This window comes from Roseococcus sp. GW821-FHT12F05 (assembly GCF_058806835.1).
Map to the genome: position 1 here is coordinate 57,672 of NZ_JBXAQB010000003.1, position 225,215 is coordinate 282,886.

Sequence of the window (225,215 nt, forward strand, 5' to 3'; positions counted from 1 at the left end):
GCCAGGCGCCGCGCGAAGGGCGCCTCGGGCATGGCCAGGAGGGGCGCCACGCGCGAGAGGCGCGCCGCCTCCTCGCCCCACCAGGGCGCTTCATAGTCCCACCAGGGCAGCGAGGAGGCGGCGAGGTCGAAGCCGCAGCCCTCGAGACCCGACACCTCGTTGGGGCTGCGGCCCTGGGTCCAGGCAATGAAGACGGCGTCGGGGCAAGACCGGCGCAAGCCACGGATCAGCTCGCCCCAGAAGGCGCCGCCGGCCGAAGCATCGAGGCAGCGGAAACCGCCGACGCCGGCCTGCATCCACTCGGTCAGCCGTTCCAGCCACCAGAGCCGCAGCTCGTCGGGGGCAGGGGCCGGCAACAGGGCCCCTTGCGCCACCGCGCGGCGGGGATCGGGCGGCAGATCGGCGCGAGGGTCATTGAGCCGCCATGCGGGATGGTCACGCAGGATGACGGCGCCCGTGTCGACACGATCGGTGGTGAGGTCCAGCAGAAGCGAGAGGCCGGCCGCGCGGGCTTCCTTGGCGATGCGGCGAAGGGCCGTCAGCGCGTCTCCGCCCCCCAGGGCGCTGTGGAGATGCCGATGGTCCGCGACCAGGAAGACCGAGTTGTCCCGGCCCGAAGCGAAGATCGGCGCCAGGACCACGCCGTCGAAGCCGAGCGATGATATCCGCGCGAACTCCTCCGGCCAGCGATCGACCGGGCCGGCTAGAAGATGATGAAAATAATAGAGGGATTGCGGTGGGACGGCGCCAGCCAATCGTCGTTCATCCTTCCGTCAGGACCGATCATCGGTCCGTGTGGAGGGCTAACCGCCGCAAGGCGTCATGGTTGCCGGCCCCCGGAGCCGCGCCCTGGCCTCATCGGATCCGGCGACAGGTCGAGGTCGGTCTTTGACGGCGGCTACAACTCGTACCGACTGACGCCGACATCTGTCCGATGCCAATGCCGGCACGTGACGAGGCAGAGCATGGGCCCTCTGATCTCAGTGCATCGGCAATCATTATCCGATGATGATGAGGATTCGAAGGTTATTGGACAGTATTTATCGATACGGAGGTGAATGCAGAAGCCGTTACAGGGCACCAATTGATCGATTTCTGCTTGGCATGATTCCGAAAAATATTCAGAGAAAGTCGTGAGGATCGGCTCCAAGCTCGATGTCTTCGAGTGCCACCGCCGAGCTGTCCATCAGTCGCGCAGGCAAGGCTCAATGTGCGATTGCATTCAAACGTTCTTTCCATGGCTTCCGGAGAGGTTGGCTGGTTTGAGGATTCCTTGGGCGACCGACAGAAGGAGCTGGCAACGGGCTGCAGGGTCCTCAACTGACCTCGGTGAACGGTGGTCAGGCCGCTTCCCCTATGAGGTGCTGAGATGGATATGAGATCTCACGACCATCTCAAATTGAGAGACTGTGCCTCGAAAGTTCGGCTATCCTTGCTGATCCGCCCTGCATCCAATCTTCCAAAAATATCTCAATGAGATAACCGCCTCTGGCGGGCTTTTTCATTTTCCTCCGGAAATTCCCCAACGTGTCACGCAAGGCGCGATAGGCAATCCATCAGCAGGCTGTCCTTGTCCGCATACTGGTCGATGATGTCGAAGTGGTGGAAGCCCGGCGCCACCAGCAGCCCGGAATCGATCCCGTGCCGGCGCAGGTGCTGCGCGTAGCGCAGCGACTGCTCGACCCAGAGCCACGGCTCCAGCCCCCCGGCCATGACCCAGACCGGGCAGCGGACACGCGGCGGAATGCGCTCATAGTCGTGCCGCCGGGCCAGTTCCGGGGTCAGGCGGAGGTCGACGTTCACGCTGGTCAGCATGGCGGGCGCGGGATCGTAGATGCCGCTGGTCATGAGCGCGCCCGTGATGGTCCCAGGCTGCCCCTCCCAATCCGCGGCCAGGATGGCGGCGACGAGATGCGCGCCCGCGGAGTGGCCGGACAGGCTGATCCGCCGCGGGTCGCCGCCATGCTCCGCCGCGTGGCGCATCACCCAGCCGACGCAGGCGTGGGCGGAGGCGACGACCTCGTCCAGCGTCGCGCGCGGGCAGAGCGGGTAGTTCGCGATCACCGCCGTCACGCCGCGCCGGACCAGCGCCTGCGCGATGAAGGCGAAGTTCGCCTTGTCCTGCGCGCGCCAGTAGCCGCCGTGGAAGAACACATGCACGGGCGAGCCCGGACCCGCGGGATAGAGGTCGAGCGTGTCGAGCGGATCGGGGCCGTAGGCGATGTCGCGCACCACGCGGAGCGAGGCCGCCGCCGCGTTGAGCGGATCGCGGCGGAGCTGGCTCGCCCGAAACTCCGGCACAGCGTGCTGCGGGTTGTAGTGCCATTCGTGCTCTTCCGGGGTCAGCCCGTCCCAGGGATTGTTCATGCGGTCACCTTCGGCAGCGTCACGATCTCGTCGAAGAACAGGCGCGGCGCCACGCCGCGCGGCCTGGCGGCCTCCACCTCGTCCCAGGCGCGGTAGGTGGGCTGGCCGTGCAGCGCCACGTCCAGCGCCATGCCGCGCACGAAACCGCTGGACGGTGCGAGGTTGCGGCCCACCACCGGGTCGGGGCCCGCCTCGAACCAGGCGCGGCCGGGATCGACCCGAAAAACCTGGTCGCCGATCTCGGCCGAGAGGCGGCCGTGCAGCAGCCGCCGGATGCCCGGTCCGGCATGGCCGTGCTTCGGCGTCACCCCGCCCGCCGGGAAATCCACCCGGTCGGCCCGCAGCACCAGCGGTGCCTCGGGATCGCGCGGCAGCAGGGCGGCCAGCACGATCCGGTCGCGGTCGGCCTCGTCCCAGGTGACGGCCGCCTCGAAGCACCAGACCTCGCCTTCGCCGCGCAAGGTCGCCGTGCCCACCACCAGCCGGCAGTCGTCCTCGCCGATTGTGCCGAGGCCCTCGACCTCGACCACGCCGCGCCGCACATAGATCGCGCGCGCGGCCGGCATCAGGTGCAGCACCCGGCCTGGCTCCAGCACATCCTCGGTTGCCGCCAGCCGGATCGTCATCAGGATTCGTCTCCGAATCGTGCCCGCAGCGCCCGGCCCAGCAGCGTGACGGCGACGGCCGAGAGCAGCAGGAAAAGACCGGGCCACAGCGACAGCCACCACGCCACGAGAATGAAATTCTTCCCTTGCTCCAGGATCGCGCCCCAGTCCGGCGTGGGCGGGGCGACGCCCAGGCCCAGGAAGCCCAGCGCCGCCTGGATCTGCAGCGCGAGCGGGAAGAGGATCACGTATTGCAGCACCACCAGCGGCAGCACGTTGGGCAGGATGTGCCGGCGCAGGATGGCGAATTCGGACGATCCCGCCGCGCGCCCCGCCTCGACATAGGGCCGCGCCGCCTCCGCCACCGCGCCCGAGCGCGCGATGCGGAAGAAGGTGGGCAGGTAGACCACGGCCAGCGCCAGCACGAGGTTTCCCGCGCCCGGGCCAAGAATGCCGGTGATGACCACGCCGGCGATGATCGGCGGGAAGGTCTGCACCATGTCGATGAGCCGCCCGCCCACCAGGTCCACCGCCCCGCCCGCATAGCCGGCGACGAGGCCGAGCGCCCCGCCCAGCAGGGCCGCGGCCAGCAGCGATCCCGCCACCAGCCCGAGCGTGACGCGCGCCCCATGGACGACGCGCGCGAAGACGTCGCGGCCGACATCGTCCGTGCCGAACCAGTGCTCGGCCGAGGGCGGCTGCAGCGACAGCGCCGGATCGATCGCGACCGGCGAGAGCGGCGCGACCCAGCCCGGCACGGCGATCATCACCGCGAGCAGGCCGAGCACGGCGAGCCCGAGCGCGAGCCCCGGCGTGAGGCGCCCCAGTCCCGGCACGATCATGTGCGCAGCCGCGGGTCGAAGAGGCCGTAGAGCAGGTCGACGACGAGGTTCACCGCGATCGCGATCAGCACGACGAAGAGCAGCGCGCCCTGCACCACCGGATAGTCGCGCCCCTGAATGGCGGAAAGAATCAACCGGCCGAGCCCGGGCAGCGAGAAGAGCGATTCGATCACCACCACCCCGCCCAGGATCTGCACCAGGATCAGGCCGATGAAGGTGGAGAGCGGGATCAGCACGTTGCGCAGCGCATGCACGAAATACACCGTGCCCGGCCGCAGCCCCTTGGAGCGGGCGGTGCGGATGTGGTCGCGCCGGAGCTCGGTGATCATCAACCCCCGCACGAACTGCGCATAGGCCGCCGCCTGCAGGAAGCCGAGGCTCAGCACCGGCAGGATCATGATGGAGATGTTTTCCGCCATATCCTCGGTCGGGCCCGAATAGGCGAAGGGCGGCGACCAGTCGAGCAGCGTGGAGCCGCCCACCAGCAGCATCAGCCCGACCCAGAAGACCGGCGCGGAAAGGCCGAGCATGGCGAAGCTCTGCACGGCAGCGTCGATCCTCCCGCCCGCTTGGATGCCCGCCCACATGCCCAGCGGCACGCCGACCAGGGTCGAGACCAGCAGGGTCAGGGTGGCCAGCTCCAGCGTCACGCTGAAGGCCTCGCCGATCATCGCCGTCACAGGCCGGCCCTGGTACCAGGAGGTGCCGAGATCGCCCGTCAGCGTGCGGCCGAGCCAGGCGAGGAACTGCCGCCAGACCGGCTGGTCCAGGCCGAAGAAGGTCCGCAGCGCCTCTTCGGCCGTGCGGTCGTTGCCCGACTGCCCCAGCATCTGGCCCACGATGTCGCCGGGCACCGCGCGCACCAGCAGGAAGACAGCCAGCGCCGAGAGCAGCGCGGCCACGGCCGAGGCCGCGAGACGTCGTCCGAGCAGCCTCAGCACAGGTGCATCAGGCCGCGATCCAGGCCTTGGCCAGGCCGAAATACCAGCCCGTGCCGTGCTGCGCGTAGTTGCGCAGCCGCGTGCTGTTCACCGTGAGGATGTCGGAGGAGAACATCATGATGGTCGGCGCCTCCTCCGCCAGGAGCTTCTGGAACTCGGCGTAGACGGCCTTGCGCTGGGCGGGGTCGCTGAGCTCCTGCCCGCGGTCGAGCAGCTCGGACGCGCGGGCGTTGTTCCAGCGGCGGAAATCCGCTCCTTCGGGCAGCGCGCGGAAGTGGCGGTAGAAGAGCAGGCTCGGGTCCGGCGTGGTGCCCCAGTCGTTGAAGGTGAAGCCCATCTCGCGCGAGCGGAAATTGCGGATCCACAGGCCGAGCTCGATGCGCTTGATGCTCACGCGGATGCCGACGCGCCGGAGCTGCTCGGCGATCGTCAGGGCCGCCGGATCCATCCAGTCGTAGCCGATGATGGTGGTCAGATCGATGTCGACGCCATTCGCATGCCCCGCCGCGGCCAGCAGCGCCTTCGCGCGATCGAGGTCGACGGCCTGGTTGGGCAGCTCGGCGATGGGCACGCCCCAAGCCTCCTGCATGCCCGCGACCATCGTGCCGATGACCGTGCCGTAGCCGGCGATGGAGGCGTCCATCACCGCCTTCTTGTCGAGGGCGAGGGCGATCGCCTGCCGCACCCGCACATCCTTCAGCGGGCCGTATTCGCAGTCGAGATCGACGGTCTTCTGGTTCAACGAGGGCCAGCGCTTCACCTCGACTCCGGGCAGGCGGGACAGCACCTGCGTGTCCTGCGGGCGGGAGAACATGGCGAGGTCGGCGCGCCGGCTCTGCAGCGCCACCGCCATGGCCGCGCTGTTCGGCATGACAGCGAAGGTCACCTCGTCCAGATAGGGCAGGCCGGCCTGCCAGTAGTCGGCGAAGCGCTCCATCACCAGCACGGAGTTGGGGCGGAACTGCTTCAGCTTGAACGGCCCCGTGCCGACGGAGATCTCGTTCATGCGCGTGCCCGAATTGGCATCCGCGAAGAAATCCTTCGGCACCACGGCGCCGTACTTGTTGGTCAGCGTCATCGGCAGCGCCGCGTTGGGCCTGACGAGGCGGAAGATCACGACATCCTCCGCCGGCGCCTCGATGGCCTCCACCGAGGAGAGGTCGCCCGCGCCGGGCGAGCCGTTCCGGGAGTCGCGCATGAAGTCATAGCTGTACTTCACGTCGGCCGAGCTCATGGCCTGGCCCGTGTGGAACTTCACCCCGCGGCGCAGCCGGAAGGTCCAGCTCCTGCCGTCGGGCGAGACCTCGGTGGAGGTCGCGAGCAGCGGGCGGGCGGTGCCGGATTCGTCCTCGTAGAACAGCCCCTGATACATCAGCACCGAGACGCGGATGCGGGCATCCGCCGCCTGGCGGAAGGGATCCAGCGCCGGCGGCTCCACCAGCGAGCCCACCGTCACGCGCCCGCCGCGCCGCGCCTGCGGGTCGGTCGGGCCGTAGATCAGGCTGTCATCGGCCTGCGCGACGAGCGGGATCGACAGGGTGGCCAGCCCCGCCAGCAGGGCCTCGCGCCGTCCGGGTACCCAGTGGTTCATGTCCTCGTCCCCCCGCTGCGTCAGGCGGCGCTGATCGCCGCCACGAATTCGATCTCCACCGGCACGTCGCGCGGCAGCTCCGCCACGCCCACTGCCGAGCGTGCATGCCGTCCGGCCTCGCCGAAGATATCCGCGAAGAGCGTGGAGGCCGCGTCCAGCACCTTGGGCTGGTCGTTGAAGCCGGGTGCCGAGGCGACGAAGCCCGTCACCTTCACGATGCGGCCGACACGATCGAGGTCGCCCAGCGACTCCGCCAGCACCGCGAGCCCGGACAGCACGCAGGCCCGCGCGCAGTCCTGGCCCGTGGCGAGGTCGATCCCCGCGCCGAGCTTCCCCGTCGCGCGCAAGGCTTCGCCCGCCCAGGGCAACTGGCCGGAGACCCAGGCGAGCCCGCCCTCGACCACCACGGCCTGATAGGCATAGGCCGGCGCGCGCGGCGGCGGCAGCGTGAGCCCCAGCGATTGCAGCCGCGCCTCGATCCTCATGCCGCCTTGCTCCTGTTCCGGTTCGCCAGCATGTCGCGCAGCACCCCCTCGGCATCATGGCGGATCGCGAAGCCGGTGTCGCGCGCCAGCCGCGCCTCGTCGACCAGGGGGAAGACCACGGGCGGCGCCTCGATCCGGAGCCGCGGCGCGTAGCCGGGGACGATCCGGGCCATGTCGCGCACGAGGGACGCCGCATCCGTGGTGAAGCCCGCGACGTGATAGACCGGCTCGCGCGGCGCCGGGCCCGCAAGGAGTTGCGCCACCAGCCGCCCGAGATCGGCGGCATGCATCGCGTCGAAGGGAATCCCGGGTGCCGTGACCTCCGGCGCCTGGTCCACCAGGCGCTTCACCCAGCTTGCCGCGCCGTCGTACCAGAGACCCGGACCGAGCATCAGCGGAATGCGCAGCCCGGTGATCTCCAGCCCGTGCACGCGGCGCATGAAGCCGGCGATGTCCTCGGCGAGCACCTTGGTCAGCGCGTAGGTGCCGAGCGGCAGGCGCGGCGCATCCTCATCCACGCGATCCTCCGACGCGGCGGCGCCGAGCACGACCGTGGAGCTGGTCCAGACCACGCGCCTGATCCCCGCCGCCGCGACCTCCGCGAGCAGGCGGCGGAAGCCCAGCACGTTCACGGCGAAGGCGCGGTCGGCCTCCGCCTCGGCCGCGCGCGACAGGCCGCCGCCGCTGCCGCCATAGGCCGCGAAGCAGGCGACCGCGTCGGGCCTCGCGGCTTCGAGCGCGGCGCGGATCGCAGCCGTATCCTCGATGGAGCCGGCGAGCGCCTCGGCGCCCTCGGGCACCGCACGCGGGGCAGGGTCCATCACCGCCACGCGCCATCCTGCGGCCAGCAACTCCCGCACGGCGGCGGCGCCGACGAAGCCGGCGCCGCCCACGACCAGCACGCGGCGCCCGACCTGCGTCATGCCGGGGTGAAGCGGCGGAGCGCGTCGCGATCGAGCGTGATGCCGAGGCCGGGGCCGGTGGGCACGTCGAGGAAACCGTCGGCGAAGCGGATCGGCGTCTCGAACAGCCCGTTCTGCAGGGGATTGCGGCCGACGTCGTATTCGATGAGCGCCGGATACGGCACGTTCTCCGCATGCGGATAGGAGGGCAGCGCGGCGACCCAGTGCACGGCCGCCGCCAGCCCGATCCCCGTGCCCCAGACATGCGGCGAGACGCGCAGATGCTCGGCGCCGCAGAGCGCGCCGATGGTGCGCGCCGTGTCGAGCCCGCCGCACAGCGTGAGATCCGGCTGCAGGATGGCGGCGAGCCTTCCGTCGATCACCCGCCGGAAGTCGAACAGCGTGTAAAGCGCCTCGCCCGTCGCGACGGGGATCGTCGTGCGCGCGGCAAGCTCGCGGTAGCCGGCCCAGTCCTGCGGCGCGAGCGGCTCCTCCACCCAATGAATGTCGGACTCCGCCATGCGCCGCATGGATTCCAGCACGATGTCGAGCGTGTAGTTGCCGTTGACGTCCACGGTGAGCAGCGGCGCGTCGCCGATGATGCGGCGCGCCAGCGCGGCGCGCTTGGCATCCTCGCGCGGGTGGCGGCCGATCTTGATCTTGTAGGCGCCGAAGCCGCGCCCGGCGAGCGGCTCCAGCTGCGCGGCGAGCGCGGCCAGATGGTCCTCGGCGCGCGTGAGGTAGCCGCCCGAGGCATAGACCGGCACGCGGTCGCGCTGCCGCCCGCCGATCAGGTCGCAGACCGGCAGGTTCAGCAGCTTGCCCATCGCATCATGCGCGGCGATGTCGATGCCGGAGAGCATCGCCACCAGCCCGTTCTGCGTGCCGAGATGATAGTGCTTGGCGAGGATCGTCTGCGCGATGCCGCGCTGGGCGAAGACGGAGCGGCCGAGGAAGTACGGCTTCACGATCTCCAGATAGGCGGCGTTGACCGAGGCCGGCCCCCAGGCCTCGCCGATGCCCTCGACGCCGTCCTCGGTGTCCAGCAGCACGAGGCCGGCGCCGCGCATGTGGGTCAGCCCGCGCGCCATGCCGTAGGCCTCCTCCGGCGGCATCGCGTACTGCAAGGGGAGGATGCGGATATCGCGGATGCGGCTCATGCGCCGGGGCTCGTTCGGTCCATTGAAGGGAGCATGGAACCGGCCTTTCGGTGCGGCAAGCCTGCGCGGGGGTGCCCCGGCGCGAAGCCTGTCTCGAAGCTCTGCGGAAGTTGCCGATTAATGGGGGGCGAGCCGCTGCCTTCAGGGGCCGGATGCGCGGTGCTGCCGGCGCCCGGCCCCGCGAAGGACAGCCCGCCGGGATCACGGCGCGCGGTCGCGACGAGGGCACGGGTTGGGGCGAAGCGACGCTGCGGTGACCGAGACAGAATCTCGGATTGCCGAGCCGGCCCCATGCCTTCGCCAAGCTTCAGAAGATCCAGAGCGGTTCCGGTCCAGGCGGCATCAGGCAGGGGTGCAGGAGAGCGCGGCGCTGCCCTGAAAACCCGTGATGCGGACCGGCGCGGACGAAAGGCCCGCCTGCAGCTCCGCCAGGCCGAGATCCCTGGCGATCACCACCAGGCCCTCCACGGCATCCCGGGCGGCGGGGATCGGCGCCGGCGGGGCGAACAGCGTCCCGACCGCCTGCACGAGCAGCGGCACCTCGCTCCCGGGCCGCCGGAGGAAGCCTTTCACGCGCAGGAGGCGTTCTCCGCAGAAGGCCGCCAGGTCCTCCATCGCATCCAGGCGGTCGTCCCAGCACGCCTCATCCGTGAAGGTGAGCCGCAGGACGGAGATGCGGGGATGCGGCGCTCCCATCGCGGCGGCGTCCTGCGGAATGTCCGCAACCTGCGGCGGCGGCGCGAAGGCCGCCCGCGCCCGCGCCAGGCGATCCGGCTCGACCACGTGACGGGCGAGCGGGTTCATCGAACGGGCCAGGTCGAGGGCCTCCGCGGGATCGCCCAGGTCGGTCTTCGTGACCACGATGGTGCCGGCGGCCGCGAGCTGGGCGGCCACCTCGTCGAACTCCGTGGCCTGCTGGACCGCGCGCGTCGCGTCGCAGGTCGAGACGACCTGCACCGCCAGACCGAGCGGCGCCAGCGGCGCGAGGGAGCGCAGGATGGGCCCCGGCCGCGACAGGCCGGAGCCCTCCAGCACGATCCGCCGGAAAGGCGGCAGGCCGGATTTTTCCCGCGCGTCGAACAGCGCCCGGATCGTGACGACGAGGTCGCTGGTCAGCGAGCAGCACACGCAGCCATTCGCCAGCATGGTCATCGGCACCGTGCCGCCCTCGGCCAGGATCGCGCCGTCCACGCCGATCTCACCGGCCTCGTTGACGATGACAGCGGTATCCGCCGCCTCGGGCAGGCTCAGCCAGTCCACCAGCAGGGATGTCTTGCCGCTCCCGAGGAACCCCGCCAGCAGGACGAACGCGGTCATGTCGCGGCGGCTTCGATGGCCTTCTGCTCCGCCACCATGGCGCGGACATCCGCCAGCAGCTCCGCGGCATCGAAGACCAGGCCGGCGCGGATGGTGTGCCGCAGCGCGCGACGCCACTCGCCCTTGTTGGTCTCCTCGTTCAGGCGCAGCGCGCCCGTGCCGTAGAGCAACTTGAAGTCGGCCAGCGGATTCTCGTCCAGCACCAGCAGGTCGGCGAGCTTGCCGACCTCGATGCTGCCGGTCTCGCCGTCGATGCCCAGCAGCTCCGCGCCCTGGATGGTGGCGGAGCGCAGCACCTCCAGCGGGTTGAAGCCGGCCTCCTGCAGCAGCTCCAGCTCGCGGATGTAGCCGAAGCCGAAGATCTGGAAGATGAAGCCGGAATCGCTGCCCGTGCAGACCCGCCCGCCGCGGTTCTTGTAGGCGTTCAGGAACTGCATCCAGAGGCGGTAATGCGCCTTCCACTCCACCTCGTTGCCGATGGACCAGCGGTACCAATAGGCGCCGTGACCGCCGCGCGAGGGCTGGAAGTAGCGCCACATGCTGGGCCAGGTGTGCTCGTCATGCCAGTCGGCGCGGCGGAAGCGCATGAGGTCGCGGTTGGCGTCGTAGATCGTGAAGGTGGGGACGAAGGTGAAGTCGAGCTCGAGGAAGTGCTCCAGGACCTCGTTCCACTTCGCGCTGCCGGGTTCCGCGGCCTGCAGGAAGGTCTGTCCCGCGGCGGAGAACCGGAAGTACTCGTCGCTGTAGCTGTAGTCCGGCGGATAGTCCTGCACGACGCGGTCGGCATAGAGCGCTTCCGGCAGGCCGTAATAGTGCTCGGCGCTGGTCAGGCCCCAGCGCGCGGTGGTGAGCGCGTTCATGCGCGTCACCGCCTGCTGCGCGTGGTGGCAGCCGCTGCGCAGGCCGAGCTTGCCGCACTCCTCCAGCGCCGCACGCATGATGGCCGGCGGCGCGCCGAAGAACTTCACCCCGTCCGCGCCTTTCTCCTTGACCTTGCGCAGCCACTGCCGGGCCTCGTCCGGCGTGTGGATGGTCTTCAGCATGTCGTTCACGGCGGGGAAGTAGGGGTGCGCGACGATGCGCGGCGCCGCGATGCGGTTGGCCGCGGAGGCCTCGCGCTGCTCGGCCACCCAGTCGAGGCCGTTGAAGCAGCCCATCTCGCGCACCGTCGTCACGCCATGGGCGAGCCACAGCTTGTAGACATAGTCCGCAGGCGCGACCGCGCCGTGCAGCGCGTGATAGGCCACGCCGATATGGGTGTGGCAGTCGATCAGCCCGGGCGTCACGAACTTGCCGTGGCAGTCGATCTCGTGGTCGCCGGCGGGCGGGCGGCGGGACGGGTTGATCGGCCGGTGCGGCGTGCCGACCGGCGTGATGGAAGCGATCCGGTCGCCCTCGATCACGATGTCGGCCGGCCCCCAGGGCGGCGCGCCGGTCCCGTCGATGACCTGGGCGCCGCGCAGCACGAGGCGGCGATAGGGGCCGGTGCCCCGATCCCGCCCGGTGGCGGGCGGGACGGGGGGCATGCCGAGCTTCGTGTTCTTCGCCGTGATCTCCTGGCCGATCCCGGGCGCGCTCGCGATGTCGTCGGACGTCATGACAGTTCCTCCTTCGGCCGGCGGTAGCGCCGGCCGAGAGCGGCGCTGCCGAGCACGGTCAGCACCAGGGTGATGGTCAGCAGGATGAAGGCCAGCGCCGCGCCGAAGGGCCAGTTGCTGCCGCGCACGAACTGGTCGTAGACGGCCGGCGCCATCATTTTGAAGCGCGGCCCGCCGAGCAGCACGGCGGACGCATAGGTGTTCATGCAGAGCACGAAGACCAGCACCGACCCAGCCGCCACGCCCGGCAGCGCAAGCGGCAGCACGACGCGGCGAAACACCGTCCAGGAGGGCGCGCCCAGGTTGGAGGCGGCCTCCTCGACGTTGCGCGGGATGCTCTCGATGACCGCCGAAAGCGTGAGGACCATGTAGGGCAGCACGACAGCCACGATGCCCACGACGACGGCGCCGGGATTGTAGATGAGCGGCAGCGGCGCCGAGATCAGCCCCAGTCCGAGAAGGCTGGCGTTGATCGCGCCGCCATTGCCCAGCAGCGCCAGCCAGCCGGCCGCCCGAACCACATTGCCGACGAGCAGCGGGAACATCACCACGATGGTGGCGAAGCTCTTCCACCGGCTCTCCATGCGCGCGAGCCAGTAGGCGGTGGGGAAGCCGAGCCCCAGCGTCAGCAGCGTGCTGCCCAGCGCGACGGTCAGCGTGGTGAGCAGCACCGAGCGGTAGTAGGGATCGCCCACCGCGCGCAGGTAGTTCGCCGCGGTCAGCGCCTCCCGCATCATCTCGGTCGGGCTGTACTCGTTCAGCGAGATGCGGAACAGCAGCACCATCGGCGCGACGAGCAGCAGCGCGACCAGCAGCCCCGCAGGAAGGACGAGCGCGGCCAAGGCCTCAGCCCTTGAACTGCCTGTTCCAGAAGTCGAGGATCTCGGCATGGCTGCGGATGAGGTAGTCGTAGTCCGGCGAGCGCAGCCGCGCCTGGTCTGCCTCGCTCAGGCTGATCGCCGCGGCGACCGGGGGCGGCAGGTGCGCATCCGTCACCGTCGGCAGGTAGCCCATGCGATCGGCGAAGGCGACCTGCGCCTCGGCCCGCAGCATCGCGTCGAGATAGGCGTAGGCATTGTCCTTGTTGCGGCTGTTGCGCGTCATCGCCGCCTCGAAGAGGATGGCATAGGCGGCCTCGCGCGGGACGACGTGGCGCAGCGGGATGCCGGCCTTCTGCCACATGTAGCCGCGTGCCAGCCACATCGGCGTCAGCCAGACCTCCTCCTCCTTGAGCGCCGTCGCCAGCGCCTCGTTGGAGGGGTAGATCTTGGCGTCGAGCGACCGCAGCTCCATCAGCTTGGCCCGGGACGGGGCGTAGTCGCTGAAGGAGCCGCCGCCCGCCATCGCCGCGGCGAAGGTGTTGGTGGAGTAGAGGATGTCCGAGAAGCCGACGCGGCCGCGGTACTTCGGGTCCCACATGTCGGAAAAGCCGGTGGGCGGCGTCGTCACCTTGTTCGGATTGTACAGCAGCACCAGCGCGGAATAGATGTGCGGGACCGCATAGGGCTTGCGCAGCGCCGGCACGACGGCGCCCCAGCGCGAGAGCTTGCCCGTGTCCAGCGTCTCCAGCGCGTTCTGCTGCGACATCATCTGCATGTCAGTGTCGGAGAGGCAGGACACGTCCATCGTGCCGCGGCGTGCCGTGCGCTCCGCCAGCATCTTGGTCTTGCGGGGATCGGCGTTCGCGATGTCCTGCAGGACCTCGATGCCCTGCGGTGCCAGGAGCGGCACGTCGATGTTCTGCCGCAGCAGCTCGCCGTAGTCGCCGCCCCAGGTGCCGACCACCACCTGACGGGCCTGGGCGAGGCCGGGATTCGGAAGGCCCGCGGAGGCGGCGGCGATGGCGGCGCCGGCCAGGGCGGCGCGTCGGGTCATGCTCATGGTTGAGGCTCCTTGCTATTCGGGTTGTGCGGACAGCAGCCGGGCATCGGAAGCGTCCCATGATAGCGCCACGGCGTCACCCGCGTTAAGGCGACGCAGCGGCTCGCCGGCCGCCGGCGTCGGGCGGATGGCCAGCAGCGGCGTGCCGTCGAGGTCGAGGTGGTACTCGGTCAGCGGGCCGAGATAGGTCGCCGCGCGCAGCCGGGCGGGACCGTCCATCGCGGGCGCGACCTGGATGCGCTCGGGCCGCAGCGCCAGCACGTGCCGCCCCGGCGGCGCCGTGCCGGCACAAGGCAGCAAGGCGCCAGTGGACGCGCGGAACATTCCCGCCCCCTCCAGCGCGCCCTCGACCAGGTTGCACTGCCCCACGAACCCCGCGACGAAGGGATCGGCCGGGCGCTCGTAAAGCTCCTCCGCGGTGCCGACCTGCCGGACCCGCCCCTTCTCCATCACCACGAGGCGGTCGGCCATGGTCAGGGCCTCCTCCTGGTCGTGCGTCACGATCAGCGTGGTCAGGCCGAGCCGCTGCTGCAGGGCGCGGATCTCCATGCGCACCTCGCCGCGCAGCTTGGCGTCGAGGTTGCTCAGCGGCTCGTCCAGCAGGAACACGGCGGGGTTGACGACGAGGGCGCGCGCCAGCGCCACGCGCTGCTGCTGGCCGCCCGAGAGCTGACGGGGCAGCCGGTCCTCCAGCCCGTCCAGCCGGACCAGGCGCAGGGCCTCGCGCACGCGCGCCTCGCGCTCGGCCCGGCCGATGCGCCGCATCTCCAGCCCGAAGGCCACGTTGGCCGCGACCGTCATGTGCGGGAACAGCGCGTAGGACTGGAAGACCATGCCGGTGTCGCGCGCATGCGGCGGCGCCTGGGTCACGTCGGTCCCGCCGATCAGCACGCGGCCGGCGCTGGGTGCCACGAAGCCCGCCACCATGCGCAGGGTCGTGGTCTTGCCGCAGCCGGAGGGGCCGAGCAGCGCGACCATCTCGCCCTGCTTCACGTCGAGGTCCACCCGCTCCACCGCGACGGAGCTGGCGTAGCGCTTGGCCAGCGCCTCGAGGACCAGGCTCCCCATCACACGGTCCTCGCGATGGAGACGAAGCGGTCCGTGACCAGCATGAGCACGGCGACACCAAGGATCTGAACCGTCGCCACCGCGGCCAGCGTCGGGTCCACGCGGAACTCCAGGTAGTTCAGCATCGCGACGGGCAGGGTGGTCCGCCCCGGCCCCACCAGCAGCAGGCTCAGCTCCAGGTTCTCGAAGCTCTGGATGAAGGAGAAGAGGCAGGCCGCGATGATGCCGGAGCGCATGGCCGGCAGCGTCACGCGGCGGAACACCGTGAAGGGCCGGGCGCCGAGATTGGCGGCCGCCTCCTCGGCGGCGCGGTCCAGCCCCTGCAGGCTGGCCGTCACCAGCCGCACGGTCCAGGGGATGGTCAGCAGGACATGCGCGGCCACCAGGCTCTCCAGCGTCGCGGCGATGTCCCGGTCCAGCCAGAACTCGGCGCGAAGGTAGAACATGTAAAGCGCCGTGCCCGCGACCACCGCCGGCACCGCCAGCGGCGCCAGCAGCAGCGTGCTCATCGCGGAGGCGCCGGGCAGCCTCCCCCGCACGATGGCATAGGCCGCCGCCGTGCCCAGCGGCACGCCGATGCAGGTCGCCAGCGCCGCGACCTGCAGGCTGGTGACGAAGCCGCGGGCGAATTCCCGGCGCTGCCAGGCGTTGACGTACCAGTCCAGGGTCAGGCCCGAGGGCGGGAAGGACACGATCTCGTCGCGGAAGACGCTGATGGTCATGACAGTGGCGACGGGCGCCAGCATGACGGCGAAGGCGGCCAGGACGAGCAGCCGGAAGGGCAGCCGGCGCAGGAAGGAGGGCAGCGCCACGGCACGGCTCCGAGGTGCCGCCGTCCGTCCGTCCTGCAGTTCTGCACGCATGCCAGGCTCCTCGACGCAAGGACGGTCAGGACCGCCGCCAGCGGGATCCGGCGCGCGGAGCTTGGCGGCGCGAACAGTGGAGTGATCCGGCGAGGGCTGTCCAGAGGACGCCGGATGGCGTCGCCAACCGATCCTCCCGCGGTGTTTGCCCGTAGAGGAGGCCTCCGATGCCGAATCGTCCGCCGGCAATCCCCGATATCGCAGGTGGGGGGCAATGGCCAGAAGCCACGAGCCCCCGGCCTCAGCGCAAGGTCATCCCCCGGCCGCCAGGGAGGCCATCGCGTCCGGTCCCAGCATCCAGCGGTCCCAGTCGGGATCGGGCGTGGCGCCGATCCCGCGATAGAAGGCCTGGGCCCGCGCGTTGTCCTTCAGCACGAACCAGCAGAACTTCCCGTGCCCCGTCTCCACGGCGTGGCGCGCCATGCGCTGCACCAGCCGGCGCCCGACCCGGCCGCCGCGATGCTCCGGATCCACGTAGAGCCACTTCATCATGAGCAGCGGCTCCAGCGTGTGCATGAAGGCGATCTCGTAATGCACGGCCATGCCCGCCAGCCGGCCGTCGCCGCGGTCCGCCACGAAGGCGCCGAATTCCGGGCGCTCGCCGAAGCCGCGGCGCAGCAGCTCCGCCTCGGTGAGCCGGAAGCCGCTGCCGCGCTCATAGGTGACGATGCCCTCCATGAGCCGCAGCAGCTCGGGCACGTCCTCGCGGACCATGGACCTGATCTCGATCATTCCCGTCCTCACGATCCCGCCGTCACGGCCGATAGATCTGCAGCTCGTCCCGGCAGGCCTGGCTGAAGGCGCAGAGCGGATCGAGCTCGCCGGCATGGGTGATGTCGGCGAAGAGCCGCAGCTCCTTGTTCGGCTCGAAATAGGCCGCCCCGATCCGGTTCATGACCTGCTCCGCCTCGTGCAGCGTCCGCGGCTGGCCGAAGAGCCGGAGCATGCTCACGATGGCGTAAAGGTGCACGAGCTTCGCGGGATCGTCGAGCTGATGCTCGAAGGCGTCGCCGAAGAGCCGCGACGCCTCCCGGATGAAGTCGCCGTAGAGGGCCTCGCGGCGCGCCCGGTCCTGCGCGCGCTGGGTGGCCCGCGCCTGCGACGCCTGGGTGAGCCAGCTCGTCGCGAGCGAGGCCAGCGCGCCGATCGCGGAGCCGGCCAGGGCGGCGAAAGCGGAAATGTAGCCTGCTTCCATCACGAAGCTCCCATCCACTCGGAGGCAGGGAAGCCCGGTCTGCGACGTGTCCGCGCCCGGGCCTATGGCATGAACCGGCCATGGTGAACCCGCCTTCGGCGGTCTCCTTCAGCGCGACGTTCCGGGCCCCGACGCGGCGCGATGGGGAGAGGCCGGATCATTCGGCCAGGCCCCCACCCGGCGCAGCATGCGGGCGAGCCACTCCGCGAAAGGCGCCGGTCCGGTCCGGGAGGATTGCTCGACCTCCCATCCCGGCCGCGCTGGGCGCGACCTCGGGCCGCTCCTGCTCCGCCGGAGATATGGGCTGCGGGCTCATGCGAGGACGAAGCCCCCGTCGACGCCCAGCACCTGGCCCGTCACCCAGGCGGCCTGGTCGCTGGCCAGCGCGAGAATCCAGGCTGCGACATCGTCGGCCTCGCCGCGGCGGCCCAGCGGGATGAGGGCCCGCTCGCGCTCCCGGATCGCGTCGGCCTCCTCCTGGGCGAAGCCCATGCGCTCCTGCAGGAACCCCGTCTCGACCGGCCCCGCGGCGATGGCGTTGACCCGCACGCCGGACGCCGCCAGCTCGAGGGCCCAGCAGCGCGTCATCTGCTCCAGCGCCGCCTTGCTGGCGGCGTAGTCCGCAAAGCCGGCGAGCGGCTTCCGCGCGAGCGTGCTCGAGACGTTGACGATGCAGCCCCTGCTCCTCTCCAGATGGGGAAGGGCCGCCGCGGCCAGCAGGGCGGGCCCGAACACGTTCGCGGCGTAGATCTTCTGCAGATGCGCCGGCGACGTCTCGGCCAGGCCCCGCGGGCTGCCCGCGCCGGCGTTGTTGACGAGGACGTCGAGGCGTCCCCACCGGGCCAGCGCTGCCTCGACCGTGCGGGGCGCGTCGTCGGGAAGGCTCGCATCCGCCACCAGGGTCGCGATGTTCGCCTCGCCGGCCGCCGCAGCCTCCAGCGCCGCCGCGCGGCGGCCGGTGATGAGGACCCTGGCTCCCGCCCTGGCGAAGATCCGCGCGGCGGCCAGGCCGATGCCCGCGCCTCCGCCGGTGACGATGGCCACCTTGTCTTGCATGTCCATGACTCTCTTTTTTTCGGGGAACGGCGCGCTTCCGGTGCGGAAGCCATGCCGGAAGCGCGCCGGAACGGATTCAGCTCCGGAGGAAGGCCAGCAGGTCGGCGTTGAAGCGGTCGGCATGCGTCGCCGTCAGGCCGTGCGGCGCGCCGGGGTAGTAGATCTCCGTGGCGCCGCGGATGAGGCGCGCCGACTTCCGCGCCGAATCCCGGACGGGCACGATCTGATCGTCCTCGCCGTGCAGGACGAGCGTGGGCACGTCGAACTTCCGCAGATCTTCGGAAAAATCCGTCTCGGAGAAGGCCTTCACGCAGTCGTAGGCGTTCAGCGCGCCCGCCTGCATGCTCCAGAGCCAGAACTGGTCGAGCGTGCCCTGCGGGACCTCGGCGCCCGGCCGGTTCGCGCCGTAGAAGGCGACCGCCAGCTCCCGGTAGAATTGCGAGCGGTTGCCCGCGACGCCGGCGCGGATCCGGTCGAAGACCTCCATCGGCAGGCCTTCCGGATTGGCCGGGGTCTGCAGCATGAGCGGCGGCACGGCGGCGACCAGCACGGCCTTCTTCACGCGCCGCGTGCCGTGACGCCCGATATAGCGCGCGACCTCGCCGCCGCCGGTGGAATGGCCGACCAGCACCGCGTCCCGGAGGTCGAGCGCCTCGATCACGGCGGCGAGGTCGTCCGCATAGCCGTCCATGTCGTTGCGCGTGGACACCTGGCTGGAGCGGCCGTGGCCGCGCCGGTCGACGGCGACGCAGCGATAGCCGTTCTTCATGAGGAAGAGCATCTGCCCGTCCCAGGCGTCGGAGTTCAGCGGCCAGCCATGGGAGAAGGTGACGACCGGGCCGGTGCCCCAGTCCTTGTAGAAGATCTCGGCGCCGTCGCGGATGGTGACGGTGCCCGTCCGCCGGGGCGCGTGGGCCGCCGCGGAAGCCGGCCGTCCCGCCGGCTGGGCTGCGGCGGGCGCCGGCGCGGCCATGGCGGCGCCGGCGCCGATGCCGGTGAACAGGAGGGCCCGGCGCACGGTCTCGGCGGAAGGAATCGGGGTGTCGGTCATCGTCGTATCCTGCTGGGTGCTTGAGGGGCTTAGAGGTCGGTGACGCGCGCGGGCTCCGCGGAGGCCAGCGCCGCGGCGCGCTCGGCGCGCGGCGGGTAGATCCACACCGTGTTGATCTCGTGCTTCAGCTTCTTCGCCTCGGCGCCGGCGAGCTCGACCTTGCGGTCCCAGCCGCGGGTGAAGACGGCACCCGCCGCTCCGAGGTCGAGGCAGGTGACGTAGGCCTTCTGGTGATAGGCCGTCGTCGGCACGCCCAGCAGCTCGGCCGCCGCGTTGTTGCCGGCGAAGGCGCCCATCCGCGTGGCGTGCTGGCACGACATCAGCGCGAAGTTGCCGAGGTCGTCGCAGGCGGCCTTCGCCGCGTCGCCCGTCGCGAGCACGCCCGCCACGCCGGGAACGCGCAGGTCCCGGTCGACGAGCAGGCGGCCGAAATTGTCGCGCTCGGCCGGGATCTGTGCGGTCAGCGGCGCGGCGCGCATGCCGGCCGCCCAGATCACGGTCCCGCTCTCGATGCGCAACCCGTTGCCGAGCGTGACGCCGCCCTTGTCCACCGACGCCACGCCGGTGCCGAGCTGCGTCTCGATCCCGAGCTCCTTCAGCGCGCCCTCGATGATGGGGCGCGGGCCGGCGCCCATGTCGGGCGCGACCGCGCCGTTGCGCTCGACGATCACGACGCGCGGCCGGGCGTCCTGGCCGAGGACGGCGCGGAGCCGCGCGGGCATCTCGGTCGCGACCTCGATGCCCGTGAAGCCGCCGCCGGCCACGACGACGGTGTTCCGCGCATCGGAGTCCGGCCGGTCGGCCAGGCCCTGCAGGTGGCGGTCGAGCGCGATGGCGTCCTCCAGCCTGTCGACGCTGAAGGCGTGTTCCGCGAGGCCCGGGATGCTCGGGCGGAACAGCTCGCTGCCCGTCGCCAGCACCAGCCGGTCATAGGCCATCGCGTGCGGACGGCCTTCGGCGGGGATGACCTCGACCGAGCGGGCCTGCGTGTCGATCTTCTCGACGCGGCCCTGCACGTAGAGGACGTCGATGGCCTTCAGGACCTCGCCGAGCGGCGCGGTGAGCGTCTCGGGATTCGGCTCGTAGAGGCGCGGCCGGATCACGAGCGTCGGCGACGGCGCCACCAGCGCGATCTGCAGCTCTGCGGGCGGGACGCCCTGCGCGCCGCGCAGGCGCGCGGCGGACAGCGCCGCGTACATTCCCGCGAAGCCGGCGCCGATGATGATGATTCGCTGTTGCATGACTGAGCCTTCCGTCCGTTGCGGTGGCACCCGCTTCCGGTTCCCGCTCGGGCGCCCGGGGGCGTGTCGCCTGGGCGGAGAATGGCCGGCTTCGGCAGGCGGCCGATATTGTCCGGCCGGGTAGGTTGGCCTCGCCAATGGCTCGATGAGCCTGGCTCCCGGGCGATGGGGACATCGATGCGGTGCGGCGCGGAGGCTCGGCCCGGCGGGATTCGCGACGGGCCGCTCCCGAAAGCGGAGGTGTGCCTGCGCATTCGCTCGAAGGGGCTGGCCGGACGCACCGGCCTGGACGCTGCGGCATGCGGTCATGCCCGCGCATGCCGATCGCCGGGCGTGGATTGTCGTGGGGAAGACCGGAAGCCGTCCTGCCGCCGGGCGGCAGGACGAGCCTGAACGCCTCAGCCCGCGGCGCGCCGGCGCGAAGGCGCGGCGGGCAGCGAGATCCGGAAGCAGGCGCCGCCCTCGGGATGGTTCGAGGCTTCGATGCTGCCGCCATGGGCGCCGATGATGGAGTGGCAGACGGCGAGGCCGATCCCCATGCCTTCGGGCTTCGTCGTGAAGAAGCTCTCGAAGACGCGGTCCAGATCGGGGGCGGGAATGCCCGGCCCGTTGTCGCGGATGGAGAGGCTCAGCGCGCCCCCGGCACCGGTCCCGATGCAGATCCGGATGCGGCGCTCGGGAGGATCCGCCTGGCAGATGGCCTGGATGCCGTTGACGATCAGGTTGACGACGACCTGCTGCAGCTGGATCCGGTCCCCGAGGACCATCGGGCGCGCGGGATCGGCCGCGATGGTCAGCTCGATGTGCTTCGACTCGATGTCGTGATGCACGAAGAGCAGCGCTTCCTCGACGACATCCCTGGCGTCGAGCGGAATCCGTTCCCGTTCCCCGCTCTGCGCCATCGAGCGGACGTGCTGGATGATGTCGCTCGCGCGCCGCGCGCTCGAGATGATCCGGCCCGTCAGCTGCTGGATCTTCTCGGTGTTGACGGGCTCGCGGGAGAGCCATCGCAGGCTGGTCTCCGCATTCGTCACGATGGCCGCGAGCGGCTGCTTCACCTCGTGCGCGATGGAGGTGGCCAGCTCCCCGAGCGTCGAGAGCCGGGCCGCATGGGCATGGTCGGCCTGGTGCTGCCGGAGCTGGGCCTCGGTGCGCAGCCGCTCGGTGATGTCCTCGATGGTGATGAAGGTGGTGTCCTGCTGCTCGGGCGGCATCGGATAGGTGGCGCAGATCAGGACGTCGCGGAGCTGGCCGTCGAAGGTGAGGATCCTGGCCTGCTCGGTGTGGTTCCGCTTGCCCTGGAAATGCGCGACCATCACCCGCTTGGCGGCCTCGGGCGTGGCGGCGAAGAGGTAGCGGACCGGCCCGATGAGCTCGGCCGCCTGGCGGGTGCGGAACAGGCCGACCGCCTCGCGGTTCACCTCCGTGACGCGCACGATGTCCTTTCCGAGCTCGACCAGCTCCGGATGCTGATCGAGGAAAGCCACGATATCCGTCACTCCGTCGCTCTTGAGGCGGTCGAAGATCTCCCCCGCCGCGCGGGCGTCGACCTGCAGCAGGGCCGTCGGCATGTAGTGGATGAGCTTGCGGTAGCGCTCCTCGCTGGCCTGCAGCTCCCAGGCCGTCCGGTCGTCCACGGCGGTGCCGCGGACCATGAGGAACACGGTGTCCTTGCGGCCGCGGGCGAAGGAGCGCCATGCCGTCAGCGAGGCCTCCCGCAGGGGACAGGAACTGCCCGTCACGCGCCTCTGGATGATCTCCGAAGGCTTCCGGGCCGCGACGTCGAGGAGAAGCCCGGCGAGGTCGCCCTGGCTCTCCCCCGGCCAGAACTTCGCCACCGGTTGGCCGGCCATGTCCTCGCGGCCGACATTGCCGCCGAACAGGCGGGCCGCCCTTTCGTTCACGTCGACGATGCGCGTCGCCGCCAGCAGCTCCTCGAAGGCGGCCTGCCGGTGCTCGGGGCCGGGATCGGCCGTCAGGCGCGCGCCGGAGGTGTCGAGCTCCCAGCAGGCCGCCCCGCTGCTGTGCGGCTCGGCGAGCGTGCGCGCATCGGCTTCCGCGACGCCGATGGCGCCGCTCCGCCCGTACTCGACGATATCGACCGGCAGCGCGGCATGGTCGTGGCGGACCACCCGCCGGACGGAGGCCGTGACCTGCGTTCCCATCGACGTGCAGCGGCGGACCGGCCCGTGCCAGTGGCCTTCGCGCAGCAGCTGGCGCCGGTGCTCCGCCTCCAGCGAGGCGCTCGGCGAGAACTCGTCGATCCCCCGGCCCAGCGTCGCCATGGCGGGCCAGCCGTAGAGGGACTCGGAGGCGGGATTCCAGTAGCGGATGACGCCGTCCAGGTCGCAGACGATCACGCTGTCGGAGACGAGATCCGCCAGCTCCCCGCCGGCGGCCGGAAGGATGCTGCGATCGACCGCCGTAAGACGCTTCTCCACCATGCTGCGGCACCCTCCTGATGCGCATCGCCTCGACCATCTCCGAGGCGAGCGACCTGTTTCCGAGTTGAGCTTCCGACCCGCGCTTCGCTGGCATGGCCGGCAGGGGCGACCCCTGCCGGGGATCAGGCTCCGCCGACCGTCCCCCCGCCGCAGTCGAAGCCGATCGCCTTCAGATGGCGGATCAGCTCGTCGCTCATGATCGGCTTCGTCAGGCAGGCCATCGCGCCGCCGTCGATGACGGCGCGATGGACGGCGGGCTCCGTGGAGGAGGTGATCACGATGACCGGCATCGACGGAGCGAGCGCCTTCATTCTCCGCAGAAGCTCCAGGCCGCCCATGCCCGGCATCCGGAGGTCGGTGACGAGGCAGTCGAACAGGTCGGGGAGATAGGCGGCCAGGAACGCTTCAGCCTGCGGGAACGGGCGACTCGCGAGACCGACCACCAGCAGGAGATCGGAGAGCGCCTCGCGGACAGCTGCGTCGTCGTCGACGACCGCGACAAGCGGGGAATGGCACAAGCAGAGGGTCCTCGTTGACGTCGCCCGATCGGATGGCGTGCCGCGGTTCCGGCCGGAACGGCGCTGCTGTCCGGCCATGCCATGGGTCAGGCGGCTTCGTCTGGGCGCACGGTCGCGGGAACGGCTTCCCAGGCGCGGATCAGGTCGCCGATCGAGTTGGCCTTCATCTTCCGCATCACGTTGCTGCGATGGAGCTTCACGGTGACGTCGCTGATGCCGAGGTCGAAGGCGATCTGCTTGTTGAGCTTGCCCAGCACCAGCTGGCGCAGCACCTGGTGCTCGCGCGAGGTGAGGGTCCTGAGGCGCTCGGCGTGCTGTTCGGAGATCCGCGCGGAGGCCCGCTGGGCGACATCCGTCTCGATTCCGAGGGTCACGGCATCGAGCAGGGCCTGGTCCCGGTGGGGCTTCGTCAGGAAGTCGATGGCCCCCGCCTTCATGGCTTGCACCGTCATCGGGATGTCGCCATGGGCGGTGAGGAAGACGATCGGCTTCATGCTGCCCGTCAGGGCGAGATGGCGCTGGAGATCGAGGCCGCTCAGCCCGGGCATGCGGACGTCCAGGATCAGGCAGCCCGGCCTGTCCGGCAGCTCGGCGGCCAGCAGGTCCCGGGTGGAGGAGAAGCAGATCGTGTCGAGGCCGACGGAGAACATCAGCTCCTCCAGGGCCAGCCGCATCTCCGGATCGTCATCCACGATGGTCACCAGCGGTTGCTCAGCGGCGAGCTCCGCCGCCTTCGCCCCGGATTGCGGCACGAGGCTGACGGGCGGGCGCGCTCCGGAGGCCCTGGCATGGGCCCTCCGCAGGTCGAGGGGCGACGGCGCCGCCTCGGCCGTCCGGCGCCAGGCCTGCCCGCCGCCTGCCGGCCCCGGGCGCGCGCCATGGGGCCGCCCGGGGCCGTGCGCCGGCGGGCTGGCGCCTGGCTCGACGGCACCTCCCGCGCGCGGGGTTGCACCTGTTGACGGGTTCGGGATCACGACAGGCCTCCTTGCTGGCCGTCCGACCCTATAGGGTGGACATTTGCCCAGGTCCTTCGTGATCTTCCTAATAGTTGCTAAGGGCATGGGAAGCTTGGCTTTCGGGCCGGCCTCCCTTGGCGGACGGAAGCGGCCGGCGGCTCAGCGCTCCGGAACCCCGATCAGGCGCAGGCCGCGGTAGAGGCGCTGATGCCCGGCCAGGTAGTCGGGATGGTCGGAGAAGACCTGCGCGCGCAGGTGCTCGATCGTGAGGCGGAAGCCCCCCATGGCCTCGCACCAGGAGTCGAGGGTGCTGCGCGCCTCCGGGATCCGGCCGGCATGGGCCTGCGCGCTGGCGAGGAAGCTCGAGGGATAGATCAGGCTGGGCGAGAGGTCCGTGGCCCGCATGAAATGCGGGATCGAGAGCTCGTCCCGCTCGTGCCAGAAATCATGCAGGCCCAGCCAGAGGTGCCAGAGCCCGGCGCCGCGGTTCCGCGGGCTGAGGGCGATCGCATGCCGGACCGGCCCCGGCATCGCGTCCACATCGCCGGCCAGGAAGGCGACATGGCCGGCATAGGCCTGCGCCTCGGGATCGCAGGGATCGAGCGACAGGGCGCGGTCGAGGGCGAGCAGCGACTCGCCGAACCGCCGCTGCCAGAGCCTCACATAGCCGCGGCAGAACCAGGCCTTCGGCCAGTCGGGAGCCCGTGCGACCGCCTGCGTCGCCATGTCGTCGGCCAGGCGGAGATCGGCGCGGCTCGAGTTGCTCCCCAGGGAGCGAAGCTGGGTGGTGACCCGGATGTTGTCCGCGACGATCGCATAGGCCGATCCCGCCAGGGCGGGCGCATGCGACGGATCGGCGAGGAGCGCGCGGTCGAACCACTGCCGGGCCTCGGCGAGGTCCTGGGGAAACACCAGCCCGCGGTTGAGCGCGCTCCAGCCGCGCAGGGCGCCGTAGCGGGCATCGGCGGTGGGCAGCGCCTCCCCGGGAGGGCCCTGCGCGGCCTCGCGATCGATCAGCTCCGTGACCACCGCGTGGATCAGGCGGCCCGCGATCTCGTTCTCCATCGAGCTCAGGCCGATGTGGCGGTGCTCGAGCCTGTCGGCCCAGACGATCGATCCGCTGGAGGCGTCGTCGACCATGGAAATGACCTCGACGGCATCGCCCTTCGGCCGGATCGAGGTCCGGAGGACGTAGCGCGCCCTGCGGTCCGGCGGGGAGGCCCGGCCTCGGGCGGAGGATACGTCCGCATCGAGGCCGCCGGCGGGCATGCCGACCACGAGCGCGTCATGCACCCGGGACAGCTGCACCATGAGGTGCCGCTCGACCTCCTGCGCCAGCGAGCGGGTGGTCTCGTCATTCGGCGGGCTCTGGACCGGCGAGACCAGGACGGAGATGCGCCGCATGTCCGGTCCGGCGCCGGGGCGGGCCGTCGATGCGCCGGGCAGGCTGTCCCGCTCGGTCTGCGCGATCTCGACGGGCGTGACGAAGCGGTAGCCCCGGCCATGCTCGGTCCGGATATGGCTGTCGGCCTCGCCGCCGTCGCGCAGCACGCGGCGAAGCGCGGCCATGTGCACGGTCAGGTTGTTCTCGGCCACGATCCGGTTGCCCCAGCCGGCGTGCAGCAGCTCGTCCTTGGTCACGAGCGCGCCCGCGCGCCTCAGCAGGAGCAGCAGGAGCTCCGTCGCGCGGGAGCTGAGCAGGACGAGCTCGCCGTGCTTCTCCAGGCGGCGGCTGAGGGAGTGGAACACGAAAGGTCCGAAGGCGTAGCTTTCTGCCTCCATGAAGAAGTTCCGTCCGTCGGGTCACATCGGGGCAATCCATAGCAGCGGCGGCTCGCTCCAGCCACAGCGCCGAATCTGTGCCTCAGCGCGTCGTCCGATCGGCGGAGAATGAATGCGCGGCCCTGCCGGGATGCAGGGCGTCGCCGCGCCCTATTCCACCGAGACCCCGTACTCCCGGATGATGCCGCCCAGCCGCGCGCGATCGCGGCGGACGATGGCGTCGAAGGCCTTGGGCGTGCTGGGCGCCAGCTCCGGCTCGGGGACTCTTTCCAGGGCGGCGAGCACGTTCGGCGCGGCCATCGACGCCACGAAGGCCGCATTGAGGCGATCCACGATGGGCCGGGGGACTTCGCTGCTCGCGAAGGTGCCGTTCCAGTACACCATTCCCATCTCGGGGAAGCCCGCCTCCGCGACGGTCGGCACGTCCGGCAGGATCCCGAGGCGTTGCGGCGCGGTGGTCGCGAGGATGCGCAGCTTGCCTTCCCGCGCGGAGCCGAGCACGGGGATCAGCGGCCCCATGAGCATGGGGACCCGCCTCGTGAACATGTCGACGGCGCCGAGCGTCTCCGAACGGTAGACGGCCGCGTCGTGGTGCAGGCGTCAGGCGGCGATAGGCGCAACACGACCATGCCGGCCGCTGCGGGCGGAGGGGGCCAATCGAGGAACCTGTCCTGTGGTCGTTTTGCCCATCCGCGGCGCCGCGGTCTGTCCGTAAGGCGCGCAGCGCCCCCCGGGATCTCCGGCGGGGCGCTTTGCATGGACGCGCGAAAGGTCGTGACGCGCGCACAGGAAGACCGGGGCAGGGGGCCAACGCCTCGCCGGGCAGAGGCCCTCGCTCAGCGCAGCACGGCGATCTCGTTGCGGCGGATCAGCTCGAAATCGATCGCCGCGCCGAGGCCGGGCCTGTCCGGCGCGCGCACCATGCCGTCGGCGCCGATCTCGATCTCCTCCAGCATCCCGTATTTCTGCGCGGCCTCCGGCAGCAGCACCTCGAAGAACTCGGTGTTCGGGATGCACATGGCGAGGTGCAGGTTGGCGAGGTTGTTCAGCGAATTCCCGCCATGGTGGATCTCGTAGTTCATGCGGAAGGCCTGGGCCAGATGCGCCGTCTTCAGGCAGGTGGTCAGCCCGCCCTTCACCGTCACATCGCCGCGCAGGTAGTCGGTCGCGTGGTTCATCAGCCACACCGGATAGCTCTCGAGCCCGGTCATCGGATACTCGGTCGCCATGATGGGGATGCGCAGCGTCTGGCGCAGCTTGACGTAGTTGTAGACGTCCTGGTCGTGCAGCGGGTCCTCGTACCAGTAGAAGCCCATCTCCTCGATCGCGCGGCCGACGCGCAGCGCGGTCGGGAAATCGTAGCCCCAGGTGGAATCGAGCATGACGCGGAACTCGTCGCCCACGGCTTGGCGCACCGCCGCGCAGGCCGCGATGTCGTCCTTCAGCCGCTGCGGCGGATGGATCTTGTAGGCGGCCCAGCCGGCCTCCTTGATGCGCACCGCTTCCTCGGCATAGGCGGAGGCCGAAGGCAGCACGGCGGAGCTCGCATAGGCCGGGATCGCGTCGCGCACCTTGCCGATCAGCTTCCACACCGGCACGCCGAGCGCCTTGCCGGCGATGTCCCACAGCGCGATGTCGATGGCGCCGACCGCCCGCGTCGTGGTCTGCCGGATGCGGCTCCAGAGCCTCAGATTCAGCTTTTCGCGCGCGAAGGGATCCTCGCCCAGCATCATCGGCTTCAGCGTGCGGATCAGGGAGGCCGCCTCGCTGTCCGCGCCATTCGTCGCGCTGCCGAGGAAGGCATGGCCGGTCACGCCCTCGTCGGTCTCGATGGCGAGCAGGCCCATCTTCGTCTCGCCGCCGCCTGCCGCATGCGCGCCATAGGAAATGACGGGCAGGTCCTTCCAGGCGAAGAGGGTGAGCGTGATGTCGGTGATCTTCATCGCGCTCAGCCCTGTGCCGTGCGGCGGGGCGCGCGGAGCGTGCGGGTGGTCATGGTCTCGTTTCCTCCTTCCGACGCGCGCTTCTGACGGGCGGCGTCGCCGGCCGACGATGCCCAGCCTCTTGAAGGGCTGTCAAATTGGCACTACCAATCTGGAGGGACCAATTTGGACGGCCAGCCAATGGCGCCAGGCGACACGGCACGCGCTGCGATCTCGGGAGGGTTCGGCCGCGAGGACGAGCGGTCCGATCTGGTCGCGCGCCTCCTGACCTTCGTGGCGGAGCGGCGCCTGACCTCGGGCGAGCGCCTGCCTTCGGAACGCGAGCTCGCCGAGCGCTTCGATGTCGGCCGCAACGCGGTGCGCGAGGCGATCGCGGTGCTCGAGACCGTCCGCATGGTCGAGCGCCGGCCGAATTCCGGCATCTACCTCCGCGCCATGGATCGCGACGGCAGCCTCGACGCGCTCGTGCTGCGCGCCGATCTCGGCGTCCCGCTGGATGAAAGCGAGGTTTCCGAGCTGATCGAGCTGCGCCGGATCCTCGAGGTGCAGGGCACCGAGCTCGCCGGGCTGCGCCGCCGGGAGGAGGACCTGGCGCGCATCGATGCCGCGCTGGATGCGGGGCGCCGCACGGTCGCGGCGGACGGGAACTTCGCGGCCTGCGACGCGGACTTCCACCTCGCCGTCGCCGCGGCCACGCGCAACAGCGTGCTGCGCCGCGTCGTCAATTCCTTCTACCTGCTCTCGCGGACGCGCCGCTGGCACTACTTCGCCGATGGCCGCCGCGCGCCGGAAGCCCAGCGCCAGCACGAGGCCATGGCGGCGGCGATCCGCGCCGGCGACGGCACCGCCGCCGCGGGGCTGATGCGAGCCCATCTGCAATCGGCCGAGGCCTATTGGCACGAGCTGCTGCAGCAACGAATGCCCGGAGGAAAAGCGGCTTCATGAAGGTCACGTCCATCACCTGCCACCTGCTGCAATCGAAGGTGGACAGGCCCTTCGTCTCGGCGCGCGGCTGGCGCTACGCCACCCGCTCCTCCTGCGTCGTCGAGATCGCGACCGATGAGGGCATCACCGGCTGGGGCGAATGCTACGGCCCCGCCGCGGTGAACAAGGCGCTGATCGAGACGCAATACGCCCCGCGCGTCGTGGGCCGCGACCCCTTCGACGTGGAGGTGGTCTGGGAGGATCTGTACAACCGCATCAAGGACTACGGCGCGCAGGGCTTCGCCATCACCGCGCTGTCGGGCATCGACATCGCGCTGTGGGACATCATGGGCCGGGCGGTCGGCAAGCCGATCCACAAGCTGATCGGCGGAGCGCATCGCACGGAGGTAATGGCCTATGCGACCGGCCTCTACTTCATCGACATGGACCGCCTGGTCGAGGAAGCGGTCGAGGAGGCGGTCGGCTACGCGGAACAGGGCTTCCGCGCCGTCAAGATGAAGATCGGCCTCGGCGATCCGGCCCTGGACTTCCGCCGCGTGAAGGCGGTGCGCGATGCGATCGGGCCCGAGGTGAAGCTCGCCGTGGATGCGAACCACTGCTTCACCGTGCCGCAGGCCATCCGGCTGGGGCGGATGATGGAGCCGCTGGACCTGATGTGGTTCGAGGAGCCGATCAGCCCCGAGGATCACGACGGCTATGTCGAGGTCACGCGCGCGCTCGACATGGCGGTGGCCGGCGGCGAGAACGACTTCACCCGCTGGGGCTTCCGCGACATCGTCGCGCGCAAGGCGATGGATATCGTGCAGCCCGATCTCTGCGCGGCGGGCGGCATCAGCGAATGCCGCAAGATCGCGACGCTCGCCTCGGCCCATGGCGTCGAATGCGTGCCGCATGCCTGGGGCAGCGCGATCGGGCTGGCGGCGACGGTGCAGTTCCTCGCCGCGCTGCCCGACATGCCGCCGGCCTTCCGGCCCATCCCGCCCATGCTGGAATTCGAGCAGACGCCGAACCCGCTGCGCGACGACCTGGCGCAGGACCCGATCCGGCAGGTGAAGGGCATCGTCCGCGTGCCGGACGGCCCTGGCCTCGGCATCGAGGTGGATCGCGACGTGCTCGCGCGCTGGAAGGTGGGCTGAACGATGCGCGTCGCCCTGACCGATCCCGTCGAGCCCATCGCCGAGCAGATCCTGCAGGAGGCCGGGCATGAGATCCTGCGCCTCGCCGGCAGCGGCCCCGATGCGCTGCGCGCGCTGTGCCGCGATGCGGATGCCGTGATCGTGCGGCAGAAGCTGCCCGACGACCTGCTGGACCACGCGCCGCGCCTGCTTGCCGCCGTGCGCCACGGCGTCGGCGTGGACCTGATCCCGGTCGAATCCTGCACCGCGCATGGCGTGCTGGTCGCCAACGTGCCCGGCGCCAATGCGGATGCGGTGGCGGAATTCCTCGTCGCGCAGATGCTGGCCGCGGCACGGCATGTCGAGGCGATGCACGCCGATCACCTCGCCAGGGGATGGGGCCCGGCGCGCGGCCGCTCCGCCACCGCGACCGAGTTGCGCGGCAAGACGCTCGGCATTCTCGGCGTGGGCGATATCGGCTCGCGGCTCGCACGCATCGCCGCGCTGGGCTTCGGCATGCGCGTGCTGGGGCATCGCCGCAATCCGGCCGGCCTGCCGGGACACATCGCCTACGCGCCGCTGCCGGAGCTGTTCGCCGGGAGCGACTACGTCGCCCTCGCCTGTCCCCTGACGCCCGAGACGCGCGGCATCGTGGACGCGGCGATGCTGGGCCGCATGAAGCCGACCGCCTGGCTGCTGAACGTCGCGCGCGGAGCCGTCGTGCAGGAGGCACCGCTGGTCGAGGCCTTGCGCGAAGGCCGCATCGGCGGCGCGGCGCTGGATGTCTATTGGGCACAGCCGCTGGCGACCGATCACCCTCTGCGCGGCCTGCCCAACGTCATCCTGACGCCCCACGCGGCCGGGCTGTCGACGGAAAGCGCCGCGGAGATCAGCCGCATCTCCGCCGGGGACACCGTCCGCATCCTGGCCGGCATGCACCCGGCGAACCTCTTCAACCCCGAGGCCTGGGAGGCGTCCCGCGCCCGTCGCCGCACCCTTGGCCACAACACGCCCGCGGAGAGCGCCGCCCCATGAAGATCACCCGCGTCCAGGGCACCTGGTGCCATGTGCCGATCCCGTATGAGCGGCAGCATGTCAGCGACTTCGGCCGCGTGACCTCCTTCGATTCCGTCATCGTGCGCATCGAGACGGACCAGGGCATCACCGGCTGGGGCGAGGCCAAGGCCGGCGTCGGCAGCGCGGCCGCCTGCGCGGGCCTCGCCGCCATCGTCAACCTGGACTACGCGCCGCTGCTGGTGGGGCAGGATCCGCGCGACATCTCGCGCCTGTGGGACGTGATGTACAACACGCCGCGCGAAGGATACGCGGTGGCCGAAGGCCATGTTCTGCCGCAGCTCGGCCGTCGGGGGCTGTCCATCTCCGCCATTGCCGGCGTGGACGTCGCGCTGTGGGACATCCTCGGCAAGTCGCTCGGCGTGCCGGTGTGGCGGCTGCTCGGCGGCAGGCGGGCGGAGCGGATGCCGGCCTATGCCTCCGGCGGCTGGGCCGACGAGGCGAATATCGGCGCGCAGCTCCAGGGCTATTGCGACAAGGCGGGCTTCCGCGCGGTGAAGATGCGCATCGGCATCATGGACGGATCGCCGGCGCGGTCCGCCGCGCGGGTGCGCGCGGCGCGGCGTGCGCTCGGCCCCGATGTGAAGCTGATGGCGGATGCGCACGGCACCTGGACGGTCGCCGAGGCCAAGGCCTTCTGCCGCATGGTCGAGGACCAGGACCTCTTCTGGTTCGAGGAGCCGGTGAGCGCCGACGACAAGCAGGGCCTGGCCGAGGTGCGCCGCAGCAGCGCCGTGCCGATCAGCACAGGGGAGAGCGAGTTCACGCGCCACGACTTCCGCGAGATCGCCGAGCTGCGGGGCGCCGACGTGCTGCAGCCCGACCTGGCCATCGCCGGCGGCCTCACCGAGGGCATGCGCATCGGCGCCATCGCCAGCGCCTTCAACCTGCGCCTCGCGCCGCATCTGTGGTCGGGCGCGCCGGCCTTCGCCGCGGGGCTGCACCTCGCCGCGACGCAGTCGGCGGGGTTCATCCTGGAATACTCGCTCGGCCACAACCCGATGCTGCACGATCTGATCGAGGAGGACTTCCCGGTCGAGGACGGCATGGTCGCGATCCCCGATCGCCCCGGCCTCGGCATCACGTTGCGGGAGGCGTTCCTCGAGCGCTATGGCCGAACGGCCTGACGACACCCGCCCAGGGAGGGCGGCAAGATAAGGGAGGACGACCATGACAAGAACAGCCATCCGCGCCCTGGGTGCCATCGCCGTTGCTGCGATGGGCCTGTCTGCCGGCATACCGGCCGCCACGGCCCAGGAGAGCTTCCTCCGCCGCGAAGTGCGCTTCCTGAACGCCTTCCCGCCCGGAGGCACGTCGGACCTGCTGGGCCGGATCCTGGCTGACCAGCTGTCGCAGCAGATCGGCCAGCGCGTGATCGTCGAGAACCGCACCGGCGCGGCCGGCGTGATCGCGACGCAGGAGACGGCGCGCTCGGCGCCCGACGGGTACACGATCCTGCTGGGCTCGATGGGCATCATGGCGATCACGCCGCAGCTGCAGCAGGTGCCCTACGACGTGGACAACGACCTGACGCCGATCGTCAACGTCGCATCGGTCTACAACATCCTGGTGGCCAATCCGAACGGCGAGATCCGCACCTGGCAGGACCTTGCGCGCATCGGACGGGAACGCCCGCGGAGCCTGCGCTGCGCGACGGTCGGGCCGGGCTCGAGCCAGCAGCTCTCCTGCGTGCTGTTCATGTCGCTGACCGGCGCGCAGTTCGAGCAGGTGCCCTATCGCGGCGGTGCGCCGGCCATCCTCGACATCGTCGCGGGGCGCGTCGACGTGATGTTCGGCAACATGCCGGAATACATGGGGCAGATCCGCGGCGGCGGGCTGCGCGCCATTGCCTACGGCGCCGCCGAGGCCTCGCCCCTGATGCCGGACCTGCCTGTCATTTCGCAGCAGGGCCTGCCGCAATTCGTCATCCACAACTGGTTCGGCGTCGTCGGACCGGGCCGCATGCCGGCCGAGCTGACGGCGCGCTGGAACGAGGAGATCAACAAGGCGATGCAGGCGCCCGACGTCCAGCGCCGCTTCGTCGAGAACGGCCTGCAGCGGCTGGGCGGCTCGCAACAGGATTTCCTGCGCCAGATCGCCGCCGACCGGGCGAAGTGGGGCGAGGTCGTCCGGGGACACAACATCCGCGCGGAGTAGCCGGCCGTGGCGGGGCTCGCCGGCACGGCGGAGATGGCTGACGGGCTCGCGGCGGTGCTATTCGCATCCTCTGCGGCAAGGAATCGACCGCCCTCCATGAAGCTGAACCAGCTGGAATACTTCGTCGTCCTGGCCGAGGAGCTGCACTTCGGGCGTGCGGCCGACCGGCTTCATCGCTCCCAGCCGCCGCTGAGCCGCCAGATCCGCATGCTGGAAGAGGAGCTCGGCGTCGCCCTCTTCACGCGCAACGCACAGCGCGTCTCGCTCACCGAGGCGGGCGAGACCTTCCTTCGCGAGGTCCGGCCGCTTCTCGTGCGGCTGCGCCAGGCGGCCGTCGCCGCGCAGCGCACGGCGCGAGGCGAGCTCGGCCACATGGCGGTCGGCGTCACCGGATCGGCCATGTTCGGCATCGTCCCGAACATCCTGCGGCTCTTCCGGCGCCGCTTCCCCGGCGTCTCGCTGGAGCTGCGGCAAAGCCCCAAGGGCGAGCAGATCCAGGCGCTGCGGGAGCGCCGCCTGAACATCGGCTTCGTCCGCTCGCTCACCCAGGACGAGGAGCTCGACCACGACCTCGTGCTCGAGGAGCCGCTGGTCGTGGCGCTGAGCCGGGAGAACCCGCTGGCGGCGCGGCCCGCCCTGCGGCTGCAGGATCTCTCGGAGCAGGGCTTCGTCCTCTACCGGGGCCAGTCCTCCCCCAGCATCGCCGACCAGATCATCCATTTCTGCCAGCAATGCGGCTTCAGCCCGCGCATCGTCCAGGAGGCCGAGGACATGCAGTCCGCCACGGCCCTCGCCGCGATCGACATGGGCGTGACGCTCGTGGCGGCCTCGCTCCAGCAGATGCAGCTGCGCGATCTGGTCTATCGCCCCCTTCGCGGCGAGGGCCCGCAGCCCACCACCCGCCTCTATGCGGCGTTCCGGCGGGACGACCCGTCGCCCGCCCTCGCGGCCTTCCGGCGGGTCTGCGCGGAGGAAGCCTCCCGGGACGCCCTGCCTACTGGGCCTGAAGCCCCAGCCGCTGCACCAGCGCCGTCCAGGTCACGCGGTCGCGCGCGATGATGGCGCCGAGTGCCGCGGCATCGCCCGGCATCGGCTCGCAGCGGATGGCGGCGAAGCGCTCGCGCAGCTCCGGCTGCTTCAGCGCCTCGCCCACGGCCGCGCCCACCTTGCGCATCCCCTCCTCGGGCATGCTGCGCGGGGCGAGCATCGCGTACCACCAGTCCACGGCGTAGTCGGGCACGGCCACCTCGGCGATCGTCGGCAGCTCCGGCTGCAGGCTGCTGCGCCGGGCCGTGGTGACGGCGAGTGCGCGCAGCGAGCCTGCCGCCAGGTGCGGCGAGACCGAGGTGGCGCTGTCGAACATCGCATCCAGCCGCCCCGCGATCAGGTCCGTCACGGAAGGCCCGCTGCCGCGATAGGGCACATGCGTCATGTCGATCCCCGCCTGCGCGCAGAACAGCGCGGCGCAGAGGTGCAGCGAGGTGCCCGAGCCGGCCGATCCATAGGTCAGGCTCCCCGGCCGCTGCCGCGCCGCGGCGATGAGCTCCGGCACGCTGCGGTAGGGCGAGGCGGCGGGCACCACGAGGATATTGGCCACCGTGCCCACCGGCGCGACCGGCGCGAAATCCGCGTAGGCGTCATAGGGCAGCCGCCGGTTCAGCGCCGGCAGCAGGACGTGGGTGAGCGCGGTCATCAGCAGCGTGTGCCCGTCGCGGGACTGCGCCGCCGCCTCCGTTCCCGGCACGCCGCCCGCGCCCGAACGGTTCTCCACGACCACGGGCTGGCCGATGGCCCGTTCGACCGCCGGCGCGACCAGCCGCGACATGGCGTCGATCGCGCCGCCGGGCGGGAAGGGGACGATGATCCGCACGCCCCGGTCCGGCCAGGACTGGGCCCGCGCGGGAAGGGGCGTGGCCGGCAGCGCCGCGCCGGCCGCCAGGAGCCCGCGCCGTGACCAGTGTGATCCGCTTGTTCTGTTCATTCTGTTTCCTCCTCCGCGGCGCTTCAGCCCGCGCGGACCACGAGCGCATCCACTGCCATGCCGCCGTCCGCGCCCAGGATCACCGGATTGACGTCGATCTCTGCGATGTCGGCCGCGAGGTCGGCGATCAGCTCCGACAGCCGCGCGACCAGGGCGCAGAAGCCGTCGACGTCGCAGGGCGGGTTGCCGCGCAGACCGTCGAGGACGCGCCGCATCCGTAGCCCATCCAGCGCGTGCCGGACCTCGGCCGGCGTCACCGGCGCGAGGCGCACGGCGACGTCGCCCATCACCTCCACCAGCGTCCCGCCGAAGCCGAAGACCACGAGCGGCCCGAATTGCGGATCCTGCCGCGCGCCCACGATCATCTCGACGCCCGGCGGCACCATCCGCTGCACGACGACGCCCGAGACGCCCGGCTGGCCGTCCACCGCGCGCCGGATGGCGTCATGGGCCTCGCCGACCGATTCCTCGTCGCGCAGGTTCAGCCGCACGCCGCCGATATCGGACTTGTGCCGGATCTCGGCCGCCTCGACCTTGGCGACGACGGGAAAGCCGATTTCCCGCGCCGCCGCCATCGCCTCCTCGCGCGTCGCGCAGAGGCGCTCGCCCACGACGGGGATGCCGTAGAGCGCGAGCAGCGCCTTCGACTCCCGCTCGGTCAGCGACGCCCTGGGAGGATGCGCCAGCAGCAGGTCGCGCGCGGGACCTGCCGCGGCATCGGGCCGCCGGTCCCGCGGGCGTGCCTCCAGGATCGGACGCATCCGCGCCTGCCCGAACCAGAGCGCATAGGCCTTCATGCAGCGGTCCAGCGAGCGGAAGACGGAGAGCGTCGTGCTGGCGTCGTAGACATGCGCGCCGGGGCCCTCATACCACTCGTTCATCCAGACGAGCGTCAGCGGCCGGTCCAGCTCGCCGGCCAGGGCGTTCATCCCGTGGGCGCGCGTCACGGCGGCCTGGCCATGGGCGGAGGGCATCAGCACCGCCACGCTGGCGAAGCCGGGATCGGCCGCGAAGCGCCGGACGCATTCGGCGTACATCGCCTCGTCGCGGATCGATTCCGCCGTGATGTCGGCGGGATTGGCGATGGTGGCGAAGTCCGGCAGCCGCTCGCGCAGCGCCGCGACGGTCGCCGCGGCCGGCTGCGGCATGGCGATGCCGTGCCGTTCCGCCTTGTCCGCGGCCATGACGACCGAGCCGCCGGAGCCGGACAGGATGCCGACCCCGCGGCCGGACGGCCGCCCGGCGCGCGAGAAGAAGACCGCCGTCTCCAGCAGCCCCTCGAACTCCTCCACCTGGATCACGCCGGTGCGCTCGAAGACCGCGCGATAGGTCGCGGCGTCCCCCGCCAGCATGCCCGAATGCGACATCGCGGCGCGGCTACCCGCCGCGGTCACGCCGACCTTGTAGGCGACGACCGGCTTGCCCGCGCGGAAGGCGCGGTCGAAGGCCTCGAGCAGGCGCGGCCCGTCGGGCACGCTCTCGAAGAGGCAGGCGATGGCCCTGGTGTCCGCGTCCTCGACCAGGAAGTTGACGAGGTCCGCCATGTCGACGTCGCTGGAATTGCCCGTCGAGATCAGGCGGCTGAAGCCCACGCCGCGGTGCATCGCCTGGAAGACGACATAGCCGAGCGCGCCGCTCTGCCCGACGAGGCCGATGCCGCCCGGGACCATCGGCAGGTCGCGCACGCTCGGCAGGATGTTGCAGGCGGCCCCGGAGCGGACCGTCACGATGCCCGTGCAGTTCGGGCCGAGGACGCGCAGCCCCGTCTCCGCGGCCACGCCGGCGATGCGCTGCTGCATCGCGATGCCCTCCGGCGTGCCGATCTCCGCGAAGCCCGAGGAGAAGACGATCGCGCTGGGAATGCCGAGAGCCGCCGCCTCGCGGAGCACGCCCTCGACCCGCGCGCCGGGCACGGCGATGCCCACGCAGTCGGGACGCTGCGGCAGCTCGCCGAGGCTGCGATGGCACGGCAGCTCGCCGATCGCGTCGTATTGCGGATTCACCGGGAGAATACGGCCGGAGTAGTGGCGAACGAGATTCGCCAGGACATTGCCGCCGAAGGAACCGGGTCGGGGCGAGGCACCGACGATGGCGATGCTGCGGGGGTCGAGCAGCGGGGCGAGCGATGACGCCTCGTAGAGGCCGCGGACGGGCAGGGGCTGCGGGATCGCGCTGTCCACGGCGTCAGATCCAGGCGCGCTTGAGCGCGCGGCCGCCGTCGACCGCGAGGTCGCAGCCGGTGATGAAGTCGCCCGCAGGGGAAGAGAGGAAGACGCAGCTCATGGCGATGTCGTCGGTCTCGCCGAAATGGCCCAGGGCCACGCGGCTGAGCTCCTTTTCGCCCTCGCCGCGCGCCTCGTAGAGGCGGCGCAGGCCCTCCGTGCCCTCGATGGGGCCGGGCAGCACGTTGTTCACGCGGATGCCGTAGGGACCCCACTCGATGGCGAGGCTGCGGGTGAGGGTGGTGACGCCCGCCTTGGCCGAGGCCGCATGGGCGGCGCCCGGCCAGCCGGATTCCACCTGCGCCAGCGAGATGTTGATGATGCGCCCGCCATGGGGCGACGCCTTCAGCGCCTGGAAGGCGGTGTGGCAGAAGTTGAAGGTGCCGTTGAGGTCGATGTCCACGACGGCGCGCCAGCCATTGGGCGTCATCTGCTCGAAGGGGCAGTTGAAGTTGCCCGCGGCGTTGTTGACGAGGATGTCGAGGCCGCCGAGCTCCGCGACCGTTCGTTCGATCACGTCCTGGGTCGCGGCATAGTCGCGCACGTCGGCCGCGATGGTCAGGACGCGCGCGCCGCTGGGGGCCAGTCTTTCGGCCGCCTCGGCCAGCTTCTCCGGACTGCGCCCCGTCAGCACGAGGCTGGCGCCGAGCTCGGCGAAGACCTCGGCGATGCCGAGGCCGATCCCGCTGCTGCCTCCCGTGACGAGCGCGACGCGCCCGGCCAGGACATCGCCGCGGAAGACGCGGCGCTTGGCCCGTGCATCGGCGGGCGGCGCTTGCGGGCCTGGAATCATCCTCGTTTCCTCTCCACGAGCCGTGACCCTCGAGACGAGGCATGGCTTCTTCCCTGTCCTAGCCAATGGCCGGGTGGGGAAGCCAATCCATATCGGGTATCGCTCGATACATGTTCGGTATCGGCGCGCGCCGGCTTCAGCCCGCCGGACGGCCGACGGCGCCAGGCCTGGGCAGGACGACCTCGTCGTCCGGCAGGCCCGCCCGCACCCGCGAGATGAAGCGGCGCCGGCTCGCCGGGTGGATGAAGCGCGTGAAGGTGGTGACCACGTCATCCACCCAGGTCGTGCGCGTCACGACGAGGCACGGCTCGTTCCGCGTCATGGCCAGGGTGTGCCGCGTCTGCGCATCCGGCAGCATCGCGCCGATCACGTGCTCGGCCTCCGTGGGCGGCGCGATCTTCCGGAGGTAGTCGGTCGTGCTCTGGTGCCCGAAGTCCTGCTTCAGGAAATCCGGCGCGAAGGCCGGCGCGACAAAGCGGTCCTCCAGCTGCACCGGGACGCCGTCCGCGAGGTAGACGATCGCGCTGCGGAAGACCTCGTCGCCGGCGCGCATCGCCATGGCGCCGGCCGTCGCGTCGTCCGCCGGCACCGCCTCCAGCACCAGGACCCGGCTTGCGAATTGCTGGCCGGCCGCACGGACCTCGTCGGCGATGTTGTGGACCCGGACCGTCGGCACGAGGGCCTGCGCCGGCGCGACGAAGGTGCCGAGACCGTGCCGCCGCTCCAGGACGCCTTCCTGGGTCAACTCCCGCAGGGCGCGATGCACCGTCAGCCGCGAGACATGAAGCTGGCCGGCCAGCTGATGCTCTCCCGGCAGCTGCGCGCCGACGCGCCATCCCCCCGCGGCGATCCGCTCCATCACATGCTGCTTCACCTGCTGATAGGGCGGCGGGACGGCGGACTTGCCGGATGCTCCGCGGGATGTCGGCGATGGCGTCTTCACGGGACTCTCTATCAGCGGGCAGAGTTGGAGATGCGAGCCCGCCTGTCCGCGTTGCCTCGGTTTGCCGCCGGTCAGTATACAACATGGTCCGCGATGAAGGAGACAAGATGCGCCTGGCGATGATCGGCACCGGCCTGATGGGCAGCCCCATGGCGATCCGGCTTCTGAAGGCCGGCCACACGGTGACCGTCTGGAACCGCAGCGCCGCCAAGACCGCCGACGCCGTCGCGGCCGGCGCCCGTGCCGCGGAGACGCCGGCCGCCGCCGTCGCCGATGCCGACCTGGTGCTGTGCATCCTCGAGAACGGGCCGGTCGTGGGCGAGGTCCTGTTCGGCGCCCATGGCCTCGCGTCGGCGCTGCCGCACGGCGTGGATTTCGTGGACCTCACCTCCATGGCGCCGGAGACCGCCCGCGAGCACGCGGGCGCGCTGGCCCGGCTGGGCGTGGCGCATCTCGATGCGCCCGTCTCCGGCGGCCCTGTCGGCGCGCTGGAGGGGAGCCTCGCCATCATGGTGGGCGGAGCGCCCGCGGCCTTCGAACGGATCCAGCCCGCGCTCGCCGCCTTCGGCCGGCCCGTGCATGTCGGCCCCTCCGGCGCCGGCCAGCTGGCCAAGCTGTGCAGCCAGATCATCACCGGCGCGGCCATGGGCGCCGTCGCCGAGGCGATGGCGCTGGCCCGCGCCGGCGGCGCCGATCCGGACAAGGTGCGCGAGGCCCTGCGCGGCGGCTTCGCCGACAGCCGGGTCCTGCAGCATCACGGCGCGCGCATGACGGCGGGCGACTTCGCGCCGGGCGGGCATGTCAGGACCTTCCTGAAGGATCTCGGCGCGGCCATGGCCGTCTCGCGGGAGCACGAGCTCGACCTGCCGGTGGCGTCCCTCGTGCACCAGCTCTTCGAGGCGCTGGAGCGGGACGGTGACGGGGAGCTCGACATCTCCGCGATGATGCGGCTCGTCGCGCGCCGCAATCCGCTACCCGCCTGAAGTCTGCGAGAGGGCTCCGCCCCCTCGTTGTCTCCGCTTCGCGGCCAACCCCCCGCCAGGGCTTTTGGCCCTGGACCCCAAAACGGATGGAAGGTGCAGGAAACTCAGTTTCCTGCCGGGGAGTTTGAGGGGCGGAGCCCCTCAACTCCAGCCGCCTCCAGCTCGGCCAGGATCGCCGAGCGGTCCCCATCCAGCGCCGGAGGCGGGGCCGCCCCGCCGCGCGACAGGCCGACGAATTGCGCGGGCTGCTGCGGCACGCGGATCCGGCCGAGCACGGGATGATCCACCTCCTGCAGCAGGCCGCGCTCCGCCACCTGCGGCGAGGCCGCGACCTGCGCGATGTCCTGCACCTCTGCCGCCGGAATCCCCGCGGCGACCAGGGAGGCGACGGCCTCCGCCGCGGTCATCCCGCGCGCCCAGCCCTCGATCGCCGCACGCAGCGCGGCCTCGTTGGCGAAGCGATCGGCGTCCTGCGCGAAGCGCGGGTCGGCGGCCAGCTCCGGCGCGCCGATATGCTCCGCCAGCCGCGCGAAGAGCCGGTTGTTCAGCACGGCCAGCATGAAGGGCCCGTCCGAGGCCTCGAAGGTTCCGAAGGGCGCGGAGAAGGCATGGCGATGCCCCATGCGGCGCGGCGCCTGGCCCGTCGCGAGATGGCGCGCGATCAGCATGGGCTGCAGCGCGACCATGGCGTCGAACATCGCCATGTCGATCCGCCGCCCTTGGCCTGTGCGCCCGCGCTCCACGAGCGCCGCCAGCACCGCCCAGGAGGCGAAGAGGCCGGTCGAGATGTCGGCGATCGCCTCGCCCACCAGCGCCGGCGGCCCGTCCGGCTCGCCGGTGACGGACATGATGCCGGTCATCGCCTGCAGGATGACGTCATAGGCGGGACGCGCGGCCAAGGGTCCTCTCTGCCCGAAGCCGGAGATCGAGGCATAGACCAGGCGCGGGTTGCGCGCCGACAGCGCCTCCCAGCCGATCCCGAGCCGGTCTGCGACGCCGGGCCGGAAGTTCTCGACGACGACGTCGGCGCGGTCCGCCAGGGCCAGGGCGATCGCGCGGTCCCCGGGCCGGCCGAGGTCGAGCGCGATGCTGCGCTTGCCCCGGTTGACCGCCAGGAAGGACGCGCTCTCGCCCTGCACGAAGGGGCCGATGTGGCGGTAGTCGTCACCGCCCGGCGGCTCGACCTTGGTGACCTCGGCGCCGAGGTCCCCGAGCAGCGCCGTGCAATAGGGGCCGGACAGGACGCGGCTGAAATCCAGCACCCGGACCCCGCTCAGGGGGCGAGTCATATCGGCCGCTGCCGCTCGAAGCCCAGCGCGGCGGAATCCAGCTTCGCATTGGCCTCGAGCAGGTAGGGCACGGCCGGCGCGGCGCGGCGGGCGAGCTCCGCCATGTCCGCGCGGAAGCGGGGCATCAGCCCGGCCAGCTCGGCACGCAGCGCCGCCTCGTCCAGGCGGGTGATCCGTCCGTCCTTCAGCACGGGCTCCCCGGCCACCAGCACGTGCCGGACGCCGCGCCCGGCCTCGCTGTACACCACCTGGCGCGCCGCGCTGTTCAGCGGCTGGTAGACGATGTCGTCGAGGTCGAGCAGCGTCAGGTCCGCCTGCATCCCCGGCCGCACGGCGCCGATCCGCCCTTCCAGCCCCACGGCCTTCGCCCCGCCCAAGGTCGCGGCCTTCAGCGCATGCACGGCGTGGACGCCCGTGGGGTTGGGATCGGTGATCCCGGCCAGCAGGCAGAGCATCTTCATCGACTGGAAGATGCTCTGGCAGTCGCCGCAGCTGCAGTCGTCGCAGCCCAGCGCGACGTTCACGCCGGCGTCGATGACGCGACGCATCGGCGCGATGCCGTTCTTCAGCTTGAGGTTGCTGATGGGGTTGTGCGCCAGCCCGGTGCCGGAGGCGGCGAGCATCCCCATCTCCTCGGGCGCCAGCCAGACGCCGTGCACGATGGTGGTGCGCGGCCCGAGCAGCCCGACCTCCTGGAGGTAGCGGATCATCGATCCGCCCTGCTCCGCGTAGATGTCGCGTGCCTTCAGCGCCTGCGCCTTGGTCTCGTAGACATGGGTGAAGAGCGGCAGGCCATGCTGCCGCGAGAGGTCGCCGAGACCCTCCAACAGCCCCCGCGTCGAGCGCTGCGGGCCCGAGGCGCTGAGCGCCCAGCTGATGCGCGGCGGCAGCCGCACGCGGGCGAGCTGGCGCGCCACGAAGTCCAGCTGCGCGCGTGCGTCGCCCGGTTCGTTGTGCACCATGCGGCGCACCTCCTCGGGCAGATCCGCGGGCAGGAAATGCGCGATGTCGACGGCTTGCGCATCGCGCAGGCTGGTCGAGAAGACGACCCGCAGGCCGATCTCGTCATAGGCGGCGAGGATGGTGTCGAGCGTCTCCTCGTCCATGGGCACGAGGTTCATCATGTCCTGCACGGTGGTGATGCCGTGGCGCAGGCAGTCGATCGCGCCGACGAGCGTGCGCATGCGCAGCTCCTCCCTGCTGCGCGGCCCGAGATAGGCCGGCAAGGAGTGCAGCGACCATACGTCGAAGGGCATGTCCTCGAGCATGCCTTTCACCAGCACGTCGAAGGAATGGTAGTGCGCGTTGACGAAGCCGGGCATGACCAGGAGCCCGGAGGCGTCCAGCACCTCCACCCCCGGGCCGCCCCGCAGGGACGGGTCGGGCGGGACGACGGCGGTGATGACGCCGTCCTCCACGAGGATGTCGCGCAGGGGCGGCTGATGGACGTCGCCTTCGAGATCGAAGACGCGCCCACCCGCGATCAGCAGGGACATTCGGTCAGACCTATCGATCAGACGGGGCGTTCGCCGGCCATGGTGGTCCGGTACATCTCGCGCCGGTGGCCGTCGTAGTCGTTCAGCGCGTAGTGCAGGGAGCAGCGGTTGTCCCAGATCGCCACGGAGCCGCGCGCCCAGCGGAAGCGGCAGGTGAATTCCGGGCGCGTCGCATGCGCGTAGAGGAAGTCGATGATCGGCTTGCTCTCCTCCTCCGTCATCTCTGCGAAGCGGGAGGTGTAGATCGGGTTGATGAAGAGCGCCTTGCGCCCCGTCACCGGATGGGTGCGCGCCACCGGATGGACGCGCTCGATGTCCGCCTCCGCGTTGCCGCGCGAGATCTTCATGGAGCGCGAGGTCGTGTCGGCCGCCTTGGGCACGTTGGTGCCGTAGGTGCGGCCCGCATGGATGGCGCCCAGCCCGTCCACGATCCGCTTCATGCCCGCCGACAGGGTCTCGTAGGCCAGGTAGCCGTTGGACCACAGCGTGTCGCCGCCATAGGGCGGCACGTCCTTCGCGTAGAGGACCGTGCCGAGGGGCGGGTGCTCGAGGAAGCTGAAGTCCGAGTGCCAGTTGCCGCCGAAGGTGATGATCTTCCGCTCGTCGGCTTCCTTGCGGATGGCGAGGATATCGGGATAGCCGGGCACGCCGCCCTCGATGAAGGGAACGCGGAAGACCGGGCCGAAGAGCTCGGTGATCTCCAGGTGCCGCTCAGGGGTGAGCTGCTGCCCGCGGAAGAAGAGCACGATGTAGTCCGCGAAGGCCTGCCGGATCTCCGCGAGGACCGGCTCGGCGATCGGCTGGGAGAGATCGACGCCGTCGACCTCGGCGCCGAGGGCGCCGGACACGCGCGTGAGCTGGAGGTGCCGGTACTCGCCGACGGTGGCGATCTCGCTGCTGTCGAACATTGTGTGCTCCCTTCTTTCGGAGGCCTTGAGGGGGCGTTGCCCCCTCAAACTCCCCCAGCAGGAAACTCAGTTTCCTGCACCTTCGATCAGTTAAAGGGTCCAGGGCCAAAAGCCCTGGCGGGGGAGCGCGAGGGGGCAGAGCCCCCTCGCACCCCTACTGCATCTCGATCCGCGTGAAGTCCTGGAACCAGCTCTGCGCCTGCGTGAAATTCCGCACGCGCGGCGACAGCACCCGCGGGTTCAGGTCGTGCACGACGAACAGGAAGGGCGCCCCTTCCACGATCCGTGCGTGGATCTCGCCCAGCAGCCGGTTCTGCTCCTGCGGGTCGAAGGTCGCGCGGGCGCGGTCGATCAGCGCGTCCAGCGCCGCGTCGCCGAAATTCGAGAAGTTGCCGCCCCGCGGCGGAACCAGCCGCGTGTCGGCGTAGCGGATGCCGGCGTTGAAGGGATCCTGCAGGATCAGGTTCATCTGGATGGCGTAGACGCCGCGCTGGGCCTCGGCCGTGGGGGCGCCGCGCCACCGCGTCAGCAGCGCGCCCCAGTCGACCGTCTCGAACTCCACCTCGATCCCGACGTCGCGCAGGTTCTGCTGGATGAACTCGTTCATCGGCACGGGCTGCATCTGGCCGGAGCCGTTGACCGCGAAGAGGACCTTGGCGCGGACAGGGCGCTGGCGGCTGTAGCCCGCCTCCGCCAGCAGCGCGCGCGCCGCCGCGGGATCGTAGGTCACGCGGAATTCGGGCCGGCCGAACCAGGGGCTGTTGGAGGGGACGAGCCCCGCGGCCGGCTGCGCCACGCCGCTCAGCATCTGCACGAGCTGCTCGCGGTCGATGGCGAGATTGGCCGCGCGCCGGACCCGCTGGTCGGCCCAGGGCGAGCCCTCGGCGACGTTCAGGTGATAGATCCAGACATGCGGGTAGAGGTTGGTCGACAGGCGGAACCCCGCCGCCCGGAGCGAGGGGATCGCGTCGGGCGCCGGCGCCTCGATCCAGTCCACCTGGTTCGACCGCAGCGCGGCCGTGCGCGTCGCCGCATCGGGCACGGGCAGCATCACCAGCCGGTCGATGCGCGGCACCCGGTCACGGTTCCAGTAGTCGGGATTGCGCACCATCTCGAGCCGCTCCCGCGGCGCGACGCGGGCCGCGCGCCAGGGCCCGGTGCCGGAGGGGCTCAGCGCCACCTTGTCCCAGTCGCGGCCCTGCGCCTCCCAGTTCGCGGGGGAGGAGAACAGGATCCAGGCGATCTGATAGGGCAGGAAGGCGTCGGGCTCGGCGGTCCTGACCTCGATCGTGTTCGCGTCGATCCTGGCGACGCTGGCGACGGACGGGATACGCACCCGCGCCTGGGCGGCCTGCTTCGGGTCGTACTGGGGCGCGCGCTCGTTGCGCAGCTTCTCGAAGTTCCAGATCACGGCATCCGCGTCGAAGCGGGAGCCGTCATGGAACCGGACGCCCTCGCGCAGGCGGAAGACCCAGCGCCGGCTGTCCTGGGGGTCGACGCTCCACTCGGTCGCGAGGCCCGGCGTGAGGGTTGCCGGCCGGTCCGACTGGCTGAGGTCCCAGTTGATCAGCGCGTCGTACAGATTGTAGCCGACCGCGAACATGCCCTCGGCGCCCTGGTCGGGATTGCCGGTGGTCAGCGGGATCTCGCGGAAGGTGCCGGCGACGCGCAGGACGCTCTCCGCCGCCGCGGACTGTGCGGCGGCGAAGGTGCCGAGCAGCAGGCCGAGGCCGAGGGTGAGACTGCGCCGAGAGGGAAATCCGAGCATCGTGCCTCCATGGGATGGCCTAGCAGGCGAGCTGGCGACCACATGTATATACAGCCGCCTTGACGCGCAGCCAGGGCATAATTCGTGCATCCGGGACGTGATTGATCGTGAATCGGGCAGCGCCTCAGATCGATGCGGGCATTTGAACAATTATTGGACTTTCGACGTCCTCGAACATCCGGGTGGGTGGGCGCGGCGCGAAATTCGTCCTGCGTTACGCTGATCGATCTTCGCCCCGAGAAGGCAGCTCCTTCGGGCTGTATCCTCGTGAATTGTCCTATATCGATTAGAGCTCTGCGTCACAGGCACCGGAGAGGTTTCGTCCAAGAGCGGCCTTGCGCCTGGGCCCTTCGTCACCTAAGCTCCCAATCAACCTAGAACACTTGAACGGGCCAGGGCCCGCGACGCCAGTTCCATGCGGTTCCGTCATGTCGGGAGTCCGCTGCTCTGCCAGATTCGCCCATCCGGTTCCGCGGCGTCAGCAAATGGTTCGGGACCTCGCAGGTCCTGAAGGGCATCGACCTGACCTTCGGCATGGGTCACGTCGTGGTGGTCTGCGGCCCGAGCGGATCGGGCAAGAGCACGCTGCTTCGCTGCATCAACGGGCTCGAGCGCGTGCAGGAAGGCCGCATCGAGGTCCTGGGCCAGGAGCTCAACGACCGCACGCTGCGCTCCTCCGGCTTCCGCGCGGAGATCGGCATGGTCTTCCAGCGCTTCAGCCTCTACCCGCACATGTCGGTGCTGCAGAACGTCACGCTGGCGCCGCGGCTGGTGCGCGGCACCACGACATCGGCGGCGAGGGAGCGCGCGATCCGGATGCTCACGCGCGTGGGCCTCGCGGACAAGGTGGACGCCTATCCCGCCGAGCTCTCCGGCGGCCAGCAGCAGCGCGTCGCCATCGCCCGCGCGCTGGTGATGGACCCGAAGATCATGCTCTTCGACGAGCCGACCTCCGCCCTCGACCCCGAGATGATCCACGAGGTGCTCGACGTCATGCGCGACCTGGCGGCGAGCGGCATGACCATGGTCATCGTCACCCACGAGATGGGCTTCGCCCGCGAGGTCGCGCAGCGGATCATCTTCATGGACCAGGGCGAGGTGGTGGAGGACAGCGCGACCGACGCCTTCTTCCAGTCGCCCGCGACCGACCGCGCACAGCGCTTCCTCGACAAGATCCTGCATCACTGAACCCAGAAGGAGACCGATCATGACCTCTTCGACGCGTCGTGGCCTGAGCCGGCTTTCCGCCATGCTCGCGACCCCTTTCGTGGCCGCCTCCGCCGCCCAGGCGCAGACCGCGCCACAGGGCACGATCGACCGGATCAAGGCGCGCGGCACGTTCCTCGCCGGCGTGCGCTACGACTTCCCGCCCGTGGGCTCGCTCGACACGGCCGGCCGCCCGACGGGCTTCGGGCCCGATCTCGCCAAGGCCTTCGCCGACAAGCTCGGGGTGCGCGTCGAATACGTGCAGGTCACGTCGCGCAACCGCTTCGCGCTGCTGCAGAACAACGGCATCGACGCCGATATCGGCCCCACCACGCCCACCGTGCAGCGCGAGGAGGTCGTCGACTTCAGCACCCCCTATGTCTGGGACAGCTGCGTGCTGATCGTGAAGAAGGGCACGAGCGGCAACGTGGCCGACTACGGGCCGCCGCGCCGCATCGCGACGACGCAGGGGAGCCTGCTCGTCGACTACGTGAAGTCGGCGGTGCCGACCGCGCAGTTCGTCTTCTTCCAGGAGTATCCGGACGCGATCACGGCGCTGCTGAGCGGCCGCGCCGATGCGGTGGCGACCAACACCTTCTCCGCGCAATCCTACGTCGCGCTGCGGCCGCAGCTGCTGGAGGTGGGCACGCCCTTCTACAACGACCCCTGGGCGATCGGCATCCGCGAGAACGATTCCAAGTGGCGCAACTTCCTCGACATCACGATGCAGGAGATGTGGCACCGCGGCGAGTACCAGGCGATGTTCGCGCGGCATTTCGGCGCGCCGCCCGTCTTCAAGATGTGGTCCGAATACCGCCTCCAGCCGGGCATCGGCGCCTGATGCTGCGCCATGGGCAGGGGGCAGCATGCACTGGGAGGTGATCTGGCGCTACCGCGAGGTCCTGTGGAACGGCCTCGTCTTCACGCTGGAGCTGTCGGTGCTGTCGATCATCGGCAGCCTCATCGTCGGCGTCGTGATGGGCTGCCTCGGCGCGCTACCGAGCTTTTTCCTCCGCAAGTTCGTCGCGACCTATGTCGAGGTGCTGCGCAACCTGCCGGTCGTGGTGAAGCTCTTCTTCCTCTACTTCGTCGTGGGGCTGGAGGCGATGCCGGCGGCCATCATCGGGCTCGTCACGCATCAGAGCGCCTATATCGCGGACCTCGTGGCGGCCGGGCTGCGCGCCGTGCCGCGCGAGCAGTCCGAGGCGGCCTATGCCTGCGGGCACGGTCCCTGGCAGATCTACCGCCATATCCTGCTGCCGCAGGCGCTGCGCATCGTGGCGCCGCCGATGACCTCGCAGTTCATCGAGGTGGTGAAGAACTCCTCCACCGCCATGCTGATCGGCGTGGAGGAGCTGACTTTCCAGACCCAGGCCATCGAGAGCGAGACCTTCCGGGGCTTCGAGGCCGCGACGACGGTGACGATGATGTATCTCGTGATGGCGCTCGCCATCGCCGGCGGCATGGCGCTGCTCGAGCGCCGGCTGAGGCTGCATTGAGATGAGCGAGGCCCGAAAACTCCTGGTCTGGCGCCTGTCGATGGTGGTGCTGGTCCTCGCCGGCATCTGGTGGGTGCGCGACGCGGGATGGGAGGTCGTCTGGCGCTCCGGGCCCTTCCTGCTGCGAGGCGTCGGCGCGACGCTTCTGCTCACCCTCATCTCGGTGTCGATCGGGCTCGCGGCGGGCGTGATGCTCGCGATCCTGCGGCTCTTCGCGCCGCCGGGGCTGCGGCACCTGGCCATCGGCTACATCGAGCTCCTGCGCGCCATCCCGCAGCTCATGGTGATCTTCTGGGTCTTCTACACCTGGCCCGCGATCACCGGAGCCTCCGTCCCGGGCTGGTCGGCCGCGGTGATCTCGCTGTCGATGATCGCCGCCGCCTATCTCGCGGAGGTCGTGCGCGCGGGCATCCTGTCCATCCCGCGCACCCAATGGGAGAGCGGCTACGCGACGGGGCTCACGCCCTGGCAGAACATGACGCGCATCGTCCTGCCCCAGGCCGGGCGCAACATGCTGCCCGCGCTGATCTCGCACTTCATCATGATGCTGAAGACGACCTCGCTGGTCTACGTCGTGGGGATCATCGACTTCTTCCGCGCCGTCATCATCGTGAACAACCGCGATTTCGCGCCGGGCGCGCTCTACATCACCCTGGCGGCCGGGTACTTCGTCGGCTGCTACGCCTTATCCTGGCTCGTCCGCCGGATCGAGCCGCGTTACGCGCTGACGAGCTGAGGAGGAAACGAAAGTGATTGGCGACTGGGTCTACATCAACGGCGAGTTCTGCCCGCAGAACGAGGCGAAGGTCTCGGTCTTCGACCGCAGCTTCGTCTATGGCGACGGCGTGTTCGAAGGGCTGCAGGCCGTGAACGGCGGCGTCTTCAAGCTGAAGGAGCATATCGACCGCCTCTACCGCTCCGCGCACTACCTCGGCTTCGAGATCCCCATCGGCAAGGCGGCGATGATCGATGCCGTGCTGGAGACCGGGCGCCGCAACGGGTTGCGGGACGGGTATCTGCGCCCCATCGTCTCGCGCGGCGTGGGCCCGATCGGCGTGCGGCACACCGAGAAGCTCGGGCCGGGCAACGTGGTCATCGTGGCGCAGCACGAGAAGGTCGAGGACCGCAATCACATCTTCGCCAAGGGCGAGCGCGCGCATGTCGCCTCGCAGCGGCGCATCCCGCCGGACTGCCTCGATTCCCGCGCGAAGACCTGCAACTACATCAACAACATCATGGCCTTCCTGGAGGCGCGCCGCGCCGGCGCCGACACGGCCATCATGCTCGACCTGCAGGGCTATGTGGCCGAGGGCTACGGCAGCAACGTCTTCGCCGTGCGGCAGGGCACGGTGGAGACGCCGCCCACCGGCAACATCCTCGAAGGCATCACGCGCGCCACGGTGATGGAGCTCTGCGGCGAGATGGGCATCCCCTCCCGCGAGCGGCCCATGACCGTCTACGACCTCGTCACCGCCGACGAGGTCTTCGAGAGCGCCTCGATGGCCGAGCTCGTGCCCATCGTGGATGTCGGCGGGCGCAGCGTCGGGGGAGGGGAGGTCGGGCCGATGGTCGGCCGCCTGCACGCCGCCTTGCGCGAGCGCATGTCCAGCCTGCGCGACAGCGCCCCGATCTTCAACAATTGATCTTCAACAACTGAACGGAGACGCTGAAATGAACGTGATGACGGCAAGCTCGGAAGAGCAGGCGATGGTCGAGACCGCGAAGCGGGTCATGCCCGCCGGCGGCTTCGGCAATATCGCGACGGAGACGGTGCTGCGCGAAGGCAAGGGCGGCCGCGTCTGGGACGTCAGCGGCAACGAGTATGTGGACTTCCTGCTGGGCTCCGGCCCGATGTTCATCGGCCACGCGCATCCCGAGGTGAACGCCGCCGTCGTCGAGCAGGTGGGCCGCGGCTCCACCTTCTTCGCGAACAACGAGCACGGCATCGCACTGGCGGCCGAGATCGTCGAGGCGATGCCCGCCGCCGAGCAGGTCCGCTTCGCCTGCACCGGCACCGAGGCCGACGCCTATGCGATGCGGCTCGCGCGCGCCTACCGCAAGCGCAGCAAGATCCTCAAGTTCGAGGGCGGCTACCACGGCATGAGCGATTACAGCCTGCTCAGCATGTGGGCGCCGCGGCCGGGCAACTCGCCCGACGCCGCCTTCGATTCCGCCGGCATCCCCGAGAGCGTGAAGGGCGAGATGCTGATCTCGACCTATAACGACCTCGCCGCCGCGCAGGAGCTGATCCACGCGCACAAGGACGAGCTGGCCGGGGTGATCGTGGAGCCGATGCAGCGCCTGATCCCGCCGGTGCCGGGCTTCCTGGAGGGGCTGCGCGCCATCACCGCCGAATACGGCATCCCCCTGATCTTCGACGAGGTCGTGACCGGCTTCCGCCTCGCCTATGGCGGCGGGCAGGAATATTTCGGCGTGACGCCGGACATCTGCACCATGGGCAAGATCGTCGGGGGCGGCTTTCCGCTCTCCGCGGTCGCGGGCAAGGCGGAGATCATGGCGCATTTCGATGCGGCCAAGGTCGGCGCCGAGGCGTTCACGCCGCAGATCGGCACGCTCTCGGGCAATCCCATCGCGGCCATCGCGGGGCTCGCGACGCTGAAGGTGCTGAAGCGCCCCGGCAGCTACGAGAAGGTCTTCGCCACCGGTCGCGCTCTCTGGGCCGGCATGGAGGCGGCACTGAAGGATGCCGGCCACCAGGTCCTCATGCTCGGCGTTCCCGTGATGTTCGACGCCTTCTTCACCACGCGCAGCTCCATCACCGAGCATCGCGGCACGCTGGACGTGGACAAGGCGAAGAGCCGCCGCTTCAACCAGCTCGTCCGCCAGCGCGGCGTCTTCAAGAGCGACAACAAGATGTACATTTCGCTCGCGCATGACGAGCGCGACGTGAAGGACACGATCGCGGCCTTCCAGGAGGCGGCGAAGCTCCTCTGAGCGCCATGGGGCCGGGGGCGGCGGGTGCCGCCCTTCCGGCCCTTCTTCATACGACGGCGCTGGGGGCCGGCGCCCGCTGCTCCAGCACTGCCGCGATGCGCTCCAGCGCGGTCACGAGCAGCGAGGTCGCCTCCCGGCCCAGGCTGAGCCGCACCGTCTCGGGGGGCTGCGTGTCGTCCTGCATGAACTCGTAGGCGGGCGCGACGAGCACCTGGCGCGTCAGCAGCTCGGCGGTGAACTCGCCGGCGCGGCGCCCGGGCGGCAGGGTCAGCCAGCCATGGTAGAGCGGCCGGCTGGGCGCGCCGCCCGATTGGCCGCCGGGTTGGCCGAGCGCCAGGGCCGGGCCCAGATAGGTCTGTGCGAGCCGCATGCGCTCCAGCGCCTCCGCCCGCTGCGCCATCACGCAGGCCTCGGCATCGCCGCTGGCGATCAGCCGCTTCGCCATCGCCCCGTGCAGCGCGCCGCAGGTCCAGCCCAGCGTGTAGAGCGCGGTCTGCACCGCCTCGCGCAGGGGCGCCGGCGCCACCACGTAGCCGAGGCGCAGCCCCGGCGCGATGCTCTTGGAGAGGCTCGTCGCGAGGATGACGCGGTCGGGCGCCAGCCGGGCCAGAGGCGGCAGCGTGTCGCCGCTCAGATGGCCGTTGATGTCGTCCTCGATCAGGATCGCATCCGCCGCGCGCGCTGCGGCGATGACGAACTGCCGCGCCTCGAGCCCCAGGGTGGCTGTGGTCGGGTTTTGCATCACGGGCGTCAGCACGGCCGCGCGCGGCGCCATGGTGCGGCACAGCCGCGCGAAGGCCTCCGTGTCGAGGCCCTCGGCGGTGATGGGCACGCCGATCAGCTCGATCTGGAGCAGCGTCGCGAGGCGGCGCAGACCCGTGTAGTGCAGCGCCTCGCACAGCACGCGGTCGCCGGGGCGGGTCACGGCCTTCAGCGCGGCGAGCATGCCTTCATGCGCGCCGCCGACCACCTGCACGGCCTCGGCGGGAACCTCCAGCCCGCGGAGGCGCAGCCAGGCGGCGCCGGCCGCGCGGGATTCGGCATCGCCGCCGAGCGGCTCGTAGCCGAACACCTCCGGCACGCCTGCGAGCCCCGACAGCGTCCGGCCCAGGATCTCCTGGACCGGGCCCAGCGGGGGCATGCACAGGCGCAGGTCGACCAAGCCGCCCGTAGGCGGCGCGGTGGGGAGGATGGTGGGCTGCGGCGCCACGAAGGTCCCTGAGCCGATGCGCGTCACCAGCACGCCGCGCCGCGTGAGCTCGCCGATCGCCCGCGTCAGGGTGGCGATGGTGATGCCGAGCCGCGTGGCCAGCAGGCGATGGGGCGGCAGGCGCTGGCCGGCCGCGGCGCCGGTGCGCGCCAGCCGCTCCAGCGCGGCGATGACCTGGGGATACTTCACGCGCTCGCCACCCGGGATGGGCGTCAGCCCGGCGAGCATCCGGGCGCTCGCATCGCCGCTATCGATATCGCTTGATGAGGGGTTCATCGCCTTGTTACGCTTGAATATGCCAGATTTGTCCTAGGACGATCCACGCTCCCGACGCCAGCAAAACCTCCCGCCCAGCGGAAAATCTCCCGTCCTGTGAAAAAGGCTTGCGCCGCGACCGCTCCAATTCTAGCTTTTTGATCTAGAACGATAAGCGGCGTTTCCAGCCGCTGTTCTAACGCCAGCTATGCGGCTCCAGCCTTTGCCAGGAGCCTGGGTCACTTGCCACGATTCCCCTTCCCGGCCAGCGCCTCGGCGGGTTCAGCGGGTGCGCTGCGGCGCATCTCCCTGACCTCCCGCACAACGAGGGCGTAACCGCGATGTCCGAGCTCCTCCAGCTGGAACTGGTCCGCGAGGCGTTGACCGCCGTGGTCAACGAGATGCGGGCCAACATGATCCGCGCCTCCTACTCCTCGATCATCTACGAGGGCCACGACTTCTCCTGCGCCCTGATGTCCGCCACCGGCGAGCTGGTGACCCAGGGCCTCGACGATCACCCCCTGCACATCTTCGCCGTGCCGGTCTCGACCGAGGAGGTGCTGCGCCGCTACGCCGGCGACATCCGCCCGGGCGACATCTTCCTGCACAACGACCCCTATACCGGCGGCACCCACCTCAACGACATCCTGATGCTCTGGCCGGTCTTCGCCGAAGAGCGGCTGATCCTCTTCGCCGCCGTGCGCGCGCATTGGAACGACGTCGGCGGCATGACGCCGGGCAGCCTCTCCGGCCGCGTCAACGAGATCTACCAGGAGGGCATCCGCATCCCGCCGACGCGCATCGGCGCGAACGGCGAGCTGAACCAGCCCTTCCTCGACCTGATGTTCGCGAACATGCGGGTGGAGGAGGAGCGGCGCGGCGACTTCGACTGCATGCTCGGCGTCTGCCGCAAGGCGGAGGCCCATGTGCTGCGGCTGGTCCGCCGCTGGGGCGCCACCGGCCTGCTGGACGCCATGGCCGAGCTGATGGACCGCGCCGAGGCGCGCATGCGCGCGCGGCTGGCCACCCTGCCGGAGGGCACCTACCGCGCCGAGGGCTATCTGGAGAGCAACGGCCACGTGGCCGAGCCGCTGCGCATCGCGCTGGCGCTCACCATCGCCGGCGGCGAGATGGTCGCGGACTTCACCGGCACCTCGCCGCAGACCATGGGGCCCACCAATGTCGGGCCCTCGATGGCGCCGAACGGGGTCTTCACCATCGTGAAGGCCTTCCTCGATCCGCGCGGCATGATCTCCTCCGGCGCCTTCCGGCCGATCCGCGTGATCGCGCCCGAGGGCAGCTTCATCAACGCGCGGCTGCCCGCGCCCTGCGGCGGCATGGTGGAGGTGAAGTACGGCCTCGACGGCGTGATGCTGTCCGCGCTCGGCCAGGCGGTGCCGGAGCTGACGCTGGGCGAGCTCAAGGGCGCCGCGAACCACACCCACATTGCCGGGCGCCGGCCGGGGGCGCGCTCGCCCTTCATCCTCTACGAATGGCCGGCGGGCGGAACGGGCGCGGGGCGGGGCTTCGACGGCAACAACGTCGTGCGCGCCTTCACCGAGGGCGACTTCAACTCCATCCACGCCGCCGAGGTCATCGAGGCGATGTTCCCGCTGCGCGTGAAGCGCTCCGCCATCCGGCCGGACACCGGCGGCCCGGGCGAGTTCCGCGGCGGCTGCGGTCTGCTGCGCGAGATCGAGCTGCTGAACGAGACGGGCAGCCTCTCCGTGGTGTCGGAGCGCAACGTCATCCCGCCCTATGGCGTGGAGGGCGGGCAGGCCGCGCAGCCCAACGGCTTCGCCGTGCTGCGCGGCGAGGCGAGCCTCGCGCCCTCGCCGATCCCGGGCAAGGTCTCGGGCTTCCCGCTGGAGCGCGACGACGTGGTGCAGATCCGCTCTGGCGGAGGCGGAGGCTATGGCGATCCGCTCCGGCGCGACGCCGGGCGCGTGCTGGACGACGTCCGCCAGGGCTACGTGACGGAGGCGGCGGCAGCGCGCGACTACGGCGTGGTGCTGCGCGACGGCGCCGTGGACGAGGCGGCGACCGCCGCCCGCCGCGCAGAGCTCGCGCGCGGCCGCCATCTGGTGACGGTGGTGGCGACCAACCAGCCCGGCCACGCGGGCACGCGACGGCTGCTCTACCTGCCGCCGGCCTTGAGCGAGGCGCTTGGCGCCGGGGCGGGTGGGCTGGTGGAGCTGGTGCCGGCGCGCGGCTCGGCCGTGCGCTTCTGGACGCGGATCGACCCGGCGCTGCCGGACGACCGCATGGCGGCCATGGGTGTGGACGGCTTTCCCCTGCTGCAGGCCGCGCCCGGCGACCGGCTGCTGCTGCGCGGGCTGGAGCTTGCGGCATGAGCCGGCATCTCATCGGCATCGACGTCGGCGGCACCTTCACCGACGTGCTGAGCTTCGACCTCGGGACCGGCGAGCTGCGCTCGGCCAAGGTGCCCTCGCTGCCCGGCAAGCAGTGGATCGGCGTGCTGGAGGCCTTGCAGGCGCTGGGCATCGAGCTCGACGCCATCGCCGGCTTCGTCCACGGCACCACCATCGCCACCAACGCGCTGCTGGAGCGCAAGGTGGCCAAGGTCGGCCTGCTCACCACGGAGGGATTCCGCGACGCCATCGAGGTGGGCCGCACGCGCCGGCTGATCGGCGGCCTCTTCGACACCCGCTTCCAGCGACCCAAGCCGCTGGTCTCGCGCGACCTGCGGCTGGAGGTGGCCGAGCGCGTCGCCGCCGACGGCACGGTCGTGACGCCCCTGCCGCTGGAGGAGGTCGGCACCGCCGCCGAGACCATGCGCCGCTCGGGCGTCGAGGCGGTGGCGGTGGGCTTCCTCAACGCACATGCCTCGGCGCGCCACGAGGACGAGGCGGCCGGGCGGCTCAAGGAACTGCTGGGCAACATTCCGATCTCCCGCTCGGCCGACGTGGTGCGCGAGCTCGGCGAGTTCGAGCGCATCTCCACCACGGTCGCCAACGCGGCCCTCTCGCCCGTCGTCGGTCGCTACATCGAGACGCTGACCGAGGCGCTGGCCAGCCACGGCATCACCGCGCCGGTCAACATCATGGGCTCCAACGGCGGCGCCATGGGCCTGCCGGTCGCGCGGCGTTACCCCGTGCGGACCTTCCTCTCCGGGCCGGTCGGCGGCGTGATCGGCGCGCTGCGCGTGGCGCGCGCGGCGGAGGTCACGAGCTTCATCACCTTCGACATGGGCGGCACCTCCACCGACGTTGCGCTGATCGAGAACGAGCTGCCGCGCATCTCCTACGCCAACCTGCTGGACGCCTATCCGCTCCAGGTCCCGCAGCTCGACATCCACACGATCGGTGCCGGCGGCGGCTCCATCGCTTGGCGCGAGGCGGACGGCACCATCGAGGTCGGGCCGAAGAGCGCCGGCGCTTTGCCGGGGCCCGCCTGCTACGGCCGCGGCGGCACGCTGCCCACCGTCTCCGACGCGAACTGCGTGCTCGGCCGGCTCAACGACCGGCGGCCGCTGGCCGGCGGGCTGATGGTGGACCGCGCCAAGGCGCGCGAGGCCTTCGCCGCGCTGGCCGGAAGCGAGGCGCTGGAGCCGCTGGCGGACGGCGTGCTGCGGCTGGTGGTCGCGAAGATGGCTGGCGCGGTGCGCGAGGTCACGGTGCATCGCGGCCATGACCCGCAGGATTTCGCCCTGCTCGGCTTCGGCGGCGCGGGCCCGATGCACGTCTTCCTCGTCGCCGAGGAATTGCAGATCGACCGCGTGGTGGTGCCGCGCCTGCCGGGCCATCTCTCGGCGCTGGGCCAGCTGCTCGCGGACCGGCGGCACGACGCGGTGCGGCCCTGGATCTGCCGCCTACAAGCGTTCGACGCCGCGGCCGCCGCCGCCTGCCTGGAGGAGCTGAAGGCGCGCACCTCCCAGCTCTTCGCCGCCGAGGGCGTGGATGCCTCGGAGGCTGAGCTGCGCTTCACCGCGGACCTCCGCTACGCCGGGCAGTCCTTCACCCTCCCGGTGCCGGTGCCCGCGCTCGCGATGGATCCGGCCCGGCTGAAGGCGGATTTCGACGCGGCGCACGAGGCGAATTTCGGTTATGTCGACCGCCGGAACGACGCCGAGATCGTCAACTTCCGCCTCTCCGCCACGGTCCGCGTCATGCCGCCGCCGCTCGACTACGCGCCGGAGGAGGGCGGCCCCGCGCTCATCGAGATCGCGCCCGTCTGGTTCGGCACGGGCTATGTGGATACGCCCTTCCTGCGCCGCACGCGCCTCGCGGTGGGCGAGGAGGTGCGCGGCCCGGCCGTGCTGGAGGAGGCCGGCGGCACCACGATCATGCCGCCCGGCTGGCGCGCGGTGGTGCATCCCGCCGGCAGCCTGATCTGCGAGCGCCTGCCGTGACGGCGGCCTCGGAGGCCGTGGGCGCGGAGCCCCTGGTCCCGGCCGCCCTGCCGGCGGCGACGAGGCCGCGGCGCGCGGGGCAGGGCGGGCTCTGGCTGGTCCTGCCGGGCGCGCTGTGGCTGCTGCTCTTCGGCGTGGCGCCGCTGCTGCTGCTGGTGCAGATGTCCTTCTGGACCTCCTCCATCTTCGGCCTCACCACGGACCTCACTCTCGACAACTACCGAGCCCTGGTGGAGGAGCCGGTCTATGCGCTGATCCTGCTGCAGACGCTGCGGATCTCCGTCACCGTCACGCTGATCTCGCTGCTGCTGTCCTACCCGATCGCCTGGCTGCTCGCCTCGCTCCAGGGGCGCCGCAAGACCGCGATGGTGATCCTGCTCTTCCTGCCCTTCTGGTCCAGCTACGTGGTCCGCACCTTCGTCTGGCTGCCCATGCTGGGGCGCCAGGGGCTGGTGAACCTCGTGCTGATGCGCCTCGGCGTCATCGACCAGCCGCTGGACTGGCTGCTCTACAACGAGGGCGCGACGCATCTCGGGCTGGTCTACGTCTACACGCTGTTCATGACGCTGCCGATCTACCTGTCGCTGGACCGGCTCGACCGCTCGCTGCTGGAGGCGGCGGCCGATCTCGGCGCGGGGCCGGCGCGGACCTTCCTGCGCGTGGTGCTGCCGCTCAGCATGCCCGGCGTCCTCTCCGGCTGCGTCATGGTCTTCCTGCTGGCCAGCGGCGCCTATGTCACGCCGCAGCTGCTGGGCGGCACCTCCGGCATGATGTTCGGCAACATCATCGCGGTGCAGTACACCAACACCAACAACTGGACGCTCGGCGCCGCGCTTTCGGTGGTGCTGATCTCGGTCGTCTTCCTCATCCTGCTCGTCTTCGGCCGCTGGGTGCGGCTGAGCGACGTCTTCGTGGGGCGCTGACCATGGCGCAGGCCTCCCGCCTCGGCCGCCCGGGCCGGATCCTCCTGGGCCTCTATGCCGCGGCTTTCTACGCCTTCCTCTATTTGCCCATCCTGCTGCTGGTGATGCTGTCGGTGAACGATGCGCCGACGATGACGGCCGATTTCCAGGGCTTCACCTGGAAGTGGTACCGCCAGGTCGCGGCCTCGCCGGAGCTGCTGCGCGCCATCGGCAACAGCGTCGCCCTCGGCGTGGTGAGCGCCACGATCGCCACGGCGCTGGCGGTGATGCTGGCGCTCGGCTTCCGCCGCTCCTTCCCGCTCAAGGCGCTGCTGATGAAGCTGATCCTGGTGCCGATCCTGGTGCCGGGCATCGTCGGCGGCATCATCTACCTGATGTTCTTCGGCTATGGCGGCATCGAGACCGGGCTCTGGACCACGGTGCTGCCGGTGCACATCACCTGGGTGCTGCCCTTCGCCTTCCTCACGCTCTTCCCGCGCGTGCACGGCTTCGACCGCAGCCTCGAGGAGGCGGCGATGGACCTGGGCGCGCCGCCGTTGACCGTCTTCCGCCGGGTGGTGCTGCCCATCATCCGGCCGGGCGTGGTGGCGACGGCGATGTTCGCCTTCACCCTCTCCTTCGACGAGTTCATCCGGACGCTCTTCGTGATCGGCGGCGAGCGCACGGTGCCGGTGCATCTGTGGTCCCTGCTGTCGGACCAGATGGCGCCCTTCCTGCCGGCGGTCGGCGTCGTGATCATGCTGATCTCGGTGCTCGTCTCGCTGCTCGGCTTCCTGGCCACGGCGCGGGCCGGCCAGGGATGAATCCCATCACCCCACAGCCAGGAGATTCCGCCATGAGTGAGCAGAACAGTCACGCCGCCGGACCGCTGGCGCGGCGCCACCTGCTGGGGGCCGCGGCCGGCCTTGGCGTCGCGGGCCAGGCCCGCGCGCAGGCCAAGCCGGTGGTGGACATCATCACCGTGCCGGGCATGGTGGGCGGGCAGCTCAAGACCATCATCGACGAGGACGCCGGCTGTGATCTCGTGAACGGGCCCTACCAGTCCTCGACGGACTCCGTCTCGCGCCTCACCGCCGCGGGCGGCCAGCGCTTCGACATCATCTGCAGCTCCTTCGAGTTCTCGCGCCCCGTGGTGATGGGTGCCCAGGCCGGGCAGGAGAGGGTGCAGGAGCTCGACCGCTCGCTGCTGCCCAACCTCGCCAAGCTCTCCGAGGCGTCGCGCGCCGGCGTCGGCGAGCGGGACGGCAAGCTCTACATGATCCCCATCTCCTGGGGCTTCGACTCCATCCTCTTCAACAAGGACGTCGTCCCGGTGGAGGACCCCTACACCCAGTCCTGGTCGCTGCTCTTCGAGGACCGCTACGCCGGGCGCATCGCCTGGTGGGACACCGCGCACCAGATGATCCTGGCCGCCGGCCTCTATCTCGGCCATGCCGAGCCCGAGAAGATGGACCGTGCCCAGGTCACGGAGGTCGGGCGCTTCCTGATCTCGAAGAAGCGGAACGTGCGCACCTTCTTCACCACCTTCGCCCAGGGCACCGCGCTGCTGGCGAACAACGAGGTGGTGGTGAGCTACGGCATCGTGCCGATGCGTGCCGAGATGGAGCAGCGCGGCTTCCCCACCGGCTACGCCCTGCCGAAGGAGGGCGTGACCTCGCTGATGATGTGCGGCTACGTGCCGAAGAACGCGCGCAACGCCCGCGGCGCCCATGCCGTGCTCAATGCCATGATGGGCGAGCGCTACTGCAACCAGATCACCCCCTCCTGCGGCTACCTGCCGGTCTCTCCCTCGACCGGCGGCAGCTATACCCCCGAGGAGCGCCACCGCCTCGGCTTCGGCATCTTCGACGGCTCGGTGAAGCACTATCCGCAGCGCTTCCCCGCCAACATGAACATGTGGCTGGAGACCTGGGCACGGGTGAAGAGCGCGTGAGCCGGCCATGACGGCGGAGGTCACCGTCTCGATCCGCGATGTCGGGCGGACCTTCGGCACGGTGACGGCGCTGGAGAACGTCTCGCTCGACATCCGCCGCGGCGAGTTCTTCTCGCTGCTCGGCCCCTCGGGCTGCGGGAAGACGACGCTGCTGCGCATCATCGGCGGCTTCGAGATGCCGTCGACGGGCGAGATCCGCATCGGCGGCCGCGACGTGACGAACGATCCGCCCTATCGCCGGCGCAGCAACATGGTGTTCCAGCAGGGCGCGCTGTTCCCCCACCTGACGGTGGCGGAGAACATCGCCTTCGGGCTGGAGATGAAGCGCCAGGAGCGCGCGGCCATCCGGCGCCGGATCGACGAGGCGCTGGAGATGGTGCGCCTCGGCGGCTTCGGCGCGCGGCGAGTGGAGCAGCTCTCCGGCGGGCAGCGCCAGCGCGTGGCACTCGCCCGCGCCCTGGTGAACGAGCCCGAGGTGCTGCTGCTGGACGAGCCGCTGAGCGCGCTCGATCTGCAGCTGCGCCTGCAGATGCAGGAGGAGCTGCGGCAGCTCCAGCGCGCGACGGGCAGCACCTTCGTCTTCGTCACCCACGACCAGGGCGAGGCGATGGCCATGTCGGACCGCATGGCCGTGATGAGCGGCGGCCGCGTCATGCAGGTCGGCACGCCGCGCGAGATCTACGAGCGGCCGGCGCGTGGCTTCGTGGCGCGGTTCATGGGCCATTCCAACTTCTTCACCGGCCGTGTGGCCGAGGGCGGCACCGTGGCGATCGGCGCGCTCTCCCTGCCGGCGCGCCTGCCGCCGGCCGCCGCGACGGGGCAGGAGGTGCTGGTGGCGCTGCGCTACGAGAAGGTGGAGCTGGCGGCGCAGGGGGAGGGGCTGGAGGGGATCCTGGAGGAGGAGACCTATATGGGCCCGACCATCCGCCGCCGGATCCGGCTGAGCGATTCCGTCACCCTGGTCTCCGACGCGCCGAGCACGGCGGGCCAGCCGGAGATCGTGCCCGGCGCGTCCGTCTCGGTCCGCTGGGCGCCCGACGACCTGACCGTGCTGGTGGACTGACCGCCCGATGAGCGTGCTGATCACGGGCGGCGCGGGCTTCGTCGGCCTGAACGTCGCCTCTGCCTTCCTGGCTCGCGGCGAGAAGGTCGCCCTCTTCGGCCCGGCCGCGCCGCCGGAAGCGGCGGAGCGGCATCTGCGGTCCCTGCCGGGCCGGCTGGAGGTGGTGACCGGCGACGTGCGCGACCGGGCCGCGATCGTCGACGCGCTGCGGGCGCAGGCGGCGGACCGTGTGGTGCACATGGCCGCGATCACCGCCGGGCTGGACCGCGAATCCCGCGAGGCCTCGACCATCGCCGAGGTGAACCTGGGCGGGACGATCCAGGTGCTCGAAGCGGCGCTGGCCTGCGGCGTCCGGCGCGTGGTGCAGACGGGGACGGGCTCGGTCTTCGGGCAGGTGCCGCCCGGAGTGGAGGCGATCGACGAGACGCTGCCGCCGGTGCCCGAGAGCCTCTACGGCATCACGAAATACGCCGCCGAGCGGACGGCGCTGCGCTACCGGGCGACGCGCGGGCTCGACGTGCTGGTCGGCCGGCTGGGCAATGTCTTCGGCCGCTGGGAATACGACACGGGCGTGCGGGACACGTTGAGCCTGCCCTTCCAGCTGCTGCGCCTCGCCGCCGCGGGCGGCGTGGCACGGTTCCGCCCGGGACTGCCGGACGACTGGGTCTATGCGACCGACATCGCCGCCGCGATCGTCGCGCTGATGGATGCGCCGGCCCTCGCGCACGGCGTCTACCATCTGGCGACGGGTCGCCGCTGGTCCCTCACCGGCTGGTGCGAGCGGCTGAAGGGCACCTTTCCCGGCTTCGATTACGAGCTGACGGAAGGCGCCGCGCGCGTGACCGTCGGCGCGGCCACGCCTTCCGCGCGCCCGCCCTTCCGGGTCGACCGGCTGCGCGAGGAGATCGGCTTCACGGCGAGGTTCGGCGAGGCAGAGGCCTTCGACGACTACCTGGCCTGGCATCGGGAGAGCGCATGACGGAGATGGGGACGAACGGCTTCGGCCTCCACGGGCGGGTGGCCGTGGTGACGGGCGCCGGCGGCGGCATCGGCTCGGCGATCGCGCGCGGATTCGCGGAGGCGGGTGCCCGCGTGGCCTGCCTGGATCGCGCGGCGCCGCAGGAGCTGGCGGCGGCCATCGCCGCGGAGGGCGGGGAGGCGAGGGCCTTCGCCTGCGACGTCACCGACCAGGGGCAGACCCTGGCCACCATCGCCTCCGTCGTGGCGGAATGGGACACCGTCCACGCCCTCATCAACGGCGCCTCCAACGACGACCCCACCGGCAGCGTCCTCGAGCTGGAGCCCGCCGACTGGGGCCTGACCTTCGCCGTCCAGGTGACCGGGGCCTATCTGATGAGCCGCGCCGTGCTGCCGCACATGATCGCGGCCGGGCGCGGCAGCATCGTCCACATCGCGTCCCAGATGGGGCGCGTGGGCGCCAAGGGACGCCCGGCCTATTGCGCGTCCAAGGGCGCGCTCATCCAGCTGGCGAAGGCCATGGCGCTGGATCACGCGGAGCAGGGCATCCGGGTCAATTCCCTCTCGCCGGGCGCGATCGAGACGCGCCGCATGCTGATCCGCCATGGGGACATGGCGACGGCCGCGGCCCTCAACGCGCCCAAGCACGCGCTCGGCCGGCTCGGCCGGCCCGCGGAGATCGCCGCCGCCGCCCTGTTCCTCGTCAGCGACGCGTCGAGCTTCATGACCGGTGCCGACCTTCTGGTGGATGGCGGCTACACGGCGATGTGAACCGGGCTTCTGGGGCGCATCGGCGCGAAGTCGACGCGGCACGGCGGAACGGTGCCGTCGTCGCGGCGGTGGGCAGCGAAAGCTTCCGCTCCCCCGCGGCCGCCGGATCCAACGCATCGAGACCGCGACCCCTACCCGCTTGGCAGCGGTCGCCGCGCCGCCGAGACTGGAAACGGATTGAGCAGGGAGGAGCAGTCGATGAGTGCAGAGCGGCGACGGAAGGCCATCGTGACCGGGGGCGCGCGGGGCATCGGCCGCGCCATCGCCCTGACCCTGGCCGGGCACGGCTTCGACCTTGCCCTGGTGGATGTCCGCGCCGAGGACCTGGAACGGACCGCGGCCGAGCTGCGGGAGCTCGGCTCCGACGCGGTGCCGATCGAGGTCGATACCTCGCTCTACCAGGCCGCGCGCGACCATGTCGCCGCGCTCGAGGCGCGGTGGGGGAGCATCGACGTGCTGGTGAACAACGCCGCGGTCCTGCAGCCCAAGCGCATCCTGGAGATCACCGAGGAGGAATGGGACCGTGGCATGGCGGTGAACCTCAAGGGCTACTTCAACTGGTCGCAGGCGGTGGCGCCGGGGATGCTGGCGGCGGGCGGTGGACGCATCGTCAACATCTCCTCCGTCTCGGCGAATTCCGGGCCTTCCCCCCACTCGGCGAGCCGCTTCGCCTACAGCGCCACCAAGGCCGGCGTGCTCGGCCTGACCAGGGGCCTCGCGCGCGAGCTCGCGCCGACGATCAGCGTGAACGCCATCTGCCCCGGCGCGATCCTCACCCCGCGCACCGAGGCGAGCTTCGCTCCTTATATGGACCGCATCCCCGCCGGCATTCCGCTGGGCCGCGTCGGCACGCCGGAGGACATCGCCGTCGTGGTCGGCTTCCTCGCCACGGCGGAGCCCATGTGGCTCACGGGCGAGGTCATCGACGTGGACGGCGGCGCCAACATGAATTGAGGAGTCGGTCCATGGATCTCGGTCTGCAAGGAAAGCTCGTCGCCGTCACCGGGGCCGCCGGCGGCATCGGCGATGCTTTGACACGCCTCTTCTCCGGCCTCGGCGCGGAAGTCCACGCCACGGACCGCTCGGCCGAGGGCCTCGCCGCCATCGGCGCGCTGCCCAACGTCCACACCGAGCCCGTCGAGCTCACCGACCGCAGGGCCGCCGCGGACTGGATCGCCGCGGTGGAGCGCAAGGCGGGCCGGCCCATCGAGGTGCTGGTGAACAATGCCGGCGGCTCGCTGGGCCAGGCGCCGAAGCCGCCGGAGGAGGTGTCCGACGACGAATGGGACAGCATCCTCGCGATCAATGTCGATGCCGTCTTCGCGCTGTGCCGTGCCATCGCGCCGCGGATGAAGCAGGCGGGCGGCGGGCGCATCGTGATGGTGAGCTCCGGCGCCGGCTCCAGGGCCTCGATCAACGGCGTGCAGGCCTATGTGGCATCGAAGCACGCGGTGAACGGGCTGACGCGCCAGCTCGCCGCCGATCTCGGTCCCTTCGGCATCACGGTCAACGCCGTGGCGCCCGGGCTTGTCCTCACCAACCCGGCGCGCGACCGGCAATGGGCGCGCTACGGCGAGGCCGGGCAGAAGGCTCTGCTGAGCCGCATCGGCCTGCGTCGGCTGGGGGAGGCGGAGGAGGTTGCGAAGGTCGTCGCCTTCCTCGCCTCCGACCTCGCAAGCTTCGTCAATGGCGTCATCATTCCCGTGGATGGCGGCTATGCCTGAGGGGAGCCAGGCCCTGGCTTGATTGGGGCACGCCGGCCGACATCGCGGATACGCCGTTCCCGGCGGCCTCGACGGGTTCGTTGAGCTCGCGCTGCCGGAGCTGTGGCGCCGCGGGCCGTTCCGCACGGAATGCGCCGGCCTGGCCGAAGCCGAACCTGCCCGCTGGGAACAAGGCAGGCCCGATTGCTTGCATCCCCCACCGAACTTCGCGATCATCAAGATCGCAACTCCAGAGAGGTGTGCATGGCGCGGTTGCTGCCTCCGCTCAATCCGCTCCGCATGTTCGAGGTGGCCGCGCGGCACGTCAGCTTCACGCGTGCGGCGGCCGAGCTCGGCGTCACGCAGGCCGCGGTGAGCCGGCAGGTCGCGGTGCTGGAAAGCTGGATGAAGGTCAAGCTGTTCGAGCGCTTCCATTCGGAGCTGCGTCTCACCGAGGCAGGCGCGCGCTACCTCGCCGGAATCAATGGCGCCTTCGATGCGATCGACGGCGCCACGCGCGCCACCCGGCGCGACCGTGCCCGGCGCAACCTGCGCATCCGCGTCTGCGCCACCTTCGCGAAGCACTGGCTGCTTCCGCGCCTGCCTGCCTTCCATGCGGCCCATCCGGACATCGAGATCAACCTGACCGCCAGCATCGCCGCGGCCAGCTTCGACACGCCCGACCTGCATGCGGCGATCCGCTTCGGCAACGGGCATTGGGAAAGCCGGGTGGCGCGCAAGGTCTTCGGCGACAGCCTGGCGCCGCTCTACAACCCTCTGCTGCTGGAGGACGACCGGTCGCTGTGCCGCGTCGAGGATGTCGTCCGCTATCCGGTGCTCCAGTCGCGCTATCGGCAGAGCGACTGGCTGGACTGGGCCACCTTTGCCGGCGTGCGGCTGGAGCGGCGCCAGTTCATGGCCTTCGAGAGTTCGTCCCTCTCCTATCAGGCCGCCCAGCAGGGCCTGGGCATCGCCATGGGCCAGCTTCGCCTGCTGGAGCCGGAGCTTGCCAGGGGCGCGCTGGTGATGCCCTTCGACTGCGTCCTGGAACGGCCGCTCGGTTATTATATCCTCGAGCCCGAGGGCGTTCCGACCGACCCGCGGCTGGCGCGTTTCCGCGACTGGGTCCTGGATGAATCCGCGGCCGGCAGACAGGAGGCGCTCCCGGCCCCGCGCCGGCCGGAGCGGCGTGTCCGCCGGGCCGAAGTCGCCTGACGAACCTCGTCCCTGCGCGGCCGGCCCCCGGCCTGCCGGCAGGGGTCACGCCGGGATCGTCGCGGGAAGCCGCAGCCCGGCCTGTTCCATCAGCGGCACGACCTCGGACAGAAAGAAGGGAAGGTCGTCGAGGAAGTTGAGGAAGGTCAGCGTCGTGCCGGCGAAGCCGGCGCGATGCAGCGCCAGCATGGAATCCACGACATCCTCGGGCGTGCCGATCATGGGCAGCGCGCCATTGCCTCCGGCGAAGCGGATGCGCGCGTCATGGGCCTGCGCGCTCGGCGTGCTGGCATTCTTCGAGCGCGTACCGATGTAGTGGTCCACCGCCGCGAAATCACCCATCTCCTCCGCGTAGTAGCGATGGAAGTCCTGCGCCTCCTTTCGCGTGGGCCGGCACACCAGGTAGGAGGTGGCGATCGTCGGCAGCACCGGCCGGCCCAGCGTGGCGCAGCGGGCGGCCAGGTCCGCATTCACCTGCGCCCCGTATTCCAGGCTGGGGATGCTGGTGAGGAGAAAGTCCGAGCAGGCGATGGCATAGTCCCGCCCGGGGCCGGAGGACGCGGCGTTGATGACGAGGGGCCGCGGCTGCTGGACCGATCCGGGCTGGCCGATGATGCCCTTCAGGCCCGGGAAATGCTTGCCGTCATGGTCGAACTCCTCCTCCGGCCCCTGCATGATGCGGGACCAGATCTCGTACCACTCCCGCCCCTGGGCGTAGCGCTCGTCGTGCTCGAGCTGGTTGTGGCCGAACATGTCGAAATCGGCCTGGTTCCAGCCGCAGACGATGTTCAGCCCGGCTCTCCCGTGGCTGACATGGTCGATCGTCGTCATGGCCTTGGCGGCGAAGATCGGATGCACGATCGGCGTGTGCACCGTGGAGAACAGCGCGATGCGCTTCGTCACCGCGGCCAGCGCCGCCGCATGGGTCAGCGTCTCGAAGGACCAGAGGCGGTTGTTGATCTCGCCCGGCACGCCCTTCCAGCGGGCGATCGGGATCAGGTAGTCGAGCCCGCCGTCGTCGGCCATGCGGGCCAGCGCCTCGATGTCGTCCCAGCGGGCGCGCCAGCGCTCCGGTGCCGTGGTGAGGGCGTTGCCGCCGTCGTGCAGATAGCCGAACAGCCCGATCTTGAAGGGCTGCGGCCCCCGCATGGGGTTGATCACCGGAGACATGGGGCGCTCCTCACACCGTCGCGTCGATACGGACCAGGCCGCCGAAGCGACTCAGCCGGCCGATACCCGGCAAGGTTCCATCCGAATTTGAATGGAGCAACCGATGATCGCTTCGCGCCGTGCCTACGAGTTGTTGGGCCACGCGCTGCCGTCCCTGCTCTCGTCATCGTTCCATCCTCCCGACGCCTGGAGCCTCCGGCAAGCCGGATACCGTGCACAACAAGCGGTAATGCCGCGTCCTGACGACTCGTCCGGGGCCGCTTTCCGCCTCTCCTGCTATGATCCCGGCGGGAAAGGAACTCGCACGACACATCGGCGCAACCTGCTTCGCCGTCGCAGGACGCAACGGAGCAACTGCGAAGGATGTGACATGCCCCGCCCGGTTCATCTCGCCGCTGCCGCCCTGGCCTGGCTGACCCTTGCGGTCTCGCCCGTCGCCGCCCAGAAGGTCGTGCGCGCGGTCATGGATGCGGATCTCCGCTTTCTCGATCCGATCTACTCGCCGGCCTACATCACGCGCTCCGTGGCCTACCTGATCTACGACATGCTGTTCGCCCTGGATGGCGAAGGGCGATACCAGCCGCAGATGGTCGAGCGCCACGAGGTCAGCAGCGATGGACTCGTGTGGACCTTCAGGCTGCGCGAAGGCCTGGTCTTCAGCGACGGCCAGCCGGTGAAGGCCGAGGACTGCGTGGCGTCGATCCGCCGCTGGGGCGCACGGGACGGCTTCGGCCGGCTTCTCATGGAGCGCACCGCCGCGCTCGAGGTGGTGGACGAGCGCACCTTCACCATCCGCCTCGCCCGCCCCTTCGGCTTCGTGATCGAGGCGCTGGGCAAGCCGAGCAGCTACGTGCCGGTCATCATGCCCGCGCGCATCGCGGCGAACACCGAGCCCACCGCCCAGGCGCAGGAGATCGTCGGCTCCGGCCCCTTCCTGTTCCGCAGGGAGCAATGGGTTCCCGGAAGCCGCGTGGTCTTCGAGCGCAACCCGGCCTACCGGCCGCGGTCCGAGCCTCCCAGCGGCTTCGCGGGCGGCAAGGTCGTGCATATCGACCGGCTCGAATTCCACAACATCACGGATCCCTCCACGGCCGTCGCCGCGCTGGAACGCGGCGAGATCGACTACATCCAGTATGCGCCGCTCGATCTCCTGCCGCGCCTGAGCCGCAACCGCCAGATCCGCGTGGACTATTCCGCGGGCCTCACCAATTTCCTCGGCGTCTTCCGGATGAACCACACGCAGCCGCCCTTCGACAATCCGCTGGTGCGCAGGGCGGTCCAGGCGGCGCTGAGCCAGGAGGACAGCCTGGCCGCCGTGGGCGTGCCGGAGGGCCAGCGGCGCCCCTGCTTCTCCCTGCTGATGTGCGGCGGCCCCTTCGAGTCCGACGCCGGCAGCGGGCCTCTGCGGCAGCCGAGCATCGAGCGGGCGCGCGAACTGCTGCGGGCCTCTGGCTACAACAACCAGCGCACCGTGCTGCTGCACAGCACGGACGTGCAGGCGATCGACCTGCCGGCGACCGTGGTGCAGCAGACCCTTCGCAGCATCGGGATGAACGTGGAGGATCAGGCCATGGACTGGCCCACCCTCTCCGAGCGCCGGCTGAACCGCAATCCCGTGGATGGCGGCGGCTGGAGCGGCTGGACGGCCATCTATTCCGGTTACGACGCCGCGAACCCCCTCACCAACTACTTCATCGGCTACACCTGCCAGGCCTTTTCCGGCTGGTCCTGCGACGAGGAGAGCAGGGGCCTCGTCCAGCAATTCGCGGATACGGCCGAACCCGCGCGCCAGCGCGCCATCGCCGCCCGGCTGCAGGAGCGGGCGAACGAGACGGTCTCGGTGGTCGCGCTGGGCCAGTTCCCCATTCCCGCCCTATACCGCAGCAACCTTCGCGGCGTGCTGTCCACCGGCATTCCGCTGTTCTGGAACATGGACCGGTAGGTCCCAACCGCGGGGGCGAACGCTCTACGCCCCCCGGCTCTTCATCATGGCCGCCGCCTTCTCGGCGATCATGATGGTCGGTGCATTGGTGTTCCCGTTCACCAGCACCGGCATGATCGACGCGTCCACGACGCGCAGCCCCGCCACGCCGTTCACCCTCAGCTCGGGATCCACCACGGCGGCCGGGTCTCCGCCCATCCGGCACGTGCCGACGGGGTGATAGACCGTGACGGACTTCTGGCGGACCAGCGCGGCAATCCCGGCCGCATCGGCGCGCCCCGGCCCCGGCTCGACTTCCTCCGAGACATAGGGCTGCAGCGCCTTCTGATGGACCACCTCCCGAATCCGCTGCACGCCGCGCACCAGCGCGCGCATGTCTTCCGCCACGCTGCAATAGCGCGGGTCGATCGCCGGATGCTCCAGCGGGTCGGTTGACTTCAGGCGAATGGTTCCGCGGCTGGCCGGCACGCCCTGGTTCACCTGCACCATCCAGCCGTGCTCCTCCGGCAGGCGCTTCGGCGTATCGGTCATCAGGGCCAGCAGGACATGAACCTGCATGTCCGGCACCTCGAGCCGCTCGTCGCTGCGGAAGAAGCCGCCGGCCGGCATGGGGCTGGTCGTCAGGAACCCCTTCCGGAAGAGCGCGTACTCCGCTCCTGCCTGCGCCGCATGGATCGGGTTGCGGTAGCGGTAGGCCGTGATCGGCAGGTTGCAGCGCATGCGGACGCGATAGCAGAGATGATCCTGCAGGTTCTCGCCGACCTGCGGCGAATCCTGCTGCACCTCGACGCCCATCGCGCGGAGGTGCTCGGCCGGGCCGATGCCCGACAGCATCAGCAGCTGCGGCGAGTTGATGGCCCCGCCGCAGAGCACGGTCTCGCGCTCGGCGCGGATGACGCGCTGCACGCCGCCCACCAGGACCTCCGCGCCCAGCGCCATGCCCTTCTCCACCAGCAGCCGAAGGCAATGGGCCCGGCTCAGCACGGTCAGATTCCTGCGCCCCCGTGCAGGGGCGAGGAAGGCGGAGGCGGTGCCCCAGCGCTGCGCCCGGCGGATGGTCATGTCGTAGTGGCCGAAGCCTTCCTGGCTCGTTCCGTTGAAGTCATCGGTCAGCGGAAGTCCCGCCTCGGCCGCCGCGGCGATGAAGGCGTCGCCGATCTCATGGGTGGAGCCGCCGCGGCGCACATGCAGCGGCCCTTCGGCGCCGTGCATCTCCGAGGCGCCGCGCTCGCTGCCTTCGGACAGGCGGAAATAGGGCAGGACATCCTCGAACGACCAGCCCGTGCAGCCCATCTGACGCCAGCCGTCGTAGTCGCGCCGGTTGCCCCGCACATAGAGCATGCCGTTGATCGCGCTCGAGCCGCCCAGCACCTTCCCGCGCGCCCAGGGCAGACGCCGGTCGTCCAGATGCTTCTGCGGCTCGGTCTGGTAGCCCCAGTTCGTGCTCTCCCGCGTCACGGTCTGGTAGAGCATCCCCGGCACGCGATTCAGGGTCAGCGCATCGCTGCCTCCGGCCTCCAGCAGGATGACCCGGCAGGCCGGATCCTCCGACAGCCGGTTCGCCAGGACGCAGCCGGCCGAGCCGGCGCCGATGATCAGGTAGTCGCAGCCATCCTGTTCCACGCCGAGCCTCCGTGATCTCGACGCAGTTTCCACCGCACGGCGATCATGCCAAGCAACCGCTCCTGCCGCGCCGCCCGACTTTTCCTAGGGCCGGATAGCAGAGGCCCGGCGGCCTAGCATTTGTAGGTCTTGCCCGGCAGTTCTCTCCGGTTGCCCCCGGGGAAAATTCCAGGCCCCATGGGAGGCGCGCAGGATCGACGTCCGGGGGTGAAGAGCATGCGGTGCAGAGCGATGGCGGCGGGTCTCATGATGGCGGCGGCGGCCATGGCCGCGCCGGCCGCCCTCGCGCAGGACCAGGCGCCGCTGCGCATCGCGCTCGACGGCGAGCTGCAGATCCTCGATCCCGTCGTCACCAGCGCCTATCTCACGCGCAACTTTTCCCTGATGGTGTTCGACACGCTGATCGCCCAGGACGCGGACGGCGCCTACCGCCCGCAGATGCTGGAATCCTGGCAGGTGAGCGAGGATCGCCTGACCTACAGCTTCACCCTGCGCGAGGGCCTCGAATGGCATGACGGCGCTCCCGTCACGGCGGAGGACTGCGTGGCCTCCATCCGCCGCTGGGCCTCCCGCGACGGCATGGGCCGGCTGATGATGGCCGCCGCCGGCGAGCTCCGTGTCGTCGACCAGCGCCGCTTCGTCCTGCAGCTGGCGCGTCCCTTCGGCTTCGTCATCGAGGCGCTGGGCAAGGCCAGCAGCAACCTGCCGGCGATGATGCCCGCGCGCCTCGCCGCGACCGATCCCACGCGCGCCATCCCCGAGGTGATCGGCTCCGGACCCTACCGCTTCGTCCCGTCGGAATACCGGGCCGGCGACCGCGCGGTCTTCGCCCGCAATCCGCGCTACCGCCCCCGCGACGAGCCGGCCAACGGGCTGGCCGGCGGCAAGGTGGTGCATTTCGCCCGCGCGGAGTTCGTCTCGATTCCCGACACCGCCACCAAGGTCGCGGCGCTGCAGCGCGGCGAGGTGGATTTCGTCCAGCGCGTGCCCTTCGACTACCTCGCGCAGCTCCGCCGCGACCCGAACATCCGCATTCCCTCCGGCCGGGGCGTGCCGCAGTTCATGGGCGTGGTGCAGGTCAACCAGGCGCAGCCGCCCTTCGACAACCCGCTGCTGCGCCAGGCCGTCCAGCAGCTCATGGACCAGCCGGAATACCTGGCGGCGCTCGGCCTGCCCGCGGACATGTTCCTGCCGCGGTGCCTCTCCATCTACACCTGCTCCTCGCCCTACGCCTCCGAGGCGGGCGCGGAGCGGCTGGGCGATCCGAGCCTGGAGCGCGCCCGCGCCCTGATGCGCCAGGCCGGCTATGCCGGCCAGCCCGTCGTCCTGCTGCAGAGCGCGGACGTGCCCATCATCAACACGGTCTCGCTCGTCACGATCGACCGCATGCAGCGGGCCGGCTTCAACGTGCAGGTCCGCTCGACCGACTGGAGCTCGATCGCCCAGCAGCGCTGGAACAGGAACCCGCCGGGCAGCGGCGGCTGGAGCGTGCTGCCGCTCATCTGGGCCGCCGAGGACCTGACCACGCCGCTCAGCAACTACCCCATCGCCAACAACTGCCGGAACTATCCGGGCTGGGCCTGCGACGAGGCGATCAACGACCTGCTGGTGCGGTTCGGCGCGGAAAGCGACCTCGAGAAGCGGCGCGAGATCGCCGCGCAGATCCAGGCCCGTGCGCATGAGAGCGTGTCGCTCTCGCTGGCCGGCCAGTTCGCCGTGCCGCCGGCCTACCGCGCGAACCTGACGGGCATGATTGCCGCCGAGGTTCCGGTGTTCTGGAATGTCCGCCGCGAAGGGCGTTGAAGACGCACCCCCGTTGGTTCCGATCCCCGAAGGACCCTGCCTCATGACGTCCAGCCTGTTCTCCCCCGGCCGGCTCGGCCCGGTCGTCCTTCCGAACCGCATCATGGTCTCGCCCATGGCGCAGTACAGCGCCGTGGACCACATGCCGCAGCCCTGGCATCTGCAGCACCTGGGCAGCCTGGCCGTCTCCGGCCCGGCGCTGGTGATGATCGAATCCACGACGGTGGAGCCCATGGGCTACGGCAACGTCAGCAACCTGGCGCTGCACAGCGATGCGCAGGAGGAGGCCTTCGCGCGGCTGATCTCCGGCCTCCGCAGCTTCTCCGACACGCGGCTCGGCCTTCAGCTCGGCCATTCCGGGCGCAAGGGCTCCTGCGCGCATCCCAGCGAGGGCGGGCATCCCCTGCATCCGGGCGCGGGGGGATGGCCCGTCTGCGGTCCCTCCGCGCTGGCCTTCGGCGAGGCCTGGCAGGTCCCGGTGGCGCTGGATGCCGCGGGGCTGCTCCGGGTGCGCGGTGCCTTCGCCCAGGCCGCCGCGCGGGCGGCCCGGCTCGACATCGACGTGCTGGAGCTGCACGGCGCCCATGGGTATCTGCTGCACAGCTTCCTCTCGGCCCTGTCGAACCAGCGCGAGGACGCCTATGGCGGCAGCTTCGAGAACCGCATGCGGTTTCCGCTGGAGGTGGCGGCCGCCGTGCGCGACGTGTGGCCCGCGAGCCGCGCCCTCGGCATGCGCATCAACTGCGCCGACTGGGTGGAGGGCGGCATCGGGATCGACGACATGGTGCTCTTCGCGTCGCGGCTGAAGGCGATCGGCTGCGACTATGTCTGCGTCTCCAGCGGCAGCATCGTGGACAGGGCCCGCCTGCCTGCCGGTCCTGGCTACCTGATCCCCTATGCCGGACGCATCCGTCGCGAGGCCGGCATCCAGTCCGTCGCCGTCGGCATGATCGTCGAGCCCGCTCTGGCGGAGGAGGCCATCGCCTCGGGCCAGGCGGACATGGTCGCGATCGCCCGCGCCTTCATCGACGACCCCCGCTGGGTCTGGCACGCGGCCCAGGCCCTGGGCGTCGACCTGCCCTACGGCTATCAGCATGAGCGTGCGCGTCCCTCGGTCTGGGCGGGCGCCCGGCTGGCGCGGCCGGCCTTCGCGCCGGTCGCCGCGTGACGCGCCGGCCTCTTTCCTGCCGCTGGAGCACATCATGGGTCGTCTGACGAACAAGCTCGCCATCGTGACGGGCGCCGCGAACGGCCTTGGCGCCGCCATCGCGCAGCGCCTGGGCGCGGAGGGCGCGCGGCTCGCGCTGCTCGACATCGACCAGGCCGGGCTGGACCGCGTTGCGGCGGAGCTCCGTGCCAAGGGCATCGAGGCTGTCGCCATGGCCGGCGACGTGACGGAGGAGCCCGTCGTCCAGGAGGCCTTCGCGCGCATCAAGGCCGAGTGCGGCGAGGCGGACGTGCTGGTGAACAATGTCGGCGGATCGCGCAACGCGCGCATCTGGGAGATGTCGGTCGCCGACTGGGACTTCACCATCAAGCTCAACCTGCGCTCGGCCTTCCTCTGCACCCGGGCGATCCTGCCCTCCATGATGGAGCGCAAGGCCGGCAGCATCGTCTGCCTGTCCTCGGGTTCGAGGAACGGCACGCCCTGGTCGGCGCTGAACAGCGGCGCCGCCGCCTATTCCGCGTCCAAGGGCGGCATCTCGAGCTTCGTGCGCGACGTGGCGATGGAGGTGTCCATGCTCGGCGTGCGGATCAACGCGGTGGCGCCCGGCCCCATCGAGACCGACCGCACGCGCGCCCTCTTCGCGCGCATGGAGGAGACGATGGAGCAGAGCCCCAACCGGATGGTGCCGATGCGCCGGCTGGGCCAGCCCTCGGAGATCGCGGACGCGGTGCTCTATCTGGCCTCCGACGAGTCCAGCTACGTGACCGGCGTGACGCTGGACGTCGCGGGCGGTCGTTGAGGAGGGCTCTGCCCTCCTCAACCTCCCAATTATTGGGGTCCAGGGCATAAAGCCCTGGTGGGGTGGGTCTGGGAGGGGCAAAGCCCCTCCCAGGGCGCCGTCGGCTCAGCCCTTCCGGAAGGCCGCGCTGGGATGGCCGGGGAGCGAGCGGGCGCCCCGCCCGAACAGCTTCTCGCGCAGCGTGCCGGGGCGGTACTCCGTCTTGTAGAGCCCCCGGCGCTGCAGTTCCGGCACGACATGCGCGACGATGTTGGCGATGGTCTCGGGCTTCACCGCCACCGCGATGTTGAAGCCGTCCACGTCGGCCTCCTCCAGCCAGGCCTCCAGCGCATCCACCACGCGCTTCGGCCCGCCGACGAGCACCGGCTGCGCGCCGTCGGGATTGAGGCTGTTGGCCACGTCGCCCACCGTCCAGGCCTTGCCGGTCGCGCCGCCCTTGACGAGGTTCTCCAGGGTGGACTGGATGCCGTTCCCGCTGCCCGTCGCGGTGATGGGCTGGTCGGGCGCCAGCGCCGCTAGGTCTGTGCCGGTGAAGCCGGACAGCCGTGCGAGGGCGCCGGGGGCATCGAGGTAGCCGACATATTCGGCGTGCAGATCCTCCGCCTCGGCATCCGTCGCCGCCGTGACGATGTTCATCGAGGGCATCACCTGGATGCCCTTGGGATCGCGGCCCTGGCGGGCGGCCTCCTCGCGCAGCCGGCGCACCCGCGGCGCCACCGCGTGGCGCGGGCCGGTCATGAAGACGGCCTCCGCGTGCCGCGCCGCGAAGCCGATCCCCTTGGGCGAGCTGCCCGCCTGATACAGCAGCGGCGTGCGCTGCGGCGAGGGCTCGCACATATGGATGCCGTCCAGCTTGAAGTACTGCCCCTCGTGCCGGATCGCGTGGATTCTGGCAGGGTCGGCATAGACGCCGCTGATGGTGTCGCGCAGGACCGCGCCGTCCTCCCAGCTCTCTTCCCAGAGGCGGTAGACGACCTCCATGAACTCCTCGGCGACGGCATAGCGCTCGTCGTGGCTCATCTGCCGGTCGTCGCCGCGCGCCCGGGCCGCGCTCTCCAGGAAGCCGGTGACGACGTTCCAGCCGATGCGGCCCTTGGTGAAATGGTCGAGCGTGGAGATCTTGCGGGCGAAGGCGTAGGGCGTCTCGTCCAGCACGCTGAAGGTGATGCCGAAGCCGAGATGCTTCGTGCAGGCGGCCATGGCGGAGACCAGCATGGACGGGTCGTTCCGCGGCACCATGACCGCGCTGCGCAGGCTCGCATCCGCCGAGCCGCCATAGACGTCGTAGATGCCGAGCGCGTCGGCCATGAAGACGCCGTCGAACAGCCCACGCTCGAGCAGCTGCGCGAAATCCGTCCAGTAGCCGAGGTCGCAGTAGTCCAGCGAATGGTCGCGCGGGTGGCGCCACAGGCCCTGGTGCGAATGCGTGACGGAATCCATCACGAAGGCGTTCAGGCGAATCTCCTTCACGGGGCGCTCCCTGCGCGGCTCACGGTCTTCATCCGGCATCTGGGGCACAGGGCCGGCGCGCCGGCAAGAACCGATCGCTCCAGGCGCGACCGACAATTCGTTGGGTGCGGGAGGAGCAAAGGTGCGCTTGACGGAAATGTCCGGGCGGCCGGACCATCCGTCCGGCAGGCCGATCGGACCAGCCTGTATCCGTTCGTCCCAGGCAGCGCCCATCGCCATGGCGCCGCCAGGAAAGAAGGAAGGAAGCCGATGCGAAGAATCCTCCTGGCCGCCCTGGCCGCAGGCGCCGCGCTGATGACGTCACCCGGCCGGGCCCAGCAGGCGCCTCTCCGCATGGTGATGAACACCGAGCTCCAGGTGCTCGACCCCGTCATCACCAACTCGCAGGCCACGCGCTATTTCGGCTTCATGGTCTTCGACACGCTGATCGCGATGGACAGCGCGGGCCGCTACCGGCCGCAGATGCTGGAGAGATGGGAGAGCAGCGCCGACCAGCTCACCTGGACCTTCCGCCTGCGCGAGGGCCTGCTCTGGAGCGACGGCACCAAGGTGACGGCCGAGGACTGCATCGCCTCGATCCGCCGCTGGGGCGCGCGCGACGGGCTCGGCAGCCAGCTGATGGCGGCGACGAGCGGCATGCGCCCGGTGGACGAGCGGACCTTCGTGCTGGAGCTCTCCCGCCCCTTCGGCCAGGTCATCGAGGCGCTGGGCAAGCCCGCGGTCATGGTGCCCTTCATGATGCCGGCTCGCATCGCCAACAGCGACCCCAGCCGCGCCATCACCGAGATCCTGGGCTCCGGCCCCTTCACCTTCAACCGCAACGAGTGGGTCTCGGGCAGCCGCGTCGTGTTCCGGCGCAACCCGCACTACCTGCCGCGCGACGAGCCGGCCGACGGGCTGGCGGGCGGCAAGCGCGTGCATTTCGACCGCGCCGAGTTCGTCTCCATGCCCGACCCCGCCACGAAGGTCGCGGCCCTCCTCGCCGGCGAGGTCGACTACCTGGAATACGTGCCGATCGACAGCCTGCCGCTGGTCCGGCGCAACCGCAACGTCACGCTCACGCGCCAGCCGCCGATGGGCCAGATCATGGGCGGCCTCACCATCAACCACGCCCAGCCGCCCTTCAACAACATCCGCATCCGCCAGGCCCTCGCCGCGGCGCTGAACCAGCGCGAGATCCTGGACGGGCTCGGCCTGCCGGAAGGCGCCGGGCAGCCCTGCGGCGCGATCTTCCTGTGCGGCGGCCCGCTCGAGACCGATGCCGGCGCCGAGCGCGTGCTCGCCGCCACGCCGGAACGGGGCCGCGCGGCCCTGGCCGCGGCGGGCTACAACGGCGAGCGCATCGTGGTGCTGCACGCGACCGATTCCACGCTGATCAACCCGATCTCGCTGGTCGTCATCGACCAGCTCAAGCGCGCGGGCTTCAACGTGGACGTCTGGGCCTCGGACTGGGCCTCGGTCTCGCAGCGCCGCCTGAGCCGCGAGCCGGTGGAGCGCGGCGGCTGGAGCCTGGTGCCGGTGGTGTGGCAGGGGGCCGACCTGTTCAACCCGCTCGCCAACTACGCCGTCGCCTACAACTGCAACAGCGCGGGCTATCCGGGCTGGTACTGCGATCCCGAGATGACGCCGCTGATCCAGCGCTTCGCCGCCACCGGCGACGAGGCGGAGCGGCGCGACCTGGCGCGGCGCATCCAGCTCCGCGTCCACGAGCACGTCACGCTCGGCTTCCTCGGCCAGTTCGCCGTTCCCGGCGGCTACCGGTCCAACCTGCGCGGCGTGCTCGAGGTGGGCTTCCCCGTGCTGTGGAACATCAGCCGCGCCGCCAACTGACCGCCCCGCGCAAGGAAAGAGAAGACCGATGCCCGACACCCCTCTCGACACCAGGCCTGGCTTCCGCCCGCTGACCGGCGCCTTCGGCGTGGAGGTGACGGGCGTCGATCTCAGCCGGGAGATTCCGCCCGACCTCGCCGCCCGGCTGCTCCAGGCCTATCGGGAGAGCGACCTGCTGCTGTTCCGCGGCCAGAAGATCAGCGCCGCCGATCAGAGCCGCTTCGCCGCCCTGTTCGGCGAGATCGCGATCCGCACCTCGCATTACGAGGGCGTGGCCAAGCCCGAATTCGCCGATCAGCAGCATGTCTCGAACCGCCGGGCCGACGGCATCCTGGGGGATGGCGAGCTCACCCTGCACGCCGACCATCTCTGGACGCCGGAGCCGCTCAACGCCCTGATGCTCTACGGCATCGAAGTGCCGGAGACCGGCGGCGAGACCCGCTTCTGCATCTCCGGCCGCGCCTTCGCGGCCATGCCGGAGGAGCTGCGCCGGAAGGTCGAGGGGCTGCGCTGCATCCACATGTACGATTTTCGCAAGAGCGACTACACGGCGCCCTACGACCTCAGCCGGCGCGGCCAGCCCAATGTGGCGGATGCGACGCACCCGATGGTCTGGACCGATCCCGCCAGCGGCCGCCGCGCCATCTGGTACAACGGCTCCACGACAGCGGCCATCGAAGGCCTCGGCGAGGCGGAGGTGCCGGGGCTGGTGGCGCTGCTCCGCCGCCATCTCGACGATCCCGCCGTCAACTACGTCCATCACTGGCGGGCCGGGGACCTGCTCGTCTGGAACAACCGCATGCTGCTGCACGCCCGCGCTCCCTTCGACCCCAGCCAGCCACGCACGCTCCGGCGCACCCCGATCCGCGCGGCGGCCTGAGCGATGATCGACGCCCCGCTCCCGCGCCCCGTCCCCGGGCGCCTGTCCGGCCGCATCGCCGTGGTCACCGCCGCGGCCTCCGGCATCGGCCGCGCCACCGCCATCCGCGTCGCGGCCGAGGGCGCCACCGTCGTCGCGATCGACCGCGATCCGCGCGTGGCCGAGACGCAGGCGGGCATCGCCGCCGCCGGCGGCACCGCCGAATCCCTGGAGCTCGACTGCACGGACCGCGCCGCCGTCGAGGCGGCCTTCGCCGGCATCGCGGCGCGCCATGGCCGCATCGACATCCTGGTGAACGGCGTCGGCCGCAGCGCCCGCGAGAAGATGACGGACTTCTGGAACTCCGATCCCGAGACCTGGGACATGGTGATCGCGGTCTCGCTCAAGAGCACCATGCTCTGCTCCCGCCAGGTGGTGTCGGGCATGCGCGAGCGGCGCTCGGGCCGCATCATCAACATCTCCTCGACCTCCTGGCTGACGCCGACCCCCTTCTTCCACGACTATGCCGCCGCCAAGGCCGGCGTGGTGGGCTTCACGCGGGTCCTGGCCATGGAGCTGGCCCCCTACATGGTGACGGCGAACTCCATCTCGCCGGGGCCGATCATGACGCCCGCCCTCGCGCCGCAGCCGCCGGGCGTCCAGGAGCGCATCAAGGCGCTCATCCCCCTCGGCGACTACGGCGCCCCCGAGGATATCGCGGCGGGCGTCTGCTACCTCGCCGCGGATGACGGGCGCTTCATCACCGGCCACAACCTGATCATCAGCGGCGGGCGCGGCATGGTGTAGCCGGCCGGCGGGCCGCGGAGACCGGCGAGGTCCTCACTGCGGCCGCGCGCGCGCGGCGCCCGAGGAAGGGCCGTCCCGCCCCTGCGGCAATGGCCGTCGGGCGCGCAGGAAAGCCAGCGTCGCCGTGAGGAGGGGGAGAGGGCAGGGGCCCTCCCTGGACGGGCTATTCCACGGTGATCCGCGCCTCGCGGACCAGCCGCTCCCACTTCGCCGTCTCCGAGGCGATGAAGCGTCCCGTTGCCGCGGGATTGCGATCCTCCGGCGCCGGGAGCTGGACGCCGAGCTCGGTCAGCCGCGCCTGCGTCGAGTCGTCGCCGATGGCCCTCCAGATGGCGGCCGACATGGCCTCGACCATGGGCGCGGGCGTGCCGGCTGGGGCGAGGACGGCATTCCAGGTGGTGGCCTCGAAGCCGGGCACGGTCTCGGCCACGGTGGGGAGATCGGGCAGGGCTGCGGAGCGGCGGGCGCCGGTGGTGGCGATGCCGCGCAAGGCGCCGGCGCGCACCTGGGCGGCGCCGGTCGCGACGCTGTCCATCACCAGCGCGATGTGGCCGGCGAGGAGGTCGCTCACGGCAGGCGCAGTGCCGCGATAGGGGATGTGCTCGGCCTGCGTGCCGGTCATGGCCTTCAGCAGCTCGACGCCGAGATGCGAGGATCCGCCGACCCCGCTGCTGCCATAGGCGCGGGGCCCCGAGCGCAGGAAGTCGATGAGGCCCTTCATGTCCCGCACCGGGCTGTCGGGCGGCACCATGATGACCTGCGGCACGACGCCGACGAGCGCGACAGCGGCGAAATCGGCCTGGGGATCGAAGGTGAGGCGCCTGCCGTGGAGCGCGCGGTGCACGGCGTGCACCACGGTCGTGAAGAGGAGGGTGCTGCCGTCCCGGGGCGCGCGGGCCACGGCCTCCGTGCCCGGAAGGGCGCCGCCTCCCGCACGGTTCTCGACGATCACGGGCTCCGGCGAAGTGCCGGAGACGCGCTCGGCCAGGATGCGGGCCACGGTGTCCGTGGGGCCGCCGGCCGCATAGGGGACGACGAGGCGGACGGGCCGGGCGGGCCAGCTGGCCTGGGCCAGGGCGCGCGCCGACGGGGCGGCAAGCCCCGCGGCGCTCAACAGGACGCGACGCGCGATCATGGAGGTTCCTCTTTCCTGCTCTTCCCGGGGGCCGGGCGGCGATTCCTTTCTTGATGACGGCGGCCCGGTTGTCCATGCCGGACGGCAAGCCGGCGGATCACGTGTGATGATCGCGTCCCACCCCCGTCTAGCGGAGCTGCCGCTTCTCCAGCTTCCGCGCCAGCGTGCGGCGATGCATCCCCAGGCGCCGCGCGGCCTCCGAGATGTTGAAGTCGGTCTCCACCAGCGCCTGGTGGATATGCTCCCACTCCACCGTCTTGATGGACGACTGCCGGCCGTCCACCGGGGCGGCCGGATCGCCGTCCCGCCGCTCGAAGGCGGCCTCGATGTCGTCGGTGCTCGAGGGCTTGGCGAGGTAGTAGGAGGCGCCGAGCTTGATCGCCTCCACCGTGGTCCCGATGCTCGCGAAGCCGGTCAGCACGACGATGGACATCGCCGCGTCCGAGGCCCGCAGCGCCTTCACGCAGGCGAGGCCCGAGATCCCGCCGCCGAGCTTGAGGTCCACCACCGCATAGCCGGGCCTGTGCCCTTCGAGCAGCAGCGCCGTCAGCTCCTCGTGGCTCGAAGCGGAGAGCACGCCGTAGCCCCGCCGCTCGAAGGAGCGCCGGAGCGTCCGGGCGAAGGCGGCGTCGTCCTCGACGATGACCAGGAGCCTCTCCTCGCTCATCGCGGCGCCTCCCCGGCATAGGCCCCGGCATAGGCGATGACGTCGAGCGGCAGCGTGAGGCGGACCACCGCGCCGCCGTCCTCGCGGTTCCGCGCCTCGGCGCCGCCGCCCAGCTTGCGCGCCACGTTGACCAGCAGGAAGAGGCCGAGCCCGCCGCCGGACCGGCCCTTGCTCGATCGGTAGGGCTGGCCGAAGGCGGCGAGCATCTCCGGCGAGAAGCCGGGGCCGCGATCGGCGATCTCCAGCACGAGGGAATCTCCGTCGCGGCTGGCGGTGATGCCGATCCAGCGGGGCGAGACCTCCAGGGCGTTGTCGATGACGTTGCCGATCACCTGCTTGAGCGCGGGGTCGGAGACGATGGTCACGTCCTCGCCGAAGCGGTCGGTGTAGTGGATCGTCCGCGGCAGCCGCATCGCGCGCCAGTCGGCGACGATGCCGTCGAGGAAGCGGCGCATCGTCGTCACCGCCGGGGCCTCGCCGCGCGCCTCGCCGGCGGACATCAGGATGCCGCCGACGATCGCCTTGCAGCGCGCCACCTCCGCCTGCATGTCCGCGATATCCGCCGCGAGCTCGGGATCCCCGCCGATCCGCGGCATGCGCTGCCAGTCGCCGAGGATGACCGAGAGCGTGGAGAGCGGCGTCCCCAGCTCATGCGCCGCGCCCGAGGCGAGGAGGCCCATCCGGATGATATGGTTCTCCTCCGCGGCCTGCTGCCGCGCGCTCGCCAGCGCCGCGTCGCTGTCGCGCAGGTTGCGGCTGATGCGGGTCACGAAGAGCACGAGCAGGACCGCGATCAGCGCGAAGCAGATCAGGCTGCCCTGGAGGTAGAGGCCGAGCGGGTCGGCGCGATGGCGCTCGTGCAGGTCGAGCGGCACGGAATGGAGGGCCAGCAGGCCGAGCGCGACGCCGGCGGCGCCCACCATGGCCCAGCTCGAGGCGGGACGCAGCAGCATCGCGCCGATCGCCACCTGGAGCAGGAAGAGCGAGGTGAAGGGATTGGCGAGGCCGCCGCTCTGGTGGAGCTGCCAGGCGAGCGCGGCGATGTCGATCAGCAGCGCGGCCGTCAGCTCGGCGTTGCTGACGCCGGCGGGCCGGCGCAGCAGCGGCAGGCTGAGCAGGTTGATGGCCGCGAGCAGGATCGGCACCGGCAGGAGCGTGGCGAGGGGCAGGTCCACCCCCATCAGCCCCTGCACGACGGCGATGGTGACGAGCTGCCCGCCCACCGCGATCCAGCGCAGCTGGATCAGGAGGCGCATGTTCCGCCGCCCGGCCTCCGCCTCGGGCAGGCCGATGCCGCGCGTCCCGCCGCTCATTCCGCCCCCACCGCCGGGACTTCGGCCCGGGCGCGGAACAGGACCATGAAGGCGGCCCAGGCGGACAGCGCCGCCAGGCCGAACCAGGTCAGCGCATAGACGAGGTGGTTGTCGGCGAAGCGGATGACCGTCAGCCCGCCGACCGGGTAGCGCCCAGCGCCCGGCACGGCCTCCGCGTCGACGAAGAAGGGCGCGGCGTCGCCGAGGCCGCGCCGGGCGGCGATGGCCGCGACGTCGCGCGAGTACCAGCGGTCCTCCGCGGGATCGTTGGCGCGGAGGAAGCCGCCCCCCGGCTCGCTCAGGCGCAGCAGGCCGGTCACCCGGACGGGGCCGTCGCCGTCCGCCTCGCCGCGCGCCGCCGCGTCGCGCCGCTCCGGCGGGACGAAGCCGCGATTGACCAGGACCGTGCCGTCAGCCGTCTGCAGAGGGGTCATGACCCAGTAGCCGCTTCCCAGTGCCGTCGTCGCCCGCACCAGCGTCTCGCGGTCCCGCAGCGGGCGGCCCTCGACGACGACGCGCCGGTAGGCGTCCCGCGCGGCGGAGAGGAGGGGCCATTCCGCCCGCCCCGGAGCGGGGACCGGCGCGGCATGGACCCTGGCCTCGACCTGCGCGATCAGCTCGTGCTTCCACTCGCGCCGCTGAAGCTGCCACAGCCCGAGCCCGGCCAGCAAAGCCGTCATCACCAGCGCGCCCCCGCCGGCCAGCGCCGGCCCGAGGCGGAGGGTCACGGGATGCTGCCCATCTCGTGCGGCATCGGCATCATGTTCGTGTTGAGATGATACATCACCCAGAGCGAGCCCGTCATGGTGATCGCGACGACGACGAGGGTGAAGACCAGCGCGATCATGGTCCAGCCGCCTTCGGAACGGCCGTTCATGTGGAGGAAATACACCATGTGCACGAGGATCTGCACCACCGCGAAGCCCATGACCAGCACGCCGGTGGGGCCGGCCGCCAGCGGCCGCTCCATCACGAGCCAGAAGGGGATCGCGGTCAGCACCACGGAGAGGCCGAAGCCGATCAGGTAGTCCCGCAGCGTGCCGTGGGCGGCGCCCTCCGCGTGAGGCGCGTCATGGCTCATCGCAGCATCCCCATCAGGTAGACGAAGGTGAAGACGCCGATCCAGATGACGTCCAGGAAGTGCCAGAAGAGGCTGAGGCACATCAGCCGGCGCTGGTTCGCCGGGATCAGCCCGCGCCGCCCGACCTGCACGATCATGACGGCGATCCAGACCAGGCCGAAGGTGACGTGCAGCCCGTGCGTGCCGACCAGGGTGAAGAAGGCCGAGAGGAAGGCGCTGCGCTGCGGCGTGGCGCCGATATGGATGAGGTGCGCGAACTCGTAGAGCTCGATGCTGAGGAAGGCCAGGCCGAAGACGGCGGTGACGCCGAGCCAGGCCCGCGTCGCGCCCGGCCGCCCCGCCTGCATCGACAGCATGGCGAAGCCGTAGGTGATCGAGGAGAAGAGCAGCATCGCCGTGTTGAGCGCCACCAGCGGCAGCTCGAACAGGTCGCGCGGGGAGGGGCCGGCCGCGTAGTTGCCGCCCAGCACCGCGAAGCAGGCGAAGAGGATCGCGAAGATGAGGCAGTCGCTCATCAGGTAGATCCAGAAGCCCAGCATGGTGCTGCCGCCTTCGGGATGGTCGTGCTCGTCCAGCTCGTAGAAGCGGAGCGGGGAGGTCTGGGTGGTCAGGGTGTCCATCGTCATTCCGCCGCCGCCAGGGCGTGCGTCCGCCCGTCCTCGGTCGCGACCACCGTCTCGGCCGGGATGTGGAAGTCGCGATCGTAGTTGAAGGTATGGGCGATCGCCGTCGCCAGGATGGCCAGGAAGCTCAGCGCCACGAGCCACCAGACGTGCCAGACCAGCGCGAAGCCGCAGACCGTGCTCAGCGCCGCCAGGATCACGCCCGTCCCGGTGTTCCGGGGCATGTGGATGGGCCGGAAGCCGGAGAGGGGCCGCTCATGGCCGCGCCGCTTCATGTCGTGCCAGGCGTCGAGGTCGTGGATGACGGGCGTGAAGGCGAAGTTGTACTCCGGCGGCGGCGAGGAGGTGGACCATTCCAGCGTCCGCCCGTTCCAGGGGTCGCCGGTCACGTCGCGCAGCGCCTCGCGCCGGAGGAAGCTGACGGCGAACTGGACCAGCATCGCGGCGATGCCGAGGGCGATGACCGCCGCGCCCAGGCCCGCGATCACGAACCAGATCTGCAGCGAAGGGTCGTCGAAGACGCGCATGCGGCGCGTCACGCCCATCAGGCCCAGGATGTAGAGCGGCATGAAGGCCATCCAGAAGCCCACCACCCAGCACCAGAAGGAGACCTTCCCCCAGAAGGGATCGAGCCGGAAGCCGAAGGCCTTGGGGAACCAGTAGTTGATCGCCGCGAAGAGGCCGAACAGCACGCCGCCGATGATGACGTTGTGGAAGTGCGCGACCAGGAAGAGCGAGTTGTGCAGCACGAAATCCGCCGGCGGCACCGCGAGCAGCACGCCGGTCATGCCGCCGACGACGAAGGTCAGCATGAAGGCGACGGTCCACATCATCGGCAGGTCGAAGCGGATGCGGCCGCGGTACATGGTGAAGAGCCAGTTGAACAGCTTCGCCCCGGTCGGGATGGAGATCACCATGGTGGTGATGCCGAAGAAGCTGTTGACGCTCGCGCCCGAGCCCATGGTGAAGAAGTGGTGCAGCCAGACCACGTAGGAAAGGATGGTGATCACCACCGTGGCGTAGACCATCGAGGTGTAGCCGAAGAGCCGCTTGCCCGAGAAGGTCGAGGTGACCTCCGAGAAGACGCCGAAGAGCGGCAGGATGAGGATGTAGACCTCCGGATGGCCCCAGATCCAGATGAGGTTCACGTACATCATCGGGTTGCCGCCGAGGTCGTTCGTGAAGAAGTTCGTCCCCACGTAGCGGTCGAGGCTGAGCAGCGCGAGCACCGCGGTCAGCACCGGGAAGGAGGCGACGATCAGCACGTTCGTGCACAGCGACGTCCAGGTGAAGATGGGCATCCGCATCATCGCCATGCCCGGCGCCCGCAGCTTCACGATGGTGACGATCAGGTTGATGCCCGAGAGCGTCGTCCCGACGCCCGCGATCTGCAGCGCCCAGATGTAGTAGTCCACGCCCGGATCGGGGCTGTAGGCCAGGCCCGAGAGCGGCGGATAGGCCAGCCAGCCCGTGCGCGCGAACTCCCCGACGAAGAGCGACATCATCACCAGGATGGCGCCGCCCGTCGTCATCCAGAAGCTGAAGTTGTTGAGGAAGGGAAAGGACACGTCGCGCGCGCCGATCTGCAGCGGCACCACGTAGTTCATGATCCCCGTGACCAGCGGCATCGCCACGAAGAAGATCATGATCACGCCATGGGCGGTGAAGATCTGGTCGTAGTGGTGCGCGGGCAGGTAGCCCTCGGAGCCGTTGAAGGCGACGGCCTGCTGGATGCGCATCATGATGGCGTCGGCGAAGCCGCGCAGCAGCATCACGAGGCCGAGCACCATGTACATGATGCCGATCTTCTTGTGGTCCACGCTGGTGAACCACTCCTTCCAGAGATAGCCCCAGAGGCGGAACCAGGTGAGCAGCGCGAGGAGCGCCACGCCCCCGAGTGCCACCGCCGCGAAGGTCGCGACGAGGATCGGCTCGTGCAGCGGCAGCGCCTCGAGCGACAGCCTCCCGAAGATCGGGCTCAGTGCGGCGGAGGGAGCGGACATGGCGATCTCGGCGCTCAGGATTCGGGACGCAGGAAGGCGCGGCTCCCGGCCACCGGCAGGGAGCGTGGCGGGCCCGGGCGCGACAGCCCGGCGCCGGTCAGCGGGGATGGATCGGCAGGCAGCGCCCACGGCCGCTCCGGGCTCATGCCGGGGATCGTGCAGATGGAGCTCACGACCGTCCGCTCCGCCGGCTCCAGCCGGCCGCGGCCGGCCGAGCGGTCATAGGCCAGCCGCTGCGTCTGGCCTATGCCGGCCAGCCCCAACCCGCCGCTGGAGTCGATGGACATCATGTCGTGCATGCACATCTTGCCGGGCTCGACGCACATGTTCACGACGGCGTCGAAGAGCCCGGGCTCGACCCCGGAGAAGCGGCGCGCCGGCACGTTCTCGCTCGGCCGCTCCAGCGCCAGGAAGCCCGCGCGGTCCAGCGTCTCGCCGCTCATCCGCACGCGGGAGACCCAGCCCGCGAAATCCTGCTCCGACAGGCCCTGGAAGCGGAAGCGCATCCCCGAGAAGCCGGCGCCGCTGTAGTTGGCGGAGAAGCCCTGGTAGTCGCCGGGCCGGTTGATCACCGCGTGCAGCTTCGTCTCCATGCCCGGCATGGCGTAGATCTGGCCCGCCAGCGCCGGGATGTAGAAGGAGTTCATCACGGTGCTGCCGGTGATGCGGAAGCGGATCTGGCGGTCCACCGGCGCGGCCAGCTCGTTCACCGTGGCGATGCCGTATTCGGGCAGGATGAACAGCCACTTCCAGTCGAGGGCCACGACCTGCACCTCCAGCGGCCGGTCCGCCGCCGCCGTCGGCTGGTCCTGCGCGGCGCGGGCGAGCGCCCGGTAGGGATCGAGCAGATGCGTGCTGGCCCAGGTGAGCGCGCCCAGGCAGATGATGATGACCAGCGGCGCCGTCCAGATCACCAGCTCCAGCCCCGTCGAATGGGACCATTCCGGCTCGTAGGCCGCCTCCTTGTTGGCGGCCCGGTAGCGCCAGGCAAACAGCACCGTCAGCGCCATCACCGGCAGGATGATGAGCAGCATCAGCGCGGTGGAGATCAGCACGAGGTCGCCCTGGCGCCGCGCCACCTCGCCCGCCGGGGAGAGGACCACCAGGTTGCAGCCGCCGAGCAACGCCGGCAGGGCCAGGAGGGCGGACAGGCGCAGCGCCCGGCCCATGCGGTGAAGCGGGATCATGGGGCTCGCCATAGTCCCGGGCCGGGACGCGAGACATAGGACATTTTGTCCAATCCCCCCGCGCCGCCGCGGAGGCCAAGGTGCGCCCCACCCGAAGATCCTGCCTGGATGAAGCGGCCGCGCGCCGGAGAGCCTGACCTGATGAGCACATCGCCTGTTGCCGCGATCCCGCCCGAGAGCGAGGCGCATGGTCACCCCATCGCCCCGGGTGAGATCGCGATCGGGGTGGTGATCGGACGGACCTCGGAGTTCTTCGACTTCTTCGTCTACGCCATCGCCTCGATCCTGGTCTTCCCGAAGCTGGTCTTCCCCTATGTCGATGCGCTGACCGGCACGCTCTATTCCTTCGCCATCTTCGCGCTCGCCTTCCTGGCCCGGCCGGTCGGCACGCTGATCTTCATGCTCGTGGACCGCGCCTATGGCCGCGGGCCGAAGCTGACCGCCGCGCTGTTCCTGCTGGGCGGATCGACCGCCGCCATCGCCTTCCTGCCGGGATACGAGACGATCGGCCATGCCTCGGCCCTGCTGCTGGCCCTGTTCCGGATGGGGCAGGGCGTGGCGCTCGGCGGATCCTGGGACGGGCTCGCCTCGCTGCTCGCGCTGAACGCGCCGGAGCGCCGCCGCGGCTGGTACGCGATGATCCCGCAGCTCGGCGCGCCGCTGGGGCTGATCGTCGCGAGCCTGCTCTTCGCCTATTTCACCACGATCCTGTCCGCGCAGGACTTCCTCGACTGGGGCTGGCGCTACCCCTTCTTCGTGGCCTTCGCCATCAACGTCGTGGCGCTCTTCGCGCGGCTGCGCATCGTCGTCACGCCGGAATACGCGCGGCTGTTCGAGCGCCGCGCGCTGCAGCCCGCCCCGGTCGCCGAGACGCTGCGGTCCGAATGGCGCATCATCGCCGCCGGCGCCTTCGCGCCGCTTGCCAGCTTCGCCATGTTCCACATGGTCACGGTCTTCCCGCTCTCCTGGGTCTTCCTCTTCACCTCGGAGGGGCCGGCGCGCTTCCTGGTCATCGAGGCCGTCGCCGCGGCCTTCGGCACGGCGGCGATCGTGGCCTCCGGCCAGATCGCCGACCGCGTCGGCCGGCGGACCCTGCTCGGCTTCTCCGCCGCCGCCATCGCCGCCTTCAGCGGCTTCGCGCCGCAGCTGCTGGACGGGGGCGCCCTGGGCGAGACGGTGTTCATGCTGATCGGCTTCGTGCTGCTCGGCCTCTCCTTCGGGCAGGCCTCGGGCGCGCTGTCCTCCAGCTTCTCGCTGCGCCACCGCTACACCGGCTCGGCCCTCACCTCCGATCTCGCCTGGCTCTTCGGCGCCGGCTTTGCGCCGCTGGCGGCGCTGCTGCTGTCGAGCCGCTTCGGATTGCCCGCGGCAGGCGCCTACCTGCTGTCCGGCGCGGTCGGGACGCTGGTGGCCCTCTGGCTCAACCGCGAGCTCGCGCGCACGATCGAATAGCGCCCGAGGGCCTTCGCGCGCCCCGCCGCGCTCCTGGAACCCAGCCTCGGCCAGGTCCCGGCGGGAGCACCTGCCGGTCGGCAGGCATTGGCGCATGCGCCGGGCATGTCGCCGACCGCGACATCCTCAAGAGGGTGGGGGACGCGCCTCGGAACAGGACGCGCCAGACCTTCGCGATTCCTCGTCCGCGCAGCGCTGCTGCGGCTTGGCCCCGACATCCTCGTAACGGGACCGGCTCTGCGGCGATGTCGCCATCGGTGCGGAGGCACCGACTCTCCGCATCCGAACGGGATCGCCGTCCGCGCCCTTGAAACCCCGATAGGGGGTCCGGTGTCCCCGGAAGATGCGCGAAGGCGGCAGTGAGACGAGCCCGTTCCAGGTCGCCGACAAAGCCCTTCCGGTGAGCGTTCGGGCGATTCACCGGCTTGACACACGGTAGCGGCGGCCTTCCAATACCTCAGTAAGATATTCAATATCAAATTTCGATATTTCAATATCATACTCCGATACTCAAGTCGAGATTCCCGAAATTTCCTTGGAGGGCAGGGTGCGACATTTGACCATAGCCAGGCATACGCTTCGTAACCTCTGGGAAGCCGTGAGCTGCAATCGCCGTCCTGCATGGATGGCTGCAGTGGGGCTGCTGATACTGGCCGGCCCTCAGCCCGCCCAGGCGCAGCAGGACCGGCCGCTGCGGCTGGTCATGAACACCGAGCTGCAGGTCACCGACCCCATGGTCACCACCGCGGTCGTCACGCGCACCTTCGGCTACCTCGTGTTCGACACGCTGGTCGCGATGGACAGCGCCGGGCGCTACCGCCCGCAGATGCTCGAAGGCTGGCGCGCCAGCGACGACCACCTGACCTGGACCTTCACCCTGCGCCCCGGCCTCGCCTGGCATGACGGCACGCCGGTCACCGCCGAGGATTGCGTCCTGTCGCTGCGGCGCTGGGGCGGCAATGACGGGCTCGGCCGGCAGATGATGGCGGCCACCAAGGACCTGCGCGCCCTCGATGCGCGCACCTTCGTCCTCGAGCTGTCGCGCCCCTTCGGCCAGGTGATCGAGGCGCTGGGCAAGTCGGCGCCCTACGTGCCCTTCATGATGCCGGCCCGGCTCGCCGCGCAGCCCACCAGCCGGCCGCTCACCGAGGTCGTGGGATCCGGCCCCTTCATCTTCGTCCGCGACGAATGGCGGCCGGGCGACCGGGTGGTGTTCCGGCGCAACCCGAACTACGTGCCGCGCGACGAGCCGGCCGACGGCCTGGCCGGCGGGAAGCGCGTGCATTTCGAGCGCGCCGAGTTCGTCAGCCTGCCCGACCCCGCGGTGCGGGCCGCGGCGATCCGCGCCGGCGAGGTGGACTACCTGGAATACGCGCCGCTCGACTTCGTCGACACCTTCCAGCGCGACCGCAACCTCGTGGTGACGCCGCGTCCCGGCCTGGGGCAGATCATGGGCGCCCTGCTGGTCAACAACACCCAGCCGCCCTTCAACGACCGGGCCTTCCGGCAGGCGCTGCAGCTCGCGCTGGACCCCGAGGAGATCGTGGCGGGCCTGGGCCTGCCGCCGAACATGACGAGGGCCGACTGCCGGTCGATCTACATGTGCGGCACGCCCTTCACCACCGATGCCGGGACCGAGCGCATCCGCCGGCCGGGCATCGAGCGCGCCCGCGCGGCCCTGGCCGCGGCCGGCTACGCCAACCAGCGCGCCGTGGTGCTGCACAGCGTCGATTCCGCGCTGATCAACCCGATCTCGCTGGTGATCGCCGACCAGATGCGGCGCGCCGGCTTCAACACCGACGTCGCGACCCAGGACTTCAGCACGCTGGCGCAGCGCCGGCAGAGCCGCGAGCCGGTGGAGCGCGGCGGCTGGAGCATCATGCCCGTGGTCTGGACGGGCTACGACCTCGCCAATCCGCTGGGCAACTACGCCACGGCCTACAACTGCACCAACAACTATCCCGGCTGGTACTGCGACGAGGCCATGACCCCGCTGTTGCGCGAGTTCGCCGCGGAATCCGATCCCGACCGCCAGAAGGCGCTCGCCGCCCGCATCCAGGAGCGGGTCATCGAGAATGCCGGCATCATCTTCGTCGGCCAGTTCTCCGCCCCGGCGGTGTGGCGCCGCGAGCTGCAGGACGTGCCGGACACCGGCTTCCCCGTGCTGTGGAACATCCGCCGGGTCCGGCGCTGACGGCCGCCATGCAGTACATCCCCCTCGGCCGCACGGGTCTGAAGGTGTCGCGGCTCTGCCTGGGCTGCATGAACTACGGCGACCCGTCCTGGCGCGGCTGGTCCTGGCTGTTCGACGAGGCGCAGTCCCGGCCCTATCTGCGCGGCGCCTGGGAGGCGGGCATCAACTTCTTCGACACCGCCGACAGCTATTCCGACGGCGCCAGCGAGGAGATCCTCGGGCGCTTCCTGCGCGAGGACGGCATCCCCCGCGACCAGGTGGTGATCGCCAGCAAGGTCTACGGCATCACCGGCGCCACGCCGAACGAGCGCGGGCTGTCGCGCAAGCACATCCGCCACGCCGTGGAGGCGAGCCTGCGGCGGCTGCAGACCGACTACATCGACCTCTACCAGATCCACCGCTTCGACCCGACCACGCCCATCGCGGAGACGCTGGAGGCGCTGGACCTGCTCGTGCGGGCGGGGAAGGTGCTGCATGTCGGCGCCTCTTCCATGGCCGCCTGGCAGTTCCAGTCGATGCTCCACCATTCCGAGCGCCGTGGGCTCGCGCGCTTCGACACCATGCAGAGCCACTACAACCTGCTGTACCGCGAGGAGGAGCGCGAGATGATGCCGCTCTGCCGCGCCGAGGGGATCGCCGTGAATCCCTGGAGCCCGCTGGCGCGCGGCTTTCTCGCCCGCGGCCGGGACGACCAGGACCAGGGCGACCCGGACCGGCACCGCCACGACTACATCGCGAAGTCCATGTACTTCCGCGACGGCGACTTCGACGTCACCGACAGGGTCGCCCTGGTGGCGCGGCGGCGCGGCGTGCCCATGGCCCAGGTGGCCCTCGCCTGGCTGCTGCACCAGCCCGGCGTGGCCTCGCCGGTCATCGGCACCAGCCGGCCGCATCATCTCGGCGAGGCGGTGGCGGCGCTGGACCTTGCCCTCGACGCGGAGGAGATCCGCCTGCTCGAGGAGCCCTACCAGCCCCACCCCGTGCTCGGCCATGCGTAAGAAGGAATCGTTCAGGTGAAGCAACGCGCCATCGTCACCGGAGGCAGCAACGGCATCGGCCGCGCCATACGGCACCGGCTGGAAGAGGAGGGGATCGGCGTCATCAACCTCGACATCGCCGATCCCGAGCCCGGCGGGCCGGGCGAGTTCCATCGCGTCGACCTGTCGGACGACGTTGCCACCGCGGCGCTGGTCAAGGAGATCTGCGCCGCGCACAGCATCACGCGGCTGGTCAACAACGTGGGCATCAGCCTCACGCGGCCGACCGCCGAGGCGAGCGTCGAGGACCTGGCGCTCGCGCTGGCCATCAACATGACGGCGGCGCTGGTCTGCGTGAACGCGGTGCTGCCGGCGATGCGGCAGGCCGGCTTCGGGCGCATCGTGAACATCAGCAGCCGCACCGTCACCGGCCGCGCCGGACGCACGGTCTACGGCATGACGAAGGGCGGCCTGCTCGCGATGACGCGGAGCTGGGCGCTGGAATTCGCCAAGGACGGCATCACCGTGAACGCCATCGGCCCGGGGCCGATCGACACCGAGCTTTTCCGCAAGGGCAACAGGATGGACACGCCGGAAGCCCAGAAGAACCTCCGCGCCGTCGCCATGGGGCGGTTCGGCAAGCCGGAGGAGGTGGCGCAGGCTGCCGCCTTCTTCGCCGACGCGCGGTCCAGCTACATCACGGGCCAGATGCTGTTCGTCTGCGGCGGGCAGACCCTCGGCGTGCAGCCTTCGTAGGGGATGACGATCATGCAGGACGCAACACTCGTCACCGGCGGCAGCGGCGGCATCGGCAGCGCCATCGTGGCGCGCCTTCTCCAGGACGGCCAGACGGTCGTGAACCTGGACCGGACGCCGCCGGCCCGCCAGGACGCCATCTTCGAGCAGGCCGATTTCGCCGATGTCGAGGCGACCCGCGCCGCGCTCGGCCGCATCTGCGCCGCGCACCGCATCACGCGGCTCGTGAACAACGCCGCGATCGCGGAGATCCGGCCGGCCGAGGAGGAGACGCCCGAGACGCTGCGCCGCGTCGTCGCCGTCAACCTCCGGGCGCCGCTGCTCTGCCTGCAGGCGGTGCTTCCCGCCATGCGGGAGGCGGGGTTCGGCCGCATCGTCAACCTCGGCAGCCGCGGCGCCTTCGGCAAGGAGAACCGGTTCGCCTACAACGCCACCAAGGGCGGCATGCACACGGTGACGCGCTCCTGGGCGCTGGAATTCGCGCCGCTGGGCATCACCGTCAACGCGGTGGCGCCCGGCGTCGCCGACACGCCGCTCTACCGGCGCAACAACCCGCCGGACGATCCGCAGACCATCCGCACCAACGGCTCGATCCCCATGGGCCGCCTCGCGCAGCCCGAGGACGTCGCCGAGGCGGTCTCGTTCTTCCTGGGCGAGCGCGCCGGCTACATCACCGGGCAGCTGCTCTTCGTCTGCGGCGGGCTGTCCATCGGCACCAATCCGGCCGGCTAGGGAGATTACGACATGCTTGGCGAATTCGCCGCGAGCGACGGCGCGACACTGGCCTATCGGCTCGACGACTTCACGCCGCCCTGGAAACCGGGCGAGCCGATCATCCTGCTGCATTCCATGATGGGCAGCTCGGAGCGCTTCTTCCAATGGGTGCCGGCGCTGGCCGGGCGCTACCGGGTGATCCGGCCGGACCTGCGCGGCCATGGCCGCTCGCCCGTGCCGCCGCCGGACAGCGAGCTCACCATGGAGCGGCTGATGCGCGACGCGCTGGAGCTGCTCGACCATCTCGGCATCCCGAAGGTCCATGTGGTGGGCAATTCCGCCGGCGGCTATATCGCCCAGCACATGGCGATGTACGCACCGGAGCGCGTGGCGAGCCTGATGCTCTTCGGCTCCACGCCCGGCCTGCTGCGCAGCGGGACCTCCTCCTGGATCCCGCTGATCCGCGAGGAGGGGCTGCTGCCCTTCCTGACCCGCACCATCGCCGACCGCTTCCCGATTGGCCGGGTCGATCCGGAGATGGTGGAATGGTTCCTGCGCGAGACCGGGAGCTGCGACACGGACTTCATCTGCCGCTGGCTGGGGCTGACCACCTCGCTTGACTGGGGCGAGGAGCTGCATCGCGTGCGCTGCCCGAGCCTGGTGGTGCGGGCCGGCGGCGAGACCGTGGGCGCCGCCAGCCACTACGACGTGATGGCCGAGCAGATCCCGGACTGCGAGATGCTCACCTACATGAACATGCCGCACAACATCTGCGACATCGTGCCCGAGCGCTGCATCGCCGACGTGCGCGCCTTTCTCGAACGCCGCTTCCCCGAAGGAATGGCCGCATGACCCTGATGGCAGCACCGCCGGCGAGCCCGCCGAGCACCATGGTGGGCGGCCGCATGCCGCTGCTCGATGCCGGGCCGTTCCTGCGGGGCGAGCCGGGCGCGCTGGAGGTCCTGGCGGCGCAGCTGCGCTTCGCCAGCGAGAAGGTGGGGTTCTACCTCCTCTCCGGCCACGGCGTGCCCGACGCGCTGGTCCAGCAGACCTTCGCCCAGGCGGAGCGCTTCCACGCGCAGGATCTCGAGGCCAAGCTCGCCATCCGCATCAACGAGCACAATGTCGGCTACATGCCGATGAAGGGCGCGGTGAGCCGCGCCTCGCAGGTGGCGGCGAACACCCGCCCCAATCTCAACGAGGCCTTCTTCGCGCGGCGCGAGCGGACGCCCGAGGATCCCGACGTCCTCGCCAACAAGCCGCTGCGCGGGCTCAACCAGTGGCCGGCGGACCTGCCGGGCTTCCGCGAGGCGGCCCTGGACTACATGGACGCCATGGTGGCGCTCGGCACGGGATTGCTGCCCGTCTATGCCCGCGCCCTCGGGTTGGCGCCGGATTACTTCGCGGCGCCCTTCGCCACCCCGAACCGGATCCTGCGCATGTCGCACTACCCGCCGTCGGAGGAGGTGCTGGAGGACGAGTTCGGCATCGCGCCGCACACCGACAGCGGCTTCATGACGCTGCTCGCGCCCAACGCCGTGCCCGGCCTGTCGGTACGGATGACGGACGGCAGCTGGTTCGACGTGCCCTACGTGCCGGGCGCCTATGTGGTGAACACCGGCGACATGCTGCACCGCTGGAGCAACGAGGTGTTCCTCTCGACGCCCCATCGCGTCACCAGCAGCGGCGCGCAGCGGCGCTATGCGATCCCCTTCTTCTTCGATCCGCATCCCGACACGCTGATCGAGGCGCTGCCGAGCTGCGTCGGGCCGGAGCGCCCCGCGCGGCACGAGCCGATCCTGTTCGACGACTACATCGTCTGGTTCGCGCGGCGGAACTACCTGCACCAGAAGGCGCCGGCTCCCGTCTGACCGGCGGAATCCCAAGGAGGAGAAGCGAGATGAGCGGCAAGCGGTTGGCGCCGGTGACCGGCCCGGTCACCTGGAAGCGGGACGATCTGGAGCGGGACGGCAGCTGGATCCTGCAGGTCACCGACGCGCAGGCGGCGGAGATCGAGGCCGCCGTCGCGGGCGTCGCCGCACGGGGCCTGCGCGGCGCGGAGTTCGCCGCCGGGGACTTCCCCCTCCCGCTCTTCGCGCCGGTCCTCGCGGAGGCTTTGGCGGAGGTGGAGCACGGGCGCGGCATCGTCCTGCTCCGCGGCCTGCCGGTCGACCGCCAGGACGAGGAGAAGGCCGCGCGGATGCTGTGGGGGCTCGGCCTGCATTTCGGCCGCCCGCTGCGGCAGAGCTCGCGCACCAACCTCGCGGGATATCGCGACGACCTCATCGCCCACATCGTCGACCAGGGGCTGGACTACGGCGCCCCCAACGTGAACGGCTCGGCGACCAGCGCGGAGCAGATGCCGCATTGCGACGGCTCGGACCTCGTCGCCCTGCTCTGCCTCCGGCCGGCGGCGGATGGCGGCGGCGTCAGCCGCGTCGTCAGCTCCATGGCGATCTACAACGAGCTGCTGGCGCACCATCCGGAGGCACTGGACACGCTGTACGAGGGCTTCGTGCACGACCTGCGCCGGCAGGCCGGCGACGAGGCGCAGCTCGTCACGCCGCGCATCCCCGTCTACAGCGACTTCGAGGGCGTGCTGAGCTGCAACTTCAACTCCAAGACGGTGCAGCAGGGCGCAGCCAAGCTCGGCCGGCCCCTGGACGCGGCGGAGCAGCACGCGCTCGACACCATGCTGCGCATCGCCACCAGCCCGGATTTCAGCTTCGACATGCGGCTGCGGACGGGCGATCTGCAGCTCGCCAACAACTACACTGTCCTGCACTGCCGGACCGCCTGGCAGGATCCGCCGGACCGGCGCGAGGCGCGGATGATGATGCGCCTCTGGCTCCGCTGCGCCGTGCCGCGCCCGGTCGCGCCGCTGGTGCTCGGCGGCTATCTGACCGGGGCGGTCCACGATACGGCCGCCCAGCTTCGTGGAGCCTGATACCGGCGTGTCTTGAGGAGGGCTCTGCCCTCCTCAAACTCCACCCGCCAAAGGCCGAAAGGCCCTTGGAACCCAGAACCGCGTCGCGTCCTGCTACCGCATGCCCGTGATGGATCCCGAGACCGCCCGCGGATCGCGCATCGGCCAGCGGCCGCAATCCACCTGCACCAAAAAGGCGCCGACCAGCCGGTTGAACTCGTCGGGATCCTCGATGTTGATCGTGTGGCCGCAGTTCGGCATCACCGAAAGCGCCGCCGAGGGGATGGACTGCTTCATCAGCAGTCCCGGCTGCAGGCAGGGCCAGTCCTCGTCGCCGGTCAGGACCAGGGTCGGTACGGTGAGCGCGCGCATCTGCTCCACCAGCGTGTAGAGCGAGGGCCTGGCACCCTGCACGCCGAGCTGCGTGTTCGCCGCGCCCAGCGCCGAATGCTCGGCGAGCTGCGAGGCGAATTCGGCGAAGCCGCGCGGGTCCTTGTTCTCGAATTGCACGCGCGTCGGCCCGTAGGCGTAGCGCGAGGCGAATTTCTCCATGCCCTCGTCGTGCAGCATCTTGGCGATCGTCTGGGCCTCGCCCTTGAACTTCTCCTGCTGGTCGGGCTCGGCGCCATAGCCGCAGCCGGCGACCACGAGCGACAGCGCCCGCGTCGGATGGCGGAAGCCGAAATGCAGCGTGGCGAAGCCGCCCATCGAGAGGCCGACGACATGCGCTTTTGCGATGCCGAGATGGTCGAGCACGGCCAGGATGTCGTCCGCCGCGCGGGCCTGGGAGTAGCTGGAGGGCTGCTCCGGCACGTCGGAGGGCGGATAGCCGCGGGCGTTGTAGCAGATGGCGCGATAGCGCTGGCCGAAATGCCGCATCTGCGGCTCCCAGCTGCGCATGTCGCCCGCGAATTCGTGCACGAAGATGACCGGCGTTCCGTGGCCGGTCTCCTCGACATACAGCTTCACGCCGTCGTCGGTGGTTGCATGGGGCATGGTCTCAGTCCTCGGCCTCGGCCGCCTTCTTCTGGTGCAGGTCGCTTGCACGATAGAAGGCCGGCGCGAGGTCGAGATAGAGCTCCGGCCCGTAATAAGCGCAGCAATGTGCGGGGCGGCGGGCCGGACATGGGAAGCAGGATGAAGCCAGGGCCGCGCGGCTTCGTCCCGCCTGCGGCCGGGAGGTATTGACCCCCGCTCGTTGTCGATATTCGATACGTTATATTGAAATTCGATACCTGATGCGAGGGGCAGGCTATGTCGAACATGGAGCGCGGCGACGACGGGCAACCCAGCCTCGGGACGGTGGTGAAGGCCTTCCGGCTGCTGGAGGCCTTCCCGGAGCGCGAGCGCTTCATGAGCCTGACGGAGCTCGCCGCCACCACCGGCCTGGACAAGAGCGCCGTGCAACGCCTGACCCGCACGCTGAAGGAACTCGGCTATATCGAGCAGGACCCGGCGACGCGCCGCTACGCCCTCGGCCGGCGCCTGCTCCACCTCGCCCATCGGTTCATGCGGTCCCATCCGCTGATGGAGCGGGCGCTGCCCCTGCTCGTCGATCTGCAGAAGGCGACGGGGGAGCGGGTGGATCTCGTCCTGCCGGACCATGGCCATGTGCTGCATGCGCTGCGCCTGCACGCGGGGACGGAGACCGCCCGGCCGTCGCTCATGCTGGGGCGCCGGCTGCCGACCTTCTGCTCGGCGGCGGGCCGGGCCATGCTGGCCGCCGGCGGTGACGGCGAGGCGGAGCGGGTGATCGCCTCCCTCTCGCGCACCGCCTTCACGCCACGGACGAAGACGGAGGCCGCGGATATCCTGGACGAGGTCAGGACCGCCCGCTTCCGCGGCTTCGCGATCGAGGCCGGCGAGTTCGTCCTGACCGAGAAGACCGTGGCCGCCGCCGTCACGGATCGCCAGTCGGTGGCCGTCGGCGCGGTGAGCGTGACCGTCTCCGCGGCGGACTGGACCGAGGAGGCCGTCCTGCAGCGCCTCGTGCCGAGGCTGGTCTCGACGGCGAAGGAACTGGGCGGCTGAATCGCGGGTGAAATGCTGGACGGCAGCAGGAGCTTCAACGCCGCCGGCTTCACCCTCCATGGCGGCGGAACGCGACGCCTGGGGGACGGCGCCTATTCGCCAGGCAGGTGCGAGGACCGGTAGGCCACGGGGAGCATATTCCCGACGGGCTATCCCGTCCGGATCTCCCGATCCACCTCTCCGGTCACGAAGTCGGCCAGGATCGGAATCTGCTGCATCAGCATCGGCAGGCCCGGATGCGTCGCGCAGCCGCGCGCCGCGGCCTCACCCAGGAAGCGGGTGACCTCCGGCTGCATGATGACCTCGGCCGCGAGCATGCCGGGCGTCAGCCGGGCTGGATCGATCGGCAGGTCGTCCGTCTCCTCCAGCCCGAGCGAGGTGGCGTTCACCACGATGTCGTGGCCTGCCGGATCGGCTCCGCCGGTGGCGACCACTGCGCCGGGGCAGGCGGCGCCAAGCCGTGCGGCCAGGGCCTCGGCGCGCGCGGCGGTCCGGTTGTGGATGGTGAGCGCCGCGACGCCGTGGCGCAGCATGGCGTAGCCGATCCCCGCGGCCGCACCGCCGGCCCCCGCCATCCAGATTCGCCGCCCGCGCACCTCATGGCCCGCGGCGCGCAGCCCCGCGACGAAGCCCTCGCCGTCGAACTGGCCGCCGGTCAGGCTGCCATCCGCCTCGCGCCGGATCGCATTGACAGCGCCGACGAGGCGGGCCGGCTCGGTGAGCCGGTCGCAGAGGCCCGCGATCACCTCCTTGTGCGGCACGGTCACGATGATGCCGCCGAGGTTCCGCACGCCCCGCAGCGCCTGGACCACCCCGGCCAGCTCCTCCGGCCCGACATGCATGGGCACCAGCACCGCGTCCCGGCCGATATTGGTGAAATGCGCGTTCATCACGCTGGGCGTGCGCACATGGCCGATGGGGTGCGCCAGGATCACGACCAGGCGGGTGTGGCCGCTGATCGAGGCGCGCGTGCCGAGCTCGCGTGTCGGAGGGGGCATTTTTGATCTCTCAGCGCATCAGGCGGCGATACGGTAGAACCGGGCGGCGGTGTCGTGGAACAGCGCGGCGCGCTCATGGGCCGACCAGCCCGCGGTTATCAGCTTGAAGGCGTTCCACAGCGTCGTGTAGGCGAAGCCCGCCTTGTCCACGGGAAAATTGCTCTCGAACATGCAGCGATCGGCGCCGAAGGCCTCGACGCAGGTCTCCACCGCCGGGCGCCAGGCCTCGGCGAGCTGCCTGGAATCCGGCGGCGCCGCGCCCTCGTGGAAGCCGTAGCCGAAGAGCCGCATGCCGAAGCCGCCGATCTTCAGGTGCAGGTTGGGGCAATGGGCGAGCTCGCGCAGCGCCGCGCTCCAGGCCGCGGTCACGTGGCGCCGCCGCCCCGCATAGGGGCCGATGCCCAGCGGCCCACCGATATGGTTGAGCACGATCTGCGTGTCAGGAAAGGCGTCCGCGAGGTCGCGCAGCTCGGCGAGCTGCGTGTGGTACATCCAGGCGTCGAAGCTGAGGCCGAGCGGCGCCAGCTGCGCGAAGCCGGCGCGGAAGGCGGGGTCCAGCAGCAGCATGGGCGGCGGCGTCGCGAGCGAGCCGCGCGCGGCCGGGTCGGGATGCCAGGCGGCGATGTGGCGCAGCCCGCGCAGGCGCCCATCGCCGGCCGCGATCTGCGCCTCCAGCACCGGGCGGATGGCGGCGCCGGCGCGCAGCTCGGCGAAGCCCACGATCCCAGCGGCCACGCGCGGGCCGCCGAGCTCTACGGTACGCCGGGCGGCCTCGGCCACGAACTCCGTCTCGCCGAGCGGGTGATATAGCGGGTCACCGTTACAGCGGTAATGCGTGTCGCATTCGATGAAGACGCTGGCGCGGATGTCGTGGCCACCAGCCGCGTCGGCGAGAAAATCCTCCAGCAGGTAGGGATCGCGCGGCGCGCCCCAGAGATGGTGGTGCGCGTCGATGATGGGCAGGTCCGGCTCCAGCGCTGGCTCGCGATGCTGGGCGAGCCAATCGGGCCGCACCGGCGGATGGCGCACGGGCTCGGCGGATGCGGGCTGGTTCAGGATATTTCTCCCCGTGGCGTTGCCGATTATGTGTCGACACTCATCGCGGGAAGGCTAGGGCAGGCCCTGGGCCGTGTCGATTCCGCCAAAGGTGAAAAGTGATCGTCCTCAAGTCTTCCGCCGATTGACAGTCCAAGCCCTGAACCGCCTAACTGTCGACAGAGGGGAAAATGCCATGACGGAGCACGGGATGCCCGGCCGATGAGTCCGCTGCGCCTGCACGGCCGCAGCGAGGGGGCGGGGCCGCTCACCGTGCTGCTGCATCCGGTCGGGCTGGACGGCAGCTTCTGGGGCGGCCTGCCCGCCACACTCGCCGCCCGGCGGCGTGTGCTCAGCCTGGACCTTGCCGGCCACGGCGCCTCGCCTGCCGTGGCACGCCCGCGCCCGATCGAGGCCTATGCCGACGACGTCGCCGCCGCGATCCGCGAGATCGATAAGGGGCCGGCGGAGGTGGTGGGCCTCTCCTTCGGCGGCATGGTCGCGCAGATGGTGGCGATCCGGCATCCGGATCTGATCTCCGCGCTGGTCCCCTGCGGCTGCGGCGGCACCTTCGCCGGGGAGATCCGCCCCATCCTGCGCGAGCGCGGCCTGACGGCCGAGCGGGAGGGCATGCAGGCCATCCTGGAGCCGACCCTCACGCGCTGGTTCACCCCGGATTTCCTGCCGGACGCCGCCGTGGAGCGCGTGCGCAAAAGGCTGCTCGCCGACGACGTGGCGGGATGGTCGGCCGGCTGGCACGCCATCGCGGGCCTCGACGCCACGCCGCATCTGGGCGGCCTCAAGGTGCCGACCCTGGTGATCGCGGGCGAGGCGGACGCGGCGACGCCTTCCGCCGTCTCGGAAGCGACCGTCGCCCGCGCCATCCCCGGCGCACGCTTCACCATCCTGCCCGGCGCCCCGCACATGATGCAGATCGAGTGCGAGGCGGCCTATACCGGGGCGGTGGCCGGCTTCCTTCTGCGGCGCGACGGGTGAGCGGGCTGCTGCATCACCGCCTGAGCGGACGCCCCATCAGCGAGGCGCCGGCCCTCCTGCTGATCCACCCCATGGGCGCCGCGCTGGACTTCTGGGACGCCTGCCTGCCCGGCTGGGAGCCGGACTTCGCCTGCCTTGCCGTGGACCTGCGCTCGGCCGGCGCCTCGCCGCGCGGCGACGGCCCGCCCGGCATCGACCGGCACGTCGCCGACCTGGAGGCGCTTCGGACATCTCTCGGCATTGCGCGCCTTCTGCCGATCTCCTGCGCGGTCGGCACCATGGTCGCCGCCGCCTATGCGGCGCGGCACCCGGATCGCGTCGCCGCGCTGATCCTGTCTAACCCGACCCCGGCGACCTCGGAGGCCGCGCGCGGCATGCTCCACGCCCGCGCCGAAGCCGTGCGCGCCGGCGGCATGAAGGCCATCCTGCCCGGCGCGGTGGAGCGGCCCTTCGAGGCGCAGCCGCGCGATGCCCGCTACATCAGCTACCTCGCCGCCTTCGCCGCGCAGGACGCGGCCGCCTATGCCGATGCTGTCGATGGCTTCGCCACCGCCGATGTCCGCGACGACCTCGCCCGCCTCCGCTGCCCCACGCTGCTGGTGCCCGCCGTGCACGACCTGCTGCTGCCGCCCGCGCTGGCCACGGAGTTTCAGCGCCTCATGCCACCCGGCCTCGCTGATATCGAGCTCGACGCCGAGGGTGCGCATTTCCTCCCCTACCAGCGCCCGGCGGACTTCGCCGCGCGTGTCTGCCGCTTCATCGCCGCCCTCCCGGGAGATCCATGACCATGGCCAACAAGGGCTTCCTGCTCGTCTTCATGCACCCGCCGCCGGCCTTCGAGGAGGAGTTCAACGCCTGGTACGACAGCGAGCACATCCCCGAGCGCCTCTCCGTCCCCGGCGTGCTGACGGGGCTGCGCTACATGCACGCGGCCGGCGGCGTGCCGCGCTACCTCGCGATGTACGACCTCGACCACGCCTCGGTGATGGATTCGCCCGAATACCTGCGCGTCGCGCACGAGAACTCCAGCCCCTGGACCAAGCGCGTGACCGCGCGCGCCCGCGTCCAGCGCTTCGCCGGCGAGCAGGTCTATCCCGGCCAGGCCGTCACCGGCCGCGCCGCCCGCATCCAGGTGCTGCGCTTCCGCGGCCTCGGGAAGGATGGGATCGAGGCCGTGATCGCGGGCATGCGCGCCTCCTACGAGGGCCGGCCGGAGGTGAGGCAGGTGCGCGTCCTCGTGCATGACACCGGCACGGAGGTGCTCGGCTTCGTCGAGGCGCGCGCGCCCCTGCCGGATCATGTGGACCTCGGTGCCTTCGGGGCCGCGGCCGACGCGCTGGACCTCGTGGGCTCCTACGCCGCCTTCTGACGGGGGATTTGGCCGCGGCGGCGCATCTCGATTAGAGATCGGTCATCACCTCACGGAGACGAGCGGGATGCGAATCGCTGGGCCGGATCCTTCGCCGTTCGGCACCGCGTGAACGCGGGACCGCAGGCCGGCGGGCCCGTTCCGACCGGATCGAATGTCGAGCGCTTCGACGCGATCATCCGCCGCGTGCTGGCGCGCGGCGAGGAGCATCCCTCGCTCGTCATCGACATCGCCTGCACCATCGGCGCCGAGATTCTCGACGGCGTCCTGCCGCCCCGGAGCGACCTCAACTCGGTGGACCTCGCGCGCCGCTTCAACACCAGCCGCACCCCCGTCCGCGAGGCGCTGGTGACGCTGGAGAAGGAGGGGCTGGTCGAGATCCCGCCGCGCCGCCGCCCGCGCGTCGCCGACCACGGCCGCGACGAGATCCGCGAGATCTACCAGGCCCGCGCCACCCTGCTCGGCCTGGTCGCCACCGAGGTCTGCGAGCGCGCCACGGACGAGGAGATCGCCGAGCTGCGCGCCATCGTCACCGGCATGGAGCAGGCGGCCGCTTCCGGCGACCGCAACGGCTACTACTGGGGCAACGTGCTCCTGCACGAGCGCTTCACGGAGCTCTCCGGCGACCGGACGGTGATCCGGCTGCTGAACTCGCTGGTCCTGCGCAGCCTGCGCTTCCGGCGCCTGACGCTGGCCCAGCCGGAGCGCGTCCGGCGCTCCATCGCCGACCATTCGCGGCTGGTCACCGCGCTGGAGGAGCGCGACACCCAGCTCGCCTCGGCCATGGCGTCGGCCGTCGTGCTCGGCGCCCATCGCCTGCTCGACGACATGCTGGAGGCCGAGAGCGGGATGACCGAAGGCGCAAAGGCGCCGCAGGTCTGAATCCCGCGACAAAACAAATCTCAGCCGAGAGTGATGTGCGCGTCGCGGACGACCTGGGTCACGACCTCGCGCTGGCGGGCGAGCCAGGCGGTGAAATCAGCGGTGCTGTTGCCGACCAGCACCGTGCCCAGCGGCGCCATGCGCGCCTGCACGACCTCGTCGCGGCAGGCCTCGGCGACGGCGGCCTGCATGCGCGGGACGCAGGCGGCGGGCGCGCCCTCGGCGGCGAACATGCCGTTCCAGTCGTCCATGTCGAATCCCGGAAAGCCGCTCTCGGCCAGGGTGGGGATGCCGGGATAGGCGGGGCTGCGCTCGCTGCTCGTCATGGCCAGCGCCCGGGCGCGTCCGCCCTGGATCGGCACGCGGGCCGTCGAGCTGGTGAGGATCATGCTGTCGATCTGCCCGCCGGCGATGTCGCGCGCCGCATCGGCGCCGCCCCGATAGGGCGCGTGGATGAAGCGGAGCCCCGCGCGCAGCTCCAGCAGCGCCAGCGCCAGATGCCCCGAGCCCGCGGCCGGCGGCGTGCCGCAGGAGACGGTGCCCGGCCGCGCCCGCACATAGTCGATGAACTCGTGGATCGTGCGTGCGGGGAAATCCTGACGTACCGCGACCACCTGGGGAAAGCGGGCGGTCATGGTGATCGGCACGAAGGAAGTGGCGTAGTCGAAGGGCAGATCGCGCAGCAGCAGCGGGTTGGTGAGCTGGTTCATCGCGTCGACCAGGTAGGAATAGCCGTCGCGCGGGGCCTGCAGCACGGAGCTCGCCGCCACCACCGCATTGCCGCCGGTGCGGTTCTCCACGAGGACGCTTTGGCCGAGCGTCTCCGTCATCCGTGCCGCCAGCGGGCGGGCGGAGCTGTCGCCGCCACCGCCCGCGGTGAAGGGGGAGACGAGGCGGATCGGGCGTGAGGGCCAGTCGGTTTGCGCGCTCGCCCCTCGTGCGAGGAACGGCGTTGCGAGCGCGAGGCCGAGGGCCCCGCGCCTGTGGATGTTTTTCATTGTTGCCTCCCTGTGTGTTGTGGACGGCGCTAGGCCACGATGCCGTCCTTCCTCAGTGTCGCGATCTCGCTGGCGGCGAAGCCGGCCTCCATCAGCGTTGCGTCGGTGTGCTCGCCCTTCTCGGGCGCTGACGTCGCGATGCGCGCCTCGCTCGCCGAGAGGGTGAGGGGCGCGCCCAGCAGCTGGATCTCGCCGAGCCGCGGATGGGCCACGGACTGCACGATGCCGGATTGCCGCACCTGCGGATCGGCGAAGACCTGGTCGATGGCGTTGATCGGCCCGCAGGCGATCCCCGCCGCGTTCAGCCGCTCCACCCATTCCGCCACGGGCCTTTTCCGCGTCACCGCGCCCAGCGCCTCGTTGAAGGCGGGCCGGTTGGCGAGCCGGGCATCGGGATCGGCGAAGCGGGGATCGGCGATCAGCCCGGGTGCCTGGATGGCCTCGCAGAGCTTGCGGTACTGGCCCTGGCCCGAGGCGCCGATGAGGATCTCGCCGTCGCTGGCGGGATAGACGCCCATGGGCGTGGTGTAGGGGTGGTCGTTGCCGGTCTGCCGGTAGACCTTGCCGTCCATCAGCCAGGCCGTCGCCTGGAAGTCGAGCATCGCGATCTGCGCCTGCAGCAGCGAGGTCTTCACCCACTGGCCCTCGCCCGTCGCCTCGCGGTCGAGCAGCGCGACCAGGATGCCGATGGCGGCGAAGAGCCCGGAGGAGAGGTCCGCGAGCGGGATGCCGGCGCGCAGCGGGCCGTGGCCCGGCAGGCCCGTCACCGACATCATGCCGCCCATCGCCTGCGCGATCAGGTCGAAGCCGGGCCGCGTGCTGTAGGGGCCCTCCTCGCCGAAGCCGGAGATGGAAGCATAGACGAGCCGCGGATTCACCGCGCGCATCGCCTCGTAATCGATGCCGAGGCGGTGCTTCACGTCGGGGCGGTAGTTCTCGACCAGCACGTCGGCGCTTGCGGCCAACCGCTTGAGCACGGCCACGCCGGCGGGCGACTTCAGGTCCAGCACGATGGACCGCTTGTTGCGGTGCAAGTTTTGAAAATCCGAGCCGTCGCGCGAGCCGGTCATGTCGTCCTCGGCCGGGCCCTCGACCTTGGTGACCACGGCGCCCCAGTCCGAGAGCTGCTTCACCGCCGTCGGCCCCGCGCGCACCCGCGTCAGGTCCAGCACGCGGTAGCGCGCGAGGGGCGAGTGCCCGCTCATGCCACTGATTTCCGCGGCAGCAGGCCGCCCTTCATCACCTTGCCGGGCAGCGGGTGGCCCAGCATCTCCTCGGCCATGACAGCTGCGCGGATCAGCGCGGGCAGGTCGATGCCGGTGTCGATGCCCATCTCCTCGCAGAGATAGGCCAGGTCCTCGGTGCAGATATTGCCCGCGGCGCCCTTGTGGCCGGCGAAGGGGCAGCCGCCGAGCCCGCCGATCGAGCCGTCGAACTCCCGCACGCCGAGCTCCAGCGCGGCCACGGCATTGGCCATGGCGGTGCCGCGCGTATCGTGCAGGTGCAGCTTGATCGCGAGGTCCGGCCAGCGCTCGCGCACCGCCGAGATCATGCCGCGGATACGGTCGGGCGTGGCCCAGCCCATGGTGTCGGCGAGGCTGACATGCTGGAGCGAGGAGCCCGCCGCGACGAGCATATCCTCCGCGCGCGCGATCAGGCCGATGACGCGATCGACCGGCACGTCGCCCTCGAAGTTGCAGCCGAAGGCCGCCATCACGCCCAGGCAGTCCGGCGCCACGCCGGCGGCGCGGTAGCGCGCGATCCAGTCGGGGATGTCGGCGAAGGTGTCGTCGATGCTGCGGTTGGTGTTGCGCTTGACGAAAACCTCGCTCGCGGTGAGCTGCAGCCGCCCGTCGAGGTCCACATTGCCCAGAGCCACCGCGCGATCGAGGCCGCGCGGGTTGAGCCACAAGCCGCGATAGGTCACGCCGGGATGGCGCGTCATCCGCTGGAAGACCTCCTCGGTGTTCGCCATCGGCGGAACGGCCTTCGGGTTCACGAAGGAGCCCACCTCGATCTCGCGCACACCGGCCGCGGCGATGGCGTCGAGCAGCTCCAGCTTCTGCTCCACGCCGAGCAGCGTCGGCTCGATCTGGAGGCCGTCGCGCGGCCCGACCTCCATCAGATGGGCGGTCCTCGGCAGCATCGCGTCAGGCCGCGTCGAGCACGGCGGGATCGAAGGGGTAGGGGACCGGCGGCCCGCCGCGCAGCGGCAGCACCACGCGCGCCGTGCCGGGCGTGCCCTCCTGGCCCCTCTGGTCGAGCATGCCGATCTCGAGATCCACGACGCCGAACTGGCCCCGCCGCTCCTTGCCCGTGACCTTGCCCCAGGCGGTCAGCGTGTCGCCGGGGACGTTCATCCCACGGAATTGGAAGGCGACCTTCCAGGCCCAGCCGGTGTCGCCCGCCCAGTCCGCGAGAAGCTGGATCATGACGTGCTGCTTCCAGCTGCCGTTCACCATGACGTCGGGCAGGCCGTCATGCTCGGTGGCGTACTTCCAGTCGTAGTGGATGCGGTGCCAGTTCTCCATGGCGGCCGACCAGCGCACGATATGCGCCGTCGTCATCGGCCCCTTCACCACGCTCGGGATCGCCTGACCCACTTCGATATCGTCGAAAACAGCGCCCATCGTCTCGGCCCTCATCGCAGGATGATCGTGTTGGTGGAGCGCAGCAGCTTCTCGCCGGCGCCGGTCTCGTAGCTGTCCTCGATCACGACGAAGACGATCGGTCCCGTGCGGCCGTTGCGCTGGTAGATGTCGGCATAGCGGCTCTTGAGCACGATCTGCTCGCCGGGCCGGGCATAACGGAACAGCTCGTACTCGTAGCCGCCGTTCATCAGCCGCTTGAGCGGCACCTCCACCGGCGGCAGGCCCGGGCGCAGCGCGCGGTCCACGCCGTCGTAGTCCGGCTGATCCATCATCTCCAGCGGATCGGGCTGCTCCTCGGTGCGGCGGGTGATGTGCACGGGAAAGCCCATCGGCGCGACCGGGCCGCCATAGCGCTGCGACGCCTCCGGGTCCCAGAAACGCGGCGCGTTGTCGATCAGCGCCTGGTGGAAGCGCCGGACCTCGGAGGATTCGACCGCATGGCGCGCGGTGATCGGCGGCGCCTCGGCGCCGATGATCGCGCGCACCTCGGGCGTGATGTAGTCGGGGATGGTCTCGCTCACCGGCGGAACAGGGTGGTGCGCAGCACCGCGCAGAGCTCCCCCCTCTGATTGGTGAAGCGCCGCTCCGACACCACCTGGCCGAGCCTCCCGACCTTGCCGTGCTTGAGCTTCGCATCGACCATCGCGGTGCGGATGGTGAGGACGTCGCCGACGATCATGGGTTCGAAAAAGTCGTAGTCGTCCTGGCCGTGCACGGTGGCCTTCCCGAAGGGGAAGTCGTGCTCGTAGATCGAGCAGGTGAAGAAGTAGAGCCAGAGCAGCGGCCAGGGCGCGACGACGCCGCGATAGCCGCGCGCCTTCGCCGCAGCCTCGTCGAAATGGATCGGATCGAGGTCGCCGACGCAGAGCGCCATGCGCCGCACGGCGCCGAGCTCGACGAGGGTCTGCACCTCCTCGCCGATCGGGCCGATCAGGGATTGCAGATAGGCCGCGGCCTCGGCGTCGCTGACTTCGGTGATGGTGTCGGACATGGGGATCTCCTCCGTCAGCGCCGCGGCAGCTCGACCACGGCCGAGCCGGGCGTGGTGACCTCGCCGCGCTGGTTCTCGACGCGGCATTCGAGATCGAGGAAGGCCTTTCCGCCCTCCTCGTATTTCCGCTTCACGCGGCCGTGCAGGTAAGCCATGTCGCGCGGCATGGTGGAGCCGCGGTTCTGGTCGTGGAATTTGATCAGTCGCGCGTCGCGACCCATCCACTGCACGACCGCCGTCAGCAGGTAGGAGGCCATCAGCGGGCCGGAGAGGATGATGCCGGGCAGGCCCTGCGCCTTGGCCACGTATTCGTCGTGGTGGAACTCGGATTCGTAGTTGTCGCAGGCGCCGGCCCAGCGCACCTGGTGGCCGACCATCATCGGGCCGTGGGTGACGACCGGCAGGTCCTGGCCTTCGGCGAAATCCTCGAAAGTGCGCCGCACGGGCTCGACCGTCTCGACGTTCAGCATGCTGTGTGTCCTCTCATCGAATGGCCCCGGCCTCGGCGAGCTCGGCCCTTCGTGCGGAAGGCAGGCCGAGCAATTCGCCGAAGACGTAGTCGTTGTGCGCGCCGAGCCCGGGCATGGGAGCCAGCAGGCCGCGCCAGCCCCCGGCGTCGGTCCAGGGCAGGGCAATGCTCCAGGCGCCGCCCTCCACCTGCCGAAAGATTCCGCGCGCGGTGAGATGCGGGTCGCCAACGAGCTCATAGATGCCGCGCGATCTCGCGGCCGGCACGCCGCGCGCGCGCAGCGCGGCCTCGGTGGTGGCGCCGTCCTGCGTGCGGCACCAGGCCGCGATGCCATCGCCCAGTTCGGCGGAAGCCGCGAGCCGTCCTTCGACGGTCGCAAGGGCGCTCGATTCCGCCCAGCCGAGGACGTCGCGCAGCCGCGCCCAGGTCGCGTCATCCGGCACGGAGAGCGCGAGCCAGTCATCCTCGCCCGCGCAGCGGAACAGGCCTGAGGGCGCGCCGGACAGATCCTCTACGCAGCCATGCCGCGGCACCGCGCGGCCGAGCCCTGCATGCAGCAGCGCATCCGGCAGCAGCGCCACGGTGGATTCCAGCATGGAGAGGTCGAGATACGCCCCGCGCCCCGTCGCCGCGCGATGCCGCAGCGCGGCCAGGATCGCGAAGGACTCCCAGAGCGAGGTCACCGGATCGGTCCAGGCGGGCATGATGCCCATGGCCTCGAGCTTCGCATTGGCCCGGCCGATCAGCCCGACGCGGCCGCTATAGGCCTGCAGCAGGGAGCCATAGGCGAGCAGGTCGCGCTCCGGTCCCTCGCGGCCGAGGCCCGAGGCGGAGACGTAGATCAAATCGGGCCGGACTTGCGCGAGATCGTCATAGGCGAGCCCGTTGCTCCGCAGCACGCGGGAGGAAAAATTCTCCACGACCACGTCGCTCTTCGCCACGAGGCCGCGGATCAGCCGCTGTCCCTCTTCCGTGGTGATGTCCACGGTGCAGGAGCGCTTGTTGTTGTTCACGACAGCGAACCAGCCGCTGCGATGGGCGAATTCGGGACGCACAGTGGATTCGATCTTGATGATCTCGGCGCCCAGCGCGCCGAGCATCTTGGTCGCCATCGGACCGGCCACGACCCAGGAGAAATCCACCACGCGAATGCCGGCGAGCGGCAGGCGCGGCCGCGCGCCGGCCAGATGCGGGGCCGTGGGGCGGGACACGAAGCCGCCTGCGCGTATCGCCTGCGGCACCGTCACCGGCTCGCCGCGCGGCAGGGCGAAGCCGGCGCTGTCCGTCATGGCGAAGGGCAGGCCTGGCACGGGCAGATCGCCCAGCGGCCGGAAGAAGCGCCGCGCCGCGAGCTGCGGATTGGCGACGAGATCCTGCGCGGTGCTCACCGGGAAGCACGCCACGCGCGCGGCCTGGGCCCGCATGGCGATGTCGCGCGCTGTCTCGCCGATCGACCATTCCGACATGCGCCGGCCCAGCTCGGCGGCATTCGCGGTCCGCACCGCGCGGGTGCCGCAGAGCGCGGCGTCGTCCGCCCAGCCCGGCTGGCCCATCAGCTCGACCCAGCGCGTCCATTGGTGGTCCTCGCGCGGCGAGACCATGATGCTTCCATCCGCGCACGGCAGCAGCCAGACCAGCCCGCCGGCGATGGTGATCTCGCGTCCCGCCGCGCGCCTGCGGCCCGGCGGCAGCACGCCGTCATGCAGCTCCGCCAGCGCGTCCACCAGCATCCAGGCGAAGACGTCCTCGGCAGACAGGTCGAGATACGGCGCGAGGCCGTCGCCGACCTCCATCACCGCCGTCATCGCGGCATTGGCGGCGATCAGCCCGACCAGCATGGCCGCCTCGCGATCGGGACAGCCGAGGGGCGGCGCCGCTTCCGGATCGCTGACCGGGCAGGCCTGGTGATAGGCGAAGCCGCCGCCATGCTGCGCGGTGAAGGCGGTGCCGGGCGTGCCAGCGCGTGGACCAGTCAGCCCATGCGGACTGAGCACCAAGGTGGGCCGCCGCGCGGGATCGTCGCGCGCGGGCAGGAGGTGGGCGTATTCCGCCTCGCTCTCCGGCGCCCAGAGCACGAGATCGGCCTCGCGCGCCAGGGTGGCGATGCGGTGCTCCTCGGCGTCCACGCATGTCTTGCCGTGGTTGAGATAGGCGAAGAGCGCGCTGCCGCCCTCTTCCAGCAGCGGCGGCGCCTGGCGCAGCGTGTCGCCGGCAGCGGGCTCCGGCCGCAGCACCTCCGCGCCGAGATCCGCCAGCAGCCGCGCAGCGAAGGCCAGCGAGACGTCCGAGCCGAGCTCCAGCACGCGCAGCCCGGCGAGCGGCGCCAGAGTAGGTGAGGGAGGGGCCGCGTCCACCCGATCGCTCAGCGGATGATGAGGTTCGTGGTCGAGCGCAGCAGCGGCCGCCGCTCCTCGCCCGCGGCGAATTCGTCGTCGATGGTCACGATCACCATCGGCCCGCTGCGTCCCTGCCGCTGACGCACGTCGCGATAGGTGCTGCGGCACCAGATGCTCTCGCCCACGCGGGCATGGCTGAGGAACTCGTACTCGTAGCCGCCGTTCAGCACGCCCGAGAGCGGGATGGGCATGCGCGGCAGATGCGGGCGCAGCACGCGCGTCTCGCCGTCGAACTCCGGATCGCCGCGGCCCTCGAGCGGATCGACGGGGTCGGAGGCCGGGCGGCGATAGGCGTGCACGGGGAAGGCGAGGGGAGCGACGGCGCCACCTTCGGCGTCCGGCCGGAAGCGTGGATGAGTGTCCATGGTGGCGTGGACGAAGCGGCGCAACTCGCTCGGCTCGACCGGGTGGGTGGCCTCCACCCAGTCCGAGCGCGCGCCGATCAGCGCGCGCGCTGCGTCGGTGACGAGATCCATGCCGTCTTCCTCCTGCCAGGTGGCCCTTGAGTGTCCACACTTAAGGCAATTTCATCGAAAGAATGTCGATGAGGAGCCGTCATTGCAATAGATGTGTCGACAGATTCGCTGACCTGCCCCATAAACCTCCCAAGGCCGCCGAAGCGGCCACGGGAGGTTCGACGGCATGCGGATCGCGTTCATCGGCGCGTCGCACTGGCATTTGCCGCTCTATCTGGAGCCCGCGCTGGCGCTGCCCGGCGTCACGCTCGCGGGCATGGCCGACCCCGACCCTGATAGAGCGGCGGCGCTCGGCCAGCGTTTCGGCTGCCCCGCCGACGGCGATTTCCGCGAGCTCTGCCGCCGCCACCGTCCCGATTTCGTCTTCGCCCTCGGCCGCCACGCCGACATGCCCGAGGAGGCCGAGTTCCTCATCGACGAGGGCATCCCCTTCGCGGTGGAAAAGCCCTGCGGTGTCGACACCTCACAGGTCGAACGTATCGCCGCGCGGGCGGCATCGCGCGGCACTTTCGCCGCGGTTCCGCTGGTGCTGCGCAACGGCGACTTCTTCCCGATGATCCAGGAGCTCGCCGCCGGGGACGGCGGCGTGCAGCACATGTCCTTCCGCTTCATCGCCGGCTTCGCGCAGCGCTACCTCGATGCCGGCTGCGCCTGGAACCTGGACCCCGTGCTGGCCGGCGGCGGCTGCATGCTCAATCTCGGCGTGCACTTCGTGGACATCGTGCACGCCCTCTGGGGCGAGGCGGCGCGCCCGGTCGCGGCCAGCTTCTCCAACGCCGCCTGGGGCCATGACGTGGAGGACTACGCCAGCATCGTCTTCGCCGGCCCGGGCGGCGCATTGGCGCAGGTCGAGACGGGCTACCTCTACCCCGCGCCCACCAGCAATTTCGACCTGCACTTTGCGCTGCGCACGCCGCGCCACTACCTGGTCGCGCCCGACCCGGAGACGGTGGAGCTGACCGCCAATGACGGCACGCGCCGCACCATCCGCACGCACACCACCAATGTCGGCCAATACGCGCCCTTCGTCGCCGACGTGCTGGCGCGCGCGCGCCGCGGCGCCGCGCCGCTCGCTGATCTCGGCGCCATGCTGCCGGTGATGCGCCTCACCGAGGCCGCCTACGCGCTGGGCGGCCGGAAACTGGGCGCGCCCGCATGACCGGAGTGCCGTCGCGCCGCAACTGACCGCCGACCATCACGTGTTCGAGGGAGGAAACAAGAATGACCAAGAAGATCTCCACGATACCGCTTGCGCGCCGCCGATGGGGCGCCCTGCTCGCCGCCGTGCTGGGCCTCGCGGCCCTTCCCGCCGATGCCGCCGAATGGCCGCAGCGGCCGATCCGCCTGATCGTGCCCTATGCTCCCGGCGGCGGCACCGACGTGGTGGCGCGCGCTTTGGCGCAGACCATGACGGGACAGCTGCCCTACGCCGTGCTGGTCGAGAACCGCGCGGGCGCCGGCGGCGGCATCGGCGCGGAGGTCGTGGCGCGCTCCGCCCCCGACGCGCACACGATCCTCTTCACGAACAACGGCTATTCGGTGCTGCGGGTGATCGCTCCCAATCCGGGCCTCGACTACACGCAGGCGCTGTCGCCCGTGACCATCGTCAGCGAGGCGCCGATGATCATGATGATCGCGAACAGCGTGCCGGCGACGAACCTGCAGGAGTTCCTCGCGCTGATCCGCGCCAACCCCGGACGCTACGACTACGGCAGCACGGGCACGGGCGGCGTCAACGGCCTGACGGCGCTGATGTTCCTGCGCGCCGCCCAGGTCAACCTGAACGAGGTGCCCTATCGCGGCGGCGCGCCGGCGACACTCGACCTCTACGCCGGGCGCATCGCCATGCTGTTCGACGCGAGCTCCACCGCGCTGCTCACCGTGCGCGGCGGCCAGGCACGGGCCATCGCCGTCAGCTCCGCGGAGCGCAGCCCCTCCGCGCCGGAGCTGCCAACGCTGCGGGAAGCCGGCGTGCCGGCCTCCACGAGCGTCTGGATGGGCATCTTCGCCCCCTCGGCCACGCCGCCCGACCTGCGGGATGCGCTGCATGCGGCGATCCTGCGGGCGCTCGCCACGCCCGAGCTGCGGTCCCGCTTCGCCGAGTTCGGCACGGACCGCATCCCGGCGACGAGCCCGGACGAAAGCGCGCGCTTCGTCGCGGGCGAGGTGGAGCGCTGGGAAGGCCTGCTGAGCACCCCGGCGGCGGCGCGTTGAGACCGGCGCCCGGCAGGCCGGGACCTCCGGCTCTCGGAGTCCCTTCCCGGGAGAGGCCCTGCACGGTGCCTCGCCCCGCCGGATAGTCCTCCCTGGAGATGACGAAGCGCGGCCCGTGAGCGCTTCCACCGGGGCGAGCGTCCATGCATCACACGCATGGAGGGCGCATGGACGGCCCGCCAAGCGGATTGACGATGGCTTGACGCACGCGATGGTTCAACCTCGTTGGCAGGGGAGGTCGGACCAGCATGGCGGTTTCGCATGGCGGCAATATCTGGGCGGCGTGCCCCGTCACCGGCCGGACGGCGAACCCGATGGCGCAGCCGCAGCAGCCGGGGCAGGCGCTGGAGCTGTACGGCTACCGCAACATCCTGGGGACGCCCCAGCCGGGCCAGCTTTCCCGGCGTATGCCGGACGAGACCCTCTGGCGCCTCGCTCGCGCGATGAATCCGAGCAGCATCGATGTCGTCTCGGAGCAGAATCCGAACCTTCCTTCCGGCTTCACCTATCTGCTGCAGCTCGCCGCGCATGACTGCGTGCACACGCCCACGCCGTTCTGGCAGGTCACGCCGGGGCGCGTGGCCGCGCGCAACGCCCGCACCGCGCAGCTGCGGCTGGACACGCTTTACGGCCTCGGCCCCTTCGGCACGCCGCACGCCTATGCGCCGGACGATCCCCGGGACGTGACGCGCACCAAGCTGCGCCTGGGCGAGATGAGGCCCGGGCCGGTCGCCGCCTCGCCCACGCCCGTGCGCGACATCGCGCGCGTCGCCGGGCCGAAGGGCGAGGGCGTGCCCGGGCTTATCGACCCGCTCATCTGCGACCCGCGCAACGAGGACCATGCGATCCTCGCGCAGATGACGGTGCTCTGGCACATGGTGCACAACTCCATGGTCGACCTGGCCCGCAGCCCGCTGGGCACCGGCCCGGCGGATCACGCGCGGGAAGCCCATTTCATCTGGGCGCGCTCCGCGACCACGCTGATCTATCGCCGCATCCTGCGGGACGACCTGCTGAAGCGGCTGCTCCACGAGCCGGTCTTCCAGCACTACGCCACGGCGGGAGAGAACGACCTTCTCGACGGGGATCCGGAGCGCCCCGGAGGCTCGGTGCCCCTGGAGTTCTCGCATGGCGCGATGCGCTTCGCCCACACCATGATCCGCCCGGCCTACCGCGTCACCGACACGAACGAGCCCAAGCTCCGGAACGCGATGCTGCAGACCAGCGCTCGCCGCCCCGCGGAGATGCCGCTGGGCACGGACTGGATCATCCGCTGGAGCCACTTCTTCGAGGACGTCACGTCGAAGGCGCCCGCCAATATCAGCCTGCTCATCCGCCCCCGCTACATCCAGGCGCTGATGAGCAGCGACCTGTTCTCAGGCCCGGCGCCGGGTCACGGGCTGGCGATGCAGGACCTGGCCAGCGCCGCGGCGTCGCCCCTCTGGTCCGTCGCGGCCCTTCACGACGAGATCGCCAGCCAGGCGGCCGGCAGGGGCTGGAACGATCCCTTCGCCGGCTGCGACCTGGCCCAGCCGGCAGCGCGGGAGGCCGCGCTGACGGACTGGCTGGCCCGGCACAGCATGACCGGCGATCCCTTCACGCAGCAGGAGATCGCCGATCTCGCCAAGGACCCGCCGCTTCCGTTCTACATCCAGTTCGAGGCCGAGCATGTGGGCCGCGGCAGGCGCCTGGGTCCCCTCGGCTCCATCCTGCTGGCGGAAACCTTCTTCGGCGCCCTGCTCGGGGACCCGCTGCCGGGGGAGCCGCCCGGCGCCGGACCGGGCCCTCCGCTGGACGAGGCGCTCCTGGCGCTGGCCGGGGCGCTCGGCGTCCCGCTCGGCGGCGCGAGCCTTCCGAAGGACGCGACCATGGGCGCGCTCATCCGCTGGGTCGCCGACGCGCGCGGCCTGAACGAGGCGACGCCTGCCTTTCTTTGATTCCACCCATCACCCACCACCACGAGGAGATTTGCATGACCGATAATTATACCCCTCCGCCCCTGGAGACGATGACCCTCGACAACTACGACATCCTCGGCCGGCTCGTGAAAAGCTGGTCCACCGGGGACAAGAAATACTTCAACGGCACGCTGTATCCCGAGCCGACCACCATCCAGGAGCTCCGGGATCTCCTGCAGCTCCTCGGCGCGGGGGCCAATATCCCGGCCAACATCACGAAGCTGACCCTCGTGCGCTATGGGCCGAACGAAATGGTCCTGCGCATTCCGCCGGCCGCCCTCATCAAGGCCAAGGAGGAGCGGCTCAGCGAGCCCGGCACGACCTACTCGGTGCCGGATTTCTACAACGAGAATCCGATCGAGGGCACGCAGCCGGACGCGACCCCGGAGCAGAAGATGCTGCTCCAGGCCCGCCGCATCGGCGACTACACCATCGCCCATTGCGAATAGGCGCGGATGGAGGGGCGTTCAGGCCTGCTGCCACTGCCCGAACGTGACGCCATCCGCGGGAATCCCTGCGCCGCTGACACCGCGGCGCAGGCGCTCCCAATGGACCTGACTGGTGAAGGGATACTGGTGCAGCAGCCACCGCCCCATCTCCGCTTCCGTGGCCGGCCCGGGACCGACCCAGGCGGCACGCACCAGCTCGAAGAAGCGCGCCGCGCTGCGCCGCGCGCCCGCCGCATCGCCGAGATTGTGCAGCGCCGCCGCGCGCCAGGCGGGCAGCGTGCGGATCACGTCCTGCGCGCGGTCGCAGGCCGCGAGGGTCGCCTCGTCGTCGCCGCGCAGATAGGCCACCACCACCTGGTAGCCCCACAGGGTCGGCGAGACGACCAGCGTCATCTCCAGCGCCTCGTCTGCCAGCCGCCGCGCCTCGCCATGCTGGCCCGAGAAGGCATGGAACAGCGCCGAGGAGATCAGCGTCCAGCTGTCGTTCGGGTTGAGCTGCGTGGCCCGGCGCATGTGCGGAGCGGCCATGCTCCCCTCTCCGGACATGGCCAGCGACCAGCCCAGCACCAGATGGGCACGGGAATCCATGGGGTCGAGCTGCACGGCCTTGCGGGCGAGCTCGAGGGCCCTGGCCTCCGTCGCGCGGCTGCGCCACGAGCCTGGATTGGCGATGTGCCCGCCGTTGTGGGACTGCGCGAGGCTGCTGTAGGCGGGCGAGAAGGAGGGATCCGCGGCGATGGATTCCTCGAAGAGCTGGCGCGCGCGCGCATAGCGGTCGCCCCGGAAGCCACGCATCACCGACTGCCCGAGCAGCCAGCGGTCGTGCGCGGCCATCACCACCTCCTTCTGGAGCGGCAGGCTCGCCAGCCGCGCCGCCGAGACCTGGCCCTTCAGCGAGGTCGCGATGCTTCGGACCAGCTCCCGCTGCGTGTCGAACCAGGTCGCGAGGTCGAGGTCGGAACGCTCGCCCCAGACGACCAATCCGCTCTCGGCCTCGCGCAGCGTCAGGACGAGGCTGATCCCTTCGCCGCCCTGATAGGCCACGGCGCTGACGGTGTAGCGGCTCGAGATCCGGCCGGAGACGATGGAGGAGGGCGGGGGCGCGCCGCCGTCCAGCACGAACCATTCGCGGAACCGCACGAGGCAGGCGATCAGGTCGTGCCGGAAGCCGTTCACCAGATAGACGCGGTCCTCCGGCACGCCATGCGCCACGAAGTTCTCGACCATCAGCGCCATGCGCGCGGCCGCCGCGGGCGCGGCATGGGCCGCTCCGTTCACCGCGGGCAACGGCCGGGCCGAAGGGGCGGGCGCGATTTCGCCCGACTTGATGTCCGCGACGAGCTTCTGCGTCGCGGGCGAGGGCTCCATGTCGAAGTCGTCGCCCAGGACGTTCCACAGGGCCTCGTAGGCGCGCAGCGCGCCCGCGACGTCGCCGTCACGGGCCGCCGTCAGCATCACGTGGCGGCAGGCTTCCTCGTGGGTCTGGTCGATGTTGAGGAGCGCGCGCGCGGCGTCGCGGCCGAGCGACCGGTCCGAGTCGGACAGCATCGCCTCGAGGCCGGAGATCAGCCTCTCCTGCAGGGCATTCCGGCGGGACCGCACCCAGGCGGTGAAGGCGGGGTCGAGGTCGTCGAGGCCGTCGAACAGCTGGTCGACGATGCCGACGGTGTTCAGCAGGCTCGGCTCGATCCGGCCTTTCGAGAGGGATGCCAGGATCCGCCCGAGGTCGTGCTCCACGACGCCGGGCATCAGCGAGATGGAAAGCCGCTCGGAGCGCAGGGTGCCGGGCGGCAGCGCCTCGCGCAGCTCATAGACGACCTGGCGGAGGGAGGCCCGCGCCTTCTCCTCGGAGGCCTCGCTCCAGAGCAGCCCCGCAAGCCGCTCGCGCGTCACCTCCTGTCCATCGGCGAGGGCGACGCAGCCGAGCACCGCACGGGCCTTGCGGTGCCGCAGACGCAGCTCCTCCGGGCCCTGCATGACGCGGATCGAACCGAAGAGCGTGAGATCGATGGCGGCAGGGACCAGCGCGACACGGCTGAGTGCTTCGGTTGCTGTCGTCGCCCCCGTCATGCCACCTCCAAACACCGAAGGGCCCTCTGCTCGGAAATACAGGCTGCCTCCTCGAAATATAGGTTGCCCTGTCAGCATAAGGAAACCCCCGTCGTGATCCCGGGGCCGTCTTCCGTCGAGCGAAGCGTGTTCACGCCGCGAAGTAAATCAAGCCGCATGTATCGAGCGCCGATCCATGCCCCCTGACGGCTTCGTGGTGGCCATGCGCGGCCGGCTGACCCTCGTTTCCGGCGAGGCGGAGCCTGACCGGATGGATGACGTGTGGTTCGTCGTGTCCCGGCTCGGCCCTGCCGGGCTGATCCTGGCGGTGGGCGTCGTCGGGGCCGACAGCAGCGAAGCGGCGCGGCCCCGGCTGGTCCCGCGCATGACCCTCCTGGGGCGGCACGTCGCGCCGCGCCCGGGGCGCCCAGGGCTCCTCTTCCGCCTGCTCGGCGAGCCCATCCCGCATATCCGATTCGCCGGCACGTGGTGCGCCACGACCGGGCATGCGCATATCCGCGGCTCCATGCCGGAGCTGCGCCTCCTCGCCTCCGGACGGCTCGCCGGCGGGCCGGCCTGGCGGATCCACGCCAGCCAGCGCCCCTGGATCGGCGACTGGTCCGGCCCGGATCACGAAGGCCTGACGCTGGAATGATGCCGCTCCCGCGATGATGCGCCTGCCACGACGGGGCGCAGCAGGAGAGAGACCATGCAGGGACTCGCGAGCGGACGGGCGATGCGGCGGACCAGCCTGATGTCGCTGATGGGGCTGGCGGCCTGCGGAAGCGCCGCCGTCGTCTTCGAGCCGCCGGGATCCGCGTCCACGCCCGCGGCGGCGGTCGCCGCGGCCGAGCGGCGCACGATTCCCCTGGCCCTGCCGAACAGCCGCATCGCCGTCAGCCGGGTGCGGCCCGAGGGAAATGCCCAGCCGGCCGCGCCCGGCTACCGGGTGACCGTGGTGCCGACGGCCAGCGCGCTGCGGTTCCGCGCCGGGCCCTACCAGGATTTCCTGTCGCGGAACGTGCTGGCGATCCGCACCACCGAGAACAGCGTGGTGCCGATCAGCGTGGGCAACACCTTCACCGACGAGACGGCGACGCGCATCGGCCAGATCGGCGGCGTGATCGCGATGGTCGCAAGGGTCGCCGCCGTCGGCCCGCTGGGCGCCGGCGCCGCGCCCGGCCGCGGCGCCTGCGCCCGGGAGGAACTGCCCGAGTTCTTCGTGGACGTGACCGGCCCCGAGCTGCTGAACGGGGCGCCGCGCCCGGTTCCCGGCGGGCGCGACTGCTTCACCTGGAGCCTCTCGCGCGAAGGTGGGCCGCCCGCGCCCGACGGCAGCATCACGCGGGCGGAATTCGCGGCGCTGATCAACGGCCGGGAAGGCCGCTCCGCCGGCTTCTGGCCCGTGCCCACCTGCCTCTCCCTGCGCCTGACCGTGCGGCGCCGGGGCGACGCGGGCGATCTGATCTCCGCGGCGATGACCGCGGCGGATCCCGAGCGGGTGCAGCTTTACCCGCTTCCGGAGGACGGCACCCTCGCGATGCATCCGGTCTGCGGCGCGGATCTCACGAACAAGCCGTTCGATCGCTGGGGCGCGGCCTTCTCCGCCCTCTCGGCCGTCGACACGCAGATCCAGGCCGTCGGCAAGGCCGCGCAATAGGCGGCGTCCACCAGCAGGAGACACCAGCCATGTCCTACGGAAGGGCGGCTTCGGCCCCGGCGCCTATACGTCGGGATTCAACCGCACGTCCTCGGCAACGCCGCTGGTCGCGGGCGCCTGCGCCCTGGTGCTCCCGGCGCGGCCGGGCCTGTCCGAGGCGGAGGGGCGGCGCCTGCTCTGCGCCACGGCCGACCGGATAGGCCCCTTTCCCTATGAGAATGGCCGCAACGACCATGCCGGCTTCGGCCGGCTGAACGTGCTGCGCACCGTGGAGGCGGCCCTGGCCCTGCCGTGAGCGGCCGGAGCCAGCCCGGCTGGCATGATTCCGCGGCTTCCGGCGGTGCTCAGCCGGCGCGCTTCGCCCGCTCGGCGATCGCCCGCGCCCGCGCCAGCAGCGCCTGCGCCCGCTGGACGATGGGGATGTCGATCATCTTGCCGTCCAGCGACCAGGAGCCGCGATTGGCGGCCGCGGCCTCCTTGTCCAGCGTCACGATCCTTTCCGCCTTCGCCACCGCCTCCGGCGAAGGGCTGAAGCCCTTGTTCAGCACCGGCACCTGCGCCGGATGGATCGCCGAGGCGCCGACGAAGCCGTAGGAGGCGGAGAGCCGCACGATGCGCTCGTACTCCACGAGGTCGGAATAATCGGCGACGGTGCCGATCGTGCCCATCGGCATCAGCCCATGCGTGCGCGCGGCCTGGAGCACCTGCTGCTTCGGCAGCAGCAGCGTCTCGGCGGTGGGTTCGCCGCCCATCTCGGTCGCATAGTCCTCGGCGCCGAGCGACAAGGCGAGGTTGCGCGGCGTGGCGCGCGCGATCTCCTGCGCGTTCGCCAGCGGCCCCGGCCCCTCGATCAGCACCGTGAAGCGGATCGAGCGGTCGGGGATGCCGCGCTGCGACTCCAGCCGGGAGACCAGCTCGTCCAGCAGGCGCAGGTGGTCGGGCCCCTGGGCCTTGGTGATCATGAAGCCGTGGACGCCCGGCAGCACCGCCGCCTCGATGTCGCGCACCGCGAGCTCCAGCGGCTGGTTGATGCGCACCAGGATGTCCGAGACGCCCTCCCGGCGGATGCGCTCCACGGCCGCGGGAACGGCCTTGCGCGCCTCGGCCTTGTCGGCCGGCGCGATGCTGTCCTCGAGGTCGAGCTGGATGACGTCGGCGCCGCGCGACGAGGCCTTGGCGAGGAAGCGCTCGACATTCACCGGCACGAAGAGGCCGGAGCGCCAGACGGGATGGGAAGGGAGGGTCATGATAAGGTCCTTGGCGAGTCCTGGCCCATGCTGTCCCCGATCCCGTCCGGCGCGAAGAGCCTCAATCGGTGATCGCCTGATAGACCAGCGCGTTGATCACCCGGCGGTTGTACTGCCGCAGCAGGCCCGGCGTCGCCGCCATGAAGACCACGGCCAGCTGCTCGCGCGGATCGACCCACATCGCGGTGCCGTAGGCGCCGTTCCAGCTGAACATGCCGGGATTGCCGAGCAGGGCGCTGCCGCCCTCGCGCCGCACGGCGACGGTGAGGCCGAAGCCCCAGTTCACCATGTTGCCCTCGGTGTTGGTGAGGTCGTTGCGGATTCCCGGAAACATATGGTCGCGCGTCATCTCCGCGACGCTCGCGCGGGAGAGGATGCGCTGGCCGTCCAGCGTGCCGCCGTTCAGCAGCATCTGGGCGAAGCGGATGTAGTCGCCCGCCGTGGAGACGGCGCAGCCGCCGCCGCAGTCGAAGCGCGGCCGCGTCAGCCCCACCTCCACCGATTGCGGCTGCCGCGTGATGGGATCGACCGGCAGCGGCGTCGCGTAGCGGGCGCGCTGCGCCTCCGAGACCACGAAGCCCGTATCCGCCATGCCGAGCGGCCGGAAGATGCGCTGCTGCATCGCCTCGCCCAGCCGCTGCTCGGTGAGCTGCTCGACCACCGCGCCCAGCACGTCGATCGAGAGGCTGTAGTCCCAGACCGTGCCGGGCTGGTGCAGCAGCGGCAGCGTGGCGAGCTTCGCGATGAGGCCGTTCGTGTCGTACTCGCGCGAGGCCGAGCCGGAGGAGGCCGGGTACTGCCGGTGCAGCGCCGTCGTGCCGCGTCCGCCATAGGTGATGCCCGAGGTGTGGCGCGCGAGGTCGATCAGCGTGATCGGCCGGGCGGCCGGCACGGTGTTCTCCGGGTTGCCGTCCACGGCGACGCGGCGGTTCCCGAGCGCCGGGAAGAAGCGCGTGATCGGATCGCCGATGGAGAGGCGGCCCTCCTCCAGCAGCGTCAGCAGCGTCACGCCGGTCAGCGGCTTGGTCATGCTGGCGATGGGGAAGATGGCGTCGAGCGGCATGGGCCGCGTGCGCGCGCCGTCGAGGCTGCCGAAGGCCTCGTAATAGGCGAGCTGGCCGCGCCGCGCGACGGCGACGACCGCGCCGGGCAGCTGGCCGCGCGCGATGTCGGCCTCCATCGTGGTGCGGATCCGGTTGAGCCGCTCGGCCGAGAAGCCGAGGGTCTCCGGCGCCGCGCGGGGCAGGGGATCGGCCGCCCGGGCGGACGTCATGACCGGCGGTGCGGCGGGCAGGGCAAGCAGGGCCAGCGTGGCCAGCAGGAGCTTCTTCATGGACCGGTCTCTCCCATGGGCTGGCTTGGGCGCCGGCCTCGCCGGTCAGCTTAGCCCTCTCCGGGCAAGGTTCAATGCGGTGCCGAACGAAACGCGCTTGACCCGGTGCTCCCGCGCGCCGCACCGTTTCCGAAAGACGGGGAGAAAACGGGGATGACATCACCACGCGCCGGCCTCGCGCGCCGGCCGCTGCTTGCGCTGCCGGCCCTGATCGCCGCCCCGGCCCGCGCGCAGGCCTGGCCCAGCCGGCCCCTGCGGATCATCGTGCCCTTTGGCCCGGGCGGGCCCACCGACGTGGTGGCGCGCATCCTCGCCAACGGCCTCTCGCCCGCGCTGGGCCAGCCGGTGGTGATCGAGAACCGCGGCGGCGCCGGCGGCAATATCGGCACAGTCGCGGCCGCCCGCGCCGCGCCGGACGGCTACACGCTGCTCGTGCCGTCCAGCGGCTTCGTCGTGAATGCGAGCCTGTTCCGCAACCCCGGCTACGACCCGATCCGCGACTTCGCCGGCATCACCGAGCTCGCCGCCTCGCCCGACGTCTTTCTCGCCGGCGCGGCATCGCCCATCCGCAGCCTCGACGACCTCATCACGCGGGCAAAGGCCACGTCGGGCGGGATGCACTTCGCCAATCCGGGCTCGGGCTCCACGCCGCATCTCGCGGGCGAGCGCCTCGCCATCCTGCGCGAATTTTCCCTCGTGCAGGTGGCGCACAGCAGCGCGGCGCTCTGCGTGCAGGCGCTGCTCGCCGGCAACACCGAGATCGGCGCGACTGCGCTCGCCTCCTCGCATGCGCAGATCAAGGCCGGCGCGCTGCGCGCCCTGGCGCTGACCGGCCCCGAGCGCTGGTTCGACCTGCCGGGGGTGCCGACCATGCGCGAGCTCGGCTTCGCGGATTTCGTGACGGAGACCATCCTCAGCCTCCATGCGCCGGCCGGCACGCCCGCCGCGATCGTGGAGCGGCTGGCGCGCGAGGCCACCGCGGTGATGGGCGATGCCGAGACCCGCGCGCGCCTGCGCAACGCCGGCTTCGTGGTGCGGCCCGACGGGCCGGAGGCCCTGGCCAGCCGCGTCGCCCGCGAGGTCCCGGCCTGGCGTGACCTCATCGCGCGCGCCGGGATCGCGCAGGAATAGCTACGCGGGGGCGGTTTCCGAGGGCGGATAGTTCAGCTCCACCGCCATCCCATCCGGATCGTAGAGGAAGATCTGCGTCTGCCGGTCGCGCGGGATCACGCGCTCCTCATACTTGAACCCGCTCTTCTCCAGCCGATCGCGCATCTCGGCGAGGCCGGTGCAGGAGAAGGCGATGTGGTCCAGCAGCCCGGTCGGGCCGACGACGCGCTCGGGCCAGCCCTGCTCGCGCTGCGGGCGCGGGCCGATCAGGTGGACGGTCGGCGCCCCGCCGCAATAGAGCCAATGGCCCTCGAAGCCGAGCGGCGGGCGGTAGCCCTCCTCGAGCCCCAGCACGTTCACGTAGAAGTCGCGCGTCTTCGCGAGGTCCACGGGGCGGATGGTGTAGTGGTTCAGGCCTTCCAGCGGCATGGCACGGTCCTTCCGGTCAGAGGAAACGGGGATTCGCCGTCAGCCCCATCAGGTGCTGGCCGACGGTCTCGAAGTGGTTGCGCCGCGCCTGCACCTGCTGGGTGACGGCGTGGATGTCGCGGAAGCGGCGCTCGAAGGGCTGGCTCTCGAAGATGGCGGTGGCGCCGGCCTCGGCCCAGGCGAAGTCCGCGACCTCCTTGGCCTGGTGGATGGCGAAGGTGGAGGCGAGGCGGATCGCGACCTTCTGGTCGTTGCTCATGGCGGCACCCGTGTCGACCTGCGCCTGCGCCTCGCGCAGCGCGGTGTGCAGGCCGGCGCGGGCGGCGCGCCACTTTCCCTCGGCCTGCGCGAGCCCGCTCTGCAGCACGGGGCTGTCGCGCAGCATCCGGCTGGTGGCCATCGGCGTCTTGGCATTGGCCAGCGTCACGAACTCGTCCAGCAGCCCGCGCGCGATTCCGAGCGCCACGGCGGAAAAGCCCGTCGCGTAGAGATGGGTGGTGGTGAAGCGGTAGAGGCTGCCATGGCCGAGAGCGCGGCGCTCCTCGTCGCGGTCGCGGCGGACGGTGAAGGGCTCCGGCACGAAGAGGTCGGTGACGGAATAGGTGTCGCTGCCCGTGCCGCGCAGGCCCATGACCTGCCAGTTCGGCGTCATCGTGATGGCGTCGCGCGGGAAGAGCATGGTGCGCTCGTAGGGCGAGCCGTCCGGCAGCGCGCGCATGGTGCCGTCGCGCTCGCGCACGCGGCAGTGCCCGCCGAACCAGGTGGCGTGGCGGCCGCCGCTGGCGAAGGGCCAGGAGCCCGTCACGCGATAGCCGCCCTCCACGACCTCGGCGACCTGGCCGGGGAGGATGGCGCCCCAGGCCAGCGCGGCGTCGTCAGGATCCCAGATGCGATGCGCGACCTCCGGCGCCACATAGGCCGCCGCCATCGAGCAGCCCGAGGCCTGCCCGATGCACCAGGCGGTGGAGGCATCGGCGCGCGCGACGATCTCCATCATGCGCGCATAGGTCTCGGGCGTGGCCTCGTCGCCGCCGACGGCGCGGGGCAGCAGCGTGCGGAAGAGGCGCGCGGCGTGCAGGGCGTCCAGCAGCTCGGCGGGCAATTCGCGCGCGGCCTCGATCTGCGCGCCGGCCGCCTCGATCAGGGGCGCGAGCGCGCGGGCGCGGGCGATCGGATCCTCGGCCCCCCAATCCCTGCTCCGGGGCGTCGATACGACACGTTCACCGGCTGCGCTCATCTGGGCGCCCGCCTCCCTGGTTCTTGTCGGGGAAGTCTGACGCCCGGCCGGTTCGCCCGTCAATCGCGGCATGGAGCGGAAGCCATGCCGTCCCGGCTTGCGGAGCGGAGGAACGCCGCTAGGCTAGGTCCCAATAAGGAATGGCGGCGTTGACCGCAGTTGATCCAGGGGAAGATAGATGTCCATCAGCCGACGCCCATTGCTGGCGACACCCGCCCTCCTTCTCGCCGCGCCCGCCTTGGCCCAGGGCGCGCCCGTCAAGGTCGGCTCGATCCTGCCGCTCACCGGCGTGGCGGCCTCGGCCGGCAATTCCGCCAAATCCGCGCTCGAGCTGGCGGTCGAGCTCATCAACACCCCGCAGCCCGACCTCGCCGCCATGCCGATGATGGCAACCACCGGCTTCTCCAACATCGGCGGCCGGCCGCTGCAGGTCGTCTTCGCGGATCAGCAGGGCAGCCCCTCGGTCGCGCAGAACCAGGCGCTGCGCCTCATCACGCAGGAGCGGGTCGTGGCGCTGGACGGCGCCTACCAGTCCGGCCTGACGCAGACGGCGAGCGCCATCGCCGAGCGGCACGGCATCCCCTTCCTGGCCGGCGCGGCCGTCGCCACCAACCTGACCGAGCGCGGCTTCAAGTGGTTCTTCCGCACCACGCCGATCGGGCCGGACATCGCCGCCATCTACGTGGACTTCCTGAAGGCCACGCGCATCAACGGCCGGGCGCCGACCAAGGTCGCCATCGTCAACGAGAATACGGAATACGGCACCTCCATCGCCGACGTGATCCGCCGCACGGCCGAGGCCGCAGGCATCAACATTGCGCTGCAGATCCCCTATGCCGCGAACAGCGCCGACGTCTCGGCCCAGGTGCTGCAGCTGAAGGAGGCGCAGCCCGACGTCGCGATCTTCATCAGCTACACCTCGGACGCCATCCTCTATGCGCGGACCATGCGCGCGCAGGGCTACCGGCCGCCCATCCTGATCGGCGACGATTCCGGCTTCTCCGACGACAACTTCGTGCAGACCGCGGGCGACATCGCCCAGGGCGTCATCAACCGCAGCGCCTTCGACCCGAGCCACCCCGGCAGCAACTCCTTCAAGGTCAACGCGCTCTACAAGGCCCGCACCGGCAAGGAGATGGACGACACCACGGCCCGCATCATGCAGGGCTTCCTCGTGCTGTGCGATGCCATCAACCGCGCCGGCTCGACGCAGCCTGCCGCGATCCAGACCGCGCTGAAGGCGACCGACCTCAAGCCCGAGCAGCTCATGATCGGCTATCGCGGCGTGCGCTTCGACGACAAGGGGCAGAACATCCTGGCCTCCGTGCTCCTGGTGCAGCTGCGCGGCCGCGAATACGTCTCGGTCTACCCCGAGGCGACGGCCACGGCGCCGCTCCAGCTGCCCTACAAGGGCTGGGAATGATCACCGCATGATTCTCGCGCAGGTCGTGCTGAACGGCTTCCTGGTGGGAGCCGTCTATGCCTTGTTCTCCTCCGGCCTCACGTTGATCTGGGGCATGATGAACGTGGTGAACTTCGCCCATGGCGACTTCGTCATGATCGCGATGTACGTCGCCTTCATCGCCTTCACCGCGCTGCATCTGGGGCCGGAATTCTTCGTGCCCCTGGCGGCGATGATGCTCTTCCTGCTGGGGGTGCTGGTCTATTACGGGCTGGTGCGGCACGTCATGCGCGGGCCGATGCTGGCGCAGATCCTCGGCACCTTCGGCCTCGCGCTGGTGCTGCGCTACGCCACGCTCTGGATCTTCTCCGCCAACTTCGTCTCGCTGCCGGAGAACCTGCTGGGCGATGTGCAGACCTTCGCCGGCCTGCGGCTGGAGCCGTCGCGCGTGGTCGCGGGGATCGCGGCGCTCGGCCTCACCATCGGGCTGCACCTGCTGCTGACGCGCACCGCCCTCGGCAGCCGGCTGCTGGCCGTGGCGGAGGATCGCAACGCCGCGATGCTGGTGGGCATCCGGCCCGACCCGATGCAGGCGCTGGCCTGGGGGCTCGGCGCGGCCTGCACGGGCGTGGCGGGCGCGCTGATCGCGCTGTTCTTCTACATCTCGCCCATGGTCGGTGAATCCCTGGCGCTGATCGCCTTCGTGGTGGTCTGCCTCGGCGGCTTCGGCTCCGTGCCGGGGGCGCTGGTGGCGGGGCTCGCCATCGGCATCATCGAATCCCTGACCTCCTTCTGGATCGGCCCGGCCTTCAAGGACGTGGTGGTCTTCATCCTCTTCCTCGCGGTGTTGTGGTTCCGGCCGCAGGGCCTGCTGGGCAAGGCATGAGCGCCGCCGCGATGCCTGCCACGCCCCGCGTCGCGGGCCGCTTGGCCCTGGGCGCGCTGGTCCTGGCCGCCCTGCTGGCCTGGCCGCTGGTCGTGGAGGACCAGTTCTACCAGCGCGTCGGCGCGCTGGTGATGCTGGCGGCGCTCTCGGCCTCGGCCTGGAACCTGGTCGGCGGCTATGCCGGGCAGATCTCCATCGGCCATGTGCTGTTCTTCGGCTGCGGCGCCTATGCCTCGCTGCTCGGCTTCACCTGGTTCGAATGGGCGCCGATCCTGGGCGCGCCCTTCGGCATTGCGCTCTCGCTGCTGCTGGCGCTGGTCGTCGGCGGCCCCACGCTGAAGCTGAAGGGCCACTACTTCTCCATGGCGACCATCGCGCTGGCGGAGCTCGCGCGCATCATCGTGACCAACGCCCCGGTGCTGGGCGGCGCGGTGGGCGTCTCCGGGCCGGCCATGCCGCGCTCGGTGCTGGACCTCTCCTTCATCAGCCCGCTGCCCTACTACTACATCTTCGGCGCCGTGCTGGCGGTGCTGCTGCTCTTCACCTGGTGGATGAACCTCGGCCGCATGGGCTTCTACCTCCGCGCGATCCGCGGGCAGGAGCGGGCGGCGCGCAGCCTCGGCGTGCCGGCGCCGCGCTACAAGATGTACGCGCTGCTGGTCTCTGCGGGCTTCTCGTCCCTGGCCGGCTCCCTTTATGCCTGCATGCTGGGCTTCGTGGATCCGGACAGCGGGCTCGGCATCCTGATCTCGGTGAAGATGGTGATCGCGACCGCGCTGGGCGGTGCGGGCACGCTCTTCGGGCCGCTGGTGGGTGCTGCGATCCTCGTCCCGCTGGAGGAGATCACCAACGCGGCCTTCGGCGGCGACGGCACGGGCATCACCTACGTCGTCTATGGCGCGATCATCGTCCTCATCAGCCGCTTCGCGCCCGGCGGCCTCGCCGAGATTCTGTCCCGGATCCAGGCCTGGAGGGCGCGGCGTGCCGGCTGACGCGCCGCTCCTCGAGGCGCGCGACATCGTCGTCGCCTTCGGCAGCTTCCGCGCCGTGGACGGCGCCTCGCTGACCATCGGCAAGGGCGAGATCATCGGCCTGATCGGCCCGAACGGGGCAGGGAAGAGCACCTTCTTCAACTGCCTCGCCGGCGACCGGCAGCCTGCCTCCGGGACGATTCACCTGCGCGGCCACGACGTCACGCGCGCCTCGCCCGAGGAGCATGCACGGCTCGGCCTCGCGCGGAGCTGGCAGGTGCCCGCGGTCTTCGACGACCTCAGCGTGCGCGAGAACGTGATGGTCGGCGCCTTCCTGCGGCACCGGCGCGCCTCGGAGGCGGCGGCGGCGGCCGAGCAGGTGATCGACTTCACCGGCCTGCGCCCCATCGCCGAAGCGCGCTCCGGCAGCCTCGGCACGCCCGCGCGCAAGCGGTTGGAGATCGCCCGCGCGCTCGCGACCGAGCCGGAGATCCTGCTGCTCGACGAGGCGCTGGCCGGCCTCACGCCCACCGAGGTGCGCCTGGCCATCGAGCTGGTGCGCCGCATCCACGCACGCGGCATCACGCTGGTCATCGTGGAGCATGTGATGGAGGTGATCCTGTCGCTCGCGGATCGCGCGGTGGTGTTCCACCAGGGCAAGGTCATTGCCCAGGGCGCCCCGCGCGACGTGGTGCAGGACCCCGGCGTGGTCGAGGCCTATCTCGGCCGCAGCCTCAGCCGGAAGGCGAAAGCATGAGCGAGGCGCTGCTGAGCGTCCGGAACCTCGAGGTGCGCTACGGCGACCTCGTGGGCGTGTCCGATGTCTCGCTGGAGGTCCGCAAGGGCGAGGTCGTGGCCCTGCTCGGCTCCAACGGCGCGGGCAAGACGACCACGCTCAACGCCATCATCGGCCTCGTGAAGCCGAGCGCCGGCGAGGTGCTCTGGGAGGGTGCCGCCATCGGCGGCCAGCCGGCCTTCGCCGTCGTCGGCCGCGGCCTGGCGCTGGCGCCCGAGGGCTGGCGGCTCTTCGTCAACCAGACGGTGGAGCAGAACCTCCGCCTCGGCGCCACGCCGCTGCGCGACCGAAGGCGCGAGGCGGAGCTGCTGGAGAAGGTCTTCGCCTTCCTCCCCAAGCTGAAGGAGCGCCGGCGCCAGGCGGCCGGCACCCTCTCCGGCGGCGAGCGGCAGATGCTGGCCGTCGGCCGCGCGCTGATGAGCGCGCCGCGCCTGCTGCTGCTGGACGAGCCCTCGCTCGGCCTCGCGCCGGCCATCGTGGAGATGATGTACGAGAAGCTGCAGGCCCTCCGCCACGAGGGCCTGACCCTGCTCATCGCCGAGCAGTCGGTGGAGCTGGCGCTGGAGATCGCCGATCGCGGCTACGTCATCCAGACCGGCCGCTCCGTGCTGGAGGGCCCGGCCGACGAGCTGGCGCGCAGCCCCGAGGTGCAGCGCGCCTATCTCGGCATCGGCGGCGACGAGGAGCCCGCATGAAGCGCCTGACCGTCGCGGTGGTGTCGCGCAACTACTTCAACCTGCCCTTGTGGATTGCACGCTCGGCCGGCCTGTTCACGGCCGAGGGTCTCGACGTCACCATCGACCATATCGAGGGCATCGAGGAGGTGAACGCGCGCCTGCGCGACGGGCGCGCACAGCTGGCCTATGGCGTCACCGAGCACGTGATCCTGGACGCCGAGGCCGGCGGCAAGACTGCGATCATCGGCGGCAACGTGAACAAGCTGCCTTTCTCGCTGATTGCCCGCGCCGGGATCGAAGGGCTGGAGGGGTTGCGCGGCAGGAAGATCGGCGTCTCCTCGCTGCGCGCCGGCAGTTCCTCCCTCATCATGAAGCTGCTGGCGGCGCGCGGGCTGCACTGGCCCGCCGATTACGAACTGGTCCCCTGCGGCCCCATCCTCGCGCGCTGGGACCTGCTGCGGTCAGGCGGTATCGACGCCGGCCTGCAGGGCGCGCCGCTGAACCGCATCGCGATCGAGCAGGGTTTTCACTCGCTCTGCGAGCCGCGCGACGAGGTGCCGCAATTCCAGTTCACCAGCCTCGACGTGCACCAGGATTGGGCCGCCGCCAACCGCGACACGCTGATTCCCTTCCTGCGCGCCTTCCTCCGTGCGCATGAGCGCTTCTACACGGAGCGCGACGAGGCCAACGCCGTCGCCGTCGCCGAGACCGGCATCGAGACCCGCCACGCCGACCTGGCCTGGGAGGAGTACACGCGCGAGGCCATCTTCCCCCGCGACGGCGAGGCCAGCGCGGCAGGCGTGCAGGCGCTCATCGAGACCAGCGCCCTCATCCGCGAGCTGCCCTCCCGCGCCCGCACCCGGGCGGAAGATTATATCGACCGCTCCTGGCTGGCGGAGGCGCGCGCTTCCCTCTGAGGTCGTGCCGGGCCTAGCCTTCCCGAAAACGGGGAGGACGCCGAAATGGACCATCATCTTTTGCCGCGTCGCGGGCTGATCTCGGCTGCGGGTCTCATCATGATTCCCGGCGCCCTGCGCGCTGATCCATCCTGGCCCAGCCGCCCGGTCCGCTGCATCGTGCCGCTCTCGCCCGGCGGCACGCTCGACAGCCTCACCCGCGCCTTCGCCCAGCGCCTGCAGCCGCTCGCCAACAACCAGCCCATGGTCGTCGAGAACCGCACGGGCGGCGGCGGCACCATCGGCGGCCAGGTGGTCGCGACCGCGCGGCCCGATGGTTATACGCTCTTCATGGGCGACATCGGCCCGAACATCGTGGCCGGCGAGGTGCTGCGCAACGCGCCCTACGACCCCGTTACGGCCTTCACGCCCATCCTGCATGTGGTGAACGTGCCGCTCGTGCTGGTGTCGCGGAAGACGCTCGCGGCGCGGAACCTGGCCGATATCCTCACCCTCGCGCGGCAGTCGCCGGAAGGGCTGACCTACGCCTCCGCCGGCGTCGGCTCCGCCGCGCACCTGTCCATGGCGCTTCTGGCCCGGATGTCCGGCGCGAAGCTCGTGCACGTCCCCTATCGCGGCGGCGGCGAGATGATGTCGGCCCTCCTGCGCGGCGACGTGGACCTGACGGTGCGCGCGGGTGCCTCGGGCGTGGAATCCATCCGCACGGGCGACGTGACGGCCGTGGCCATCAGCACCGCGCATCCCTCGCCCTACATGCCGGAGCTGCCGACCATCGCCAGCGTGGTGCCGGGCTTCGACGTGGCCATCTGGCACGCGCTCTTCGGCCCGGCGAGCATGGCGCCCGAGCTGGTGGCGCGGATCAACGCGCTCGGCAACGCCGCGATCGCCACGCCGGAGTTCCGCGAGGGCTGGGCGCAGCCGCAGGCGGCCGAGCCCGTCGGCGGCTCGCCCGAGGAATTTTCCCGATTCCTGCGGGCCGAGTTCGACAAATGGCTGCCGCTGGTCCGCTCGATCGAAATCCGCGCCGACTGAGACCTCAGCCGCCGAAGAGCGGCTCCGCCACGCCCGTCACGCCGAGGCCATGGATCTCGAACAGCGCGCCGGCCAGTGGCTGGCGGGCGCGCTCCTCCTCGTTGAGGAAGATGGTGCCGGAGGTGACGTAGAGCACGTCGAGATTCGGTCCGCCGAAATTGCACATGGTGGGGTGCGACACCGGCAGCTTCACGGTGCCGACGAGCTTTCCGGCCGGATCGAAGCGGCCGATCGACCAGTCGCCGAGCAGCGCGCCCCAGTAGTAGCCCTCGGAATCGAAGGTGGCGCCGTCCACGCGCCCGGCCATGTCGTGCGTGGTGAGGTAGACCTGCCGGTTCGCGACCGTGCCCGCATCCAGGTCGAGGGCGTAGCGGTAATAGGTCTGCGTCGTGCTGTCGCCGAAGATGAGCGTGCGGTCGTCCGGGCTGAACGCCATGCCGTTGGCCACGATGAAGCCGGTGTCCATCTTGTGGCAGGTGAAATCGGGGTCGAATCGGTAGAGCGAGCCGCTCGCCTCCTCGCTGCCCGGGTTGCGCGAGCCCACCCAGTAGCGGCCGCGCCGGTCGCAGCGGCCGTCGTTGAGGCGGTTCTCCGGCATGTCCGGCTCGGGGTCGAGGATGTGGCGGATGGCGCCCGTCCCGAGGTCCACCTCGGCGAAGCCCGTCTTCAGCCCGGCGATGATGCCGCCCTTCCTGCGGAACACGTAGGAGCCGATGTTGGTCGGCATCGGCCAGCTGCGGACGGTGCCGTCGGGGTTCAGCCGGTACAGGCAGGGCTTGCGCGTGTCCACCCAGTAGAGGGCCTGCTCGACCGGATGCCACATCGGGACCTCGCCCACGATGTTCCGGCCCTCATGGGCCACCCGGATTTCGGGCGTGATCACCTTCGACATGAGCGCGTTTCCTCCTGCGGTCTTGATGCGGCGCAGCATGACCTGCCGCACTTATCGATAATTTCGGCACTTGGCGGCGCGGAAATCCGTGCCTATGGTCGCCGTCATGAAAGCGCTTTCTTTTGGCGCGCGCAATCGCGGGCGAGCCGCGATGGGATGGAGAAAACGGACCATGGGCAAAGCACCATGAACGACTGGCACAAGCTGAAGGATCGCATCGCGATCGTCGGCGTCGGCAACACGCCCTACGGCAACTTCCCCGACATCGACGACTACGGGCTGGGCGCGCGCGCCTTCCGCAACGCCGTCGAGGATTGCGGCATCGACAAGGGCCTGATCGACGGGCTGCTCGTCTGCCGCGTGCCGAACTACGCCCGCATGGGCGAGATCCTCGGCCTGAACCCGCGCTGGACCATCCAGCTCCCGCCGCATGGCCGCATGTCGGGCATGGCGATCATCGAGGCGGCCGCCGCGCTCGATGCCGGCATCTGCGACTATGCCGCGCTGATCTACGCCAATATCGGCCGCTCGCGCCGCGTGAACTACGGCGGCGAGGAAAGCCCGGGCGTCTGGGATCCCTGGGGCTTCACCTCCCCGGGTGCGGCGCATGCCATGATGTTCCAGCGCCACCGCGCGCTCTACGGCACCACCACGCGCCAGCTCGCGGAGGTCTCGGTCGCCTTCCGCCACCACGCCTGCCTGAATCCGGACGCGGTGATGAAGCAGCCCATCACCATCGACGACCACGAGGCCGCGCGCCCCATCACCGAGCCGCTGCGGCTGCTGGACTACTGCCTCATCAACGACGGCGCGGTCTGCATCATCCTCACCACGAAGGAGCGGGCGCGCGACCTGAAGAAGCGCCCCGTGATGATCTCCGGCATCGGCGCGCGCGAGGCCTTCACGACAGGCTCCATCGGCAATTTCGACCTGAACTTCTGGTACGACGAGATGCGCGACGTGGGCCGGCAGGCCTATGGCATGGCGGGCGTCGGCCCTTCCGACGTCGACGCGCTCATGTGCTACGACAACTTCTCGCCCACGGTGCTGTTCAGCCTGGAGGGCCTCGGTTTCTGCGAGCAGGGCGAGGCCGGATCTTTCGTCGAGGGCGGCACGCTCAAGCTCGGCGGCAAGCTGCCGACGAACACCGACGGCGGCCACCTCTCAAACTCCTACATGCAGGGCTGGGCGCTCAACGTGGAAGCGGTGCGCCAGATCCGCGGCGAGTGCGGCGACCGCCAGGTGCCGGGCGCCGAGGTGGTGCAATATTGCGGCGCGACGCCCTGCTCGCGCTCCATCATCTACACGCCGGGTTGAGGGAGATGCCGATGTCCACCGCCATGGCCAAGCCGCGCCCGAAGATCGACAACGTCAACCGCGGATTCTGGGAGAATGCGCGCGCCGAAAAACTCTCCGTCCAGAAATGCGAGTCCTGCTCGGACGTGCATTATCCTGGCTCGCCCGTCTGCCCGAAATGCCTGTCGGAAAAGCAGTCCTGGATGCCGGTCTCGGGCAGGGGGACGCTGCTCTCCTGGGTGCGCTTCCACCGCGCCTATTGGGACAGCTTTCGCGAGGATCTGCCCTATCTCGTCTGCCTCGTCGGGCTGGAGGAAGGGCCGCTGCTGGTGAGCAACCTCGTCGGCGCCGACCCCGGAGAGAAGGCCATCGGCTCCGCCGTGGAGGTCGTCTTCGAGAGGGTCGACGACGAGCTGACGCTACCGAAATTCCGCATCATCGACTGATCCAGAAGGCGCAGCCAACGCGCCCAGCCGAAAAGGGAGGACCGACCCCATGAAACGCTTCATCCAGATGGCCGCACTGGCCCTGGCCCTCGTCGCGCCCGCGCAGGCCCAGACCCCGGACCGCGCGAGCACGCTCCGCGTCGTGGTGCACGCCAATCTCCAGATCCTCGATCCCGTCTGGACCACGGCCTTCATCACCAACCGCCACGGCTACCTCATCTACGACACGCTCTACGCGCTGAATTCGCGCTTCGAGCCCCAGCCGCAGATGGCCGAGGGCCACGAGGTGCTGGAAGATGGCCTCGTCTACCGCATCCGCCTGCGCGACGGGCTGAAGTTCCACGACGGCTCGCCCGTGCGCACCGCCGACGTCATCGCCTCCATGCGGCGCTGGATGGCGCGCGACCCCATGGGCCAGCGCCTCGGCTCCGTCACCGCCTCCATCGACGCCGTGGACGACCGCACCTTCGAGATCCGCCTGAAGGAGCGTTGGGGCCTGGTGATCGAGACGCTCGCGAAGGCCGCGACCCCCTGCTACATCATGCCCGAGCGCATCGCCCAGACCTCGCCGCAGACGCAGATCACCGAGACGATCGGCTCCGGCCCCTTCATCTTCGTGCGCGACGAGTGGCGCCCCGGCAACCGCGTCGTCTATCGCCGCAACCCCGACTACGTGCCGCGCTCCGAGCCCGCGGACTACATGGCCGGCGGCAAGCGCCCGCTGATGGAGCGCATCGAGTGGCTCTACATCCCCGACCAGAACACGGCGCTGGCCGCGCTCAACGCCGGTGAGATCGACTACTACGAGGCGCCGCCGCTCGACTTCATCGCCAACATGGAGCGCAACCGCAACATCCGCCTCGTGAACATCGATCCCCTCGGCACGCAGGGGCTGATCCGGCCGAACTCGCTCTTCCCGCCCTTCAACGACATCCGTGCGCGGCAGGCGCTGGCGCATCTGGTGCGGCAGGAGGACTACATGCGGGTCGTGGTCGGCAACCCCCGCCTCTACATGCCGTTCTGCGGCGCCTTCTTCCAGTGCGGCTCGGGCAACGACACCGCCATCGGCAGCGAATCCTTCCGCCAGCCCGACGTCGAGACGGCGCGGCGGCTGTTCCGCGAGGCCGGCTACAATGGCGAGCGCATCGTGATCCTGCAGCCGACCGACCGCGCCCAGTACAACGCCGCGACCATGGTGCTGGCGCAGAGCCTGCGCCGCGCCGGCGTCAATGTGGACGTGCAGGCCATGGACTGGAGCACGCTGCTGACCCGCCGCGCCAGCCGCAACCCGCCGGACCAGGGCGGCTACCACCTCTTCATCTCCACCCATGGCGGGCCGGACACGGCGGCGCCGGTCTCCAACGTCTGGTTCAACTCGCGCTGCGACCGCGCCAATCCCGGCTGGCCCTGCGACATGGAGCTCGACGCCATGGTCGCGGAATGGTCGAGCCAGGCCGACGCCGCATCGCGCCGGCCGATCCTGGAGCGCATCCACCGCCGCGCCTGGGAGACGCTGCCCTACATCCCCTTCGGCCAGTACACGCAGCCCATCGCGGTGCGCGCGAATGTCCAGGGCGTGGTGGCGGCGGGCATGCCGGTCTACTGGAACATCGAGAAGCGCTGATGTTCGCCTATGTCACGCGCCGTGTCCTCGCCACGATCCCGGTTCTCGGGGTCGTGGCGGTGATCGTCTTTCTGATGCTGCGGCTGAGCCCGGGCGATCCAGCGGCCATCATCGCCGGCGACAATGCGAGCGCGGACGACATCCTGATGATCCGCGGCCAGCTCGGGCTGGACCGGCCGATGATCGAGCAGTTCGTCCACTGGCTGTGGCAGCTGCTGGGCGGTGATCTCGGCAATTCGATCTATCTGCAAAGACCGGTGATGGGCCTGATCCTGGAGCGCGTGGAGCCGACGCTGGCGCTGTCGCTCACCACCATGGGCTTTGCCATGGCGCTGGCCATCCCCACGGGCGTGCTGGCGGCCTGGCGGGCGGGATCCTGGATCGACCAGACCATCATGGCGCTCTCCGTCCTCGCCTTTTCCGTTCCGGTCTTCCTGATCGGCTATGGGCTCGTGATCGGGTTCTCGCTGGAACTCGAATGGCTGCCGGTGCAGGGCTTCGTCAGCCTCTCCGAAGACCCCGTGCGCTTCGCCCTGCACCTCGTGCTGCCGACCCTCGCGCTCGGGCTGGTCTACACCGCGCTGCTCGCCCGCATCACCCGCGCGACCATGCTGGAGGTGCTGAGCGAGGACTTCATCCGCACCGCCCGCGCCAAGGGGCTCGGCGAGCCGCGCGTGCTCATCCTGCACGCGCTGAAGAACGCCTCGGTGCCCATCGTGACCACCATCGGCACCGGCCTCGCCCTGCTGATCGGCGGCGTGGTGGTGACGGAGAGCGTCTTCGCTATCCCCGGCATCGGGCGCCTGACCATCGAGGCGGTGCTGCAGCGCGACTATCCCGTCATCCAGGGCGTCATCCTGGTCATCGCGGCGGTCTATGTCTTCGTGAACCTCGCCATCGACCTCGCCTATCCGCTGCTCGATCCGAGGATCCAGTTCTGATGAGCGCGACATCAGCCACCGCCGACGCGGCCGTCCCGCAGCGGCGCCCCAGCGTGCTGCGCCGCATCCGCCGCCGCCCGCTCCCCGTGCTCGGCGCGGTGCTGCTGGCGGCGCTGGTGATCGTCTCGATCGCCGCGCCCTGGATCGCCAGCCACGATCCCTTCGAGATGAACGTGGTCGACCGCCTCCAGCCGCCCAACGAGGAATACTGGTTCGGCACCGACGCCTATGGCCGCGACATCTGGAGCCGCACCATCTATGGCGGGCGCGTCTCCCTCGTCATCGGCCTCGCCGTGGCTGCGGCGAGCACGATCATCGGCCTGCTCATCGGCGTGGTCGCCGGCTATTTCCGCGCCGCCGACGCCATCCTGATGCGGATCATGGACGGGCTCATGGCCATCCCCGGCATCCTGCTGGCGATCGGCCTGATGTCGGTCACGCGCGCCAGCATCGGCGTCGTCATCATCGCCATCACCATCCCCGAGATTCCGCGTGTGGTGCGCCTGGTCCGCGCCGTGGTGCTGACGGTGCGCGAGCAGGTCTACATCCAGGCCGCGAGCGCCATCGGCACGCGCTTCCCGCGGCTGATGTGGAAGCACATCCTGCCCAACACGCTGGCGCCGCTCATCGTGCAGGCCACCTATATCGCGGCCTCGGCCGTGCTGGTGGAATCCTACCTCAGCTTCCTCGGCGTCGGCACGCCGCCGGAGATTCCGAGCTGGGGCAACATCATCGCCGAGGGGCGCCTCTACGTGCAGATCGCCTTCTGGAACATCCTCTTCCCGAGCATCTTCCTGGCGCTGATGGTGCTCTCCATCAACATCCTCGGCGACGGGCTGCGCGACATGCTCGATCCCCGTCTGGCACGGCGGCTGTGATGGAGGAGGCGGTCCTGGTCATCGAAGACCTGCGCACGGAGTTCGCGACGGGCGAGGGCCCGCCGCGCGTCGCGGTGGACGGGCTCTCGCTCAGCGTGAAGCGCGGCGAGACGCTGTGCATCGTCGGTGAATCCGGCTGCGGCAAGAGCCTCACCGCGCTCTCCATCCTGCGGCTGCTGCCGCGGCCCTATGGGCGGATCGGCGGCGGGCGCATCCTGCTGGATGGCCAGGACCTCGCGAAGGTCAGCGACGCCGAGATGCGCGCCATCCGCGGCCGCGCGATCTCGATGATCTTCCAGGAGCCGATGAGCAGCCTCAACCCCGTGCTGACCATCGGCAAGCAGATCGCCGAGACGGTGATGGTGCATGAGGGCCTCGACTGGACCGCCTGCCTGGCCCGCGCGCTGGAGATGCTGCGCCAGGTCCGCATCCCCGAGCCTGAGCGGCGCCTGCACGAATACCCGCACCAGCTCTCCGGCGGCATGCGGCAGCGCGTGATGATCGCGATGGCGCTCGCCTGCCGCCCGCGCCTGCTGCTGGCGGACGAGCCGACGACGGCGCTCGACGTCACCATCCAGGCGCAGATCCTCGACCTCGTGCGCGAGCTGCAGGCGGAGACGGGCACCGCCGTGATCCTCATCACCCACGATCTCGGCGTGGTCGCGGAAATGGCCGAGCGCGTGCTCGTCATGTATGCGGGACACAAGGTCGAGGAGGGCAGCGCCGAGGAGATCTTCGATGCCCCCACGCACCCCTACACGCGCGGGCTGATGGCGGCGATGCCGCATCTGGGTGGAGGGGAGGGGCATCGCGGCCGCCTCAACGAGATCCCCGGCGTGGTGCCGGCCCTGAACGCCCGCCCCCGCGGCTGCACCTTCGCGCCGCGCTGCGGGCTCGCGATGGACCGCTGCCGTGTCGAGGCGCCGCCTCTGGTCAATGTCGGCGGCACGCACGCAGCCGCCTGCTGGGCGACGGCCGCGCCATGACCGCCATCCTTGAGGTCGAGGGCCTCGTCAAGCACTACCCCATCACCGGCGGCTTCCTCGGCCGTCCCATCGCGCATGTCCGCGCCGTCGATGGTATCAGCTTCTCCATCGCGCCCGGCGAGACGCTGGGCCTCGTCGGCGAGAGCGGCTGCGGCAAGTCCACCGTCGGCAAGGCCGTGCTGCGCCTCGTGGAGCCCAGCGCCGGCACGATCGTCCTGGAGGGCGAGGACATCACCGCGCTCGGCCGCTCGGCGATGATCGAGAAGCGCAAGCGCATGCAGGTCATTTTCCAGGACCCGTATTCCTCGCTGAACCCCCGCATGACCGCCGGCGACATCGTGCAGGAGCCGCTGGTCAATTTCGGCATCGGCAGCAGGGCCGAGCAGCGCGAGCGCGTCGCGTCGCTCTTCGCCCGCGTCGGCCTGCGGCCCGACCAGGCGGCGCAGTATCCGCACGAATTCTCCGGCGGCCAGCGCCAGCGGCTGGGCATCGCGCGCGCGCTGGCGCTCGGCCCCAGCGTCATCATCGGCGACGAGCCGGTCTCCGCGCTCGACGTCTCCGTGCAGGCGCAGGTCATCAACCTCATGGTGGACCTGCAGGAGGAGCTGGGCCTCAGCTACCTCTTCGTGGCGCACGACCTCGGCGTGGTCGAGCACATCAGCCATCGCGTGGCGGTGATGTATCTCGGCAAGATCGTTGAGATCGCCCCGCGCAAGGCCCTCTTCGACACGCCGCGCCACCCCTACACCGAGGCGCTGCTGGCCGCCGTCCCCGTCTCGCATCCCCGCCAGCGCCGCAAACGCGCGACGCTGAAGGGCGACGTGCCGAGCCCCATCAACCCGCCGCCCGGCTGCCGCTTCCACACGCGCTGCCCGATCGCGGTGCCGCTCTGCCGGGAGGCCGAGCCGCCGCTGGTGGCCGACGCATCTGGACACGCCGTCGCCTGCCACCTACGGGCGCCGGGATGAACCCGAAGCCACGCCCGAAAATCCGCATCGAGGAGGTCGCCCGTGCCGCTGGCGTCTCCGCCGCCACCGTCTCGCGCGCGCTGAACAACCCCGACCTCGTCAGCGCGGAGCTGCGGGCGAAGGTGGAGAAGGTCACGAAGAAGCTCGGCTATGTCGCGCACGGCGCGGCGCGGGCGCTGGCCTCGCGCCGCTCGCGCGCGCTGGGCGCCGTGGTGCCGACGCTGGCCAACACCATCTTCTCCGAGGCGATCGGCGCCTTCCAGCAGCGGCTGGAATCCGAGGGCTACACCATGCTGCTGGCGACCTTCGACTACGACGAGGAGGTCGAGTACCGCAACGTCCGCACCATGGTCGAGCGTGGCGTCGACGGGCTCATGCTGGTCGGCGTCACCCATGGCAAGCCGCTCTACGAGCTGCTCGAATCCTCCGGCGTCCCCTTCGTCCAGACCTGGGCGCCGCCCAGGGCCAGCCCCTATCCCACCATCGGCTACGACAACGCGGCGCTCGCCCGGACGGTGGTGGATCACCTGGTCGGGCTGGGGCATCGCGACATCGGCGTCGTCGCCGGCCTCACGGGCTACAACGACCGCGTGCGCGCGCGCATCGCGGGATTGCGGGCCGCGATGCGCCGGCACCGGCTGCCCCTGCCGGCGGAGCGGATCGTCTACACCGGGTACCGGATCGACACGGTGCGCGCCGCCTTCCGCGAGATGCAGCAGCGCGGCCCCATGCCCACGGCACTGGCGGCCAACAACGACATCGTGGCGCTGGGGCTGATGCTCGAGGCCCAGGCGCAGGGCATCCGCGTGCCGCGGCAGCTCTCCATCGTCGGCGTCGGCGACCTGGAGATGGCGGCGCATTTCCATCCGCCGCTCACCACCATCCGCACGCCCAAGCCGAGCATCGGCACGCTCGCGGCCGAATACCTGCTCGCCCGGATCCACGACCGGCCCGTCGCCGTGCCGCCGGAGCTCTCCCTCGAGCTAGTGGTGCGCGGCACGACCGCCCCGCCGCCCGCCCGCCCATCCGCGCATAAGGACAAGAGCGCATGACCCTTCCCGACACCACCGGCCCGCTGCCCCGCCAGGACGCCGCCCATCTGCCTGGCATGCTGAAGGGGCTTCGCGTCGTCGAGGTCGCGGACGAGACCGGCGAATATGTGGGCCTCACCCTGGCCGGCCTCGGCGCAGAGGTGATCAAGCTGGAAGCGCTTTCAGGCTCGCCGACGCGGCATATCGGCCCCTTCCTGGAGGATGTGCCCGGGCCGGAACGCTCGCTGCATTTCTGGAACTACAACCGCGGCAAGCGATCGGTCGCCTGCGACCTCCAGTCGCCGGAGGGCGTGGAGGATCTGAAGCGCCTGCTCGCTTCCGCCGACATCCTGCTCGATGCGAGCGGCGGCGCGGTGGCGAAGGCGCTCGGCGTGGAACCGCAGGGCATCGCCGCTCTCTTCCCTGGCCTGATCGCGGCGCGCATCACGCCCTTCGGCGACGAGGGGCCGTGGAAGGACCACAAGGGCTCCGACCTGGTTCACCTCGCCCTCGGCGGCATCATGATGAATTGCGGCTACGATCCCGACCCGGCCTGGCACTACGACCTGCCGCCGATCGCGCCGCAGCTTTGGCACGCCTATCACATCGCCGGCGACCAGGCCGTGGTCGGCATCCTCGCCGCGCTGATCCACCGCCTGCACACGGGCGAGGGCCAGGACATCGGCATCGCCATCCACGAGGCCGTGTCGAAGAACACCGAGCTCGACGTCATGTCCTGGGTGATGCGGCGCGCGCCGCTGTTCCGCCAGACCTGCCGCCACGCGATCGAGAACCCGACCCACGTGCCCTCCATCGGCCACACCAAGGACGGCCGCTGGTACATCGCGGCCGGCGTCTCGGTGCGCGACCAGACCAACCTCGTGCCCTACCTCACGAAGTACAACATGCAGGCCGACCTCGCGATGCCGGGCGAGGGCGCGGATGTGCAGGCCCGCAACGTCCCCGGCTCCGGCGCCAACGACGAGGCCAAGAAGCACGTCTCCGAGATCGTGCAGCGCTTCATCCGCTCCTACCGCTACGACACCATGCCCTGGCGCGAGGCCCAGGATGCCGGCCTGCTCTGGGCGCCGCTGCGCAAGCCGCAGGAGAATGTCGCCGACGTCCACTGGCAGACGCGCGGCACCTTCGCCGAGATCGAGCACCCCGAGCATGGCCGCAGCTTTCATTACCCTGTGAGCCGCTGGCTCTCCACCGAGACGAACTGGCAGGCCGGCCGCCGCGCGCCGCTGCTGGGAGAGGACACGGATGCGGTGCTCGCCACCGTGAAGCCGCGCGTCCTGTCGCAGCCGGCCCGCCCGCGCGCGGCGACGCCGCAAAGGCGCTCGGGCTGGGGAAAGCCCTTCCCCTTGCAGGGCGTGCGCATCTTCGACTTCTCCTGGTTCCTCGCCTCCGCCGGCGGCACGCGCTTCGCGGCGGCTTTGGGCGCCGACGTCATCAAGGTGGAATGGAAGGCCAATCCCGACACGCGCCTTGCGGCCATGTCGCCCATCGGCGGTCGCGAGGCACGCCGCGCCGCGACGGCCCCGCTCAAGGGCGTCACCGATTCCGACATGGGCGGGCAGTTCAACAACAAGAATTCGGGCAAGAGCGGGATGTCGCTCAACATCCGCCATCCCAAGGGCCTGGAGATCGCACGCAAGCTGATCGCGCAGTCCGACGTGGTGGCCGAAGGCTTCTCGCCCGGCGTGCTGCAGCGCCTCGGCCTCGGCTACGACGTGCTGAAGTCGCTGCGGCCGGACATGATCTACGTGCAGCAATCCGGCATGGGCGGCGTCGGCACCTACGGCCGCTTCCGCACCATCGGCCCGGTGGCGGCGGCCTTTGCCGGCACCTCCGAGATGTCGGGCCTGCCGGAGCCGGCGATGCCCGCGGGCTGGGGCTATTCCTTCCTCGACTGGATCGGCGCCTACAGCTTCGCCACCGCCATCATGGGCGCGCTCTACTACCGCGACCTCACGGGGAAGGGGCAGTGGATCGACAGCTCGCAATGCGAGTCCGGCATCTTCCTCGGCGGCGTGCCGGTGCTGGACTGGTCGGCGAACGGGCGCATCTGGTCGCGCATCGGCAACCGCTCGCCCTACAAGCCCGCCGCGCCGCACGGCGCCTATCGCTGCGCCGGCACCGACCGCTGGATCGCCATCGCCTGCTTCGACGAGACGGAATGGCGGGCGCTGGCGCGCGTCGCGGGCCGCCCGGGCTGGCTGACCGATCCGCGCTTCGCCACGCTCGAAAGCCGCCTGCTGCACCAGGATGCGCTGGACGCCACCGTCACCGAATGGACTGTGGGCCAGGAGGCGCATGCCTGCATGGACGCGCTGCAGAAGGCGGGCGTCGCCGCCGGCGTCTGCCAGAACGCCGAGGACCGCTGCGACCGCGACCCGCAGCTGTCAGCGCTGAACTGGTTCACCGAGGTCTCCGGCACCAAGATCGGCCAGTGGCCCGTGACCGAGCTGCCGATGAAGCTCGCCGCCACGCCGCCCTACAGCGGCGGCATCATCGACCGCGGCGCGCCCGGCTATGGCGAGGACAATGCCCGCATCCTCGGCGAGCTGCTGGGCTATTCCTCCGAGCAGGTCGCCGCCCTCGCGGAGGAGGGCGTGATCTGAGCGCCATGGTCTTCATCGGCGACATCCATCGCCAGTGGCACCATGTCGTCCGCGGCCTGACGGGGCTGGAGCGCAAGCCTGACGTGGCCGTGCTGCTCGGCGACATGGAATGCGACCGTCCGCTCGACGAGGTTGCCGCGCCGCTGCTCGAGGCCGGCATCGACGTCCGCTGGATCTGGGGCAACCACGATTACGACGGCGGACCGGAGATGTGGGCCAACCTCACGGATCCCGCGCGCAACCCGCGCACGCGCGACGGCGTGCTGAATGCGCGCGTCACTGACATCGGCGGCCTCCGCATCGCCGGGCTCGGCGGCACCTTCCGGCGCCGCGTCTGGGAACCGCCGCACGAGCGCCGGCTGCACAGCCGCACCGAGCTTGCCGAGGACGTCGCCACGCTCGGCGCGGACTGGACGGAGAAGCAGCGCAGGGCCATGGCCGATGCCCTCGGCGCCATGGCGATCTGGCCCGAGGATTACGACGCGCTCGCCGGCCTCCGCGCCGACGTGCTGGTCACGCATGAGGCGCCCTCCAGCCATCCGCAGGGCTTCACGATGATCGAGGATCTCGCCCGCGCCATGGGCGCGCAGTTGCTGATCCATGGCCACCACCACGTCTGCTACCGCGCCCGTGCCGAGGACGGGCTGGAGGTGCAGGGCGTGGGCGCCGGCTGGGCCCTGGGGCTCGACGGCAAGGCCTGGTGGCAGGGCGAACCGGACCGCTGGCTCGGGGCCTTCCCCAAGCCCTGGCGGCCCGCATAACAAGGAGACAGGGACGATGCGCATCACCGATCTGGAGGACAAGGCGGTCCTCGTCACCGGGGCCTCCACCGGCATCGGCGCCGCCGTGGCCAAGGGCTTCGCCGCGCAGGGCGCGCGCGTCGCCGTCCATTGCAATTCCAGCCGGCCTGCCGCCGAGGAGGTGGCCGCGGAGATCCGGGCCGCCGGCGGCTCCGCCATCGTGCTCCAGGCCGACGTGCGCTCCGTGGAGGCCTGCACGCGGCTCGTGAACGAGGCGCATGCGGCGCTCGGCCGGCTGGACGTGCTGGTGAACAATGCCGGCGGCGTGGTGAAGCGCCTCCCGCTGCGCGAGATCGACGACGCGCTCTACGACGACATCATCCAGCTCAACGCGCGCTCGGTCTTCGCCTGCTCGCGCGCCGCCATCCCGCTGATGGATGCGGGCGGCGGAGGCTGCATCATCTCCACCACCTCGCTCGCGGCGCGCAACGGCGGCGGCAGCAAGTCCACGCTCTACGCGGCGTCCAAGGCCTTCGTGTCGAACTTCACGCGCGGTCTGGCCAAGGAGGTCGCGCGGAACGGCATCCGCGTGAACGCGGTCGCGCCCGGCGTGATCGGCAAGCCGAACCAGCTGAAGACCATGCCCGCCCACCAGATCGAGGGCGCCATCAAGCTCACGCCCATGCGGCGGATCGGCACGGTGGACGAATGCGTGGGCGCCTATCTCTTCCTCGCCTCCCACGAGATGGCGGGATTCATCACGGGCCAGGTCATCGAAGTGAATGGCGGGCTTCAGATGCCCTGACTTCGCAACCGAATGAACCGGAGGAAACCAGAATGAACGACAATATCCTGCGACGAAGCCTGCTGCAGGCCCTCGGCGCCGCGCCGCTGGCGATCGGCGCGGCCAGCGCGCAGCCGTCCTATCCCGACCGTCCGGTCCGCGTGGTCGTGCCCTATGCGGCCGGCGGCGGCACGGACGTCACCGCCCGCGCCGCGACGCAGTTCCTGACCCCCGAGCTCGGCCAGCAGTTCCCGGTGGACAACCGCGCCGGCGCCAACACGGCCATCGGCGCGGAGTATGTCGCCCGCGCGCGGCCGGACGGCTACACGCTCGTCGTCTCCGGCATGACCACCTTCGTGCTGCTGCCCTTGCTGACGAAGCGGCTCTCCTTCCAGACGAGCGACTTCGCGCCCATCTCGCAGCTCACCCGCTCGCCCATGGCCTGCGTGGTGAACAAGGACGTGCCGGGCACCTTCCCGGAGATCCTCGCCCGGATCCAGCGCGCGCCGGCGGACTTCATCTACGCCCATACCGGCATCGGCAGCTCCGGCCACCTGATGGGCGAGCGGCTCTTCTCTGGCCACGGGATGCGGATCACCTCCGTGCCCTATCGCGGCTTCTCGGCGACGCTGGTGGACATGATGAGCGGCCAGATCCCGATGACCTTCGAATCCGTGCCGGCCACCATGCCCTTCCATCGCGAGGGGCGCGTGCGCATCGTCGCCGTCAGCAGCCCCGAGCGCTGGCCGGCTTTGCCGGACGTGCCGACCTTCCGCGAGCTCGGCTACCCCACCATGGCCTTCGTCGGCTGGTTCGGGCTGCTGGCCCCCGCGGGCACGCCGGCGCCGATCCTCGACCGGCTGTCCCGGGCCGTCGCGAAGATCAGCGCCGAGCCCGGCTATCGCGAGGCCATCGACCGGACCGGCCAGGAGGTCGTCCACAACACGCCGGAGGAGTTCGCCTCGCTGATCACCCGGGAGACCGAGGATTGGCGCAAGGTGATCGAGCCCCTGCACATCACGCTCGATTAGGAGGGACGCCTCGATGCATCGACATGCCCCCAGACGCGCGCTGCTCGGCGCTGCCGGCGCCCTGCTGATCACCCCCTTGGCAGCGCCCGCGCTGGCGCAGCGCGAATACCCCGTCCGCCCCATCCGGCTGATCGTGCCCTGGCTCGCCAGCGCCGCGGCCGACATCCAGCTCCGCGGCCTCGCGCAGGTCGCGACGCGGTATCTCGGCCAGCCCATCATCATCGAGAACCGCGCGGGCGCCAGCGGCATCCTCGGCGCGCAGCTCCTCGCGAACGAGGCGCAGGGCGACGGCTACCTGCTCACGCAGATGCACAACTCGGCGCTGCGCGTGCCCTTCATGATGCAGCGCGCGCCCTACGACCCGCTGCGCGACTTCAGCTACGTGATCCGCCTCGTCGGCTATTCCTACGGCGTCGTGGTGCGGCCGGACTCGCCCTGGCGGACGTGGCGGCAATTCGTCGACCATGTGAAGGCCAATCCCGGCAAGGTCAGCTTCGGCACGGCCGGCGTCGGCACCACGCAGCATGTCGTGATGGAGCAGGTGGCGCGCATCGCCGGGCTCGACTGGGTCCACGTGCCCTTCCGCGGCGGCGGCGACGACGTGCAGGCGCTGCTCGGCGGCAATCTCGACGCGGTGGCCTCCTCCAGCCTCTGGGCGGAGATGGTGCAGAACGGCCAGCTCCGGCTGCTCGTCTCCTTCGGCGAGGAGCGCATCCGCCGCTTCCCGGACACGCCGACGCTGCGCGAAAGCGGGATGAACGTGGCGCAGACCTCGCCCTATGGCCTGGTCGGGCCGAAGAACATGGATCCCGGCATCATGCGCATCCTGCACGACGCGCTGCACCGCGCGCTGACCGATCCCGAGCACCTCGCCCTGATCGCGCGGATGGACATGCCGCTCGCCTATCTCAACAGCGCCGACTACGCCGCCAGCATTCCCGCGACGCTGGAGGAGCAGCGGACCATCGTGCGCGAAGTCGGGCTGAGGATGTGAAGGAGAACGATATGGACGGCATCAGGATTCTGGCCAGCGGCCTCGGCTTCCCCGAGGGACCGGTCGCGATGAAGGACGGCTCCGTCGTCTTCGTCGAGCTCAACGGCGGCAAGGTCTCGCGCGTCGACGACAAGGGCGCTTATTCCGTGCTCGGCCCGACCGGCGGCGGCCCGAACGGCCTCGCGCGGGGGCCGGACGGCATGCTCTACCTCTGCAACAACGGCGGCAGCCATTACGAGCCGGGGCATTTCGCGGGGCAGGGGCCGTCGCACGACTACAAGGGCGGCTCCGTCGAGCGCGTCGACCCCGTCACCGGCGCGCGCACCACGCTCTACACGGAGTGCAACGGCTTCCGGCTGGCCGCGCCCAACGACCTCGTCTTCGACCGCCAGGGCGGCTTCTACTTCACCGACCTCGGCAAGCGCCGCAAGCGCGAGCGCGACAATGGCGGACTCTACTACGCGCTGCCCGACGGCTCCGGTATCAGGGAGCTGGCCTATCCCATCCTCTCGCCCAACGGCGTCGGCCTCTCGCCGGACGAGAAGACGCTCTATGTCGCGGACACCGAGACGGCGCGGCTCTGGGCCTTCGACATCGAGTCGCCCGGCGTGATCCGCAAGGCGGGATTTCCGTCCCCACATGGCGGCCGTTGCCTCTTCACGCTCGGTGAGTTCGCCCGCTTCGACAGCCTCGCGGTGGAGGCCTCCGGCAACATCGCCGTGGCGACGATGCTGACCGGGACCATCACGGTGATCTCGCCGGACGGGCGGCTCGTCCGCTCCGTGAAGATGCCGGACACGCATCCGACGAACATCTGCTTCGGCGGCCCGGACCTGCGGACCGCCTATGTCTCGCTCTCGCGCAAGGGCGAACTCGTGGCGCTGCCCTGGCCGGAGCCCGGCCTGCGCCTGAACTTTCAGGAGTAACGGGCCAGGGCAAAAGCCCTGGCGGGGGTTGGCGCCGAAGGCGAGACAACGGGGGCGGAGCCCCCTGGTGTAGCTAGGATTTGAAGAACCACTGCTCCGGATGCGCCCCCCAGGGCGTCCGGCAATGCTGCGAGATGCCGGTGCGGCCCGGCACGTTCTCCAGCCGCTCGCTCACCACGCGCACGCCCATGAACGCCGGCGAGAGCCCCACGAGCCCGATGCCCCATTGCTGGTCCACCGCGATCCGCCAGACCTCCTTCGCGGTCTCGTTGCGCTCCGCCTGGCGTTGGCTGGTCGCGGAGCGCATGAGCTGGAAGGCGCGCAGCAGGTGCGGATCGGAGGGCGCCTCGCCCCGCGCGCCGTTCGACGCGTACCAGTGCGAGTAGACGTTGCTGATGACGGCGCCGATCGGGTCCACCGGCAGGGTGTAGCGGGGGTAGAGGTAGAGGCTCTCGGTCCCGTTGTTGGTCCAGAGCGCGATCTGGTGCTGGTCGGTATAGGCGCGCGTGTACCAGAGGCTGCGCTCCATCACCTTCACGTCGGTCGCGATGCCGATCTGCCGCCAGTGCTGGGCGATCATCTCCGCCTGCTGCGGCCAGGTGGGCGAGAGGGTCTGGCCCACGGCGATCTCGATGCGCAGCCGTTGCCCGTTGTCGCGGCGCAGGCGGAAGCCCTCGCGGTCCTTCCGCTGGAGGCCGATGCCGTCGAGCAGCCGGTTGGCCTGCGGGATGTCCAGCGTGGACCACTTCTTGCGCCATTCCGGCCCGGGATTTTCGGGCAGGCTGTCATCCGGCACCACGGAGCCGGGCGTGCCCAGCCCGAGCCAGAAGGCCTCGTTCAGCTGCTCGCGGTCGATGCCCAGCGCCAGCGCGCGGCGGAACTCCACCTTGCGCAGGAGGTCGCCGATCTCGCGGTCCTCGGTGTAGGTGATCGTCGGGAAGAGCACGGAATCCGCGCCGTTGAAGCCGGGGTCCAGATGCACCTTGTAGCGGCTGCGCTGCTGGTTCTCGATGATGACCGGCAGCTTGCCGAGGTCGATGAAGCGCTCCTGGTAGTCGTACTCGCCGGCGATGGCGCGCAGGTTGATGACCTCGGGGTTCTCCGCCAGCGTCATCTGCACGCGGTCGATATAGGGCAGCTGCTGCCCCTCCGTGTCCACCGCGTAGTAGTAGGGGTTGCGCTCGAGCACCCAGAGCTGGGTGTTGATGGGCTGCACCATCCGCCAGGCCGAGAGCGTCGGCAGGTCGCGGTTCAGGCGCCAGTCGGACTTGTACTTGAAGTGCTCCACCCAGTTGCCGAAGCCGGCCGCGCGCGCCTGCGCCGTCAGCTGCTCCATCGGCGTGTTCTTGGGCAGCAGGCCCTTGAGGTAGTTCGCGGGCGCGTAGATTCCATAGGTCTGGCCCTGCGACTGCTGCCGCGTGTTGCCGCCGCCGATCAGCGTGTCGCCGGCGAGCAGCTGCGGGAAGAGGAAGTAGGGATCCTCGAACTCGAAGGCGACGGTGTGGTCGTCCACCTTCACCATCCGGCCCGGCTTGCCGTTGGCGGAGAGCTCCGGCGCCGGCGACGGCACGAGGTCGCGGTTGCTGTAGACGTCGTTGAAGTAGAACAGCCAGTCGTCGGCCGTGTGCGGCGAGCCGTCGGACCATTTCAGCCCGCGCCGCAGGAAGAGCGTGGTGCGCTTTCCATCCTCGCTCACCTCGTAGCCGCGGGCGAGGCAGGGCATGAGCTCCGTGCCGGCCGCATCGAAGAAGAGCGGCTTGTCGGCCGACATGATGCGGTTGCCGTTCTCGCTGTCGCCGGGGCCGATGAAGCCGCGGCGCCAGGTGCCGCCGTACTTGCCCACGCTGCGCAAGGGCTGGATGACCATCACGTCCTGCGGCAGGCGTTGCTCGACGGGCGGCAGGCGGCCGGCGCGGACCTGCTCGGCCAGCATCGGCGCTTCCTTGAACTGGCGGGGGCGGCGCGCCTCGTCGGTGACGAGGGTGGGGCCTTCGAGCGTGCCGATCAGGCCGGAGTCATGAAAGCTGCCGGTGGTCTGCGCGGCGGCCGCGCCGGCGATCCCGGTCAGGGCCAGAGCCCCCAATTCCCTGCGACGCATGATGTTCCTCCTGTTCTTCTTCGTTGTCAGCGCACGCCGGCGAGTTCGAGCTCCGCGGCGCGATGGCAGCTTACGAAACGTCCCGAGCCCGTCGGCGTCAGCTCCGGCCGCTCCACGCGGCAGCGATCGACGGCATAGGGGCAGCGGGGATGGAAGGCGCAGCCGGGCGGCGGGTTGGCGGGATCGGCGACCTCGCCCTGGGCCACGCGGCGGCGGCCGCGGCGCTCCGGATCGGGCGCGGGGACGGCGGCCAGCAGCGCCTCGGTGTAGGGATGCAGCGGCGCGCGGTAGAGCGCGTCGGTCGGCGCCACCTCCACGATGCGGCCGACATACATGACCGCCACGCGGTCACTCACATGGCGCACCACGCTGAGGTCGTGCGCCACGAAGAGCATGGAGAGGCCCAGCCGGTCCTGCAGGTCCAGCAGCAGGTTGATGATCTGCGCCTGCACCGAGACGTCGAGCGCGGAGACCGGCTCGTCCGCCACGACCAGCCGCGGGTTGAGCGCCAGCGCCCGTGCGATGCCCACGCGCTGCCGCTGTCCACCCGAGAAGGCGTGCGGGAAGCGGATGCGCGCGCTCTGCGGCATCTGCACCAGCTCCAGCAGCTCGGCCACGCGGTCGCGCCGCTCGGCGGCGGGGACGCCGTTGACCTTCAGGGGTTCCGCGATGATGTCGCCCACCATCATGCGCGGATTCAGCGACGCATAGGGATCCTGGAAGATCATCTGGATGTGCCGGCGCAGCGGCCGCACCTTGCGCTTCGGCAAGGTCGCGAGATCCACCGTCTCCGTCTCGCTGGTGGCGAAGCGGATGGCGCCGGAGGTCACGGTCAGCGCGCGCAGGATGCAGCGCGAGACCGTGGTCTTGCCGCAGCCGCTCTCGCCGACCAGCGCCAGCGTCTCGCCCTGGGCGATGTGGAAGCTGACGCCGTCCACCGCGCGCACGCGCCCGACCTCGCGGCGCAGCAGCCCCGCGCGGATCGGGTAGTGCTTCTTCAGGTCCTGGACCTCGAGGAGGTTCATGCCGCCACCACCTCGTTCTGGTCGGCCTTGAAGCAGGCGGCGCCGGCATGGCCGGGCGGCACGGGCCTGGGCGACTGCTCGGAGCACAGCGCGCCCAGCTGCTCCGTGCAGCGCGGATGGAAGGGGCAGCCCGTGGGCCGCGCGCCCGGATGCGGCACCGCGCCGCCGATGGTGGAGAGGCGCTGGCGCGGGGTCGCGAGAATGCTCGGCACGGCGCGGAGAAGGGCGCGCGTATAGGGGTGCCGGGGCGCGGAAAAAACCTCGCGCACGGGCGCGAATTCCACGACGCGGCCGAGATACATCACGGCCACCTCGTCGGCCATCTCGGCGATCACGCCCATGTCATGGGTGATGAGCATCAGCGCGATGTTCTTCTCCTCCTGCAGCCGCCGCAGCAGGTCGAGGATCTGCGCCTGTGTCGTGACGTCCAGCGCGGTGGTGGGCTCGTCGGCGATGACGATCTGCGGGTCGCCGGCCAGCGCCATGGCGATGCCCACGCGCTGCCGCAGCCCGCCTGAGAGCTCGAAGGGATAGGCGGAGATGCGCGTCTCCGGCCTGGGGATGCCGACCTCGCGCAGCAGCTCGATGGCGCGGTTCTGCGCCTCGGCCTTGGAGATGTCGGCGTGCTGGAGCACCGCCTCGATGATCTGGTTGCCGACCGTGTAGTGCACGCTGAGCGCCGTCATCGGCTCCTGGAAGATCAGGCCCACGCGGCCGCCGCGCACGCCGCGCATCTCCTTCGATTCCGGGTCGAGCTGCGCCAGGTCCACCTCGCCCGCCGTGCCGGGATCGAGGATCATCCGGCCCGCCGTGATGCGCCCGGGACGGTCGACGATGCGCAGGATCGAGCGCGCGGTGACGGATTTTCCGCAGCCGCTCTCGCCGACGACGCCCAGCGTGCGGCCGGCATGCAGGTCGAAGCTCACGCCGTCCAGCGCGCGCACCACCCCCTGCTCGGAGACGAATTCGACCGCGAGGTCGCGGATGGCCAATGCGGTTCTGTCAGCCATAGGGGTCCGCCGCGTCACGCAGGCCGTCGCCGAGGAAGTTGAAGGCCAGGATCACCAGCGTCACCGGGATGGCCGGGATCAGCAGCCAGGGCGCGCCGGCCAGCACCTGGATGTTCTGGGCGTCCTGCAGCAGGATTCCCCAGCTCACGGCGGGAGGCCGCAGGCCGAGCCCCAGGAAGCTCAGCGACGTCTCGCTGATGATCATCGCGGGCAGCGCGAGGCTGGTGGCCGCGATGATATGGCTGGTGAAGGACGGCAGCATGTGGCGGAAGATGATCCGCCCCTGGCTGGCGCCGGAGAGCTCGGCGGCCACCACGAAATCCTCCTCGCGCAGCGCCAGGAAGCGGCCGCGCACCACGCGGGCAAGGTCGGTCCAGCCGATCAGCGAGATGATGAGGGTGATGGCGAAATAGACCTGGATCACGCTCCAGGTCCGCGGCAGCGCGGCCGCGAGCCCCATCCAGAGCGGGATGGTCGGCACGGATCGCAGCACCTCGATGATGCGCTGGATCACCAGGTCCACCCAGCCCCCGTAGAGGCCGGAGATTCCTCCCAGCAGCACGCCCAGGAACAGGCTCAGTGTCACGCCGGCGAGGCCGATGACGAGCGAGACGCGCGTCGCCACCATGATGCGGGAGAAGAGGTCGCGCCCGAGCTGGTCGGTGCCGAGCAGGAAGATGCTCTCGCCGGGACGCCCGCCCTCCACGCCGAAGAGGTGGAGGTCGGTCTCGATGAAGCCAAGGAGGTTGTAGGAGTAGCCGCGCACGAACATGCGCACCGGCAGCTTGCGCGTGGGATCCGGCGTGTAGACCATCTGGAAGGTGCGCGGATTGCGCACGCCGCGCAGCCCGTAGACATGCGGGTTGAAGCCGCTGTCGTCGAAGAGGTGGATGCCCTGCGGCGGGATGAAGCTGCGCCGCGCATCGGTGGCCTGCGGGTCGGTGGTCGCGAGGAAGTCGGCGAAGACGGCGACCATGTAGAAGAGGACGATCACCACGAGGCTGACCAGCGCCAGCTTGTGCTTGCGGAAGCGCCACCAGGTGAGCTGGAGCTGCGTCGCCTGGGCGTAGCGTGCCTCGGCCGCGGCGGCCTTGGCGTCGAGCGGAGCTGCGGTATCGACGACGGCGCTCATCTCAGCGGCCCTCCAGCCGGATGCGCGGATCGATCCACATCAGCAGCATGTCCGAGATCAGCGTGCCGATGACGGTCATGACGCCGAGCAGCAGCACGATCGCGCCGGCGAGGAACATGTCCTGCGCGACCAGCGCCTGGAGCAGCAGCGGCCCCACCGTCGGCAGGCCCAGCACCAGCGAGACGATGATGCTGCCCGAGACGAGGTAGGGGAACAGATAGGCCAGCGAGCTGGCGAAGGGATTCAGCGCCGCACGCACCGGGTATTTCAGCACGGCGCGCATTTCCGTCAGGCCCTTTGCGCGCGCGGTGACGACATAGGGCTTGCGCAGCTCGTCCAGCAGGTTGGCGCGCATGATGCGGATGAGCTGTGCAGTGCCCGCCATGGCCAGCACCGCGGCCGGCAGCGGCAGGTGCTTCATCAGGTCCCAGGCGCGCCCCAGGCTCCAGTCCGCCTGCGCATATTCCGCCGAGAACAGCCCGCCGACATTCAGCCCGAGGTAGCGGAAGCCGACATACATCAGGATCAGCGCGAGCAGGAAATTCGGGATCGCCAGCCCCATGAATCCCAGCGTGGTGAAGATGTAGTCGCCGATCGAGTACTGCCGCATCGCCGAGTAGATGCCGATCGGCAGCGCGATCATCCAGGTCAGGAACAGCGCCGAGACGGAGACGGCCATGGTGAGCCAGAGCCGGTCGCCGATCACCTCCGTCACGGGACGTCGCCACACCATGGAGACGCCGAAATCGCCGTTCAGCACACGGCCCATCCAGATGCCGTACTGCACGACCACCGGACGATCGAGCCCGTACTCCCGCCGCATGGCCTCGGCCTGGTCGGCGGAGACGGAGCTGCCGCTGGCCGCGAGGTTCGCGATATAGGCGTCCACGAAATCGCCCGGCGGCAGCCGGATGATGACGAAGGTGAAGATGGAGATGAAGACGCAGGTGATCAGCGCGAGGCCGAGCCGGCGCAGAAGATAGATCACCATGAGCGTGGCCTGCCTTGCGGCATCACGAACATTCCCTCCGGTCGAGCCGGTCGATGCCGGCGCGTATCCTGCAGCGCAGTAGATAACCATGCGCGGTGGGAGGCAAGCGCGTCGCTGCGATCTGAGCGCGGCTAACGCGCCCGCCTGCGCGGCAGGAGGAAGACCGTTACGAGGGCAATGACAGGCGGGACGCTCCGCGCGTCACCGTGATCGGCGGGAAGGGCCTCCGGGGATCAGACGTCCACCCCGTAATCGGCGAGCTCCGGCCGCATCGCCTCGATGACGAAATCCACCAGGGCGGTGGGCGCGTCGAGATAGAATTCCCGGTCGGAATAGGCGCCGACCTCGGCCGGGATGCCGCGCGCCGCCAGCCAGGCTGCCAGCTTCTCCAGCTCCGCCTTCGGGGTCTCGCTGAGGAAGGAGACCTGCGAGCGGATGCGGTCCTCCTCGCGGCGTGCCGTGTCGCTGCGACTGAACTGGAGGTCCACATTGGTGCCGGGCTGGCGCAGCCAGATGGCGCGCTCGGTGCGGCGCAGCTCAACGAAGCCGAGCTCCTCCCGGAAGAGGGAGACGACGGTCTCGAAGTGGCCGCGATCGATGCGGTTGGCGACGTGATTGAACTGCATTAGCGCAGATAAGCCTTTTCGATTTTGCGCATCTCCGCATCGCCCTGCAGCGCGAAGACATCGGTCACGGACGCGATGCCCGACTCGACGCCGGCAATGCCGCCCTCGGCCAGGATGCGGCGGAAGGTGTCGCGCATGGCGCCCACCGCCGCGCGGATGGCGTGGTTGCCGCAGATGATCAGCCCGACCTTTCCGAGCGCCGCGACATCGCTGAAGGAAAGCTGCGGGTAGCTGGTCGGCACCAGCACCAGCGGGACCTTCCCCGGCCAGGCGCGGCAGAAGGACAGGATCTCGTCGGGCGTCTTCTGCTTGCTGTGGATGAGCACGGCGTCGGCGCCCGCCTCGGCATAGGCGGCGCCGCGCTTCAGGGCCTCCTCCTGGCCGAGCCCCGCGATCAGCGCCTCGGTCCGCGCGATCACCAGGACGTCACCGGCAGCGCGCGCGGCCTCGATCTTGCCCTGGAACTCCTCCACCGGCAGCAGCTCCTGCCGTCCGCCGGGTCGGAGGCTGCTGTCCTTGGGGAAGGTCTTGTCCTCCATCACCACCGCGGCGACGCCCGCGGCGATGTAGCGCGGCACGGCATAGGCGACGTTGACCGCATTGCCGAAGCCCGTGTCGATGTCGGCGACGACGGGCGCCTCCTGCACCTCGCCGATGGCGCGCATCATCTCCAGATGCGTGCCCATGGGCAGGATGCTGGCATCCGGCACGGCATAGCTGGCGGACAGCTCGAAGCCGCTGCCCCAGATGGCGTCGAAGCCGGCCTCGGCGGCCAGCTTCGCGGCGAGGGGGTTGTGCGCCGCCATGGCCAGTGCCGGCTTTGCGACGTCGAGCTTCGCGCGCAGCGCGGCGGCCTTGGGATTCGTCATGCCGCCAGTCTAGCGACAGAAAAGGATCACTCCAGCGGGCTGACCGCGTCCTCGCCGAAATAGGCGCGCTCCAGCCGGTGCGGCAGGTCCGGCTCGTCCGTCGAAGCCTGCAGCACCACGCGGCCCTGCGCCAGCGCATAGACGCGGTCCGCGACGGCCAGCGACTTCTCGATGAGCTGCTCCACCAGCAGCACCGCCGTGCCCGACTGGCGCAGCTGGCTCACCACGGAGAGCACGCGGTCCACCAGCACGGGCGAGAGGCCGGCCGAGGGCTCGTCCAGCATCAGCAGCTTCGGCCGCCGCACCAGGCCCTGCGCCACCGCCAGCATCTGCTGCTGCCCGCCGCTCAGCGCGCCGCCGCGCTCGTGCCGCTTGGCCGCGATCTCCGGAAAATAGGCCAGCGCCTCCTCGATCCGCGCCGAGCGCTCGCCGCGCGGCAGGTCGTAGCCGGCGAGCAGCAGGTTGTCGTGCACGGAGATCTGCGTGAAGACGCGATGCCCCTCCACCACATGCACCAGCCCCGCCTGCGCCGAGCCGCGCGGACCCACGCCGAGCATGTCCTGGCCGGCGAAGCGCACGCCGCCTTCGAACCAGGGCAGCAGGCCCGAGATGGCCTTGAGCAGCGTGGATTTTCCGGCGCCGTTCGGGCCCAGCAGCACCACGACCTCGCCGGCCGCCACGTGCAGGTCCACCCCGTGCAGCACGACGATCTTGCCGTAGCCCGAGCCGAGCCCGCGGACGTCCAGCAGGTGTTCAGGCGCCAAGGTATGCACTGACCACCTCCTTGTGGACGCGGATCTCGGCCGGCGTGCCCTTGGCCAGCTCGCGGCCGAGGTTGAGCACGGTCACGTGGTCGCAGATGTCGAAGATCAGGTCGGCATGGTGCTCGACCAGCAGCACGGCCGTGCCCTGCCGGCTGATCGCGTGGATCAGCGCGCCGAGCCGGCGGATCTCCTCGGCGGACAGTCCGGCCGCCGGCTCGTCCAGCAGCAGGAAGGCCGGTCGCAGCATCAGCGCGCGGGCAATCTCCATGAAGCGGAGCTCGCTGTGCTGGAGCCGGTCGGCGCGGACATCGGCCAGCGCCTCCAGCCCCACCACGCGCAAGGCGAGGCGGCCCATCGCGCGCATGCGCCGCTCGTCCTGGAGGTGGCGCGGCAGCGAGAGCAGCGACTCCAGGAAGCCGGCGCGGCCCTCGATATCGGCGCCGATCATCACGTTCTGCAGCACCGAGGACTCGCCGATCAGCCGCGGCGTCTGGAAGGTCCGGGCGATGCCGCGGCTCGCGCGGATCGCCGGGCGTCCCAGCGGCAGCGGGCCGTCGCCCAGCTCCAGGCTGCCGGCCTCGGGGCTGTAGTAGCCGGAGATGATGTTGAGCGTGGTCGTCTTGCCGCTGCCGTTCGGCCCGATCAGCCCATGCACCTCGCCGGCGCGGAGCGTGAGGTCCAGCCCGTCCACCGCGCGCACGCCGCCGAAGCTGAGCACCAGGCCCTTCAGCTCCAGGTCGCTCATCGTGCTCCGCTCGGGCAGCAGTTCCGCCAGCGCGCCGAGGTCGGTCTGGATGCTGCGGTCCTTCGGCAGTGGCCTGCGGTTGCGGAAGTCGAGCATCGCCGCGATCCCGCCCGGCATGGCCAGCACGATCACCAGCAGCAGCGCCGCATAGAGGAAGGTGGACCAGGCCGCGAGCGGCGCCGCGATCTCCGGCAGCAAGGTCAGCAGGATGGTGCCCAGCAGCGGCCCGAGGATGGAGCCGCGCCCGCCGATCAGGATCGCGATGAAGAAGAGCAGCGAGAGGTCGAAGGTGAAGGCGTCGGGCGTGATGTAGGTCTGCAGCCCCGCGAAGAGCCCGCCCGCGATGGCGGCCGAGGCGCCCGCGAAGATGAAGACGATCACCAGCAGCCGCGGCTTGGCGATGCCGCTGGCCTCGGCGGCGACCTCGGCGTCGCGGATGGCGACGAGCGCGCGGCCGAAGCGGCTGGCGGCGATGTTGCCGGTCATCCAGGTCCACAGTGCCGCGAGCGCGAGACAGAACAGATAAAAGCCCCAGGCGGTGTTCAGCGGCTCCGGGAATTCCGGCCCGGGAAGGCCGATGCCGCCGCCGGTGACGCCCTGCCAGGCCAGCGCGATCTGCGTGACGATGGTGGCGAAGCCCAGCGTCGTCATGGCGAAGTAGAAGGTGCGCAGCCGCAGCGCCGGCAGGCCCACCACCACGCCGAAGACCGCACCCACCACCGCCGCGATGCCGAGGGCCGCGAAGGCCGGCACCGGCTCGGACACATTGCCCGCGGCCAGCACGCTCGTGGTGTAGGCGCCGAGCGTGAGCAGCGCGACATAGCCGATGGCGAGCTGTCCCGCGAAGCCGACGATCAGGTTCAGCCCCGCCACCAGCACCCAGTAGATGGCCGCGCGCGTGCCGATCAGGGCCCAGTACTCGTTGCCCGTCAGCGGCAGCAGCAGGCAGAGAACGAGGATGCCGAGGAAGGGCGCCAGGGTCCTGAGCATCAGACCCTCCGCGCCGTGGCCGAGCCGAAGAGGCCCTGGGGTGCCGCCAGCAGCACGATGATGAAGAGCGTGAAGACCGCGACCGAGGAGAAGATGCCGCCGACCAGGAAGTTGGCCGCCTGCTGGAAGAGCCCGAGCCCGATCCCGCCGATGACGGCGCCCCGGTTGTTGCCCAATCCGCCCAGCGCCACGGGGATAAAGCCGTAGAAGTTGAGCAGCGGCCCGTTGGCGAAGAAGGCCAGCAGCAGCTGCCCGCCCGCGAAGCCCGCCAGCGCGCCGATCGCGCCCGCCAGCGCATAGCTCGCGATGCGCAGGTTCCGCTCCGGCAGGCCCAGCGCGCGGGCGGCGAAATTATCCTCCGCGATGGCGACGAAGGCGCGGCCCACCAGCGTGTGCTTGTAGAGATATTCCAGGCCGATGATCGTCACCGCGCAGGCCACGACCGGCAGCCAGTACTTCTCGTCCCAGATGCCGGCGCCGAGGCCGACCAGCTTCGGGAAGGGCTGCGGCTCCGTGCTCCATTCCAGCGCCGTCAGGTGCTGGATCAGCAGCGCCACCGCCAGCGTCGAGAGCACGTAGAGATGCTGGTCCAGGCTCTTCAGCACAGGACGGACGGCCACGATCTCCGTCACCACGCCCAGCAGCGCGCAGACCGCGAGCGTCGCCGCCAGTCCCGGCAGGATCGGCAGCCCCAGCCGCAGGATGAACATCGAGCCCAGCACGCCGCCGAGCATGCCGAGCTGCCCTGCCGTGAAGCTCATCACGCGCGAGGTCGCGAACATCGTGTTGTAGGTGATGCCGATCAGCGCATAGATGGCGCCGACCGCCAGGCCGGAAGCGACGATCGAGGCCAGCATCGGCTCAGCCGTAGCCGGGCGCGAGCGCGAAGGTGCCGTTGCGCGCGGTGTTCGCGGCCGACATCACCAGCTCCGAGATCGGGAAGCCGTTATGCTCCGTCGCGGTGAAGCTGTAGCTGCCGTAATAGCCGGGATAGTTGGTGATGCTGTTCCAGTTGCCCACGATCGCCTCGCTGGTGGAGGAGCCGGTGGCGTCCACCGCCTTGGCGACGAGGTCCACCGCGTCGATCCCGCAGGCGACCCACCAGAGCAGCGTGTCCTGCAGGTTCACCTTGCCCTGGAGGCGCCGCACCAGCTCCTCGTTGCGGTCGGGCAGCTTCCCGGCGGCGTCGTAGGAGCAGCTCTTGTAGCCGATGGCGTAGACCTTCTCCCAGTTCGCCGGCTTCTCCACCAGCGTGCCGATCTCGCCCGAGGCCAGCGCGGGATGGCCGACGAAGGGCACGTCCCAGCCCATGGTCCCGCGGGTGTTGAGCAGCCGCGCGATCATGCCGGTGGAGACGCTCCAGATGATGATCGCCTCCGCCCCTGCGGTGCGGGCGCGCAGCATGTCCGGCGTCATGTCGGGCTGGGTGGCGTCGATATTGGCCTTGTAGACCACCTCGGCCCCGTCCCGCTGGAAGGCGGCGACGGAGGCATTGGCCGCGCTCACGCCATAGCCCGTCGTGTCGCCGATCACCGCGACCTTCCGCTTGCGCAGGATGTTCAGCGTGTAGCCGCGCACCGCGTCGTCCCACTGCGTGTTGGAGGGCGCCACGCGGAAGGCCGTGGGGTAGCGGCGCACGTCGATCAGGCTGTCCACCACGCAGGGGTGGATGTTGGGCATGCGGCCGCGCGCGATGATCGCGGATACCGCGAGCGACTCGCCGGAATTGGTCGGCCCCCAGATGGCGTGCACGCGCAGCTGGCTGATCATCTCCTGCGTGGCGTTCACGGCCTTGGTGGGGTCGCCCTGCGTGTCGCGCGTGATGATCTCGACGCGCCTTCCCTTCACGCCGCCGGCGGCGTTGATGGCCTCGGCCGCATAGAGCACGCCGCGGTTGAAGCCGATGGCCGGCGCGGAGCTCGGCCCCGTCATGGCGGCGAGCCAGCCGATGCGGATCGGCTCCGACTGCGCGAGCGCGGGGGTGGCGAGGCCGATCGCGGCACTCCCCAGGGCAAGGCTACGGCGCGAGACATTCATCTTGTTGCTCCCTTGGACATTGGGCCGCTCTGGAGGCGGCCTTTCCCAGTTTCCTCGTCGGCCATCGGAACGGCCGTGCTGCGATCCTGCGCCGCAGCGAAAGCGCGCGCAACGGGGTCCGGAGACCCCGTTGCGCCGATATCAGAAGGCGACCTGGTCGCCGCCCTTGAGGGACAGAATCTCGCGCGCCTCGTCCGGGCTCGCGATCTCCAGGCCGAGCCCTTCGATGATCTGCCGCACGAGCCGCACCTGCTCCGCATTGCTCGCCGCCAGCCGCCCCGGCCCCGCCCAGAGGCTGTCCTCCAGCCCGACGCGCACGTTGCCGCCCTGCGCCGCCGCCATGGCCGCGATCTTCAGCTGGTTCGAGCCCGCGCCCAGCACCGACCACTGGTAGTTGTCGCCGAAGAGCCGGTCGGCCGTGCGCTTCATGTGCATCACGTCGTCCGGATGCGCGCCGATGCCGCCCTGCAGGCCGAACACCGTCTGGATGAACAGCGGCGCCTTCACGAGGCCCTGGTCGAAAAAATACTTCAGATTGTAGAGGTGCGAGGTGTCGTAGCACTCGAACTCGAAGCGCGTGTTGTTCCCCGCGCAGGTCGTCAGGATGTACTCGATGTCCTTGAACGAGTTGCGGAAGATGATGTCCTTGTTTTCCAGGTACTCCCGCTCCCAGGGGTGCTTGAATTCCTTGAAGCGGTTCAGCATCCCGAACAGCCCGAAGTTCATCGACCCCAGGTTCAGCGAGGCCACCTCCGGCTTGTGCGTCGCAGCCGGCCGCACGCGCTCCTCGATGGTCATGGTCGGCGCGCCGCCGGTGGTGATGTTCACCACGCAGTTCGACGCCTGCTTGATGACGCCGAGGAAGGGCGCGAAGGCCTCCGGCGACTGGTCCGGCCGCCCGTCCTTCGGGTCGCGCGCGTGCAGATGCACGATGGCCGCGCCTGCCTCGGCCGCGCCGATGGCGGCCTCGGCGATCTCGCTGGCCGTGATCGGCAGGTGCGGCGACATGCTGGGCGTGTGGATCGCGCCCGTGACGGCGCAGGTGATGATGACGCGGCGCGGCTTGGCCATGTTCCCTAACCCTTCTTCTTGTGGGCGACGAGCGCGGCCAGCTTCTGGTCGCGCCATTGCATCTTCGCCGCGAGATCCGGGGCAGGGGTCCACTGCTCGGCCACGCGCGGCGTGTCGTAGACGGTGGGCGCCGGCGGCTCGGCCGCGAGGCTCTTGTAGAAGCCGGTGAAGCGCGCGCAGTAGTCGGGGATGCCGCCCGGCGCGTTCAGCTCGATGGTCTCGAAGGGCCCCATGAAGGACCAGCGGAGGCCGAGCCCGTCCTTCACCGTCTTGTCCAGGTCCTCGGGCGTCACATAGCCCTCGTCCACGAGCCGGAAGGCCTCGGCGAGGAGCGCGCCCTGCAGGCGGTTGACGATGAAGCCCTCGACCTCCTTGAGCACGGTGATGGGGACCTGGCCGATCTCGGCATAGATGGCCCTGGCACGCGCGATCACATCAGGATCGGTGAACTCCGCGCCGCTCAGCTCCACGATGGGCACGAGGTGCGGCGGGTTCACGGGATGGGCGATCAGGCAGCGCGCGCGGCCCTTGAGCTCCGAGGCGAAGAGGCTGATCCGGATGGCGCTGCTGGACGAGGCGAGGATCGCGTCGGGCGGCGCCAGCCTGTCGAGCTCCGCGAAGATCACCTGCTTGACGTCCACGCGCTCCGGCCCGTTCTCCTGCACGAGCACGACGCCCTCCAGCGCCTCGGCCAGCGTCTTCGCGGACGAGATGCGCAAGGCCGCGCCGGCGGGGTCGTCGCAGAGCCCGGCCGCGGCCAGGCCCTTCAGCCCCTCGGCGCAGAGGCCGACCGCCGTGTCGGCCACGCCGTCCACCGCATCGTAGAGCCGCACGGCGTAGCCCGCGCGGGAAAAGATCATCGACCAGGCGCGCCCGATCAGTCCGCTGCCGACAATCGCTACAGTCTTCATAACCACAGGACCTTCCTCCGCAATTCCTGGTCGTCGCGGAGCATGCGACTTTCGCCGCTCCACGTCACGCTGCCGCGCTCCAGCGCGACGGTGCGGTCCGAGAGCGCCAAGGCCAGGTCGAGATGATGGTCCACGAGGATGATCGAGACCTCGTGCCGCAGCTTGTCGAAGGCCTCGAAGAGCTCCTCCGAGATGGCAGGCGAGAGGCCCTCGAAGGGCTCGTCCAGCAGCAGCACCCGGGTGTCGCCCATCAGCGCGCGGGCCACGGCGACCATCTGCTGCTCGCCGCCCGAGAGGCGGTCGGCCTCGACCTTCCAGCGCGTCTTCAGCCGGGGGAAGAAGGCGAGCACGCGCTCCTCCTCCCAATGCGTGCCGGCGCCGGTGAGGCGCTTGAGCCGCCCGAGGCCGAGATTCTCCTGCACGCTCATGCCCGCGAAGAGCCCGCGCCCCTGCGGCACGAAGCCCACGCCGCGGCGGGCCGCGACCTCGGCGGAAAGCCCGGCCAGCTCCTCGCCCGCCAACGTCACATGGCCGCTCGCGGGCGGCGCGATGCCCATGATGGTCTTGAGCAGCGTGGATTTCCCGGCGCCGTTGCGGCCGAGCAGCGCCATCACCTCGCCCTTGTGCAGCTCCAGCGAGACGTCGCGCAGGATGTGGCTCTTGCCGTAATAGGTGTTCACCTTGTCGAGCGTGAGCAGGACGGCGGCCTCCGCCGCGCTCGCCCGCGGCTTGGCTGCTACCGCATGCGCGCCGCTGCCGAGATAGACCGCCTGCACGCGCTCGTCGCTGCGCGCATCCTCGACGCCGCCGTCGACCAGCACCTCGCCCTCGTTCATGACGGTGACGCGGTCGGCGATCTGGAAGACGCGGTCGATGTCGTGCTCCACCAGCAGCACGGGGATGTCGGTCGAGAGGCGCTTGATGAGGTCGCCCACGCGCTGGCGCTCGGCGGCGGCAAGGCCGGCCAGCGGCTCGTCCAGCAGCAGCACCCGCGGGCGGGTCGCCAGCGCGAGCCCCATGTCGACCAGACGCTGCCCGCCATAGGAGAGCGCCCCCGCCTCGGCCCGCTCGATGCCGGCGAGGCCCATCCAGCGGATCAGCGTCGCCGTCTCGGTGTTGATCTCGGGGATATCGAGGGCCGAGCGCCAGGGCGAGAAGCGCTCCACATGCCGCGCCTGGATGGCGAGGCGGATGTTCTCCTCGATGGTCAGGCCGGGGAAGAGATTGGTGATCTGGAAGGAGCGCCCGAGCCCCGCCCGGGTGATGGCATAGGGCTCCAGCCCGCCGATCTGCCGCCCGTCCAGGACGACGCGGCCCTGGTCGGGCGTGAACATGCCCGAGAGCAGGTTGAAGGCCGTGGTCTTGCCCGCGCCGTTCGGGCCGATCAGCGCGTGCAGGCTGCGGTCGGCGACGGCGAAGGAGACCTCCCGCACCGCGCGCACGCCGCCGAAGGACTTTTGCAGCCCTTCCGCCGAGAGCACGGCGCCGTCGGCCGTGCCGGGACGGATGAACTCCGGCGGCACCGGCGTCGGTGCCTCCACGCGCCGCGCGGACATGGCCGCGTCGAGGTCCGGCGCCTTGGGCCGGAACGGCGCCAGCAGCCGCTCGGCCACGCCCACCAGCCCGGTCGGGCTGAAGAGGATGAAGCCCACGAAGAGCAGCCCGAAGACCAGCAGCCAGTTGGCCGTGTAGATCGACAGGAACTCGCGGAACAGGATGTAGAAGAGCGCCCCCAGCGCCGGCCCCAGGAAGCTGCGCATCCCGCCGATCACCACCATCGCCAGCAGCTCGCCGGAGAAGGCGATGTTCAGCGGGTCGGCGCTGGCGAAGCGGTGGTTGAAGGTGCTGAGCACGCCGGCCAGCGCCGTCAGGCTCGCGGAGGCCACGAAGGCCACCAGCTTGTAGCGGTTGGTGTGGTAGCCGATGAAGCCCGCGCGCTGCTCGTTCTCGCGGATCGCCACCAGCACCGTGCCGATGGGCGAGCGCAGGAAGCGCCACAGCGCGACGCAGGCCAGCAGCGCGATGACCGCCACCAGCGCGTAGTAGCGCCGCGTGTCCTCGAAGAGGGGCGAGCGCTCGATGCCGCCGAAGCCGCTCTCGCCGCCGGTCAGCTCGGTCCAGCGGAAGGCGATGGCGAAGGACATGGCCGTCAGCGCCAGCGTCAGCAGCGAGAAGTAGACGCCGCGCCGCCGCAGGATGACGAGGCCGGCCACGGCCGAGCCCAGGCCCACGATGACAAGCGCTGCGATCCCGGGCAGCAGCATGCCGCCGGGCCAGTAGTGCCGCTGCAGGATCGCCGCCGCGAAGGCACCGATGCCGAACCACACGCCATGCCCGAAGGAGACGAGGCCCGTGCTGCCGACCAGGATGTTCAGCCCCATGGCGGCGATGGCGAAGATCGCGACGTCGGTCGCGGTCTTCAGGGGCAGGCCGAGCAGGTCCAGCGCGAAGGGCAGGACCAGCAGCCCGATGGCGGCCACGGCGAGGGAGCGCATGTCACGCATCATCGGTCACTCGAACTTCTGGATGCGCTCGCCGAAGAGCCCGCGCGGGCGCAGCAGCAGGACGAGCACCATGAGGAGGTAGACCGAGGCCTCGGTGGCCGGCGGGTAGAAATAGGCCGCGAGCCCGCGCACCACGCCCACGATGAAGGCGGCCGCGATCACGCCCCAGAAGGAGCCGAGCCCGCCGATCACCACGACCACGAAGGCGAAGGTCAGGATCTCCGCGCCCATGGCGGGGTGCACGCCGCTGATCGGCGCGGTCATCACGCCCGCCAGCGCGGCGAGGCCGACCGCGATCGCCACCACCGCGCTCATATAGGGCTTCAGCGAGATGCCCAGCGCCGCCACCATGTCCGGGTTCTGCACGCCGGCGCGGACCACGCGGCCGAAGGCGGTGCGCGTCAGCAGCAGCCACAGCCCGAACACCGCCACGACGGCGACGGCCAGGATCAGCAGCCGGTAGCGCGAATAGATGAAGTCGCCGATGAAGACCTGGCCGCGCAGCTCCTGCGGGATGGAGAAGGGCACGGGCGCCGCGCCGAAGACCATGCGCAGCGTCTGCTCCGCCACCATGGCGAGGCCGAAGGTCAGCAGCAGCCCCAGGATGGGATCGGCCCGGTAGAAGCGCCGGAGCATGAAGCGCTCGATACCAAGGCCGAGCATCGCGACCAGCACCGGCGCCACCACGAAGGCGCCGCCGAAGCCGATCTCCGGCGCGAGCGCGACGGTGAGATAGGCGCCGATCGCGTAGAAGGCGCCGTGGGCCAGGTTGACGATCCCGCCGAGCGAGAAGATCAGCGAGAGTCCGAGGGCGATCAGCAGATAGAAGGCGCCGATCAGCAGGCCGTTCAGCACCTGCTCGAGGATGAAGATGAGCTGCAAGGGCGAATCCTGGAGCAGGGGGCCGCCCCCTGGGGAAAACCCCCAGGGGGCGGCCCTATTTCAGGCCATCAGCGGAAGGTGCAGGCGTTCTCTTCGGCCGTGGCGGCGATCGCATCCAGCGGCTCGTTCGGCCCCGGCACCGGCGGACCGGACCGGAAGATGTCCCAGCGGTTGCGCACTTCGCGGGCCGGCAGGGCCGTCACCGCATAGGCCTCCTGCATGAGCTGGTGGTCGCGCTTGCGGAAGTAGCCCTCGCGCGTCTTGAGGATGTCGACGCGGCCCTCCGCCTCGAAATACTCGACGATCTTCGGCCCGTCCGTGCCGCGCGTCTCCGTCATCGCGCGCGCCATCAGCTTCACCGCGGTGTAGTCGCCCCAGGCCTGGTTCTCCGGCGGCCGGTTGAACTTCGCCGTGAAGGCCCGCACGAAGGCCTGCGCCGAGGGCGCCTGGATCAGGTGGTGCCACATCACCGGCCAGGTGCCGAGGAAATTGCCCTGGCCCGCGCCCCAGGCCAGCGCCGTGTCGAAGCCGAAGCCCGCGACGGGGAACTGCAGCCCGAACTCGGAATACTGCTTGAGGAAATTGGTGATCTGCGCGCCCGCGAGGTTCGCCACCACGAGGTCCGGCCGCGCCTGGCGGATCTTCAGCAGGAAGGGCGAGAAGTCGGTCAGATCGGTCGGGATCAGATCCTCGCCGGCCATGCTGCCGCCGTTCTCGGTCAGGAAGCGCTTGGCGACGCGCAGCAGGTCGTGGCCGAAGGCGTAGTCGGCCGTGAGCGCGTAGGACTTCTTCCCACGGATCAGCCCGCCCTCGACCAGCGCGCGGCCGACGGTCTTCACGTACATCGAGTTCTGGCCCTCGACGTGGAACATGAAGCGCTGGCAGTCCGAGCCGCGCAGGGCGTCGGAATTGGCGCCGGTGTTGAGGAAGAGCACGCGCTCGCGGTTCACCACCTGGGCGATGGCCAGCGCCGTCGCCGAGTTGATCTCGCCCACGATGGCGGCCACGCGGTCGCGCTGGACGAAGCGCTCGGCCTTGGCGCTGCCGGTCTGCGGATTGACGCTGTCCTCGAAGAGGATCTCCAGCCGGCGCCCGTTGATGCCGCCGGCCGCGTTGATCTCCTCGCCGGCCAGCTGCGCCGCCTGCACGGCGTATTCGCCGAGCGGGCCGAGGAAGCCCGTGCGGGGCGTCAGGTGCCCGATCCGGATGACGTCGGACTGGCCATAGGAGATGGACGGGGCCGCGAGGCCCAGGGGGACGATGGTTGCGGACGCAGCCAGGATGCCGCGGCGGGAGACGGTCATGATGTTTCCTCCTGGTCGGCTGTTGCCGCCGACTGTGATCACGGTTCATACTCGCGCAGGAAACGCATCCTTGTCCAGCACCCAGAAACCGAACGCCCCGACGAAGGGGGACACCGCCTACGACCGCATCGCGGCGCTGCTCACCTCCGGCCGGGTGGCCCCGGGGGAGCGGCTGTCGCTCCGCGACCTCGCCGAGCGGCTGGGCACCTCCACCATGCCGGTCCGCGCGGCCGTGGCGCGGCTGGCGGAGGACGGCGCGCTGGAGGTCTCGCCCAACCGAGCCGTGCGGGTGCCCGTGATGTCGCGCGCGCGCTTTGCCGAGCTGGCCGACCTGCGCCAGCAGATGGAAGGGCTCGCGGCCGAGCGCGCCGCCCTGGCCGCCACCGCGGCGGACATTGCGGCCATCGCCCGGATCGAGCGCGCCTTCGCCTCCATCGTCGAAAGCCCGGAGCCCGACGGCGCGAAGGCCGTGGCGCTCAACCGCGACCTGCACTTCGCCATCTACGCCGCCGCGCGCATGCCGCTGCTGCAGGGCGCGATCGAGCGGCTCTGGCTGCTGGCCGGCCCCGTGCTGAACCTCGACATGCGGGCCGATCCCCGCCGCCTCGCGCACACGCCCGCCCCGCGCTTCCACGCGGCCGCGCTGGCCGCGCTGCGGGCCCGCGACGGCGCGGCCGCCCGTGCCGCAATATCCGGCGACATCGCCGAAGCCGCCGCCTTCATCCTGGCGCGCGGCGTGTTGAAGGAGGAATGACCATGGAACTCGGTTTGCACGGCGCGCGCGTCCTGGTGACGGCGGGGGCGGGCGGCATCGGCCGCATCATCGCGGACGCCTTCCTGGAGGAGGGCGCGGAGGTCCAGGTCTGCGACGTCGACGAGGAGGCGCTGGCCGCGCTGCCTCCGGCCATCGCGGGCACGCGCTGCGACGTCGCGGACCGCGCGCAGGTGGCGCGCCTCTTCGAGGGGATCGGCGAGCTGGACGTGCTGGTGAACAACGCCGGCGTCGCGGGCCCCACCGGCCGCGTCGAGGACATCAACCCCGAGGACTGGGACCGCTGCCTCGAGATCTGCCTGACCGGCCAGTTCAACGTGGCGCGCCTCGCCATCCCGCTGCTGCGGCGGAGCGTGAACGCCTCCATCACCAACCTCTCCAGCGCCGCCGGCCGCTTCGGCTTCGGGCTGCGCGCGCCCTATGCGGCGGCGAAATGGGGCGTGATCGGCTTCACCAAGTCGCTGGCGATCGAGCTGGGCGGCGCCGGCATCCGCGTGAATGCCATCCTGCCCGGCATGGTCTCGGGCGACCGCCAGCGGCGCGTGCTGGAGGCCAAGGCCCAGGCCCGCGGCGTCTCCTTCGCCGAGATGGAGCAGCAGGCCTTCGCCTATGCCAGCATCAAGGACTACGTGACGCCCCGGCAGCTCGCCGACCAGATCCTGCTGCTGGCCAGCGCCCGCGGCAAGACGATCAGCGGCCAGGCCATCGCCATCGACGGCGATCTGCAGATGCTGTCCTGAGGCGGCATTCCCAAGCCGGCGCGATGGGATTAGCGTTTTCCTCGAAGAACGAACGGCGAGGAAACAGATCATGGGCAACCGCATCGCGATCGTAGGGGCGGGCGCCGTCGGCGGGTATGCCGGCGCGCATATGGCGCAGGCCGGCGAGGACGTCACCTTCATCGACATGTGGCCCGAGAACGTCGAGGCCATGCGGACGAAGGGCCTGCGCATCACCCATATCCGCGACGTGCCCGAGTTCACCGTCCCGGTGAAGGCCATCCACCTCACCGAGCTGCAGAACACGGTGAAGCAGAAGCCCTTCGACATCGCCTTCATCTGCGTGAAGTCCTACGACACCGCCTGGGCCACGACGATGATCCAGCAGTACCTCTCGCCCGGCGGCTTCGTCGTCAGCCTGCAGAACTGCATGAACGAGGAGACCATCGCCGGGATCGTCGGCTGGGGCCGGACGCTCGGCGCCATCGCCAGCTCCATCACGGTCGAGCTGACCGAGCCCGGCCATGTCCGCCGCGCCTCCGGCAAGGGCGGCAAGGCCCACACCGTCTACCGCGTCGGCGAGGTGCATGGCCGCATCACCGAGCGCGCCAAGGAGATCGGGCGCCTCACCGCGCTCTCCGACAGCACGCACGTCACCTCCAACCTCTGGGGCGAGCGCTGGTCCAAGCTCGTCACCAACGGCATGGCGAACGGGATGTCCGCCTGCACCGGCCTCATCAGCAAGGACATCCTGACCAACGACATCCTGCGCCGCTTCGGCGCGCGGCTGGGCGCCGAGGGCGTCCGCGTCGGCCAGGCGCTGGGCTACGAGCTCGAGGAGATCCACCACATGGACCCCGAGATCATCGCCGGCGCCGGCGAGGGCGATCCCGCGGCCACCAAGGAGTACGACGATCACCGCCTCGCCGAGGCGGCGAAGGGCGGCGGCGCGCACCGCCCCTCCATGGGCCAGGACATGGTGAAGGGCCGCCGCACCGAGATCGAGTTCATCAACGGCTTCATCGTGGGCAAGGCGGAGCCGCTGGGCATCCCCACCCCGGCCAATGCCGCGCTCACCGAGATCGTGAAGCGCGTCGAGCGCGGCGAGATCGCGCCCGACCCCAAGCACATCCTGGAACTGCGGCTGAACTGAAGCGTGATGACCGAAGGCGCGAAGGCGCCGGAGGTCTGAATCACGCGGCAGGCAAAGGCTCTAGCCGCTCCCCGCCCTCACTTCGCCGGGGCGGCCTCGTCGCGCACCGGCACCGGCGCCATGCTCTGGAACACCTCGTCCCGCCGGACGAGCAGGTGGAACAGCGCCGCCGCGATGTGCAGCAGGACGACCGCGAAGAAGGCGAAGGCGAGGTAGAAATGCGCGCCCCACAGCAGCGCATGCAGGGGGGCGTTCAGCGGCAGGATCGGCGGCAGCCGGATGTCGCCGTAGAGCACGACCGGATAGGCCGCGGCCGACATCATCGCCCAGCCCAGCAGCGGCATGGCGATCATCAGCGCATAGAGGGCGTAGTGCGAGAGATGCGCCGCGATGCGCATCGGCTCGGGCAGGCCGGCCGGCAGCGCCGGCGCGCCGGAGCGCAGCCGCACGGCCAGCCGGATCAGCGCGAGCACGAGGATGGCGATGCCGAGCGTCTTGTGCGTCGTCAGCAGCGGCACGTAGTCCGGCCGCACGGTCGAGACCATCCCCACGCCGACGAAGAACATCGCCAGGATGCAGGCGGCCATCAGCCAGTGCAGCAGGCGTTGAAGCGGCGTGAAGCGCTTGCCGGTGGCGGTCATCATCGGGAGCTCCCTGCTGCAGCGTGATAGGGGTAGTCGCGCGTCTCCGAGGTGCGCAGGTCGTAGGACCTCGCATAGGCCGCCGAGCGCGCCGCCGGGAAGGGATCGTCGGACACCCTCATCCCGTCCGGCAGGATGGTCGGATCGAAGTTGATGTCCCGGCACGGGCCGTCCCGCTCGGGCTCAATCCGGTCCACGACGAGCGTGCCGACCTCGACGCTGCGCCGCCCGGCCGGCCAGGCCTTGCTGGGATCCGCGGTGGGGTCGCCCGGATCGGCCACGGTGACCACCAGCTTCCAGCGCTGCGGCCCGGCCGCGACGCGCTGCGTGATCTCCGGCGCCAGGTGGTCGGGGCCCAGCGCCGCGAGCTCGGCCTGCGTGATGGGCTTGACCTCGGCCTGCGGCAGCAGCGACCAGCGCACGGTGCGCTCGGTGCCCGAGCCGTTGGCGAAGACGAAGCTGTTGAGGCTGTTGTACTGCTCCTCCGCATAGCTGGCCGTCCAGGGCGCGCTCCCGGCCCAGGCGCCGAAGGCCGCGAACTCCGGATGCCGGCCGGCGAAGGCCCTCATGGCACCGGGATCCGTGCTGTGCGAGGTCGTCAGCAGCTCATAGAAGGTCTCGGGCGTCCCCACCGGGAAGAAGGGGAGGTCGATCATGGCGGTGCGCCAGACCTCGCCGGTCGGGGCCGTGAGCTGCAGCCCCAGGCCCCGGACGCGCACGGTGGAGTCCGGCGCGTTGGGATCGGGGGTGCCGAGGTTGAAGCGGCCGAGCACCGGATATTCGCCGGGCGCGAGGACCCGCGCCCGCGACAGCTCCGCCCCATTGCCGTTCGATTGGAAAACGCCGGTGAAGCAGATGCCCTTGGCGTGGTTCCGCCGGTGGCCCAGCGCCGGCCCGCCGGCCGGAGCCAGCGAGTTCACCAGCCGGGTCGGCGTCAGCCGGTCGGGCGACAGCCATCCCGCCGTATAGGCGAAGGCTCCGGCGCCGGCCGCGACGACCACGGCGATGAGCGCCAGGGATCCGAGCGGAGGTTTCGAGGGTGGCCGGGACGGTTCAGGCATTCGGGTCTCTCCGGCGGTCCATGGGAACACTCCAGCTTGCGGATGCTGGCGGCGAGGATATCGCGATTGTACCGGCGGTCTTCCGAATCCGCCCAGGGTTTTTCGAAATGGAACGAGGTGGCCGGCGGGTTGCGGGCACGACAGGTCCCCGGGATCGTTCCCGCCCGATCCAGGCTACGGAAGCCGTGTCACCGCCGGTCATCCATGCCAGACTGACGGCCGCTCCTGCTTCCCCGGACGCGCCACGGGAAGCAGGCCGGAACCAGGGCCATGACGGATCCAACCGCGGGCCTCGAACAGGGAGGTACAAGCCATGCGTCGTCGCACCGTGCTCACCGGGCTGCCGCTCGCCCTCGCCGCGCCAGCCGTGCGGGCCCAGGACGCCTATCCGTCCCGGACCATCACCGTCATCGCGGCCGGCGCCGCGGGCGGGCCCACCGACACCGTCACGCGGATCGTGGCCGACGCCCTGTCACGCCACGTCGGCGCGTCGGTGGTGGTGGAGGCGATCGGCGGCTCCATCGTCGGGCCGCAGCGCCTCGCGACCTCGCGGCCGGACGGCTACACGCTGATGATTAACAACATCGGCATGGCCTCGGGCGCCACGCTCTACCGCCGCGCGCCCTACGACCCGCTGACCGCCTTCGCGCCGCTCGGCCTCGTCTCCGACGCGGCCATGACGATCGTCACGCGGCGCGACTTCCCCGCCGAGGACCTGCGCGGCGTGATGGCCGTGCTGGCGCGCGAGGGGGACAAGATCAACTTCGCCACGGCCGGGCTCGGCTCGGCGGCCAATCTCTGCGCCCTGCTGGTGCAGGGGGCGGCCGGCCAGCGCGCGACCGTCGTGGTCTTCCGCGGCACGGCGCCCGCCATCGCCGAGCTCATGGCCGGGCGCATCGACATCCTCTGCGACCAGGCGACCAACACCGTGCCCTATATCCGCGACGGCCGCGTGCTGGCGCATGGCGTCAGCAGCCCGGCGCGGCTGCCCGGCCTGCCCAACGTGCCGACGACCGCGGAGGCGGGCGTTCAGTCCATCGCGATGTCCACCTGGCATGGGATGTACGCGCCGGCCGGCACGCCCGAGCCGATCCAGCAGCACCTCTCCAATGCTTTGCGCGCCGCGCTGCACGACGACCGGCTGAAGCAGCGCTTCGCCGAGCTGGCGACCGACCCCGCCACGGACGAGCGCGCGAGCATCGCCTTCCACCGGCGCTTCCTGGCCGAGGAGATCGAGCGCTGGCGGCCGATCATCGTGGCGAACGGCGCCTACGCGGACTGACCTGCGCCCGGCGGATCAGCGGGGGCCGCGGAAGAAGCCGCCCCCCTGGGGACCGATGCTCTGCGGCCCGCCCCCTTGGAACCCACCCCCCTGGAACCCGCCGCCCTGGAATCCGCCTCCCTGGAAGGCGCCCGGCTGCGCCGGCCGGTCGTCGGAATCCGGCCGGTCGCGGCGGAACCGGTCGTTGCCGCCGGGACGTTCGCCGGCACGCGCGCCGAACCCGCGCTCCGGGGCCGCGCCGCCGGGCCCCTGCCGCCGGTCGAAGCTGCGGTCCGGCATGGGCGCGAGCTCGCTCCGCGGCGCGGGCTGGCCGCCGGGGCCGGCGCCGGGCATCGGCGCCTGCCGCAGCCCGCCCGGGGGACCGCCCCGCACCGGCGCGCCGGCCGGGTCGCGCAGCCCCGCGGCCGTCACCCCGCCGCCGGGGCCCGGCCGCAGCTCCACCATCCGGCGCTGCGCGTCGAAGGCGGCGAGGCCGGCCGGCCCCGGCGCGTGCAGGGCAGGGGCGAGCCAGACCATCCCCGAGCCGAGGCTGACATACCCCTCGAAGAAGAAGCGGCCGTAATCGGGCCCGAACCAGTAGGCGGGGTCGCGCAGCAGCATGTCCGGCGCGACCGCGACCGGCACCAGCACGCCGTTCTCGATCAGGCCGGTGGCGATCACCGGCCCGGGATCCGGCAGCAGCAGCCCGGGCTCGACGCGGATCGGCAGGTTGCCGATGCTCATCACCCCGGCACGCCGCATGAGCGTGCCGTAGACCGTCACGGTGCGCGGTGCATTGGCGGGCCGCCGGTCGATGCGCGAGGCGACGATGCTGCCGTCCGGCGCGCGCAGCCCGCTGACCAGCACGGTGTCGCCGACCTTCCAGCCCGTGCCGCCGGGCACCGCGCCGACCAGGGTCACGCGCTGCCCCGCGACGACGAGCGCGCCCGGCTGGACGGCCTCGACGGGGCCGGAGACCTCGTAGCGCACGGCCACGCGGCGCGCGCGCAGCGCGCCGTCGTGCTCGGCGGCCGAGATGACCACCACCTGGCCCACGCGCAGCGCGTCGGGCGGCGTCAACACGTCGCCGAAGACGACGGGGACCGTCGGGTCGTAGCCGATGTGCAGCCCACCCACGCAGATGCTGGCGAAGCCCGTGACCACGCCGACGATGCCCGTGCCGCCGATCCCCCGGTCGCCGTCGGCGATCCGGCGGTCGCCGTCGGCGATCCGGCGGTCGCCGTCGGCGATCCCCCGGTCGCCGTCGGCGATCCGGCGGTCGCCGCCGGCGGTCCGGCGGTCGCCGTCCTCGGCAAGCCGGATGCCGGTGCCGCCGATGCCCCGGTCGCCGTCTTCGGCGATCCGGCGGTCGCCGTCTTCGGCGATCCGGCGGTCGTCGGACGCCAGCGGGGGGACGGTCCGGGCGGGCGGGCCGCCATCCGGGCCGATGCGGCAGATCTCGGTCTCGGCGGCCGGCGAGGGGATGGGCGCGGGCGGCCGCGTGCGTTCGGCGCAGGCGGCGACGAGCAGCAGCAGCGCCGCGAGGAGGCGCGTGGAGTTCAAGTCGCTTCGCCCTCGCCGTAGAGATAGACGCCGAGGTTGACCCGCCGGGTCGGCGCCCCCGGCACCTGCGCCTCGCCCTCGACGAGCGAGAGCGCCAGCCGGTTGAGGTCCACCAGCAGCTGCTGCGCCGCCGCGCGCCCCGCGGCCTCGAGCTTCGCCGCCGCCTCGGGCGAGAGGCGGTCGTAATGCAGGCTGCGCTCCAGGAAGGGCGGCGCGCCGTCGGCGGAGACATTCGCGGCGGCGGCGGCCACGTGGTCGTGCAGGTTGCGCGAGAGGTAGAAGAGCCGCGCCTCCGCGCCCTCGCGCGGCACGAAGGCGGCGACGTTCAGCCGGATGCGCTCGTCGGGATCGATCGTCGCGATGCCCTGGGCCAGCCAGTTGTCCAGCACCGTGCGCGGCCGCAGGTCGGTGGTGACCGAGGCCACCAGCGCGTCGAACTCGGCGCGGGGCAGCGGCAGCGGGTCGCCCGCTTCATCGGTGGTGGCGGGCAGGCCGAGCCAGCGCGCGATGAGCTGGCTGTTCAGCGTCACCACGGCCGGCGGCGCGTCGTCGCCGGGCTCGGCCGCCTCGCGCAGCCGGCGGATCTCCTTGCGGTGCACGCCGGTGAGCAGGGTCAGGCGGCTGTCGGTGGGCGGGCGGCCGTCGGGCGAGAGGTCCTGCGCCGCGGTCTCGACATAAAGGCCGCGCAGCATCTCCGCGAAGACGGGGAAGGTGACGCCCGCCCGGATCAGCAGGCGCAGCAGCGGCCGCAGCGGCCGGCGCAGCGCGCGCAGCAGGGCGTCCGGGGCCGGAGGAGATGGCAGGTCGATCACGTCGGCTCCACCCCTAGCACGGGTGAATTGTGGGAAAAATACCCACTTCACCCTTTACGTGGGAAATTTTCCCACCTATGCCTTTCGCATCACGATGACGGAGTCACGCCATTGACCCCCCTCCAGGCCGCCTTCGCCCATGCCGAGCGCCCGCTCTGGACCCTGGTTCCGCAGGCGTCCGGCGCCGAGCCGCCCCCGGTCGGGGAGGACCTCGCGCTTCGCCTGCTGCGCCACCACACCAAGAACACGCTCCAGCGCATCCTGGCGGAGGTCGTGCTGATCGACGGCTCGCGCCTCTCGCTGGAGAGCGGCCGCATGCTGCGCGACCTCGAGCGGCGGATCATGCTCAGCGCCACCATTTCCGATGCGCTCTTCGGCATGACCGGCGCGCCGCGGCCGATGGAGGATCGCCTGAGCGCGCTCTGCAAGGGCACGGTCGAGCTGCTGGGCGACCCGGACCAGATCATCCGCCTCGACCTCGCGGTGGGCGGCGAGTGCCCCGCGCATCTGCGCGAGACCGTGCTGCGCGCCGCCAACGAGATGCTGGGCAACGCCATCAAGCACGGGCTGCACGAGCGCATGCTGGGCAAGATCGCCGTCCGACTCGTCACCTCGACGCGGGAGACGCGGCTGACGGTCGAGGACGACGGCTGGGGCTTCTGCGCCGCGCGCGAGGCGGGCGAGGGGCTGGGCCTGACCCAGGCGCTCGCCGAGCAGCATGGCGGCAGCAGCACCATCCGCCGCATCGGCGACGGCACGCGGGCGGAGATGATCCTGCCGAACCGGCGGGACTGAGGCTTCCTCGACGCCACGCTTGAAATCGGCGCGGCAAAGGCGCGACGCTCCCGGAAAATCGGGAGGAACCCATGGTCCAAGTCGCGCGCCGAGCCCTGATGGGCGCCGGCATGTTCACGCTGTCCGGGGCCAGGCTGGCCGCGCCGGCGCTGGCGCAACCCGCGGCGGGCTGGCCGGAAAAGCCCTGGCGCGTGCTGGTGGGCGGGGCGCCCGGCGGCGCCAGCGACATCTTCATGCGCATCCTCGAGCCGAGCCTGCGCGAGAGCCTGGCCCACGGCTTCTGGCTGGACAACCGGCCGGGCGCGGGCGGCATGCTGGCCGCCGAGATCTGCGCCCAGGCGCCGGCCGACGGCTACAACTTCGTCGTCAACCACATCGCCAGCAACGGCATCGGGCCGCACCTGCACCGCCGCCCGAACTTCGAGCCCAACCGCGACCTCACCGGCGTGGCGCGGATCGCCGCCATGCCCAACTGCATGATCGTGCTGCCCTCGCGCGGCTTCCGGTCCGTCGCGGACCTCGTGGCCTTCGCCCGCGCCAACCCGCGCGCGGCCACCTTCGGCTCGGCGGGCGTGGGCACCTCCTCGCATCTCAGCGGCGTGCTCTTCGGCCAGCGCATGGGGATCGAGGTGACGCATGTGCCCTATCGCGGCACCGCGCCCAACATGCAGGCCGTGCTGGCCGGCGAGATCCTCTTCGCCATCGACAACGCGCCCGCCTCGGCCCAGCAGGTGCGGGCCGGGCTGCTGACCGCGCTGGCCGTGAGCTCGGCGCAGCGCTGGTCGCAGCTCCCGGAACTGCCGACCATGCAGGAGAGCGGCGTGCCGGATTTCGACGTCTCCTCCTGGTACGGGCTGGTGGCGCCGGCCGCGACCCCGCGGCCGATCGTGGAGAAGCTGGGCGGCGCCGTGCTGCGCGCGCTGGCCGACCCGGCGGTGGTGGCGCGCCTGCGCGAGTTCGGCGCGGACCCCTGGCCGGCCGGGCCAGCGGACTACCAGGCCTTCATGATCGGCGAGGAGCGGAAATGGGGCCCCGTCGTCCGCGCGGCGGGCGTCACATCCAACTGATTCTCCCGCAACTGCGAAGCAGGGTTGCGGCGAGGGCGCCCGGGGCGTCAAACTCCGTGAAAACGGAGGTATTCGATCCATGCCCGACGCGAACACCACGAGTCCGTCTGCGGAATACGATGCGATCATCGTCGGCGCCGGCTTCGCCGGCCTCTATCAGCTCCACTGCCTGCGCGACCGGCTCGGCCTGAAGGCCCGCGTGCTGGAGGCGGCCGACGGCATCGGCGGCACCTGGTACTGGAACCGCTACCCCGGCGCGCGCTGCGATTCCGAGAGCCACTCCTACTGCTACTCCTTCTCCGAGGAACTGATCCGCGACTGGGAATGGTCCGAGCGCTACCCCGAGCATCCCGAGATTCGCCGCTACCTCAACTTCGTCGCCGACCGCTTCGACCTGAAGCGCGACATCCAGCTCGGCACGCGCGTCGCCGGCGCCAGCTTCGACGAGGCGACCAGCCGCTGGGCCATCCGCACCGAGGCCGGCGAGCGCTTCTCCGCGCAGTTCCTGATCACCGCGGTGGGCTGCCTTTCCTCGGCCAACGTGCCGAAGATTCCCGGCCTCGAGGACTTCAAGGGCGACTGGTACCACACCGGCGAATGGCCGCATGAGGGCGTCGACTTCACCGGCAAGCGCGTCGGCCAGATCGGCACGGGCTCGACCGGCATCCAGGCCGCGCCCGTGATCGCGTCGCAGGCCGCGCACCTCACCGTCTTCCAGCGCACGCCCAACTACAGCGTGCCCGCCCACAACGCGCCGCTGACGCAGGACTTCAAGGACCACGTGAAGGCCCACTACGCGGACATCAGGCGCACCATGCGCGCCACCACCAACGGCCATCCCTTCACCATCGACGACCGCTCCGTCTTCGACGTCACGCCCGAGGAGCGGACGGCGATCTACGAGAAGGCCTGGGCCAAGGGCGGGCTGCAGTTCCGCGCCAACTTCCGCGACATCACCACGGACATCGAGGCCAACGCCACGGCGGCAGAGTTTATCAAGGACAAGATCCGCTCGATCGTAAAGGACCCTGAGACGGCGGCGAAGCTCGCCGACATCGACCACCCCTACGCCGCCAAGCGCCCGCCCATCGACAGCTTCTACTTCGAGACCTTCAACCGCGGGAACGTGGAGCTGGCGGACATCCGCACCGATCCCATCGAGCGCATCACCGAGACCGGCATCCGGCTGCAGTCGGGGAAGGAAGTCCCGCTCGACATCATCGTCTTCGCCACCGGCTTCGACGCGATGACCGGGCCCTTCCTGCGCATGGACATCCGCGGCCGCGGCGGGCTGCCGCTCGCCGAGGCCTGGGAGGCGGGGCCGCGCACCTATCTCGGCCTGAACGTGAAGGGCTTCCCCAATCTCTTCACCATCACCGGCCCCGGCAGCCCCTCCGTGCTCTGCAACATGCCCGTGCCCATCGAGCAGCACGCGGAGTGGATCGCCGACTGCATCGCCCACATGCGCCGGCACGGCATCGCGACCATCGAGGCGACGGAGGAAGCCACCGAAGCCTGGGTCGCCGAGGTGAACCGCGCGGCCGAGGCCACGCTGCTGCCGCAGGCTTCCAGCTCCTGGTATCTCGGCGCCAACGTGCCCGGGAAGCCGCGCGTCTTCATGCCCTATGCAGGCGGAATGGCGAAGTACCGCGGCATCTGCGACGAGGTCGCGAAGGAAGGGTACAAAGGGTTCGAGCTCGGCAAGGTGGCGGCCCACGCCTGAGAGAGGAACGAAGGGGCTCCGCCCCCTCGACCCCCGCCAGGGCTTTTGGCCCTGGACCCTATTTATTATTTGAATTCAAAATCTTATCGAAGGTTAGAAACCGACTCAGCCCGCGTTCCCCCGCGCCGCCGGCACGCCGCCATAGCTCGCCCAGGACGGCGCCACCAGCCAGCCCGCATCCACCGGCAGGTCGATGCCGGTGATGACGCGCGCCGCGTCCGAGGCCAGGAAGCACACCGCCTCCGCCACATCCTCCACCGTGATCATGCGGCCCAGCGCGCTGGTCTCCTCCAGCAGCGCCGGATCGCGCTCGCCGGCGCGGATGGCCGCTTCCAGCGCCGGCGTCAGCGTGAAGCCCGGCGACACCGAGTTCACCCGCACGCCCGAGCGGCCCCATTCTCCCGCGAGGCAGCGCGTCATCTCGATCACCGCGGCCTTGGCCGGCGCATAGGCGTGCAGCGGCAGCCCGCGCGAGCCGGAGATGGAGGCAATGGTCACGATCGCCCCGCGCCCGCGCCGCGCCATCCGCGCGCCGAAGGCGACGGCGGAGAGGTAGGTGCCGATCTGGTCGATGTTCACCACATTGCGGATGTCCGCCTCAGGCAGGTCCTCGGCGCGCAGCGGGCGCTGCAGCACGCCGGCCGAGGTGACGAGGACGTCCACCGGCCCCAGCGCGGCCTCGATCTCGGCGGCGGCGGCCTCGTTGGCCGCCTGCGTCGCGACGTCGAGCGCGAGCGCCGACCCGCCGATCTCCTCGGCCAGCGCCTGTGCGCGGGCGAGGTCGCGATCCGTCACGGCCACCTTCGCCCCGCGCGCCGCCAGCATGCGGCAGCAGGCGGCGCCGATGCCGCTCGCCCCGCCGGTCACGACGGCGAGTTGTCCTTCGAAGCCCATGGCTGCGTCCCCTTCCTTTTCCGCCAGCGTTCCATGCGAAGCCCGGCCCGTCCACTGCGCGGTTGGCGCGCGCGGCCATCGGGCGCATAGCTCCGCCCGCATCGGGAAGGACGCCGCGCATGGACAAGGACGAGCTGACGAAGTGGGCGCTGGCCAATGGCTGGCAGATGATCGCGGGCATGCCGAGCCTGACCAAGCCCTCCTCGCCCAAGGAGGCGATCGTGCGGATGTCGCTGAAGGCGACCGTCGTGAACGTCGAGGTGAAGAAGCCCGCGGGCAAGTGGGAGAAGATCGCCGGCAAGCCCTACGCCCAGGTGCAGGCCGACCCTGATACGGGCCTGCCGCTCGGCCTCAGCTTCGAGATCATCCCCGGCTTCACGCGGCTGATGGAGGAGAACAAGGACCGCATGGTCTTCGCCCGCATGAAGTGACGTTGATGAAGTGACGGCGGGGCGCGGCTGCGGCATCCTCCCTCCACGGCCCGAAGAGGCCGCCTGGGGAGTTGTCCACGATCCTGCGCCGCCGTCCGCTGTTCGCCGCCACCCTGGCCGGGCTATCGGCCCCCACAATCCTGCGCGCGCAGGAGCTGTCCTCGCGTCCCGTCACGCTGATCGTGCCCTCAACGACCTGCGCGCGTTCATCGACTAAGCCAAGGCGCGGCCGGGCGAGATCACCTACGCCTCGGCGGGCGTCGGCTCCATGCACCACATGGGCGCCGAGCTGCTGAAGATCCGCGCGGGCATCGACATGCTGCACATCCCCTATCGCGGCACGGGCGAGATGACGCGCGACCTCATCGCCGGGCGCGTGCAGTTCTACATGAACTTTGGAACTCCACCGACCATGCATTGAAATTTAGTAATAACAGTATGTTAGGACATGTTATCTGGGTGTCTGTGATACGTTTTGCGATACGTTTTGTGGTGCAGATGACCCACGGCGGCAAAGGCTCCGCATAGCACACTGGGGGTGAGGGCCGACTCGACTCCCATGTCATGTTCTGCTTTTGTTCCGAAATGGCCGAGGACCCTAACCCCACGATCCGTGCCGCCCGCGAGGCGGCCCGGCTGGCCGACAATAAAGGCCAGGATGGCCGCAGGGCCGCCATAGACGCGGTGTGGGGCCTTCATCCGGGGTGGCCGCTGCCGCTGGTGGTCGAGACGGCCGAGGCGGCGCTGTATGGGGTTCCATGACATACCAGAGTCCAATGACGGCAAGCCCGCCCCGCTGATCCTCTTCGTAGCGCAGGCGATCCAGGTCTATAACGAAGTGCTGTCAAATTGGCGACAAAAAGCTAAAGGTAGGCGATGGCGAACACCAGATACACAGGAACTTTACCAGCTATTGTACGAAACCTCGGAGCCGATGACGATCCTCAGCTTGTTCTTTACCAGTCGATGATGGAGGAAATTAAAGTCCGGATTAAATCTATCGATCAGGGTACACTCGGTTTATTGTACAATCTACCTCCGCAGGTAGTTAGGGAGTTTTGCTACCTCCAACTTCGCATGTGCTACGAGTTAATTGCTTTGGCTTGCTTGGTTGCGCACGGCGATATTTCAAGATCGACTCGATTGGACGATAACTATCAGGCCGATAAAATAATGATGGGTTTGGATAAATTGAGCCCCGGATTCTTTCCAGTTGCTGCGGTGCTCAGAAATCGCGAAGATGGTCACCTCGAATTCTTGCCTAATTTAGGAAAAATGGAGAAAAGCGATTTTCTTCGGGCATATTCACAAACTAGTAGTTATCTTCACAAAGGAAATTTGAAGAACCTCCTCAAGGCACGATTCCCCGTGCAGGAAAGATATCCGGATATATCGAAAAAGGCTCAGGCAATCTTAGATCTGTTGGCAGTCCACTTCGTCAACGATGCCACGAAGAACAAGATGATAGTCTGTATTCTTAACCCATCAACGGGGCCAGTTTGCCTAGTCGCGCGTGCGGATCGTGTTCCGGACGATGATCCTAATATTCCGGATAGCCTTCGTAACGATTGATTCAGGGCGGTCTTGCGGGCTTTGAGCCCGCGCGCTCGCTCGATGATGGCAAGGACTGGATTGGACTCGGGGGCGTTGATGTAGGCGGTCCAGGACGTAGAGGGTGCCAAAAGACCGCCCGAAGGCGGTCCTCTTACTCATCTTCCGACCATCGCCGGATTTCCTCGGCCCAGTCTTTAAAGCATGGCACGCTCGACGGCTTCCTCCGCCTGAAATTCGGCTAGATCTTCATCCGAGATGTGACGCCGAAGCGCTTCTTGGACGAGCCCACGCGCCGCCGCGCCTTCGAGGCCGGCGCGCTCGTGGCGCCGCTCGCGCCGGAGGCGATGGCCGAGAGGCTCGAGCGGGAGACGGCCGGCTGGGTCGAGGTGGTGCGGGCGGCGAATATCAGCGCGGGCTGAAGCTCTGGAGAAGGTGGGGCAGCCAGACGATCCCGATGGCCAGGCAGGCGACGAGCGCCACGAAGAGCCACCCGCCGAGGGACGTCAGGCCGGCCTTCCGCTCATCTGCCGCTTCAGGCGCCAGCCCCAGATCAGGCCGGTCACGGCCGCCACCGCCGAGCCCAGCAGCACCCCGAGCTTGGCTGCGTCCAGGAGCCGCTGGTCGGCGAAGGCCAGCGACGCGATGAAGATGGACATGGTGAAGCCGATGCCCGCCAGCAGGCCGATGAGGCCGATGCCCGGCCAAGTGATGCCAAGCGGCAGGCGGCTCCAGCCCAGCCGCACCATGAGCCAGCTCGCGCCGATCACGCCCAGCGGCTTGCCCGCCACCAGCGCGAGGGCCACGCCGATCGTGATCATCTGCGGTCCCCCGGCCGAAAGGTCGATCCCGCCCAGGGGGACGCCGGCATTCGCCAATGCAAAGAGCGGCATGACGCCGAAGGCGACCCAGGGGTGCAGCGCCATCTGGACCCGCACGACGGGCGGCAGGATCTCGCGCTGAGCCAGCCGCAGCTGCTGGAGCGGCCGCGCCAGGTGTCCGGAGACCTCCATCTCCGGATGCATATCGCGCAATTCCCGCGCCGCCCGCACCGCCAGTTCCGTGGGCTGCTCGCGCAGGGGCGCTGGCCGGACCGGCGTCATGAGGCCGAGCACCACGCCGGCCAGGGTCGGATGTGCGCCGGTCATCAGCAGTCCGGCCCAGACGACCGCGCCGGGGATCACATACGCGAGGGCGGAGCCGGTGCCGATCGCCTGCAGGCCCAGCACCATCAGGATGCCGAGGCCGGCCACGGCGAAGCCGGCGGGATCGAGGCCGCCGGAGTAGAAGAAGGCGATGATGAGCACGGCGATGATGTCGTCGATGATCGCCAGCGCCAGCAGGAAGATCCGCACATTGGCCGGGATGGCGCGCCCCAGCAGCGAGAGCACGCCCACCGCGAAGGCGATGTCGGTGGCCGTGGGGACGGCCCAGCCGGCCCGGCCCACCGGGTCACCGTTCAGCGCGAGGTAGATCAGGGCCGGGACGGCGACCCCGCCGAAAGCCGCCGCCAGCGGCAGCGAGGCCTGCCGCAGGCTGCGCAGCGTGCCCTCATGGGTCTCCCGGCGAATCTCCATGCCGACGACCAGGAAGAAGAGGGTCATCAGCGCGTCGTTGATCCAGAAGTGCAGCGGCTGCGAGACGGCGAAGCCGCCGATCCCGAAGGATACCGGCAAGTGCCAGAGCGCCTCGTAGCTGCCGGCAAGGGAGGAGTTGGCCCAGAGGAGGGCTGCCGCCGCGGCGATCAGGAGAACGATTCCGCTGGCCGCCTCCACGTGAAGGAAGCGGTCGAGCGTGCCGAAGATGCGTTCCGCCAGGAGCTGGGCTCGCGAGGGATCGCGTCCGGGATGATGAAGGGCCATGGGCACGCAGGCTCCGCGCGGCGGCCCGGCCTGCGCAAACCTGCCCACCGCGTCCCTGCGGCTGCACCCGGACGCTATGTCACACGGCTGGGATGGAGCGGCAATGTCCGGTTTCGGACAGGGATCCCATCCGCCGGCGGATCCAACGGCCGCATTCCGGAAGCAATGGGCGCGCTACGATCGGCCGGGCCCGCTTAGGGCCGAGCAGATGAAGCCGGGTACCGCGCCGACCAGTCCCCAGATCAGGAACCAGGGGCTGTTGAGGAAGCCCATCGCGATGGCGGTGGAGAGCGGCACGAAGCTCGCCGCGAAGGAGAACAGCGCCGTCCAGGCGGGGCGCCAGCGCAGGCCGCGGCGCGCGAGGTGGCGGTCCAGTGCCGCCGCCAGGAGCGCCGGGACGATCCCCAGCCAATAGGCGGCGGGCAGCAGCACGAGCTGGTGCCGGTCGAAGACGCTCTCTCCGCCCGTGGCCCGGTTCAGCAGCGGGACCAGCCCCCAGAACCCCACCATGAAGCCGAGCGGCGGGCCGAGCAGCCCGAAGATCAGGAAGCGCCGCATCAATCCCGGTCGGCGAGGAAAGCGTCCACCATCGCGTCGATGCTCTCCACGGCGTGGATGCCATGGCGCCCGGCGACGGCCGAGACGAAGCGCCGCGGCCAGCCATCCACCACCGCCTGCAGCACCGGGTCCGGCGCCCAGCTCGCGCGGCCGGCGGCGCCGCGGCGCTCCACCGCCGCGACCATCTCGGCGGGCGTCGCCGTCAGTGCCGGCAGGTTGATCGCACGCGACGGGGGAAAGGCCTCGGACGGCATCTCGTGCACCATGCGCAGCGCCGTCGCCACGCGCTGCACCGTCACCAGCGGCAGGGGTGTGTCCGGCCGCAGGCCGATCGCCACGTCGCGCCCCGTCAGCGGCTCGCGGATGATCGCGGCGACCCGGTCCGAGACGGCCGGATTCGGCATCCCCGGGCGCGTCAGCACGATGGGCAGCCGCAGCGCCCGGCCATCGAGCGCGCCCCGCCGCGTGTGGTCCGCCAGCAGGTTCTCGGCGATCAGCTTCTGCGTGCCGTAGGAGGTGTGCGGCACGCGGCGCGTGCCGTCCTCGACGACCTCGGGCAGTTCGCCGCCGAAGACGGCGATGGAGCTGGCGAAGACCAGCCGCGGCGGTCTCTCTTGCGCGCGGCAGCGGGCCAGCAGGGCCAGCAGCCCCTCCACATTGACCGCGAGGCCATGGCCGAGATCGGCCTCCGCCTCGCTGGTCAGCGAGGCCGCGAGGTGGAAGACCGCATCGAAGCCGCCGGCGAAGAGCCCGTCCAGGAAGGCGCCGTCGCCGAGATTCCCCAGGGCCGGCACGAGGCGCGGTCCGGCCTGCGCGGGAAGGATGTCCGCCGCCACGATCTCCGTGATGGCCCGGCCGGAGAGCGTGCCGGCCGCGATCAGCTCCCGCAGCAGGTGCCGCCCGATGAAGCCCGCGGCACCCGTGACCAGGACCCTCAACGGCGCGCGCGCTCGGCGTGCTTGCCCATGGTGCTGTAGGGCGCATAGGGCGGGAACTCGCCGATCGCGACCATGTCCACCTCCACCAGCGTCGGCCCGTCCACCTCGAGCGCCCTGGCCACGGTGGAGCCGAACTCCTCGGCGCGGCTCACCTTGAAGTGCGGCAGGCCCGCCAGTGCCGCGAGCTGCCCGAGCTCCGGCCCGCGCAGGTCGTCGCCGAAGCGCCGGCCGTCGACCACCGCATCCTGGATGTGCCGGATGACGCCGTAGCCCCTGTCGTTCATCACGACGGTGCAGAGCCGCGCGCGCTCCTGCACGGCGGTCCAGAGCTCCGTCATGTTCATGGCGAAGCCGCCGTCGCCCACCATGGCGACCGTCTTCCGCTCGCCCGCGCCCATGGCCGCGCCGATGCCCAGCGGCAGCCCCGGCCCGATCGCCGCGCCCACCGGATGCACCGCGTCGTGCGGCCCGTAGACCTCGAAGGTGCGGTTGCCCCAGGTGGAGTTGCTGATGGTGATGTCGCGCACCCAGAGCGCGTCGCGCGGCATGGCCTCGCGGATCTGCTCGGCGAAGCCGGCATAGGGGCCGAGGGTGGTGGCATATTCCTCGAGGGCGAGACGCCGCGTCTCGCGGAAATCGGCGGCGAAGCCGGGATCGACCTGCATGCGCCCCTTCAGCCGCTTCGCCAGCCCCTGCGCCACCAGCTCCGCGTCGCCCTGCAGGAAATAGGCGTTGGGATAGGTGCGGCCGTTCGCGGCGGCATCCACGTCCACCTGGATGAGGTTCCGCGGCAGCTTGATGGAGAAATCCCCCGTCTCATGCCCGCGCAGCCGCGAGCCGAGCACGACCATCGCATCCACGCCCTCGTAGAAGGAGATCACGCGCGGCGCGCCGTTGCCCTGCAGCCCGCCGAAGGTCTGCGGATGGTCCTCCGGCACGATGCCGCGCCCGTTCCAGGAGGAGACCGCGCCGAAGCCCAGCTCCAGCAGCGCCATCGCGCCCTCCCGCGCCCCGCGCGCGCCGTTGCCGAGCCAGATCATCGGCCGCTTCGCCTTCGCCAGGATCTCCGCCACCTCGTCCAGCGCGGCCTCGGAGGGGGGCAGGGGCGGGGGCACCGGCAGCACCAGCGAATCCAGCGCCGCCGGCCGCGGGATCACCACGCGCTGCAGGTCGATCGGGATCTCCACCGACACCGGCCCGCGCGGCGGCGTCAGCGCCTCGGCCGCGGCCCGAGTCAGCACCCCCAGCGCCTCGCCGGCCGAGCGCACGCGATAGGCCGCCTTGCCCGCCGCCTCCAGGATCGCCGTCTGCCCCGGCACGTCGTGCACCGTGCCCATGTCGCGATCGATGAACTTCGTCGCCGTCTGCCCCGTGATGTGCAGCACCGGGCTCGCCGCGAAGCGCGCCTCCACCAGCCCGCCGATGCTGTTGGCCATCCCCGGCCCCGTGCTGGTGAACAGCACGCCGAGCCCGTTGGTCACCCGCGCATAGGCATCGGCCATATGCGCCCCGCCCATCTCGCCCCGGCACATCACGTAGCGGATGGCGTTCCGCCGCCCGATCGCGTCCAGCATCGGCACGTTGTGCACCGACACGATGCCGAAGGCCGTCGTCACGCCGATGCGCGACAGGAACTCGGCGACGAGATCGCCCACGGTGTAGTTGTTCTCGGACATGCGTCCCCTCCATGCGTTGGGACGCATCGTGGCATGATGCGCGCGAAGCGCCAGCCCGCTACCCGATGGGCGGCCGCACGCCGACGACGCCGCAGCCCTTGTCGTAGCGCGCGTCGTAGCCGGTGTCCTTCAGGTACCAGCTCAGGAAGTCCTTCAGCAGCGTGTGGTCGCGCACGACGAAATGGCCGTTGTTCGCATCGAAGAGATGCATGCGGTTGTCCCGCCCATGGCGCAGCGCGATGGCATGGGCGCCGCCGGCCCGCTCGAGCGTGACGCCGTAGCAGCCATAGGCCTGGATCACGATGGAGCGGATGAAGCTCGCCGTCGGATTGCTCTCGCGCCGCGCGCGAAGCCCGTCCGAAAGCGTCATCTGGAAGGGGCCGATGGCCGCATTCCAGAAATCGGTCCAGTTGTTGACCAGCGCCGCGTCGGAGAGCGTCTGCGACATGGTCGACTGCCAGGGCGGGTTGTCGCAGACCTTGGCGCTGTCCACCGGGAAGCTCTTGCCGGCGTAGCCCCATGAGATCCAGGTCGCGGCCAGGCCGATGCAGTAGCCGTCCGTCGAGGTGCCCCAGGGCCCGGGCTGGGTCATCGCCGGCGTCTGCGACTGCCGCATCGCGAAGACGAGCTGGCCCTTGTCGCGCGCTTTGCGCTGCCGGTCGTTCCAATCCATGACGCGTCCTCCCCGAGGCCGCCTCGGCCCTGCGTGAAGAAAGCGTATCCTCATGCCCAAGAATGTTTTGCGAGATTTTTGTCGCGTCCGTGCCGCTGCTAGGATGGCCGCATGATTCGGCGATCGAGGCGGGCCTGAGCAAATCGGTGGGGGCGGCCGCGCGCTGGTGGCGCCGGGGCCTGTGGAACGGTGCCCTCATGGCCGCCCTTGCGCTCGCCGCCGTGCTCGCCCTGAACCACTCGGAACTGCCGGGCCTCGGCCGCATCCTGGCCGAGATGCCGCTGGCCGTGGCCCTCTCCGCCGGCATCCACCTCCCGCAGATCGTCATGACCGGCCTCGCCTGGCGGGTCCTGATCCCGCCCGCCCTGCGCCCGCGAATCGCGACCATGACGGCCCTGCGCTGGTACCGCGAGGCCGCCCACGCCCTTCTCCCCGCCGGCGCCCTGCTGGGCCAGGCCGCCGCCGCCCGCCTCCTGGCCCGCCGCGGCGTCCCTGCCGACCTCGCCGGCGCCACCGCCACCGTCGACATCACCATGGAGACGGTCTCCCAGCTCCTCTTCACCCTGGCCGGCATCCTCCTCCTCCTGGCCCATGCCGGCGCCGGCGGCCTGGCCGGCTTCGCCCTCGGCGGCCTCGGATTCGCGACCCTCGGCGCCGCCGCCCTGATCCTCTTCTCCCGCCGTCTCCCCCTCGGCCCGATCGAGCGCGGCCTCGCCCGCCTGTCCCGCCGCTGGCCCTCCATCCGCCCCGATTCCGTCCGCGGCATCCAGGCCGCCATCCTCTCTTTGCACGCCGCCTGGCCCCGACTCCTGGCGGCGATCACCTGGCACACCATCTCCTGGGTCCTGGGCGCGGTGGAGATCGCCGGCGTCCTGGGCCTCCTCGGCCACCCCGTGTCCTTCGCCGACGCGGTGGTGATCGAGGCCCTGGCCCAGGCGCTGCGGAACCTCGGCATCCTCCTCCCCGGCGCGCTCGCCGTGCAGGAGGGCGCCATCATCGCCGCCGCCGCCCTGGTCGGCGTCCCGCCCGGGGCCGCGCTCGCCGCGGCCCTGGTCCGCCGGACCCGGGAGGTGGCGTTCAGCCTGCCGGGCCTCTTCGCTTGGCACCGGGCGGAGGTTGGGGGTATGCGAGGGAATTCGGCTGCTTCGGCGCCAGAGGAGAGTGCATGACTGCGACTGTCACCGCGCGGACGACCGCCCCTGCGACCGCCCCCGCCAAGGCCGTGAACCGGACCGGCTTCATGGACCTGGTCCGCCTGGTCCCGTCAGGCGGCCCCGCGATCTGCAACGTCTCCGTCACCAACATGTGCAACGCGACCTGCGACTTCTGCAATTTCGCCCACAACAAGGGCTTCGTGACGCACCGCGGCTGGCTCGACGCCGCCCGGTTCGAGGAATCCATGACCATCATGAAGGAGAAGGCGAACGTCCGCTTCGTCACCTTCATGGGCGGCGAGCCCCTGCTGCACCCCAAGATCATCGACATGGTCACCAAGGCCACCGAGATGGGCATCCAGCCCACCCTGGTCACCAACGGCTGGAACCTGCCGCAGAAGCTGGAGGCGCTGGCCAACACCGGCCTCAGCACGCTCTTCATCTCCATCGACAGCGACGACGAGGGGCTGCACGAGAAGAACCGCGGCCTCAAGGGCGTCTGCGACCGCATCCGCAAGAGCACGAAGCGCCTGAAGGAGCTCAACATCACCCCCATCGCCTCGGTGGCGATGACGCGGCTGATCCGCGACTACCGGGCCCTCGGCCATTTCCTCCGCGAGCTGGGCTTCGAGGCCGTCACCTTCTCCTACCCGCGCAAGGCGGCGCTGGGCTCCTCCTCGCTGGTCTATTCCGAGGACAGCGACCTGGTGGACATGTCCAAGGAGGAGCTGATCGCGGCCTTCGACGGCGCGCAGTCGGTCCGCGACATCATCCCCGTCCACAACCCGCGCGAGGGCATCGCCGACATGCGCCGCCGCCTGACGGGCGAGGGCGAGCGCTTCATCTGCCACGCCGGCTACAAGTATTTCTATCTTGACTGGAACTACGACCTCTGGCGCTGCGAGGACTGGAAGGCGCCGATCTCCAAGGTCTGGGACTTCTCACCGGACAAGGTGATGCGCGAGATCTGCCAGTCCTGCACGACGGACTGCTACCGCGACGCCAGCATCATGCTGCACTTTTCCGTCTCTCTGGGCGACAGTTTTGCGAGATTGCGCGAGGGGAAGATCGGGGCGGCGCTGAAAAGCCTGGCGGATCGGCGGAACCTGGGTTCGATTGCCGCGATCATGGGACATGGGAAGCGGCTTAAGGGGTTGGTGAGCGCGAGTTAGAGCGACCCAGACAGAGCCAGTTTTACTGGCCTACAAGCGTGTTTTTAGCGCATCTCTTGGAATGCTTTGACATCAGCCGTTGCTAGCGGTTTCTGATCTAATTTTGCACCATCCTTGTCTTGCTGCTTGATATCAGGCGGGACATTATGAGTGGCTAAATCCTCTGGTATGGGAGCCAAAAAAAACATGACGCTTGATATCAGAGGCAGCATTAAAAATACGAAACTCAGCTCCAATCGGTACATCGTCCTCGAAGAGCTAATCTCAAATGCTATCGATGCTTTTCTCATCAGAAAGCAAGAAGATGTATCTGTTTCGGATATGCAAATTGAGATAGATATCGATTTTACGCCAGCCGATCTACTACAAGAACGCGAAGCGTTAACCCTGTCCTGCAAGGATAATGGATGCGGTCTCGGTGACGATCAACTGAAGGCTTTTCTTACGAAAGACACATCCTACAAAGATGACTTGGCTATTCCTGGAATTGGAAGCTGCAAGGGAGCAGGTCGAGTACAGTTTTTCCATCATTTTTCAATGATGAGTATTGATAGCACTTATCGCGATAAGGATACCATATATCGGCGTATTATTCAGTACTCCGAACCAAAAATACAGATAGAATTGGAAGATTTTTCCAGAATTCCAGGGAATGAAAAAGATATCGGCACTTCTATAAAGCTAATGCAGCTCAAGGATCTTATTAGAGATCGTATCTTTCAGGGTGAAATGCCAAGTCAGATTTTTTCTGCGTCCCTTCTCAAGAAGCAGATGTTAATGGCTTTTCTTCAAAGACTGGTAGGACTTGAGGCTCATCTCGGCAATTTTGAGATTAAATTTAGGACTTATCATTGGAAAAATGGCGAGAATATCGAGATGCTTAGGCGCTCAGATCTTCCGGTTATAACCAAAGAGCGTGATATTTTAGTCGAAGAAGCCGATCCAAAATCCGGACAAGGATTAGGAGTATATCAAAGTTTTAAAATCTCTCACTATAAGCTTCGTTCTGACCAATATAATCTTCCCAAGAATGCAATATCTCTGTGCGCAAAATCCTCGCCTGTGAAAGATATTACGAACCGATACCTTCGAACTAAAATTGAGCAAAATAATCCAGTCAATGGATATCATCATATTGTCATAATCGAAGGTGTGTTCCTTGACGAGCATGTCAACGAACAGCGTGATAATTTTGATAATATTCCGGATGAAATTCCATCCGATGATTTATTTTTATCAAACGAAAAGATTTCTTATTCGGCCATATATCGCGCTATCGATCCTGTTGTTGAGGAAATGGTTGTTCCAGCAGATTGGAGCAGAGAAGAGGTTCTGAAGGATATTACTGAGCAATTTGGGGTTAATGAGGCTATGCTCGCGGATACGGATACGCGCGTAAGACATGGGGATTCAGCGCAGGCGGTTGTTGAGCGTGTATTAAAAAAATATCAAGAGAAAATTATTTCGGAAACTGCAGAAATTTATAATCTGAAGGAACAAATTATAAATACTGAACCGGATTCTGATGAATTTCGCAATAAAATTAACGAGCTTTCTTGGAAATATACTGCTTCCTTGAAGAATTTCGATATGGCGAATTTGTCACAATTGATTGTTCGTCGTACTGCGATTGTTGAAATACTGAACCTCGCCTGTAATAAAGGCCTTGAGATGCAGGCACTCGATCCGGAGGTTCGTCGCAAAGACGAAAAAATTATTCATAGTATTTTCTTTCCTATGCGGAGAGACACTGGCCAGTTCACCGATCATGATATTTGGCTATTGAGCGAGGAGTATCACTACTACGATTATATATCGTCCGATATGCCTCTGGCACAAATAAAATGGAGCGATGATCAAAAAGTATTTGATGGTGATATCGACATAGAGTTCGGAAAATTACTAGCGAAAAGGGCGCAAGATAACGGTGGTAAACGGCCGGATATCGCTTTATTTAACAAAGAAGGGTCTGCAATAATTGTAGAATTTAAGGCGCCTGGCGTCGAAATGAATGACCATATTGGAGATTTAAATGAATATGCTCATTTAATGGCTGCCAAGTCCCAAGGGAAACTTAAGAAATTCTATTGCTATCTGATTGGGGATACGATTAATACGTTACGTTTGGCAGGATGGACGCGATTTCCTTTAGGAAAGGGTTGGTTCTTCTCAGATGCACTTACCGATCCCGATACCGATCGGCGCCTTGGAGGCGTATATTTTGAGCTGTTACATTATAGTGATGTTATTGACAGAGCTAGAAAGCGGATAACTATATATCAAAATAAATTGAAAATTAATCTTCGGGGAAATTAGAATCTTTGAAGTCTTGCATTGGCTCCTGTAGGCAGAGCGCGCCGTCGAGCAACGTACTATCCCTGCGCTAATTTTCTTGATTTTATAAGAAATATATCCTATATTAGCTAGATGGCCGCTCCCCTCCGCATCCCCCACGCCCCTCTCTCCGACGCCGAGTGGCAGGCCATCCTCCCCCACCTCCGGCACGACCCCACCCGCGGCCGCCCCAGCGACCGCCGCAAGACATTCGACGCCATCTTCCGCGTCGCCGCCACCGACGGCCCCTGGCGCGAGCTCCCCGAGGAGTACGGCAAGCCCGACACCGTCTCCCGCTACTTCCGGCGCCTCACCCATGCCAAGTTCTGGGAACATCTTCTCCTCGCCTTGGCCGCCTCGCCGGCGGGCCATCCGCTCCGCCGCATCGAGGGCCTGATCTGCCGCGCCTGCCGCCGCGCCATCCGCATCCGCGGCATGCACATCATCACCCTGGCCCGGCGCCTGCGCCTCCTCCGCGCCCTTCCGGCCCCGCCCTGCTTCATGCCCAATCGGGATTTGTCCGAATTCGTCCACAGCCTGCCGTTGCCGACGAGAATTCCGCGCACGCGCCGGCTGCGGATGGCCGCCATCGAGTATATCCGCACCATTCGAAGGCTCGTCGTCGCCGCAGGGGGCCGCCGGCGCATCCCCCGCATCTACAAGGAAATCTGGCCATGACCCCGCCGGGAATTTCGGTGTCCCGCTTGCTTTCGCTGGTCATTTCCGCCATCCCATCCATATGGGGCAGGGGAGTCGCCGTACCCCCTGGTCCAGGCGCCGCCAGCGCCCTGAAAAGTCTCGAAAGGTCGCTCTCGCGATGATGCGCACGCTCTTCCTCCAGGCCCCCTCCTTCGATGGTTTCGACGGCGGCGCGGGCTCCCGCTACCAGGCGCGGCGCGAGATCAAGAGCTTCTGGTTCCCCACCTGGCTCGCCCAGCCGGCCGCGCTCGTCCCCAATTCGAAGCTGGTCGACGCGCCCCCGCACAACCAGTCCCTGGCCGACGTCGCCCCCATGGCGCGCGACTTCGACATGGCGGTGCTGCACACCTCCACCCCCTCCTTCGCCTCCGACATCAAGGTCGCCGAGCGGCTGAAGGCGGAGAACCCGAACCTCAAGATCGGCCTGATCGGCGCCAAGGTCGCGGTCCAGGCCAATGAGAGCTTGCGCGACGCGCCGGTGGTGGACTGGGTCGCCCGCAACGAGTTCGACTTCACGGTGAAGGACGTGGCCGAGGGCCGCGACTTCGCCTCCATCAAGGGCCTGTCCTACCGCAACTCCGAGGGCGTGATCGTCCACAACGCCGAGCGCCCGATCCTCGAGAACATGGACGACCTCCCCTTCGTCTCCGAGGTCTACAAGCGCGACCTCGAGTACAAGAAGTACTTCATCGGCTACCTGAAGCACCCCTATGTGAGCTTCTACACGGGCCGCGGCTGCAAGAGCCGCTGCACCTTCTGCCTCTGGCCGCAGACGGTCGGCGGCCACCGCTACCGGACGCGCTCGGTCGGCCACGTGATCGAGGAGATCAAGTACGTCCTCGCGAACTTCCCGGGCCTCAAGGAAATCTTCTTCGACGACGACACCTTCACCGACGACCTCCCGCGCGCCGAGGCCATCGCGAAGGAGCTGGGCAAGCTCGGCGTGACGTGGTCGTGCAACGCGAAGGCCAACGTGCCGCGCGACTCCCTGAAGGTGATGGCCGAGAACGGCCTGCGGCTGCTGCTGGTGGGCTATGAGTCCGGCAACCAGCAGATCCTGCACAACATCAAGAAGGGCATGCGCGTCGAGGTCGCCCGGCAGTTCACCAAGGACTGCCACGAGCTCGGGATCAAGATCCACGGCACCTTCATCATGGGCCTGCCCGGCGAGACCGCGGAGACCATCCAGGAGACGATCCGCTTCGCGATCGAGACCAACCCGCACACCATCCAGGTGAGCCTGGCGGCGCCCTATCCGGGGACGTTCCTCTACGATCAGGCGGCGAAGGAAGGCTGGCTGGACGTGGCGCACACCGACTACGTGGACGCGCATGGCGTGCAGATCGCGCCGCTGGCGTACCCGCACCTGACGCACACCGAGATCTTCGACAACGTCGAGACCTTCTACAAGAAGTTCTACTTCCGCGCCCCGAAGATCGCCTCCATCTGCGGCGAGATGGTGCGCGACCGCCAGATGCTGGTCCGCCGCCTGCGCGAGGGCGTGGAGTTCTTCCGCTTCCTGCGCGAGCGCAACGGCGCGAAGGCCGCTTGAGGGCGGCCCCGCCCTTCCGGATTCCGGAGGGGCGGGCAGGACTGCCGGATATTGTCCGGAACCGCCTTGCCGCTTCTCCCGGCGCGGCCCAGAATTGTCCTGCGAACCGGACATTAAGCCGGCGCGAGGACCAGGGCACGGGCGTTCCCACGCCTCGATACGGAAGACCGGCATGATCCGCACCACCCGCCGCAGCCTGATGGCCGCCGCCGCCCTGGCGACGCCCGCGCTCGCCCAGGATGTCTGGCCCTCCCGCCCCATCCGCTGCATCGTCCCGCTGCCTCCCGGAGGCGGCACCGACCAGACGGCGCGCGTCGCGACGCGCCGCCTCTCCGAGGCGCTGGGTGTTCCGGTGGTGATCGAGAACCGCCCCGGCGCCGGCGGCATGGTGGGCACCGAGGCCGTCGCCCGGGCCGCGCCCGACGGCTACACCATCGGCGTCGCGACCAGCAGCAGCCATCCGGTGGCGCCGATCTTCCGGAAGGACCTGCCCTACGACCCCGTGACCTCCTTCACGCCGATCACGCTCATCGGCAACACGCCCTATGTGCTGATCGGCGGCCCCGCGGCGCAGGCCGCGGATTTCCCGTCCCTCATCGCGCGGATCAAGGCGAACCCGGGCCAGGTCGTCTATGCCTCCGTCGGCATCACCACGCTCGGCTACCTGCTGACGCGCCAGCTGGAGCTGCTGGCCGGGATCGAGATGCGGCACGTGCCCTATCGCGGCTCCTCCCAGGTCTATCCCGACCTGCTGAACGGCACGGTGGCCCTGCTGCTCGACAACCCACCGGCCTCCGCCGCCATGGTGCGGGACGGGAAGTTCACCGCCTACGCCATCAGCCGGCCCTCGGCGATGCTGCCGCAGGTGCCGCTCTTCTCGAGCTTCGGCATCCAGGGCTTCGACGCCGCCTTCTGGTACGGGCTGATGGGCCCGGCCGGCCTGCCGACCGCGATCGCGACCCGCATGCAGCAGGCCCTGGCGACGGCCTTTCTCTCCGGCCCCGGCAAGGCCGAGCTGGAGGCGATGGACGTCATCCCCGCCATGCCCACGCCCGCGGAATTCGCCGATATCGTCGCCAGCGACGCGCGGAAGTGGCGCTCGCTCGCCGAGCGGCTCAACATCCAGCCGGAATAGAGGAGCGAAACCCATGGACGGCATCCAGGCCCCGCCCTACCGCGTCAACGAGCTGACGCCCGACCCGAATGTGAGCTTCGACCCGAAGGTCGCCGCCTCCTACGTGAAATACGCGCACTGGCTGGCCGCGCGCGGCCTCGTGAATTCCAGCGTCGGCGGCATGGTCGTGCGCGTGCCGCATCCCGACTATCCCGACGGCATCTGCTACGCCAAGCCGCAGGGCGTGAGCCTGGAGGAGGCCGAGGTCGAGGACCTCGTCATCACCGACATCCCCTATGGCCGCATTCTCGCGGGCGAGCGCGCCACCACCGTCGGCCACCAGATGAACCGCGAGATCCTGCGGCTGCGCCCCGACGTGAACTGCGTGATCCACCTGCACCACGACGAGACCATCGCCTTCCTCGCCTCGGGCTACGAGGAGATCCGGAGCTTCAGCCTCACCTACGGCTTCCTGATGCAGAAGCCGGCCTTCTACCTGCCGGCCAGCATCAACGTCGAGGAGGATGTGGCGCCGATCAAGACCTTCATCCAGGACACCAACTGCATCATCATGCGGCGCCACGGCTTCACCGTGCTCGGCCGCACGCTGTCCGAGGCCTATCACCGCACCTGCGTGCTGGTCTCCGAGGTGAAGCGCAACATCATCGTGGAGACCCTGACCTCGCGGAACGGCAGGACGCCGGAGGTCATCACCGAGGAGGAGCTTTCCTACATGTGGACCAAGGGCGATTCCGTGATGTACCCGGAGGTCGTGAAGCGGCAGGGATAGCGGAGGCGGCGCTGCGCGACCTTGATCTGCAGGCCACGCGAGCCGCCATCGCCACCGGCGATCGAGCCCCCGAGCCGGTCTGCGTGCCGCCGCTGGTCGAGGCGGCGCGGCTTCCCGGGCATCTGAACGCACCCGTCCGCGAGCTGACCCTGCGGCTCGTGCGCCAGCTCCGCGCCGAGCGCTCCCGTGCCTCGGGCGTCGACGCGCTGATGCAGGAATTCTCGCTCTCCAGCCAGGAGGGCGTGGCGCTGATGTGCCTCGCCGAGGCGCTGTTGCGCATCCCCGACGCCGACAACCGCGACCGGCTGATCCGCGACAAGCTCGGCGGCGCCGACTGGCGCCGGCATCTCGGCGCCAGCCCCTCGCTCTTCGTGAACGCGGCGAGCTGGGGGCTGCTCATCACCGGCAAGCTGGTGACGACGAGCAGCGAGCGCGGCCTGACCGCCACCATCACCCGCCTCATCGCGCATGGCGGCGAGCCGTTGATCCGGGCGGGCTTCGATCTCGCGATGCGGCTGCTCGGCCGGCAGTTCGTGCTGGGCCAGGACATCGCCGAGGCGCTGGACCACGCGCGCCCGATGGAGGCGAAGGGCTTTCGCTACTCCTTCGACATGCTGGGCGAGGCGGCGATGACCGCCGCCGATGCCGGGCGCTACACCGAGCAGTACCGCGCGGCGATCGAGGCCATCGGCGCTGCGCATGCGGGGCGCGGCGTCTACGCCGGCGCGGGCATCTCCGTGAAGATCTCCGCGCTGCATCCGCGCTACTCCTACGCGCAGCCGCAACGGCTGATGGGGGAGATCCTGCCCCGCCTGCGCGCCCTCGCGCTTCAGGCGGCGCGGCACGGCATCGGCTTCAACATCGACGCGGAGGAGGCCGACCGGCTGGAGCCCTCGCTCGACCTGCTGGAGGCGCTGGCGGCCGATCCCAGCCTCGGCGACTGGCAGGGGCTGGGCTTCGTGATCCAGGCCTATCAGAAGCGCGCGCCGGCGGTGATCCGCCACGTGATCGCGCTGGCCCGAAGGCATGGCCGGCGGATCATGATCCGGCTGGTCAAGGGCGCCTATTGGGACAGCGAGATCAAGCGCGCCCAGGTGGACGGTCTCCCCGGCTATCCGGTCTTCACGCGCAAGCCTTACACGGATGTCTCGTACCTGGCCTGCGCGAAGATCCTGCTGGATGCGCGGGCTGATGTCTTTCCGCAATTCGCCACGCACAACGCGCAGACGCTGAGCGCCGTGTACCACCTCGCGGGCGAGAATTTTCGCGAGGGCGACTGGGAGTTCCAGTGCCTGCACGGCATGGGGGAGGGGCTCTACGCGCAGGTGGTGGGAGCCGCCAATCTCGGCCGTCCCTGTCGCATCTACGCGCCCGTCGGCAGCCACGAGACGCTGCTGGCCTATCTCGTCCGACGGCTGCTGGAGAATGGCGCGAACACCTCCTTCGTGCATCGCCTCGTGGACGACGACGTGCCCATCGAGGCGCTGGCCGAGGACCCCGTGCAGGAGGCCGCGCGCCTGCACGGCGCGCCGCATCCCAAGGTCGCGCTGCCCGTGCAGATGTTCCGCGACCGGCCCAATTCGACGGGCTACGACCTCTCCGCGCCGCCCGCGCTGCGCGCCATGCAGGACGCCATCGCGGCCAGCCGCGCGCGAGGCTTCACGGCCGGCGATGCGGCCTGGCCAGCCAGGCCCGTCCTCAACCCCGCCGACCATCGCGACGTGGTCGGCGAGGTGCGCGAGGCGCCGGCCGCGGCGGTGCCGGAAGCGCTGGCGCGTGCGGAAACCGCCGCGCCGGGCTGGGCGGCCTGCCCCGTCGAGACCCGCGCCGCCCTGCTGGAGCGTGCGGCCGAGCTCTTCGAGGCGCATCGCGACACCTTCGTCCCGCTCGCCATCCGCGAGGCCGGCAAGACCATGGCCAATGCCGTGGGCGAACTGCGCGAGGCGGTGGACTTCCTGCGCTACTACGCCGCCCGCGCCCGCGAGCTGGATGGCGCGCCGCTCGGCCCGGTCGTCTGCATCAGCCCCTGGAATTTTCCTCTCGCGATCTTCACGGGCCAGATCTCGGCCGCGCTGGCCGCGGGCAACACGGTCATCGCCAAGCCCGCCGAGCAGACGCCGCTGATCGCCGCCGCCGCCGTCCGGCTGTTGCACGAGGCCGGCATCCCCCCAGGCGTGCTGCAGCTCCTGCCCGGCGACGGCGCCACGATCGGCGGCGGGCTGGTGACGGATCCGCGCTGCCGGGGTGTGGTCTTCACCGGCTCCACCGAGGTCGCGCGCCTGCTCCAGCGCACGCTCTCGGCGCGCGGCGACGTTCCGCTCATCGCCGAGACCGGCGGCCAGAATGCCATGATCGTGGACAGCTCCGCGTTGCCCGAGCAGGTGGTGGCGGACGTGCTCTCCTCCGCCTTCGATTCCGCGGGCCAGCGCTGCTCGGCGTTGCGCGTGCTCTGCCTTCAGCATGAGGTCGCGCCGCGCGTGCTCGAGATGCTGGAGGGCGCCATGGCGGAGCTCGCCCTCGGCGATCCCTCCGATATCGAGACGGATGTAGGCCCGGTGATCGATGCGGAGGCCGAGGCCGGGTTGCGCGACTATCTCGCGCGCCGCCATCAGCGCTTCGCGCTGCCGCTGCGCGGCAACACCGTGCATGGCAGCTTCATCCCGCCCAGCCTGATCGAGATCGGCGCTGTCGCCGATCTCGGCCGCGAGGTCTTCGGCCCCGTCCTGCACGTGCTGCGCTTCGAGCGGGACAGGCTCGGCGAGCTGGTCGATGCGCTGAACGCGACGGGCTATGGCCTGACGCTCGGCGTGCATTCGCGCATCGACGAGACGATCGATTTCGTCACGGCGCGGGCGCATGTCGGCAATGCCTATGTGAACCGCAACATCATCGGTGCCGTGGTCGGCGTGCAGCCCTTCGGTGGCGAGGGGCTTTCGGGCACCGGCCCCAAGGCCGGCGGCCCGCTCTACCTGCGCCGGCTGGTGCGGGCAGGGCCCTTACCGCGCCTCGACGGCATCCGCGATGAGAGCGTGCTGGCCGGCTTCGACCGGCTCGCCGCACTGCCGGAAGCGGCGCCGCTGGCCGGCCTGCTCGCGGAATTCCGCGCGGCCACGCCATTGCCGGTCACGCTGACTTTGCCCGGCCCGGTGGGCGAGACCAACACGCTGCGCTTCGCCGGGCGCGGCTCCGTGCTGGTCCTGGCCGGGGAAATGTCTGGTCTGATGACGGGTCTCGCCGCAGCGCTGGCCACCGGGAATGCCGCGATCGCGCCGCGGGGCCCCGAGGCGGATCGCCTGAACGCCCAGCTGCCGGCCGAATTCCGTATCAGGATCGTCGAGGACTGGCGCGCCGCGGACTGCGCGGCCGTGCTGGCCTTCGCCCCCTTCGATGCCGCGGAAGCCAGGAAAGCCTTCGCTTTCCGCGAGGGACCGCTCACCCCCGTGATCGACCGGGTCGAGCCGGCCTCCCTCCTGCGGCTCGTCGCCGAGCGCACGCTCTCCGTGAACGAGGCGGCCGCCGGCGGCAATGCGCAACTCATGACGATCTGATCGGGAATCCACCCGTTTTCCCATCGATTTGTCTGGTCGTGTCGTGCCATGAGCAAGGGGAGATTGGAGGATTCGGCATGGATGGCGGTCGGCACATGGTGGAGAGCTACGGTCCCGTGGCGCCGTCGAAATTCGGCCGCCTCCCGGCGGGCCGCTCGCCGCTGTACCAGGCCCTGGCTGACCAGGTGCAGAAGGTGGTCGGCAAGCTCCGGCTGCCGCCCGGCGCACAGCTTCCCACCGAGGATCAGCTCGCGCGCCACTTCGGCGTGAGCATGATCACCGTGCGCGGCGCGCTGCGGGAGCTGCAGCAGCGCGGCCTCATCGAGCGCCGGCAGGGGCGGGGCACCTTCGTGGGCGCGCCGCGCGCGCCGACGCCGGAATGGGGCGTCGGCAGCATCGACGAGATCCAGGCCGCGAACCGCCTCGCCGAGGTCCGCCTGCTGCGCAGCCAGCGCGACCCCATCCCGGACTGGGCGGCCGAGCCGCTCGGCCTCGCGCGCGGCGAGGCGGGTCAGCACCTGCGCGTCGTGCGCCTGCGCGACGGCACGCCCTTCATGATGACGGACGCCTTCTACCCGGAGGCGATCGGCCGCGTGCTGGCCCGCCAGCCGCTCGACAACCTGCTCCAGCGCAACCCGCTGCTGGTGGAGGTGGCGGAGCTGCTGACGGGCGAGCGCATGACCGAGATCCATCAGAGCATGACCGCGATCCGCGCGACGGCCGAGGTCTCGCGCATCCTCGACGTGAAGGCCGGCGACCCGCTGCTGGCGATCACGCGCGTGAATCGGACCTCGTCCGGCAGCATCCTCCAGGTCGCGCGCTCGACCTACCGCACGGATGTCGCGACCTACACGATGCACATGCGGCGGAGCTGAGGCTTTTTTCGCCCTCAGACGCCGGGCGGCCGCGTCCGCGGCCTTGGCTTCGCCGCGCGACCGGGCGGCGCCGACCGCCTTGCGGCCGGATGCGGCACTGATGCCCCGAGCTTCGCGACGTTGATCGTCTACCCCCGAAAGAGTGTCATCGTCGCGCGCAGGTGACGCAGCAGATGAGTCGCCGCCAGCGGCAGACGCCGGCCGCGCCGCGTGATGAGATGCGCCTCCGAGCTTTCCAGGAAGGCGTCATGCGCTTCCAGCGCGACGAGGCGGCCTTCCTCCAGCTCGCGCGCCACGGCGAAGCCGGTGGTGATGAGCACGCCGTTCCAGTCCTCGGCGAAGCGCAGCAGCGCGCGCAGGGAGTTCGCGGTGAGCCGAGGCACCAGCCGCAATTTGCCGCGATGCTCGGCGGAGAGCAGCACCTGGCGCACGCCGTAGCCGCCCGGCAGCAGGCCAAGCTCGCAGGAGCGCAGGTCGTCCAGCGTGATCTTGCGGCCCAGCAGGGCGAGCTCATGGCCCGGCCGCGTGACGATGCGCATGGGATGGCGGCGCGAGGCGTGGGACTGCACGCGCGGCTCGGGCGGCAGGTTGTAGAGCAGCGCCATCTGCGCGCTGTCCTCGATGACACGGCGCAGCAGCTCGTCGGTGCTGCCGACCTGCAGGTCGATCTGGAGCTGCGGGTGGCGCTCGGCGAAGCCCTTGAGCGGCGGTCCCATCGCCTCGCCCAAAAAGCCCTCGCCGAGGGCCAGCGAGACGACGCCGCGGCGCATTTCCGAGATGTCCTGGATCTGCGCCACCACCTCGCCGAGGCGTGAGCGCTGCTCCTCGAAATACTCGGCGAGCAGGGCACCGGCCTCGGTGGGCTTCACGCCGCGGCCGTGGCGCTCCAGCAGCGCGATCTGCAGGTCGTCCTCCATCTTCATGATCTGCCGGCTGAGGGCGGAGGGGCTGATGCCCAGCCGCTCGGCGCCGCCGCGCACGGAGCCCGCGGCCGCCGCCTCGTGCAGGTAGAGCAGCCGGCGGTTGTCGAGCTGCGCGAGCCGTCCAGCCAGGGAAAGCCGTTGTTTTTCCGAGAGAAGTGACCGGGCGGGGAGGGACATCGGACCATACCTCCGTTGCCGTTCCGGCAACGCTTGAGCCGAGAAAAGCGACACCGTCGCGTCGTCCGTATGACACCATCGCGACCCGCTGAATACAGTCCGGAGACCTCCGCATGACCGAACCGACGCCCGCGCCCGAGGAGCCGACCATCCTCTATTCCATCAAGGGCAAGGTCTGCACCATCACCATGAACCGGCCGCGCGTGCTGAACTCGATCAACCGCGCGATGAAGACCGAGTTCGTCGAGGCCTTCGACCGTGCCGAGGCCGATCCGGAGGTGAGTGTCGTGGTGCTGCGCGGCGCGGGCCGGGCCTTCTGCGCTGGCGTGGACCTCAAGCAGGCGGCGATCGACCCCTGGGACCACACGGTCGGCGGCTGGCGCTGGCACCTCACCGGGTGCCTGGCGATGTGCCTGCGCATGTGGACGCTGACCAAGCCGGTGATCGGCGCGGTGAAGGGCCATGCGCTGGGCTCGGGCTGTGACCTCGCGCTCTCGACGGACCTCACGGTGTGCGCGGCCGATGCGAATTTCGGCGAGCCGGAGATCCGTGGCATCTCGGGTCCGCCCGGCCTGATGATGCCCTGGGTGGTCGGCCTCAAGCGCGCGAAGGAGTTGCTGCTCTTCGGGGATTCCGTGAATGCCGAGCAGGCCGAGCGCTATGGCATGGTGACGCGCATCTTCCCCAACGAGAGCTTCGACGAGGAGGTGGAGAAGTACGCGCATCGGCTGGCGAACGTCCCGGCCGTCGCGCTCGCGCTGAACAAGCGCAGCATCAACAAGAGCTTCGAGATGATGGGCCTGCGCAACGCGCTGGACTTCAACACGGAGATGATGATCTCGACCAACATGTCGAAGGACGCCAGCCAGCGCGAGGCGCGCCGCAAGCAGATCGCCGAGGGCGGGCTGAAGGACATGCTGGCGAAGCGGGATGCCGGCGTTGCTTGAGGCCTTTCTCGCGCCGACTTCCGTCGCGGTCGTCGGCGCCTCGGGCGACGCGAACAAGATCGGCGCGCGCCCGCTGCGCTACCTCAGGAAGTACGGCTTTGGGGGCGCGATCTATCCGGTGAACCCGCGCGGCGGCGAGATCGACGGGCTCGCCTGCTACACCGATGTCGGCGCCATTCCCGGTCCGGTGGACTGCGCCATCATCGTCACGGCCGGCGAGCATGTGATGGCATCGCTGCGCGCCTGTGCGGCGAAGGGCGTGCGCGCGGCCGTCGTGATCAGCGCGGGCTTCGGCGAGACCGGCGAGGCCGGCCGCGCCGCCGAAGCCGAGATGGCCGCCATGGGTGCGGCCGGCATGCGCGTGCTTGGGCCGAACAACCAGGGCACGGTGAACCTCGTCACGGGGACGGTCGTCGGTTTCAACCCGCTGCTGGAGGCGGTGGAGTTGTTCCGTCCGGGCAGCATCGGGCTGGTGAGCCAGAGCTCGGGCATCGGCTTCGGCCTGATGGGGCTCGGCATCGAGCGCGGGCTGGGCTTCGCGCATCTCGTCACCACGGGGAACGAGGCCGATCTCAGCTTCGCCGAATGCGCCATGGCGCTGCTGGAGCGGGACGAGGTCCGCGTCGTCATGGGCGCGCTGGAGGGCGTGAAGGATGTGGCGCAGCTTGCCCGCCTGGCCGCGCGCTCGCAGGAGTTGGACAAGCCGGTGGTGGTGCTGAAGGGCGCGACCAGCCAGGCCGGCGGACGTGCCGCCGCCTCGCACACGGGATCGCTGGCGGGGCAGGGGGCGGTCTTTTCCGCTTTTTGCCGCCAGCACGGGATCGTGGAGGCGCAGAGCTTCGACGAGCTGCTGGACCTCGCGCAGGCCTTCTCGGGACAGGCGCCGCCGCGCCCCGGCCGTCGCGTGGCGATCGCGACCGGCACGGGCGGCACCGCCGTCCTAATGGCCGATGCGCTGGACCGCGAAGGTTTTTCCCTCCCCGCGCCGTCGGCCGGGACCGAGGCCGCGCTGCGCAAGGTGCTGCCGGCCATCGCGAGCTTCGGCAATCCCATCGACATGACCACGGCCAATCTCGGCAACCGCAGCCTCTTCCTGGAGACGGCGAAGCTGATCGGCGCCGACGGCGGCTACGACTCCCTGGTCACGGTGGTCGGGCCTGCGGTGGGGCAGGGCGGCGTGGACTACGCCCGCCAGATCATCGCCGCCGCCGAGCACGTGCCGGGCATGTTCGTGTCGTGGTCCGCGCCGGATGGCCCGGGACAGGCGATGCTGCGCGAGGCCTGCATCCCGGTCGTGCCCTCGCCGCAACGGCTGGGCAAGGTCATGGCGGCCTGCCGTGCGCGGGCGGAGTTCGCCGATCGCGTCGTGGCGCCGCCGACGCCCATGTCTGGCCGGGAGCAGCGGATCGCGAAGGCGCGTGCGATGCTGGACGCCGTTCCCGGCCGAATGCTCGCCGAGCATCAGGCCAAGGCGCTCTGCGCCCTCTGGGATCTGCCGGTGACGCGCGAGATCCTGGCCGTCGATGCGGAGGCTGCCGTGAAGGCCGCGCAGCAGATCGGCTTCCCCGTCGCGCTGAAGCTGCAATCCGCGTCCATCGGCCACAAGACGGAGATCGGCGGGGTGCTCCTCGGCCTCGCCGACGCCGAGGCTGTGACGGCCGGCACGGCGAAGCTGCTCGATGCGGCGAGGACGCACGCGCCCGAAGCCGTCATCGACGGCGTGCTGGTGCAGGAGATGGTGAAGGGCCTCGGCGAGGTCATCGTCGGCACTGTGACCGATCCCTCGCTCGGCCCCGCCGTCATGGTCGGCCCCGGCGGGGTCCTGGCGGAGATCATCGAGGATGTCGCCTTCCGCATTGCCCCCTTCGACGCCGCCGAGGCCGCTCGCCTGCGCAATGAGACGCGCCTCGCGAAGATGGTGAACGGCGTGCGCGGCGGTGCCGCCTGGGACGCGGCGGCGCTCGACGCGCTGCTCGCCCGGGTCTCGGTGATGGCCGACGAGCTCTCCGGCCTCGTCGTGGAAATCGATCTCAACCCGGTCATCATCCGCGCCGAGGGCGCGGTGGTCGTCGATGCCCTGGTGGTGAAGGCCTGAATCCGGACCGGCGGAAAGCCGGCCGAAAAGAACATGGGAATGCGCCGGCGGTAAACCTCAACCCAGGATGGTCCGCATGTTGTTGTCCAGACGCACACTTCTCGCCGCGCCCGCGCTGATCGCGGGCACGGCCGCCCAGGCCCAGGGGACCTACCCGGACAAGCCCGTCCGGCTGGTGATCCCCTTCGTCGCCGGCGGCGGCACTTCCGTCATCGGGCGGCTCTTCGCGCAGTACATGACGCCGGAGCTCGGCCAGCCCATCGTCATCGACAACCGGCCCGGCGCCGGCGGCAACCTCGCCGCCGAGCACGTCGCCCGCTCGGCGCCCGATGGCTACACGATCTTCTACGGGACGCTCGGCATCCTCGCGATCAACCCCGCGCTCTACCGCACGGTGCCCTTCGATCCGCTCAAGGACTTTTCCACGATCACGCGCATCACCACCGCGCCCAACGTGCTGATCGTGAACCCTGCGGTTCCCGCCAACAGCCTGCAGGAGTTCATCGCGCTCGCCCGCGCGCGGCCCGGCCAGCTCAACTACGGCTCGGGCGGCAGCGGCACCACGACGCACCTCTCCGGCGAGATGCTGAAGGCGATGACGGGGATCGAGATCACCCATATCCCCTATCGCGGCGACGGTCCCGCGATCGTGGACCTCCTCGCCAATCGCGTGCAGTTCATGTTCGGCAATCTCAACGGCGTGACGCAGCTCATCCAGCAGGGCCAGGTGCGGCCGCTCGCCATCACCAGCGCCCAGCGCTGGCCCTCTGTGCCCGACATCCCGACCTTCGACGAGCAGGGCGTGAAGGGCTACGAGATCTCGGGCTGGAGCGGGCTCGTGGCGCCGGCCGGGACGCCGGAGCCGATCATTCGCAAGGTCTACAATTCGGTGCAGTCCGCACTGCGGCAGGCACCCCTGCGCCAGCGCCTCGGCGAGCTCGGACTCGAGGCGATCGGGGACACGCCGGCGGAATTCACCCGGGTGATCGAACAAGACCTCGCGAAATGGCGGGAAGTCGTGCGAATCTCCGGCGCGACGGTGGATTGAGAGGGGCACTGCCCCCTCAAACTCCCCACCAGGGGCCCAGTGGGACGACCAATGGGCCCTGGACCCGCGGGGACTGGAGAGGATGGCACGGTTTTCTCTGGCACTCGGTGGTGCGGCGCTCGGCTGGCTGGCAGCGATCGTCATCACGCTGTGCATCGATGCCCGACTCGTCATGCTGCTCGTCTTCTGGCCGGTCTACGGTATCCACTTCCTGATCTCGGGATTCCTGGCCGCGCTGCTCACCGCGCTTCTCGGTCGGCGCCTGCCGCGCGGCGGCATCCTCCTTGTCGCCGCCCTGCTGACGGTCGTCCTCTTCGCCGCCCTCCCGCTCTGGCTCTTCTCGGTGAACTCCGGCCGGGTTTGACTCCGGCCCGCAACAAGGCGCAGGATTCCCTCATCCAAGGGGAGCCCTTTCCGCAGGGCTGAGATTCCGCGAGCGACGCGGTCACCCTTCGAACCTGATCCGGGTCATGCCGGCGAAGGGATGGGCAACTCGGCGTCACAGCCACCTCCCTTCGTTCAATCTATTGCGATGGGAGTCCGAGAATGCCCGATAGCCTGCCGCCGCAAGGCCCCAACGTCACCACCGGCCCGCTGCCCGCTTCGCGCAAGCTGCACGTCGCCGGTCAGCTCCACCCTGACATCCGCGTCGCCATGCGTGAGATCGAGGTCTCCGGCGGCGAGCCGCCGCTGCGCGTCTACGACACCTCCGGCCCCTACACCGACGCCCGCATCGTGACCGACATCGGCCGCGGCCTGGCGCCGCACCGCCACGAGTGGATCATGGCCCGCGGCGACGTCGAGCACATCGCCGGCCGCGAGCAGAAGCCCGAGGATGACGGGCTGAAGGTCGGCGAGGAGCGTCGTGTTCCCCTCTTCGACCGCCAGGGCCGCCTGCCGCTGCGCGCCAAGGCGGGCAAGGCCGTGACGCAGCTCGCCTATGCCCGCGCCGGCATCATCACGCCGGAGATGGAATACATCGCGATCCGCGAGAACATGGGCCGCGCCGCGGCGCTGGGCATGAAGCGGGACGGCGAGAGCTTCGGCGCTGATATCCCCGACCACGTGACGCCGGAATTCGTGCGCAGCGAGATCGCCCGCGGCCGCGCGATCATCCCCGCCAACATCAACCACCCCGAGAGCGAGCCGATGATCATCGGCCGCAATTTCCTGGTGAAGATCAACGCGAACATCGGCAACTCCGCGGTGTCGTCGAGCGTCGCCGAGGAGGTGGACAAGCTCGTCTGGGCCATCCGCTGGGGCGCCGACAATGTGATGGACCTCAGCACCGGCCGGAACATCCACACCACGCGCGAATGGATCCTGCGCAACTCGCCCGTGCCGATCGGGACGGTGCCGATCTACCAGGCGCTGGAGAAGGTCGGCGGCAAGGCCGAGGAGCTCACCTGGGAGATCTTCCGGGATACGCTCATCGAGCAGGCGGAGCAGGGGGTGGACTATTTCACCATCCATGCCGGCGTGCGGCTGGCCTATGTGCCGCTGACGGCCGAGCGCGTGACGGGCATCGTCTCGCGCGGCGGCTCGATCATGGCGAAGTGGTGCCTCGCGCACCACAAGGAGAGCTTCCTCTACGAACGCTTCCCTGAGATCTGCGAGATCATGCGCGCCTATGACGTCAGCTTCTCGCTGGGCGACGGTCTGCGTCCCGGCAGCATCGCCGACGCCAACGACCGCGCGCAGTTCGCCGAGCTGGAGACGCTGGGCGAGCTGACCAAGGTGGCCTGGGAGCAGGATGTGCAGGTCATGATCGAGGGCCCCGGCCACGTGCCGATGCACAAGATCAAGATCAACATGGAGAAGCAGCTCGAGGAGTGCGGCGAGGCGCCCTTCTACACGCTCGGACCGCTGACGACCGACATCGCGCCGGGCTACGACCACATCACCTCCGGCATCGGCGCGGCGATGATCGGCTGGTTCGGCTGCGCCATGCTCTGCTACGTGACGCCCAAGGAGCATCTGGGCCTGCCCGATCGCGACGACGTGAAGACGGGCGTGATCACCTACAAGATCGCGGCCCATGCGGCGGATCTGGCGAAGGGGCATCCGGCGGCGCAGATGCGCGACGACGCGCTCTCGCGGGCGCGCTTCGAGTTCCGCTGGCGCGATCAGTTCAACCTGGGCCTGGACCCCGAGACGGCGGAAAAGTTCCACGACCAGACCTTGCCGGCCGAGGGCGCCAAGCTCGCGCATTTCTGCTCGATGTGCGGTCCGAAATTCTGCTCGATGAAGATCACGCAGGAGATCCGCGACGCCGCCCAGAAGGGCATGGACGAGATGAGCGAGAGCTTCCGCGGCAATGGCGGTGCGATCTACCTGCCGCCGGTGGCCGCGGGCGACTGAGGCAAAAAGGGGAGGGCGCGAGCCCTCCCCGGATCGACTATGCCGAGGTTGAAGCCTCGCGCTTATCCTTCGCGCGCTTCAGCGCGCAGAGCCCGGCGACGCCGACGGCGCCCGTGACGGCGACACCCGTCATGGCCACTGCCGCAGCCGTGCCGCCCGCGACCGCCCCGGCGGCAAAGGCGCCGCCCAGGGCCATCTTCGCGAGCCGTTTCCGCGCGCGGAGCAATTTCAGGATCATCGTCTGTCTCCTTCGAGGATCAGATTTGGCCCCGAACCTGCTCCACGCAAGCGATCACCGGAACGGGATCGCGTATTGCAGCCCGCCCTGGTTCCACAGCCCGTTCAGGCCGCGGGGCAGCTTCAGCGGGCTGGCCTGGCCGAGGTTGCGCTCGAAGACCTCGCCGTAATTGCCGACGGCGCGGATCATGTTCAGCGCCCAGGCGTTGTCGAGCCCGATGCGCGAGCCGAACTCGCCGGTCCGGCCGAGCAGGCGCTGCACCGTCGCATCCGTGCTGGAGGCGGCCTGCTGCTGCGCGTTCGCCTGCGTCACGCCGGTCTCCTCGGCCTCGACCAGTGCGTAGTGGACCGAGGTGATGATGTTCGCCCACTGGTCGTCGCCGTTGCGCACGAAGGGGCCGAGCGGCTCTTTGCTGATGGTCTCGGGCAGCACCATGTACTGCGCCGGGTTCGGCGCGATGGTGCCGACGGCGCCGGCGAGCGCCGAGGCGTCCTGCGTCATGGCATCGCAGCGGCCCGCGAAGAAGGCGGAGTACATCGTGTCGATGCGCTCGAAGACCACCGGCTGGAAGCGGATGTTCCTGGCACGCGCGATGTCGGCGAGGTTCAGCTCATGCGTCGTGCCCTGGGCCACGCAGACGGTGGCGCCGTTGAGGTCCTGTACCCGCGCCACGCCGGCGTCGCGGCGGACGGCGAAGCCCTGGCCGTCGTAGAAGTTCACCGGCAGCTGCCGCAGGCCGATGGAGTTGCCGCGCAAAAAGGTCTGCGTGGAGTTGCGGTAGAGCACGTCGATCTCGCCGGCCTGCAGCGCGGTGAAGCGGTTCTGCGCGGTCAGGGCGACGAAGCGCACCTTGGTCGCGTCGCCGAGCACGGCGGCGGCCACGGCGCGGCAGTAGTCGGCGTCGAAGCCGCGCGTCTCGCCGCGGCTGTCGGCGGCGGAGAAGCCGGCGAAGCCCTGGCTCACGCCGCAGATGAGGGTGCCGCGCTGGCGCACCGTGTCGAGAGTGGCGGCGGAGGCGCCGCCGGCCCAGGCCGCGGCGACGGTGGCTGCGGCAAGCAGCAGGTTGCGGAACATGTTTTTCTTTCCTTCTCTCAGTGACTGGTGGAAGCGATCGCGGCGTCCACGGCCTCGCCGAGGATCGCGACGATATCGTCGATCTCGCCCGGCCTGACGATGTAGGGCGGCGCGAGTAGCACGTGGTCGCCCCGCTGGCCATCGGCGGTGCCGCCGGAGGGGTAGCAGCCGAGGCCGCGCTCGAAGGCCGCGGATTTCACGCGGGCGTGCAGCTTGAGCTTCGGGTCGAAGCTGGTCTTCGAGGCGCGGTCCTGCACCAGCTCGATGGCGCGGAACAGCCCGCGGCCCCGGATATCGCCGACATGGCGGTGGTTGCCGAAGCGCTCCTGCAGCCGTTCCTCGAGCCGGGCGCCCATGGCGCGGACGTTGGGCAGCAGGTCCTCGTCGCGGATGACCTTCTGCACCTCGAGCGCGGCGGCGCAGGCCATGGGATGCGCGAGATAGGTGTGCCCGTGCTGGAAAGCGCCGGAGCCGTCGCGCATCGCGGCGACGACGTGGCCGGAGGCGAGCACGCCGCCGATCGGCTGATAGCCGCCGCCGAGGCCCTTCGCCACGGCCTGGATGTCGGGCGAGACGCCCTCCTGCTCCCAGGCGTGCAGCGTGCCGGTACGGCCCATGCCGGACATCACCTCGTCCAGGATGAGCAGCGCGCCGTGCCGGTCGCAGATCTCGCGGACAGCCCGGAAGTAGCCGGGCGGGGCGGTGACGCAGCCGGAGGTGGCGCCGACCACGGGCTCGGCGACGAAGGCGGCGACGTTGTCAGGGCCAAGGCGCTGGAATTCCGCTTCGAGCTCGGCGGCGAGGCGGGCGGTGAAATCGGCCTCGCTCTCGTTCTCGCGCATCTCGCGATAGGCGAAGGCGGGCGAGACGTGGCTGAAGGCGTCGGAGAGCAGCGGCGCGTAGGGCGCGCGGCGCCAGGCGTTCCCGCCGGCGGCGAGGGCGCCGAGCGTGTTGCCGTGATAGCTCTGCCGTCGCGCGATGAAGCGCGTGCGCTGCGGCTGGCCGAGTTCCACAAAGTACTGGCGCGCCATCTTCAGCGCGGCCTCGACTGCCTCCGATCCGCCGCAGACGAAGTAGGCGAAGGTGAGGCCGCCGGGCTCGTGCCCGACGAGCATCTCCGCCAGCTCCTCGGCGGGCTCGGAGGAGAAGAAGCCGGTATGCGCATAGGCGAGCTTCCCTGCCTGTTTCCGGATCGCCTCGACCACCCGGGGATGCCCGTGCCCGAGGCACGACACGGCCGCGCCGCCGGAGGCGTCGATGATCTCGCGACCGCCGGCCTCGACGAGCCGGATGCCGTGGCCGCCGACCGCGATGGGCGGGGCCTCGCGCAGGGAACGGTGCATCAGGCGGGTCATGGTCATTCCTTGGGTCGAAGATAGGCGGTGTGGGTGGCGATGCGGCCCTCGGCCTGGCGCAGGCGCTCCTGGCCCTTGGCGCCGGCGCGCGCGTAGAGCAGCGCGGCCAGCGCCTGGACCAGCGCGACGCAGGCTGTCAGCGAAGGAAAGAAGCCGGCCGTCGGCGTGCCATAGGTCAGGGTGGCGGCGGCGCCCTCGGCGATGGGCGCGGCGGCGCTGTCCACGATCGCCAGCACCTGCGCGCCCGCGCCGGCCGCGGCCCGGGCGGCGAGCAGGCTGTCGCGCGAATAGGGCGCGAAGCCGAAGAGGACCAGCACCTCATCGCGACGGAAGGCGCCGAGCTCCAGGTCGAGCAGGCCGCCGGCGCCGGTGACCAGCGTCACCTCGGGGCGGAAGAGACGGTAGAGGTAGTGGAAGAGCAGCGCCGGCGCGTGGCAGCTGCGGAAGCCCGCGACATGCACGCGTGGGGCGGCCTCCAGCAGGGCGGCGGCGGCGGCGAGGTCTTCCTGGCCCAGCGCCGAAAGGCTCTGCCGGTCGGCGGCGAGCATGGCTTCCACCACGCTGTCGTCAGCGGGCAGGTGCTCGGAATAGGGGGCGGGCGGGGTGATGCGCGCGGCTTCGACCAGGCCGAGGCGCAGCTCCTCCCAGCCGGGATGGCCGAGCGCCTGGGCGAGGCGGGTGAAGTTGGCGGCCGGCTCGCCGGAGCGGCGCGCGAGCTCGCGCATGGGGATGGTGGCGGCGTCGAAGGGATGAGCAGCCACGTAGCGCGCGGCGGCGGCGAGGCGCGGCGAAAGCTGCCGCGCGGCGGATTCGAGCTGTGCGATGACGCTCATGATACGTTTGTATCATGATTTGAAAATTTTGCAATGAACGTTTCGTCTGGCGTCAGCCGTGGCGGCCGACGAAGTCCAGGACGGCACGCGCGCAGGCTTCCGGATGCGTCGCCGCCACATGGTAGGAATCGCCCGGCACCACCATCAGCTCCGAGCGCGGGATGGCCTTCTGCCACTCCCGCACGGACTCCACCGAGCCCAGCCCGCTGCCGTCCGTGGTGACGACGAGGGTGGGGCAGGCGATCCGCGGCAGCTCCGCCCGCACGTCGATGGCCGGCACGGAGCGGATGAAGCCCAGCTGCGTGGTCCCGGGCGTCCGGCCCATGAGCTTTGCCCAGCCCTCGCGCATCTCGGGCGTGGAGGCGGCGCCGAGACGGCCCGGCATGGTCCAGCGCGCCCAGCTCTCGACGCCATGCGCCTCGAGATGCGCCACCCAGGAGGCGGCGCGATCGCCGAGCGAGGCCTCGGCCGAGACCAGCCCGCCCACCACGGCGAGCGTGCGCAGCCGCGCCGGCTCGCGCGCGGCCATGCGCAACGCGATCGGGCAGGCGATCTTGGCCGCGACGACGTGGAAGGAGGCCAGCCCGAGCTGGTCCGCGAGGGCCAGAAAGTCGTCGATGATGCCGTCCACCGACCAGGCGTGGTCGAGCGGCATCGGCGTGGAGCGCCCGAAGCCGCGCATGTCCGGGCGGATCACGCGGAAGGCGCGGCCCATCAGCGGCATCCAGGAATTCCAGGCCTCGCCGCTCTCGGCATTGCCGTGGAGCAGCAGCATCGGCTCCGGGTCGCGCCAGGGATCGCCGAAGGATTCGTCGCGGAAAAACATCTCCAGCCCCGGATCGATGCGGGTCAGCGGCATGCGGATTCTCCTGATGTCATTCCGGGCTGATGCCGGCCTCGCGGATCACGCGGGTCCATTTCGCGATGTCCGTGCGGATGCGGTTGGCGAAGGCATCGGGGTCGCTGGGCGCGGCGTCGGCGCCGAGCTGTGCGAGGCGGCGGATCATGGCCGCGTCGGACAGGATCGCGCGGACCTCGCGGCCCAGCTGCTCGACGATGGGCGCGGGCGTTCCGGCCGGCGCCAGCAGTCCGTTCCAGCCGAGCACCTCGTAGCCCGGCAGGCTGTCGGCGATGGCCGGGACATCCGGCAGCGCCGGCGAGCGCTCGGGCGAGCTCACGCCCAGGCCGCGCAGCTTGCCCTCGCGGATCTGCGGGATGGCCGTGGCCGGCGTGTCGAAGAACATGGAGACGTCGCCGCGCAGCAGCGCCGTGTGGCCCTCGGGCGCGGCGCGATAGGGGATGTGCGTCAGCTCGATCCCGGCCATGGAGCGGAAGAGCTCGGCGCCCAGATGGCCGAGGCTGCCGGCGCCGACGGAGGCGTAGGTCAGCCGGTCCGTGCGGGCGAGGGCGATCAGCTCGGCGGTGGTCCGTGCGGGCAGGGACGGCGGCACGACCAGCACGAGGGAGACCGTCGTCACCGTGCTGATCGGCGCGAAGGCGCGTTCCGTGTCGTAGGGCAGCCGCGTCTTGAGGCCGGGATTGAGCATGTGGCTCGGGAAGGCCATCAGCAGCGTCGTGCCGTCGGGCTCGGCGCGGGCGGCGGCCTCCGTGCCGATGACGCCGCCGGCGCCGGGGCGGTTCTCCACGACCACCGGCTGGCCGAGCCGGTCCGCCAGCCGCTCGGCCATGATGCGCGCGAGGATGTCGGTGATGCCGCCGGCGCCGGTGGGCACGATGATGCGGAGCGGCTTGGACGGAAGGCTTTGCGCGCCCGCCGCGAGGGGGGCGGCGAGCAGGGCCGCGGCGGCGGCGCGTCTTGGGATCGGCATGGCGTTTCCCTCACTTCGTTACAAAGTGAGTATAACGTCCTGCGCGTCCGGGCCGTCAGAAAAACGCGACGGCCCGCATTTGCCGGTCTGAGGCTATCCGCGCAGGCTCTCGACCATCGCGCCATAGGTCAGGTTCTTGAAGACCATGCGCGTGTGGCCGCGGCTGCTCGGGCCCTGGCCCATGAAGACGCCGACCAGCTTCTCCGAGCGATCGATGGTGAAGGTGGTGCCCCAGGCGCCGGCCCACATCGCATCGCCCTGGTTGCCCGTGGCGGCCCCGAGCCCGTCCTGCCGGCGCACCGCGAAGCCCAGGCCGAAGCCGTAGCCCGGCCCCGTGCTGGCCATCGGCGAGCCGCCCATCGTGCCCATGTGGTCGGAGAGCATGTAGTTCACGGTGGGCGCGGCGAGGTAGCGCCGGCCTTCCAGCGTGCCGCCGTTCGCCACCATCTGCACGAAGCGGAAGTAGTCGCCGCTGGTGCCGACAAGGCCCGCGCCGCCCTTGAGGTAGCTCTTGCCCGCCTGGTCCTGCTCGATGCGGTAGGCCTGCCACATGGGCACGCTCTGCGGGTCGGAGGCGATGCTTTCCGCGATGCGCGCGCGGCGGGCGGGCTCCACCCACCAGGTGGTGTCGCGCATGCCCAGCGGCTCGGTCAGGCGCTCGGCGATGAGGCGGTCGAGGCGCTGGCCGCTGGCGCGCTCCAGCAGCAGGCCGAGCACGTCGGTGCTGATGGAGTAGAAGAACTGCGCGCCGGGCTGGAAGAGCAGGGGGATGGTGCCGAGGTTGCGCAGCATCTCATCGCCGGTCACTTGACGGGTGACGGCCTCGATGTCGTGCTGCTTGTAGAGGTCCTTGATGCGCGCGGAGGGCGAGGCGTCGGAATAGACGAAGCCCGAGGAGTGCCGCAGCAGGTCCTGCACGGTGATCGGGCGCTGCAGCGCCACGTCCTCGAAGCGGTCGCCGTTGCGGACCTCGACCTTGAGGTTGGCGAGCTCGGGCAGCCACTGGGTGATGGGGTCGGTGACCTTCAGGCGGCCCTCCTCCATCAGCATCATTGCGGCGACGCTGGTGAGCGGCTTGGTCATGGAGGCCAGCAGGAAGATCGACTCACGCGTCATCGGCACGCGGCGGGCGTTGTCCTGGTGGCCATAGGCCTCGTGATGGATGACCTGGCCGTTGCGGGCGATGAGGGCGACGGCGCCGTTGAAGCTGCCGCGCTCCACCTCGCGCTCCATGGCGGGCTGGAAGCGGGCGAGGCGTGCGCGGGAAAAGCCCTGCACGAGGTCCTCGCGGCGCTCCATCTCCTGTGCGCGGAGGATGGCGGGCGTGAAGAGGGCGCCGCCGGAGAGCAGCGCCAGGTGTCGGCGTTCGATCATGGTTGTTTCTCCCGTGTGGCGGCCTTTCCCGGCCGCTCGCGGGGCAGCCTAGCGCATGTCCGTCAGGTTAAGAACCGGACACGCATCAGGTGCGGATCAGCGGGCATCCGCCCTCGTTGAGCGGCCGGAACGCGTCCTCGGCGCCGACGGTCGAGATCAGCTTGTAGTAGTCCCATTCACGGCGGCTCTCGGCGGGGCTCTTTACCTCGAAGAGATAGGCCGGGTGGATCTTGCGCCCGTCCTCGCGCACGCGGCCGGGGCCGAAGGCGTCGTCGTCGGTGGGCATGCGCTTCATGACGTTGATCACCTCGATGCCCGAGGCCTTGGCGCGTGCCACGCCCACCTCGGCGACGGCCTTGAGGTAGTGGATGGCGCAGGAGTAGGTGCCAGCATGCTCCTGGCCCGGCATGTTCGCCGGCGTGCGGCGCAGGATGCGCTGGGCGAGGCCGCGCGTGCGGTCGTTGAGGTCGTGGTAGAAGACCTCGGAGAGCAGCATGCCCTGGGCGGCCTCCAGGCCGATCGCCTTGATGTCCTGCACGAACATGATCATGCCCGCGAGCTTCTGGCCGCGCCGCGTCAGGCCGAACTCGTGGGCCTGCTTCACGCAGTTCTGCGTGTCGGCGGCGGCCATGGCGAGGCCGACGACCTTCGCGCGGCTCGCCTGGGCCTGGACCAGGAAGGACGAGAAGTCGGTCGTGCCAGGGAAAGGGTACTTCGCGCTGCCCAGCATGCGCCCGCCGGCGCGGGTGACGAATTGCCCGGTGTCGCGCTCCAGCTGATGGCCGAAGGCATAGTCGGCGGTGATGAAGTACCAGCTGTCGCCGCCCGCGCGCACGGCCGCCCCGCCCACGACATTGGCGAAGACCCAGGTGTCGTAGGTCCATTGGATCGTGTGCGTGCTGCACTGCGCGCCCGTAAGCGCCGAGCTGGCGGCGCCGGAGGCGAGCTGCACCTTGTCCTTCTCGCGGACCAGATTCGCGACGGCGAGGGCCACGGCGCTGTTGTTCACCTCGCAGATCATGTCCACGCCGGCCGTGTCGATCCAGCGGCGGGCCAGCGCCAGCGCGGCATCGGGGCGGTTGAGATGGTCGCCCTGGACGACCTCGACGTTGATGCCGCGCTGCGCGAGGCCGAGATCCTCGATGGCCTGCTGCACGGCGGCGAAGGAGGTGGGGCCGGAGGTATCGCGATAGGGGCCGGAGAAGTCGGCGAGCACGCCGATGCGGATGGTGTTGTCGCAGGCCTGGGCATGGCTCTTCGCGGCGATGGCACTGGCCGCGGCCGCCCCGAGGGCGCCGCGGCGGGTGATGCGATTCATGGTGCTTCCATCCCTGGATTTTCCGGGATGCTGCGTGAGGACGTCGCCCTCACGCAAGCGCAATCAGCGGAAGACGAGATGCGGCAGGAACAGCACGATCGCGGGCACGTAGGTGATCACCATCAGGCAGGCGAAGATGACCGCGATGAAGACGAGGAGGTAGCGCATCATCTTGTCGATGCTGGTGTTCGCCACCTGCGCCGCGGCGAAGAGGTTCACGCCGAAGGGCGGCGTGATCATGCCCAGCGCCAGATTCACCACCATGACGGTGCCGAAGTGGACCTGGTCGATGCCCAGGCGCTCCGCGGCCTCGGCGAGGATCGGCGCAAGCACGATGATGGAGGCCGAGGTCTCGACGAACATGCCGACCACGAAGAGAAAGAGGTTCACGCCCAGCATGTACATGCCGGGCCCCTCGAAGTTCGCCACCAGCCATTCGGCCGCGGCATCCGGCACGCCCTGGCGGTTCAGCAGCCAGGAGAAGAGCCCCGCGCAGGCGATGATGAACATGATCACCGACGACGAGATCACCGACTTGCGGAAGATCGGGTAGAGGTCGCGCCAGCCGATCTCGCGGTGCAGGAACATCCCCACCAGGATCGCGTAGACCACGGCGATGACGCTGGCCTCGGTCGGCGTGGTGATGCCGCCATAGATGCCGCCGAGGACGACCACCGGCATGAAGAGCGCCCAACCGGCCTGCTTGAGCGCGGTCAGGAAGGGCAGGCGGCCGATGCCGTCCTGCTTGCCCCAGCCCATGATGCGGCACCAGATCAGCACGGTTGCGACCAGCGCGCCGCCGATGAGGAAGCCCGGCCCGAAGCCCGCGATGAAGAGCTCGGGGATCGAGGTCTGGGTGGTGACGCCGTAGAGGATCATCGGGATGGAGGGCGGGATGATCACGCCGAGCTCGGCTGCCGTGGCCTGCAGCGCGGCCGCGAAGGCCACGGGATAGCCGTGCTTCACCAAAGCCGGGATCATCACCGCGCCGATGGCGAAGGTGGTGGCGACGGAGCTGCCGCTGATGGCCGCGAAGATCATGCAGGTGACGATGCAGGTGGCCGGCAGCCCGCCCTGCACGCCACCGACGATGGATTTCGCGAATTCGACCAGCCGGCGCGAGATGCCGCCGACGTCCATGAGGTTGCCGGCCAGGATGAAGAAGGGGATCGCCGCCAGCGGGAAGCGGTCCAGCGAGACGAAGAGCTGCTGCGCGGCCACGATCAGCGGGAAGCTGGTGAAGCCCGCCACGCCGATGATCGCGGCGATGCCGATGGCGACGGCGACCGGGATGCTGGCGGCGAAGAGCACCAGCATCGCGGTGAGCATGGCGGAGCTCATACGGCCATCTCCAGCTCTTCCGCGCGTCGGTCGAGGAAATGCCCCAGCGCTCCCAATATGGCGAAGGCGGCGCCGATGGGCAGGGCTGCGTAGCCCCAGCTCATCGAGACCTCGAGGCCCGCCATTTCCTGGAACTGCACGCGCTCGGCCATGATCCATCCGAACCAGAGCAGCACGCCCATCAGGGAGAGGTTGCAGGCCAGCGCCGCCGCCTCCAATGCACGGCGGAGCGCGCCGCGGGAGTGGCGGTGCGCCACGTCGATGGAGACCAGCGCGCCCGTGCGGAGCGCCGCCGCGAGGCCGAGGAAGGCCATCCAGATCAGCGCCGTTCGCACCAGCGCCTCGGACCAGATGGAGGGCGTCTCCGTCGCGAAGCGCGCGACGACCTGCCAGAAGCCGGCGACGACAGCGACGGCCAGCGCCGCGCAGGCGAGCACGGTCGCGAGGCCGGTCGCGATCCGGTCGGCCGCGAGGACGCCGCTCCGGACCGTGCCGTCCCGCCCGGAGAGCCAGAGGGCGAGCAGCACCACCGCCACCGTCGCGGCCGCCACGATCTCCAGCGGCAGCAGGTTCATCGCATTCATGCGGGGGCTACTGCGCCGGGCGCCAGTCGCGGATGCGGCGCAGCAGCGCGCCGTCCAGCGTGCGCTCGTACTCGGCGAAGGCCGGGGCCAGCGCGGCCTGGAAGGCGGCGGTGTCCACCGTCGTGACCACGGTCATGCCGCGGCGGCGCAGCTCCTCGACGCCCGAGGCGTCGTCGGCGGAGACGCGGGCGCGGTTGGCGGCCTGGGCGGCGCGCGCTGCCTCCAGGAAGGAGGCGCGGTCGGCGGCGTTGAGCCGGCCCATCGTGCCGGGATTGCAGATCAGCAGCGCCGGCGAATAGACATGCGAAGTGAGCGTCAGGAAGCGCTGCACCTGGTTGAGGTTGTTCGCCACGATCACCGGGATCGGGTTCTCCTGCCCGTCCACCGTGCCCTGCTGCAGGGCCGGCACCAGCTCGGAGAAGGCCATCGGCGTGGGCAGCGCGCCCAGCGTGGTGAAGGCCCGCATGTGCACCTGGTTCTCCATGGTGCGGACCTTCAGCCCGCGCATGTCGGCCGGCAGGTTGACCTCGCGGCGGCTGTTGGTGAGGTGCCGGAAGCCGTTCTCCAGCCAGATCACGCCGACCAGGCCGCGGGAGTTGAACTGGTTCAGGATGGATTGGCCGATCTCGCTGTCCAGCACGCCGCGCGCGTGGGCGTAGTCGCGGAAGAGGAAGGGCACGTCCACGTTGCGCACGGCCGGCACGAAGTTCCCGACCGGGCCGGTGGAGGTGATGGTGCAGTCGATCGTGCCGATCTGCGCGCTCTCCACCATCTCGCGCTCGTTGTCGTTGCGCTGGATGTTGACGCGGTAGCGGTTGCCGGTGAGCCGTTCCAGCGTCTGCTTGAAGGCGGTGGCGCCGTCGCCGTAGTGACTGGCCAGCGGCAGCGGATGCTGGAGGGTGATCTGGGTCTGGGCCCAGGCCGGGGTGATTGCCGGCCCGGCCATCAGGCCGGAGAGCCCGGCGGCAAGCGCCGTGCGGCGGATCAGGGACATGCGATTTCCTCCTCGGGTTTCCTTGTCCTCACGGATACGTCATGCCGGGCACGGCATGCAATCCAGGGTGGTAATCGGCCGCCCGATGGCGCACCTGACCGGCCTCAGGCATCATCCCCGGCCCTTGAGGAGAGACCCATGACCCTGCGCTGCGACCTCGTCATCCGCGATGCCACCGTGTTCGACGGCACGGGCGCGCCCCGCTTCCGTGGCGACGTGGCCGTGGAGGGCGACCGGATCGTGGCGGTGGGCGACCTCGGCAGCATGGCGGGCGCCGAGGAGCTCCTGGCCAAGGGCCGTGCCCTGGCCCCCGGCTTCATCGACGCCCACACCCATGACGACCGTCTCGTGACCTGCGGGCCGGAATGCGTGCATTGCAAGACCAGCCAGGGCGTCACCACCGTCGTCGTCGGCAATTGCGGCGTCAGCCTGGCGCCCGTCCGCATGACGAAGCGCCCGCCGCCGCCGCTGGACCTGCTGGGCGACGAGAGCTGGTTCACCATGGGCAGCTTCGGCGAATATGCCGAGGCGCTGAGGAAGCGCCCGACCGCGGTGAACACCTTCGCCTTCTGCGGCAACATGTCGCTGCGCGTGGAGGCCATGGACGGCGACGTCTACCGGGCCGCCAAGGACCACGAGATCGTGAAGATGCAGGACCGCCTGCGCGAATCCCTGCAGCAGGGCGCCTGCGGCTTCTCCACCGGCCTCTACTACCCGCCCAATGCCCAGGCGACGACCGAGGAGGTCATCGCCATCGCCGAGGTCGTGGCCGAGGTGGGCGGCATGTACGCCACCCACATGCGCGACGAGGCGGACCACGTGCTCGACAGCATCCGCGAGACCCTGCGCACCACCCGCGAGGCCGGCGGCGAGACCGGCGCGCTCGACCTCTGCATCAGCCACCACAAGTGCAGCATGAGCGAGAACTTCGGCCGCTCGCGCGAGACCCTGGCGCTGATGGACGCCATGGCCCAGGACCAGCCGGTGGCCTTCGACGTCTATCCCTATCCCGCCGGCTCCACCGTGCTGATGCCCGACAAGCTGCGGCAGGACGTGCAGGTGCAGATCACCTGGTCCGTGCCCTTCCCGGAGATGGCGGGCCGCAACCTCGACGCCATCGCGCAGGAATGGGGCATGACGCGCCGGGCCGCCGCCGACAAGCTGCTGCCCGCCGGCGCCATCACCTTCCAGATGGACGAGGCCGACGTCCGCCGCATCATGGCGCATCCGCGCTCGATGATCGGCAGCGACGGCATCCCGCATGACGCCAAGCCGCATCCGCGCCTCTGGGGCACCTTTCCCCGGGTGCTCGGCATGTATGTGCGCGACGTGAAGCTCTTCAGCCTGGAGACGGCCGTCCACAAGATGACCGGCCGCACCGCCTCCATCTTCGGCCTGCCCGATCGGGGCACCATCCGCCCCGGCAACTTCGCCGACCTCGTCCTCTTCGACCCCGCCCGCGTCAAGGACAACGCGACCTGGTCCGAGCCGGACCTCGTCTCCGACGGCATCGAGCGGGTCTGGTGCAACGGCGTGACCACCTACACCGAGGGCTCCGAGCCCGGCACGGCGGCGCCCGGCCGCTTCCTCGGCAATCCCCGGCTCAAGCCCAAGTGAGGGCCGATCCGCAGGTCTCGGATCGGATGCAGCCCGGCACCAAGCGGCGGGCCCTGTTCCTCTTCCTCATGATCGCCTTCGCCGTCGCGATCGTCGCGACCATCTGGCCCAACCATCGCGGGCGCACGCAGATCGAGCTCTACCTCCGCCAGGGCCAGCGGCAGGGCGCGGTCCTGCTGAAGCGCGACATCGACCAGCTCTCGCCCGAGGGGCAGGACCCGGGGCCGGCCATCCAGCATCTCGGCGCGCTCGGGCTGAGCTGCGCCGCACCGGCGACCAACACCGGCGAATGGACCTGCGTGATGCGCCGGCCCGGCGACAACCGCCAGATGATCACCATCGAGGCGACGATCCGCGTCGAGCGCGGCCTCGTCGCCGAGACCACCGCGCGCATCACCGAAACGCATCGCTGAAAGCTTTGCGGGCCGGGTTTGCCGATGCGGTTGGCGCGGCTACACCAGGGCGAACCAAACGATCCGGGGAACAGCCTTGCCGACAGCCGCCCAACGCCTGGTGGATTTTCTCGCCGCCCAGGGAATCGACCGCGCCTTCTGCGTCCCCGGCGAAAGCTACATCGCCCTGCTGGAGGCGCTGCACGACGCGCCCATCGACCTCGTGGTCAACCGGCACGAGGGCGGCGCGGGCTTCGCGGCCATCGCGGACGCCAAGCTCACGGGGCGGCCCGGCGTCTTCCTGGTCAGTCGCGGGCCCGGCGCCTGCAACGCCGCCATCGCGCTGCACACGGCCGAGCAGGACGCCATTCCGCTCATCCTGCTGATCGGTCAGGTCGAGGCGCGCGACCTGCGCCGCGATGCCTTCCAGGAGATCGACTACGGCCACATGTTTGGCCGCTTCTGCAAGTTCGTGGGCGAGGCGACGCGCCCTGAGCAGGTGCCCGAGCTCATCGCCCGCGCCTATGCCATGGCGATGCAGGGCGTGCCCGGCCCGGTGGTGCTCTCGCTGCCCGAGGACGTGCTGGACATGGAATGCGCGGCCGTGGCGCCGCAATACAGCCTGGCCACGCCCGCCGCGATCGCGCCTTCGGACGTCGCGCGAATCGCGGCCGCGCTGGCCGAGGCGGAGCGGCCCATCCTGCTTGCCGGCCATGGCTTCGAGAGCCCCGAGGGCCGCGCCGCGCTGGCCCGCTTCGCCGAGGCCTGGCACCTGCCCGTCGCGGTGTCCTTCCGCCGGCAGGACCTCTTCGACAACCACTCGCCGCTCTATGCCGGCGACATGGGGCTGCGGAACCCGGACGCGCAGCGCGAGGCCTTCGCCTCGGCCGACCTGATCCTGGCGCTGGGCACGCGGCTGACCGACATCACCACCCAGGGCTATTCCTGGCCGGCGCCGGGCCAGAGGCTGATCCACCTCTGCCCTGACCCGAAATTCCTGAACTGGCTCTTCCCGGCCGAGATCGCCATCGCGGCCGACGCGCTCGCCTTCATCGCGGCCATGCCGGCCTCGAACGTCCCACCCGGCCGCAAGGCCTGGGCGGAGAAGCTGCGCGCGCTGCACGTCGCCGATTGCCAGGTGAAGCCGCGCGACTGGCCTGATGGGTTGCCCTTCGCCGAGGTTGCCCAGGCCGTCGGCGCGGCTCTGCCGGATGACGGGATCATCACGCTGGATGCCGGCACCTTCGGCGCGCCCTTCTACCGCAAGGTGTCCTACGCGCCCGGCCAGCGGCTGCTCGTGCCGATCTCCGGCGCCATGGGCTTCGGCGTGCCGTCGGCCGTCGCCGCCACGCTGCGCTGCCCCGGCCGGACGGTGGTCTGCGGGGTGGGAGACGGCGGCATCCTCATGACCGGCGGCGAGCTCGCCGTGGCGGTGGAGCGCAACCTGCCCATCAAGCTGCTGCTCTCGGAGAACCTGGGCTACGCCTCCATCCGCATCCACCAGGAGCGGCAGCATCCCGGGCGCGTCAGCGGCACCATGTTCGCCAATCCCGATTTTTCCCACTGGGCCCAGGCCTTCGGCCTGCCGGTCACGCGGGTGAACACGCGCGACGACTTCCCCGCGATGCAGGAGGCCATCCGCAGGCCGGGCCCGGCGGCGCTGCTGGTGAAGACCTCGATGCAGGCGGTGCTGCCCTGAGGGGCCGCGGTTGGGGAGACGGAGATCTCATCTCCGGGAAGCTTCCGGCGCCTGCGTGAATCACAACCCGGCTTTCATGCTCTGAAAGTCGATACGGGATACAGTTCATGGCGATCGCCCTTGTGCACTTCAATCACTCCGCCAGGGGCAGCATCACCACCTGGCCGAATATTCGCGCGTCCTTGTGGAGCACCAATTACGGCGACATGCTCGTCTGTGCCGCGATCGTGCGGCAGCTGGACGCGGCCAAGGGCGTCAGGCTCATCTTCCGGAGCACCCTGAAGGCGCCGGTGGATCATGCCATCATACGCGGCTCGACCTACCTGCACCGGGACTTCGACTTCACCGGCGCGAACATCACGATGGACAGCATCAAGGCACCCGTCGCGATCGTCGGGCTTGGCGCGCAGAACCCGACCCTCGACCCGCATTTCCTGGACAATCACCGGGGAGCGCGGGATTTCATCGCCAGGCTGAACGAGAAATCCAGGAGCATCTCCGTCCGCGGCGCGTTCACGGCGGATATCGTCGAGCGGCTGGGCGGAAAGAACATCCGCGTCACGGGATGCCCCTCGCTGTTCTACAATCTGCGATGCCCGTCGATCCACGTTCCGGAGATGCTTCGGCTGCCGCAGCGGACGATCGGCGTCTCCATCCATTCCGCCCTCACGGACAACATCTTCTGCCACGCGCCCGAAGCGGCGCTGGAGAAGCACGGCCAGGCGATCGCCTGGGCCATGGCGAACTCGGCCGCCGTTCCGATCTTCGAGCAGGGCAATCTCGTCGAGCACGACGCCGCGGATCGCGGCCTGGGCTTCGAGGAGCGCCGCGCCGCCGCGCAGGAGATCATCGCGCGCATCGGCGCGGACCGCGTTTTCTCTCCCGAGGATCTGATGGCCCGGATGGTCAGCCTGAGAAACATCGAGGAATGGCTGGGCAGGGTGCGCGACGTGGATGCCATGATCGGCTTCCGGTTCCACGGAAACATGATCGCGCTTCTGCAGGGGAAGCCCTGCTATTACTTCACCTATGATTCGCGCCTGAAGGAATTCAACGATCTCTACGGGCTGCCGAGCCAGGACGTGACGGAGCCGTGGACCGACCCTGCCGAAGCCATGGCCAGGCATGACTGGGACGACACGAACTCGCGAATAGCCAGGATTTTCAAGGAGCTGAAGGAGTTCTATTCGGAGAACGGCTTCAAGAGCCTGTTGGAAGAGACGCCGGGCTGAGCTCCTCTCAATCCGCCCGCCGCGTATAGGCCTTCCATCCCGCGGCGCGCAGGTCGCAGGCGGGGCAGGCACCGCAGCCATAGCCCCAGGGGTGGAGCGTGCCGCGCTCGCCCTTGTAGCAGGAGTGGCTTTCGACCCGGATGAGCTCCACGAGCGTCTTCCCGCCCAGCGATTCCGCCAGCCGCCAGGTCTCGGCCTTGTCGAGCCACATGAGCGGCGTGTGCAGCACCAGCCGCGTGTTCATGCCGAGGTTGATGGCGGCCTGCAGCGCCTTGATCGTGTCGTCGCGGCAGTCGGGATAGCCCGAGTAGTCCGTCTCGCACATGCCGCCGACGATGTGCTTCAGCCCGCGGCGATAGGCGAGCGCGGCGGCGAAGGTGAGGAAGATCAGGTTGCGGCCGGGGATGAAGGTGTTGGGCAGCCCATCCTCGCGCAGCGCGATCTCGGTCTCGCGGGTGAGCGCGGTCTCGCTGATCTGGCCGAGCACGCCGAGGTCGATCGTGTGGTCCATCCCCAGCTTGTTCGAGGCCATGCCGGCGCGCAGCGCATCGCGGCAGGTGAGCTCGACGGCGTGGCGCTGGCGGTAGTCGAAGCCGAGCGTCTCCACGTGATCGAAGCGGTCGAGCGCCCAGGCGAGGCAGGTGGCGCTGTCCTGCCCGCCGGAGAGAAGGACGAGGGCGCCGTTCGTCATGCCTGCAGCCTTTCCACGGCCCATCGCGCGGCCTCGGCGACGACGGGGTCCGCATCCTCGCACAGCGCGCGCGCGGTGGGCAGGAGGGTGGCGTCGCCGCTGTTGCCGATGGCGTTCAGCACGTTGCGGGTGAAGCGGTTGCGGCCGATGCGCTTGATGGGGGAGCCGGAATAGCGCGCGCGGAAGGCGGCGTCGTCCAGCGTGGCGAGCATCGCCAGGGGCGGCGCGATCTCGTCGCGCGGCGCCAGCTGCATCTCCGCGGCTTCGCGGGCGAACTTGTTCCAGGGGCAGACGGCCAGGCAGTCGTCGCAGCCGTAGATCCGATTGCCCATGGCCTCGCGGAACTCGTGCGGGATGGGGCCGTGATGCTCGATGGTGAGGTAGGAGATGCAGCGCCGCGCATCGAGCCGGTAGGGCGTGGGGAAGGCCGAGGTGGGGCAGGCGTCGAGGCAGGCGCGGCAATTGCCGCAATGGTCGGTCTCACCGGCGTCGGGCGTCAGATCGAGCGTGGTGTAGATCTCGCCGAGGAAGAGCCAGGAGCCGTGCGTGCGGCTGACGAGGTTCGTGTGCTTGCCCTGCCAGCCGAGCCCGGCCTGCGCGGCGAGCGGCTTCTCCATCACAGGGGCGGTGTCGACGAAGACCTTCAGCTCGCTGCCCTTGAAGTGCCGCACCATCCACTGGCCGAGCGCCTTGAGGCGCTTCTTCACGAGGTCGTGATAGTCGCGGCCCTGGGCATAGGCGCTGATGGTGGCGCGGCTTTTTTCCGCGAGGCTGGCGAGGGGATCATAGGAGGGGCCGTAGTTCAGCCCGAGGGCGACGACGCTGACGGCCTCGGGCCAGAGGCGGCGCGGCTGGGCGCGC

The 225,215-nt window shown here is 70.1% G+C and carries 205 protein-coding genes, 1 pseudogene and 1 riboswitch (2 of these 207 cut by a window edge); of the genes and pseudogenes, 102 read left to right on the forward strand and 104 right to left on the reverse strand.

All coding sequences use genetic code 11. The features are described 5' to 3' along the window. From AC1ROY_RS08730 to AC1ROY_RS08855, 26 genes are all read right to left on the reverse strand, one after another. On the reverse strand, positions 1-755 hold the start of the coding sequence (locus AC1ROY_RS08730) for an alpha-1,4-glucan--maltose-1-phosphate maltosyltransferase (protein WP_493148408.1). Its footprint begins 2,479 nt before the window's first position; 755 of the gene's 3,234 nt are visible here — the first part of the coding sequence; its start codon is at positions 753-755; its stop codon lies off the left edge, out of view. Between the two features lie 775 nt (positions 756-1,530). After that, positions 1,531-2,367 (reverse strand): alpha/beta hydrolase, encoded by an 837-nt coding sequence (locus tag AC1ROY_RS08735; RefSeq protein WP_493148409.1) that lies wholly within the window; start codon positions 2,365-2,367, stop codon positions 1,531-1,533. Next, positions 2,364-2,993, reverse strand: coding sequence for a hypothetical protein (locus AC1ROY_RS08740; protein WP_493148410.1), 630 nt, complete (start codon positions 2,991-2,993; stop codon positions 2,364-2,366). Before AC1ROY_RS08740 ends, AC1ROY_RS08735 begins: the two co-directional genes overlap by 4 nt. After that, positions 2,993-3,814 (reverse strand): ABC transporter permease, encoded by an 822-nt coding sequence (locus AC1ROY_RS08745; protein ID WP_493148411.1) that lies wholly within the window; start codon positions 3,812-3,814, stop codon positions 2,993-2,995. Before AC1ROY_RS08745 ends, AC1ROY_RS08740 begins: the two co-directional genes overlap by 1 nt. Then, on the reverse strand, positions 3,811-4,755 hold the full coding sequence (locus tag AC1ROY_RS08750; protein ID WP_493148412.1) for an ABC transporter permease: 945 nt from the start codon (positions 4,753-4,755) through the stop codon (positions 3,811-3,813). The genes AC1ROY_RS08745 and AC1ROY_RS08750 overlap by 4 nt, the downstream gene beginning before the upstream one ends. 7 nt (positions 4,756-4,762) lie before the next feature. Continuing rightward, a complete protein-coding gene (locus AC1ROY_RS08755; RefSeq protein WP_493148413.1) occupies positions 4,763-6,346 on the reverse strand; it encodes an ABC transporter substrate-binding protein in 1,584 nt (527 codons plus the stop codon). Positions 6,347-6,366: 20 nt separating this feature from the next. Next, positions 6,367-6,831: a RidA family protein gene (locus AC1ROY_RS08760; RefSeq protein WP_493148414.1), complete on the reverse strand. Its 465-nt coding sequence runs from the start codon at positions 6,829-6,831 to the stop codon at positions 6,367-6,369. Then, positions 6,828-7,754, reverse strand: coding sequence for an NAD-dependent epimerase/dehydratase family protein (locus AC1ROY_RS08765; protein WP_493148415.1), 927 nt, complete (start codon positions 7,752-7,754; stop codon positions 6,828-6,830). Before AC1ROY_RS08765 ends, AC1ROY_RS08760 begins: the two co-directional genes overlap by 4 nt. After that, a complete protein-coding gene (locus AC1ROY_RS08770) occupies positions 7,751-8,893 on the reverse strand; it encodes a mandelate racemase/muconate lactonizing enzyme family protein (protein ID WP_493148416.1) in 1,143 nt (380 codons plus the stop codon). Before AC1ROY_RS08770 ends, AC1ROY_RS08765 begins: the two co-directional genes overlap by 4 nt. 342 nt (positions 8,894-9,235) lie before the next feature. Next, positions 9,236-10,210 carry a CobW family GTP-binding protein gene (locus AC1ROY_RS08775; RefSeq protein ID WP_493148417.1) on the reverse strand — a complete coding sequence of 325 codons (975 nt, stop codon included), beginning with the start codon at positions 10,208-10,210 and terminating at the stop codon, positions 9,236-9,238. After that, positions 10,207-11,808, reverse strand: a complete 1,602-nt coding sequence (locus AC1ROY_RS08780) for an amidohydrolase family protein (protein ID WP_493148418.1) — start codon at positions 11,806-11,808, stop codon at positions 10,207-10,209. Before AC1ROY_RS08780 ends, AC1ROY_RS08775 begins: the two co-directional genes overlap by 4 nt. Beyond that, on the reverse strand, positions 11,805-12,650 hold the full coding sequence (locus tag AC1ROY_RS08785) for an ABC transporter permease (RefSeq protein WP_493148419.1): 846 nt from the start codon (positions 12,648-12,650) through the stop codon (positions 11,805-11,807). The genes AC1ROY_RS08780 and AC1ROY_RS08785 overlap by 4 nt, the downstream gene beginning before the upstream one ends. 4 nt (positions 12,651-12,654) lie before the next feature. Beyond that, positions 12,655-13,689, reverse strand: coding sequence for an ABC transporter substrate-binding protein (locus tag AC1ROY_RS08790; RefSeq protein ID WP_493148420.1), 1,035 nt, complete (start codon positions 13,687-13,689; stop codon positions 12,655-12,657). Positions 13,690-13,704: 15 nt separating this feature from the next. Then, complete coding sequence (locus AC1ROY_RS08795; RefSeq protein ID WP_493148421.1) at positions 13,705-14,757, reverse strand: ABC transporter ATP-binding protein; 1,053 nt, start codon at positions 14,755-14,757, stop codon at positions 13,705-13,707. Then, entirely contained in the window at positions 14,757-15,620 is an 864-nt protein-coding gene (locus AC1ROY_RS08800; RefSeq protein WP_493148422.1) for an ABC transporter permease, read from the reverse strand. Before AC1ROY_RS08800 ends, AC1ROY_RS08795 begins: the two co-directional genes overlap by 1 nt. Before the next feature lie 252 nt (positions 15,621-15,872). Continuing rightward, a complete protein-coding gene (locus AC1ROY_RS08805; RefSeq protein ID WP_493148423.1) occupies positions 15,873-16,352 on the reverse strand; it encodes a GNAT family N-acetyltransferase in 480 nt (159 codons plus the stop codon). 22 nt (positions 16,353-16,374) lie between these two features. Then, positions 16,375-16,815 carry a hypothetical protein gene (locus tag AC1ROY_RS08810; protein WP_493148424.1) on the reverse strand — a complete coding sequence of 147 codons (441 nt, stop codon included), beginning with the start codon at positions 16,813-16,815 and terminating at the stop codon, positions 16,375-16,377. 312 nt (positions 16,816-17,127) lie between these two features. Next, on the reverse strand, positions 17,128-17,871 hold the full coding sequence (locus tag AC1ROY_RS08815; protein WP_493148425.1) for an SDR family NAD(P)-dependent oxidoreductase: 744 nt from the start codon (positions 17,869-17,871) through the stop codon (positions 17,128-17,130). Between the two features lie 76 nt (positions 17,872-17,947). Continuing rightward, positions 17,948-18,922, reverse strand: coding sequence for an alpha/beta fold hydrolase (locus AC1ROY_RS08820; RefSeq protein WP_493148426.1), 975 nt, complete (start codon positions 18,920-18,922; stop codon positions 17,948-17,950). A 29-nt stretch (positions 18,923-18,951) separates the two neighbouring features. Continuing rightward, positions 18,952-20,163 carry an NAD(P)/FAD-dependent oxidoreductase gene (locus AC1ROY_RS08825; RefSeq protein WP_493148427.1) on the reverse strand — a complete coding sequence of 404 codons (1,212 nt, stop codon included), beginning with the start codon at positions 20,161-20,163 and terminating at the stop codon, positions 18,952-18,954. Between the two features lie 398 nt (positions 20,164-20,561). Beyond that, the gene (locus AC1ROY_RS08830; protein ID WP_493148428.1) at positions 20,562-22,607 is read right to left on the reverse strand and encodes a PAS domain-containing sensor histidine kinase; all 2,046 of its coding nucleotides are present in this window, start codon (positions 22,605-22,607) and stop codon (positions 20,562-20,564) included. 122 nt (positions 22,608-22,729) lie between these two features. Further along, a complete protein-coding gene (locus tag AC1ROY_RS08835) occupies positions 22,730-23,203 on the reverse strand; it encodes a response regulator transcription factor (protein WP_493148429.1) in 474 nt (157 codons plus the stop codon). Between the two features lie 8 nt (positions 23,204-23,211). Then, positions 23,212-23,826, reverse strand: a complete 615-nt coding sequence (locus AC1ROY_RS08840; protein ID WP_493148430.1) for a response regulator transcription factor — start codon at positions 23,824-23,826, stop codon at positions 23,212-23,214. A 414-nt stretch (positions 23,827-24,240) separates the two neighbouring features. Beyond that, positions 24,241-25,863 (reverse strand): winged helix-turn-helix domain-containing protein, encoded by a 1,623-nt coding sequence (locus tag AC1ROY_RS08845; protein WP_493148431.1) that lies wholly within the window; start codon positions 25,861-25,863, stop codon positions 24,241-24,243. Between the two features lie 150 nt (positions 25,864-26,013). Beyond that, positions 26,014-26,460 (reverse strand): tripartite tricarboxylate transporter substrate-binding protein, encoded by a 447-nt coding sequence (locus tag AC1ROY_RS08850; protein WP_493149013.1) that lies wholly within the window; start codon positions 26,458-26,460, stop codon positions 26,014-26,016. 239 nt (positions 26,461-26,699) lie between these two features. Beyond that, on the reverse strand, positions 26,700-27,806 hold the full coding sequence (locus AC1ROY_RS08855; protein WP_493148432.1) for an enolase C-terminal domain-like protein: 1,107 nt from the start codon (positions 27,804-27,806) through the stop codon (positions 26,700-26,702). Positions 27,807-27,971: 165 nt separating this feature from the next. Here AC1ROY_RS08855 and AC1ROY_RS08860 point away from each other — a divergent pair, with 165 nt between their 5' ends. From AC1ROY_RS08860 to AC1ROY_RS08885, 6 genes are all read left to right on the forward strand, one after another. Continuing rightward, positions 27,972-28,751, forward strand: a complete 780-nt coding sequence (locus AC1ROY_RS08860; RefSeq protein WP_493148433.1) for a FadR/GntR family transcriptional regulator — start codon at positions 27,972-27,974, stop codon at positions 28,749-28,751. Beyond that, complete coding sequence (locus AC1ROY_RS08865) at positions 28,748-29,887, forward strand: mandelate racemase/muconate lactonizing enzyme family protein (protein WP_493148434.1); 1,140 nt, start codon at positions 28,748-28,750, stop codon at positions 29,885-29,887. Before AC1ROY_RS08860 ends, AC1ROY_RS08865 begins: the two co-directional genes overlap by 4 nt. Before the next feature lie 3 nt (positions 29,888-29,890). Beyond that, positions 29,891-30,901, forward strand: a complete 1,011-nt coding sequence (locus AC1ROY_RS08870) for a hydroxyacid dehydrogenase (RefSeq protein WP_493148435.1) — start codon at positions 29,891-29,893, stop codon at positions 30,899-30,901. Then, a complete protein-coding gene (locus tag AC1ROY_RS08875) occupies positions 30,898-32,067 on the forward strand; it encodes a mandelate racemase/muconate lactonizing enzyme family protein (RefSeq protein ID WP_493148436.1) in 1,170 nt (389 codons plus the stop codon). The genes AC1ROY_RS08870 and AC1ROY_RS08875 overlap by 4 nt, the downstream gene beginning before the upstream one ends. Before the next feature lie 43 nt (positions 32,068-32,110). Next, on the forward strand, positions 32,111-33,097 hold the full coding sequence (locus AC1ROY_RS08880) for a Bug family tripartite tricarboxylate transporter substrate binding protein (RefSeq protein ID WP_493148437.1): 987 nt from the start codon (positions 32,111-32,113) through the stop codon (positions 33,095-33,097). Positions 33,098-33,193: 96 nt separating this feature from the next. Then, a complete protein-coding gene (locus AC1ROY_RS08885) occupies positions 33,194-34,156 on the forward strand; it encodes a LysR family transcriptional regulator (RefSeq protein ID WP_493148438.1) in 963 nt (320 codons plus the stop codon). On the opposite strand, the gene AC1ROY_RS08890 is transcribed toward AC1ROY_RS08885, so the two are convergent. The 4 genes from AC1ROY_RS08890 to hutC form a co-directional block, all read right to left on the reverse strand. Beyond that, positions 34,092-35,078 (reverse strand): Bug family tripartite tricarboxylate transporter substrate binding protein, encoded by a 987-nt coding sequence (locus AC1ROY_RS08890; protein ID WP_493148439.1) that lies wholly within the window; start codon positions 35,076-35,078, stop codon positions 34,092-34,094. The genes AC1ROY_RS08885 and AC1ROY_RS08890 overlap by 65 nt on opposite strands. A 23-nt stretch (positions 35,079-35,101) precedes the next feature. Further along, positions 35,102-37,258, reverse strand: coding sequence for an acetate--CoA ligase family protein (locus AC1ROY_RS08895; protein WP_493148440.1), 2,157 nt, complete (start codon positions 37,256-37,258; stop codon positions 35,102-35,104). Between the two features lie 4 nt (positions 37,259-37,262). After that, positions 37,263-38,093 carry an SDR family oxidoreductase gene (locus AC1ROY_RS08900; protein ID WP_493148441.1) on the reverse strand — a complete coding sequence of 277 codons (831 nt, stop codon included), beginning with the start codon at positions 38,091-38,093 and terminating at the stop codon, positions 37,263-37,265. 136 nt (positions 38,094-38,229) lie between these two features. Then, entirely contained in the window at positions 38,230-39,036 is an 807-nt protein-coding gene (hutC, locus tag AC1ROY_RS08905) for a histidine utilization transcriptional repressor HutC (protein ID WP_493148442.1), read from the reverse strand. A gap of 107 nt (positions 39,037-39,143) precedes the next feature. Between hutC and AC1ROY_RS08910 the strand changes: the two genes are divergently transcribed. Next, positions 39,144-40,019, forward strand: coding sequence for an NAD(P)-dependent oxidoreductase (locus tag AC1ROY_RS08910; RefSeq protein ID WP_493148443.1), 876 nt, complete (start codon positions 39,144-39,146; stop codon positions 40,017-40,019). A 104-nt stretch (positions 40,020-40,123) separates the two neighbouring features. Here the strand turns inward: AC1ROY_RS08910 and AC1ROY_RS08915 are convergent, their stop codons facing one another. The 4 genes from AC1ROY_RS08915 to AC1ROY_RS08930 all read right to left on the reverse strand — a co-directional run bounded on the left by AC1ROY_RS08915 (position 40,124) and on the right by AC1ROY_RS08930 (position 45,480). After that, positions 40,124-41,308 (reverse strand): CaiB/BaiF CoA transferase family protein, encoded by a 1,185-nt coding sequence (locus AC1ROY_RS08915; RefSeq protein ID WP_493148444.1) that lies wholly within the window; start codon positions 41,306-41,308, stop codon positions 40,124-40,126. After that, entirely contained in the window at positions 41,305-42,804 is a 1,500-nt protein-coding gene (locus AC1ROY_RS08920) for an amidohydrolase family protein (protein WP_493148445.1), read from the reverse strand. Before AC1ROY_RS08920 ends, AC1ROY_RS08915 begins: the two co-directional genes overlap by 4 nt. A gap of 17 nt (positions 42,805-42,821) precedes the next feature. Continuing rightward, the gene (locus AC1ROY_RS08925) at positions 42,822-43,712 is read right to left on the reverse strand and encodes a TauD/TfdA dioxygenase family protein (protein ID WP_493148446.1); all 891 of its coding nucleotides are present in this window, start codon (positions 43,710-43,712) and stop codon (positions 42,822-42,824) included. A 154-nt stretch (positions 43,713-43,866) separates the two neighbouring features. Further along, positions 43,867-45,480, reverse strand: coding sequence for an ABC transporter substrate-binding protein (locus tag AC1ROY_RS08930; protein ID WP_493148447.1), 1,614 nt, complete (start codon positions 45,478-45,480; stop codon positions 43,867-43,869). Positions 45,481-45,996: 516 nt separating this feature from the next. Here AC1ROY_RS08930 and AC1ROY_RS08935 point away from each other — a divergent pair. From AC1ROY_RS08935 to AC1ROY_RS08960, 6 genes are read left to right on the forward strand one after another with little or no spacing between them, the layout of a single operon-like run. After that, the gene (locus tag AC1ROY_RS08935) at positions 45,997-46,668 is read left to right on the forward strand and encodes an amino acid ABC transporter ATP-binding protein (protein WP_493149014.1); all 672 of its coding nucleotides are present in this window, start codon (positions 45,997-45,999) and stop codon (positions 46,666-46,668) included. A gap of 19 nt (positions 46,669-46,687) precedes the next feature. Next, positions 46,688-47,527, forward strand: coding sequence for a substrate-binding periplasmic protein (locus AC1ROY_RS08940; RefSeq protein ID WP_493148448.1), 840 nt, complete (start codon positions 46,688-46,690; stop codon positions 47,525-47,527). Between the two features lie 25 nt (positions 47,528-47,552). Continuing rightward, positions 47,553-48,185: an amino acid ABC transporter permease gene (locus tag AC1ROY_RS08945; RefSeq protein WP_493148449.1), complete on the forward strand. Its 633-nt coding sequence runs from the start codon at positions 47,553-47,555 to the stop codon at positions 48,183-48,185. A gap of 1 nt (position 48,186) precedes the next feature. Further along, positions 48,187-48,921 carry an amino acid ABC transporter permease gene (locus AC1ROY_RS08950; RefSeq protein ID WP_493148450.1) on the forward strand — a complete coding sequence of 245 codons (735 nt, stop codon included), beginning with the start codon at positions 48,187-48,189 and terminating at the stop codon, positions 48,919-48,921. A 13-nt stretch (positions 48,922-48,934) separates the two neighbouring features. Continuing rightward, the gene (gene ilvE, locus AC1ROY_RS08955) at positions 48,935-49,828 is read left to right on the forward strand and encodes a branched-chain-amino-acid transaminase (protein ID WP_493148451.1); all 894 of its coding nucleotides are present in this window, start codon (positions 48,935-48,937) and stop codon (positions 49,826-49,828) included. A gap of 28 nt (positions 49,829-49,856) precedes the next feature. Beyond that, positions 49,857-51,140 carry an aspartate aminotransferase family protein gene (locus AC1ROY_RS08960; protein WP_493148452.1) on the forward strand — a complete coding sequence of 428 codons (1,284 nt, stop codon included), beginning with the start codon at positions 49,857-49,859 and terminating at the stop codon, positions 51,138-51,140. A gap of 46 nt (positions 51,141-51,186) precedes the next feature. Here AC1ROY_RS08960 and AC1ROY_RS08965 read toward each other — a convergent pair whose 3' ends face one another. Then, positions 51,187-52,626 carry an aminotransferase-like domain-containing protein gene (locus AC1ROY_RS08965; RefSeq protein WP_493148453.1) on the reverse strand — a complete coding sequence of 480 codons (1,440 nt, stop codon included), beginning with the start codon at positions 52,624-52,626 and terminating at the stop codon, positions 51,187-51,189. Positions 52,627-52,946: 320 nt separating this feature from the next. Between AC1ROY_RS08965 and AC1ROY_RS08970 the strand changes: the two genes are divergently transcribed. The 11 genes from AC1ROY_RS08970 to gcvA all read left to right on the forward strand — a co-directional run bounded on the left by AC1ROY_RS08970 (position 52,947) and on the right by gcvA (position 65,563). After that, the gene (locus AC1ROY_RS08970; RefSeq protein WP_493148454.1) at positions 52,947-54,959 is read left to right on the forward strand and encodes a hydantoinase B/oxoprolinase family protein; all 2,013 of its coding nucleotides are present in this window, start codon (positions 52,947-52,949) and stop codon (positions 54,957-54,959) included. Continuing rightward, a complete protein-coding gene (locus AC1ROY_RS08975; RefSeq protein WP_493148455.1) occupies positions 54,956-56,977 on the forward strand; it encodes a hydantoinase/oxoprolinase family protein in 2,022 nt (673 codons plus the stop codon). Before AC1ROY_RS08970 ends, AC1ROY_RS08975 begins: the two co-directional genes overlap by 4 nt. Next, the gene (locus AC1ROY_RS08980) at positions 56,974-57,900 is read left to right on the forward strand and encodes an ABC transporter permease (RefSeq protein WP_493148456.1); all 927 of its coding nucleotides are present in this window, start codon (positions 56,974-56,976) and stop codon (positions 57,898-57,900) included. The genes AC1ROY_RS08975 and AC1ROY_RS08980 overlap by 4 nt, the downstream gene beginning before the upstream one ends. A gap of 2 nt (positions 57,901-57,902) precedes the next feature. Continuing rightward, a complete protein-coding gene (locus AC1ROY_RS08985) occupies positions 57,903-58,703 on the forward strand; it encodes an ABC transporter permease (protein ID WP_493148457.1) in 801 nt (266 codons plus the stop codon). Between the two features lie 32 nt (positions 58,704-58,735). After that, positions 58,736-59,833, forward strand: a complete 1,098-nt coding sequence (locus AC1ROY_RS08990; protein ID WP_493148458.1) for an ABC transporter substrate-binding protein — start codon at positions 58,736-58,738, stop codon at positions 59,831-59,833. A 7-nt stretch (positions 59,834-59,840) separates the two neighbouring features. Continuing rightward, positions 59,841-60,896 carry an ABC transporter ATP-binding protein gene (locus AC1ROY_RS08995; protein WP_493148459.1) on the forward strand — a complete coding sequence of 352 codons (1,056 nt, stop codon included), beginning with the start codon at positions 59,841-59,843 and terminating at the stop codon, positions 60,894-60,896. Positions 60,897-60,903: 7 nt separating this feature from the next. After that, on the forward strand, positions 60,904-61,875 hold the full coding sequence (locus AC1ROY_RS09000; protein WP_493148460.1) for an NAD-dependent epimerase/dehydratase family protein: 972 nt from the start codon (positions 60,904-60,906) through the stop codon (positions 61,873-61,875). Beyond that, positions 61,872-62,645 carry an SDR family NAD(P)-dependent oxidoreductase gene (locus AC1ROY_RS09005; protein WP_493148461.1) on the forward strand — a complete coding sequence of 258 codons (774 nt, stop codon included), beginning with the start codon at positions 61,872-61,874 and terminating at the stop codon, positions 62,643-62,645. Before AC1ROY_RS09000 ends, AC1ROY_RS09005 begins: the two co-directional genes overlap by 4 nt. 198 nt (positions 62,646-62,843) lie before the next feature. Next, a complete protein-coding gene (locus AC1ROY_RS09010; RefSeq protein WP_493148462.1) occupies positions 62,844-63,599 on the forward strand; it encodes an SDR family NAD(P)-dependent oxidoreductase in 756 nt (251 codons plus the stop codon). 11 nt (positions 63,600-63,610) lie between these two features. After that, on the forward strand, positions 63,611-64,369 hold the full coding sequence (locus tag AC1ROY_RS09015; protein WP_493148463.1) for an SDR family NAD(P)-dependent oxidoreductase: 759 nt from the start codon (positions 63,611-63,613) through the stop codon (positions 64,367-64,369). Between the two features lie 243 nt (positions 64,370-64,612). Further along, entirely contained in the window at positions 64,613-65,563 is a 951-nt protein-coding gene (gcvA, locus tag AC1ROY_RS09020) for a transcriptional regulator GcvA (protein ID WP_493148464.1), read from the forward strand. A 45-nt stretch (positions 65,564-65,608) separates the two neighbouring features. On the opposite strand, the gene AC1ROY_RS09025 is transcribed toward gcvA, so the two are convergent. Further along, positions 65,609-66,733, reverse strand: a complete 1,125-nt coding sequence (locus AC1ROY_RS09025) for an LLM class flavin-dependent oxidoreductase (RefSeq protein ID WP_493148465.1) — start codon at positions 66,731-66,733, stop codon at positions 65,609-65,611. A gap of 370 nt (positions 66,734-67,103) precedes the next feature. Between AC1ROY_RS09025 and AC1ROY_RS09030 the strand changes: the two genes are divergently transcribed. Then, the gene (locus AC1ROY_RS09030; protein WP_493148466.1) at positions 67,104-68,675 is read left to right on the forward strand and encodes an ABC transporter substrate-binding protein; all 1,572 of its coding nucleotides are present in this window, start codon (positions 67,104-67,106) and stop codon (positions 68,673-68,675) included. A 24-nt stretch (positions 68,676-68,699) separates the two neighbouring features. Here the strand turns inward: AC1ROY_RS09030 and AC1ROY_RS09035 are convergent, their stop codons facing one another. Further along, a complete protein-coding gene (locus AC1ROY_RS09035) occupies positions 68,700-70,298 on the reverse strand; it encodes a GMC family oxidoreductase (RefSeq protein ID WP_493148467.1) in 1,599 nt (532 codons plus the stop codon). Between the two features lie 231 nt (positions 70,299-70,529). Here AC1ROY_RS09035 and AC1ROY_RS09040 point away from each other — a divergent pair, with 231 nt between their 5' ends. The 3 genes from AC1ROY_RS09040 to AC1ROY_RS09050 are packed head-to-tail and all read left to right on the forward strand — an operon-like array spanning position 70,530 to position 74,068. Continuing rightward, the gene (locus AC1ROY_RS09040) at positions 70,530-72,101 is read left to right on the forward strand and encodes an ABC transporter substrate-binding protein (protein ID WP_493148468.1); all 1,572 of its coding nucleotides are present in this window, start codon (positions 70,530-70,532) and stop codon (positions 72,099-72,101) included. Between the two features lie 43 nt (positions 72,102-72,144). Next, the gene (locus AC1ROY_RS09045; protein WP_493148469.1) at positions 72,145-73,269 is read left to right on the forward strand and encodes an oxidoreductase; all 1,125 of its coding nucleotides are present in this window, start codon (positions 72,145-72,147) and stop codon (positions 73,267-73,269) included. 34 nt (positions 73,270-73,303) lie between these two features. Further along, positions 73,304-74,068: an SDR family NAD(P)-dependent oxidoreductase gene (locus AC1ROY_RS09050; RefSeq protein WP_493148470.1), complete on the forward strand. Its 765-nt coding sequence runs from the start codon at positions 73,304-73,306 to the stop codon at positions 74,066-74,068. A gap of 105 nt (positions 74,069-74,173) precedes the next feature. Here AC1ROY_RS09050 and AC1ROY_RS09055 read toward each other — a convergent pair whose 3' ends face one another. Continuing rightward, positions 74,174-75,538 carry an LLM class flavin-dependent oxidoreductase gene (locus tag AC1ROY_RS09055; RefSeq protein ID WP_493148471.1) on the reverse strand — a complete coding sequence of 455 codons (1,365 nt, stop codon included), beginning with the start codon at positions 75,536-75,538 and terminating at the stop codon, positions 74,174-74,176. A 249-nt stretch (positions 75,539-75,787) separates the two neighbouring features. Here AC1ROY_RS09055 and AC1ROY_RS09060 point away from each other — a divergent pair, with 249 nt between their 5' ends. From AC1ROY_RS09060 to AC1ROY_RS09070, 3 genes are read left to right on the forward strand one after another with little or no spacing between them, the layout of a single operon-like run. After that, the gene (locus AC1ROY_RS09060; RefSeq protein WP_493148472.1) at positions 75,788-77,368 is read left to right on the forward strand and encodes an ABC transporter substrate-binding protein; all 1,581 of its coding nucleotides are present in this window, start codon (positions 75,788-75,790) and stop codon (positions 77,366-77,368) included. A gap of 28 nt (positions 77,369-77,396) precedes the next feature. Next, on the forward strand, positions 77,397-78,248 hold the full coding sequence (locus AC1ROY_RS09065) for a TauD/TfdA dioxygenase family protein (protein ID WP_493148473.1): 852 nt from the start codon (positions 77,397-77,399) through the stop codon (positions 78,246-78,248). Between the two features lie 3 nt (positions 78,249-78,251). Beyond that, the gene (locus AC1ROY_RS09070) at positions 78,252-79,034 is read left to right on the forward strand and encodes an SDR family NAD(P)-dependent oxidoreductase (RefSeq protein WP_493148474.1); all 783 of its coding nucleotides are present in this window, start codon (positions 78,252-78,254) and stop codon (positions 79,032-79,034) included. A gap of 163 nt (positions 79,035-79,197) precedes the next feature. Here the strand turns inward: AC1ROY_RS09070 and AC1ROY_RS09075 are convergent, their stop codons facing one another. The 8 genes from AC1ROY_RS09075 to cyoA form a co-directional block, all read right to left on the reverse strand. Beyond that, positions 79,198-80,169, reverse strand: coding sequence for a Bug family tripartite tricarboxylate transporter substrate binding protein (locus tag AC1ROY_RS09075; protein WP_493148475.1), 972 nt, complete (start codon positions 80,167-80,169; stop codon positions 79,198-79,200). Between the two features lie 127 nt (positions 80,170-80,296). After that, positions 80,297-80,836, reverse strand: a complete 540-nt coding sequence (locus AC1ROY_RS09080) for a response regulator transcription factor (protein ID WP_493148476.1) — start codon at positions 80,834-80,836, stop codon at positions 80,297-80,299. Beyond that, a complete protein-coding gene (locus AC1ROY_RS09085; RefSeq protein WP_493148477.1) occupies positions 80,833-82,149 on the reverse strand; it encodes an ATP-binding protein in 1,317 nt (438 codons plus the stop codon). Before AC1ROY_RS09085 ends, AC1ROY_RS09080 begins: the two co-directional genes overlap by 4 nt. Next, positions 82,146-82,877: an SURF1 family protein gene (locus AC1ROY_RS09090; RefSeq protein ID WP_493148478.1), complete on the reverse strand. Its 732-nt coding sequence runs from the start codon at positions 82,875-82,877 to the stop codon at positions 82,146-82,148. The genes AC1ROY_RS09085 and AC1ROY_RS09090 overlap by 4 nt, the downstream gene beginning before the upstream one ends. Next, positions 82,874-83,230: a cytochrome o ubiquinol oxidase subunit IV gene (gene cyoD / locus AC1ROY_RS09095; protein WP_493148479.1), complete on the reverse strand. Its 357-nt coding sequence runs from the start codon at positions 83,228-83,230 to the stop codon at positions 82,874-82,876. The genes AC1ROY_RS09090 and cyoD overlap by 4 nt, the downstream gene beginning before the upstream one ends. Beyond that, positions 83,227-83,850, reverse strand: a complete 624-nt coding sequence (gene cyoC, locus AC1ROY_RS09100) for a cytochrome o ubiquinol oxidase subunit III (RefSeq protein ID WP_493148480.1) — start codon at positions 83,848-83,850, stop codon at positions 83,227-83,229. Before cyoC ends, cyoD begins: the two co-directional genes overlap by 4 nt. 2 nt (positions 83,851-83,852) lie before the next feature. Beyond that, positions 83,853-85,826 (reverse strand): cytochrome o ubiquinol oxidase subunit I, encoded by a 1,974-nt coding sequence (gene cyoB / locus AC1ROY_RS09105; RefSeq protein ID WP_493149015.1) that lies wholly within the window; start codon positions 85,824-85,826, stop codon positions 83,853-83,855. Between the two features lie 44 nt (positions 85,827-85,870). Continuing rightward, complete coding sequence (gene cyoA, locus AC1ROY_RS09110; RefSeq protein ID WP_493148481.1) at positions 85,871-87,043, reverse strand: ubiquinol oxidase subunit II; 1,173 nt, start codon at positions 87,041-87,043, stop codon at positions 85,871-85,873. Positions 87,044-87,184: 141 nt separating this feature from the next. Here cyoA and AC1ROY_RS09115 point away from each other — a divergent pair, with 141 nt between their 5' ends. From AC1ROY_RS09115 to AC1ROY_RS09150, 8 genes are all read left to right on the forward strand, one after another. After that, on the forward strand, positions 87,185-88,495 hold the full coding sequence (locus AC1ROY_RS09115; protein ID WP_493148482.1) for an MFS transporter: 1,311 nt from the start codon (positions 87,185-87,187) through the stop codon (positions 88,493-88,495). 625 nt (positions 88,496-89,120) lie between these two features. Beyond that, positions 89,121-90,689, forward strand: coding sequence for an ABC transporter substrate-binding protein (locus AC1ROY_RS09120; RefSeq protein ID WP_493148483.1), 1,569 nt, complete (start codon positions 89,121-89,123; stop codon positions 90,687-90,689). Between the two features lie 8 nt (positions 90,690-90,697). After that, positions 90,698-91,687: an aldo/keto reductase gene (locus AC1ROY_RS09125; protein ID WP_493148484.1), complete on the forward strand. Its 990-nt coding sequence runs from the start codon at positions 90,698-90,700 to the stop codon at positions 91,685-91,687. A gap of 15 nt (positions 91,688-91,702) precedes the next feature. Then, a complete protein-coding gene (locus AC1ROY_RS09130; RefSeq protein WP_493148485.1) occupies positions 91,703-92,422 on the forward strand; it encodes an SDR family NAD(P)-dependent oxidoreductase in 720 nt (239 codons plus the stop codon). A 12-nt stretch (positions 92,423-92,434) separates the two neighbouring features. Then, positions 92,435-93,154, forward strand: a complete 720-nt coding sequence (locus tag AC1ROY_RS09135) for an SDR family NAD(P)-dependent oxidoreductase (RefSeq protein WP_493148486.1) — start codon at positions 92,435-92,437, stop codon at positions 93,152-93,154. Between the two features lie 12 nt (positions 93,155-93,166). Then, entirely contained in the window at positions 93,167-93,988 is an 822-nt protein-coding gene (locus tag AC1ROY_RS09140; protein WP_493148487.1) for an alpha/beta fold hydrolase, read from the forward strand. Continuing rightward, positions 93,985-95,007, forward strand: a complete 1,023-nt coding sequence (locus tag AC1ROY_RS09145) for an isopenicillin N synthase family dioxygenase (protein ID WP_493148488.1) — start codon at positions 93,985-93,987, stop codon at positions 95,005-95,007. Before AC1ROY_RS09140 ends, AC1ROY_RS09145 begins: the two co-directional genes overlap by 4 nt. A gap of 29 nt (positions 95,008-95,036) precedes the next feature. Continuing rightward, positions 95,037-96,083: a TauD/TfdA family dioxygenase gene (locus AC1ROY_RS09150; RefSeq protein ID WP_493148489.1), complete on the forward strand. Its 1,047-nt coding sequence runs from the start codon at positions 95,037-95,039 to the stop codon at positions 96,081-96,083. A 93-nt stretch (positions 96,084-96,176) separates the two neighbouring features. Here the strand turns inward: AC1ROY_RS09150 and AC1ROY_RS09155 are convergent, their stop codons facing one another. Then, the gene (locus AC1ROY_RS09155; RefSeq protein ID WP_493148490.1) at positions 96,177-97,058 is read right to left on the reverse strand and encodes an alpha/beta fold hydrolase; all 882 of its coding nucleotides are present in this window, start codon (positions 97,056-97,058) and stop codon (positions 96,177-96,179) included. 258 nt (positions 97,059-97,316) lie between these two features. Here AC1ROY_RS09155 and AC1ROY_RS09160 point away from each other — a divergent pair, with 258 nt between their 5' ends. Then, positions 97,317-98,093, forward strand: coding sequence for an IclR family transcriptional regulator (locus AC1ROY_RS09160; protein WP_493148491.1), 777 nt, complete (start codon positions 97,317-97,319; stop codon positions 98,091-98,093). 149 nt (positions 98,094-98,242) lie between these two features. Here AC1ROY_RS09160 and AC1ROY_RS09165 read toward each other — a convergent pair whose 3' ends face one another. Both AC1ROY_RS09165 and AC1ROY_RS09170 read right to left on the reverse strand, forming a co-directional pair. Then, the gene (locus tag AC1ROY_RS09165) at positions 98,243-99,091 is read right to left on the reverse strand and encodes a shikimate dehydrogenase family protein (RefSeq protein ID WP_493148492.1); all 849 of its coding nucleotides are present in this window, start codon (positions 99,089-99,091) and stop codon (positions 98,243-98,245) included. 18 nt (positions 99,092-99,109) lie between these two features. Beyond that, positions 99,110-100,120 carry an amidohydrolase family protein gene (locus AC1ROY_RS09170; RefSeq protein ID WP_493148493.1) on the reverse strand — a complete coding sequence of 337 codons (1,011 nt, stop codon included), beginning with the start codon at positions 100,118-100,120 and terminating at the stop codon, positions 99,110-99,112. Positions 100,121-100,348: 228 nt separating this feature from the next. On the opposite strand from AC1ROY_RS09170, the gene AC1ROY_RS09175 reads away from it, so the two are divergent. The 4 genes from AC1ROY_RS09175 (at position 100,349) to AC1ROY_RS09190 (ending at position 103,373) form a co-directional block, all read left to right on the forward strand. Next, on the forward strand, positions 100,349-101,122 hold the full coding sequence (locus AC1ROY_RS09175; protein WP_493148494.1) for an alpha/beta fold hydrolase: 774 nt from the start codon (positions 100,349-100,351) through the stop codon (positions 101,120-101,122). Beyond that, entirely contained in the window at positions 101,119-101,907 is a 789-nt protein-coding gene (locus AC1ROY_RS09180) for an alpha/beta fold hydrolase (protein WP_493148495.1), read from the forward strand. The genes AC1ROY_RS09175 and AC1ROY_RS09180 overlap by 4 nt, the downstream gene beginning before the upstream one ends. Next, positions 101,904-102,491, forward strand: coding sequence for a hypothetical protein (locus tag AC1ROY_RS09185; protein ID WP_493148496.1), 588 nt, complete (start codon positions 101,904-101,906; stop codon positions 102,489-102,491). Before AC1ROY_RS09180 ends, AC1ROY_RS09185 begins: the two co-directional genes overlap by 4 nt. 108 nt (positions 102,492-102,599) lie before the next feature. Beyond that, the gene (locus AC1ROY_RS09190; protein WP_493148497.1) at positions 102,600-103,373 is read left to right on the forward strand and encodes a GntR family transcriptional regulator; all 774 of its coding nucleotides are present in this window, start codon (positions 102,600-102,602) and stop codon (positions 103,371-103,373) included. 20 nt (positions 103,374-103,393) lie between these two features. Here the strand turns inward: AC1ROY_RS09190 and AC1ROY_RS09195 are convergent, their stop codons facing one another. Genes AC1ROY_RS09195 through AC1ROY_RS09235 form a run of 9 tightly spaced genes read right to left on the reverse strand, consistent with a single transcriptional unit; the run spans position 103,394 to position 111,354 of the window. Further along, positions 103,394-104,371 carry a Bug family tripartite tricarboxylate transporter substrate binding protein gene (locus AC1ROY_RS09195; RefSeq protein WP_493148498.1) on the reverse strand — a complete coding sequence of 326 codons (978 nt, stop codon included), beginning with the start codon at positions 104,369-104,371 and terminating at the stop codon, positions 103,394-103,396. 29 nt (positions 104,372-104,400) lie between these two features. Beyond that, positions 104,401-105,576, reverse strand: coding sequence for a CaiB/BaiF CoA transferase family protein (locus tag AC1ROY_RS09200; protein ID WP_493148499.1), 1,176 nt, complete (start codon positions 105,574-105,576; stop codon positions 104,401-104,403). Then, on the reverse strand, positions 105,573-106,517 hold the full coding sequence (locus AC1ROY_RS09205; protein ID WP_493148500.1) for a hydroxymethylglutaryl-CoA lyase: 945 nt from the start codon (positions 106,515-106,517) through the stop codon (positions 105,573-105,575). Before AC1ROY_RS09205 ends, AC1ROY_RS09200 begins: the two co-directional genes overlap by 4 nt. Positions 106,518-106,521: 4 nt before the next feature. Next, on the reverse strand, positions 106,522-107,016 hold the full coding sequence (locus tag AC1ROY_RS09210) for a hotdog family protein (protein ID WP_493148501.1): 495 nt from the start codon (positions 107,014-107,016) through the stop codon (positions 106,522-106,524). Further along, entirely contained in the window at positions 107,013-107,543 is a 531-nt protein-coding gene (locus AC1ROY_RS09215; protein ID WP_493148502.1) for an FAS1-like dehydratase domain-containing protein, read from the reverse strand. The genes AC1ROY_RS09210 and AC1ROY_RS09215 overlap by 4 nt, the downstream gene beginning before the upstream one ends. Beyond that, positions 107,540-108,013 (reverse strand): FAS1-like dehydratase domain-containing protein, encoded by a 474-nt coding sequence (locus AC1ROY_RS09220; RefSeq protein WP_493148503.1) that lies wholly within the window; start codon positions 108,011-108,013, stop codon positions 107,540-107,542. Before AC1ROY_RS09220 ends, AC1ROY_RS09215 begins: the two co-directional genes overlap by 4 nt. Positions 108,014-108,027: 14 nt before the next feature. Next, positions 108,028-108,483: a MaoC family dehydratase gene (locus tag AC1ROY_RS09225; protein ID WP_493148504.1), complete on the reverse strand. Its 456-nt coding sequence runs from the start codon at positions 108,481-108,483 to the stop codon at positions 108,028-108,030. 13 nt (positions 108,484-108,496) lie between these two features. After that, positions 108,497-110,836, reverse strand: a complete 2,340-nt coding sequence (locus tag AC1ROY_RS09230) for a CaiB/BaiF CoA-transferase family protein (RefSeq protein ID WP_493148505.1) — start codon at positions 110,834-110,836, stop codon at positions 108,497-108,499. Between the two features lie 8 nt (positions 110,837-110,844). Beyond that, on the reverse strand, positions 110,845-111,354 hold the full coding sequence (locus AC1ROY_RS09235) for an FAS1-like dehydratase domain-containing protein (protein ID WP_493148506.1): 510 nt from the start codon (positions 111,352-111,354) through the stop codon (positions 110,845-110,847). 166 nt (positions 111,355-111,520) lie between these two features. Between AC1ROY_RS09235 and AC1ROY_RS09240 the strand changes: the two genes are divergently transcribed. From AC1ROY_RS09240 to AC1ROY_RS09255, 4 genes are all read left to right on the forward strand, one after another. Then, a complete protein-coding gene (locus AC1ROY_RS09240) occupies positions 111,521-112,513 on the forward strand; it encodes a Gfo/Idh/MocA family protein (protein ID WP_493148507.1) in 993 nt (330 codons plus the stop codon). Between the two features lie 62 nt (positions 112,514-112,575). Beyond that, positions 112,576-113,568 (forward strand): Bug family tripartite tricarboxylate transporter substrate binding protein, encoded by a 993-nt coding sequence (locus AC1ROY_RS09245; protein WP_493148508.1) that lies wholly within the window; start codon positions 112,576-112,578, stop codon positions 113,566-113,568. Between the two features lie 248 nt (positions 113,569-113,816). Next, positions 113,817-115,505 (forward strand): peroxidase family protein, encoded by a 1,689-nt coding sequence (locus AC1ROY_RS09250; protein ID WP_493148509.1) that lies wholly within the window; start codon positions 113,817-113,819, stop codon positions 115,503-115,505. Positions 115,506-115,540: 35 nt separating this feature from the next. Continuing rightward, positions 115,541-115,975, forward strand: coding sequence for a hypothetical protein (locus AC1ROY_RS09255; protein ID WP_493148510.1), 435 nt, complete (start codon positions 115,541-115,543; stop codon positions 115,973-115,975). Positions 115,976-115,993: 18 nt separating this feature from the next. Here AC1ROY_RS09255 and AC1ROY_RS09260 read toward each other — a convergent pair whose 3' ends face one another. Continuing rightward, positions 115,994-118,045 (reverse strand): AfsR/SARP family transcriptional regulator, encoded by a 2,052-nt coding sequence (locus AC1ROY_RS09260; protein WP_493148511.1) that lies wholly within the window; start codon positions 118,043-118,045, stop codon positions 115,994-115,996. 175 nt (positions 118,046-118,220) lie between these two features. Between AC1ROY_RS09260 and AC1ROY_RS09265 the strand changes: the two genes are divergently transcribed. From AC1ROY_RS09265 to AC1ROY_RS09275, 3 genes are read left to right on the forward strand one after another with little or no spacing between them, the layout of a single operon-like run. Continuing rightward, positions 118,221-118,679, forward strand: a complete 459-nt coding sequence (locus tag AC1ROY_RS09265) for a hypothetical protein (protein ID WP_493148512.1) — start codon at positions 118,221-118,223, stop codon at positions 118,677-118,679. A gap of 54 nt (positions 118,680-118,733) precedes the next feature. Further along, positions 118,734-119,684, forward strand: a complete 951-nt coding sequence (locus AC1ROY_RS09270; protein WP_493148513.1) for a hypothetical protein — start codon at positions 118,734-118,736, stop codon at positions 119,682-119,684. Continuing rightward, the gene (locus tag AC1ROY_RS09275) at positions 119,608-119,979 is read left to right on the forward strand and encodes a S8 family serine peptidase (protein WP_493149016.1); all 372 of its coding nucleotides are present in this window, start codon (positions 119,608-119,610) and stop codon (positions 119,977-119,979) included. The genes AC1ROY_RS09270 and AC1ROY_RS09275 overlap by 77 nt, the downstream gene beginning before the upstream one ends. A gap of 49 nt (positions 119,980-120,028) precedes the next feature. On the opposite strand, the gene AC1ROY_RS09280 is transcribed toward AC1ROY_RS09275, so the two are convergent. Beyond that, positions 120,029-120,931, reverse strand: coding sequence for an HpcH/HpaI aldolase/citrate lyase family protein (locus AC1ROY_RS09280; protein ID WP_493148514.1), 903 nt, complete (start codon positions 120,929-120,931; stop codon positions 120,029-120,031). A gap of 61 nt (positions 120,932-120,992) precedes the next feature. Further along, the gene (locus tag AC1ROY_RS09285; protein ID WP_493148515.1) at positions 120,993-122,264 is read right to left on the reverse strand and encodes a serine hydrolase domain-containing protein; all 1,272 of its coding nucleotides are present in this window, start codon (positions 122,262-122,264) and stop codon (positions 120,993-120,995) included. A 153-nt stretch (positions 122,265-122,417) separates the two neighbouring features. Between AC1ROY_RS09285 and AC1ROY_RS09290 the strand changes: the two genes are divergently transcribed. After that, positions 122,418-123,395, forward strand: coding sequence for a Bug family tripartite tricarboxylate transporter substrate binding protein (locus AC1ROY_RS09290; RefSeq protein WP_493148516.1), 978 nt, complete (start codon positions 122,418-122,420; stop codon positions 123,393-123,395). On the opposite strand, the gene AC1ROY_RS09295 is transcribed toward AC1ROY_RS09290, so the two are convergent. Next, entirely contained in the window at positions 123,396-123,803 is a 408-nt protein-coding gene (locus AC1ROY_RS09295; RefSeq protein ID WP_493148517.1) for a VOC family protein, read from the reverse strand. Positions 123,804-123,819: 16 nt separating this feature from the next. Continuing rightward, a complete protein-coding gene (locus AC1ROY_RS09300; protein WP_493148518.1) occupies positions 123,820-125,040 on the reverse strand; it encodes an acyl-CoA dehydrogenase family protein in 1,221 nt (406 codons plus the stop codon). Positions 125,041-125,218: 178 nt separating this feature from the next. Between AC1ROY_RS09300 and AC1ROY_RS09305 the strand changes: the two genes are divergently transcribed. The 7 genes from AC1ROY_RS09305 to AC1ROY_RS09335 are packed head-to-tail and all read left to right on the forward strand — an operon-like array spanning position 125,219 to position 131,721. Next, on the forward strand, positions 125,219-126,463 hold the full coding sequence (locus AC1ROY_RS09305; protein ID WP_493148519.1) for an ABC transporter substrate-binding protein: 1,245 nt from the start codon (positions 125,219-125,221) through the stop codon (positions 126,461-126,463). A gap of 7 nt (positions 126,464-126,470) precedes the next feature. Continuing rightward, positions 126,471-127,328, forward strand: coding sequence for a branched-chain amino acid ABC transporter permease (locus tag AC1ROY_RS09310; protein ID WP_493148520.1), 858 nt, complete (start codon positions 126,471-126,473; stop codon positions 127,326-127,328). A gap of 11 nt (positions 127,329-127,339) precedes the next feature. After that, positions 127,340-128,320: a branched-chain amino acid ABC transporter permease gene (locus AC1ROY_RS09315; protein ID WP_493148521.1), complete on the forward strand. Its 981-nt coding sequence runs from the start codon at positions 127,340-127,342 to the stop codon at positions 128,318-128,320. Then, complete coding sequence (locus tag AC1ROY_RS09320) at positions 128,310-129,056, forward strand: ABC transporter ATP-binding protein (RefSeq protein WP_493148522.1); 747 nt, start codon at positions 128,310-128,312, stop codon at positions 129,054-129,056. Before AC1ROY_RS09315 ends, AC1ROY_RS09320 begins: the two co-directional genes overlap by 11 nt. Then, complete coding sequence (locus AC1ROY_RS09325) at positions 129,053-129,790, forward strand: ABC transporter ATP-binding protein (RefSeq protein ID WP_493148523.1); 738 nt, start codon at positions 129,053-129,055, stop codon at positions 129,788-129,790. The genes AC1ROY_RS09320 and AC1ROY_RS09325 overlap by 4 nt, the downstream gene beginning before the upstream one ends. Next, complete coding sequence (locus AC1ROY_RS09330; protein WP_493148524.1) at positions 129,787-130,689, forward strand: ABC transporter substrate-binding protein; 903 nt, start codon at positions 129,787-129,789, stop codon at positions 130,687-130,689. The genes AC1ROY_RS09325 and AC1ROY_RS09330 overlap by 4 nt, the downstream gene beginning before the upstream one ends. Positions 130,690-130,734: 45 nt before the next feature. Next, positions 130,735-131,721 carry a Bug family tripartite tricarboxylate transporter substrate binding protein gene (locus AC1ROY_RS09335; RefSeq protein WP_493148525.1) on the forward strand — a complete coding sequence of 329 codons (987 nt, stop codon included), beginning with the start codon at positions 130,735-130,737 and terminating at the stop codon, positions 131,719-131,721. A 4-nt stretch (positions 131,722-131,725) separates the two neighbouring features. Here AC1ROY_RS09335 and AC1ROY_RS09340 read toward each other — a convergent pair whose 3' ends face one another. Further along, positions 131,726-132,613, reverse strand: coding sequence for an SMP-30/gluconolactonase/LRE family protein (locus tag AC1ROY_RS09340; RefSeq protein WP_493148526.1), 888 nt, complete (start codon positions 132,611-132,613; stop codon positions 131,726-131,728). 186 nt (positions 132,614-132,799) lie between these two features. On the opposite strand from AC1ROY_RS09340, the gene AC1ROY_RS09345 reads away from it, so the two are divergent. From AC1ROY_RS09345 to AC1ROY_RS09410, 14 genes are read left to right on the forward strand one after another with little or no spacing between them, the layout of a single operon-like run. Beyond that, positions 132,800-133,930, forward strand: a complete 1,131-nt coding sequence (locus AC1ROY_RS09345) for a thiolase family protein (protein WP_493148527.1) — start codon at positions 132,800-132,802, stop codon at positions 133,928-133,930. An 11-nt stretch (positions 133,931-133,941) separates the two neighbouring features. Continuing rightward, a complete protein-coding gene (locus tag AC1ROY_RS09350) occupies positions 133,942-134,355 on the forward strand; it encodes a Zn-ribbon domain-containing OB-fold protein (RefSeq protein WP_493148528.1) in 414 nt (137 codons plus the stop codon). A gap of 49 nt (positions 134,356-134,404) precedes the next feature. Next, positions 134,405-135,979, forward strand: coding sequence for an ABC transporter substrate-binding protein (locus AC1ROY_RS09355; RefSeq protein WP_493148529.1), 1,575 nt, complete (start codon positions 134,405-134,407; stop codon positions 135,977-135,979). Next, complete coding sequence (locus AC1ROY_RS09360; protein WP_493148530.1) at positions 135,979-136,920, forward strand: ABC transporter permease; 942 nt, start codon at positions 135,979-135,981, stop codon at positions 136,918-136,920. The genes AC1ROY_RS09355 and AC1ROY_RS09360 overlap by 1 nt, the downstream gene beginning before the upstream one ends. Next, the gene (locus AC1ROY_RS09365; protein ID WP_493148531.1) at positions 136,920-137,798 is read left to right on the forward strand and encodes an ABC transporter permease; all 879 of its coding nucleotides are present in this window, start codon (positions 136,920-136,922) and stop codon (positions 137,796-137,798) included. Before AC1ROY_RS09360 ends, AC1ROY_RS09365 begins: the two co-directional genes overlap by 1 nt. After that, positions 137,798-138,784 carry an ABC transporter ATP-binding protein gene (locus tag AC1ROY_RS09370; RefSeq protein WP_493148532.1) on the forward strand — a complete coding sequence of 329 codons (987 nt, stop codon included), beginning with the start codon at positions 137,798-137,800 and terminating at the stop codon, positions 138,782-138,784. Before AC1ROY_RS09365 ends, AC1ROY_RS09370 begins: the two co-directional genes overlap by 1 nt. Continuing rightward, on the forward strand, positions 138,781-139,752 hold the full coding sequence (locus tag AC1ROY_RS09375; protein WP_493148533.1) for an ABC transporter ATP-binding protein: 972 nt from the start codon (positions 138,781-138,783) through the stop codon (positions 139,750-139,752). Before AC1ROY_RS09370 ends, AC1ROY_RS09375 begins: the two co-directional genes overlap by 4 nt. Further along, on the forward strand, positions 139,749-140,804 hold the full coding sequence (locus AC1ROY_RS09380) for a LacI family DNA-binding transcriptional regulator (RefSeq protein ID WP_493148534.1): 1,056 nt from the start codon (positions 139,749-139,751) through the stop codon (positions 140,802-140,804). Before AC1ROY_RS09375 ends, AC1ROY_RS09380 begins: the two co-directional genes overlap by 4 nt. Beyond that, positions 140,801-143,410 carry a CaiB/BaiF CoA-transferase family protein gene (locus tag AC1ROY_RS09385; RefSeq protein WP_493148535.1) on the forward strand — a complete coding sequence of 870 codons (2,610 nt, stop codon included), beginning with the start codon at positions 140,801-140,803 and terminating at the stop codon, positions 143,408-143,410. Before AC1ROY_RS09380 ends, AC1ROY_RS09385 begins: the two co-directional genes overlap by 4 nt. Positions 143,411-143,415: 5 nt before the next feature. Further along, positions 143,416-144,171 (forward strand): metallophosphoesterase family protein, encoded by a 756-nt coding sequence (locus tag AC1ROY_RS09390; protein ID WP_493148536.1) that lies wholly within the window; start codon positions 143,416-143,418, stop codon positions 144,169-144,171. Positions 144,172-144,187: 16 nt separating this feature from the next. Continuing rightward, positions 144,188-144,955: an SDR family NAD(P)-dependent oxidoreductase gene (locus tag AC1ROY_RS09395; protein WP_493148537.1), complete on the forward strand. Its 768-nt coding sequence runs from the start codon at positions 144,188-144,190 to the stop codon at positions 144,953-144,955. Between the two features lie 32 nt (positions 144,956-144,987). Further along, positions 144,988-145,965: a Bug family tripartite tricarboxylate transporter substrate binding protein gene (locus AC1ROY_RS09400; RefSeq protein WP_493148538.1), complete on the forward strand. Its 978-nt coding sequence runs from the start codon at positions 144,988-144,990 to the stop codon at positions 145,963-145,965. Positions 145,966-145,978: 13 nt separating this feature from the next. Then, positions 145,979-146,959: a tripartite tricarboxylate transporter substrate binding protein gene (locus AC1ROY_RS09405; RefSeq protein ID WP_493148539.1), complete on the forward strand. Its 981-nt coding sequence runs from the start codon at positions 145,979-145,981 to the stop codon at positions 146,957-146,959. 11 nt (positions 146,960-146,970) lie between these two features. Continuing rightward, complete coding sequence (locus AC1ROY_RS09410) at positions 146,971-147,885, forward strand: SMP-30/gluconolactonase/LRE family protein (protein ID WP_493148540.1); 915 nt, start codon at positions 146,971-146,973, stop codon at positions 147,883-147,885. A gap of 73 nt (positions 147,886-147,958) precedes the next feature. Here AC1ROY_RS09410 and AC1ROY_RS09415 read toward each other — a convergent pair whose 3' ends face one another. The 16 genes from AC1ROY_RS09415 to AC1ROY_RS09490 all read right to left on the reverse strand — a co-directional run bounded on the left by AC1ROY_RS09415 (position 147,959) and on the right by AC1ROY_RS09490 (position 166,844). Next, the gene (locus AC1ROY_RS09415; protein ID WP_493148541.1) at positions 147,959-149,983 is read right to left on the reverse strand and encodes an ABC transporter substrate-binding protein; all 2,025 of its coding nucleotides are present in this window, start codon (positions 149,981-149,983) and stop codon (positions 147,959-147,961) included. Between the two features lie 26 nt (positions 149,984-150,009). Then, the gene (locus tag AC1ROY_RS09420) at positions 150,010-151,008 is read right to left on the reverse strand and encodes an ABC transporter ATP-binding protein (protein WP_493148542.1); all 999 of its coding nucleotides are present in this window, start codon (positions 151,006-151,008) and stop codon (positions 150,010-150,012) included. Further along, positions 151,005-152,018 carry an ABC transporter ATP-binding protein gene (locus AC1ROY_RS09425; RefSeq protein WP_493148543.1) on the reverse strand — a complete coding sequence of 338 codons (1,014 nt, stop codon included), beginning with the start codon at positions 152,016-152,018 and terminating at the stop codon, positions 151,005-151,007. Before AC1ROY_RS09425 ends, AC1ROY_RS09420 begins: the two co-directional genes overlap by 4 nt. Then, entirely contained in the window at positions 152,011-153,150 is a 1,140-nt protein-coding gene (locus AC1ROY_RS09430) for an ABC transporter permease (protein WP_493148544.1), read from the reverse strand. The genes AC1ROY_RS09425 and AC1ROY_RS09430 overlap by 8 nt, the downstream gene beginning before the upstream one ends. 1 nt (position 153,151) lies before the next feature. Beyond that, positions 153,152-154,141, reverse strand: a complete 990-nt coding sequence (locus AC1ROY_RS09435; protein WP_493148545.1) for an ABC transporter permease — start codon at positions 154,139-154,141, stop codon at positions 153,152-153,154. Between the two features lie 233 nt (positions 154,142-154,374). Next, positions 154,375-154,767, reverse strand: coding sequence for a VOC family protein (locus AC1ROY_RS09440; RefSeq protein ID WP_493148546.1), 393 nt, complete (start codon positions 154,765-154,767; stop codon positions 154,375-154,377). Continuing rightward, entirely contained in the window at positions 154,767-155,636 is an 870-nt protein-coding gene (locus AC1ROY_RS09445; RefSeq protein ID WP_493148547.1) for a phosphonopyruvate hydrolase, read from the reverse strand. The genes AC1ROY_RS09440 and AC1ROY_RS09445 overlap by 1 nt, the downstream gene beginning before the upstream one ends. Before the next feature lie 26 nt (positions 155,637-155,662). Continuing rightward, complete coding sequence (locus AC1ROY_RS09450; protein ID WP_493148548.1) at positions 155,663-156,400, reverse strand: ABC transporter ATP-binding protein; 738 nt, start codon at positions 156,398-156,400, stop codon at positions 155,663-155,665. Continuing rightward, positions 156,390-158,135: a branched-chain amino acid ABC transporter ATP-binding protein/permease gene (locus tag AC1ROY_RS09455; protein ID WP_493148549.1), complete on the reverse strand. Its 1,746-nt coding sequence runs from the start codon at positions 158,133-158,135 to the stop codon at positions 156,390-156,392. The genes AC1ROY_RS09450 and AC1ROY_RS09455 overlap by 11 nt, the downstream gene beginning before the upstream one ends. Further along, positions 158,135-158,992, reverse strand: coding sequence for a branched-chain amino acid ABC transporter permease (locus AC1ROY_RS09460; protein WP_493148550.1), 858 nt, complete (start codon positions 158,990-158,992; stop codon positions 158,135-158,137). The genes AC1ROY_RS09455 and AC1ROY_RS09460 overlap by 1 nt, the downstream gene beginning before the upstream one ends. A gap of 4 nt (positions 158,993-158,996) precedes the next feature. Continuing rightward, positions 158,997-160,172 (reverse strand): ABC transporter substrate-binding protein, encoded by a 1,176-nt coding sequence (locus AC1ROY_RS09465; RefSeq protein WP_493148551.1) that lies wholly within the window; start codon positions 160,170-160,172, stop codon positions 158,997-158,999. A 141-nt stretch (positions 160,173-160,313) separates the two neighbouring features. Continuing rightward, positions 160,314-161,243, reverse strand: coding sequence for a 3,5-dioxohexanoate:acetyl-CoA acetone transferase (gene kce, locus AC1ROY_RS09470; RefSeq protein ID WP_493148552.1), 930 nt, complete (start codon positions 161,241-161,243; stop codon positions 160,314-160,316). Positions 161,244-161,248: 5 nt separating this feature from the next. Continuing rightward, positions 161,249-162,154: a 3-hydroxyacyl-CoA dehydrogenase gene (locus AC1ROY_RS09475; protein WP_493148553.1), complete on the reverse strand. Its 906-nt coding sequence runs from the start codon at positions 162,152-162,154 to the stop codon at positions 161,249-161,251. Continuing rightward, positions 162,151-164,649 (reverse strand): branched-chain amino acid ABC transporter ATP-binding protein/permease, encoded by a 2,499-nt coding sequence (locus AC1ROY_RS09480; protein ID WP_493148554.1) that lies wholly within the window; start codon positions 164,647-164,649, stop codon positions 162,151-162,153. The genes AC1ROY_RS09475 and AC1ROY_RS09480 overlap by 4 nt, the downstream gene beginning before the upstream one ends. A gap of 15 nt (positions 164,650-164,664) precedes the next feature. After that, positions 164,665-165,540: a branched-chain amino acid ABC transporter permease gene (locus tag AC1ROY_RS09485; protein ID WP_493148555.1), complete on the reverse strand. Its 876-nt coding sequence runs from the start codon at positions 165,538-165,540 to the stop codon at positions 164,665-164,667. 68 nt (positions 165,541-165,608) lie between these two features. After that, positions 165,609-166,844, reverse strand: a complete 1,236-nt coding sequence (locus AC1ROY_RS09490; RefSeq protein ID WP_493148556.1) for an ABC transporter substrate-binding protein — start codon at positions 166,842-166,844, stop codon at positions 165,609-165,611. A gap of 70 nt (positions 166,845-166,914) precedes the next feature. On the opposite strand from AC1ROY_RS09490, the gene AC1ROY_RS09495 reads away from it, so the two are divergent. The 3 genes from AC1ROY_RS09495 (at position 166,915) to AC1ROY_RS09505 (ending at position 169,488) form a co-directional block, all read left to right on the forward strand. Beyond that, entirely contained in the window at positions 166,915-167,598 is a 684-nt protein-coding gene (locus AC1ROY_RS09495) for a GntR family transcriptional regulator (protein ID WP_493148557.1), read from the forward strand. A gap of 2 nt (positions 167,599-167,600) precedes the next feature. Further along, positions 167,601-168,356: an SDR family oxidoreductase gene (locus tag AC1ROY_RS09500; RefSeq protein WP_493148558.1), complete on the forward strand. Its 756-nt coding sequence runs from the start codon at positions 167,601-167,603 to the stop codon at positions 168,354-168,356. A 70-nt stretch (positions 168,357-168,426) separates the two neighbouring features. Next, entirely contained in the window at positions 168,427-169,488 is a 1,062-nt protein-coding gene (locus tag AC1ROY_RS09505) for a ketopantoate reductase family protein (protein WP_493148559.1), read from the forward strand. 77 nt (positions 169,489-169,565) lie between these two features. Here the strand turns inward: AC1ROY_RS09505 and AC1ROY_RS09510 are convergent, their stop codons facing one another. After that, positions 169,566-170,132: a cytochrome b gene (locus AC1ROY_RS09510; protein ID WP_493148560.1), complete on the reverse strand. Its 567-nt coding sequence runs from the start codon at positions 170,130-170,132 to the stop codon at positions 169,566-169,568. Beyond that, positions 170,129-171,190, reverse strand: a complete 1,062-nt coding sequence (locus tag AC1ROY_RS09515; protein WP_493148561.1) for a catalase family peroxidase — start codon at positions 171,188-171,190, stop codon at positions 170,129-170,131. Before AC1ROY_RS09515 ends, AC1ROY_RS09510 begins: the two co-directional genes overlap by 4 nt. A gap of 313 nt (positions 171,191-171,503) precedes the next feature. Between AC1ROY_RS09515 and AC1ROY_RS09520 the strand changes: the two genes are divergently transcribed. Continuing rightward, positions 171,504-172,472: a tripartite tricarboxylate transporter substrate-binding protein gene (locus AC1ROY_RS09520; RefSeq protein WP_493148562.1), complete on the forward strand. Its 969-nt coding sequence runs from the start codon at positions 171,504-171,506 to the stop codon at positions 172,470-172,472. A gap of 15 nt (positions 172,473-172,487) precedes the next feature. On the opposite strand, the gene AC1ROY_RS09525 is transcribed toward AC1ROY_RS09520, so the two are convergent. Next, positions 172,488-174,014 carry a DUF5666 domain-containing protein gene (locus AC1ROY_RS09525; RefSeq protein WP_493148563.1) on the reverse strand — a complete coding sequence of 509 codons (1,527 nt, stop codon included), beginning with the start codon at positions 174,012-174,014 and terminating at the stop codon, positions 172,488-172,490. Further along, positions 174,011-174,826, reverse strand: a complete 816-nt coding sequence (locus AC1ROY_RS09530; RefSeq protein WP_493148564.1) for a DUF6502 family protein — start codon at positions 174,824-174,826, stop codon at positions 174,011-174,013. Before AC1ROY_RS09530 ends, AC1ROY_RS09525 begins: the two co-directional genes overlap by 4 nt. Before the next feature lie 111 nt (positions 174,827-174,937). On the opposite strand from AC1ROY_RS09530, the gene AC1ROY_RS09535 reads away from it, so the two are divergent. From AC1ROY_RS09535 to AC1ROY_RS09545, 3 genes are all read left to right on the forward strand, one after another. After that, positions 174,938-175,621, forward strand: a complete 684-nt coding sequence (locus tag AC1ROY_RS09535; protein ID WP_493148565.1) for an ATP-binding protein — start codon at positions 174,938-174,940, stop codon at positions 175,619-175,621. Positions 175,622-175,692: 71 nt separating this feature from the next. Further along, positions 175,693-176,688, forward strand: a complete 996-nt coding sequence (locus AC1ROY_RS09540) for a Bug family tripartite tricarboxylate transporter substrate binding protein (RefSeq protein WP_493148566.1) — start codon at positions 175,693-175,695, stop codon at positions 176,686-176,688. 79 nt (positions 176,689-176,767) lie between these two features. Beyond that, the gene (locus AC1ROY_RS09545; RefSeq protein ID WP_493148567.1) at positions 176,768-178,411 is read left to right on the forward strand and encodes a flavin-containing monooxygenase; all 1,644 of its coding nucleotides are present in this window, start codon (positions 176,768-176,770) and stop codon (positions 178,409-178,411) included. Positions 178,412-178,516: 105 nt separating this feature from the next. On the opposite strand, the gene AC1ROY_RS09550 is transcribed toward AC1ROY_RS09545, so the two are convergent. Then, the gene (locus tag AC1ROY_RS09550; RefSeq protein WP_493148568.1) at positions 178,517-179,305 is read right to left on the reverse strand and encodes an SDR family NAD(P)-dependent oxidoreductase; all 789 of its coding nucleotides are present in this window, start codon (positions 179,303-179,305) and stop codon (positions 178,517-178,519) included. Positions 179,306-179,424: 119 nt separating this feature from the next. Between AC1ROY_RS09550 and AC1ROY_RS09555 the strand changes: the two genes are divergently transcribed. The 4 genes and pseudogenes from AC1ROY_RS09555 (at position 179,425) to AC1ROY_RS09570 (ending at position 181,709) form a co-directional block, all read left to right on the forward strand. Then, positions 179,425-179,736, forward strand: a complete 312-nt coding sequence (locus AC1ROY_RS09555) for a hypothetical protein (RefSeq protein ID WP_493148569.1) — start codon at positions 179,425-179,427, stop codon at positions 179,734-179,736. Positions 179,737-179,965: 229 nt separating this feature from the next. After that, positions 179,966-180,157, forward strand: a pseudogene (locus tag AC1ROY_RS09560) (tripartite tricarboxylate transporter substrate-binding protein); the annotation flags it as partial. Positions 180,158-180,612: 455 nt separating this feature from the next. Further along, complete coding sequence (locus AC1ROY_RS09565) at positions 180,613-181,308, forward strand: hypothetical protein (protein ID WP_493148570.1); 696 nt, start codon at positions 180,613-180,615, stop codon at positions 181,306-181,308. Positions 181,309-181,565: 257 nt separating this feature from the next. After that, complete coding sequence (locus AC1ROY_RS09570; RefSeq protein ID WP_493148571.1) at positions 181,566-181,709, forward strand: hypothetical protein; 144 nt, start codon at positions 181,566-181,568, stop codon at positions 181,707-181,709. Between the two features lie 84 nt (positions 181,710-181,793). Here AC1ROY_RS09570 and nhaA read toward each other — a convergent pair whose 3' ends face one another. The 5 genes from nhaA to AC1ROY_RS09595 all read right to left on the reverse strand — a co-directional run bounded on the left by nhaA (position 181,794) and on the right by AC1ROY_RS09595 (position 186,994). Then, positions 181,794-183,149, reverse strand: coding sequence for a Na+/H+ antiporter NhaA (nhaA, locus tag AC1ROY_RS09575; protein ID WP_493148572.1), 1,356 nt, complete (start codon positions 183,147-183,149; stop codon positions 181,794-181,796). A 174-nt stretch (positions 183,150-183,323) separates the two neighbouring features. Continuing rightward, on the reverse strand, positions 183,324-183,707 hold the full coding sequence (locus AC1ROY_RS09580; RefSeq protein WP_493148573.1) for a hypothetical protein: 384 nt from the start codon (positions 183,705-183,707) through the stop codon (positions 183,324-183,326). Continuing rightward, positions 183,707-184,645 (reverse strand): NAD-dependent epimerase/dehydratase family protein, encoded by a 939-nt coding sequence (locus tag AC1ROY_RS09585; RefSeq protein WP_493148574.1) that lies wholly within the window; start codon positions 184,643-184,645, stop codon positions 183,707-183,709. The genes AC1ROY_RS09580 and AC1ROY_RS09585 overlap by 1 nt, the downstream gene beginning before the upstream one ends. Continuing rightward, positions 184,642-186,321, reverse strand: a complete 1,680-nt coding sequence (locus AC1ROY_RS09590) for a thiamine pyrophosphate-binding protein (protein WP_493148575.1) — start codon at positions 186,319-186,321, stop codon at positions 184,642-184,644. The genes AC1ROY_RS09585 and AC1ROY_RS09590 overlap by 4 nt, the downstream gene beginning before the upstream one ends. 58 nt (positions 186,322-186,379) lie before the next feature. Beyond that, complete coding sequence (locus AC1ROY_RS09595) at positions 186,380-186,994, reverse strand: hypothetical protein (RefSeq protein WP_493148576.1); 615 nt, start codon at positions 186,992-186,994, stop codon at positions 186,380-186,382. 197 nt (positions 186,995-187,191) lie between these two features. Between AC1ROY_RS09595 and AC1ROY_RS09600 the strand changes: the two genes are divergently transcribed. The 9 genes from AC1ROY_RS09600 (at position 187,192) to AC1ROY_RS09640 (ending at position 200,232) form a co-directional block, all read left to right on the forward strand. After that, entirely contained in the window at positions 187,192-188,163 is a 972-nt protein-coding gene (locus AC1ROY_RS09600; protein WP_493148577.1) for a lysylphosphatidylglycerol synthase domain-containing protein, read from the forward strand. Beyond that, a complete protein-coding gene (locus tag AC1ROY_RS09605) occupies positions 188,160-189,320 on the forward strand; it encodes a radical SAM protein (protein ID WP_493148578.1) in 1,161 nt (386 codons plus the stop codon). The genes AC1ROY_RS09600 and AC1ROY_RS09605 overlap by 4 nt, the downstream gene beginning before the upstream one ends. A 186-nt stretch (positions 189,321-189,506) precedes the next feature. After that, positions 189,507-191,636: a hypothetical protein gene (locus tag AC1ROY_RS09610; protein WP_493148579.1), complete on the forward strand. Its 2,130-nt coding sequence runs from the start codon at positions 189,507-189,509 to the stop codon at positions 191,634-191,636. 111 nt (positions 191,637-191,747) lie between these two features. After that, positions 191,748-192,332 carry a transposase gene (locus AC1ROY_RS09615; protein WP_493148580.1) on the forward strand — a complete coding sequence of 195 codons (585 nt, stop codon included), beginning with the start codon at positions 191,748-191,750 and terminating at the stop codon, positions 192,330-192,332. 139 nt (positions 192,333-192,471) lie between these two features. Further along, on the forward strand, positions 192,472-193,905 hold the full coding sequence (hpnJ, locus tag AC1ROY_RS09620; RefSeq protein WP_493148581.1) for a hopanoid biosynthesis associated radical SAM protein HpnJ: 1,434 nt from the start codon (positions 192,472-192,474) through the stop codon (positions 193,903-193,905). Positions 193,906-194,077: 172 nt separating this feature from the next. Next, entirely contained in the window at positions 194,078-195,040 is a 963-nt protein-coding gene (locus AC1ROY_RS09625; RefSeq protein ID WP_493148582.1) for a Bug family tripartite tricarboxylate transporter substrate binding protein, read from the forward strand. Positions 195,041-195,053: 13 nt separating this feature from the next. Next, positions 195,054-195,809, forward strand: coding sequence for a class II aldolase/adducin family protein (locus AC1ROY_RS09630; protein WP_493148583.1), 756 nt, complete (start codon positions 195,054-195,056; stop codon positions 195,807-195,809). Further along, positions 195,806-199,357 (forward strand): bifunctional proline dehydrogenase/L-glutamate gamma-semialdehyde dehydrogenase PutA, encoded by a 3,552-nt coding sequence (putA, locus tag AC1ROY_RS09635; protein WP_493149017.1) that lies wholly within the window; start codon positions 195,806-195,808, stop codon positions 199,355-199,357. Before AC1ROY_RS09630 ends, putA begins: the two co-directional genes overlap by 4 nt. 77 nt (positions 199,358-199,434) lie before the next feature. Further along, a complete protein-coding gene (locus tag AC1ROY_RS09640; RefSeq protein WP_493148584.1) occupies positions 199,435-200,232 on the forward strand; it encodes a GntR family transcriptional regulator in 798 nt (265 codons plus the stop codon). 128 nt (positions 200,233-200,360) lie between these two features. Here AC1ROY_RS09640 and AC1ROY_RS09645 read toward each other — a convergent pair whose 3' ends face one another. Beyond that, positions 200,361-201,332, reverse strand: a complete 972-nt coding sequence (locus AC1ROY_RS09645; protein WP_493148585.1) for a LysR family transcriptional regulator — start codon at positions 201,330-201,332, stop codon at positions 200,361-200,363. Positions 201,333-201,445: 113 nt separating this feature from the next. Here AC1ROY_RS09645 and AC1ROY_RS09650 point away from each other — a divergent pair, with 113 nt between their 5' ends. The 5 genes from AC1ROY_RS09650 (at position 201,446) to thiC (ending at position 207,783) form a co-directional block, all read left to right on the forward strand. Beyond that, entirely contained in the window at positions 201,446-202,279 is an 834-nt protein-coding gene (locus AC1ROY_RS09650) for an enoyl-CoA hydratase/isomerase family protein (protein ID WP_493148586.1), read from the forward strand. Then, positions 202,272-204,374: an acetate--CoA ligase family protein gene (locus tag AC1ROY_RS09655; RefSeq protein WP_493148587.1), complete on the forward strand. Its 2,103-nt coding sequence runs from the start codon at positions 202,272-202,274 to the stop codon at positions 204,372-204,374. Before AC1ROY_RS09650 ends, AC1ROY_RS09655 begins: the two co-directional genes overlap by 8 nt. Before the next feature lie 76 nt (positions 204,375-204,450). Continuing rightward, positions 204,451-205,422 (forward strand): Bug family tripartite tricarboxylate transporter substrate binding protein, encoded by a 972-nt coding sequence (locus AC1ROY_RS09660; protein ID WP_493148588.1) that lies wholly within the window; start codon positions 204,451-204,453, stop codon positions 205,420-205,422. A gap of 82 nt (positions 205,423-205,504) precedes the next feature. Beyond that, positions 205,505-205,786 (forward strand): hypothetical protein, encoded by a 282-nt coding sequence (locus tag AC1ROY_RS09665; protein WP_493148589.1) that lies wholly within the window; start codon positions 205,505-205,507, stop codon positions 205,784-205,786. A gap of 27 nt (positions 205,787-205,813) precedes the next feature. Then, positions 205,814-205,924: riboswitch (TPP riboswitch) on the forward strand. Between the two features lie 44 nt (positions 205,925-205,968). After that, the gene (gene thiC, locus AC1ROY_RS09670; protein ID WP_493148590.1) at positions 205,969-207,783 is read left to right on the forward strand and encodes a phosphomethylpyrimidine synthase ThiC; all 1,815 of its coding nucleotides are present in this window, start codon (positions 205,969-205,971) and stop codon (positions 207,781-207,783) included. Positions 207,784-207,820: 37 nt separating this feature from the next. Here the strand turns inward: thiC and AC1ROY_RS09675 are convergent, their stop codons facing one another. From AC1ROY_RS09675 to dctP, 11 genes are all read right to left on the reverse strand, one after another. Continuing rightward, positions 207,821-208,021, reverse strand: a complete 201-nt coding sequence (locus AC1ROY_RS09675) for a hypothetical protein (RefSeq protein WP_493148591.1) — start codon at positions 208,019-208,021, stop codon at positions 207,821-207,823. Between the two features lie 54 nt (positions 208,022-208,075). Continuing rightward, complete coding sequence (locus AC1ROY_RS09680; protein ID WP_493148592.1) at positions 208,076-209,095, reverse strand: amino acid ABC transporter substrate-binding protein; 1,020 nt, start codon at positions 209,093-209,095, stop codon at positions 208,076-208,078. A 17-nt stretch (positions 209,096-209,112) separates the two neighbouring features. Then, positions 209,113-210,450, reverse strand: a complete 1,338-nt coding sequence (locus tag AC1ROY_RS09685) for an aspartate aminotransferase family protein (protein WP_493148593.1) — start codon at positions 210,448-210,450, stop codon at positions 209,113-209,115. Between the two features lie 2 nt (positions 210,451-210,452). Next, entirely contained in the window at positions 210,453-211,283 is an 831-nt protein-coding gene (locus tag AC1ROY_RS09690; protein WP_493148594.1) for a MurR/RpiR family transcriptional regulator, read from the reverse strand. 52 nt (positions 211,284-211,335) lie between these two features. Further along, complete coding sequence (locus AC1ROY_RS09695; RefSeq protein ID WP_493148595.1) at positions 211,336-212,142, reverse strand: alpha/beta fold hydrolase; 807 nt, start codon at positions 212,140-212,142, stop codon at positions 211,336-211,338. A 16-nt stretch (positions 212,143-212,158) separates the two neighbouring features. Then, positions 212,159-213,112 (reverse strand): tripartite tricarboxylate transporter substrate binding protein, encoded by a 954-nt coding sequence (locus tag AC1ROY_RS09700; RefSeq protein WP_493148596.1) that lies wholly within the window; start codon positions 213,110-213,112, stop codon positions 212,159-212,161. A gap of 93 nt (positions 213,113-213,205) precedes the next feature. Further along, entirely contained in the window at positions 213,206-214,486 is a 1,281-nt protein-coding gene (locus AC1ROY_RS09705) for a serine hydrolase domain-containing protein (RefSeq protein ID WP_493148597.1), read from the reverse strand. Between the two features lie 85 nt (positions 214,487-214,571). Then, positions 214,572-215,804, reverse strand: coding sequence for an ABC transporter substrate-binding protein (locus AC1ROY_RS09710; RefSeq protein ID WP_493148598.1), 1,233 nt, complete (start codon positions 215,802-215,804; stop codon positions 214,572-214,574). 63 nt (positions 215,805-215,867) lie between these two features. Continuing rightward, a complete protein-coding gene (locus AC1ROY_RS09715; RefSeq protein ID WP_493148599.1) occupies positions 215,868-217,145 on the reverse strand; it encodes a TRAP transporter large permease in 1,278 nt (425 codons plus the stop codon). Then, positions 217,142-217,729: a TRAP transporter small permease gene (locus AC1ROY_RS09720; RefSeq protein ID WP_493148600.1), complete on the reverse strand. Its 588-nt coding sequence runs from the start codon at positions 217,727-217,729 to the stop codon at positions 217,142-217,144. The genes AC1ROY_RS09715 and AC1ROY_RS09720 overlap by 4 nt, the downstream gene beginning before the upstream one ends. Positions 217,730-217,736: 7 nt before the next feature. Continuing rightward, a complete protein-coding gene (gene dctP, locus AC1ROY_RS09725) occupies positions 217,737-218,723 on the reverse strand; it encodes a TRAP transporter substrate-binding protein DctP (protein WP_493148601.1) in 987 nt (328 codons plus the stop codon). Positions 218,724-218,861: 138 nt separating this feature from the next. Between dctP and AC1ROY_RS09730 the strand changes: the two genes are divergently transcribed. From AC1ROY_RS09730 to AC1ROY_RS09745, 4 genes are all read left to right on the forward strand, one after another. Then, positions 218,862-220,340 (forward strand): N-acyl-D-amino-acid deacylase family protein, encoded by a 1,479-nt coding sequence (locus AC1ROY_RS09730; RefSeq protein WP_493148602.1) that lies wholly within the window; start codon positions 218,862-218,864, stop codon positions 220,338-220,340. A 26-nt stretch (positions 220,341-220,366) separates the two neighbouring features. Then, positions 220,367-220,753 (forward strand): hypothetical protein, encoded by a 387-nt coding sequence (locus AC1ROY_RS09735; protein WP_493148603.1) that lies wholly within the window; start codon positions 220,367-220,369, stop codon positions 220,751-220,753. A gap of 76 nt (positions 220,754-220,829) precedes the next feature. After that, positions 220,830-222,431: a thiamine pyrophosphate-binding protein gene (locus tag AC1ROY_RS09740; RefSeq protein WP_493148604.1), complete on the forward strand. Its 1,602-nt coding sequence runs from the start codon at positions 220,830-220,832 to the stop codon at positions 222,429-222,431. A 107-nt stretch (positions 222,432-222,538) separates the two neighbouring features. Further along, entirely contained in the window at positions 222,539-223,663 is a 1,125-nt protein-coding gene (locus AC1ROY_RS09745) for a polysaccharide pyruvyl transferase family protein (RefSeq protein ID WP_493148605.1), read from the forward strand. A gap of 7 nt (positions 223,664-223,670) precedes the next feature. On the opposite strand, the gene queC is transcribed toward AC1ROY_RS09745, so the two are convergent. Continuing rightward, positions 223,671-224,354 carry a 7-cyano-7-deazaguanine synthase QueC gene (gene queC, locus AC1ROY_RS09750; RefSeq protein WP_493148606.1) on the reverse strand — a complete coding sequence of 228 codons (684 nt, stop codon included), beginning with the start codon at positions 224,352-224,354 and terminating at the stop codon, positions 223,671-223,673. Next, a protein-coding gene (gene queG, locus AC1ROY_RS09755) for a tRNA epoxyqueuosine(34) reductase QueG (RefSeq protein ID WP_493149018.1) crosses the window boundary here: on the reverse strand, positions 224,351-225,215 show its 3' portion. 179 nt of this gene lie beyond the right edge of the window; the window shows 865 of its 1,044 coding nt (coding positions 180-1,044); its start codon lies beyond the right edge, outside the window; it ends in the stop codon at positions 224,351-224,353. Before queG ends, queC begins: the two co-directional genes overlap by 4 nt.

What these genes read in the sequence shown, in the direction of transcription:
- AC1ROY_RS08735 (WP_493148409.1), bottom strand. Translation starts at nt 2,367, where the DNA reads ATGAACAATCCCTGGGACGGGCTGACCCCGGAAGAGCACGAATGGCAC.
- AC1ROY_RS08740 (WP_493148410.1), bottom strand. Translation starts at nt 2,993, where the DNA reads ATGACGATCCGGCTGGCGGCAACCGAGGATGTGCTGGAGCCAGGCCGG.
- AC1ROY_RS08745 (WP_493148411.1), bottom strand. Translation starts at nt 3,814, where the DNA reads ATGATCGTGCCGGGACTGGGGCGCCTCACGCCGGGGCTCGCGCTCGGG.
- AC1ROY_RS08755 (WP_493148413.1), bottom strand. Translation starts at nt 6,346, where the DNA reads ATGAACCACTGGGTACCCGGACGGCGCGAGGCCCTGCTGGCGGGGCTG.
- AC1ROY_RS08760 (WP_493148414.1), bottom strand. Translation starts at nt 6,831, where the DNA reads ATGAGGATCGAGGCGCGGCTGCAATCGCTGGGGCTCACGCTGCCGCCG.
- AC1ROY_RS08765 (WP_493148415.1), bottom strand. Translation starts at nt 7,754, where the DNA reads ATGACGCAGGTCGGGCGCCGCGTGCTGGTCGTGGGCGGCGCCGGCTTC.
- AC1ROY_RS08770 (WP_493148416.1), bottom strand. Translation starts at nt 8,893, where the DNA reads ATGAGCCGCATCCGCGATATCCGCATCCTCCCCTTGCAGTACGCGATG.
- AC1ROY_RS08775 (WP_493148417.1), bottom strand. Translation starts at nt 10,210, where the DNA reads ATGACCGCGTTCGTCCTGCTGGCGGGGTTCCTCGGGAGCGGCAAGACA.
- AC1ROY_RS08780 (WP_493148418.1), bottom strand. Translation starts at nt 11,808, where the DNA reads ATGACGTCCGACGACATCGCGAGCGCGCCCGGGATCGGCCAGGAGATC.
- AC1ROY_RS08790 (WP_493148420.1), bottom strand. Translation starts at nt 13,689, where the DNA reads ATGAGCATGACCCGACGCGCCGCCCTGGCCGGCGCCGCCATCGCCGCC.
- AC1ROY_RS08795 (WP_493148421.1), bottom strand. Translation starts at nt 14,757, where the DNA reads ATGGGGAGCCTGGTCCTCGAGGCGCTGGCCAAGCGCTACGCCAGCTCC.
- AC1ROY_RS08800 (WP_493148422.1), bottom strand. Translation starts at nt 15,620, where the DNA reads ATGCGTGCAGAACTGCAGGACGGACGGACGGCGGCACCTCGGAGCCGT.
- AC1ROY_RS08805 (WP_493148423.1), bottom strand. Translation starts at nt 16,352, where the DNA reads ATGATCGAGATCAGGTCCATGGTCCGCGAGGACGTGCCCGAGCTGCTG.
- AC1ROY_RS08810 (WP_493148424.1), bottom strand. Translation starts at nt 16,815, where the DNA reads ATGGAAGCAGGCTACATTTCCGCTTTCGCCGCCCTGGCCGGCTCCGCG.
- AC1ROY_RS08815 (WP_493148425.1), bottom strand. Translation starts at nt 17,871, where the DNA reads ATGCAAGACAAGGTGGCCATCGTCACCGGCGGAGGCGCGGGCATCGGC.
- AC1ROY_RS08820 (WP_493148426.1), bottom strand. Translation starts at nt 18,922, where the DNA reads ATGACCGACACCCCGATTCCTTCCGCCGAGACCGTGCGCCGGGCCCTC.
- AC1ROY_RS08825 (WP_493148427.1), bottom strand. Translation starts at nt 20,163, where the DNA reads ATGCAACAGCGAATCATCATCATCGGCGCCGGCTTCGCGGGAATGTAC.
- AC1ROY_RS08830 (WP_493148428.1), bottom strand. Translation starts at nt 22,607, where the DNA reads ATGGTGGAGAAGCGTCTTACGGCGGTCGATCGCAGCATCCTTCCGGCC.
- AC1ROY_RS08835 (WP_493148429.1), bottom strand. Translation starts at nt 23,203, where the DNA reads ATGGCCGGACAGCAGCGCCGTTCCGGCCGGAACCGCGGCACGCCATCC.
- AC1ROY_RS08845 (WP_493148431.1), bottom strand. Translation starts at nt 25,863, where the DNA reads ATGGAGGCAGAAAGCTACGCCTTCGGACCTTTCGTGTTCCACTCCCTC.
- AC1ROY_RS08855 (WP_493148432.1), bottom strand. Translation starts at nt 27,806, where the DNA reads ATGAAGATCACCGACATCACGCTCACCCTCTTCGCCTGGAAGGACCTG.
- AC1ROY_RS08865 (WP_493148434.1), top strand. Translation starts at nt 28,748, where the DNA reads ATGAAGGTCACGTCCATCACCTGCCACCTGCTGCAATCGAAGGTGGAC.
- AC1ROY_RS08870 (WP_493148435.1), top strand. Translation starts at nt 29,891, where the DNA reads ATGCGCGTCGCCCTGACCGATCCCGTCGAGCCCATCGCCGAGCAGATC.
- AC1ROY_RS08875 (WP_493148436.1), top strand. Translation starts at nt 30,898, where the DNA reads ATGAAGATCACCCGCGTCCAGGGCACCTGGTGCCATGTGCCGATCCCG.
- AC1ROY_RS08880 (WP_493148437.1), top strand. Translation starts at nt 32,111, where the DNA reads ATGACAAGAACAGCCATCCGCGCCCTGGGTGCCATCGCCGTTGCTGCG.
- AC1ROY_RS08885 (WP_493148438.1), top strand. Translation starts at nt 33,194, where the DNA reads ATGAAGCTGAACCAGCTGGAATACTTCGTCGTCCTGGCCGAGGAGCTG.
- AC1ROY_RS08890 (WP_493148439.1), bottom strand. Translation starts at nt 35,078, where the DNA reads ATGAACAGAACAAGCGGATCACACTGGTCACGGCGCGGGCTCCTGGCG.
- AC1ROY_RS08900 (WP_493148441.1), bottom strand. Translation starts at nt 38,093, where the DNA reads ATGATTCCAGGCCCGCAAGCGCCGCCCGCCGATGCACGGGCCAAGCGC.
- AC1ROY_RS08910 (WP_493148443.1), top strand. Translation starts at nt 39,144, where the DNA reads ATGCGCCTGGCGATGATCGGCACCGGCCTGATGGGCAGCCCCATGGCG.
- AC1ROY_RS08915 (WP_493148444.1), bottom strand. Translation starts at nt 41,308, where the DNA reads ATGACTCGCCCCCTGAGCGGGGTCCGGGTGCTGGATTTCAGCCGCGTC.
- AC1ROY_RS08920 (WP_493148445.1), bottom strand. Translation starts at nt 42,804, where the DNA reads ATGTCCCTGCTGATCGCGGGTGGGCGCGTCTTCGATCTCGAAGGCGAC.
- AC1ROY_RS08925 (WP_493148446.1), bottom strand. Translation starts at nt 43,712, where the DNA reads ATGTTCGACAGCAGCGAGATCGCCACCGTCGGCGAGTACCGGCACCTC.
- AC1ROY_RS08930 (WP_493148447.1), bottom strand. Translation starts at nt 45,480, where the DNA reads ATGCTCGGATTTCCCTCTCGGCGCAGTCTCACCCTCGGCCTCGGCCTG.
- AC1ROY_RS08940 (WP_493148448.1), top strand. Translation starts at nt 46,688, where the DNA reads ATGACCTCTTCGACGCGTCGTGGCCTGAGCCGGCTTTCCGCCATGCTC.
- AC1ROY_RS08945 (WP_493148449.1), top strand. Translation starts at nt 47,553, where the DNA reads ATGCACTGGGAGGTGATCTGGCGCTACCGCGAGGTCCTGTGGAACGGC.
- AC1ROY_RS08950 (WP_493148450.1), top strand. Translation starts at nt 48,187, where the DNA reads ATGAGCGAGGCCCGAAAACTCCTGGTCTGGCGCCTGTCGATGGTGGTG.
- AC1ROY_RS08960 (WP_493148452.1), top strand. Translation starts at nt 49,857, where the DNA reads ATGAACGTGATGACGGCAAGCTCGGAAGAGCAGGCGATGGTCGAGACC.
- AC1ROY_RS08965 (WP_493148453.1), bottom strand. Translation starts at nt 52,626, where the DNA reads ATGAACCCCTCATCAAGCGATATCGATAGCGGCGATGCGAGCGCCCGG.
- AC1ROY_RS08970 (WP_493148454.1), top strand. Translation starts at nt 52,947, where the DNA reads ATGTCCGAGCTCCTCCAGCTGGAACTGGTCCGCGAGGCGTTGACCGCC.
- AC1ROY_RS08975 (WP_493148455.1), top strand. Translation starts at nt 54,956, where the DNA reads ATGAGCCGGCATCTCATCGGCATCGACGTCGGCGGCACCTTCACCGAC.
- AC1ROY_RS08985 (WP_493148457.1), top strand. Translation starts at nt 57,903, where the DNA reads ATGGCGCAGGCCTCCCGCCTCGGCCGCCCGGGCCGGATCCTCCTGGGC.
- AC1ROY_RS08990 (WP_493148458.1), top strand. Translation starts at nt 58,736, where the DNA reads ATGAGTGAGCAGAACAGTCACGCCGCCGGACCGCTGGCGCGGCGCCAC.
- AC1ROY_RS08995 (WP_493148459.1), top strand. Translation starts at nt 59,841, where the DNA reads ATGACGGCGGAGGTCACCGTCTCGATCCGCGATGTCGGGCGGACCTTC.
- AC1ROY_RS09000 (WP_493148460.1), top strand. Translation starts at nt 60,904, where the DNA reads ATGAGCGTGCTGATCACGGGCGGCGCGGGCTTCGTCGGCCTGAACGTC.
- AC1ROY_RS09005 (WP_493148461.1), top strand. Translation starts at nt 61,872, where the DNA reads ATGACGGAGATGGGGACGAACGGCTTCGGCCTCCACGGGCGGGTGGCC.
- AC1ROY_RS09010 (WP_493148462.1), top strand. Translation starts at nt 62,844, where the DNA reads ATGAGTGCAGAGCGGCGACGGAAGGCCATCGTGACCGGGGGCGCGCGG.
- AC1ROY_RS09015 (WP_493148463.1), top strand. Translation starts at nt 63,611, where the DNA reads ATGGATCTCGGTCTGCAAGGAAAGCTCGTCGCCGTCACCGGGGCCGCC.
- gcvA (WP_493148464.1), top strand. Translation starts at nt 64,613, where the DNA reads ATGGCGCGGTTGCTGCCTCCGCTCAATCCGCTCCGCATGTTCGAGGTG.
- AC1ROY_RS09025 (WP_493148465.1), bottom strand. Translation starts at nt 66,733, where the DNA reads ATGTCTCCGGTGATCAACCCCATGCGGGGGCCGCAGCCCTTCAAGATC.
- AC1ROY_RS09030 (WP_493148466.1), top strand. Translation starts at nt 67,104, where the DNA reads ATGCCCCGCCCGGTTCATCTCGCCGCTGCCGCCCTGGCCTGGCTGACC.
- AC1ROY_RS09040 (WP_493148468.1), top strand. Translation starts at nt 70,530, where the DNA reads ATGGCGGCGGGTCTCATGATGGCGGCGGCGGCCATGGCCGCGCCGGCC.
- AC1ROY_RS09045 (WP_493148469.1), top strand. Translation starts at nt 72,145, where the DNA reads ATGACGTCCAGCCTGTTCTCCCCCGGCCGGCTCGGCCCGGTCGTCCTT.
- AC1ROY_RS09050 (WP_493148470.1), top strand. Translation starts at nt 73,304, where the DNA reads ATGGGTCGTCTGACGAACAAGCTCGCCATCGTGACGGGCGCCGCGAAC.
- AC1ROY_RS09060 (WP_493148472.1), top strand. Translation starts at nt 75,788, where the DNA reads ATGCGAAGAATCCTCCTGGCCGCCCTGGCCGCAGGCGCCGCGCTGATG.
- AC1ROY_RS09065 (WP_493148473.1), top strand. Translation starts at nt 77,397, where the DNA reads ATGCCCGACACCCCTCTCGACACCAGGCCTGGCTTCCGCCCGCTGACC.
- AC1ROY_RS09070 (WP_493148474.1), top strand. Translation starts at nt 78,252, where the DNA reads ATGATCGACGCCCCGCTCCCGCGCCCCGTCCCCGGGCGCCTGTCCGGC.
- AC1ROY_RS09075 (WP_493148475.1), bottom strand. Translation starts at nt 80,169, where the DNA reads ATGATCGCGCGTCGCGTCCTGTTGAGCGCCGCGGGGCTTGCCGCCCCG.
- AC1ROY_RS09080 (WP_493148476.1), bottom strand. Translation starts at nt 80,836, where the DNA reads ATGAGCGAGGAGAGGCTCCTGGTCATCGTCGAGGACGACGCCGCCTTC.
- AC1ROY_RS09085 (WP_493148477.1), bottom strand. Translation starts at nt 82,149, where the DNA reads ATGAGCGGCGGGACGCGCGGCATCGGCCTGCCCGAGGCGGAGGCCGGG.
- cyoD (WP_493148479.1), bottom strand. Translation starts at nt 83,230, where the DNA reads ATGAGCCATGACGCGCCTCACGCGGAGGGCGCCGCCCACGGCACGCTG.
- cyoC (WP_493148480.1), bottom strand. Translation starts at nt 83,850, where the DNA reads ATGGACACCCTGACCACCCAGACCTCCCCGCTCCGCTTCTACGAGCTG.
- cyoA (WP_493148481.1), bottom strand. Translation starts at nt 87,043, where the DNA reads ATGATCCCGCTTCACCGCATGGGCCGGGCGCTGCGCCTGTCCGCCCTC.
- AC1ROY_RS09115 (WP_493148482.1), top strand. Translation starts at nt 87,185, where the DNA reads ATGAGCACATCGCCTGTTGCCGCGATCCCGCCCGAGAGCGAGGCGCAT.
- AC1ROY_RS09120 (WP_493148483.1), top strand. Translation starts at nt 89,121, where the DNA reads ATGGCTGCAGTGGGGCTGCTGATACTGGCCGGCCCTCAGCCCGCCCAG.
- AC1ROY_RS09125 (WP_493148484.1), top strand. Translation starts at nt 90,698, where the DNA reads ATGCAGTACATCCCCCTCGGCCGCACGGGTCTGAAGGTGTCGCGGCTC.
- AC1ROY_RS09135 (WP_493148486.1), top strand. Translation starts at nt 92,435, where the DNA reads ATGCAGGACGCAACACTCGTCACCGGCGGCAGCGGCGGCATCGGCAGC.
- AC1ROY_RS09140 (WP_493148487.1), top strand. Translation starts at nt 93,167, where the DNA reads ATGCTTGGCGAATTCGCCGCGAGCGACGGCGCGACACTGGCCTATCGG.
- AC1ROY_RS09145 (WP_493148488.1), top strand. Translation starts at nt 93,985, where the DNA reads ATGACCCTGATGGCAGCACCGCCGGCGAGCCCGCCGAGCACCATGGTG.
- AC1ROY_RS09150 (WP_493148489.1), top strand. Translation starts at nt 95,037, where the DNA reads ATGAGCGGCAAGCGGTTGGCGCCGGTGACCGGCCCGGTCACCTGGAAG.
- AC1ROY_RS09155 (WP_493148490.1), bottom strand. Translation starts at nt 97,058, where the DNA reads ATGCCCCATGCAACCACCGACGACGGCGTGAAGCTGTATGTCGAGGAG.
- AC1ROY_RS09160 (WP_493148491.1), top strand. Translation starts at nt 97,317, where the DNA reads ATGTCGAACATGGAGCGCGGCGACGACGGGCAACCCAGCCTCGGGACG.
- AC1ROY_RS09165 (WP_493148492.1), bottom strand. Translation starts at nt 99,091, where the DNA reads ATGCCCCCTCCGACACGCGAGCTCGGCACGCGCGCCTCGATCAGCGGC.
- AC1ROY_RS09175 (WP_493148494.1), top strand. Translation starts at nt 100,349, where the DNA reads ATGAGTCCGCTGCGCCTGCACGGCCGCAGCGAGGGGGCGGGGCCGCTC.
- AC1ROY_RS09185 (WP_493148496.1), top strand. Translation starts at nt 101,904, where the DNA reads ATGACCATGGCCAACAAGGGCTTCCTGCTCGTCTTCATGCACCCGCCG.
- AC1ROY_RS09195 (WP_493148498.1), bottom strand. Translation starts at nt 104,371, where the DNA reads ATGAAAAACATCCACAGGCGCGGGGCCCTCGGCCTCGCGCTCGCAACG.
- AC1ROY_RS09200 (WP_493148499.1), bottom strand. Translation starts at nt 105,576, where the DNA reads ATGAGCGGGCACTCGCCCCTCGCGCGCTACCGCGTGCTGGACCTGACG.
- AC1ROY_RS09205 (WP_493148500.1), bottom strand. Translation starts at nt 106,517, where the DNA reads ATGCTGCCGAGGACCGCCCATCTGATGGAGGTCGGGCCGCGCGACGGC.
- AC1ROY_RS09210 (WP_493148501.1), bottom strand. Translation starts at nt 107,016, where the DNA reads ATGAGGGCCGAGACGATGGGCGCTGTTTTCGACGATATCGAAGTGGGT.
- AC1ROY_RS09220 (WP_493148503.1), bottom strand. Translation starts at nt 108,013, where the DNA reads ATGTCCGACACCATCACCGAAGTCAGCGACGCCGAGGCCGCGGCCTAT.
- AC1ROY_RS09225 (WP_493148504.1), bottom strand. Translation starts at nt 108,483, where the DNA reads ATGCTGAACGTCGAGACGGTCGAGCCCGTGCGGCGCACTTTCGAGGAT.
- AC1ROY_RS09235 (WP_493148506.1), bottom strand. Translation starts at nt 111,354, where the DNA reads ATGGATCTCGTCACCGACGCAGCGCGCGCGCTGATCGGCGCGCGCTCG.
- AC1ROY_RS09240 (WP_493148507.1), top strand. Translation starts at nt 111,521, where the DNA reads ATGCGGATCGCGTTCATCGGCGCGTCGCACTGGCATTTGCCGCTCTAT.
- AC1ROY_RS09245 (WP_493148508.1), top strand. Translation starts at nt 112,576, where the DNA reads ATGACCAAGAAGATCTCCACGATACCGCTTGCGCGCCGCCGATGGGGC.
- AC1ROY_RS09250 (WP_493148509.1), top strand. Translation starts at nt 113,817, where the DNA reads ATGGCGGTTTCGCATGGCGGCAATATCTGGGCGGCGTGCCCCGTCACC.
- AC1ROY_RS09255 (WP_493148510.1), top strand. Translation starts at nt 115,541, where the DNA reads ATGACCGATAATTATACCCCTCCGCCCCTGGAGACGATGACCCTCGAC.
- AC1ROY_RS09260 (WP_493148511.1), bottom strand. Translation starts at nt 118,045, where the DNA reads ATGACGGGGGCGACGACAGCAACCGAAGCACTCAGCCGTGTCGCGCTG.
- AC1ROY_RS09265 (WP_493148512.1), top strand. Translation starts at nt 118,221, where the DNA reads ATGCCCCCTGACGGCTTCGTGGTGGCCATGCGCGGCCGGCTGACCCTC.
- AC1ROY_RS09270 (WP_493148513.1), top strand. Translation starts at nt 118,734, where the DNA reads ATGCAGGGACTCGCGAGCGGACGGGCGATGCGGCGGACCAGCCTGATG.
- AC1ROY_RS09280 (WP_493148514.1), bottom strand. Translation starts at nt 120,931, where the DNA reads ATGACCCTCCCTTCCCATCCCGTCTGGCGCTCCGGCCTCTTCGTGCCG.
- AC1ROY_RS09285 (WP_493148515.1), bottom strand. Translation starts at nt 122,264, where the DNA reads ATGAAGAAGCTCCTGCTGGCCACGCTGGCCCTGCTTGCCCTGCCCGCC.
- AC1ROY_RS09290 (WP_493148516.1), top strand. Translation starts at nt 122,418, where the DNA reads ATGACATCACCACGCGCCGGCCTCGCGCGCCGGCCGCTGCTTGCGCTG.
- AC1ROY_RS09295 (WP_493148517.1), bottom strand. Translation starts at nt 123,803, where the DNA reads ATGCCGCTGGAAGGCCTGAACCACTACACCATCCGCCCCGTGGACCTC.
- AC1ROY_RS09300 (WP_493148518.1), bottom strand. Translation starts at nt 125,040, where the DNA reads ATGAGCGCAGCCGGTGAACGTGTCGTATCGACGCCCCGGAGCAGGGAT.
- AC1ROY_RS09305 (WP_493148519.1), top strand. Translation starts at nt 125,219, where the DNA reads ATGTCCATCAGCCGACGCCCATTGCTGGCGACACCCGCCCTCCTTCTC.
- AC1ROY_RS09310 (WP_493148520.1), top strand. Translation starts at nt 126,471, where the DNA reads ATGATTCTCGCGCAGGTCGTGCTGAACGGCTTCCTGGTGGGAGCCGTC.
- AC1ROY_RS09315 (WP_493148521.1), top strand. Translation starts at nt 127,340, where the DNA reads ATGCCTGCCACGCCCCGCGTCGCGGGCCGCTTGGCCCTGGGCGCGCTG.
- AC1ROY_RS09325 (WP_493148523.1), top strand. Translation starts at nt 129,053, where the DNA reads ATGAGCGAGGCGCTGCTGAGCGTCCGGAACCTCGAGGTGCGCTACGGC.
- AC1ROY_RS09330 (WP_493148524.1), top strand. Translation starts at nt 129,787, where the DNA reads ATGAAGCGCCTGACCGTCGCGGTGGTGTCGCGCAACTACTTCAACCTG.
- AC1ROY_RS09335 (WP_493148525.1), top strand. Translation starts at nt 130,735, where the DNA reads ATGGACCATCATCTTTTGCCGCGTCGCGGGCTGATCTCGGCTGCGGGT.
- AC1ROY_RS09340 (WP_493148526.1), bottom strand. Translation starts at nt 132,613, where the DNA reads ATGTCGAAGGTGATCACGCCCGAAATCCGGGTGGCCCATGAGGGCCGG.
- AC1ROY_RS09345 (WP_493148527.1), top strand. Translation starts at nt 132,800, where the DNA reads ATGAACGACTGGCACAAGCTGAAGGATCGCATCGCGATCGTCGGCGTC.
- AC1ROY_RS09350 (WP_493148528.1), top strand. Translation starts at nt 133,942, where the DNA reads ATGTCCACCGCCATGGCCAAGCCGCGCCCGAAGATCGACAACGTCAAC.
- AC1ROY_RS09355 (WP_493148529.1), top strand. Translation starts at nt 134,405, where the DNA reads ATGAAACGCTTCATCCAGATGGCCGCACTGGCCCTGGCCCTCGTCGCG.
- AC1ROY_RS09360 (WP_493148530.1), top strand. Translation starts at nt 135,979, where the DNA reads ATGTTCGCCTATGTCACGCGCCGTGTCCTCGCCACGATCCCGGTTCTC.
- AC1ROY_RS09365 (WP_493148531.1), top strand. Translation starts at nt 136,920, where the DNA reads ATGAGCGCGACATCAGCCACCGCCGACGCGGCCGTCCCGCAGCGGCGC.
- AC1ROY_RS09370 (WP_493148532.1), top strand. Translation starts at nt 137,798, where the DNA reads ATGGAGGAGGCGGTCCTGGTCATCGAAGACCTGCGCACGGAGTTCGCG.
- AC1ROY_RS09375 (WP_493148533.1), top strand. Translation starts at nt 138,781, where the DNA reads ATGACCGCCATCCTTGAGGTCGAGGGCCTCGTCAAGCACTACCCCATC.
- AC1ROY_RS09380 (WP_493148534.1), top strand. Translation starts at nt 139,749, where the DNA reads ATGAACCCGAAGCCACGCCCGAAAATCCGCATCGAGGAGGTCGCCCGT.
- AC1ROY_RS09385 (WP_493148535.1), top strand. Translation starts at nt 140,801, where the DNA reads ATGACCCTTCCCGACACCACCGGCCCGCTGCCCCGCCAGGACGCCGCC.
- AC1ROY_RS09390 (WP_493148536.1), top strand. Translation starts at nt 143,416, where the DNA reads ATGGTCTTCATCGGCGACATCCATCGCCAGTGGCACCATGTCGTCCGC.
- AC1ROY_RS09395 (WP_493148537.1), top strand. Translation starts at nt 144,188, where the DNA reads ATGCGCATCACCGATCTGGAGGACAAGGCGGTCCTCGTCACCGGGGCC.
- AC1ROY_RS09400 (WP_493148538.1), top strand. Translation starts at nt 144,988, where the DNA reads ATGAACGACAATATCCTGCGACGAAGCCTGCTGCAGGCCCTCGGCGCC.
- AC1ROY_RS09405 (WP_493148539.1), top strand. Translation starts at nt 145,979, where the DNA reads ATGCATCGACATGCCCCCAGACGCGCGCTGCTCGGCGCTGCCGGCGCC.
- AC1ROY_RS09410 (WP_493148540.1), top strand. Translation starts at nt 146,971, where the DNA reads ATGGACGGCATCAGGATTCTGGCCAGCGGCCTCGGCTTCCCCGAGGGA.
- AC1ROY_RS09415 (WP_493148541.1), bottom strand. Translation starts at nt 149,983, where the DNA reads ATGCGTCGCAGGGAATTGGGGGCTCTGGCCCTGACCGGGATCGCCGGC.
- AC1ROY_RS09420 (WP_493148542.1), bottom strand. Translation starts at nt 151,008, where the DNA reads ATGAACCTCCTCGAGGTCCAGGACCTGAAGAAGCACTACCCGATCCGC.
- AC1ROY_RS09425 (WP_493148543.1), bottom strand. Translation starts at nt 152,018, where the DNA reads ATGGCTGACAGAACCGCATTGGCCATCCGCGACCTCGCGGTCGAATTC.
- AC1ROY_RS09430 (WP_493148544.1), bottom strand. Translation starts at nt 153,150, where the DNA reads ATGAGCGCCGTCGTCGATACCGCAGCTCCGCTCGACGCCAAGGCCGCC.
- AC1ROY_RS09435 (WP_493148545.1), bottom strand. Translation starts at nt 154,141, where the DNA reads ATGGTGATCTATCTTCTGCGCCGGCTCGGCCTCGCGCTGATCACCTGC.
- AC1ROY_RS09440 (WP_493148546.1), bottom strand. Translation starts at nt 154,767, where the DNA reads ATGCAGTTCAATCACGTCGCCAACCGCATCGATCGCGGCCACTTCGAG.
- AC1ROY_RS09445 (WP_493148547.1), bottom strand. Translation starts at nt 155,636, where the DNA reads ATGACGAATCCCAAGGCCGCCGCGCTGCGCGCGAAGCTCGACGTCGCA.
- AC1ROY_RS09455 (WP_493148549.1), bottom strand. Translation starts at nt 158,135, where the DNA reads ATGCTCAGGACCCTGGCGCCCTTCCTCGGCATCCTCGTTCTCTGCCTG.
- AC1ROY_RS09460 (WP_493148550.1), bottom strand. Translation starts at nt 158,992, where the DNA reads ATGCTGGCCTCGATCGTCGCTTCCGGCCTGGCGGTCGGCGCCATCTAT.
- AC1ROY_RS09465 (WP_493148551.1), bottom strand. Translation starts at nt 160,172, where the DNA reads ATGAATGTCTCGCGCCGTAGCCTTGCCCTGGGGAGTGCCGCGATCGGC.
- kce (WP_493148552.1), bottom strand. Translation starts at nt 161,243, where the DNA reads ATGGCCAAGCCGCGCCGCGTCATCATCACCTGCGCCGTCACGGGCGCG.
- AC1ROY_RS09475 (WP_493148553.1), bottom strand. Translation starts at nt 162,154, where the DNA reads ATGAAGACTGTAGCGATTGTCGGCAGCGGACTGATCGGGCGCGCCTGG.
- AC1ROY_RS09480 (WP_493148554.1), bottom strand. Translation starts at nt 164,649, where the DNA reads ATGCGCTCCCTCGCCGTGGCCGCCATCGGGCTGCTGGTCCTGCCCTTC.
- AC1ROY_RS09490 (WP_493148556.1), bottom strand. Translation starts at nt 166,844, where the DNA reads ATGACCGTCTCCCGCCGCGGCATCCTGGCTGCGTCCGCAACCATCGTC.
- AC1ROY_RS09500 (WP_493148558.1), top strand. Translation starts at nt 167,601, where the DNA reads ATGGAACTCGGTTTGCACGGCGCGCGCGTCCTGGTGACGGCGGGGGCG.
- AC1ROY_RS09505 (WP_493148559.1), top strand. Translation starts at nt 168,427, where the DNA reads ATGGGCAACCGCATCGCGATCGTAGGGGCGGGCGCCGTCGGCGGGTAT.
- AC1ROY_RS09510 (WP_493148560.1), bottom strand. Translation starts at nt 170,132, where the DNA reads ATGATGACCGCCACCGGCAAGCGCTTCACGCCGCTTCAACGCCTGCTG.
- AC1ROY_RS09515 (WP_493148561.1), bottom strand. Translation starts at nt 171,190, where the DNA reads ATGCCTGAACCGTCCCGGCCACCCTCGAAACCTCCGCTCGGATCCCTG.
- AC1ROY_RS09520 (WP_493148562.1), top strand. Translation starts at nt 171,504, where the DNA reads ATGCGTCGTCGCACCGTGCTCACCGGGCTGCCGCTCGCCCTCGCCGCG.
- AC1ROY_RS09540 (WP_493148566.1), top strand. Translation starts at nt 175,693, where the DNA reads ATGGTCCAAGTCGCGCGCCGAGCCCTGATGGGCGCCGGCATGTTCACG.
- AC1ROY_RS09545 (WP_493148567.1), top strand. Translation starts at nt 176,768, where the DNA reads ATGCCCGACGCGAACACCACGAGTCCGTCTGCGGAATACGATGCGATC.
- AC1ROY_RS09550 (WP_493148568.1), bottom strand. Translation starts at nt 179,305, where the DNA reads ATGGGCTTCGAAGGACAACTCGCCGTCGTGACCGGCGGGGCGAGCGGC.
- AC1ROY_RS09555 (WP_493148569.1), top strand. Translation starts at nt 179,425, where the DNA reads ATGGACAAGGACGAGCTGACGAAGTGGGCGCTGGCCAATGGCTGGCAG.
- AC1ROY_RS09565 (WP_493148570.1), top strand. Translation starts at nt 180,613, where the DNA reads ATGGCGAACACCAGATACACAGGAACTTTACCAGCTATTGTACGAAAC.
- nhaA (WP_493148572.1), bottom strand. Translation starts at nt 183,149, where the DNA reads ATGGCCCTTCATCATCCCGGACGCGATCCCTCGCGAGCCCAGCTCCTG.
- AC1ROY_RS09580 (WP_493148573.1), bottom strand. Translation starts at nt 183,707, where the DNA reads ATGCGGCGCTTCCTGATCTTCGGGCTGCTCGGCCCGCCGCTCGGCTTC.
- AC1ROY_RS09590 (WP_493148575.1), bottom strand. Translation starts at nt 186,321, where the DNA reads ATGTCCGAGAACAACTACACCGTGGGCGATCTCGTCGCCGAGTTCCTG.
- AC1ROY_RS09595 (WP_493148576.1), bottom strand. Translation starts at nt 186,994, where the DNA reads ATGGATTGGAACGACCGGCAGCGCAAAGCGCGCGACAAGGGCCAGCTC.
- AC1ROY_RS09600 (WP_493148577.1), top strand. Translation starts at nt 187,192, where the DNA reads ATGGCCGCCCTTGCGCTCGCCGCCGTGCTCGCCCTGAACCACTCGGAA.
- AC1ROY_RS09605 (WP_493148578.1), top strand. Translation starts at nt 188,160, where the DNA reads ATGACTGCGACTGTCACCGCGCGGACGACCGCCCCTGCGACCGCCCCC.
- AC1ROY_RS09610 (WP_493148579.1), top strand. Translation starts at nt 189,507, where the DNA reads ATGACGCTTGATATCAGAGGCAGCATTAAAAATACGAAACTCAGCTCC.
- AC1ROY_RS09615 (WP_493148580.1), top strand. Translation starts at nt 191,748, where the DNA reads ATGGCCGCTCCCCTCCGCATCCCCCACGCCCCTCTCTCCGACGCCGAG.
- hpnJ (WP_493148581.1), top strand. Translation starts at nt 192,472, where the DNA reads ATGATGCGCACGCTCTTCCTCCAGGCCCCCTCCTTCGATGGTTTCGAC.
- AC1ROY_RS09625 (WP_493148582.1), top strand. Translation starts at nt 194,078, where the DNA reads ATGATCCGCACCACCCGCCGCAGCCTGATGGCCGCCGCCGCCCTGGCG.
- AC1ROY_RS09630 (WP_493148583.1), top strand. Translation starts at nt 195,054, where the DNA reads ATGGACGGCATCCAGGCCCCGCCCTACCGCGTCAACGAGCTGACGCCC.
- AC1ROY_RS09640 (WP_493148584.1), top strand. Translation starts at nt 199,435, where the DNA reads ATGGATGGCGGTCGGCACATGGTGGAGAGCTACGGTCCCGTGGCGCCG.
- AC1ROY_RS09645 (WP_493148585.1), bottom strand. Translation starts at nt 201,332, where the DNA reads ATGTCCCTCCCCGCCCGGTCACTTCTCTCGGAAAAACAACGGCTTTCC.
- AC1ROY_RS09650 (WP_493148586.1), top strand. Translation starts at nt 201,446, where the DNA reads ATGACCGAACCGACGCCCGCGCCCGAGGAGCCGACCATCCTCTATTCC.
- AC1ROY_RS09660 (WP_493148588.1), top strand. Translation starts at nt 204,451, where the DNA reads ATGTTGTTGTCCAGACGCACACTTCTCGCCGCGCCCGCGCTGATCGCG.
- AC1ROY_RS09665 (WP_493148589.1), top strand. Translation starts at nt 205,505, where the DNA reads ATGGCACGGTTTTCTCTGGCACTCGGTGGTGCGGCGCTCGGCTGGCTG.
- thiC (WP_493148590.1), top strand. Translation starts at nt 205,969, where the DNA reads ATGCCCGATAGCCTGCCGCCGCAAGGCCCCAACGTCACCACCGGCCCG.
- AC1ROY_RS09675 (WP_493148591.1), bottom strand. Translation starts at nt 208,021, where the DNA reads ATGATCCTGAAATTGCTCCGCGCGCGGAAACGGCTCGCGAAGATGGCC.
- AC1ROY_RS09680 (WP_493148592.1), bottom strand. Translation starts at nt 209,095, where the DNA reads ATGTTCCGCAACCTGCTGCTTGCCGCAGCCACCGTCGCCGCGGCCTGG.
- AC1ROY_RS09685 (WP_493148593.1), bottom strand. Translation starts at nt 210,450, where the DNA reads ATGACCCGCCTGATGCACCGTTCCCTGCGCGAGGCCCCGCCCATCGCG.
- AC1ROY_RS09690 (WP_493148594.1), bottom strand. Translation starts at nt 211,283, where the DNA reads ATGAGCGTCATCGCACAGCTCGAATCCGCCGCGCGGCAGCTTTCGCCG.
- AC1ROY_RS09695 (WP_493148595.1), bottom strand. Translation starts at nt 212,142, where the DNA reads ATGCCGCTGACCCGCATCGATCCGGGGCTGGAGATGTTTTTCCGCGAC.
- AC1ROY_RS09700 (WP_493148596.1), bottom strand. Translation starts at nt 213,112, where the DNA reads ATGCCGATCCCAAGACGCGCCGCCGCCGCGGCCCTGCTCGCCGCCCCC.
- AC1ROY_RS09705 (WP_493148597.1), bottom strand. Translation starts at nt 214,486, where the DNA reads ATGATCGAACGCCGACACCTGGCGCTGCTCTCCGGCGGCGCCCTCTTC.
- AC1ROY_RS09710 (WP_493148598.1), bottom strand. Translation starts at nt 215,804, where the DNA reads ATGAATCGCATCACCCGCCGCGGCGCCCTCGGGGCGGCCGCGGCCAGT.
- AC1ROY_RS09715 (WP_493148599.1), bottom strand. Translation starts at nt 217,145, where the DNA reads ATGAGCTCCGCCATGCTCACCGCGATGCTGGTGCTCTTCGCCGCCAGC.
- AC1ROY_RS09720 (WP_493148600.1), bottom strand. Translation starts at nt 217,729, where the DNA reads ATGAATGCGATGAACCTGCTGCCGCTGGAGATCGTGGCGGCCGCGACG.
- dctP (WP_493148601.1), bottom strand. Translation starts at nt 218,723, where the DNA reads ATGTCCCTGATCCGCCGCACGGCGCTTGCCGCCGGGCTCTCCGGCCTG.
- AC1ROY_RS09730 (WP_493148602.1), top strand. Translation starts at nt 218,862, where the DNA reads ATGACCCTGCGCTGCGACCTCGTCATCCGCGATGCCACCGTGTTCGAC.
- AC1ROY_RS09735 (WP_493148603.1), top strand. Translation starts at nt 220,367, where the DNA reads ATGCAGCCCGGCACCAAGCGGCGGGCCCTGTTCCTCTTCCTCATGATC.
- AC1ROY_RS09745 (WP_493148605.1), top strand. Translation starts at nt 222,539, where the DNA reads ATGGCGATCGCCCTTGTGCACTTCAATCACTCCGCCAGGGGCAGCATC.
- queC (WP_493148606.1), bottom strand. Translation starts at nt 224,354, where the DNA reads ATGACGAACGGCGCCCTCGTCCTTCTCTCCGGCGGGCAGGACAGCGCC.